This is a genomic window from Pseudomonas sp. BRG-100 (genome assembly GCF_000737955.1).
Taxonomy (GTDB): Bacteria; Pseudomonadota; Gammaproteobacteria; order Pseudomonadales; family Pseudomonadaceae; genus Aquipseudomonas; species Aquipseudomonas synxantha_A.
Window position 1 is genome coordinate 5,516,232 of sequence record NZ_JPRX01000001.1, and the last position, 230,686, is coordinate 5,746,917.

General features: G+C 60.2%; 193 protein-coding genes and 4 tRNA genes (2 of these 197 only partly in view). 91 read left to right on the plus strand and 106 right to left on the minus strand.

Features of this window, described 5'->3' with window-relative positions:
- The 5 genes from JH25_RS02990 to JH25_RS02970 form a co-directional block, all read left to right on the plus strand.
- Positions 1-483, plus strand: the 3' portion of a protein-coding gene (locus JH25_RS02990; RefSeq protein ID WP_005789527.1) for a hypothetical protein. The gene continues 261 nt to the left of window position 1, outside the view; only the last 483 of its 744 coding nucleotides appear in the window; the start codon falls outside the window, past its left edge; its stop codon occupies positions 481-483.
- Positions 483-1,196: an AAA family ATPase gene (locus JH25_RS02985; protein WP_032880395.1), complete on the plus strand. Its 714-nt coding sequence runs from the start codon at positions 483-485 to the stop codon at positions 1,194-1,196. The genes JH25_RS02990 and JH25_RS02985 overlap by 1 nt, the downstream gene beginning before the upstream one ends.
- A gap of 439 nt (positions 1,197-1,635) precedes the next feature.
- Positions 1,636-2,583 carry a TauD/TfdA family dioxygenase gene (locus JH25_RS02980; protein WP_032880396.1) on the plus strand — a complete coding sequence of 316 codons (948 nt, stop codon included), beginning with the start codon at positions 1,636-1,638 and terminating at the stop codon, positions 2,581-2,583.
- Positions 2,584-2,640: 57 nt separating this feature from the next.
- On the plus strand, positions 2,641-3,489 hold the full coding sequence (locus tag JH25_RS02975) for an EamA family transporter (protein WP_032880398.1): 849 nt from the start codon (positions 2,641-2,643) through the stop codon (positions 3,487-3,489).
- The gene (locus JH25_RS02970; protein ID WP_032880399.1) at positions 3,489-4,397 is read left to right on the plus strand and encodes a LysR substrate-binding domain-containing protein; all 909 of its coding nucleotides are present in this window, start codon (positions 3,489-3,491) and stop codon (positions 4,395-4,397) included. Before JH25_RS02975 ends, JH25_RS02970 begins: the two co-directional genes overlap by 1 nt.
- Positions 4,398-4,452: 55 nt before the next feature.
- Here JH25_RS02970 and JH25_RS02965 read toward each other — a convergent pair whose 3' ends face one another.
- The 3 genes from JH25_RS02965 to JH25_RS02955 form a co-directional block, all read right to left on the minus strand.
- Positions 4,453-5,970 carry an ArnT family glycosyltransferase gene (locus JH25_RS02965; protein ID WP_032880401.1) on the minus strand — a complete coding sequence of 506 codons (1,518 nt, stop codon included), beginning with the start codon at positions 5,968-5,970 and terminating at the stop codon, positions 4,453-4,455.
- A 21-nt stretch (positions 5,971-5,991) separates the two neighbouring features.
- Positions 5,992-7,647: a lipid IV(A) 4-amino-4-deoxy-L-arabinosyltransferase gene (gene arnT, locus JH25_RS02960; protein ID WP_032880403.1), complete on the minus strand. Its 1,656-nt coding sequence runs from the start codon at positions 7,645-7,647 to the stop codon at positions 5,992-5,994.
- A 184-nt stretch (positions 7,648-7,831) separates the two neighbouring features.
- Positions 7,832-8,512: a histidine phosphatase family protein gene (locus JH25_RS02955; RefSeq protein ID WP_032880405.1), complete on the minus strand. Its 681-nt coding sequence runs from the start codon at positions 8,510-8,512 to the stop codon at positions 7,832-7,834.
- A gap of 273 nt (positions 8,513-8,785) precedes the next feature.
- Here JH25_RS02955 and JH25_RS02950 point away from each other — a divergent pair, with 273 nt between their 5' ends.
- The 6 genes from JH25_RS02950 (at position 8,786) to JH25_RS02925 (ending at position 16,087) form a co-directional block, all read left to right on the plus strand.
- On the plus strand, positions 8,786-9,454 hold the full coding sequence (locus JH25_RS02950; protein ID WP_032880406.1) for an ABC transporter ATP-binding protein: 669 nt from the start codon (positions 8,786-8,788) through the stop codon (positions 9,452-9,454).
- 1 nt (position 9,455) lies between these two features.
- Positions 9,456-11,918, plus strand: a complete 2,463-nt coding sequence (locus tag JH25_RS02945; protein WP_032880409.1) for an ABC transporter permease — start codon at positions 9,456-9,458, stop codon at positions 11,916-11,918.
- A complete protein-coding gene (locus JH25_RS02940) occupies positions 11,908-12,975 on the plus strand; it encodes a lipocalin-like domain-containing protein (RefSeq protein WP_032880411.1) in 1,068 nt (355 codons plus the stop codon). The genes JH25_RS02945 and JH25_RS02940 overlap by 11 nt, the downstream gene beginning before the upstream one ends.
- Before the next feature lie 139 nt (positions 12,976-13,114).
- On the plus strand, positions 13,115-14,110 hold the full coding sequence (locus JH25_RS02935; protein ID WP_032880414.1) for a hypothetical protein: 996 nt from the start codon (positions 13,115-13,117) through the stop codon (positions 14,108-14,110).
- A gap of 2 nt (positions 14,111-14,112) precedes the next feature.
- Positions 14,113-14,493, plus strand: a complete 381-nt coding sequence (locus JH25_RS29145; protein WP_032803630.1) for a hypothetical protein — start codon at positions 14,113-14,115, stop codon at positions 14,491-14,493.
- A gap of 148 nt (positions 14,494-14,641) precedes the next feature.
- A complete protein-coding gene (locus JH25_RS02925) occupies positions 14,642-16,087 on the plus strand; it encodes a hypothetical protein (RefSeq protein WP_032880416.1) in 1,446 nt (481 codons plus the stop codon).
- A 5-nt stretch (positions 16,088-16,092) separates the two neighbouring features.
- Here the strand turns inward: JH25_RS02925 and JH25_RS02920 are convergent, their stop codons facing one another.
- On the minus strand, positions 16,093-16,794 hold the full coding sequence (locus JH25_RS02920) for a sterol desaturase family protein (protein ID WP_032880418.1): 702 nt from the start codon (positions 16,792-16,794) through the stop codon (positions 16,093-16,095).
- Between the two features lie 555 nt (positions 16,795-17,349).
- A complete protein-coding gene (locus JH25_RS02915) occupies positions 17,350-18,498 on the minus strand; it encodes an aldose epimerase family protein (protein ID WP_032880420.1) in 1,149 nt (382 codons plus the stop codon).
- Positions 18,499-18,635: 137 nt separating this feature from the next.
- Between JH25_RS02915 and JH25_RS02910 the strand changes: the two genes are divergently transcribed.
- Positions 18,636-19,403 carry an SDR family NAD(P)-dependent oxidoreductase gene (locus tag JH25_RS02910; RefSeq protein WP_032880421.1) on the plus strand — a complete coding sequence of 256 codons (768 nt, stop codon included), beginning with the start codon at positions 18,636-18,638 and terminating at the stop codon, positions 19,401-19,403.
- A gap of 207 nt (positions 19,404-19,610) precedes the next feature.
- Here the strand turns inward: JH25_RS02910 and JH25_RS02905 are convergent, their stop codons facing one another.
- Together JH25_RS02905 and JH25_RS02900 are read right to left on the minus strand one after the other, a co-directional pair.
- Entirely contained in the window at positions 19,611-20,207 is a 597-nt protein-coding gene (locus JH25_RS02905; protein ID WP_032880423.1) for a glutathione S-transferase family protein, read from the minus strand.
- A gap of 85 nt (positions 20,208-20,292) precedes the next feature.
- Positions 20,293-21,279 carry an AraC family transcriptional regulator gene (locus JH25_RS02900; RefSeq protein ID WP_050549438.1) on the minus strand — a complete coding sequence of 329 codons (987 nt, stop codon included), beginning with the start codon at positions 21,277-21,279 and terminating at the stop codon, positions 20,293-20,295.
- 65 nt (positions 21,280-21,344) lie between these two features.
- On the opposite strand from JH25_RS02900, the gene JH25_RS02895 reads away from it, so the two are divergent.
- Entirely contained in the window at positions 21,345-22,571 is a 1,227-nt protein-coding gene (locus tag JH25_RS02895; RefSeq protein WP_032880424.1) for an MFS transporter, read from the plus strand.
- A gap of 42 nt (positions 22,572-22,613) precedes the next feature.
- Entirely contained in the window at positions 22,614-23,444 is an 831-nt protein-coding gene (yghU, locus tag JH25_RS02890) for a glutathione-dependent disulfide-bond oxidoreductase (RefSeq protein ID WP_032880427.1), read from the plus strand.
- 60 nt (positions 23,445-23,504) lie between these two features.
- Here the strand turns inward: yghU and JH25_RS02885 are convergent, their stop codons facing one another.
- Genes JH25_RS02885 through JH25_RS02875 form a run of 3 tightly spaced genes read right to left on the minus strand, consistent with a single transcriptional unit; the run spans position 23,505 to position 26,246 of the window.
- Entirely contained in the window at positions 23,505-24,431 is a 927-nt protein-coding gene (locus JH25_RS02885) for a sugar ABC transporter substrate-binding protein (RefSeq protein ID WP_032880429.1), read from the minus strand.
- A 19-nt stretch (positions 24,432-24,450) separates the two neighbouring features.
- Positions 24,451-25,230, minus strand: a complete 780-nt coding sequence (locus JH25_RS02880; RefSeq protein ID WP_032880432.1) for a TIM barrel protein — start codon at positions 25,228-25,230, stop codon at positions 24,451-24,453.
- Positions 25,227-26,246: a Gfo/Idh/MocA family oxidoreductase gene (locus JH25_RS02875; protein ID WP_032880434.1), complete on the minus strand. Its 1,020-nt coding sequence runs from the start codon at positions 26,244-26,246 to the stop codon at positions 25,227-25,229. The genes JH25_RS02880 and JH25_RS02875 overlap by 4 nt, the downstream gene beginning before the upstream one ends.
- A gap of 184 nt (positions 26,247-26,430) precedes the next feature.
- Here JH25_RS02875 and JH25_RS02870 point away from each other — a divergent pair, with 184 nt between their 5' ends.
- Positions 26,431-28,392, plus strand: coding sequence for a sigma-54 interaction domain-containing protein (locus JH25_RS02870; RefSeq protein ID WP_032880436.1), 1,962 nt, complete (start codon positions 26,431-26,433; stop codon positions 28,390-28,392).
- A gap of 627 nt (positions 28,393-29,019) precedes the next feature.
- On the opposite strand, the gene JH25_RS02865 is transcribed toward JH25_RS02870, so the two are convergent.
- A complete protein-coding gene (locus JH25_RS02865; RefSeq protein ID WP_032880438.1) occupies positions 29,020-30,069 on the minus strand; it encodes a LacI family DNA-binding transcriptional regulator in 1,050 nt (349 codons plus the stop codon).
- A gap of 161 nt (positions 30,070-30,230) precedes the next feature.
- Here JH25_RS02865 and JH25_RS02860 point away from each other — a divergent pair, with 161 nt between their 5' ends.
- Genes JH25_RS02860 through JH25_RS02840 form a run of 5 tightly spaced genes read left to right on the plus strand, consistent with a single transcriptional unit; the run spans position 30,231 to position 34,677 of the window.
- Positions 30,231-31,325, plus strand: a complete 1,095-nt coding sequence (locus JH25_RS02860; RefSeq protein ID WP_032880440.1) for a fatty acid desaturase family protein — start codon at positions 30,231-30,233, stop codon at positions 31,323-31,325.
- Entirely contained in the window at positions 31,322-31,645 is a 324-nt protein-coding gene (locus tag JH25_RS02855) for a MocE family 2Fe-2S type ferredoxin (RefSeq protein WP_032880442.1), read from the plus strand. Before JH25_RS02860 ends, JH25_RS02855 begins: the two co-directional genes overlap by 4 nt.
- Positions 31,645-32,844 carry an NAD(P)/FAD-dependent oxidoreductase gene (locus JH25_RS02850; RefSeq protein ID WP_032880444.1) on the plus strand — a complete coding sequence of 400 codons (1,200 nt, stop codon included), beginning with the start codon at positions 31,645-31,647 and terminating at the stop codon, positions 32,842-32,844. The genes JH25_RS02855 and JH25_RS02850 overlap by 1 nt, the downstream gene beginning before the upstream one ends.
- Before the next feature lies 1 nt (position 32,845).
- The gene (locus tag JH25_RS02845; RefSeq protein WP_032880446.1) at positions 32,846-33,664 is read left to right on the plus strand and encodes a sugar phosphate isomerase/epimerase family protein; all 819 of its coding nucleotides are present in this window, start codon (positions 32,846-32,848) and stop codon (positions 33,662-33,664) included.
- A gap of 50 nt (positions 33,665-33,714) precedes the next feature.
- Positions 33,715-34,677: a Dyp-type peroxidase gene (locus JH25_RS02840; protein ID WP_032880448.1), complete on the plus strand. Its 963-nt coding sequence runs from the start codon at positions 33,715-33,717 to the stop codon at positions 34,675-34,677.
- Here JH25_RS02840 and JH25_RS02835 read toward each other — a convergent pair.
- Positions 34,674-35,546: an undecaprenyl-diphosphate phosphatase gene (locus tag JH25_RS02835; protein ID WP_032880450.1), complete on the minus strand. Its 873-nt coding sequence runs from the start codon at positions 35,544-35,546 to the stop codon at positions 34,674-34,676. The genes JH25_RS02840 and JH25_RS02835 overlap by 4 nt on opposite strands.
- A gap of 180 nt (positions 35,547-35,726) precedes the next feature.
- Between JH25_RS02835 and JH25_RS02830 the strand changes: the two genes are divergently transcribed.
- Positions 35,727-36,233 (plus strand): GNAT family N-acetyltransferase, encoded by a 507-nt coding sequence (locus tag JH25_RS02830; protein WP_103735497.1) that lies wholly within the window; start codon positions 35,727-35,729, stop codon positions 36,231-36,233.
- Positions 36,234-36,412: 179 nt separating this feature from the next.
- On the opposite strand, the gene JH25_RS02825 is transcribed toward JH25_RS02830, so the two are convergent.
- Positions 36,413-37,351 carry a GlxA family transcriptional regulator gene (locus tag JH25_RS02825; protein WP_032880454.1) on the minus strand — a complete coding sequence of 313 codons (939 nt, stop codon included), beginning with the start codon at positions 37,349-37,351 and terminating at the stop codon, positions 36,413-36,415.
- A 172-nt stretch (positions 37,352-37,523) separates the two neighbouring features.
- Between JH25_RS02825 and JH25_RS02820 the strand changes: the two genes are divergently transcribed.
- From JH25_RS02820 to JH25_RS02810, 3 genes are all read left to right on the plus strand, one after another.
- Positions 37,524-38,153 (plus strand): TetR/AcrR family transcriptional regulator, encoded by a 630-nt coding sequence (locus tag JH25_RS02820; RefSeq protein WP_032880456.1) that lies wholly within the window; start codon positions 37,524-37,526, stop codon positions 38,151-38,153.
- Positions 38,150-38,827, plus strand: a complete 678-nt coding sequence (locus tag JH25_RS02815; RefSeq protein ID WP_032880459.1) for a type 1 glutamine amidotransferase domain-containing protein — start codon at positions 38,150-38,152, stop codon at positions 38,825-38,827. Before JH25_RS02820 ends, JH25_RS02815 begins: the two co-directional genes overlap by 4 nt.
- Positions 38,828-38,905: 78 nt before the next feature.
- Positions 38,906-40,036, plus strand: coding sequence for an alkene reductase (locus JH25_RS02810; protein WP_032880461.1), 1,131 nt, complete (start codon positions 38,906-38,908; stop codon positions 40,034-40,036).
- Positions 40,037-40,107: 71 nt separating this feature from the next.
- Here JH25_RS02810 and JH25_RS02805 read toward each other — a convergent pair whose 3' ends face one another.
- On the minus strand, positions 40,108-41,106 hold the full coding sequence (locus JH25_RS02805; RefSeq protein WP_032880463.1) for an NAD(P)H-quinone oxidoreductase: 999 nt from the start codon (positions 41,104-41,106) through the stop codon (positions 40,108-40,110).
- Between the two features lie 196 nt (positions 41,107-41,302).
- Between JH25_RS02805 and JH25_RS02800 the strand changes: the two genes are divergently transcribed.
- Complete coding sequence (locus tag JH25_RS02800; protein WP_032880465.1) at positions 41,303-41,689, plus strand: DoxX family protein; 387 nt, start codon at positions 41,303-41,305, stop codon at positions 41,687-41,689.
- 54 nt (positions 41,690-41,743) lie between these two features.
- Here the strand turns inward: JH25_RS02800 and JH25_RS02795 are convergent, their stop codons facing one another.
- The 3 genes from JH25_RS02795 to JH25_RS02785 all read right to left on the minus strand — a co-directional run bounded on the left by JH25_RS02795 (position 41,744) and on the right by JH25_RS02785 (position 44,944).
- Positions 41,744-42,562: an alpha/beta fold hydrolase gene (locus JH25_RS02795; protein ID WP_032880467.1), complete on the minus strand. Its 819-nt coding sequence runs from the start codon at positions 42,560-42,562 to the stop codon at positions 41,744-41,746.
- Positions 42,563-42,659: 97 nt separating this feature from the next.
- The gene (locus JH25_RS02790) at positions 42,660-44,051 is read right to left on the minus strand and encodes an alginate export family protein (protein ID WP_032880470.1); all 1,392 of its coding nucleotides are present in this window, start codon (positions 44,049-44,051) and stop codon (positions 42,660-42,662) included.
- On the minus strand, positions 44,048-44,944 hold the full coding sequence (locus JH25_RS02785) for a VOC family protein (protein WP_032880472.1): 897 nt from the start codon (positions 44,942-44,944) through the stop codon (positions 44,048-44,050). Before JH25_RS02785 ends, JH25_RS02790 begins: the two co-directional genes overlap by 4 nt.
- Before the next feature lie 326 nt (positions 44,945-45,270).
- Here JH25_RS02785 and JH25_RS28375 point away from each other — a divergent pair, with 326 nt between their 5' ends.
- Positions 45,271-46,158, plus strand: coding sequence for a GNAT family acetyltransferase (locus JH25_RS28375; protein WP_078821750.1), 888 nt, complete (start codon positions 45,271-45,273; stop codon positions 46,156-46,158).
- Positions 46,159-46,198: 40 nt separating this feature from the next.
- Here the strand turns inward: JH25_RS28375 and JH25_RS0127420 are convergent, their stop codons facing one another.
- From JH25_RS0127420 to JH25_RS02755, 6 genes are all read right to left on the minus strand, one after another.
- The gene (locus JH25_RS0127420) at positions 46,199-46,477 is read right to left on the minus strand and encodes a hypothetical protein (RefSeq protein ID WP_050549410.1); all 279 of its coding nucleotides are present in this window, start codon (positions 46,475-46,477) and stop codon (positions 46,199-46,201) included.
- Positions 46,478-46,648: 171 nt separating this feature from the next.
- Complete coding sequence (locus JH25_RS02775; RefSeq protein WP_005789450.1) at positions 46,649-47,668, minus strand: branched-chain amino acid aminotransferase; 1,020 nt, start codon at positions 47,666-47,668, stop codon at positions 46,649-46,651.
- Positions 47,669-47,872: 204 nt separating this feature from the next.
- Entirely contained in the window at positions 47,873-49,252 is a 1,380-nt protein-coding gene (gene lpdA / locus JH25_RS02770; RefSeq protein ID WP_032880474.1) for a dihydrolipoyl dehydrogenase, read from the minus strand.
- A 4-nt stretch (positions 49,253-49,256) separates the two neighbouring features.
- Positions 49,257-50,519, minus strand: a complete 1,263-nt coding sequence (locus JH25_RS02765) for a dihydrolipoamide acetyltransferase family protein (protein ID WP_032880476.1) — start codon at positions 50,517-50,519, stop codon at positions 49,257-49,259.
- Positions 50,520-51,578, minus strand: a complete 1,059-nt coding sequence (locus JH25_RS02760) for an alpha-ketoacid dehydrogenase subunit beta (RefSeq protein WP_005789444.1) — start codon at positions 51,576-51,578, stop codon at positions 50,520-50,522. It abuts the gene before it with no gap.
- Between the two features lies 1 nt (position 51,579).
- Positions 51,580-52,815 carry a 3-methyl-2-oxobutanoate dehydrogenase (2-methylpropanoyl-transferring) subunit alpha gene (locus tag JH25_RS02755; RefSeq protein WP_005789442.1) on the minus strand — a complete coding sequence of 412 codons (1,236 nt, stop codon included), beginning with the start codon at positions 52,813-52,815 and terminating at the stop codon, positions 51,580-51,582.
- Between the two features lie 195 nt (positions 52,816-53,010).
- Between JH25_RS02755 and bkdR the strand changes: the two genes are divergently transcribed.
- Positions 53,011-53,499: a Bkd operon transcriptional regulator BkdR gene (gene bkdR / locus JH25_RS02750; protein WP_005789440.1), complete on the plus strand. Its 489-nt coding sequence runs from the start codon at positions 53,011-53,013 to the stop codon at positions 53,497-53,499.
- A gap of 121 nt (positions 53,500-53,620) precedes the next feature.
- Here the strand turns inward: bkdR and JH25_RS02745 are convergent, their stop codons facing one another.
- Positions 53,621-54,484 (minus strand): MBL fold metallo-hydrolase, encoded by an 864-nt coding sequence (locus tag JH25_RS02745; protein ID WP_032880479.1) that lies wholly within the window; start codon positions 54,482-54,484, stop codon positions 53,621-53,623.
- A 94-nt stretch (positions 54,485-54,578) separates the two neighbouring features.
- On the opposite strand from JH25_RS02745, the gene JH25_RS02740 reads away from it, so the two are divergent.
- From JH25_RS02740 to JH25_RS02710, 7 genes are all read left to right on the plus strand, one after another.
- The gene (locus tag JH25_RS02740) at positions 54,579-54,914 is read left to right on the plus strand and encodes an ArsR/SmtB family transcription factor (RefSeq protein WP_005789341.1); all 336 of its coding nucleotides are present in this window, start codon (positions 54,579-54,581) and stop codon (positions 54,912-54,914) included.
- Positions 54,915-54,965: 51 nt separating this feature from the next.
- Positions 54,966-56,210, plus strand: a complete 1,245-nt coding sequence (locus JH25_RS02735) for an NAD(P)/FAD-dependent oxidoreductase (protein ID WP_032880481.1) — start codon at positions 54,966-54,968, stop codon at positions 56,208-56,210.
- Positions 56,211-57,017 carry a sulfite exporter TauE/SafE family protein gene (locus JH25_RS02730; protein WP_032880483.1) on the plus strand — a complete coding sequence of 269 codons (807 nt, stop codon included), beginning with the start codon at positions 56,211-56,213 and terminating at the stop codon, positions 57,015-57,017. It begins immediately after the preceding gene.
- Between the two features lie 309 nt (positions 57,018-57,326).
- Entirely contained in the window at positions 57,327-62,426 is a 5,100-nt protein-coding gene (locus tag JH25_RS02725; protein ID WP_236648075.1) for an SET domain-containing protein-lysine N-methyltransferase, read from the plus strand.
- A gap of 45 nt (positions 62,427-62,471) precedes the next feature.
- The gene (locus JH25_RS02720) at positions 62,472-67,211 is read left to right on the plus strand and encodes an SET domain-containing protein-lysine N-methyltransferase (RefSeq protein WP_236648076.1); all 4,740 of its coding nucleotides are present in this window, start codon (positions 62,472-62,474) and stop codon (positions 67,209-67,211) included.
- 161 nt (positions 67,212-67,372) lie between these two features.
- A complete protein-coding gene (locus JH25_RS02715) occupies positions 67,373-69,016 on the plus strand; it encodes an MFS transporter (protein WP_032880488.1) in 1,644 nt (547 codons plus the stop codon).
- Entirely contained in the window at positions 69,013-70,158 is a 1,146-nt protein-coding gene (locus JH25_RS02710) for an HlyD family secretion protein (protein WP_005789334.1), read from the plus strand. The genes JH25_RS02715 and JH25_RS02710 overlap by 4 nt, the downstream gene beginning before the upstream one ends.
- A gap of 572 nt (positions 70,159-70,730) precedes the next feature.
- Here JH25_RS02710 and JH25_RS02705 read toward each other — a convergent pair.
- From JH25_RS02705 to copC, 8 genes are all read right to left on the minus strand, one after another.
- Positions 70,731-72,011 (minus strand): TRAP transporter large permease, encoded by a 1,281-nt coding sequence (locus JH25_RS02705; protein ID WP_032880490.1) that lies wholly within the window; start codon positions 72,009-72,011, stop codon positions 70,731-70,733.
- 1 nt (position 72,012) lies between these two features.
- Positions 72,013-72,540, minus strand: coding sequence for a TRAP transporter small permease (locus tag JH25_RS02700; RefSeq protein WP_005789330.1), 528 nt, complete (start codon positions 72,538-72,540; stop codon positions 72,013-72,015).
- A 63-nt stretch (positions 72,541-72,603) separates the two neighbouring features.
- On the minus strand, positions 72,604-73,566 hold the full coding sequence (locus JH25_RS02695) for a TRAP transporter substrate-binding protein (protein ID WP_032880492.1): 963 nt from the start codon (positions 73,564-73,566) through the stop codon (positions 72,604-72,606).
- Positions 73,567-73,617: 51 nt separating this feature from the next.
- Positions 73,618-74,493: an SMP-30/gluconolactonase/LRE family protein gene (locus JH25_RS02690; protein ID WP_032880494.1), complete on the minus strand. Its 876-nt coding sequence runs from the start codon at positions 74,491-74,493 to the stop codon at positions 73,618-73,620.
- A 30-nt stretch (positions 74,494-74,523) separates the two neighbouring features.
- Positions 74,524-75,342, minus strand: coding sequence for an NAD-dependent epimerase/dehydratase family protein (locus tag JH25_RS02685; protein ID WP_032880497.1), 819 nt, complete (start codon positions 75,340-75,342; stop codon positions 74,524-74,526).
- Between the two features lie 170 nt (positions 75,343-75,512).
- Positions 75,513-76,775, minus strand: coding sequence for an OprD family porin (locus JH25_RS02680; protein ID WP_032880499.1), 1,263 nt, complete (start codon positions 76,773-76,775; stop codon positions 75,513-75,515).
- Between the two features lie 261 nt (positions 76,776-77,036).
- A complete protein-coding gene (gene copD, locus JH25_RS02675; RefSeq protein WP_032880501.1) occupies positions 77,037-77,894 on the minus strand; it encodes a copper homeostasis membrane protein CopD in 858 nt (285 codons plus the stop codon).
- A 3-nt stretch (positions 77,895-77,897) separates the two neighbouring features.
- Positions 77,898-78,263 (minus strand): copper homeostasis periplasmic binding protein CopC, encoded by a 366-nt coding sequence (copC, locus tag JH25_RS02670; protein ID WP_032880503.1) that lies wholly within the window; start codon positions 78,261-78,263, stop codon positions 77,898-77,900.
- Positions 78,264-78,379: 116 nt separating this feature from the next.
- On the opposite strand from copC, the gene JH25_RS02665 reads away from it, so the two are divergent.
- Positions 78,380-79,000, plus strand: a complete 621-nt coding sequence (locus JH25_RS02665) for a TetR/AcrR family transcriptional regulator (protein WP_005789320.1) — start codon at positions 78,380-78,382, stop codon at positions 78,998-79,000.
- Positions 79,001-79,598: 598 nt separating this feature from the next.
- On the opposite strand, the gene preA is transcribed toward JH25_RS02665, so the two are convergent.
- The 3 genes from preA to hydA form a co-directional block, all read right to left on the minus strand.
- Positions 79,599-80,873, minus strand: a complete 1,275-nt coding sequence (gene preA, locus JH25_RS02660) for an NAD-dependent dihydropyrimidine dehydrogenase subunit PreA (RefSeq protein WP_032880504.1) — start codon at positions 80,871-80,873, stop codon at positions 79,599-79,601.
- Positions 80,873-82,240 carry an NAD(P)-dependent oxidoreductase gene (locus JH25_RS02655; RefSeq protein WP_032880506.1) on the minus strand — a complete coding sequence of 456 codons (1,368 nt, stop codon included), beginning with the start codon at positions 82,238-82,240 and terminating at the stop codon, positions 80,873-80,875. The genes preA and JH25_RS02655 overlap by 1 nt, the downstream gene beginning before the upstream one ends.
- A gap of 158 nt (positions 82,241-82,398) precedes the next feature.
- On the minus strand, positions 82,399-83,838 hold the full coding sequence (gene hydA / locus JH25_RS02650) for a dihydropyrimidinase (RefSeq protein WP_005789316.1): 1,440 nt from the start codon (positions 83,836-83,838) through the stop codon (positions 82,399-82,401).
- A 593-nt stretch (positions 83,839-84,431) separates the two neighbouring features.
- Here hydA and JH25_RS02645 point away from each other — a divergent pair.
- A complete protein-coding gene (locus JH25_RS02645) occupies positions 84,432-85,919 on the plus strand; it encodes an NCS1 family nucleobase:cation symporter-1 (protein WP_005789314.1) in 1,488 nt (495 codons plus the stop codon).
- A 152-nt stretch (positions 85,920-86,071) separates the two neighbouring features.
- The gene (locus JH25_RS02640) at positions 86,072-87,343 is read left to right on the plus strand and encodes a Zn-dependent hydrolase (protein ID WP_032880508.1); all 1,272 of its coding nucleotides are present in this window, start codon (positions 86,072-86,074) and stop codon (positions 87,341-87,343) included.
- 243 nt (positions 87,344-87,586) lie between these two features.
- Here JH25_RS02640 and JH25_RS02635 read toward each other — a convergent pair whose 3' ends face one another.
- Genes JH25_RS02635 through JH25_RS02625 form a run of 3 tightly spaced genes read right to left on the minus strand, consistent with a single transcriptional unit; the run spans position 87,587 to position 93,369 of the window.
- Positions 87,587-89,005, minus strand: coding sequence for an efflux transporter outer membrane subunit (locus JH25_RS02635; RefSeq protein ID WP_032880510.1), 1,419 nt, complete (start codon positions 89,003-89,005; stop codon positions 87,587-87,589).
- Positions 88,989-90,158 carry an efflux RND transporter periplasmic adaptor subunit gene (locus JH25_RS02630; protein WP_032880511.1) on the minus strand — a complete coding sequence of 390 codons (1,170 nt, stop codon included), beginning with the start codon at positions 90,156-90,158 and terminating at the stop codon, positions 88,989-88,991. Before JH25_RS02630 ends, JH25_RS02635 begins: the two co-directional genes overlap by 17 nt.
- Positions 90,148-93,369 (minus strand): efflux RND transporter permease subunit, encoded by a 3,222-nt coding sequence (locus tag JH25_RS02625; RefSeq protein ID WP_032880513.1) that lies wholly within the window; start codon positions 93,367-93,369, stop codon positions 90,148-90,150. Before JH25_RS02625 ends, JH25_RS02630 begins: the two co-directional genes overlap by 11 nt.
- A 204-nt stretch (positions 93,370-93,573) precedes the next feature.
- Here JH25_RS02625 and JH25_RS02620 point away from each other — a divergent pair, with 204 nt between their 5' ends.
- Complete coding sequence (locus JH25_RS02620) at positions 93,574-93,984, plus strand: PA0061/PA0062 family lipoprotein (RefSeq protein ID WP_005789306.1); 411 nt, start codon at positions 93,574-93,576, stop codon at positions 93,982-93,984.
- Here the strand turns inward: JH25_RS02620 and JH25_RS28795 are convergent.
- Positions 93,981-94,142, minus strand: coding sequence for a hypothetical protein (locus JH25_RS28795; RefSeq protein ID WP_005789305.1), 162 nt, complete (start codon positions 94,140-94,142; stop codon positions 93,981-93,983). The genes JH25_RS02620 and JH25_RS28795 overlap by 4 nt on opposite strands.
- A gap of 210 nt (positions 94,143-94,352) precedes the next feature.
- On the opposite strand from JH25_RS28795, the gene JH25_RS02615 reads away from it, so the two are divergent.
- Positions 94,353-95,015 (plus strand): peptidase C39 family protein, encoded by a 663-nt coding sequence (locus JH25_RS02615; RefSeq protein WP_032880515.1) that lies wholly within the window; start codon positions 94,353-94,355, stop codon positions 95,013-95,015.
- Between the two features lie 126 nt (positions 95,016-95,141).
- Here JH25_RS02615 and pbpG read toward each other — a convergent pair whose 3' ends face one another.
- Positions 95,142-96,065: a D-alanyl-D-alanine endopeptidase gene (gene pbpG, locus JH25_RS02610; RefSeq protein ID WP_005789301.1), complete on the minus strand. Its 924-nt coding sequence runs from the start codon at positions 96,063-96,065 to the stop codon at positions 95,142-95,144.
- Between the two features lie 207 nt (positions 96,066-96,272).
- Positions 96,273-97,127 (minus strand): bifunctional methylenetetrahydrofolate dehydrogenase/methenyltetrahydrofolate cyclohydrolase FolD, encoded by an 855-nt coding sequence (folD, locus tag JH25_RS02605; RefSeq protein WP_005789300.1) that lies wholly within the window; start codon positions 97,125-97,127, stop codon positions 96,273-96,275.
- 274 nt (positions 97,128-97,401) lie between these two features.
- Between folD and JH25_RS02600 the strand changes: the two genes are divergently transcribed.
- The 10 genes from JH25_RS02600 to JH25_RS02555 all read left to right on the plus strand — a co-directional run bounded on the left by JH25_RS02600 (position 97,402) and on the right by JH25_RS02555 (position 106,820).
- Positions 97,402-97,478: transfer RNA gene (locus tag JH25_RS02600), tRNA-Arg, on the plus strand.
- A 32-nt stretch (positions 97,479-97,510) separates the two neighbouring features.
- Positions 97,511-97,586 (plus strand) — tRNA-His (locus tag JH25_RS02595).
- A gap of 56 nt (positions 97,587-97,642) precedes the next feature.
- Positions 97,643-97,727, plus strand: a tRNA-Leu gene (locus tag JH25_RS02590).
- A gap of 77 nt (positions 97,728-97,804) precedes the next feature.
- A tRNA-His gene (locus JH25_RS02585) sits at positions 97,805-97,880 on the plus strand.
- A 395-nt stretch (positions 97,881-98,275) separates the two neighbouring features.
- Entirely contained in the window at positions 98,276-99,586 is a 1,311-nt protein-coding gene (gene tig, locus JH25_RS02580; RefSeq protein ID WP_032880518.1) for a trigger factor, read from the plus strand.
- Between the two features lie 91 nt (positions 99,587-99,677).
- Positions 99,678-100,313 carry an ATP-dependent Clp endopeptidase proteolytic subunit ClpP gene (gene clpP, locus JH25_RS02575; RefSeq protein ID WP_005789297.1) on the plus strand — a complete coding sequence of 212 codons (636 nt, stop codon included), beginning with the start codon at positions 99,678-99,680 and terminating at the stop codon, positions 100,311-100,313.
- A gap of 112 nt (positions 100,314-100,425) precedes the next feature.
- Complete coding sequence (clpX, locus tag JH25_RS02570) at positions 100,426-101,709, plus strand: ATP-dependent Clp protease ATP-binding subunit ClpX (RefSeq protein ID WP_003238279.1); 1,284 nt, start codon at positions 100,426-100,428, stop codon at positions 101,707-101,709.
- 188 nt (positions 101,710-101,897) lie between these two features.
- Positions 101,898-104,294 (plus strand): endopeptidase La, encoded by a 2,397-nt coding sequence (gene lon / locus JH25_RS02565; RefSeq protein WP_032880520.1) that lies wholly within the window; start codon positions 101,898-101,900, stop codon positions 104,292-104,294.
- Between the two features lie 148 nt (positions 104,295-104,442).
- On the plus strand, positions 104,443-104,715 hold the full coding sequence (locus tag JH25_RS02560; RefSeq protein WP_003174819.1) for an HU family DNA-binding protein: 273 nt from the start codon (positions 104,443-104,445) through the stop codon (positions 104,713-104,715).
- 230 nt (positions 104,716-104,945) lie between these two features.
- Positions 104,946-106,820, plus strand: a complete 1,875-nt coding sequence (locus JH25_RS02555) for a SurA N-terminal domain-containing protein (protein WP_032880522.1) — start codon at positions 104,946-104,948, stop codon at positions 106,818-106,820.
- An 82-nt stretch (positions 106,821-106,902) separates the two neighbouring features.
- Here the strand turns inward: JH25_RS02555 and nhaA are convergent, their stop codons facing one another.
- Both nhaA and JH25_RS02545 read right to left on the minus strand, forming a co-directional pair.
- Positions 106,903-108,246: a Na+/H+ antiporter NhaA gene (gene nhaA, locus JH25_RS02550; protein WP_032880524.1), complete on the minus strand. Its 1,344-nt coding sequence runs from the start codon at positions 108,244-108,246 to the stop codon at positions 106,903-106,905.
- 118 nt (positions 108,247-108,364) lie between these two features.
- The gene (locus tag JH25_RS02545) at positions 108,365-109,543 is read right to left on the minus strand and encodes an MFS transporter (RefSeq protein ID WP_032880526.1); all 1,179 of its coding nucleotides are present in this window, start codon (positions 109,541-109,543) and stop codon (positions 108,365-108,367) included.
- 115 nt (positions 109,544-109,658) lie between these two features.
- Between JH25_RS02545 and JH25_RS02540 the strand changes: the two genes are divergently transcribed.
- The gene (locus tag JH25_RS02540; RefSeq protein ID WP_032880528.1) at positions 109,659-110,564 is read left to right on the plus strand and encodes a LysR family transcriptional regulator; all 906 of its coding nucleotides are present in this window, start codon (positions 109,659-109,661) and stop codon (positions 110,562-110,564) included.
- An 83-nt stretch (positions 110,565-110,647) separates the two neighbouring features.
- Entirely contained in the window at positions 110,648-111,472 is an 825-nt protein-coding gene (locus JH25_RS02535; RefSeq protein WP_032880530.1) for a DUF2242 domain-containing protein, read from the plus strand.
- 1 nt (position 111,473) lies between these two features.
- Here JH25_RS02535 and aceE read toward each other — a convergent pair whose 3' ends face one another.
- Positions 111,474-114,134 carry a pyruvate dehydrogenase (acetyl-transferring), homodimeric type gene (gene aceE / locus JH25_RS02530; RefSeq protein WP_032880532.1) on the minus strand — a complete coding sequence of 887 codons (2,661 nt, stop codon included), beginning with the start codon at positions 114,132-114,134 and terminating at the stop codon, positions 111,474-111,476.
- Positions 114,135-114,279: 145 nt separating this feature from the next.
- Here aceE and JH25_RS02525 point away from each other — a divergent pair, with 145 nt between their 5' ends.
- Entirely contained in the window at positions 114,280-114,750 is a 471-nt protein-coding gene (locus JH25_RS02525) for a MarR family winged helix-turn-helix transcriptional regulator (protein ID WP_032880533.1), read from the plus strand.
- 53 nt (positions 114,751-114,803) lie between these two features.
- Here the strand turns inward: JH25_RS02525 and JH25_RS02520 are convergent, their stop codons facing one another.
- The 3 genes from JH25_RS02520 to JH25_RS02510 all read right to left on the minus strand — a co-directional run bounded on the left by JH25_RS02520 (position 114,804) and on the right by JH25_RS02510 (position 118,304).
- A complete protein-coding gene (locus JH25_RS02520) occupies positions 114,804-115,808 on the minus strand; it encodes a transketolase-like TK C-terminal-containing protein (protein ID WP_032880535.1) in 1,005 nt (334 codons plus the stop codon).
- Positions 115,809-116,135: 327 nt separating this feature from the next.
- Complete coding sequence (locus tag JH25_RS02515; RefSeq protein ID WP_032880536.1) at positions 116,136-117,170, minus strand: AraC family transcriptional regulator; 1,035 nt, start codon at positions 117,168-117,170, stop codon at positions 116,136-116,138.
- A 3-nt stretch (positions 117,171-117,173) separates the two neighbouring features.
- Positions 117,174-118,304: a carbon-nitrogen hydrolase family protein gene (locus JH25_RS02510; protein ID WP_032880538.1), complete on the minus strand. Its 1,131-nt coding sequence runs from the start codon at positions 118,302-118,304 to the stop codon at positions 117,174-117,176.
- A gap of 211 nt (positions 118,305-118,515) precedes the next feature.
- Between JH25_RS02510 and JH25_RS02505 the strand changes: the two genes are divergently transcribed.
- Both JH25_RS02505 and JH25_RS02500 read left to right on the plus strand, forming a co-directional pair.
- Complete coding sequence (locus tag JH25_RS02505) at positions 118,516-120,555, plus strand: NADPH-dependent 2,4-dienoyl-CoA reductase (RefSeq protein ID WP_032880539.1); 2,040 nt, start codon at positions 118,516-118,518, stop codon at positions 120,553-120,555.
- 57 nt (positions 120,556-120,612) lie between these two features.
- On the plus strand, positions 120,613-121,500 hold the full coding sequence (locus JH25_RS02500; protein ID WP_032880540.1) for a 1-aminocyclopropane-1-carboxylate deaminase/D-cysteine desulfhydrase: 888 nt from the start codon (positions 120,613-120,615) through the stop codon (positions 121,498-121,500).
- A gap of 3 nt (positions 121,501-121,503) precedes the next feature.
- Here the strand turns inward: JH25_RS02500 and JH25_RS02495 are convergent, their stop codons facing one another.
- From JH25_RS02495 to JH25_RS02485, 3 genes are all read right to left on the minus strand, one after another.
- A complete protein-coding gene (locus tag JH25_RS02495; protein WP_032880541.1) occupies positions 121,504-122,064 on the minus strand; it encodes a cytochrome b in 561 nt (186 codons plus the stop codon).
- Between the two features lie 114 nt (positions 122,065-122,178).
- A complete protein-coding gene (phnX, locus tag JH25_RS02490) occupies positions 122,179-123,006 on the minus strand; it encodes a phosphonoacetaldehyde hydrolase (RefSeq protein ID WP_032880542.1) in 828 nt (275 codons plus the stop codon).
- A gap of 29 nt (positions 123,007-123,035) precedes the next feature.
- Entirely contained in the window at positions 123,036-124,145 is a 1,110-nt protein-coding gene (locus JH25_RS02485; RefSeq protein ID WP_032880543.1) for a 2-aminoethylphosphonate--pyruvate transaminase, read from the minus strand.
- A gap of 111 nt (positions 124,146-124,256) precedes the next feature.
- Here JH25_RS02485 and JH25_RS02480 point away from each other — a divergent pair, with 111 nt between their 5' ends.
- Positions 124,257-125,111: a LysR substrate-binding domain-containing protein gene (locus tag JH25_RS02480; protein WP_032880544.1), complete on the plus strand. Its 855-nt coding sequence runs from the start codon at positions 124,257-124,259 to the stop codon at positions 125,109-125,111.
- Here JH25_RS02480 and JH25_RS02475 read toward each other — a convergent pair.
- The gene (locus JH25_RS02475; protein WP_032880546.1) at positions 125,087-125,977 is read right to left on the minus strand and encodes a LysR substrate-binding domain-containing protein; all 891 of its coding nucleotides are present in this window, start codon (positions 125,975-125,977) and stop codon (positions 125,087-125,089) included. The genes JH25_RS02480 and JH25_RS02475 overlap by 25 nt on opposite strands.
- A gap of 258 nt (positions 125,978-126,235) precedes the next feature.
- Between JH25_RS02475 and JH25_RS02470 the strand changes: the two genes are divergently transcribed.
- Positions 126,236-127,561 (plus strand): MFS transporter, encoded by a 1,326-nt coding sequence (locus tag JH25_RS02470; protein ID WP_032880547.1) that lies wholly within the window; start codon positions 126,236-126,238, stop codon positions 127,559-127,561.
- A gap of 109 nt (positions 127,562-127,670) precedes the next feature.
- Positions 127,671-128,378 carry a YebC/PmpR family DNA-binding transcriptional regulator gene (locus JH25_RS02465; protein ID WP_005789254.1) on the plus strand — a complete coding sequence of 236 codons (708 nt, stop codon included), beginning with the start codon at positions 127,671-127,673 and terminating at the stop codon, positions 128,376-128,378.
- 65 nt (positions 128,379-128,443) lie between these two features.
- On the opposite strand, the gene JH25_RS02460 is transcribed toward JH25_RS02465, so the two are convergent.
- On the minus strand, positions 128,444-129,736 hold the full coding sequence (locus JH25_RS02460; protein ID WP_032880548.1) for a protein kinase: 1,293 nt from the start codon (positions 129,734-129,736) through the stop codon (positions 128,444-128,446).
- Between the two features lie 37 nt (positions 129,737-129,773).
- Positions 129,774-130,868 (minus strand): cell division protein ZapE, encoded by a 1,095-nt coding sequence (zapE, locus tag JH25_RS02455; protein ID WP_032880549.1) that lies wholly within the window; start codon positions 130,866-130,868, stop codon positions 129,774-129,776.
- A 181-nt stretch (positions 130,869-131,049) separates the two neighbouring features.
- Here zapE and JH25_RS02450 point away from each other — a divergent pair, with 181 nt between their 5' ends.
- From JH25_RS02450 to JH25_RS02420, 7 genes are all read left to right on the plus strand, one after another.
- On the plus strand, positions 131,050-131,550 hold the full coding sequence (locus tag JH25_RS02450; protein ID WP_164699568.1) for a Csu type fimbrial protein: 501 nt from the start codon (positions 131,050-131,052) through the stop codon (positions 131,548-131,550).
- On the plus strand, positions 131,544-132,089 hold the full coding sequence (locus tag JH25_RS02445; protein ID WP_032880551.1) for a Csu type fimbrial protein: 546 nt from the start codon (positions 131,544-131,546) through the stop codon (positions 132,087-132,089). The genes JH25_RS02450 and JH25_RS02445 overlap by 7 nt, the downstream gene beginning before the upstream one ends.
- 18 nt (positions 132,090-132,107) lie before the next feature.
- The gene (locus tag JH25_RS02440; protein WP_032881297.1) at positions 132,108-132,650 is read left to right on the plus strand and encodes a Csu type fimbrial protein; all 543 of its coding nucleotides are present in this window, start codon (positions 132,108-132,110) and stop codon (positions 132,648-132,650) included.
- 2 nt (positions 132,651-132,652) lie between these two features.
- Positions 132,653-133,141, plus strand: coding sequence for a Csu type fimbrial protein (locus tag JH25_RS02435; RefSeq protein WP_032880552.1), 489 nt, complete (start codon positions 132,653-132,655; stop codon positions 133,139-133,141).
- 26 nt (positions 133,142-133,167) lie between these two features.
- On the plus strand, positions 133,168-133,956 hold the full coding sequence (locus tag JH25_RS02430) for a fimbrial biogenesis chaperone (RefSeq protein ID WP_032880553.1): 789 nt from the start codon (positions 133,168-133,170) through the stop codon (positions 133,954-133,956).
- A gap of 72 nt (positions 133,957-134,028) precedes the next feature.
- Entirely contained in the window at positions 134,029-136,377 is a 2,349-nt protein-coding gene (locus JH25_RS02425; RefSeq protein WP_050549440.1) for a fimbria/pilus outer membrane usher protein, read from the plus strand.
- Positions 136,378-136,418: 41 nt separating this feature from the next.
- Positions 136,419-137,375, plus strand: a complete 957-nt coding sequence (locus JH25_RS02420) for a Csu type fimbrial protein (RefSeq protein ID WP_177327438.1) — start codon at positions 136,419-136,421, stop codon at positions 137,373-137,375.
- Here the strand turns inward: JH25_RS02420 and JH25_RS02415 are convergent.
- Entirely contained in the window at positions 137,372-138,109 is a 738-nt protein-coding gene (locus JH25_RS02415) for an anti-sigma factor family protein (protein ID WP_032880555.1), read from the minus strand. The genes JH25_RS02420 and JH25_RS02415 overlap by 4 nt on opposite strands.
- Positions 138,106-138,612, minus strand: coding sequence for a sigma-70 family RNA polymerase sigma factor (locus JH25_RS02410; RefSeq protein ID WP_032880556.1), 507 nt, complete (start codon positions 138,610-138,612; stop codon positions 138,106-138,108). Before JH25_RS02410 ends, JH25_RS02415 begins: the two co-directional genes overlap by 4 nt.
- 197 nt (positions 138,613-138,809) lie before the next feature.
- On the opposite strand from JH25_RS02410, the gene JH25_RS02405 reads away from it, so the two are divergent.
- The 5 genes from JH25_RS02405 (at position 138,810) to JH25_RS02385 (ending at position 144,240) form a co-directional block, all read left to right on the plus strand.
- Positions 138,810-140,417 carry an amino acid adenylation domain-containing protein gene (locus tag JH25_RS02405; protein ID WP_032880557.1) on the plus strand — a complete coding sequence of 536 codons (1,608 nt, stop codon included), beginning with the start codon at positions 138,810-138,812 and terminating at the stop codon, positions 140,415-140,417.
- Positions 140,410-141,696 (plus strand): membrane protein, encoded by a 1,287-nt coding sequence (locus tag JH25_RS02400; protein ID WP_032880558.1) that lies wholly within the window; start codon positions 140,410-140,412, stop codon positions 141,694-141,696. Before JH25_RS02405 ends, JH25_RS02400 begins: the two co-directional genes overlap by 8 nt.
- A gap of 42 nt (positions 141,697-141,738) precedes the next feature.
- A complete protein-coding gene (locus tag JH25_RS02395; protein WP_032880559.1) occupies positions 141,739-142,503 on the plus strand; it encodes an enoyl-CoA hydratase-related protein in 765 nt (254 codons plus the stop codon).
- Positions 142,504-142,621: 118 nt separating this feature from the next.
- Complete coding sequence (locus JH25_RS02390; RefSeq protein WP_032880560.1) at positions 142,622-143,704, plus strand: catalase family peroxidase; 1,083 nt, start codon at positions 142,622-142,624, stop codon at positions 143,702-143,704.
- On the plus strand, positions 143,701-144,240 hold the full coding sequence (locus JH25_RS02385; RefSeq protein ID WP_032880561.1) for a cytochrome b: 540 nt from the start codon (positions 143,701-143,703) through the stop codon (positions 144,238-144,240). The genes JH25_RS02390 and JH25_RS02385 overlap by 4 nt, the downstream gene beginning before the upstream one ends.
- 51 nt (positions 144,241-144,291) lie before the next feature.
- On the opposite strand, the gene JH25_RS02380 is transcribed toward JH25_RS02385, so the two are convergent.
- Together JH25_RS02380 and JH25_RS02375 are read right to left on the minus strand one after the other, a co-directional pair.
- Entirely contained in the window at positions 144,292-145,443 is a 1,152-nt protein-coding gene (locus JH25_RS02380; protein ID WP_005789223.1) for a M14 family metallopeptidase, read from the minus strand.
- A gap of 464 nt (positions 145,444-145,907) precedes the next feature.
- On the minus strand, positions 145,908-146,258 hold the full coding sequence (locus tag JH25_RS02375) for a DUF6124 family protein (RefSeq protein WP_177327416.1): 351 nt from the start codon (positions 146,256-146,258) through the stop codon (positions 145,908-145,910).
- Between the two features lie 130 nt (positions 146,259-146,388).
- Between JH25_RS02375 and JH25_RS02370 the strand changes: the two genes are divergently transcribed.
- Positions 146,389-147,024, plus strand: a complete 636-nt coding sequence (locus JH25_RS02370; protein ID WP_032880563.1) for a LexA family protein — start codon at positions 146,389-146,391, stop codon at positions 147,022-147,024.
- Here the strand turns inward: JH25_RS02370 and JH25_RS02365 are convergent.
- Genes JH25_RS02365 through JH25_RS02350 form a run of 4 tightly spaced genes read right to left on the minus strand, consistent with a single transcriptional unit; the run spans position 147,021 to position 152,547 of the window.
- A complete protein-coding gene (locus JH25_RS02365) occupies positions 147,021-148,946 on the minus strand; it encodes an acetyl/propionyl/methylcrotonyl-CoA carboxylase subunit alpha (protein WP_032880564.1) in 1,926 nt (641 codons plus the stop codon). The two genes, JH25_RS02370 and JH25_RS02365, sit on opposite strands and share 4 nt — an antisense overlap.
- Positions 148,943-149,749, minus strand: a complete 807-nt coding sequence (locus tag JH25_RS02360; protein WP_032880565.1) for a gamma-carboxygeranoyl-CoA hydratase — start codon at positions 149,747-149,749, stop codon at positions 148,943-148,945. The genes JH25_RS02365 and JH25_RS02360 overlap by 4 nt, the downstream gene beginning before the upstream one ends.
- 15 nt (positions 149,750-149,764) lie before the next feature.
- Complete coding sequence (locus JH25_RS02355) at positions 149,765-151,372, minus strand: carboxyl transferase domain-containing protein (RefSeq protein ID WP_032880566.1); 1,608 nt, start codon at positions 151,370-151,372, stop codon at positions 149,765-149,767.
- A gap of 11 nt (positions 151,373-151,383) precedes the next feature.
- Positions 151,384-152,547: an isovaleryl-CoA dehydrogenase gene (locus JH25_RS02350; protein WP_005789212.1), complete on the minus strand. Its 1,164-nt coding sequence runs from the start codon at positions 152,545-152,547 to the stop codon at positions 151,384-151,386.
- A 151-nt stretch (positions 152,548-152,698) separates the two neighbouring features.
- On the opposite strand from JH25_RS02350, the gene JH25_RS02345 reads away from it, so the two are divergent.
- Together JH25_RS02345 and JH25_RS02340 are read left to right on the plus strand one after the other, a co-directional pair.
- Positions 152,699-154,336: an AMP-binding protein gene (locus JH25_RS02345; RefSeq protein ID WP_032880567.1), complete on the plus strand. Its 1,638-nt coding sequence runs from the start codon at positions 152,699-152,701 to the stop codon at positions 154,334-154,336.
- A 99-nt stretch (positions 154,337-154,435) separates the two neighbouring features.
- On the plus strand, positions 154,436-159,151 hold the full coding sequence (locus JH25_RS02340; RefSeq protein ID WP_236648077.1) for an NEL-type E3 ubiquitin ligase domain-containing protein: 4,716 nt from the start codon (positions 154,436-154,438) through the stop codon (positions 159,149-159,151).
- A gap of 548 nt (positions 159,152-159,699) precedes the next feature.
- Here JH25_RS02340 and JH25_RS02335 read toward each other — a convergent pair.
- From JH25_RS02335 to JH25_RS02325, 3 genes are all read right to left on the minus strand, one after another.
- Entirely contained in the window at positions 159,700-160,599 is a 900-nt protein-coding gene (locus JH25_RS02335) for a hydroxymethylglutaryl-CoA lyase (protein ID WP_032880569.1), read from the minus strand.
- Positions 160,600-160,615: 16 nt separating this feature from the next.
- A complete protein-coding gene (locus JH25_RS02330; RefSeq protein ID WP_005789203.1) occupies positions 160,616-161,008 on the minus strand; it encodes a MerR family transcriptional regulator in 393 nt (130 codons plus the stop codon).
- A gap of 115 nt (positions 161,009-161,123) precedes the next feature.
- Positions 161,124-162,059, minus strand: coding sequence for a LysR family transcriptional regulator (locus JH25_RS02325; RefSeq protein ID WP_032880570.1), 936 nt, complete (start codon positions 162,057-162,059; stop codon positions 161,124-161,126).
- Between the two features lie 150 nt (positions 162,060-162,209).
- Here JH25_RS02325 and JH25_RS02320 point away from each other — a divergent pair, with 150 nt between their 5' ends.
- Positions 162,210-163,439 (plus strand): acyl-CoA dehydrogenase, encoded by a 1,230-nt coding sequence (locus tag JH25_RS02320; protein WP_005789200.1) that lies wholly within the window; start codon positions 162,210-162,212, stop codon positions 163,437-163,439.
- Between the two features lie 119 nt (positions 163,440-163,558).
- On the opposite strand, the gene JH25_RS02315 is transcribed toward JH25_RS02320, so the two are convergent.
- Both JH25_RS02315 and xthA read right to left on the minus strand, forming a co-directional pair.
- The gene (locus JH25_RS02315; protein WP_032880571.1) at positions 163,559-164,890 is read right to left on the minus strand and encodes a substrate-binding domain-containing protein; all 1,332 of its coding nucleotides are present in this window, start codon (positions 164,888-164,890) and stop codon (positions 163,559-163,561) included.
- Positions 164,891-165,043: 153 nt separating this feature from the next.
- A complete protein-coding gene (xthA, locus tag JH25_RS02310; protein ID WP_032880573.1) occupies positions 165,044-165,856 on the minus strand; it encodes an exodeoxyribonuclease III in 813 nt (270 codons plus the stop codon).
- A gap of 168 nt (positions 165,857-166,024) precedes the next feature.
- Between xthA and JH25_RS02305 the strand changes: the two genes are divergently transcribed.
- From JH25_RS02305 to JH25_RS02275, 7 genes are all read left to right on the plus strand, one after another.
- Positions 166,025-166,675 carry a GNAT family N-acetyltransferase gene (locus JH25_RS02305; RefSeq protein ID WP_005789194.1) on the plus strand — a complete coding sequence of 217 codons (651 nt, stop codon included), beginning with the start codon at positions 166,025-166,027 and terminating at the stop codon, positions 166,673-166,675.
- A gap of 64 nt (positions 166,676-166,739) precedes the next feature.
- Positions 166,740-168,467: an autotransporter assembly complex protein TamA gene (locus JH25_RS02300; RefSeq protein WP_032880575.1), complete on the plus strand. Its 1,728-nt coding sequence runs from the start codon at positions 166,740-166,742 to the stop codon at positions 168,465-168,467.
- Positions 168,467-172,153: a translocation/assembly module TamB domain-containing protein gene (locus tag JH25_RS02295; RefSeq protein ID WP_032880576.1), complete on the plus strand. Its 3,687-nt coding sequence runs from the start codon at positions 168,467-168,469 to the stop codon at positions 172,151-172,153. Before JH25_RS02300 ends, JH25_RS02295 begins: the two co-directional genes overlap by 1 nt.
- 189 nt (positions 172,154-172,342) lie before the next feature.
- The gene (locus JH25_RS02290) at positions 172,343-172,816 is read left to right on the plus strand and encodes a MarR family winged helix-turn-helix transcriptional regulator (protein WP_032880577.1); all 474 of its coding nucleotides are present in this window, start codon (positions 172,343-172,345) and stop codon (positions 172,814-172,816) included.
- On the plus strand, positions 172,813-174,264 hold the full coding sequence (locus JH25_RS02285; RefSeq protein WP_032880578.1) for an efflux transporter outer membrane subunit: 1,452 nt from the start codon (positions 172,813-172,815) through the stop codon (positions 174,262-174,264). The genes JH25_RS02290 and JH25_RS02285 overlap by 4 nt, the downstream gene beginning before the upstream one ends.
- A gap of 15 nt (positions 174,265-174,279) precedes the next feature.
- Complete coding sequence (locus tag JH25_RS02280; protein ID WP_032880580.1) at positions 174,280-175,479, plus strand: efflux RND transporter periplasmic adaptor subunit; 1,200 nt, start codon at positions 174,280-174,282, stop codon at positions 175,477-175,479.
- On the plus strand, positions 175,479-177,008 hold the full coding sequence (locus JH25_RS02275) for a DHA2 family efflux MFS transporter permease subunit (protein ID WP_032880582.1): 1,530 nt from the start codon (positions 175,479-175,481) through the stop codon (positions 177,006-177,008). The genes JH25_RS02280 and JH25_RS02275 overlap by 1 nt, the downstream gene beginning before the upstream one ends.
- Positions 177,009-177,141: 133 nt before the next feature.
- Here JH25_RS02275 and lpxH read toward each other — a convergent pair whose 3' ends face one another.
- Positions 177,142-177,891, minus strand: coding sequence for a UDP-2,3-diacylglucosamine diphosphatase (gene lpxH, locus JH25_RS02270; protein WP_032880584.1), 750 nt, complete (start codon positions 177,889-177,891; stop codon positions 177,142-177,144).
- Positions 177,888-178,391 carry a peptidylprolyl isomerase gene (locus JH25_RS02265; protein WP_005789179.1) on the minus strand — a complete coding sequence of 168 codons (504 nt, stop codon included), beginning with the start codon at positions 178,389-178,391 and terminating at the stop codon, positions 177,888-177,890. The genes lpxH and JH25_RS02265 overlap by 4 nt, the downstream gene beginning before the upstream one ends.
- 261 nt (positions 178,392-178,652) lie before the next feature.
- Between JH25_RS02265 and JH25_RS02260 the strand changes: the two genes are divergently transcribed.
- Together JH25_RS02260 and cysS are read left to right on the plus strand one after the other, a co-directional pair.
- Positions 178,653-180,353: a glutamine--tRNA ligase/YqeY domain fusion protein gene (locus JH25_RS02260; RefSeq protein ID WP_005789177.1), complete on the plus strand. Its 1,701-nt coding sequence runs from the start codon at positions 178,653-178,655 to the stop codon at positions 180,351-180,353.
- Positions 180,354-180,372: 19 nt separating this feature from the next.
- Positions 180,373-181,755, plus strand: coding sequence for a cysteine--tRNA ligase (cysS, locus tag JH25_RS02255; protein WP_032880586.1), 1,383 nt, complete (start codon positions 180,373-180,375; stop codon positions 181,753-181,755).
- A gap of 111 nt (positions 181,756-181,866) precedes the next feature.
- Here the strand turns inward: cysS and JH25_RS02250 are convergent, their stop codons facing one another.
- Complete coding sequence (locus JH25_RS02250) at positions 181,867-183,228, minus strand: toxin-antitoxin system YwqK family antitoxin (protein ID WP_032880588.1); 1,362 nt, start codon at positions 183,226-183,228, stop codon at positions 181,867-181,869.
- 448 nt (positions 183,229-183,676) lie between these two features.
- On the minus strand, positions 183,677-184,372 hold the full coding sequence (locus tag JH25_RS02245) for a peptidase E (RefSeq protein ID WP_032880590.1): 696 nt from the start codon (positions 184,370-184,372) through the stop codon (positions 183,677-183,679).
- A 141-nt stretch (positions 184,373-184,513) separates the two neighbouring features.
- On the opposite strand from JH25_RS02245, the gene JH25_RS02240 reads away from it, so the two are divergent.
- Positions 184,514-184,972 carry an HIT family protein gene (locus tag JH25_RS02240; RefSeq protein ID WP_032881303.1) on the plus strand — a complete coding sequence of 153 codons (459 nt, stop codon included), beginning with the start codon at positions 184,514-184,516 and terminating at the stop codon, positions 184,970-184,972.
- Positions 184,973-185,097: 125 nt separating this feature from the next.
- Here the strand turns inward: JH25_RS02240 and JH25_RS02235 are convergent, their stop codons facing one another.
- The 7 genes from JH25_RS02235 to JH25_RS02205 form a co-directional block, all read right to left on the minus strand.
- The gene (locus JH25_RS02235) at positions 185,098-185,436 is read right to left on the minus strand and encodes a Na+/H+ antiporter subunit G (RefSeq protein WP_005789173.1); all 339 of its coding nucleotides are present in this window, start codon (positions 185,434-185,436) and stop codon (positions 185,098-185,100) included.
- On the minus strand, positions 185,433-185,711 hold the full coding sequence (locus JH25_RS02230; protein ID WP_032880591.1) for a K+/H+ antiporter subunit F: 279 nt from the start codon (positions 185,709-185,711) through the stop codon (positions 185,433-185,435). Before JH25_RS02230 ends, JH25_RS02235 begins: the two co-directional genes overlap by 4 nt.
- On the minus strand, positions 185,708-186,196 hold the full coding sequence (locus JH25_RS02225) for a Na+/H+ antiporter subunit E (RefSeq protein ID WP_032880593.1): 489 nt from the start codon (positions 186,194-186,196) through the stop codon (positions 185,708-185,710). Before JH25_RS02225 ends, JH25_RS02230 begins: the two co-directional genes overlap by 4 nt.
- A complete protein-coding gene (locus JH25_RS02220) occupies positions 186,193-187,875 on the minus strand; it encodes a monovalent cation/H+ antiporter subunit D (RefSeq protein ID WP_032880595.1) in 1,683 nt (560 codons plus the stop codon). The genes JH25_RS02225 and JH25_RS02220 overlap by 4 nt, the downstream gene beginning before the upstream one ends.
- A complete protein-coding gene (locus tag JH25_RS02215) occupies positions 187,872-188,216 on the minus strand; it encodes a Na+/H+ antiporter subunit C (protein WP_005789164.1) in 345 nt (114 codons plus the stop codon). Before JH25_RS02215 ends, JH25_RS02220 begins: the two co-directional genes overlap by 4 nt.
- Positions 188,216-191,137 (minus strand): monovalent cation/H+ antiporter subunit A, encoded by a 2,922-nt coding sequence (locus JH25_RS02210; protein WP_032880597.1) that lies wholly within the window; start codon positions 191,135-191,137, stop codon positions 188,216-188,218. The genes JH25_RS02215 and JH25_RS02210 overlap by 1 nt, the downstream gene beginning before the upstream one ends.
- A 204-nt stretch (positions 191,138-191,341) precedes the next feature.
- Positions 191,342-192,271: a DMT family transporter gene (locus JH25_RS02205; protein WP_032880599.1), complete on the minus strand. Its 930-nt coding sequence runs from the start codon at positions 192,269-192,271 to the stop codon at positions 191,342-191,344.
- Positions 192,272-192,363: 92 nt separating this feature from the next.
- On the opposite strand from JH25_RS02205, the gene JH25_RS02200 reads away from it, so the two are divergent.
- Complete coding sequence (locus tag JH25_RS02200) at positions 192,364-192,927, plus strand: helix-turn-helix domain-containing protein (RefSeq protein WP_032880600.1); 564 nt, start codon at positions 192,364-192,366, stop codon at positions 192,925-192,927.
- A 22-nt stretch (positions 192,928-192,949) separates the two neighbouring features.
- On the plus strand, positions 192,950-194,344 hold the full coding sequence (locus JH25_RS02195) for an FAD/NAD(P)-binding protein (protein ID WP_032880601.1): 1,395 nt from the start codon (positions 192,950-192,952) through the stop codon (positions 194,342-194,344).
- A 168-nt stretch (positions 194,345-194,512) separates the two neighbouring features.
- Here the strand turns inward: JH25_RS02195 and JH25_RS02190 are convergent, their stop codons facing one another.
- Genes JH25_RS02190 through JH25_RS02175 form a run of 4 tightly spaced genes read right to left on the minus strand, consistent with a single transcriptional unit; the run spans position 194,513 to position 199,130 of the window.
- Positions 194,513-195,766, minus strand: coding sequence for an efflux RND transporter periplasmic adaptor subunit (locus JH25_RS02190; protein ID WP_032880602.1), 1,254 nt, complete (start codon positions 195,764-195,766; stop codon positions 194,513-194,515).
- The gene (locus JH25_RS02185; protein ID WP_032880603.1) at positions 195,756-197,234 is read right to left on the minus strand and encodes a TolC family protein; all 1,479 of its coding nucleotides are present in this window, start codon (positions 197,232-197,234) and stop codon (positions 195,756-195,758) included. The genes JH25_RS02190 and JH25_RS02185 overlap by 11 nt, the downstream gene beginning before the upstream one ends.
- Complete coding sequence (locus JH25_RS02180) at positions 197,227-198,426, minus strand: ABC transporter permease (RefSeq protein ID WP_032880604.1); 1,200 nt, start codon at positions 198,424-198,426, stop codon at positions 197,227-197,229. The genes JH25_RS02185 and JH25_RS02180 overlap by 8 nt, the downstream gene beginning before the upstream one ends.
- A complete protein-coding gene (locus JH25_RS02175; RefSeq protein WP_032880605.1) occupies positions 198,423-199,130 on the minus strand; it encodes an ABC transporter ATP-binding protein in 708 nt (235 codons plus the stop codon). The genes JH25_RS02180 and JH25_RS02175 overlap by 4 nt, the downstream gene beginning before the upstream one ends.
- Before the next feature lie 356 nt (positions 199,131-199,486).
- On the opposite strand from JH25_RS02175, the gene JH25_RS02170 reads away from it, so the two are divergent.
- Positions 199,487-200,218, plus strand: coding sequence for a TetR/AcrR family transcriptional regulator (locus JH25_RS02170; protein ID WP_032880606.1), 732 nt, complete (start codon positions 199,487-199,489; stop codon positions 200,216-200,218).
- A gap of 227 nt (positions 200,219-200,445) precedes the next feature.
- On the opposite strand, the gene JH25_RS02165 is transcribed toward JH25_RS02170, so the two are convergent.
- Positions 200,446-201,507 (minus strand): FUSC family protein, encoded by a 1,062-nt coding sequence (locus JH25_RS02165; protein ID WP_032880607.1) that lies wholly within the window; start codon positions 201,505-201,507, stop codon positions 200,446-200,448.
- A 163-nt stretch (positions 201,508-201,670) separates the two neighbouring features.
- Positions 201,671-203,287 (minus strand): NADP-dependent glyceraldehyde-3-phosphate dehydrogenase, encoded by a 1,617-nt coding sequence (locus JH25_RS02160; RefSeq protein ID WP_032880608.1) that lies wholly within the window; start codon positions 203,285-203,287, stop codon positions 201,671-201,673.
- Positions 203,288-203,425: 138 nt separating this feature from the next.
- On the opposite strand from JH25_RS02160, the gene JH25_RS02155 reads away from it, so the two are divergent.
- The gene (locus JH25_RS02155; protein WP_032880609.1) at positions 203,426-204,286 is read left to right on the plus strand and encodes a Dyp-type peroxidase; all 861 of its coding nucleotides are present in this window, start codon (positions 203,426-203,428) and stop codon (positions 204,284-204,286) included.
- Between the two features lie 29 nt (positions 204,287-204,315).
- Here JH25_RS02155 and JH25_RS02150 read toward each other — a convergent pair whose 3' ends face one another.
- Entirely contained in the window at positions 204,316-204,837 is a 522-nt protein-coding gene (locus JH25_RS02150) for a DUF3087 family protein (RefSeq protein WP_032880610.1), read from the minus strand.
- A gap of 115 nt (positions 204,838-204,952) precedes the next feature.
- On the opposite strand from JH25_RS02150, the gene JH25_RS02145 reads away from it, so the two are divergent.
- Entirely contained in the window at positions 204,953-205,132 is a 180-nt protein-coding gene (locus JH25_RS02145; RefSeq protein WP_005789140.1) for a hypothetical protein, read from the plus strand.
- Between the two features lie 12 nt (positions 205,133-205,144).
- The gene (locus JH25_RS02140; protein ID WP_005789138.1) at positions 205,145-205,339 is read left to right on the plus strand and encodes a DUF6021 family protein; all 195 of its coding nucleotides are present in this window, start codon (positions 205,145-205,147) and stop codon (positions 205,337-205,339) included.
- Between the two features lie 30 nt (positions 205,340-205,369).
- Here JH25_RS02140 and JH25_RS02135 read toward each other — a convergent pair whose 3' ends face one another.
- Positions 205,370-205,606 carry a DUF6555 family protein gene (locus JH25_RS02135; RefSeq protein WP_005789137.1) on the minus strand — a complete coding sequence of 79 codons (237 nt, stop codon included), beginning with the start codon at positions 205,604-205,606 and terminating at the stop codon, positions 205,370-205,372.
- A 120-nt stretch (positions 205,607-205,726) separates the two neighbouring features.
- Here JH25_RS02135 and JH25_RS02130 point away from each other — a divergent pair, with 120 nt between their 5' ends.
- Together JH25_RS02130 and JH25_RS02125 are read left to right on the plus strand one after the other, a co-directional pair.
- Positions 205,727-206,560, plus strand: coding sequence for an arylamine N-acetyltransferase family protein (locus JH25_RS02130; RefSeq protein ID WP_032880611.1), 834 nt, complete (start codon positions 205,727-205,729; stop codon positions 206,558-206,560).
- A gap of 125 nt (positions 206,561-206,685) precedes the next feature.
- Complete coding sequence (locus JH25_RS02125) at positions 206,686-207,438, plus strand: outer membrane beta-barrel protein (protein ID WP_032880612.1); 753 nt, start codon at positions 206,686-206,688, stop codon at positions 207,436-207,438.
- A gap of 151 nt (positions 207,439-207,589) precedes the next feature.
- On the opposite strand, the gene JH25_RS28385 is transcribed toward JH25_RS02125, so the two are convergent.
- The 21 genes from JH25_RS28385 to purB form a co-directional block, all read right to left on the minus strand.
- Positions 207,590-208,864 (minus strand): MFS transporter, encoded by a 1,275-nt coding sequence (locus JH25_RS28385; RefSeq protein WP_328286750.1) that lies wholly within the window; start codon positions 208,862-208,864, stop codon positions 207,590-207,592.
- Positions 208,791-209,249 (minus strand): carbamoyltransferase C-terminal domain-containing protein, encoded by a 459-nt coding sequence (locus JH25_RS28390; RefSeq protein WP_081883337.1) that lies wholly within the window; start codon positions 209,247-209,249, stop codon positions 208,791-208,793. The genes JH25_RS28385 and JH25_RS28390 overlap by 74 nt, the downstream gene beginning before the upstream one ends.
- 531 nt (positions 209,250-209,780) lie before the next feature.
- Entirely contained in the window at positions 209,781-210,095 is a 315-nt protein-coding gene (locus JH25_RS02120; protein ID WP_032880613.1) for a helix-turn-helix domain-containing protein, read from the minus strand.
- A 295-nt stretch (positions 210,096-210,390) separates the two neighbouring features.
- Positions 210,391-211,854 (minus strand): NADH-quinone oxidoreductase subunit NuoN, encoded by a 1,464-nt coding sequence (nuoN, locus tag JH25_RS02115; RefSeq protein WP_032880614.1) that lies wholly within the window; start codon positions 211,852-211,854, stop codon positions 210,391-210,393.
- A gap of 7 nt (positions 211,855-211,861) precedes the next feature.
- Positions 211,862-213,394 carry an NADH-quinone oxidoreductase subunit M gene (gene nuoM, locus JH25_RS02110; protein ID WP_003232072.1) on the minus strand — a complete coding sequence of 511 codons (1,533 nt, stop codon included), beginning with the start codon at positions 213,392-213,394 and terminating at the stop codon, positions 211,862-211,864.
- Between the two features lie 55 nt (positions 213,395-213,449).
- On the minus strand, positions 213,450-215,303 hold the full coding sequence (nuoL, locus tag JH25_RS02105) for an NADH-quinone oxidoreductase subunit L (protein WP_032880615.1): 1,854 nt from the start codon (positions 215,301-215,303) through the stop codon (positions 213,450-213,452).
- On the minus strand, positions 215,300-215,608 hold the full coding sequence (gene nuoK, locus JH25_RS02100; RefSeq protein WP_003174727.1) for an NADH-quinone oxidoreductase subunit NuoK: 309 nt from the start codon (positions 215,606-215,608) through the stop codon (positions 215,300-215,302). Before nuoK ends, nuoL begins: the two co-directional genes overlap by 4 nt.
- A gap of 2 nt (positions 215,609-215,610) precedes the next feature.
- The gene (gene nuoJ, locus JH25_RS02095) at positions 215,611-216,114 is read right to left on the minus strand and encodes an NADH-quinone oxidoreductase subunit J (RefSeq protein WP_003174726.1); all 504 of its coding nucleotides are present in this window, start codon (positions 216,112-216,114) and stop codon (positions 215,611-215,613) included.
- A 9-nt stretch (positions 216,115-216,123) separates the two neighbouring features.
- On the minus strand, positions 216,124-216,672 hold the full coding sequence (gene nuoI / locus JH25_RS02090) for an NADH-quinone oxidoreductase subunit NuoI (protein ID WP_003174725.1): 549 nt from the start codon (positions 216,670-216,672) through the stop codon (positions 216,124-216,126).
- 11 nt (positions 216,673-216,683) lie between these two features.
- Positions 216,684-217,691: an NADH-quinone oxidoreductase subunit NuoH gene (gene nuoH, locus JH25_RS02085; protein WP_003192116.1), complete on the minus strand. Its 1,008-nt coding sequence runs from the start codon at positions 217,689-217,691 to the stop codon at positions 216,684-216,686.
- The gene (nuoG, locus tag JH25_RS02080; protein WP_032880616.1) at positions 217,688-220,402 is read right to left on the minus strand and encodes an NADH-quinone oxidoreductase subunit NuoG; all 2,715 of its coding nucleotides are present in this window, start codon (positions 220,400-220,402) and stop codon (positions 217,688-217,690) included. Before nuoG ends, nuoH begins: the two co-directional genes overlap by 4 nt.
- A 135-nt stretch (positions 220,403-220,537) precedes the next feature.
- Positions 220,538-221,893: an NADH-quinone oxidoreductase subunit NuoF gene (gene nuoF / locus JH25_RS02075; protein ID WP_005789119.1), complete on the minus strand. Its 1,356-nt coding sequence runs from the start codon at positions 221,891-221,893 to the stop codon at positions 220,538-220,540.
- Positions 221,890-222,387 carry an NADH-quinone oxidoreductase subunit NuoE gene (gene nuoE, locus JH25_RS02070; protein WP_003232080.1) on the minus strand — a complete coding sequence of 166 codons (498 nt, stop codon included), beginning with the start codon at positions 222,385-222,387 and terminating at the stop codon, positions 221,890-221,892. Before nuoE ends, nuoF begins: the two co-directional genes overlap by 4 nt.
- A 2-nt stretch (positions 222,388-222,389) precedes the next feature.
- Complete coding sequence (nuoC, locus tag JH25_RS02065; protein ID WP_032880617.1) at positions 222,390-224,174, minus strand: NADH-quinone oxidoreductase subunit C/D; 1,785 nt, start codon at positions 224,172-224,174, stop codon at positions 222,390-222,392.
- A 72-nt stretch (positions 224,175-224,246) separates the two neighbouring features.
- Positions 224,247-224,921: a NuoB/complex I 20 kDa subunit family protein gene (locus tag JH25_RS02060; RefSeq protein WP_003174719.1), complete on the minus strand. Its 675-nt coding sequence runs from the start codon at positions 224,919-224,921 to the stop codon at positions 224,247-224,249.
- A gap of 10 nt (positions 224,922-224,931) precedes the next feature.
- On the minus strand, positions 224,932-225,345 hold the full coding sequence (locus tag JH25_RS02055) for an NADH-quinone oxidoreductase subunit A (protein ID WP_003192109.1): 414 nt from the start codon (positions 225,343-225,345) through the stop codon (positions 224,932-224,934).
- Between the two features lie 652 nt (positions 225,346-225,997).
- Positions 225,998-227,323 (minus strand): isocitrate lyase, encoded by a 1,326-nt coding sequence (gene aceA / locus JH25_RS02050; RefSeq protein ID WP_003174717.1) that lies wholly within the window; start codon positions 227,321-227,323, stop codon positions 225,998-226,000.
- Positions 227,324-227,817: 494 nt separating this feature from the next.
- Positions 227,818-228,555 (minus strand): secretin N-terminal domain-containing protein, encoded by a 738-nt coding sequence (locus JH25_RS02045; protein WP_032880618.1) that lies wholly within the window; start codon positions 228,553-228,555, stop codon positions 227,818-227,820.
- Between the two features lie 230 nt (positions 228,556-228,785).
- Positions 228,786-229,208 (minus strand): GNAT family N-acetyltransferase, encoded by a 423-nt coding sequence (locus JH25_RS02040; RefSeq protein ID WP_032880619.1) that lies wholly within the window; start codon positions 229,206-229,208, stop codon positions 228,786-228,788.
- A complete protein-coding gene (locus JH25_RS02035) occupies positions 229,201-230,367 on the minus strand; it encodes a ribosomal protein uL16 3-hydroxylase (RefSeq protein ID WP_005789108.1) in 1,167 nt (388 codons plus the stop codon). The genes JH25_RS02040 and JH25_RS02035 overlap by 8 nt, the downstream gene beginning before the upstream one ends.
- 83 nt (positions 230,368-230,450) lie before the next feature.
- Positions 230,451-230,686 carry the final stretch of an adenylosuccinate lyase gene (gene purB, locus JH25_RS02030; protein WP_032880620.1) on the minus strand. It continues 1,135 nt past the right edge of the window, so only the last 236 of its 1,371 coding nucleotides appear in the window; its start codon lies off the right edge, out of view; its stop codon occupies positions 230,451-230,453.

A 230,686-nucleotide genomic window follows, 5' to 3' on the forward strand; every position in this document is an offset into this window, starting at 1 on the left:
TTACGTTCCTTTGTTTATACAAGACGTACCAAGCTAATTTTTCTCGTTGGGCAGTTTTTGGCGTACTCCTTCATGTCTGTTATCTATTGCTCCGTTTTTTATGTACTGACGCGAGGTTATTTTGGTTCGATGGCGATGGAAGAATGGATTGTCATAGTTGGGCGTTTTTATATGTGCTTCTTGTTGTTTTCCACGCCCTCGCTTTTGCTGACGCTACTGCCTATCGGCTTTCAAAATACCAACACTCTTTTCTCCATGATTTCAGTCGGGATGTTGGCATTAGGTATCGGTAGCCTGAACACTTCACATCCAGTGCTTAACGTGATCGGCATCTTTAATCCGATGGAATGGGCCAATCGCATCATGACGATGGGAGTATCTGAATCCGCACCTGTGGTGGCGGGGGTTGTAGGGTTGATCAGCGTCACAGGGTGGTTGGTGTTCCGATTTTTACTCATCAATCCTGTTTGGAGTCGGTACTAATGAAAAGGCTGCTCGTGGATGAACTGAATTTAAGGTATGCCCAGCATGTTTTATTCAATAGCGCTTCATTGGCGGTCGAGGCGGGGGCGATCACAGGTTTGTTGGGGCCTAATGGATCCGGAAAAACCAGCTTTTTTGACGTGGTCTGTGGTCTGAAAAAAATGAATGGCGGGAAAGTGCATCATTCATTTTCCAAGCTGCTTTACCTATCGCAAATCATCGCAACGCCGCCTGTCTTTCGCATGTTTGATGTTTTCAAGATGATGATGCTTTTTTGTTCCGACACGCCGATTACGCAACGGCACGCCTTGGACAAAATTGAAAAGTGGAGCCCCGGCATTGCTGAGCGTTACCGCGAAATCTGGGCGAAAAAATCATCCCTTTGCAGCTATGGTGAAAAGCGCTGGTTTTTTACGCTGTCCTTGCTGTCCGTCAACGCAGATCTGGTGATTCTGGATGAGCCGACCGCGGGTGTTGACCCCGAATTTCGTTATCACATCTGGAGGTGTCTGGAGGGAGCGGCCGCAGAGGGAGTCGCGGTACTTGTTTCATCACATAACGTCGATGAGATCGTCACTCACTGCGATGATTTCTACATGCTGAGCCAACAGCGTTTCAATCGTTTCACCGATGCCGAGGGTTTCATGAGCAGTTACGGTGGGAGTACCTTGGATGAGGCATTTATTCACGCAGCGAGCCTGCCCAGAATCTGAGAGCTGACAATGTGCTCGACTCCACTATCGCTGTCGAATTCTGATGTGGAAGGTATTCAATGTGGGAGGGGCCCCCCGATAGCGGAGTGTCAGCAGCAAATATCTCCACTGACTCGGCCCCATCGGGAGCAAACCCCCTCCCACATTTTGAGGTTTTGCCTTCAAGGCCTTCATGCCCTCAATGGAGCGATCCACTGTGGTTCTGGCTATCTCCAGCAAATGCTACACGGCCAGAATCATCTTCCTGCAATTTAAAGAGAGATGGCTTGCTGGCCCTTTACAAACCATGACAAAACGCCAGCAGTGACAGCTCATATTTTGGCGTAGGAAAAATCTGTCATGACGAGCGTTGATGGCTACCCTGATGAGGTTTCGCTTTTTCAGACAAGGTTGAGCTTAGTTAAATGGAGGCTCCTACCCACCAACGTAAAGGATTGCGATGAACATGGATGTCAGTCATTTTCGTCAAGAGGCAGCCAAAGTCAGACTTTCAAAAGCCGCATTTGATGAGTTGTTGTGCGCAAAGAATATAGTCGAGTCCAGTGGCCAAAATCATCGCTTCGATACAACACCTGCCTGCATCAATCCGCTTAGCTCACCCATCCTGCATGCGGAATTAAACAATATTCGAAACATGATTGACCATGAAACTCATGTGTTGATCTTGGATGGCTTTAAAGTCGATAGCCTCGCAGTCTTCAAATCACTCATTTGGACATTTGGCTCTTTGCTGGGAAAGCCAATGGTGCAGAATCATCTCGGTCATAAGGTTATTGAAGTATACGATCGGGGCGGTAAGAGTATTGAAGAGGGTGCCAGATACCACCAAACCCGGCAGGGTGCTTACGTACACAACGATGGTGTGAGTGACCCGCTACCTATCGACTATTTGATCTTGGCGTGTGGTCAGAAAGCACTGCTGGGTGGTGAAAGCATTCTGATTAATGCGAGCGCGGTCTACGCAGAGCTGATGACGTTTCCAGATGTACTGACACAGCTGAAATGCGATTTCTTTTTTGAGAATCGAGGCATGGCCGAGGATGAGACGCTGTTTAAAGCGCCCATCTTGAGTTTTTCAGACGCAGGCATTCCTTTGATCAGGTATTTTCGTGTCTACATTGAGTCGGCTCATCTGAAGGCTGGTGTCCCGTTGACCCTCGCACAAACTCAGGCGCTGAATATACTGGATGCTGTGCTCGACCAGTCTTCAGTCCAGCATCGCATACTGCTTGAACCAGGGCAGGTATTGATTTCTGCCGACAACAAGTTCCTGCATACCCGCACGCATTTCATAGACAGGAATGTTCCCTGTGCGCAGATCAATGATGATGAGCGGCTGAGCGATCTCAATCGCTACATGCTACGGATGTGGTTACGCAAGCCATGATGCCTGGCTTGCCCTGCATAACTGATTCCTCCCTGTTTTCAGCAAAAGCCGAGCCCCATGGACAACTCCGATATCGCGATCACCCTGGTCTTGATCTCCGCCTTCATGCACGCCACTTGGAATGCCGTAGTACGCGCCGGAAGCAGTCGCTTTATGACTTTGGCAATGGTCGATGGCACCGCATTGCTGATCTGTCTGGCAGCGCTGCCGTTGGTTCATGTGCCAAGCCTTGAGGTGTGGGGCTATGTGCTGGTTTCCGTAGTGCTCAATACGATCTATCGATTGTTTCTGATCAAGGCTTACGAGACCGGCGATTTCGGTCAGGTTTACCCGGTCATGCGTGGTGTGCCGCCGGTACTGGTTGCGCTTTTTTCCTACTTCTTACTGCATGAGCAGCTGTCGTTTCAGGCGATGGCAGGTGTGCTGATGATTTGCGTGGGGATCATCAGCCTGACATTTGTGCGCAGGATGACGGCGCACATGCTCAAGCCGATCCTGAAGGCGGTGTGCGCTGGAGCGTTCATTGCGTCCTATACGGTGGTGGACGCCAAAGGCGTGCGAGCCAGTGAGACGGTGCTGCAATACATCATTTATCTGACGGTATTCCAGAGCATCCCGATCCCGTTATTGGCGTTGATCAAGGCGCGTCCGGCATTCACCCAGGCCATCCGCTGCCACTGGCGGGTAGGAATGTTGGGAGGGGTGTTTTACCTGGCGTCCTACGGCCTGGTGTTGTTTGCGTTGTCCCTGGATGCGGTAGCCAAGGTGTCCGCGTTGCGAGAAACCAGTGTTATTATCGGCACCATTATTGCCGCACTGTTTTTTCATGAACGGTTTGGCTGGCGGCGAATGCTGTCGGCATTCGTCATTGTTGGCGGGATCATCCTGATCAAAGTGAGCAACTGATGGCCCAACGTCCGCCCCCGACCCCTATGCTTCAAGCCTTCGTGAGTGCCGCGCAGACCGGCAGTTTTGCGCGTGCCGCATCCGAGTTGAACCTCACCGCCAGCGCTATCAGTCATCAAATCGCAGGTCTGGAAGAGTGGTGGGGGGTGCAGTTGTTCGAGCGCCACTCACGGGGCGTCAAACTCACGCCGGCGGCGCAGGCACTGTTGCCGGTGGCCGAAGGTTTTTTCAAAGACCTGGATGCTGTGCTGCATTCGCTCAGTCCCGGTAAACCTCAACCGCTTTACCTCGCCTGTACGTCCTCTCTGTGCTCAACCTGGCTGATTCCCAGGATGCATGGTTCTCATGCTCACGCGTCGTTCAATCTGGATTTGGTGTTGACCAGCGCGGACATGAGCAGCAGCAGCTTGAGTGCGCATCAGTATGACGTCGCCGTGGTGATGGGGTACGGCGACTATCCGGACCACCATGTCGAGCTTTTGATGCGCGATGCGGTATTTCCTGTATGTTCGCCAGCGTTTGCGCGTATACACGGCGATATTGCCCTGGCGGATATCGCCCAGTACCCATTGATTCATCGGGTGGATGATCAAGTGTGTCCAGGGTGGGAGAGCTGGTTTGCCTTCCAGGGGCTGCAAGCACCGCCCTATCACCATGGCCCACGCTTTCCTGATTCCAGTTTGGCTATCAGCCTGGCGGTAAAAGGCGGGGGAATTGCGTTGGGCAGAACTGCACTGGTACATGACGCGTTGAAGGAGGGAGCCTTGGTTGCGCTGGAAGCTCCTGTGATGATGTCGCCGGCTGCCTATTACATCATTTGCCGAGAGGGTCGTCAGTCGGAGCCGGATATCGCTCGGTTGTTTGATTGGCTCAAGGCGCAGGCTGACGAGTTTGTGTGCGAAGTTTAAATGCACCCCGTAGGGGGCTCACGCCAAGCCTTTGCAAACAGCACCTCTTCGATTCTCAGCGTGGCATCGGAACAAACGCCACGCTCCCTCCCTCACGCTTCTGAAACAAGCGCTCGCCATTATCCGATTGCGTAGTGACCACTCGATGATCCACGCCCAGAAACGCCAGCGGCATCGGGTCTTCCCTGGAATACTGCGCGATGATAATCGTGTGTTGCGGATCGAACCTTTGGCCGCTGGTCTTTTCCAGCCAGGCCATGAACGCGGCGCTGTTGCCCTGGCGGGGGTAGTCCTGGGTTTCGCTGACGTAGTAGAAGGGCCTGCCGTGGTTTTGCAGGTACATGGGCAGCTTGTTGTCGACCTCCACCAGCACCATTTGCCATTGGTCCCACGGTGCGCTTTTCACGGCTTGGGCTTGCACATCCTCGGCGAAGCGGGTCACGCCGCCGTTGCCGGTAGTCCAGGGGTAGATCACACCCAGCACCAGCAAGAGCAGGCCTGCGCTGATGCCGAAGCCTTTTTGCCAGCGCGGCCAGCTCGCCGGTTTTTTCTTTAGGCGTTCGCTCAGCCACCAGGCGGCGAGCAGTTGAGCAAAGGGCACCAGCGGCAGTACGTAGTAGCTGCGGCGGCTGCCGCTGGCGGTGAAGAACGCAAACAACAGGCCCAGGCCCCACACCAGCCAGCGCACGTTGGGTGGGGTGTGGCGCCAGTGCCGCACCGCCAGCCACAGGCCCAGTAGCCAGCAGGGGGCCCAGGGCAGGGTGTAGACCGGCAGGTAGATCAGGTAGGTGTAGATCGGGCCCATGTGATCGAAGGGATCGAAGAAACGCACCACGTTTTCCCTGAATACCAATGCCAGACCGCTCTCGCCATAAGAAGGCGCGCCGTAGCGGTGGGACAGTACGAAAGGAATCGCGTAAAACGCCGCGGCGATCAGCATGGCCAACAGCAGGCGCAGATTGAGGTGGCGTTTGTAGCGCTGCTGGCTGAGCAGGTGCGGCAGCAGCACCAGCCCAGGCAGCACAAAACCGATCAAGCCCTTGAACAGAGACGTCGCTGCCAGCAACAGGAAAAACACCGTGTAGCGCCCAAGCCTGGTGTCTTCCGGTCCGCGCCAATACCACCACACGGCTGCCAGCACGCCGCACACGGTCAGCACGTCGGCCGTGGCGACCCTGGCCCAGAACAGGAAGTAGAAGGTGGTGGCGAGCATCCAGCCGGCGATCAAGCCTGTGCCTTTGCGAAACAGCCGTTCGCCGATCAGGTACACCAGCCAGATACTCAGCCACGCTGCAATCACCGATGACAGACGCAACGACCACGGGCCAAGGCCGCCCATCAAGCTGGCGAAGCCGGTGATCAGCCAGTAGGAGGGCAGGGGTTTGTCGTAATACGGCGTGCCTTTGAGATACGGGTCGAAGTAATCACCGCTTTGCAGCATCTGCAAGGCGATGTTGGCCCAGCGCGTCTCCGGCCCCCATAGGTCGCGGCTGCCCAGGCCCAGCAGCAAAAGCAAGGCCGAGACGCCCAGCAGTAAAACCAGGGCGCCGCGTTCGGTTTTCAGTAGGCTCATGGGATGTTCCTGCAAAGGCGATCAAGGTTGTTGGGGGTAAATCGTCAGTACCAGGTTGCCCTTGCGATAGCGCTTGCCGCCGGGCGGCAATTGCCCTTCTTCGCGGTGTTCGCTGGTGCTGCGGACCCGCATCAGCACGCCCACCGAACCTCGCTCGCGGGCTTCGGCCAACCAGGCTTGCACGTTGTCGAGTGTGACCTTGCGGTGCGCCGCTTCTTCGTAATGCAAGCCGTAGCGCAGCTCGCCCTCGGTGCCGTAAAACGCCACCTCTGGCTCACGCAGGCGCCATGACAATGCCGATGCCAGGCCCAGTTCGTTGCTCAGCAAAGCACGGGTGTGTTGCAGTTCGTCCAGGTGCTCAAGCACGAACTGGTCGGGCATTTCGTTATCCGCTATCAACTGCGGCATTCCCGCCGGCAGCAGGGCTACCAGCAAGCCAATGCCCAGCGCCGGCATCGCCCACAACGTCAGCGGGCGCACCGCTTGCAACAGGTTGGCGAGGATCCAGCCCAGCAGCACGATAAAAGCCAGGGACAGGCTGAACATCTCGGCGTGGCTGTTGCCGTACAGCGGGTCGGTGATTTGCAGGTAAATCAGCCCGACCATGGCCGCCATGCCGAGAACGAAATTGACCGCGCCGTTGATCACAATCGTACGTGCCTTGCCTTGCTTGATCAGGTCGATCAAGCCGTGGCCCATCAGCAGCGCCAGGGGCAGCAGGCAGGGCATGATGTAGGTCGGCAACTTGCCTTTGCTCAGGCTGAAAAAGCCCAGGGGCAGCAGCCACCACAGGGCGAGAAAGGCAATCGCCGGCTGGCGTTTTTCGTTCCAGGCCTTGCACAGGGTTGTCGGCAGCAATGCGGCCCACGGCAGACACGCCACGACCATGATCGGCAGGAAGAACCAGAACGGCCGCGCATGTTGCGCATTGTCGGAGGCGAAGCGGCGAATGTGTTCGTGCCAGAAGAAAAAGCGCCAGTAATCCGGTTCCCGCACATGGATCGCCAATGCCCACGGCAGGCAAACCAGTACCGCGACCATAATCGCCACCGGCCCGTAGCGCAGCAACTCACCGACGCGGCGCTGCCAGATCAGGTAAGGCACCGCGACCAATACCGGCAGCAGCCATGCCAGAAACCCCTTGGTCATGAACCCCATGCCGCACGCCAGCCCCAACAGGGCCCAGCAACCCAGACGCCCACGTAAGGTGGGGCTGTCGAGAGCAAACCACAGGGCGACCAGGCTCAGGTTGACCCACAAGGTAAATTGCGGATCAAGGTTGGAATACCCGGCTTGCCCGGCCACCAAGCCAAAGCTCATATAGAGCAGGGCGCAGGCGAAGCTTTTACGTGGGTCGTTCCACAGGCGCCGCGCGATCAGGTAGGCCAGCAGCACACTCAACGCCGTGGCCAGGACCGAGGCGATACGCACGCCGAACAGGTTTTCGCCAAACACCGCCTGGCCCAGGGCAATCAGCCAATAGCCCGCGGCGGGCTTTTCGAAATAACGCACGCCCATAAAGTGCGGCGCTACCCAATTGCCGCTCATCAGCATTTCCTGGCTGACCTGGGCATAACGGGTTTCATCCGGAATCCACAGGCCGTGAAAGCCCAGGGGCAGCAAGAAAAAAACGGCAAAGCCCAGGATTAACCAGGGCAGAGGGTTCAAGCGGGTCATGAGCACGTTGCTCCATGACGTTCAAACAGGTGCAAGAAGAGTATTGAATTAATCGGGCCGAGCATCGTGATGTTCACTGAATCAATGAGGGGGGGAACCTAACTAAGAGGCGCAACTGAACATGCCAGAACAGGGCTGTCGTTTTGCTGAACGTAATAGCTGCTGGATATGTAAATAAGTGTAATTAAAGTTGTTTAAGTACTGCGGCCCATTGCTGGATTCTCAGAGTGCCCATTGCCTCAAGTTTGCCGTTGGGCAATACCTTGACGAACAGTGCACTGCCATATTCGGCCGCTGCGGCATGGGGAAAGCCCAGGCTCGTCTGGAAGTCGCTCATGCAGGCGCTGTGGGTGATCAACATCAGGTTGCGACTCGGCTGTTTATGGCTGAGGATTTCCTCCGCCATGGCATCCCCGCAAATGGCGAGCGGGCCCGGGGACAGCTCGGTCTTGCCGAACATGAACAGCGAGGTTTGGGCAGTGCGCGTGGTCGGGCTGCTCAGCACGTCGGTGGCCTCCATGCCCAATGAATCAAAGGCTTTGCCCAGTTCGGTCGCGCGTTGCGTGCCCTGGATCGTGAGGCCGCTGGCAGGGCCGAAACAAGGATTTTTCGAGCGGTCGCAGCGTTCTTCATGACGCACCAGAACCACCAGGTCGCCCTGGCGCCAACTGGCGAGCACCCCGGAGGTGACCAGGCGATTGCCGACACCCAGGTCAAGCGGGGAAGAAGGCCACAACAGAAAACCTGTGAGCAGCAGGCCGATTACGCTGATGCCCAGCACAGGCAGGCGGTATTTTTTCAGGCGCTTCAACCTTGCCCATTTGGGTTTTGGATTGGCCAGGATCATGTCTGCCACGCTATTCACCCTCGGCCCTTTAGTTGTGCTTATAACCAGTGAAGTTAATGGGCGATCGCCCGTTGTGGAGCAGCAGCCTGTCACAGTGCTGCTGTCTTTTTGCTGAACATCCGCGTCGTAAAAAGTGTGAATATTAGTAACTAACAAGTTGCGAGTTATCACCGCTGGGAGCGCACTTTAAAGTGTCGAGGATGGGCAGGCGGTGAAATCCATGTGAAAAATTTGCGTGGGCATGTCCCTCAGCCGTTATTCTCGTTGGCAGTCCTTCAAATGAGCGTTCCTATGTTGCAGGTACAAGGGGTTATCAAACACTACGCCACTCCCCAAGGTCCGCTGGCCGTGCTGGCCGGTGTCGACCTGTACCTGGGGGCGCGCAGCAGTCTGGCGCTGATGGGCGAGTCGGGCAGTGGCAAAAGCACCTTGCTGCACCTGGTGGCCGGCCTGGATCGGGTCGACGGCGGCAGCATCCGCATTGGCGAGCAGCGCTTGGACCAGCTCAACGAAGGGCAACTGGCCCATTGGCGCCGTACCGAAATCGGCCTGGTGTTCCAGCAGTTCAACCTGATCGGCAGCTTGCGTGTGGAGGACAACCTGGCATTCCAGGCGCGCCTGGCGGGGCGCTTCGATCCGCATTGGCAGGCGCAGTTGGTGGAACGTCTGGGGCTGGGCGATTTGCTCAAGCGTTATCCGGAGCAACTGTCCGGCGGTCAGCAGCAGCGGGTGGCGGTAGGGAGGGCGCTGGCCTCGCGTCCGGGTTTGCTGTTGGCCGATGAGCCCACCGGCAACCTCGACGAAACCACCAGCGATGAGGTGCTGCAGTTGCTGTTGGATCTGCTGCAGGACAGCCCTACCAGCCTGTTGATGGTTACCCACAGCCCACGCCTGGCCGCACGCCTGGACCAGCAGGTGCTGCTGCACCATGGCCGTGTCGTACCGATGGACGCGCGCTGAGATGGCGGTGTTCTGCTGGGCGTTGCGTGCGTTGTTGAGCCACTGGCGCCGTCACCCGGTGCAATTTTTCAGCGTGCTGACCGGCCTGTGGCTGGCTACCGCATTATTGACGGGCGTGCAGGCGCTCAACAGCCAGGCACGGGACGGCTATGCGCGCGCCAGCCAATTGATCGGCGGCGAACCGCAGGCCAGCTTGAGCGCACCGGACGGCGCCGCCTTCCCCCAAGCGTTGTTTGCGCAATTGCGCCGCGCCGGGTGGCCGGTGTCACCGGTGGTGCAGGGGCGGGTGGTACTCAAGGGGCATGAGGAGCAGCGGCTGCAATTGATGGGCATTGAGCCGGTATCGTTACCTGGCAGCGGCAGCGTGGCCGGGCAGCGCTTGAGCCAGGCACAGATGCTGGCGTTTTTCCAGGCGCCGGGGCGTACCTGGGTTGCCGCGCAAACCTTGGAGGCGCTCGGTTTGCACGCGGGCGAACAACCGCTGACGGCCAGCGGGCAGCGCTTGCCGCCGTTGCAGGTTCAGCCGGACATGGCCCCCGGTATGCTGCTTACCGATATCGGTTTTGCCCAACCCGTGCTGAACATGCAGGGGCGGCTGTCGCGCTTGCTGCTGGACAACGCCTTCGCCGCCCGCCATCCCCAAGCGCCCGTCGGGTTGCAACTCAAGCAGGGCGAGGACAACAACCTCTCACGTCTCACCGAAAGCTTTCATCTGAACCTCGACGCCTTGGGCTTTTTGTCCTTCGTGGTCGGGTTGTTTATCGTGCACGCAGCCATCGGCCTGGCCCTGGAACAACGGCGGGGTCTGTTGCGCACTTTGCGTGCCTGCGGGGTCAGTGCGCGAATGCTGATCCTGAGCCTGGGTGTCGAACTGGGATTTCTGGCATTGCTGGGCGGTGTACTCGGGGTCGCCAGCGGTTACCTGCTGGCCAGCCTGTTGCTGCCGGACGTCGCCGCCAGCTTGCGCGGCCTGTACGGGGCCGAAGTGGCAGGTCAACTGAGCTTGAGCCCGGGGTGGTGGCTTGCAGGGCTGGGCTTGAGCCTGCTCGGCGCCTTGCTCGCAGGGGCCAGCAGCCTGTGGCGTGCGGCGCGTTTGCCGTTGCTGGCGCTGGCCAATGCACAAGCCTGGCATGAGGCCCACGGGCGCTGGTTGCGGCGCCAGGGTTGGGTGGCGGTTGCGGCGCTGCTCATTGCACTGCTGGCCCTGGAGTTGGGCAACAGCCTGGCCGCCGGATTCGTGCTGATGGCGGCCTTGCTGCTGGGCGCTGCACTGGGTTTGCCGGTGTTGCTCAATGCGCTGTTGAACGGCGTGCTGGGGCGCAGTCGTTCGGTACTGGGCCAGTGGTTCCTCGCCGACTGTCGCCAGCAACTGCCAGCCTTGAGCCTGGCACTCATGGCGCTGTTGCTGGCCCTGGCGGCCAATATTGGCGCAGGCTCCATGACCTCGGGTTTTCGCCAGACCTTCAACCACTGGCTGGAACAACGCCTGACCGCCGAGCTTTACCTCAACCCGCAAAATCCGGCTCAGGCGCAGCAACTGCACACATGGTTGGCACAGCAGCCGTTGGTGCAGGCGGTGCTGCCCAGCTGGCAGGTCGCGGTGCAGTTGCAAGGCTGGCCGGCGGAGCTGTTTGGTGTGGTCGACAACCCCACCTATCGTCAGCACTGGCCGTTGCTGGAGGCGACGAGCACACCCTGGGACCGCTTGCTGCAAGACGATAGCGTGATGCTCAGCGAGCAGTTGGCGCGGCGCTTGAACGTGCGCCTGGGCGACAGGGTTCAAGTCCCCACCCCGCAGGGCACATGGGCACCGGAAATCGTCGGAATCTACGCCGACTATGGCAACCCCAAGGGCCATCTGCTGGTCAACGCCAAGCACCTGTTGGCTCATTGGCCGACGCTGTCACCGGTGCGATTCAACCTGCGCGTGGCGCCCCAGGATGTGCAGCCGCTGGTGGGTGAAGTGCAGCGCGAGTTTGCCCTGGAAGACAGCCGTATCGTCGATCAACAACAACTCAAGGGGTGGTCCAGCCAGGTCTTCGAACGCACCTTCGCCGCCACTGCTGCGTTGAACAGTCTGACCCTGGGTGTGGCGGGCGTGGCATTGTTCATCAGCCTGCTGACCCAGAGCCAGAGTCGCCTCGGGCAACTTGCGCCGTTGTGGGCGCTGGGGGTGACACGCCGCCAACTGATGCTGCTCAACCTTGGCCAGACCTGGCTGCTGGCGGTACTGACGCTGGTCCTTGCGTTGCCGTTGGGGCTGTTGCTGGCGTGGTGCCTGGATGCGGTGATCAACGTCCAGGCGTTCGGCTGGCGCCTGCCGTTGCAGGTATTCCCCGGGCAGCTTGCACAGTTGATGGGGCTGGCGTTGCTTGCGACATTGCTAGCCTCGGCCTGGCCGCTATGGCAGCTCTACCGCAGCCGCCCGGCGGATTTGTTGAGGACCTTTGCAAATGAAGATTAAAGCGTTGGGGTGGGGGGTGTTGCTGCTGCTGTTGAGTGCCTGTGACAAGCCGCCTGCACCCGAGGAAAGCTTCGCCGGGCTGGGCAGCGATGCGGCGGAGTTTGCCCAAGTGGCCCCTGGTAAAGTCTTCAGCTTCCCCGAAGATCACGGCCCGCACCCAGGCTTTCGCATCGAATGGTGGTACGTCACCGCCAACCTCAAGGATGCCCAGGGCAATGTGTTCGGCGTGCAATGGACCTTGTTTCGCAACGCCGTGAATGCCGGGCCGATGCAGCAAGGCTGGCGCGACTCCACCATCTGGCTCGGCCACGCCGCCGTCACCAGCGCCACCCACCACTACGCCGCCGAACGCTTCGCCCGTGGTGGTGTCGGCCAGGCCGGAGCGCAAGCGTTGCCGTTCAACGCCTGGATCGACGACTGGAACTTCGCCACCCGCCCAGGCGCCACTAGCGCTCTGGCCGATATGCAACTCAAGGCCAGTGGCGGGCAATTCGCCTACGACCTGCAACTGACCTCCAGCCGCCCGTTGGTGCTGCAAGGCGACAACGGCTACAGCCGCAAATCCGACCAGGGCCAGGCGTCGTACTACTACAGCCAGCCGTTTTTCAACGCCACCGGCAGCATCAGTATCGACGGCCAGACGTACGAAGTCAGCGGCTCGGCCTGGCTCGACCGCGAATGGAGCAGCCAACCCCTGGCCGCCAGCCAGACCGGCTGGGACTGGTTCTCCCTGCACCTGGACCGGGGCGCGCAACTGATGCTCTTTCGCGTGCGAGACAAAGACGGCGGCGGGTACCTCACCGGAACCTGGATCGACGCCCAGGGCCGCACCGAGACCCTGCACAACGCAGATATTCAACTGGCGCCGCTGACCAGAACCGAGATTGACGGGCGCAGCATTCCCACGCGCTGGTCGCTGAAGATCCCCGGCAAACACCTGGACATCACCACCGAGGCGGTCAATCCGAATGCGTGGATGAACCTGGGGATTCCCTACTGGGAAGGGCCGGTGAAGTTCGAGGGTGGGGTGGGGTATTTGGAGATGACGGGGTATTAGGGCGTCTTCCGTAGGCGCTTATCTTTTGCTGTGTAGGCAACTTCCCAAACGTATTGTTTGACCCCCGCCTGCTTGTGTCCGGGCTGTAGGCGCTTGCTTATATTTCGATGCCATCTTCATGGCATTCGAGATGTAAGGCATGGCGCAGGCATACCTCAACGACCGCACCACGGACTACCTCAGTTTGAAGTCCAGGCTAATGGGTGGGGCGTTGAATCGGCAGCGCTCTGATCATTTCGATGTGTTGAATCGGCACCTGCGCCATAAGCTGGTGACGCCAGGACAGTTGGTGATTATTCCTGATAATTACAGCGTAACTTGCAGTGCCGAAGAAGCCTGGTTGATGCGCTATGCCGAGGAAATTCACCGAGGACTGGCACTGGATGCGTCGGCTGGGCCAGCAGTGATCAATGACTATGACCTGCTGCAGAGCCTGTTGGGGTATGGCTCGATAGGCGTGGGGGGTGCGACATCTGCGTGGGGGCGACATCTGGATGAGGTGGTGCTTACGCTCGAGTCGATTGAACAGTTACATCAGCGGTTGAAAGGGGGTGGCTTGGACCGGGTTGAGTTTGTTCGACAACGGCAGATGCTGTTCGGGAACCTGGATAGGCAACTGCAAGGTGCAGCGCGGTTTGGGACAGGGCTGAGGGGGAATCAGTCATTGAAAAAGGTGCTTGGCGTTTCAACCAAGAGCTACCTGCATAAAGGCGAAATAGCAGGGTATGCACAGCGGATCGGGGCAGTTGCGCAGGCTTCGAAATGGCTGGGGAATGGGACTTATGTGGGGCTGGCTATGGATGTAGGCGTGGCGGGTTTGGAAATCAGGGAGGCGTGTGTGGTGGGAAGGGAGGTGCAATGCAAAAGAGCGAAATATGTGGAGACGGGGAGGTTGATGGCTGGAGTATTAGGCGCTGCTCTTGTGGGCAAGCCTGCTGCAAATATTGCTCGCAGTGCATGCCGGATTGCATTAGGTATTTCACTGAAAGGCAACGGTGAACTGGCGTGTGGAATTATCGGAGGGGCTGTTGGCGGGTCTGCGGGAGGCTCTTTTTTTGGTGAGGGTGGTGCGTTTGTAGGCGGAAGAGTCATGGAAATCGACGGCGATCTGATATTCCAACCCGAGGGGACATAACGATGTCCCCTTTTCTTGTATATACCATTGTGTGGCTCGCTGGGTCGGGTGTCGTCTTGGGACTGATAGTGTTTGCTGAATACGCAAAGCTGGATGAGCTGGAAAGTTACTTCAGTGAGAACGAGAAGGTTCGTCTACATAAGCGTTTCTGGAAAAGAAATCGGATGATCGACAGGTATCATCGCATGAGCCTGATGGTCGATATCCTGTCAGGGCCTAAGGCTTATCTCAAAGCCGGCCTTGTGACCGAAGCTGAGCTGGCATCTGTTCCCTTGACGCTGAGGCGCTGGGCTTTGTGGCCGTATCGCCTCGCGAGTATTTGTATCATCCAAATGGTTGTATGGGAGGTTTGGCGCAGGTGGTGCGATATCCCAATTCCATAGAAGGAGGGCTCACTCGCGTAACAAGCCAGGAGCACATATTTTGTTAAAATACTGTACATAAATACAGTATTGTCCTACAGTCCATCCCAGGTGACCGGATGTCACCGGTCACCTGAGCTTCAATTTTTTAACTATGGATGGATAAAAAATGAAATCGAAAAAAGCCCTTATGCTAGGCGCGGCCATGATGGCCTCCTGCTTTGTTTCGGCCTTTGCCCTGGCCGAGCAAACCCCTCCCAAGCTCAGTGCGCAGACGGTCAAGCAGGCCGTGGACAAAGCGTTGAAACAAGGTGGCACAGTAGAGAAGGCCATTGTCTCGGACGCACTCAAGCAAAAGCTCGATGCAGCCAAGGCCGGCAAGCCCAAGGTGTCAGCCGGCAAGGCAATTGCCAGTAATGCGGTGGTTGATGCCAAGGTAGGCGAGTTGGTAAAGCCCGATCAGGCGAAACTCAAGGAAGCGGCGGTTGCTGCCTTCACTCCGCTGTTTCCAACTCTGGATATCAACACCCTTTACACGCTGACCGGGGTGGAGACCGGCGCGCAGATCGCCTACCACTTCAACCTGCCGAAGAATGCGCGAATTCAGGTGCAGTTGTTGAACCAGAGTGTCGGCACCGACATGTCGCTGACCCTGTTCCACGATGACGGGCAGGGTAATCTGACCCCGTTGGGCACGTCTGATAACGCCGGCAATGCCGATGAGTACCTCAACGGTGTATTGCCGGCCGGTGACTACTACTGGTTCATGGTGGCCAATGCCGCGAGCAACTCGCAGTTCAGCTTCGGCGTGGCGGTAGACAGCAACATTGATGCCTACGAGCCCAACGATACCGAGCAAACCGCATTTGCCCTGCCGGATGCGCTGAATCAGGTGACCGGTAACCTCGACAGCGTCAATGATGTGGATTACTTCTCCTTCACGTCGCTGCGTGGCCAGGGTGTCGGCATGTTCCTGGGTGATGATGGTGCGGGTACGCGCAACCAGTGGATCTTCGAGCGTTTCGACGGTAATAACTGGGTAGTGATTCAGCCGGATTCCACCTCCACCTATCCGAACCTGACGCCGGGCTACACGGTCAAGGTACGTGTGCGGGCGAACCCGGCGGTGGCGTTGAACCCTCAGGCGCAGTACAAGTTGACCCTGGGTTCGGCGCCTCGCTTGAACCAGCACAACGTGAACGGCGATAACGTAGTGCGCATTCCCAGCTCGATCTTCCAGCTGGCCACCCAGGCAGCCCGCAATCTGAGCTGGAGCACCCAATGGTCGGACAGCACCGGTGAGCCATTGCGCGGGGTCACCCCAGTGCTGCGGGTCGACAAGCACTTTGGTGCAACTTACAACTGGGTCAACTATGAGGCCAAGACCGGCATCACGGGTGCAGCTTCGGGCAATGTCGCCTTGGGCACTTGCTCCGGCGACTATAAAGTGCGGTACCCGGACAGCGCGTCGGGCCAGACCTACAATTGGGAAACCTGGTTCAACGAAGGTGGCTGGCGCATCGAGCTCAAGGAGTTTCCGGGCGTGGGCGTAGGCGGCAATATCACCCAATACGTCAGCCTGGGCCACATCTGCAGCCAGACTATCGTGCGCTGAGTGATCTAGGAGTGTGAAGCAGGGGGCAGTCCATTTGGGCTGCCCCCTTTTTTTGTGGTCGGCTCCCAATGCAGCGTGCCAAACAGGTAATCCATCAACGGCAACACGATATTGAAATTGCGCCCCTGCATCAGCTCGCGACGGTGATGCAGGGCGTGCAGGCGATGCATTTGGCGAATCCACGGCAGGCGCGCCACCGGGTGTTCAGCGGGCAAGTGTTCGCAGGCGTGGAACACCTCGTAGAGCAGGTAGCCGAGGATCATGCACCCGGCAAACAACCCCGCCACGTTGGGGTTCAGTTGCTTGAGCAGCCACCAGCCGGGAAGGGTGATGGCCAGGCTGTGCAGTACGATCAGCCAGGCGGGGAACAGGATGACGCGCCAGTCACGCGGGCTGTCGTAGGTCATGTGGCCGGGCGTGAAGAAACTGTGGTGATCGCCGGTGTGGCGCGCGTAGAACAGCCGGGCGAATGAGTGTTTGTGATGGCCGAGGTGACGGTGCACGAGGTAGATGCACAGGTTGAAGAACACCAGCGTCAAGGGCACCGTCAGCCACTGCAGGGCGGTGATCTGTGCGGTGGAGGACCAGGCCAGGGTGATACAGGTGATGCCGTAGCCGAGGACGAACGCGGCGTGTAGCCAGGGGTTGTAATGGCGACTCACGTTGGCGCGGTAGCGGCTGCGGAACGTTTCGGTGAGATGGGGCATGGCGGGCTGCTCGCTGTTTTTGTTCGAGATTGAGCTTAGTGGGTGGGGAGGAATGTGCGAGCTTTTACTGGGGGCATGGGTATTTACACAACTTTGGCGTTACGCCGGACCTGTGGGAGGGGGTTTGCTCCCGATGGCGGCCTCGGGGCCGACCAGGATGCTGGATCAGACCGAGTACATATCCGTTATTTGGGTAACGGCTGATATTGGTTCCGCTTTTACAGCGGGTCACTTTGGAAAAAAGAGCCCCAAAGTAACCAAAGGGCTCTTGCCCCACCACTCGGCACCTCGCCCAGGCTCGGTGTGCCCGTAATCCGCCATGGATTTGGGGGGCCGCCGCCACGCGCCATCCATGGCGCGGGGCGGCTAAACCGGCATCCCTGCCGGTTTACCCCCCAAATCCCTGTCGAATTCCGGCCAGCGTGGTTTAACGGGGCGCCTGAGATCAAAAGCAGATCAAGATCAAGAGCGGCTCGCTTCGCATCGTGGTTACCGTCGGTTGCTATCAAGTTGTGCAGATACCTATGCTCATCGGGGTGTAGCCCTCCCACAGTTTTAATCGGCGGTGAACTTGAAAATGGTGTTCTGGATATAGGTTTGCCCTGGATTCAAGCGAGTTGAGGCAAAGCCGGGTTGGTTAGGCGCATCCGGAAAATGCTGGGTCTCCAGGGTAAACCCGCTCCAGTGCTGGTACGTCTTGCCACCTTTGCCCTTCACCGAACCATCCAGGAAGTTGCTGGTGTAGAACTGCACCCCAGGCTCACTGGTGTAAAGCTGCAAGCGCCGCCCCGACTCAGGGTCATGCACCTGGGCAGCAAGCTGCTTCACATCACCTTTGGTATCCAAGGCCCAGTTAAAGTCGAACCCGCCTTGTTTCGGCTCGGCAAATTTGAGCTGCGGATGGTCCGCCTTGATGTGCTGGCCAATAGGCGTGGGCTTGAGGAAGTCCATCGGTGTGCCCTTGACCGGAGCCAGCTCACCGGTGGGGATCAAGGTGGCATTCACCGGCGTGTAGTGGCTGGCGTGCAAGGTGGCGACCTGCTTGAGAATGTCGCCGTTACCCGCGCCGGCGAGGTTGAAGTAGCTGTGATTGGTGAGGTTGAGTACCGTCGGTTTGTCGGTGGTGGCCTTGTAGTCGATGTGCAGTTCGTTCTTGTCGTTGAGGCGGTAAGTGACTTCGGTCTTCAGGTTGCCGGGGAAACCCATTTCACCGTCCTTGGACAGGTAGGTGAGGGTGACGCCCACCGAATCCTTGTCCTTGACGGGCTCGGCGTGCCACACCTGTTTGTCGAAGCCCTGGGCGCCGCCATGCAGCGAGTTGGGGCCGTCGTTGAGCGGCACCTGGTAGCGTTTGCCGTCGAGTTCAAAGGCACCGCCGGCCAGGCGGTTGCCGAAGCGGCCTATGGTTGCGCCGAAAAATGCAGTACCGCCTTGATAGCCTTGCACGTCATCGAAGCCCAGCACTACGTCGTCGAGCTTGCCGTTTTTGTCAGGCACCTTCAGCGACTGCAATACGCCGCCGTAGGTAATTACCGTGGCTTGCATGCCATGGCTGTTGCGCAGCACGTACTGTTCGACGGCGGTGCCGTCATTGGTTTTACCGAAAGGCTTGTGCTCGCTGGTAAGGCCGGCGGCGTGAGCGCCGCCGCTGGCGATCAGCATGGACAGCGCCAGACCGGACAACAGGTATCGAGGGTGCTTCATGTCGAACTTCCTTTTGTTGTTTTTGGGTTGAATAGTTCTACTAATGTGAGATATTTCACCGGTTATCCAGCAGATTTATAGCCTTTAACGCCGATTTCGTAAAATAAAATAAGACTAATTGATCGAGGCACTACGTTATGAGTACTGAACACGCCATTTATCCCGACCTCAAGGGCAAGAGCGTATTGATCTCCGGCGGGGCGTCAGGGATTGGCGAATTCATGGTGCGGGCCTTTGCCGCCCAGGGTGCCAAAGTGGCGTTTGTGGATCGCGCGCAAAGCCAGGGTGAACGCTTGGCGGCGCTGCTGAACTCTAAGGGCCACACCGTCGAGTTCGAGTGCTGCGATATCACCGATGAGATTGGCTACGGTGCGGCAATCCGGCGCTTCGAGCATTCCCTCGGGCCGATCACGGTGCTGGTCAACAATGCGGCAAATGATGTGCGCCACAGCCTGGAAGAAATCGACTCGCAAATGTTTGACCGGTTGATCGCTGTCAACCTCAAGCACGCCTTCTTTGCCGCAAAGGCGGTGGTGCCAATGATGAAAGAGGCGGGTGGCGGCTCGATCATCAACCTGGGCTCGGTCGGCTGGATGATGGCGTCTGCCGGCTACCCGGTGTACGCCGCCAGCAAGGCCGCCGCCCACGGCATGACCCGAGGCCTGGCGCGGGAGCTGGGGCCGAGCCATATCCGCGTCAACACACTGGTGCCGGGCTGGGTGATGACGGAAAAACAATTGGCCATGTGGGTGGATGATGCGGCTCGGGAGTTGATCGCCCGTAGCCAGTGCCTGCCTGGCAGTGTGATGCCGGAACACATCGCCAATATGGCCCTGTTTCTGGCCTCGGATGCCTCGGCGATGTGTTCGGCGCAAAACTTTATCGTTGACGGCGGCTGGGTGTAGAAACGCGGTTCCAAAAAATTGTGAAGATCGCGAGTGGGAGGGGGCTTGCCCCCGATAGCGGTGGGTCAACCCACATCAATGTTCGCTGGGCCGACGTCATCGCAGGCAAGCCAGCTCCCACATTTAGATCCTGGGTGTCAGGTAGAGAGGCGCCGGCTGTCAGGCCGTCACGGGGGCAAGCCCCCTCCCACATATGAACTGCGATGCTTAGGCGATTGGGTAGCGTTTGAACGCCGGGTGCTGTTCCAGGCGTTCAGCATGGCGCTTCAGGTTGGGGAACGCATCCGCCTTCACCACCGACGCCACGGTGAACTGGCTGAACGACCAGGCGACCGCTGCTGTAATGGATGCCTGGGTCAGCGCTTCACTGTCTGCCAGTTGCTTGTCCAGCAGGGCATAGGCCGCCAGCAATTGCCCACTGACGCGTTCGATCCACGGTGCATGTAACTTTTCGGCTGGGCGCAGGTTGTGTTCATAGACGATCTGCACACTCTTTTCACAGGCGGCAAGGGCCAGTCCGAGCAGTTGCAGGTCGTGGGCGCGTGCTGCCGGTTGTTGGGGCAGCAGCTTCTTGTCAGCCGGCGCCAGTGCTTCCAGGTAATCGAGGATCAGGCTCGAATCCATCAGCACCGTCCCGTCGTCCAACACCAGGGAGGGGGCTTTGACCACGGGGTTGATCTGGGCAAATTGCGCGTAGGTGCTGAACACCGACAGCGGTTCATGCACAAACTCCACCCCATACAAGTCCAGGGAAATCGCCACGCGGCGTACGTAAGGCGAGTCCAGCATTCCGACCAGTTTCATGCAGCCTCCATTGCTTTCGCGGTGTGATTGGCTGACGAGATTAAGGCTTCATGATCAGGGTGCGCAATGCTTGAAGGGACGGTCGCTACATTGAACTGCGGGCCGCCCCGGGCGGTTGCCCGGTGATGCGCTTGAACGCACGGCTGAACGCCGCCTGGGAGGTGTAGCCGAGGCGTTGCGCGACGGTTTCGATGGGCATGCGCTCCAGGCTCAGCCACTGCGTGGCCAGGCGCATGCGCAGTTCCGTAGCGTAGCGCAACGGCGGTATGCCGAGGATGGCCTGGAAGCGATCGGCAAATACCGAGCGCGAGGTATGGCACTGCGCGGCCAGTTCCGCCACGCTCCAGTCGCGGCCCGGTTGCTGGTGTAGGGCGAGGAGGGCGCGGGCCAGGCGTGGGTCGCGTAGCGCCGCCACCAGGCCCGAGGCGTTGCCACAGGCGCATTCGACCCAGCCGCGTACGATCATCGCCGCCACCACATCGGCCAGGCGCGCGAGGATGCCGGCAAAGCCGATGCGGGCCGTGGAGACTTCCCGTTCCATCACCGCCAGGATCGGCATCAGGCCGGGGTAACGCTGGCCCCCTGCATTGATCAGCATCAGCGCCGGCATCAGGTTGCCGAGCCCCTGGATACTGCCAAGTTCGAACTCCATGCAGGCACTGAACAGCAAGGTGCTGGGCGTCGCATTAGGGGAGGCATCCACGGCGCAGACCGCATCCCCCAACGGTGCACTGTCGAAATCGCCGATATCGTGCACACCGGCGCTCGCATCGGATAACAGTGCATGCGCGCCACCATGGGCAATGAATACCGCATTGCCCGCCGACAGCTCGAAAAGGTTGCCGTCCTCGCCGCGCAAGGTCGCATGGCCGGCCGCGAGAAAGTGGAAATAGGCGTGGCCGGGCTTGGCGTCAAAGCCCATGCCGAAGCTCGGCCCGGCCTGGATGCGGCGGTACTGCACGCCCCGCAGGCGCATGCCGCGCAGCAGCTCATTGATCAGGTCGGAAGACAGGGTAAAAGCATGCGCGGCAGTCATGTTCGGGGTTTCGGTCAAAAACTCAAGGGTTTGCATCATAGATCATCCTGGCGGGCAAACCTAGACTGGCCGCCTTGCCAATGATCCGAGGATGACCTGTGATGAATGACAATGCAGCCCAAGCCCCTGCCGGGATTGTGACGGAGCCGGCCTGGCTGGCGGTGTTTTCTTTGGCGATGGGGGTGTTCGGCTTGCTGACGGCGGAGTACCTGCCGGCCAGTTTGTTGACCCCCATGGCCTTGGACCTGGGTGTCTCGGAGGCGCTGGCCGGCCAGGCCGTGACGGTGACGGCAGTGGTGGCGTTGTTTGCCGGTTTGCTGGTGCCCGGCCTGACCCGAAGCATCGACCGGCGCGTGGTGCTGCTGGGGTTCTCCACGCTGATGATCGCCTCCAACCTGCTGGTGGCGTTGTCTTCCAGCCTGACCGTACTGCTGTTGATGCGCATCCTGCTGGGCATCGCCCTGGGCGGTTTCTGGAGCATGGCGGCGGCGGTGGCCATGCGTCTGGTGCCGGCGGCTTCCCTGCCACGGGCGCTGTCGATCATCTTCAGCGGGATTGCGGCGGGCACCGTGGTCGCCGTGCCGCTGGGCAGCTACTTGGGTGGCCTGTACGGCTGGCGCAGTGCGTTTATCGCGGCGGCTGCCGTGGGTGCGGTGACCCTGGCGTTCCAGGCGTTCACCCTGCCGCGCCTGGTGCCCAATGGTACCGCGCGCCTGCGTACCGTGCTGGAAGTGCTGCTGCGCCCGGGTATCGCCATGGGCATGTTCGGTTGCGTGCTGGTACATACCGCGCATTTCGCATTGTTCACCTATATTCGCCCGTTCCTGGAAAGCACCACCGGCGTCGATACCCAAGGGCTGGCCCTGATGCTGCTGGGTTTTGGCGTGGCGAATTTCGTCGGCACCTTGCTCGCCGGTTGGCTGCTGGTGCGCCACCCGCGTGGGACGTTGGTGTTGATGCCGGTGCTGGTAGGCATTGCGGCGCTGGCCCTGGTCTGGCTGCCGGTGTCATTGCCGGGCCAGGCGTTGCTCCTGGCGCTGTGGGGCATGGCGTTCGGCGGTGTACCGGTGGCATGGTCCAATTGGGTCGCCCGTGCCGTGCCGGACCAGGCCGAAAGTGCCGGCGGCATGGTGGTCGCTTCGGTGCAGTCGGCGATTGCCGCAGGGGCTGCCGGTGGCGGGTTGATGTTCAGCGTCAGCGGCATTGGTGGGGTATTTGTGGGTGCGGGTGTATTGATGTTGCTCGCGGCCTTGCTTATCGCCCTGCGCGTACAGGTGCCTCGACAAGATCGGGATGCCGGTGTGACGCATCACCCGTCTTTGGTTTAGTCTGGAACGCTTCGTTGATCACAATCCCTGAGGAGCAGTGGCATGGCTGATTATGTACCCCCAAAGGTCTGGACCTGGGACACCGAGAGCGGCGGCACCTTCGCCAGTATCAACCGGCCCATCGCGGGTGCTACCCACGATAAAGAGCTGCCGATCGGCAAGCATCCGCTGCAGCTGTATTCCCTGGCCACGCCCAACGGGCAGAAGGTCACGATCCTGCTTGAAGAGTTGCTGGCCCTCGGGCACACCGGCGCCGAGTACGACGCCTGGCTGATCAAGATCGGTGACGGCGACCAGTTCGGCAGTGGCTTTGTGGGGGTAAACCCGAACTCGAAGATTCCGGCGCTGATGGACCACAGTGGTGCCACGCCGATTCGGGTGTTCGAGTCCGGCGCGATCCTGCAATACCTGGCCGAGAAATTCGGCGCGTTCTTGCCCAGCGAGCCTGCGGCCCGGGCTGAATGCCTGTCATGGTTGTTCTGGCAGATGGGCAGCGCGCCCTACCTGGGGGGTGGCTTCGGGCATTTCTATGCCTATGCGCCGAGCAAGATGGAGTACCCGATCAACCGTTTTGCCATGGAAGCCAAGCGCCAACTGGATGTGCTGGACAAGCGCCTGGCGGTGAGCGAGTACATCGCCGGCGATGAGTACACCATTGCCGATATCGCCATCTGGCCCTGGTACGGCGGGCTGGTCAAGGGCCGCTTGTATGGCGATTCGGCGGAGTTTCTCTCGGTGCATGAATACAAGCACGTGCAGCGCTGGGCCGACGCGATTGACGCACGGCCGGCGGTGCAGCGCGGGCGACGGGTGAACAGGGTGTCGGGTGAGGAGCAGTTGCCCGAACGGCATGACGCGAGTGACCTGGACTGATTCAGAGCCAGTGTGGGAGGGGGCTTGCTCCCTCCCACACTGGCTCTCCTTGTCTTCGGTTTATTTGTAGCGCTGTTCGAACACCGCCACCTGCTCAGGCGTGATCAGTTCAAACGGCACCCACACTTCGGCTTCAATCGGTTCGCCCTTGATCATCTTGATCGCCGCTCGAACCGCCTGGGTCGCCTGGGCCTTGGGGTCCTGGAACACTGACGCAGCAAGCAGCCCACGCTTGATGGCCGCCAAACCATCGGGCAAACCGTCGATGCCGACGATCGCAATCTGGCCCTTGGCCTTGCCCGCTTGCTGCAATGCCATGGCCGCACCGATTGCCATTTCATCGTTGTTGGCCACGATCGCATCAAACTGCGTGCCTGCCAGCAGCCAGTTGCTGGTCAGGTCCATGCCTTTGTTGCGTTGCCACTCGGCGCTTTGCTGCTCGACGATCTTGATACCGGGAAAGTCCTTGAGCACCTGCCTGGCGCCCTCGGTGCGGTCGTGGGTGGCGTTCTGCGCAAGGTCGCCCATGATGATCGCCACGTTGCCCTGGCCGCCGAGTTTTTCCGCGAGGTAGCGCATCTGCAATTGCCCAGCCTCGATGTCGTTGGACGCCACCGTAACCACGCCCTTTGGCAGCGTGCGTTCATCCGGGTGGCGGTTGCCGTACACCAGTGGCGTCTTGGCCGCCACGGCGGCGCGGGTGATGTTGGCAGTGGCAGCCGTGTCGACCGGCAGCACGATCACCGCATCGACTTTCTGGTTGAGAAAACCTTCGACCTGGTTGAGCTGGCGCACGACATCGCCCTGGGCGTCTTCGAACTGGATCTGCACGTCCTGCTGTTTCGCCGCGGCCTCAAGGCCGCTACGTACATAGGTCATGAAGTTATCGTCGACCCGGGCAATGCTCACGCCAATGCGGTACGCGGCGAAAGTCCATTGGCTGAACAGCACCAGCAGCGCGGCCACTAGCAATGAATAACGATGCATAAGGGTGTTCCTTTTATTGTTATAGGGTGAATGCCTGGCGGAAGCGCTCCAGGGCCAATTCGCTGGTGCCGCTGGCCCAGCCCTCCAGGCCTACCACGCCGGTGTAGCCCATGGCGTGCAACGCGCGGGCAATCGCCGGGTAGTGGATTTCGCCAGTGCCGGGCTCCTTGCGCCCGGGCACGTCGGCCACCTGGATTTCACCAATGGCGCTGCCGGCGCGCTGGATCAATTCGATCAGGTTTCCTTCGCCGATCTGCGCGTGGTAAAGGTCCAGGTTCATCTTCAGGTGCGGGCTGCCCACGGCTTCGATCAGCGCAAGGGTCTCGTCGGCGCGGGCGAACGGCGTGCCGGGGTGATCGACGGCGGTGTTGAGGTTTTCCAGCAGGAACACACGGCTGGCGTCTTCCCCCAGGCGCGCGATTTTTTCCAGGGTCTTGCAGGCGCTCAGCCACATGCGGCCGGTGGCCTGGTTGACCGGCTGCACCGGCAGGCCGCCGGCGCCCAGGCCGGTGCCGTGCAGGTTGAGGCTGGGACAATTGAGGCGCTCTGCGATGCCCAGGGATTCGCGGGCGCTGTCGAGCAGTTGGCGACTGCCTTCGGGGTCGGTGAGGGTGCCGCTGATGTAGCCGGTCATCGAGGTGAAGTCCGCGCCGGTCGCGGCCAGGGCGTCGATGTCCTTGTCGGTCCAGCTCCAGATTTCGGCGCTGAACCCCAGGGCGTGGATACGTTTGACCCGTTCGATGAAGGGCAGGTCGAGGAACACCATCTCGGCGCTGACGGCTAATTTGAACGGCATCATGGCCGCGCCCCTTGCACGGCCACAGACTTGCCGGTTTCGTACGACTCGATGCAAGCGCGCGCAATCGCCAGGGCCGCGCGCGCATCCTCACCGCTGGCCAGGGGCTTGGCGCCGCTGCGCAGGCAGTCGACAAAGTGGTTGAGTTCGGCAATGTAGGCGTCGCGCAGCAGGTCAGTGTCCATTCGTTGGGTGTCGGCCTGGATGCCCTCGGCCAGGTAGCGCACCAGGTCGCAGTCATTGAGGCTGCCCATGCTCAGCATGCCTTGGCTGCCGAACACTTCACCGCGCACATCGTAGCCATACACCGCCTGGAAGTTGGCCTCGGCGGTGGCGATGGCGCCGTTGTCGAAGCGGATCGTGACCACGGCGGTGTCCAGTAAACCCTGGCTTTTGTACGCCGGTGCGATCAGCGCGTCGGCCATCACATGCACCTGCACCGCTTCGGCGCCGGGGTTGAGGTAGCGCAGGGTGTCGAAGTCGTGGATCAGGGTTTCCAGGAAGATCACCCATTGCGGCGAGTTGGCAGGGTTGTTCAGCGCCGGGTCGCGGGTCAACGAGCGCAGTAACTGCGGCGTGCCGATGCGGCCGGCGGCGACATCGAGGTGGGCGGTACGGAAGCTCTTGGCGAAACGCCGATTGAAACCGACCTGCAACGGCACGCGGGCGTCGGCGGCAGCGGCGATGGCGCGATCGGCTTCGTCCAGGGTGATGGCCATGGGTTTTTCGCAGAAGATACCTTTGCCGGCGCGGGCCGCGCTGATCACCAGTTCGGCGTGGCTGCGGGCGGGGGCGGCAATGAGTACGCCGTCGATCTCCGGGTCGTCCAACAGCTGTTGCGGGTCGGTGTAGACCTTGTCCACCCCCAGCTCTGCTGCCAGGCGTGCGGCCTGGCCTGGGGTAGGATCGGCGATGGCGGCGAGGCAGGCACCGGGGATGTGGCGCGCCGCCGTAAGGCCGTGGAAGCTGCCCATGCGACCGGCACCGATCAAGCCCAGGCGGATATTCTGTGTACTCATGAAGTGACCCCTTTTTATTGTTGGCCCGCAGGACAGTCCTGGCTGGCATAGAGGTAAGAGCAAGGGGTGTGCCAACTCATAACTAACTGATTTTTAATAGGTTATTAAAATCAGTAAACAAAATGTGTTCATTCAGATGACATGTCTATACTGACATGTCAAAAATATGAACATGGATACCTTGATGAGCCTCACATTCAGCGTGCAAGACCTCGAATACCTCACGGCCCTTGGACCTGATGCGCTGAATGACGGACCCGTCGCTGCGTTGGAGCAGGGCTGGCGAGCGTGTCTGTCCGGCCAGGTCGAACGCCCGGCCGAGGTGCGCCAGGTCATCTGGGATTCGTGGCGGCGCAGTCTCGAGGCAAGGATCGATCCCGGTCACAGGCACTACCGTTTCGTTGCCGCCCAAACGCTGGCGGCAACCCTGGCCAATCACCGCGTACTGATCGCCGCCGCCGCGCAAGTCATGCACGGCTTGCTGGCCTATAACCCTCGCGGCCATATCAACCTTACCGATGCCGAGGGCACCACCCTGTATTTCTGTGGGCTGGATATCACCCCGGTGGGCAGTCGCCTGTTGGAATCGGTACAGGGCACCAACTGCACCGGGCTGGCGCTGGCCGAAGATCGCCTGATGTACGTGTTGGCCGAGGAGAACTTCGCCGGCGCCCTGCGCCAGCGCCGCATGCACTGCGCCGCTGCGCCGATCAAGGATGCCCAGGGCCTGACATTGGCCATGCTCACGCTGACCGCCGAGCCCGGCTGGTTTCATTTCCATACCCTGGGCACCGTCCAGGCGGCAGCCGAAGCGGTGTCGCGGCAGATGGCGCTGCAGGTGTTGCTGGAAGAACAACAAGCGGTGCTCGAAGTGCTGAACGAAGGCTTGGTGGTGCTGGACGAGCATGGCTGCATCAAGGCGCTCAACCGCTATGCGCGGCAACTGTTCGGGGTGGGGTTGGAGCTGATCGGCAGTCCGTTCCAGCGCCTGGGGTGCAATGAGTTGAGCGACGCGCTGGGTGAGCCGGTGCGCGACCTTGATTGCACCTTTGAGCTGCGCGACCGCAGCCCGCTCGCCTGCCTGGTCTCGGTATGCCCGCTGGAGCAGGGCGGGGTGATCGTGTCGGTGCGCGAAAACCGCCGCATCCGCGAAATCACCCGGCGCCTTATCGGTACCCAGGCGCGCTATACCTTCGACGCCATCCAGGGCACCTCACGGGCGATCCAGGACGCGCTGCACCTGGGGCGCATCGCCAGTCGCGGCGACGCCACCACTTTGATCCTCGGCGAAAGCGGCACCGGCAAGGAGCTGTTTGCCCAGGCCATTCATAACGCCAGCGAGCGTTGCAACGGCCCGTTCGTGGCGGTCAACTGCGGCGCCATCCCCCGGGACTTGGTGCAGAGCGAACTGTTTGGGCATGTCGAAGGCGCGTTCACCGGCTCGGCGCGAGGTGGGGCGGCGGGCAAGTTTGAATTAGCCGATGGCGGCACCATCTTCCTGGATGAAATTGGCGACATGTCCTTCGATGCCCAGGTCAGCCTGTTGCGGGTGTTGCAGGAGGGGGAAGTGACCCGCGTGGGCGCGAAAAATTCGCGGCCAGTGAACGTGCGCATCATCGCCGCCACCCATCGCAACTTGAGCCAGGCAGTGGCCGAAGGTGCGTTTCGTGAGGATCTTTACTACCGCCTCAATGTGTTGAACCTCACCGTGCCGCCGTTGCGTATGCGCCGCGAGGATATCCCGCTGTTGGCACGGCATTTCCTGCAGCGCTGTGCGCGTTCGTTGCGTAAGCCAGTGCAGGGTTTCTCGCCGGAGGCGCTGGCGCTGCTGTCAGCCCATGGCTGGCCGGGCAATGTGCGTGAATTGGAAAACGCCATCGAGCGGGCGACCAACCTGGCGATGGGGGAGTTGATCCAACCGGCTGACTTGCCGCTGGAAACCCAGCAGCGGGCGATGCCGCCTCTTTACCAGCCCCAGCCCGCGCAGGATCTGAGCAGTCATGAACTGCACGCCATCGTCGCCGCGCTGAAAAACACGGGCGGCAATATCCGCCTGGCGGCCCGGCAACTCAACGTGTCGCGGGGTGGGCTGTACAACAAGATGGGGCGGTTTGGTTTGAGTGCAGGGGATTTTCGCGGCCGGTGAAGGATTGCCCGTGTGCAGATTAAATGTGGGAGGGGGCTTGCTCCCGATGGCGACCTGACAGTCGACCGCTAACTAAGGGATGCCCCGCGATCCAAATGTGGGAGGGGCGGTGCGACGATTCGACTTGCCCCCGATGGCGGCCTGACAGCCGATCAGGATGTTGGATCAGACCGAGTACATATCCATTCCTGCGGTAACGGCTACTTAGGGTTCCGCTCTTACAGCGGCTCACTTTTGGAAGGACCGGAATGCCGGCCCAGCCAAAAGTAAGCAAAAGGTCCTCGCCCCACCACTCGGCACCTCGCTTAGGCTCGGTGTGCCCGTAATCCGCCAGTGATTTGGGGGGCCGCCGCCACGCGCCATCCATGGCGCGGGGCGGCTAAACCGGCATCCCTGCCGGTTTACCCCCCAAATCCCTGTCGAATTCCGGCCAGCGTGGTTTAACGGGGCGCCTGAGATCAAGATCAAGAGCGGCTCGCTTCGCATCGTGGTTACGGTCGGCAGCTACAAAGTTGCGTAGATACCCATGCCGCGATAGCGGTGTTTCAGCCTCTGAATTTTTGACGGGTTCATTGCCATCGAGGTCGAATCGTCGCACCGCCCCTCCCACATTGTGTTCTTTGTGTCTCAGGTGCCCATGTTTTCCGGGGTCACTATCTGCGGTGGTATATGCACCCGATGCCGCACCGGATCGAAGCCTTCGTCATTCAGCAACTGCACCAGCAGTTGCACCAGCGCCGCCGCCGTCTGCCGCGGCTGCGAGTCCATTACCACATCGATCAAGCCGCGGCTCAACGCCTGGCGTGACAGTTCGGTCGACTCCTGCAGAATGCAACACAGCGCCGGACGCTTGGGCAGTTGCGCCAGGGCGTTGATCACGCCGTCACCACCGCCGCCCACCACGCACAGGCCGCGCAGGTCGGTGTGGCGGGCGAGCAGGTCGAGGGTGGCTTCCTCGGTGATGTCGCAGTTATCCAGGTTGATCAGCGGCTCCAACGGCTTGAGGCCCGGCGCGTGTTCGGCCAGGTAACTGTGCAAGCCTTTGACCCGTGCCTGGTGCCCGAGAAAACGATGGCCGCCCAACAGGATGCCCACGCTGCCTTTGCGTGCGCCGCAGGTGTGCGCCAGCAGCCAGCCCATGGTGCGCCCGACCACGTGGTTGTCCTGGCCCACATAGGGTTCGAGGGCCTGCTCATGGATATCCGACAGCAGCGCAACCACTGGTACGCCGGCTTCACGAATCTGCGCCAGGCAGGCGTTGATCAGCGGATGGGCGAAGCTGACCACCGCCAGGGCGTCGCACTGCACCGCCAGTTGCTCGATCTGCGCGACGATGGCATTCGGTGAACGGTCGTTGATGTAGTCGAACTGGCAGCTCAGGTTGGCGGTGGCGTGATGCTGCGCTGCATCGTTTATTGACTGGGCGAGGTTGGCATAGAAGGCCTGGGCGGTGCCCAGCAACAGCACGCCGAAACGGTAGGTGGGCCGCCGTTCGCGGATGCGCTGGCCGATCAGGCGCGCAGCAAAATAGCCCACCGCTTCGGCAGCCTGGAACACCTGTTCGGCCGTGCCGGGGTTGACCGGAGCGCGGGCGTTCAACACGCGGTCGACGGTGGCTACGCTGAGCCCCGCATGGGCGGCAACGGTGGCGATGGTTGGGCGTTTATTGTTGTGCATGGCAGGCCCCTTGAGCGTCTTGATAGAAAACTATCAAGCCCCGCTGGGCCTGGATGATAGCTTGATAGGGAATGGATTCAAGGCCTTGAGGGTGATTTGGCTGCGCTCTATCGTTGGTTTCGAAAAGCACCTGAAACCCACGCTTGCGGAGAACAATAACAATGCCTGAACCCACCGCTCACCGCGCCCGACGCGACTACAGCCTCACCGGGCCCGAAGCGGCCCGTGCCGCCGAAAAGGGTCTGGTCTCGGCCAACTGGTACCAGTCACCCATCTCGCGCAAACGCATGAAAGAACTGATGCAACGCCGCGATGGCCCGGCCTTGCTCGACACGGCCATCTGTGCTGCGACGCTGTTGGCCACAGGCTTTGGCGGCTATTGGTTCTGGGGCTCCTGGGCCTGCGTACCGTTTTTTCTCGCCTATGGTGTGCTCTACGGAACGGCGTCCAACCCGCGCTGGCACGAAACCGGCCACGGCACTGCGTTCAAGACCCGCTGGATGAACGATGCGTTGTACCAGGTGGCGAGCTTCATGTGCCTGTTCGAACCTCACGTGTGGCGCTGGAGCCATGCCCGTCATCACACCGACACCATCGTCGTCGGCCGCGACCCGGAGATCGTCGAGCCGCGCCCGCCGAGCCTGTGGATGATGGCCCTCAGCCTGTTCAACCTGCCCCTGGCCTGGAAGACCTTCAGCGGCGTAGCCCGCCATGCGCTCGGGCGCATGAGTGCCCAGGAGCAAGACTTCATCCCTGAATCCGAATGGCCCAAGGTATTCCGTGCCGCACGTATATGGATTGGGATTTATGCGCTGATCATCGGCGCCGCGTTGTACCTGCACAGCTGGCTACCGCTGATGCTGGTGGGCTTGCCCAGTCTCTATGGTGCCTGGCTCGGCTACCTGTTCGGCCTCAGCCAGCATGTGGGCCTGGCCGAAGATGTGCTCGACCACCGCAGCAACTGCCGCACCATCTACATGAACCGGGTGCTGCGCTTTATCTACATGAACATGAACTACCACCTCGAACACCACATGTACCCGATGGTGCCTTACCACGCGCTCAGTCAACTGCACGAAGAGATCCGCAGCGACTGCCCGCCGCCGTATGCCAACCTGTGGGAGGCCTACCAGGAAATCATTCCGACTATTTGGCGCCAGCGCAGCGACCCCAGCTATTTCGTCCAACGCCCGACCCGTGGCGAGGGAGCTTGCTCGCCACACAGTAAAAGCCAGTCATTGGAGATAAATGCATGAACGATCAATGGATCGACGTCTGCGCCGTGGGCGAAATAGAAGCAGAAGACGTGCTGCGCTTCGACCACGGTATTCACACCTACGCGGTGTACCGCTCGGCCGAGGATGAATTTTTCGCCACCGCCGGCCTGTGCACCCACGAGAAAATCCACCTGGCGGACGGCCTGGTGATGGACCATGTGATCGAGTGCCCCAAGCACAACGGGCGCTTCGATTACCGTTCCGGCCAAGCCCTGGGCGCGCCGGTGTGCGTCAACCTCAAGACCTACCCGGTGCGGGTCGAAGCGGGGCGGGTACTGCTCGCTGTCACGGCCGGATGATGAACCAGACCCTGATCATCGTCGGCGCTGGTCATGCCGGTGGACGTGCGGCACTGACCTTGCGTGAAGAAGGTTACAGCGGGCGCCTGATCCTGATCGGCGATGAAGCGCACTTGCCCTACGAACGCCCACCGTTGTCCAAAGGCGTGCTGCAAGGCTCGACGGACCTGGCGGAATGCAGCCTGTGCGACAGTGCACGGTTGGCTGCGCTTGGCATTGAGCATATCGCCGGCAACCCCGCCAGCCGTTTGGAGCCGCAGCATCATCGGCTGCAACTGGCTGACGGCCAATGGTTGACCTATGCCGGCCTGCTGCTGGCCACCGGAGGCCGGGCGCGACGCTTGCCCCAGGAGCAGGCCAACGTGTTCTACCTGCGCACCCATGATGAAGCGTTGGCCTTGCGCAATGAATTAAAGCCAGGCGCCAGGTTGGTGGTGGTCGGCGGGGGCTTTATCGGCCTGGAGGTGGCCGCTACGGCGCGGGGCCTGGGCTGCGAGGTCACGGTGCTGGAAGCGGGGCCGCGGCTGGCCGCCCGGGCGCTGCCGCCAATGATCAGTGAAGCGCTGTTGGCGCTGCATCGTCAGCAGGGTGTGGACGTGCACTTGAACGTTGCCCTGGAGTGCGTCCACGCCGACGCCGTGCAACTGGTCGATGGGCAACGGGTGCCCTGTGACCTGGTGGCGGTCGGTATTGGTATGCAACCCAACATTGAGCTGGCAGCGGCGGGAGGGCTGGAAGTAGGGCAGGGCATTCGGGTCGACGCGTGCCTGCGCACCAGCGCACCGGATATTTACGCGGCGGGGGATGTCTGTGAGTTTCGTCTCGGCGGCGTCTATCAGCGTCAGGAAACCTGGCGCAACGCCGAGGCCCAGGGGCGTCACGCTGCGTTGAATCTGTTGGGCAAAGAACTGCCGTTCGAGAGGGTCCCGGGTTTCTGGTCCGACCAATTCGACTGGGGTTTGCATTCCGTCGGGGCGATGACTGCGCGGTCGGTCAGCCGTGCGTTGCCCGACGGTGGCCTGCTGCTGTTTTGCCTAGACACCAACGCCCGATTGCAAGGCGCTTTCGGCTGGGCTCCGGGCAACCGCGCCGCCAGGGACATCAAGCTGTGCGAGCGCTTGATCACTGCAAGCATTGCGCTTGACGTGGCGAGCCTGGCAGATGCCGATACGTCCCTCAAACACCTGCTGCGAGGTTGAGATGCACCAACTCCTGGTATTCCAATCACTATGGGCCATGCAAACCGAGCCCGGCAGCCAAGAAGCGCAACTGGACCGCATCGTCGCCGCCGGTTTTGACGGCATCACCGACCATTACTGGACGCCGGCCGCAGTCTCGCGCTTGTACGCTGCCGCCACGGCCAGAGGCTTGCAGATCGAAGGTCAACTGTTCCCGCAATCGGTGGATGATCTGGCCAGGGCATTGGAAGTGATCGGCCGCTACGGTTGTCACCACCTCACCCTGCAAGCCGATGTGCGCCCGCGTACCCAGGCCGAGGCGGTCAGGCTGATCGAAGGCTGGCAGCGCCTGGCCGAACAGGTGGACTTCCCGATCCTGCTGGAAACCCACCGTTATCGACTGACCAACGACCTGCTGTTCACCCTCGACCTGTTGGCACAGATGCCCGACCTGAAACTGCTCGCAGACCTGTCCCACTACGTCGTCGGCCGCGAGTTGCCAGAACCCGGAGCCTTGGAAGACGACGAGCAGATACGCACGATCCTGCGCCATAGCTGGGGCTTTCATGGCCGCATCGCCAGCAGTGAGCAGGTGCAGGTTGGCCTGGATTTTCCTCAGCACCAGCCTTGGGTCGAGCGCTTTACTGGCTGGTGGCGCTATGGGATCGACGACTGGCTGACCCGTGCCGACGCGCCCCAGAGCCTGCCCTTCACCTGCGAACTGGGCCCGCCACCCTATGCGATCACCGATGCAGAGGGTCGGGAACTCACTGATCGCTGGGCCGAAGCGCTCAAGATGAAGGCGCTGATTCGCCAGGTGTGGGCCAGTTGTCACGGCTGATCTGCTAACCTGCGTCGGTTCAAACCGACCTTAGCCTATGGATCTGCCTGATGAAAACCTGCCCTGTCCAGCCACCTCTCGAACCGCAGTCCGTGTGCCACCCGATCACCAGCAGCGCGATTTTCATGGTCGCCACCCTGGCCCCCGATGCAGTTGAAAACGTGCGTGCCTGGTGCGCCGACATCGCAGGTCTGGTGCGTTCGGTGGGCAAGCGCGTGCCGTCGGGCAACCTGACCTGCGTCTGCGGGTTTGGCTCGGATGCGTGGGACCGGCTGTTCGGCGCGCCTCGCCCGGCGTCGCTGCATCCGTTCCGCGAATTCGGTGTAGAAGGGCGCAAGGCGGTGTCGACCCCGGGCGATATCCTCCTGCATATCCGCGCCGAGCAGATGGACCTGTGTTTCGAGCTGGCGACCCAATTGATGGCTGCCTTGGGCGATAGCGTCAAGGTGGTGGATGAGGTCCAGGGTTTCCGCTATTTCGATATGCGCAGCATCATCGGTTTTGTCGACGGCACCGAAAACCCGGTAGGGCGCAAGGCCGAAAGATTCACCCTGGTCGGTGACGAAGACCCTCAGTTCGAGGGCGGCAGCTACGTAGTGGTGCAGAAATACCTGCACAACATGAGCGCCTGGAACGGCTTGACGGTAGAAGCCCAGGAGAAGGTAATCGGGCGCACCAAACTGGCAGATATCGAACTGGACGAAGAAACCAAGCCGAGCAACTCCCACAGCGCCTTGACCGTCATCACTGACGAGAACGGTGAGGAAGTGAAGATCCTGCGCGACAACATGCCCTTCGGCCGCCCCGGTGCCGGCGAGTTCGGCACCTATTTCATCGGCTACGCACGCTCGCCGCAGCCTCTGGAGCAGATGCTGGAAAACATGTTCGTTGGCCGCCCGGTCGGCAACTATGACCGCTTGCTCGACTTCAGTACCGCCGTGACTGGCGGCCTGTTTTTCGTGCCCTCGGCCGACCTGCTCGAAGCGCTGGCCGACCGCGAACCGGCGGCTTAACTCAACAACCCGCTGCTGACCGCCACAATCAGGAAGATCCCCAGCAGCGCACGGTAGATCACGAACGGCCAGGTGGAGAAGCGCTCCAGGAACTTCATCAGGCCCCAGATCGCAAAGAACGCTGAGATGCTCGCCACCACCAGGCCGAAGATCAAGTGCGGCCAGGCGTGGGCAGGGAGGTCGGCGCGCAGCAGCACCCACAGTTCTTTCAAACCGGCCAGGGCAATGGCCGGCAGGCCCAGCAGGAAAGAAAAGCGCGCCGCTTCCTCACGTTTTAAATTCAAGAACAGCGCTGCGGTCAGCGTGGAGCCCGAACGCGACACCCCAGGAATCAACGCGCCGATCTGCGCCACCCCCACGATCAGCGCATCGCGCAAGCGCATTTGGCTTACGTCGCGGGTATGGCGGGCGCGCACTTCGGCCAGTGCCAGCAACACCGCCATCACCACGCAGGAAATGCCGATCACCATCAGCCCGCGCAATGGCGAGTTGCATGCATTCAGGGTCGAAGACAGCGCCAACCCGGCAATGCCAATCGGGATAGTCGCCAGCACGATCGCCACCGCCAGTTTGAACCACCGATCGTTATAGTCGCCCCGGCGCACCGCACTGATACTGCCGGTGGTGACCTGGCGCACATCCCGCCAGAAGTAACTGACCACTGCCGCCAGCGCGGCCAATTGCATGGCCGCCGAAAACGCCGAGCCCGGGTCTTGCCAGCCGAGCAGGGCGGGCACCACGCGCATATGGGCGGTGGACGACACCGGCAGCAATTCGGTGATGCCCTGGATTACCCCCAGGATGAAAATTTGCAGGTAATCCAGGGAGGCAAAGCCCACATCCAGGCCGGCGGTACAGACGTTGGTCACAATACGTGTCCTTGAGCGAAAGGTGGAAACCGGCGAAGTTTATTCTAAATGTTTCAGGAATTTGGCCAGGGCAACCGCTATTTGCATTCGGTTCAGCCAATAGAAAGGATTCGACAAGCCATTGGCGTGGCAGGCACTTTTGTGAACAATGGCGCCCTGCGTTTTTCCACCGAGAGCCCCATGCCTGAAACCACCGTTGAATTGATCCAGACCGGCCCTGAAGACGCCGAGCTGATTCGCAATCTATACCAGTACTACGCCTACGAGTCCTCGGACTGGGAACAGGAAGATGTTGAGGCCGATGGCCGTTTCTACATCCACGACGAGCATCTGGCCCGCTACTGGCACGACCCGCAGTGGAGCGCCAACCTGTTGCTGGTCGATGGTTATATCGCCGGTTTCCTGTTGATCGAGGGCAGCGAATTGCCCGGTATCGAGGCCCTGGAACTGGCCGACCTGTTCATCCTCAAGCGTTATCGGCGCAAAGGTATCGGCCGCGCCATTGCCAGCCAGGTACTGTGCAGCGGCGAGGCCAATTGGCTGGTGCGTTTCTATGATCAGGACGAAGTGTCCCAGGCGTTCTGGCGTACCGTGCTGGATACCCTGCCGCGCCCGGTGCAGACGATTGAACTGGAGGATGATCCGCAGCTGGTGAGCTACCTGATTACGCGGGTTTCGCTGCACTGACGGGCGGGTTGTGCTGAGGTTAAAGGCTTGCACACCGTAACTGATGCCCCGAGATCAAAATGTGGGAGGGGGCTTGCTCCCGATAGCGGTGGGCCAGTCACCTGATATTGCGGCTGACCCACCGCCATCGGGATCAAGCCCCCTCCCACAGTTCGAACGCCAACAACTCGGCTACGCCCCTAGCCTGGATTGAACAACACCTGCTGCATCGCCTGGGGCGGCTGCCCGAATGCACGGAGGAACGCCTGGCGCATGCGTTCGCGATCACCAAACCCGGTTTCGCGGGCCACTACTTCCACCGGGTGACGGCTGGTTTCCATCATCGCCCGCGCCGCTTCCACCCGCAGGGCTTCGATGGCCTTGGCCGGGGTTTGCCCGGTTTCTTCGCGAAACACTCGGCTGAACTGGCGCGGGCTGAGCCGGGCGACTTCGGCCAAGGCTTCTACCGATAAATCATGGGTTAGGTTTTCACGCGCATAGGCCAGGGCCAGTTGCACGCGGTCGGATTTGGGGTCCAGTTCCAGCAAGGTTGAGAGTTGCGATTGCTCGCTGCCGCGGCGCTGGGCTATCACCAGCTTGCGTGCGATGCGGCGCGCAAGGTCGCTGCCCAGGTCGTTCTCCACCATCGCCAGTGCCAGGTCGACCCCGGCGCTCATGCCGGCACCGGTCCACACCTGGCCGTCCACCACGAACAACTTGTCTTCTTCCAGGCGAATATCCGGGTAGCGCTTGCGAAACGCCGGCGCGTGGATCCAGTGGGTGGTGGTGCGTTTGCCGGCGAGCAGGCCCGCTTCTGCCAGCACAAAGATGCCCATGCATAACGAGGCCACCCGGCGCGACTGTGCCGATGCTGCCTTGACCAGTTCCAGCAGGTTGGCCTCCGGTAGGCGAAACTCCAGATAGCCGCTGACGATCAGAGTGTCATAACCCTCTGGGCGGATGGCGTTGGTATTGACTGAAAAGCCCTGGGAGGTCATCACCGCGCCGCCGCTTTCCGATACCAGGTGAAATTCATAGGCCGGCTCGCCGCGCAGCAGGTTGGCGCACTCGAACACCGAGCCCAGGCTAAGGCTCAACGACTGGAAGTTCGGGTAAACCATCAGCGCAACGCTGTGCATTGCATCTCTCCAAGGGGCAGGGAGAGGGGATTGTCGGCGTGTACCGGGCAAACGGCAACCGACTTTGGCGCATGTCCGGAATCCTTGCGGATATGACATTGTGAGTGGTTGCCTCGCTGCCTAACATGGCCCCAACGAACTAGACGACTGGTCTAATCGCACGGAGGCAAGCATGAGCAACGCAAGCAGCAGTGCACGGCAAGCGATTCTTGAACGTGCGCAATCCATCGTCGGTGCCAAGGGATTTTCCGCGGTGGGCTTGAACGAAATCCTGCACGCCGCACAAGTGCCCAAGGGCTCGTTCTATCACTACTTCAACTCCAAGGATGCGTTTGGCGTGGTGTTGCTCGATACCTATTTCGATCAGTACGTCGAAGGTATGCAGCAGCTGTTGGATCAGCCGGGTTTAACCCATCACGCCAAGTTGATGCGCTATTGGCAAGGCTGGATCGACAACCACACTGGCTGCACCGATACCGGCAAGTGCCTGGCCGTCAAGTTGGGGGCTGAAGTCTCTGACCTGTCAGAGCCGATGCGATTGGCGTTGCAGCGCGGTACTTCGCGCACCATCGAGTTACTCGCGCTGGCCCTGGAGCGCGGGGTCGAAGACGGCTCGCTCAGGTTCGAGCACGCTCCGCACAGCCTTGCCAAGCGCTTGTATGCGCTGTGGTTGGGCACCAGCGTCATGGGCAAGATCACCCGTACCACTGCGCCGTTCTGCGAGGCGCTGCTGCTGACCCAACAGTTGTTGGGCGGCCCTGAAAACCCTGCTACTCACATCGATCGAGGCACTGGAAAATGAAAGTATTAATGGTACTGACCTCTCACGACCAGCTTGGCGATACCGGGCGCAAGACTGGCTTCTGGCTCGAAGAGTTTGCCGCCCCTTATTACGCGTTCAAGGACGCTGGCGCCGATGTGGTGCTGGCTTCCCCGGCCGGCGGCCAGCCGCCGTTGGACCCGAAGAGCGATGAACCGGATGCGCAAACCGAGCAGACAGCGCGCTTCGCCGCAGACCCGGCTGCGCAGCAGGCCCTGGCTACCACGGTGAAGCTGGAAACGGTCAACACCGCCGACTTCGACACCGTGTTCTACCCTGGCGGCCACGGCCCGCTGTGGGACCTGGCGGAGTCACCGGTGTCCATCGCGTTGATCGAGGCGTTCGAACGGGCCGGCAAACCCATCGGATTTGTCTGCCATGCACCGGGTGCCTTGCGCCACGTCAAGGCAGTCAACGGTGAGCCGTTGATCAAGGGCCGCCGTGTGACCGGGTTCTCCAACTCTGAGGAAGCCGCGGTGCAATTGACCGATGTTGTGCCGTTCCTGATTGAAGATGAATTCAAAAAACTGGGCGGCAAGTATGAGAAGGGCGCCGACTGGCAATCCTTTGTGATTGTCGATGGCTTGCTGGTCACTGGGCAGAACCCGGGCAGCTCCAGCGAAGTGGCCAAGGCCCTGCTGACACTCAGCGCTTAAGTTAATAAACCGAGGTACGCGCTGGCGACTCTCAGGAGTCGCCAGGGTTTTCGTTCGTTCTGAATTTGGAATATCCCCATGCCTGACTGCATTTTGAACACCCCGATAAAGCTGGGGCATCATCGCTTGAACAATCGCGTTGTGCTGCCGCCGCTGACACGCCAGCGCAGCGCCCAGCCGGGCAATATCGCCACCGACCTGATGGCCGAATATTACCGCCAGCGTGCCAGTGCCGGCTTCATGGTCAGCGAGGGTACGCAGATCGAGCCGCGCGGCCAGGGCTACGCATGGACGCCGGGCATCCATACACCGGCGCAGATCGAGGGTTGGCGCAAGGTCACCGCAGCGGTACATGCCGAGGGTGGGGTGATCTTTGCCCAGCTATGGCACGTGGGGCGGGTGTCCCATAACGCCTTGCAACCTGGCGGCGCTGCACCGGTGGGGCCGTCTGCACTGCCGGCGCTGCAAGCCAAAGCCTTTATTGAAACCGGTCCGGGTGTGGGTGAGCTGGTGCAGCCACCTGTGCCTCGTGCGTTGAGCACGCTGGAAATCGACGAGTTGGTCGGGCACTACGCCCAGGCTGCTCGCAATGCCCTGGACGCCGGGTTCGATGGTGTGGAAATCCATGCGGCCAACGGCTATTTGGTCAACCAGTTCATCTCGGCCCACTCCAACATCCGTGAGGATGAGTACGGCGGTTCGCTGGACAATCGCCTGCGCTTGCTGCGCGAGATTGTCGAGGCGGTGTGCAAGGTGGTGGGGCCGCAGCGCCTGGGCGTGCGCTTTTCGCCGCTGTTCAGCGGTACCGATCAGGATCGGGTCTACATTGGCCTGGTGGAAGAGGACCCGCACCGTACCTATATCGAAGCGATCAAAGTGCTGGAAGCGTCGGGCATCGCCTATGTTTCCATCGCCGAAGCCGACTGGGATAACGCGCCGGACCTGCCTGAAACATTCCGCCAGGCCGTGCGCCGCACCTTCAGCGGCAGGATCATCTACGCCGGCCGCTACACCGCCGAGCGCGGTACACGGCTGGTAGAGGCAGGGCTGGCGGACCTGATCGCCTTCGGACGGCCGTTCATTGCCAACCCAGACCTGCCCCAGCGGATTTTCAATGGCTGGCCATTGAATGCGTTGAAGGCAGAGGGCTTGTATGGGGGGACTCAGGCGGGGTATGTGGATTATCCGGTGTATGCCGAACCGGAGTGACACACGCCCCTCCCACATTTGTGCCGAGTACCGTCAAACTTGGCCGGTCGCCAAGGATTGAGGAAAGCGCCTCACTCCACCCGCAACACAATCTTGCCAATGTGATCCCCACCTTCCATGCGCGCATGGGCCTGGGCGGCGTCGGTGTATGCATAGACCTTGTCGATGATCGGCAGGCAGCGCCCGGCGCTGAGCACCGGCCACACGTAGTCGCGTAGCTGTTCGGCAATCGCGGCCTTTTCTTCGCGGGTGCGGGCGCGCAGCAGGGAGCCGGTGATCACCGCGCGTTTGGCGAGGATGGTCAGCAGGTCGACGTCATGAGCCTTGCCGCCACCGAGGAAGCCGAGCATCACCAGGTGACCGTCCATGCCCAGGGCCTTGAGGTTGTTGTTCAGGTACGAGGCACCCATGATGTCGAGAATCACATCGACGCCTTTGCCATCGGTCTGTTGGGCAATGACCTCGGCAAACTCCTGTTCGCGGTAGTTGATCGGTTCGGCGCCCAGCTTGGCAATCGCGGCACATTTGTCTGCGCTGCCGGCGGTGGCGAATGCCTGGATACCGAACTCCTGGCAGAGCATCAATGCGGTGGTGCCGATGCCGCTGGTGCCGCCGTGGATCAAGGCGCGCTGGCCTTTATGGGCACCGCCGAGGCCGAACAGGTTGGCCCAGACCGTGAAGAAGGTTTCCGGCACGGCGGCGGCCTGAATCCAGTCCATGCCCGCCGGGACCGGCAGCGCCTGGCTGGCCGGCACCGCACAAAACTGCGCATAGCCACCGCCATTGGTCAGGGCACACACCTTGTCGCCCAGGCTGTATTCAGTCACGCCAGTGCCCAGCGCCACCACTTCACCGGCCACTTCCAGCCCGGGAATCGGGCTCATGCCGGGTTTCATCGGGTATTTGCCGGCGCGTTGCAGCGCGTCTGGGCGGTTGACCCCGGCGGCGTGCACGCGAATCAGAATCTCGCCTGGCCCGGCCACTGGCACGTCGGCGCGCCGTGGCTGCAAGACGTCGGGGCCGCCAGGCGTGGTGATTTCGATCAGGGTCATTTCTTGGGGGAGCGTCATGGAAAAGTTCCTGTAGCGATGAGCGTATGGGTTGGGACCGTAGCGCGGGGTCGGCAGTTCAGCAAGATCATGCCGGGTTCTTTCGGCAATGCAACGGCCTGGGGCAACCGCAGGATTTCAGCACAAGCCTGCAAGTGCGTCGGCGCGGCTTTGGACACACTGGCCGTCGATCATTATTGACGGACACAGGTGGCGTATGAACGAAGCGAGAAATCAGGATACCGGACTGTTGTTCCTGCGGGTCAGCGGGGCGGTGTTCCTGTTGTGTGTGCATGGGTTGCCCAAGCTGCTCAACTACGGCGAACAGTTGAAGCTGATCGAAGACCCGTTTCACCTGGGGGGCCAGGTCACCTTGCTGCTGGCGATCTTTGCCGAGGTGCTGTGCCCATTGCTGATCATTGCGGGCGTGCTGGTGCGCCTGGCGTGCGTGCCGATCCTGGCGGTGCTGGTCATCGCTTTGCTGGTGGTGCATCCAGAGTGGACGCTGTGGGAGGGGCAGTTCGGCTGGCTGCTGTTGATCATCTTTACCAGCATCCTCATTGCCGGGCCGGGGCGGCTGGTAGTGGTTCAGCGCTTTGCCTGAGCAAAAAAAGGCCGGGCGAACCCGGCCAAACAAGGAGAGGAGGTTGCAAGCGGTTCAGCGGCTGAGGAACGCCAACAGGTCTTCATTGAGCTGCTGGGTGTGGGTCGCGGCAAACCCGTGGGGTGCATCCTTGTAGACCTTCAGTTGCGCGCCGTTGATCATTTCGGCAGCCACCTTGCCGGTGGTTTCGAACGGCACGATCTGGTCGCCGTCGCCATGGATCACCAGGGTCGGCACGTCGATTTTGGCCATGTCCGGGCGGAAGTCGGTTTCGGAGAAGGCGCTGACGCAATCCACGGTCGACTTGAGCGAGGCAAGCATCGCGATCTGCAGGGTCTGGCTGAGCACACCCTCCGAGACTTGCTGGCCCTTGTTGATACCGAAGAACGGCGTATTGAAATCGCTGATGAATTGGGCGCGATCCTTCAACAGGCCGGCCTTGATGCCATCGAACACCTCGGTGGGGACGCCTTGGGGATAGTCGGGTTGCTGGCCGAAGACCGGCGTCACGGCACCCAGCAACACCAGGCCGGCGACACGAGCGCTGCCATGGCGGGCGATGTAGCGCGCCACATCACCGCCACCCATGGAAAAGCCCACCAGGGTCACGTCCTTCAGGTCCAGGTGTTCGATCAACTGCGCAATGTCGTCAGCGAAGGTGTCGTAGTCGTTACCGGTCCAGGGTTGGTCCGAGCGGCCAAAGCCACGGCGGTCGAACGCGATAGTGCGAAAGCCGCGGCTGCTCAGGTACTCCATCTGGTATTCCCACATGTCGGCATCCAGCGGCCAGCCGTGGCTGAACAGCACGGGCTTGCCGCTGCCCCAGTCCTTGAAGTAGATCTGGGTACCGTCTTTGGCAACGAAGGTGCTCATCTGAATCTCCTTGCTTGAGTTAAAAAAGCGCTGAAAAAACCGTATCACTATTGCCGTTAACCTGAGCCCAGGCTTGTATGGGTGTGCTCGCCTGAGGTTACCAACTGAACTTGAGTTCCATGCCCAGGTAGTTGCTGTCGTGCCCACCGGCATCACGCAGGGTCTGGCCAGCCGCGTAGTGCACGGCCTCGATTGCACCGCTGATGTTGGAGGTAAACGCGTAGTCGGTGCGCACTTGGCCATAGGCGCCGGTCCAGCGTTGACCCTGGCCAGCCGTTCCGGCGACGGCGAGGTTGGGTTGGGTATAAACCGCGTCCGCGGTGGTCTGCCGCCACAACAGGCCGACAGCGGTTTGCACGCTCAGCTTGGCGATGGGTTTGACGGTGATTGATGGTTTGACGTGGATCAGGTTGCTGTAGCCCGTATAACCGGCCAGGGAAAAGTAGTAGCCGTTGGGGAACAGCGGGTTGAAGGTGCCGACGCGGCCATCACCGCGCTTGCGGTCACCGGAGGCGACATCCACTTGCAGGCCGAGGCGCGGTGTCCAGGCCAGCGTGTCGAAGGTGTAGCCGGTACGGCTGCCGCCGGCCCAGGCGCGGATCGCCTGGCTGCCCACCGACCCCTTTTGCAGCATGGCTTCGATATCCCAGTCGAAGCCCCGGGCCGCGCCGCCCAGGCGTGCGTCGAGCAACTGGCGGGTCTCGTTGCCGTCGGCATCCAGGTAATGGGCGGCACGGCGCTCGTAGACGCCGTAATAGGCCGACAACTCATTGCTGCCGCCAACCAGCCGCTCCACCCGCAGCATGTGGAAGCGCGCGTCACGATTGGATTTGTCGTCAAAGTGCCGGCCATCCTGGTACTGCACCGGTTGGCTGGCGATCCCGATAAAACGCCACTGGGGCGTTTCCCAATCGGCCCACAGCGCGTCGAAGGACTGGCGCACATTCGGGCCATCGCGCGACGAAATAAAGCGCTGCAAATCGAAGGCAAAGTCCTGGCGACCCGCCCGAGCCTTAAAGGTGCCGGCGCTGAAGGTCTTCACGTATTCGGCAAAGGCCAGGCGCAGGTCTACGCGGTTCTGGTCGGCGCCGCCGATGGTGGTTTTGTCATAGGCCCGTACATCTTCCAACTGGGTGAACAGCCGCCAGTGTTCGTTGAGGTGCAAGTCGGCGTGCACCTGAAAGCGCTGGATCAGGTAGCGATCACGCGCTACATCGCGCACGCCGAAGCCGCTGGCGTCGTTCATCTCGAAGCGTTCGCGCAACGTCGCACCCATGGACAGGTAGGTGAACGGGTTGGCGGCGGACAGCGGGATGTACTTGAGGTTGTCCAACGGTTGCGTGCGCAATGCCGGATCCTTGAGCACAGACCAGTCTTCCTGCCAGCGATTGGCCTTGATGGCCGGGCGGGTCGGTTGATTGTCGGCATGTACGCTGCCCACCACCAGCGGCCACAGCACGGCCAGGCCCCAGCCTGTACGACGGATCATTTCGCCGCGATGAGTTGGTGAATTTCCGCGACGTAACCGCCCGGGAATTGCACCAATGCGCTGCGACGGCCTTTGCTGGCGAAGCTCGGCACCAGTACGGTAGCGCCCGAGCCCGTGGCTTTGGCCAGGGTGGCCGTCAGGTCGGCTACCTCATAGCCGGTGGTTTCATGGCCAAAGGGGTAGGGCAGTTGGCCGTTGGTCACCAGTACCGCCATACGCCCAAAGGGCGACGTGATTTCGACGCGTCGGTAAGTGCCGCCAGCCTGGCCCACCTCCACAGCAGGTGCGTGCTTGTCATCGGCTACCACTTTGCCGTGGGAGAAGCCAAGGAACGCCTTGATAAAGCGGTCGGCGCGATCGGCGCTGAGGTACACGCGGTTTTCCGGCACCGTCTGGAAGGCGGCGTAGTCGGGAGCCTTGGTGTGCCAATACAGCTGCATGTTCACGCCGCCCGGCCACTGCACCACCGCATCGCGGCCGATGGGATCGGGAAAATCGCTGACGATGACCGCAGCGCCGTTGTCCCGAGCTGCCTTCAGGGCCACGTCCATGTCCTTGACCAGATAACCATTGCGCTCCTGGCCGAAAGGATGGGGGATGGGCGTGGTGAAGCCGAACAGTGACACCGTGCCGGCCGGGGTCTGCAACAGTTGCGAAGTGGTGCTGCTCGGCACCGGCAGCACATTGACCACCACCTGGGGCGTGCTCTTGCCCCCGAACGTGGCCAGGAAACTCTGGGCAAAACCCTCTACATCAGCGGGTGCTACATACACATGGCTGGTGTCGTATTGCGGCGCCACAGCCACTACCGGCGTGGCCGCCCATGCGCTGCCCGCCATGGCCCCGGCCAGCAATGTCACGGCCAGGGTTACCGCCCTCACTTTTCTGTACATGCCTACTCTCCAGCGCTTTTAAGAAAGTCAAAAGCTTAGGGGGCGGGCGGTGACGCCGATTGTATGGGCGTGCTTGGTTGAACGGTTCAGCGTCAATGGCATTGCCCGCACCTGTTGCGGTTCGCTGATCGGCCGTATCCAGAAAGCCCGGGAGATGCTGGGTTCTGCGCCGAACAGAGGATTGTCCGGGATGTGGAAATGATCGATATGCAGGGCATCAACGAGGCGTATAGCTTATCTTTAGCTGACCCACCGCTATCGGGATCAAGCTCCCTTCCACATGCACAGTGGGGTGTTCATTACAGTCGCGCCAGCCAGGAGGAGTCATGTCGACCGTTGTTCGTCTCGCCCAAGCAGCCGATGCCCAGGGCATCAGCCAGGTCATTCTGGCGGCCTTGCACAGCAGCAATGCACGGGATTATCCAGCAGATGTGATTGCTCGCGTCGCCACTCACTTCACGCCCGATGCGGTTCTGGAACTGCTCAACCGCCGTATTGTGCTGGTGGCTACCCAGGACCATTCAATCGTCGCCACCGCTGCCCTTGATGCCAACGTGGTGCGTTCGGTCTTCGTCAATCCCGAGCTGCAAGGGCAGGGTATCGGCCGTTTGTTGATGATCGAGATCGAACTGCGTGCCCGCGAAGCCGGGGTGACGGTGTTGAGTGTGCCGTCATCACTGACCGCCGAGCCGTTCTACAGCAAGCTGGGTTTTCACACCGTGCGCGATGTCTACCATGGCAACGAGCGCACGCTGGTCATGGAAAAGACCTTGCTGTCACGGCATCCCATCGGCCCCTACCGCGACCGGCAGCATCGCGCCCAAGTGATTGAGTTATGGCAGCAGGCGTTTGGCTATGACACCGCACACAACCTGCCGAGCCTGGCGATTGACAAGAAGCTGGCGGTCAACGATGGGCTGTTCTTCGTGGCCACCGACAAGAAAGCCGTGATTGGTACGATTCTCGCGGGCTATGACGGCCATCGTGGCTGGTTGTACTCGGTGGCGGTGCATGACGACTATCGTCGCCATGGTTTGGGATCGTCGCTGGTGCGCCATGCCGAGCAGGCGTTGACGGCCTTGGGCTGCATGAAGATCAACCTGCAGATCACCGGCGGCAATGACGTCGTGGTGGGGTTTTATGAGGCGTTGGGGTATGGGGTGGAGCCGAGGATCAGTATGGGTAAGAGGATTGCAGAAAATATCAACGGTTGACGCGCATGACCGACGGCAACCTGGTCATGGCTGGTGAGCTTTATTTCTTCGCTTTTTTTCGTTTTTTTATGGCATAGGCTGTCATTTTGGCGAAAGCGTTGGCTACGTTCAGGTAAAGCGCCTTGTCATCGTTATCGTAGTCTCCATCGCCGTCGACGTCATCGGGTGCCGAGGCGGTATCGTAAATCCCGTCGTGCTTGCTGGATGACGCGTAAACGGCCCAATCAAGGTCGTTGTTAATGTAAGTTTCCATCACGATTTCTTTACTACCGTCATTCTCGAAATCTTCTGCGGACACACGTAATTCATAGATCGCCATGATGGGCTCCTGCTGGGTTTAGAAGGAGAGTTAACTTAGGTGTGCCGATTTTTACTGTCTACTGTCAATCTTCACAGGTGATTGCACATCCAGTAACCCACCGCATAAAAAAGGCCCATTCACCGACAGCGGTGAATGGGCCTTTTCTGAAGTGGCAGGTTCAGATCATTTTCAAACCTTGACGATCCAACCCGCGGGCGCTTCAACGTCACCGGTCTGCACACCGGTCAGTTCTTTGTAGAGCTTCTGGGTAACCGGGCCGACTTCGGTTTCGCTGTGGAACACGTGCATCTTACCGTTGTGCTGGATGCCGCCGATCGGTGAAATCACCGCAGCAGTACCGCAGGCGCCGGCTTCCTTGAACTGGTCCAGTTTGTCGATGAACACTTCGCCTTCGACCACGTCCAGGCCCAGGCGGGTCTGGGCCAGTTCCATCAGCGACAGGCGGGTGATGCCTGGCAGCACCGAAGGCGACTTCGGCGTGATGAACTGGTTGTCGTGGGTGATCCCGAAGAAGTTGGCCGAGCCGACTTCTTCGATTTTCGAGTGAGTCATCGGGTCCAGGTAGATCGCGTCGGCGAAGCCGGATTTCTTCGCTTCAGAGCCCGGCATCAGGCTGGCAGCGTAGTTGCCACCGACCTTGGCGGCACCGGTGCCTTGCGGCGCAGCGCGGTCGAAGGTGGAGATCTGGAAGTTATGTGGCACCAGGCCGCCTTTGAAGTAGGCCCCGACCGGGATAGCGAACACCGAGAAGATGAACTCCGGCGCAGAGCGTACGCCGATATTGTCACCGGTGCCGATCACGAACGGGCGCAGGTACAGCGCGCCGCCACTGCCATACGGCGGGATGAAGCGCTCGTTGGCCTTGACCACTTGTTTGCAGGCGTCGATGAAGTCTTCGGTCGACACATGCGGCATCAACAGGCGGGCACAGCTGCGTTGCATACGTGCAGCGTTCTGGTCCGGGCGGAACAGGTTGATCGAACCGTCCTTGCAGCGATAGGCCTTCAGGCCCTCGAAGCATTGCTGGCCATAGTGCAGGGCGGTGGAGCCCTCGCTGATGTGCAGCACGTTGTCGTCGGTCAGGGTGCCTTCCTGCCATTCGCCGTTTTTCCAGACCTGGAGAAACCGCTTGTCGGTCTTGATGTAGTCAAAACCCAGCTTGTCCCAATTGATGCTTTCGTTACCCATGACACCCTCTATCTCTGGTCAAGTCGGATTTTTTTCTGGATGGGAGCAACAATACTGCATTCTTGGCTTGTGTGGGAGCGGGTGGGTGGACCATTGAGCCTTTGTATTGGCTGGTCCACCGTCATCGCGGGCAAGCCCGGCTCCCACATTTGACTGCATTCCAAATGTGGGAGCCGGCTTGCCTGCGATAGCGTCACCGCAGTTTCACAGATGCAAGGCGTGCCCCAGTGCCCGCAATGCCGCTTCCTGCACCGCCTCGCCAAGGGTCGGATGGGCGTGAATGGTGCCGGCCACATCCTCAAGGCGCGAGCCCATTTCCAGGCTCAGGCCGAACGCGGTAGACAGCTCGGACACCCCAGCCCCCACGGCTTGCCAACCGACAATCAGATGATTGTCACGCCGCGCCACCACCCGCACGAAACCGGCTTTGGACTCAAGCGTCATGGCCCGACCATTGGCGGCGAACGGGAAGCTCGACACGATGCAGTCCAGCCCGGCAGCCTTGGCCTCGTCCGGGGTCTTGCCGACCACCACCAGTTCCGGGTCGGTAAAGCACACCGCTGGAATCGCGGCCGGGTTGAATTCGCGGGTCTTGCCGCTGATCAGTTCGGCCACCATCTCGCCCTGGGCCATGGCCCGGTGCGCCAGCATCGGTTCGCCGCTGAGGTCGCCGATGGCGTACACATTGCGCATGCTCGTCTGGCAGCGGCTGTCGATCTTGACCGCCGCGCCGTTCATGTCCAGGTTCAGCGCTTCGAGGTTCCAGCCTTGGGTGTTGGGTTTGCGCCCAACGGCTACCAGCACCTGGTCGGTGTCCAGCGCCAAGGTGTCGCCATTGGGCGCACGCACTTGCAGCTTGTTGTCGGCAAAGCCGGTGACACTGTGCCCAAGGTACAGCTTCACCCCGAGTTTCTTCAGGGACTCGGCCACCGGTAAGGTCAGCTCGGCATCGTAGGCGGGCAGGATATGTTCCTGGGCCTCGACCACACTGACCTCGGCACCGAGCTTGCGATAGGCGATACCCAGTTCCAGGCCGATATAACCGCCGCCCACCACAATCAGGCGCTTGGGCACGCGGGTCGGTGCCAAGGCTTCGGTGGACGAGATGATCGGCCCGCCAATCGGCAGCATCGGCAGGTTGACACTTTTCGAACCGGTGGCCAGCAGCAGGTGTTCGCACTGGATGCGCTGGTCGCCCACCTCGACAGTCTTGCCGTCGATAACCTTGGCCCAACCGTGAACGACCTGCACCTTGTGTTTTTTCAGCAGCGCGGCGACACCCGTGGTCAGGCGATCGACGATGCCGTCTTTCCATTCCACGCTTTTGCGGATGTCCAGGGTCGGCACATCCACTTCAATGCCCAGTTGTGAGCCCTGGCTGTGATGCACGGTCTGCTGGAACTGCTCGGCTACATGGATCAGCGCCTTGGACGGAATGCAGCCGATGTTCAGGCAGGTGCCGCCCAGTGCCTGGCCTTCCACCAGTATGGTGGGGATGCCCAGCTGGCCGGCGCGAATCGCCGCCACATAGCCGCCGGGGCCGCCGCCGATAATCAGCAGCGTGGTGTGCAATGTCTGAGTCATGCCCTTACTCCAGGAACAGGCTGGCGGGTTGTTCGAGCAGGCCGCGAATGGCCTGGATGAATTGCGCCGCGTCCATGCCGTCGACCACGCGGTGATCGAAGGAGCTGGAGAGGTTCATCATCTTGCGCACCACGATCTGGCCCTTGATCACCATGGGCCGTTCGACGATGCGGTTGACGCCAACGATGGCCACTTCCGGCAGGTTCAGCACCGGCGTGCTGACGATGCCGCCCAGGGCGCCCAGGCTGGTCAGGGTGATGGTCGAGCCGGACAGCTCTTCACGGCTGGCCTTGCCTGTGCGTGCGGCGTTGGCCAGGCGCACGATTTCTTCGGCAGTGCCCCACAGGCTGCGGGCTTCGGCGTGACGCACCACCGGCACCATCAGGCCCACGTCGCTTTGCGTGGCGACGCCCACATGTACCGCGCCGAGGCGGGTAATGACCTGGGCTTCGTCGTCGTAGCGAGCGTTGATCTGCGGGAAGTCGCGCAGCGCCACCACCATGGCCCGTACGATAAACGGCAGCAGGGTCAGCTTGCCGCGTGTCGCACCGTGCTTTTCGTTGAGATGCACGCGCAACTCGTCGAGGGCGGTGACGTCGATTTCTTCCACGTAGCTGAAATGCGCGGCGCGCCGGGTGGCGTCCTGCATACGCTGGGCGATCTTGCGGCGCATACCGATCACCGGGATCTGGTGTTCATCATTGCGCTCGGCGTAAGGGTTGGCGGCGCTGGCGCTGGTGGCCGGCCCCTGGTGCAGGTACGCCTCCAGGTCTTCGTGCAGAATCCGGCCCGCAGGCCCTGTGCCATGGACCAGACGCAGTTGAATTCCGGCATCCAGCGCGTGCTTGCGCACGGCCGGGGAGGCCAAGGGGCGCTCACTGGCGTCGCGGGCCACGGGTGCTTGCGGCGCCTTCACGGCAGGCGCGGGTTTGCTTTCTACCGGTGCGGGTGCCGGTTTGGCTTCGGCCACGGGCGTGGTCTTCATCGGTTCGGCAGCCACCGGCACATCCTTGGTGTTGCCTGCGCCTTCCACTTCAATGCTGATCAAAATACTGCCCACCGCCATGACTTCACCCGGCTCGCCGCCCAGGGAAATCACCTTGCCGTGGACGGGCGAGGGAATATCCACCATCGCCTTGTCGGTCATCACATCCGCCAGCACCTGGTCTTCAACCACCAGGTCGCCGACCTTCACATGCCACACCGACAATTCAACTTCCGCGATGCCTTCGCCAATGTCCGGCATCTTGATAACGTGCGTGCCCATTCAGACCTCCATGACCCGTTTCAACGCCGCACCCACTCGGGACGGCCCTGGGAAATACGCCCACTCCTGCGCGTGCGGGTAGGGCGTATCCCAACCGGTGACGCGCTCGATCGGCGCTTCCAGGTGGTGGAAGCAGTGCTCTTGCACCAGCGATACCAGTTCGGCGCCAAAGCCGCAGGTGCGCGTGGCTTCATGCACCACCACGCAACGTCCGGTCTTTTTCACCGACTTGACGATGGTTTCCAAATCCAGCGGCCACAGGCTGCGCAGATCGATGACTTCGGCGTCGATGCCGGTTTCTTCGGCGGCAACTTGCGACACATACACGGTGGTGCCATAGGTCAGCACCGTCACAGCCGAACCTGGGCGCACGATGGCGGCCACGTCCAGGGGCACGGTGTAGTAACCGTCCGGAACCTGCGCTTGCGGGTGTTTTGACCACGGCGTTACCGGGCGATCGTGGTGGCCGTCGAACGGGCCGTTATACAGGCGCTTGGGTTCCAGGAAGATCACCGGGTCATCGTTCTCGATGGAGGCAATCAGCAGGCCCTTGGCGTCGTAGGGGTTGGATGGCATCACCGTGCGCAGGCCGCAGACCTGGGTGAACACCGCTTCGATACTCTGGCTGTGGGTCTGGCCGCCGTAGATGCCGCCGCCGCAGGGCATACGCATGGTCAAGGGCGCGGTGAACTGGCCGGCCGAGCGATAACGCAGGCGCGCCGCTTCGGAAATGATCTGGTCGGTGGCGGGGTAGACGTAGTCGGCGAACTGGATTTCCGCCACCGGGCGCAGGCCATACGCGCCCATGCCCACGGCTACGCCGACGATGCCGCTTTCCGAGATCGGTGCGTCAAACACCCGTGAGCTGCCGTATTTGGTCTGCAAACCTTCGGTGCAACGGAATACGCCGCCGAAGTAGCCGACGTCCTGGCCGAACACCACCACGTTGTCGTCACGTTCGAGCATCACATCCATGGCCGAGCGCAGGGCCTGGATCATGGTCATGGTGGTGGTGGTCATGGCGGTTTCCAGTTCGATGCTGTTGTTGTGGTCGTTCATGTCACACCCCCAACTCTTGACGCTGGCGCTTCAAGTGCTCCGGCATCTCTTTATAGACGTCCTCGAACATGGTCGCGGCGCTTGGAATCTGGCCACCGGCGAGGGTGCCGTACTGTTCGGCTTCCTTCTGCGCCTTGACCACTTCGGCTTCAAGTTCGGCACTGACCGCCGCATGTTCCTCTTCGGACCACTGGCCAATCTTGATCAGGTGCTGCTTGAGACGGGCAATCGGGTCGCCCAGGGGGAAGTGGCTCCAGTCGTCGGCTGGACGGTATTTGGACGGATCATCGGAGGTGGAGTGCGGGCCGGCGCGATAGGTGACCCACTCGATCAATGTTGGCCCCAGGTTGCGCCGTGCGCGTTCGGCAGCCCAGGCCGAGGCGGCATACACCGCGATAAAGTCATTGCCGTCTACCCGCAGGGAGGCGATGCCGCAGCCCACGCCGCGTCCGGCGAAAGTGGTGGCTTCACCGCCGGCGATGGCCTGGAAGGTGGAGATGGCCCATTGGTTATTGACCACGTTGAGTATCACCGGCGCGCGGTAGACGTGGGCGAAGGTGAGGGCGGTGTGGAAGTCCGATTCAGCGGTGGCGCCGTCGCCGATCCAGGCCGAGGCGATCTTGGTATCGCCCTTGATCGCCGAAGCCATGCCCCAACCCACGCCCTGCACGAATTGGGTGGCGAGGTTGCCGGAAATGGTGAAGAAGCCCGCCTCTTTGACCGAGTACATGATCGGCAACTGGCGACCCTTGAGCGGGTCGCGCTCGTTGGACAGCAGTTGGCAGATCAGGTCTACCAGCGGTACGTCGCGGGCCATCAGAATGCTTTGCTGGCGATAGGTGGGGAAGCACATGTCGTCGATGTTCAAGGCCAGGGCCTGGGCGCTGCCGATGGCTTCTTCGCCAAGGCTTTGCATGTAGAACGACATTTTTTTCTGGCGCTGGGCGACCACCATGCGGTTGTCGAAGATGCGCGTCTTGAGCATGGCGCGCATGCCTTTGCGCATGATCTCGGTCGAAACACCCTCGGCCCACGGCCCGAGCGCCTGGCCCTGGTCGTCGAGCACGCGGATCAGGCCCTTGGCCAGGTCGGCGGTGTCGGCGGGTTCTACGTCGATGGCGGGTTTGCGTACCAGGCCGGCGTCGGTCAGACGCAGGTAGGTGAAGTCGGTCTTGCAGCCTGGACGGCCCGAAGGTTCGGGAACGTGCAGGCGCAGCGGTGCATACGGCTGGGTCATGGCTTTCTACGCTCTATCTTGTGAATTTCTTGTAGTGGGCGCGCTAGCTGACAGTCAGTCTTCGGGTAGAAGAAATCTTGTCCTACAACAATCATAGGCGTGGCGTAGAAGAATATTTATCTGTGTTTCATTGCGCTCACCGTCATTTGCGGATAAAAAAACTGCATAAACATAATAAACAGGTGATTTTGTCTCATGCGCAAACTGGACCGTACCGATATCGGCATTCTCAACGCCCTGCAGGAGAATGCCCGCATCACCAACGCCGACCTGGCCCGCTCGGTCAACCTGTCGCCCACGCCGTGTTTCAACCGGGTCAAGGCGATGGAAGAACTGGGCCTGATTCGTGAGCAGGTCACGTTGCTGGATGCTGACCTGCTGGGGCTGCACGTCAATGTGTTCATCCATGTAAGCCTGGAAAAGCAGAATGAGTTGGCGTTGCAGCAGTTCGAAGGGGCGATCTCGGACCGTCCCGAGGTGATGGAGTGCTACCTGATGGCGGGTGATCCGGATTATTTGATCCGCGTGCTGGTGCCGACGATCCAGTCGCTGGAGCGTTTCATGATGGACTTTTTGACCAAGGTGCCGGGGGTGGCAAACATTCGCTCCAGCTTTGCCTTGAAGCAGGTGCGCTACAAGACGGCGCTGCCGCTGCCAGCCAACGGCATCAGCCTGGGCAACTGACTCAACGCGGTAAAAATGTGGGAGGGGGCTTGCCCCGATGGCGGTGTGACAGTCAACTTATGTGTAGCTGATCCACTGCTATATCGGGAGCAAGCCCCCTCCCACATTTTTTTACTGTATTTCAAAGTTGGTTGAGGGGGATCTTCAGGTAGGTCACGCCGTTTTCTTCCGCCGGCGGCATATGCCCCGCCCGCACATTCACCTGGATCGCCGGCAGCAACAAGGTCGGCATTCCCAGCCCGGCATCACGCTGGGTACGCATCTCTACAAACGCCGCTTCATCCACGCCATCGTGCACATGAATATTCCCCGCCCTTTGTTCCGCCACAGTGGTTTGGCACTTGGCCTCACGCCCCTCAGGCGGATAGTCATGGCACACATACAGCTTGGTATCCGAGGGGAACGCCAACAGCTTGCGCATCGATGCGTACAACTGCCGCGCATCGCCGCCGGGGAAATCGCAGCGGGCGGTGCCGACGTCGGGCATGAACAGCGTGTCGCCCACCAGGATCAAGCGGCCGTCGATCAAGTAGGCCATGTCGGCAGGGGTGTGTCCCGGCACATGCAGGGCTTGGGCTTTCAAACCGCCGATATGAAAGACCTCATCCGGCGCAAACAGGTGATCGAACTGCGATCCGTCGACGCGAAATTCCGGCTCCAGGTTGAACAGGTTTTTGAACACACCCTGCACCTTGCTGATCGATTCGCCTATCGCGATCTTGCCGCCCAAGGTGCGACGCAGGTAGGGCGCGGCGGAAAGATGATCGGCATGAGCGTGGGTTTCCAGCAACCACTGCACCTGCAAGCCATGCTCGCGCACGAACGCGATCACCTTGTCAGCCTGGGCGGTATCGGTACGCCCCGACGCCGGGTCGTAGTTGAGTACCGAGTCGACAATGGCACAGGGGCCGCCATCCGCTTCATAGACGATGTAGGTATAGGTCGACGATGCGTCATCCAGAAAGGCTTGAATCAACGCTGGCATGGCGGCTGTCCCCAATGAAGAAAAAAGTGGTTACAATCAGTTTACGTTTACACATAATGTTTTGAGCTTAAGTGACATAAAGGACCCGAAGCAAATGGAATCTACCTTGAGTGAGGGCGAAGTCGCCCAGTTGCGTGCGTCGGCGTCCAAGGCTTGTTCCTTGCTCAAGGCCCTGGCCAATGAAGACCGACTGTTGATCCTGTGCCAGTTGACCCAAGGCGAGCGCAACGTCGGCGAGCTGGAAGCCCTGACTGGCGTGCGCCAGCCCACGCTGTCACAACAGTTGGGCATCCTGCGCGATGAAGGGCTGGTCGCCACCCGCCGAGAAGGCAAATACATTTTCTACGGGCTGGCCAGCCATGAAGTGATTCAAGTGATGAAGACCCTGTCCGGGCTGTATTGCGGCGCGGTCATAAAAAGCTGGGCGTGACGCCATCCGGCAGCGACCCTTGTGTGCATTGACTCAAAAAGGCAGTAGACAATGACCGAACAACACTGGGGACCCACCATCAGTGGCGATATCGTAGTCATCGGCGGCGGCTCGGCAGGCATCGGCCTGCTGGCCAGCCTGCTCAAGCGCGATCCGCAGTTGAACATCATCCTGATCGAGCCCAACGATTACCACTGCTACCAACCGGCCTGGACCCTGGTCGGCGGCGGCGCCTACGACCTGCAAAAGACCCGCCGCCCCCTGGCCGATGTGCTGCCCAATGGCGTCAGTTGGGTACAGGCCGCCGTCAGCGAAGTGCTGCCCGACGAGCAAACCCTGGTGCTCGACAGCGGTCAGCGCGTCACCTGGCAAAACCTCATCGTCTGCCCCGGTCTGCGTCTGGCCTGGGAGAAAATCGAGGGCTTGCCAGACACCCTCGGCCAGCACGGCGTCACCTCCAACTACAGCTATGAGCACGCCGCCTACACCTGGCAACTGGTGCAGCAACTCAAGGGCGGCAAGGCGCTGTTCACCCAGCCTGCCATGCCGATCAAATGCGCCGGAGCGCCGCAAAAAGCCATGTACCTGTCCTGTGATCACTGGCTCAAGCAGGGCGCACTGAAAAACATCGAGGTGGAGTTCAACCTGGCCGGCGCTGCGTTGTTCGGCGTGGCGACCTTTGTGCCGCCGTTGATGAAATACGTCGAAAAATACAACGCGCGCCTGGCGTTCAACTCCAACCTGGTAAAAGTCGACGGCCCGGCGCGCAAAGCCTGGTTCGAAGTCAAGGACGCCGAAGGCAACGTGAGCGTCGAAGAGAAAACCTTCGATATGTTGCACGTCGTGCCGCCGCAGCTGGCCCCGGACTTTATCCGCGAAAGCGAGCTTGCCGACGCCGCCGGCTGGTGCGAAGTAAACCCCCACAGCCTGCAACACCTGCGCTACCCGCATATCTTCGGCCTTGGCGATGTGTGCGGTACCACCAACGCCAAGACGGCGGCCGCGGTGCGCAAGCAAATCGTGGTGGTGGCCGAGAACCTGCTGGCCCTGCGCAAACAGGCGCCATTGCCGCTCAAATACGACGGCTACGGCTCCTGCCCGCTGACGGTGGAGAAGGGCAAGGTGGTACTGGCCGAGTTCGGCTACGGCGGCAAGCTGCTGCCGACCTTTCCCCTGGACCCGACTCGGGCGCGCCGTTCGATGTGGTTCCTCAAGGCCACGCTGCTGCCGTGGTTCTACTGGAACGGCATGCTCAAGGGCCGCGAGTGGCTGACCCGTCTGAGCAAGGTGGACTGAATGCTGCTGGCCAGTCTGTTGGGTGTATTGATGGGCCTGGTCATGGGCCTGACCGGCGCGGGCGGCGGCATCCTTGGGGTGCCGGCGTTGGTGCTGGGGCTGGGGTTGACGATGACCCAGGCCGCGCCGGTGTCGTTGCTCGCAGTGGGTGCGGCAGCGGCGGTGGGGGCCATCGATGGCTTGCGCCATGGCCTGGTGCGTTACCGTGCGGCGTTGTTGATCGCCTTGCTCGGCGCGCTGTTTTCGCCGTTGGGCGTGTTCGTCGCCCACCAACTGTCGGAGCCCGTGCTGATGGGGTTGTTCAGCGCGCTGATGGTGCTGGTGGCCTGGCGCATGCTGCAACGGGAAAAGCGCGAGGTGGGGCCAAGTGACCATGGCGCCGCTTCATGGGGCCAGAAGAATTGCATGCTGGATCAACAAACCGGGCGCTTCTCCTGGACCGCCAAGTGCAGCGCCACCCTGGCTGCGCTGGGAGCTGTGACGGGTGCTGTATCGGGCTTGCTGGGCGTGGGCGGCGGCTTCCTGATCGTGCCGGCGTTCAAACAACTGACCGACGTGCAGATGCGTGGGATCGTCGCCACGTCGTTGATGGTGGTCAGCCTGCTATCGCTGATCGGCGTGGCCGGTGCGTTTCATGCGGGCGTGAGCATCGAGCCGGTGGGCTGGGTGTTTATCGGCGCGAGTGTCGTCGGCATGTTGGCGGGAAGGCGGTTGTGTTCGGTCATCCCCGCGCGGGTGTTGCAAGTGGGGTTCGCCAGCCTGTGTGGGGTGGTGGCGATTGGCATGTTTGTCAGCGCGTTGCTCTGACGCGGTACCGGTGCACGGTCACGAAGTCTTGCAGTTGGTCGGGAACCTCCTCATTGGGTGCTGACACTCAGTGAACGGCCGCAAGCGCCGGACTCCTCGACTACGCATAGGCGTTTTATGACAAGCATTACCGCTGCAAGTACGCATTTTTCGCTTCCCCTGCCGACAGATGAACATCCGTCATCACCTGTGACCGATGGCGTCGACACCTCAATGACGTCCCCTCGTCTCAGCCAGGATAGACCGATACCCAGCAGCCCGGCGCCCTCGCTGGGTAATCTGGGAGGCGCATTATCCTGGTCGGTTCCCTTGAGCGCAGACGAACAGCGGCGCTTGCGTCTTGTCACGATGAATCACCAACACGCCCTTGGCGATCAGCCGTTGGTGATGCAAACCCAGGGCGGGGTGCTGGAGTTTCTGCGGTATCGGCAGCCGCTGCCGGCAGAGGCGGGCGACGACCCGGCTAAAATACTCCAGGCACTGGTCAACTCCCCGCAAGGGCAGCGGATGGGCAAAGCGCTACAGCAAACCATGCAAGGCGTTGACAGCGAAAGCAGCGCAAGCGATTACCTGCTGGCCGCTATCGCCCTGCAGATGGACCCTGAGTCGATCACTGCGCCCGGTCGCAACAGCGTTGCCGGTTTCGACCTGGGCAGTGACACACGTGGGGGGCACCACGCCTCCAAGGTTGTGGCCGGCTTGGCCGAACATTTGAGCAGTACTGGCAAAACCAGCGCTGCACTGGCGAGTGTCGGTGCGTACCTGTTGCTGGCCAAGGCGGCACCGCAGTTTCTGATCAAAGACATTCCCCCGACCGTAAAGGTTGGCAGTCAGGCGTGGGCCAGCCTGACGATGGCTGCGATGACGATTGAGGCGCACACACCCGGCAAAGTCCCTGGTATGACGTTTGCCCAAGTCATGAGTGAGGCGCAAGAAGCGCAGCGGGTCGACCCTGCAGTTACCCAAGCGGCACAAACCCTGGCATTGCTGGACTGGGCCGTGGCGAGCGGCGTGCTCAAAAAAAGACAGGATGGCGACTATCTCCCCGTGCAACTTGAATCGGCAAGGGTCGCATTCAACGCGCAACAGGACGCCCGGCTCGTTGCTTCCCAGGCACTGGACACAGCACTGCCCACTCGAAAAGAGGTCGCACTGGCCAAGCTCAAGGAGCGTTTCGGCGACCTTGGCGCATTTTTCGAAGAGAAAGCATTCGCGATTGATCAGCACTATGTGGCGATTGAAGGGGGAGGGATTTCGCTATTGGATATCGCCATGATCGACTGGCTGGAACCCCGGCTCTTCAGGGCGTATGAACCGAGCAGTTCACTCAAGGGCAATGACCTGCGAAGGGTGCTGACGCGTTTGAACGCCAACCGGCAGTTTGGCGTGCCGGCTGAATTCGAACGGCAGTTCAGCCGTGCGATCGAGGAAAAAAAAGCCGCCGTCAATACAGTGGTCAGGCACATGATTTCGCAACTGCCGTTGGAAGATCGCCAGCGCCTGGAGTTTGGGAAAATCAGCTTTTTCCAGGAAGGCTCATACGTCATGGATGGTCATTTCAATAATACGTATGGTCAAAATAAACCGGGGCTGCTGGTTAAAACTGAACTGCAGGGCGTGTCGCACGCCTACGTCATCGACTTCAATAAAGGCACGATTGAAACAGCGAGCCTTTACGATACGAAGATCAGGGCGGACAGGGTTGGCAACAAGGTAACGACGACCAAAACGTTCACGCCCAGCCACAAAGCAGATGATCTTGGGCGTGAGCGCCCGTTGGATAACGGGCCATGGGAGAGCTTTACCAGTGCTCGATCCCATGGGATTGCCACGGCCTTTGTCGAGCACTTGGATCTCGACGATCCGGCTATCAAGTTGCAAGCCCGTGGGCAGACGGCCTTGGACACGGCGAACGCGCAGTTGAGCGAGTTTTTGTTGAACTTGATCCCCTTCAGGTCCGCCATTGTCAATTTTCAAAACGGCAAGTACGGGGACGGGGCTTTCGATCTCTTGCTGGATGTTTTCGGCTTTCTTACCGCCGGCACCGCCACCGCCGGAAAATTGCTCAAGGTCGGCCGCTCGGCGCTTTCCACCGGCGCCAAGGCATTGCGGGCGGCCAAGGTCATCGGTGTGGCGGCCATTGACGTGCTCAACCCTGTGGGAGGGATGGGCGATTTGCCCAGGTTGGTGGGTACCGCTGGCCTCTATGTACTGTCCAAAGGCATCAAGGCCGTCAACAAACTCAGAGGCGCCACTGGCAGCTACGAAGTGTTGAAAACTATCAGCAAACAGTACGACGTCGCGGCAACAGGCACCTTGAAGGTGGGAGGCCAGACAGTGGAAGGGGCTGCTGTGCTCAAAGGCGGCAAGTGGTATTCATTTGACGCTGACACTATGCGACCTTATGGCAGCCCGCTTGAGCAGTTCAAAGTATCGACCCAGGCTGTCGACGGTGAGGTGGACACGGCGCACATCGATGGGCTGAGTGAGTTGAGCCATGAGCTGTTCGGGCACTTCAAAGTGCCAGACCGCAAAATCGTGGGGCTGTCACGCAATAGTCAGGGGGTGTATGTGGCGGCCGATGGGCACATGTCGCATATACGCCATACCGACAGCAACGGTGATACAGCGGTATATGAGGTGCGCCAGGTTTCGCGCACGGACGACGGTGTTGTGCAGGCGCGGGTTTATCACAACAACCGGCAAACCGAGTTGCTGGTCCAGCATGTACAAGGTGACGAATGGCAGCGCCTGGGGGCGCCTGGTGGCGGGCAGATCACCGCTGAACATTTGCGGGCCTGGGAGGCGTTGTCGCCGGATGAACAGGCCAGTCTTACCCGAAAGGGCTTTGCCAAAAAGAATCACCTCCCCCAGAAAACCTTTGAGTACTACGTGAAACCTGACGGCCAGTTGAGCGATACCGGTGTGATCGTGCGTGACCGCCCCGCCAACGCATTCACCGATAAGGTGACCGAAACGCATGTGCGTGATTGGCAAAACATGACACAAGCGGCGCGTGACGAAATGACCTTGGACGGGTTTATCGGCCTTCATAACCTTCGACCGGGAACATTCAAAAGTTATGTGCGCCGGGATGGCACCCCCATGATCAGGGGCGAAGCGCTGCTCAAGTCGTCCGTCGCCCCCAGAAGCAACCAAATTACCGATGATCATTTACGCCAGTGGGATGAGCTTTTCAGGAGCCCGGACAACACATTGACGTCTGCGCAGTTTGTTAGCCAACACGGGCTCAGCCAACGTAGCTGGGAGATGTACGTCAAGGCGGATGGTTCTTTAAAGGAAATGGGCGCGCAGCGCCTGGAACAGGCACGGCAAAATGCCGCACTGGCGTCCGCAGGCCAGGCCCCGCCCTCCATGGCTGATCATTTGCGCGCTTGGCAGGCGCTGTCTTTGGAGCAACAACAAAGCCTTACCCGTGAGGGGTTCGCCCGGCAAAAACACCTCCACCCGAGAGTTTTTGAGCGCTACGTGCAACCCAATGGTCAACTGACCGCTACCGGTGTGGCAGTGCGCGACCGCCTGCCCGGCACGCCCTTCTATACGGTGACTGAAACCCATATCCGTGACTGGCAAGACATGACACAGGCGCAGCGTGACGTAATGACCCTCGAAGGGTTTGCCGAGCTTTATCACGTCAATCCGGGCTCGTTCAAAACGCATGTGCGGCGAGATGGGACCTTGGGGCCAGTCGGCAGGGAGTTGATGGACAGGGTAGCCGGGGTCGTCCCTAACAGAATTACCGATGACCATCTTCGCCAATGGAAAGCGCACTTCGAGAGCCCGGATAACGCGGTCACGCAAGCGCAGTTCACCCGCGAGAACGGGCTCCATCCTGCTACGTGGAGGGACTGGGTCAACCCTGACGGCTCCTTGAAAAACACCGCCAGGGAACGTCTTGAGCGCGCTGCACTGGGGCCCGCGGCCCATGCTCCGAGGGCGCCGATGCTATTGATCACCGCCGAGCATCTGCGCGACTGGGAGGCGCTGCCGCTTGCGCAACAGCAAGGCTCTGCCCGTAAGAACTTTGTCCGACATAGACACATCTCCCATAGAACCTTTGATCACTACGTGCAGCCTGACGGCAAACTGAGCCCTGCCGGCGAGCTTGTGCGCGACCGCGCGGCCAACACACCGGTTGACAAGGTGACCGAAACGCACATCCAGGCGTGGCAAAACATGACACAGCAGGCGCGGGACGCCATGACCAGGGAAGGTTTTGCCGGTCACCATAACCTCAGTGCACACTCATTCAGATCACATGTACGGGCAGACGGTAGCCTGTCGGCCACCGGCGAAGCACTGGTGAGCAGCGCAACCGATGGCACCTATAGGCGGATCACCAGTGACCTTTTACGCCAGTGGCAAGTGCGTGCCACCAATGCGGACAACTCAATGACGCAAGCGCAGTTCTTGCACCAGCACAGGCTTAATCCAAGCGTCTGGACGAAGTACGTTAAAAGTGACGGCTCCTTTACAGCGATTGCTGTCCAACGTCTCGAACGGTTACAGCAAAACACTGGACCGCGTCTCACGCCCCAGCAACCTGCTGTGGATACTGCACGAAAACGACCGGCATCAGACCCTCTGGACCCGCCGCAAGCGAAGGTTGCGGATCTGACCTTGCACGCCGATACGCCTCAGGGCGTAGAGGCCCCGGGGCCAACGTTGGCAGTCCCGCCTGTCGTTATCAAGGTTGAGCCCAGTGATTTCCAGACACTGCCCCGCCATCAGATCGACAACACACTGCCGATCCTGCAGGACCCGGCGAACCCCAGGCTCAGCTTGACTCAAGCACTTGAAGGTCCTATCGATGACATCCGTATCGCCTACTGGAATGGTGTGCTTGACGGGCTGGATAGCGCAACAAAGGCGCGCGTTTCAGCCCAAATCAAGGAATCGATCAAAGACTGGCTGCGAACCGAAGGTCAACACCAGTCTCGGTTTGAGGAGGCTATGGAAGTGGTCACGCCGCTGGACGATGGTGGGCCGGCTCGCGGCACTTCGGTGTGGGCGCGGCGCGATATTCCTCAATATGAAGTGCTTGGTCCGTATGCAGGCAAATATCACCCAGACGAGGCGTCGTTGTTCGAGGAGCAACGCAAGCAAGGCTCGCGGGCTGTAATGACCTACCTGTTTGGTACCCGTTCGGGTACGCGGACGGTGAGTGGGCTGCACACGGGCAACACCCTGAGCCTGATCAACACCTCGCAACTGGGCGATGGGCCAGCGTGGAGGTCCAACAATGTCGTGTCCATCTCGGTCGGGAAAAACCTGACGTTCTACGTGGCGCTGAAGGACATCAAGAAAGGGGAAGAGTTATTGCTGGACTATGGACCGTTCTATAAACCGGTACCTGATATTGCGATCAAACCGGATCCTGATCGCTGAGTTCAGTGCTCGGCGCGTCAGCCTCCGCCCCCTAGCACCCCATGAATGAGCGAAAGCGCCTGCTGGCGCTTTCGTCAGGACGCTTCCTCGACAATGGACAGGTCGTTTTTTATGACAAGCATTAGCGCGGCACACACGCATTTTTCGCTTTCACCGCCTGCTGCTGAAAATCAGTCGGCGCCCGTGACCGACACCTCGTTGACTCCCCAGCCTCCCAACCAGGATGTGCCGTTGCCCGGCAACCCCGCCCCCTCGCTGGGGCATCTGGGCGGGGCATTGTCCTGGCCGGTTCCCTTGAGCGCAGACGAACAACGACGCTTGCGTCTTATCACGATGAATCACGCACATCATCTGGGCGATCAGCCGCTGGTGATGCAAACCAAAGGCGGCGTGCTGGAGTTCTTGCGGTATCGCCAGCCTCTCCCGGCGTCTGTGCAGGACGACCCTGCCAAGATGCTCGAAGCGCTGATCCGTTCCCCCCAGGGACAACGGATGGGCAAAGCGCTGCAACAAAGAATGCAGGGCATTGACAGCGCGAGCAGCGTGACGGATTACCTGCTGGCAGGCATCGCGTTGCAGATGGATCATGAGTCGATCAGCGCCCCGGCGCGCAACAAAATAGCTGGGTTCGACCTTGCCAGTGACCATTATTGGGGCCACCCCCCATCGGCAGTCGTGGAAGGCTTGGCCGAACACTTAAGTCGCACCGGCAAAACCAGCGTTGCGCTGGCAAAAGTCGGTGCGTACCTGTTGCTGGCCAAGTCGGCTCCGCAGTTTCTGATCAAAGACATTCCCCCGACGGTGAAAGTCGGCAGCCAGGCCTGGGCCAACCTGACCATTGCCGCCATGACGAGCGAAGCGCAGGCACCGGGCAAAGTTCCCGGCATGACGTTTGCGCAGGTCATGAGCGAGGCTGAAAACGCCCGACGGGTTGACCCTGTGGCCACTCAGCATGCCCAGGCTGCCGCGTTACTCGATTGGGGCGTTGCGAATGAAATCATCCCCAAAAGAAACGCTGACACCTACACCGCTGCACAACTTGAAACCGTCAGAACCGAGTTCAACCAACAGCTTGATGAGCGGATGTCTGCTTCAAAAATACTGGACAAGGCAATACCGACGCGAACAGAAATCGCACAGTTCAAGTTGCAGGAGCGGTTTGGAGACTTGGGCGCGCTGTTTGAAGTCAAAGCACTCAGCACTGATGCGTCTCGCGTGGAGCACGGGCAAAACGGGATAAGCGGCACACATTCACTCTTGGACTACGCCAAGATGGACTTGCCGAATCCGAGGCCGCTGAAGTCGAGCGACTCCCGCATCCCCGTAGAGGCGCTGAACAATAATCCTACGTTCGGCGTTCGGGAGGCTTTCGAACAGCAGTTCACCAGCGCCATCCAAGCAAAAAAGGCTGCCATCAATACAACCGTCAGGCACCTGATCTCGCAGCTACCATCTGCGGATAGGAGGAGCTTGGAGTTTGGAAAAATCAGCTTTTTCCAAGAAGGCTCATACGTCATGGATGGTCATTTCAATAATACGCAGGCTCAAAATAAACCTGGACTGTTGGTCAAAACTGAATGGCATGGCACAACAAAAGCCTACGTTATCGACTTCAATAAAGGCTCGATTGAAAGGGCGAGCGTGTACGCAGCGCAGGTTCAGGAGTCCAGGGCAGGCAAAAATGTTTCTACGACCAAAGCGTTCACACCCCGTCATAACGCAGATGATCTGGGTCGTGAACGCCCGTTGAGTGACGCACTTGTGAATAGTTTCACCAGCGCTCGATCCCGTTCGATTGCCGACGCCTTTGTCCAACACCTTGATCTCGATGATCCCGCTATAAAAGAACAGGCGCGCGGGCAGACACCCCTCGACGAGTATTACAGCCCCAAGCCGTTGAACGATTTTTTGTTGAACCTGATCCCCTTCAGATCGGCCATCGTCAATATTCAGAATGGTAAATATGGTGAGGCAGCATTTGATCTCATGCTGGACATCTTCGGCTTTGTTACTGCGGGGGCCGCCACGGCTGGAAAACTGCTCAAGATCGGCAGCGCTGTTCTCTCCAGCGGTGCAAAGGTGCTAAAGGCTGCCAAAGTCATTGGCGTCGCCACGATTGACTTGCTCAATCCGGTGGGTGGTTTGGGGGATTTGGCAAGGCTAGTGGGCAGCGGCGGCTTGTATGTACTGTCCAAAACCGTCAATAAACTCAGAGGTGCCACCGGCAGTTACGACGTATTGAAGGCGATCAGCAAGCAGTATGACGCAGCGGCGACAGGCGTGGTGAAGGTGGCCGAACAGACGGTGGAGGGAGCCGCCGTGCTCAAGAACGGCCATTGGTATGCTTTTGATGCCGACGCGATGCGACCCTATGGCAGCCCGCTCGAAGAGTTCGTGGTCGCAACCCAGGCTGTCGCCGGTAAGGTGGGCGCTCCGCACCTCGAAGAAGTGAGCGAACTGAGCCATGAATGGTTTGGTCAGTTCAACGTGCCTGAGTCGCGTATTGCTGGCCTTTCACGTAATGGCCAGGGCGTGTATGTGGCCGCCGATGGGCACCTGTCTCATATACGTCATATCGACAGCCACGGTAAGGCGGCGGTGTACGAAGTCCGCCAGGTGTCGCGCACGGAGGACGGCGTTGTGCAGGCCCGGGTTTATCACAACAACCGGCAGACCGAGTTGTTGGTCCAGCATATACAGGGTGACCAATGGCACCGCCTGGGGGCAACCGGTGGTGCAAAGCAAATCACCGCTGAACATTTGCAGGCGTGGGAAGCATTGCCGCGCCAGGAGCAAATAAGGCTTACCCCCAAGGGTTTTGCCCGCCAGCACCAACTGCCCTGGAAAACGTTTGAGTACTGTGTGAAAGCTGACGGTCGACTGAGCGAGACTGGCTTGATCGTGCGCAACCGCCCCGCCAACACGCCGTTCAACAAGGTGACCGAAGCGCATATCCAGAGTTGGCGAAGCTTGACTCGGCATGAGCGTGGCGCCATGACCTTAGACGGGTTTGCCGTTCATCATCACCTGAATTCGCATACGCTCAAAAATTATGTGCGGGTCGATGGCAGCCTGGGGCCAGAGGGTGAAGAGCTATTGGGCAGGGCTGCCGGTACTGCCTATGAGGTAATTACCGATGAGCATCTACACCAGTGGCGCACGCTCTTGGCACAACCGAACAACGTAGTGACGTCAGCGCAGTTCATGAGCCAACACAGGCTCAGCCCAGGCAGTTGGAGTCGCTTCGTTAAAAAGGATGGTTCCTTGAAAGAGGCGGCCGTGCGACGTCTCAATCAGGCCGAGCAAAACACCGCGCTCGCCCCCACCTTCCAGACTTCGGCACGCAAACAGATCATTACGGGTGAACATCTACAGGAGTGGGAGGCGTTGTCGTCCGCGCAACCGCGCAGCATTACCCGTGAGGACTTTGCCCAGCAGAGGAACCTCTCGCCGAAAACCTTTGCCTACTATGTGCAGCCTGACGGCCAGTTGAGTGATACCGGCAAGATTGTGCGCGACCGCGCGGCCAATACACCCTTCAATACACTGACCGAAACGCATATACGTGATTGGCAAAGCAAGACGCAGCAGGCGCGTGACGCAATGACCATGAACGGATTTGCCGGCCATCATCACCTTAATCCGAGTACGTTCAAAAATGGTGTGCGGCAAGATGGTGGCCTTGGGCCGGCCGGTGAAGCGTTGTTGAACAGGGCGGCCGGTCTCACCTATACCGCGCTTACTGATGACCATCTACGCCAGTGGCGGGCGCTCTTCGCTCAATCGAACAGGTCAGTCACGCAGTCGCAGTTTTTGAGCCAACATGGGCTCAACCCAAACACTTGGCATCAGTACGTTAACGCCGATGGCTCTTTAAAAGCGGCGACCGTGCAACGCCTCAATCGGGCAGAGCAAGATATCCCGCAGCTCCCCGTGCCCGAGCAACCGGCTGCGAGTGCAACACGAAAACGGCCTGCGCAAGACCCTCTGGATCCGCCGCCGTCGAAATCTTCGGATCTGAACACTCCCACCGACACGCCATACAGCGAACAGATCCCAGGTTCGTCTTCGGACATCGTCGTTATCAAGGTTGAACCCGACGTTTCCCCTGTACTACCTCGTCATCAGATCGACAATACTCTGCCGATTCTGCAGGACCCGACGAACCCCAGGCTCAGCTTGACCCAATCACTTGAAGGCCCTATCGAGGACATTCGTATCGCCCACTGGAATGGTGTGCTTGACGGTCTGGATAGCGCAACCAAGGCACGCGTATCAGCCCGGATCAAGGCGTCGATCAAAGACTGGCTGCGGACCGAATGCCAGCACCAGTCCCGGTTTGATGAAGTCCTGGAAGTGGTCACGCCGCTGGATGATGGTGGGCCGGCGCGCGGCGCATCGGTGTGGGCGCGGCGCGATATCCCCCAATTTGAAGTGCTTGGCCCGTATGCCGGCAAGTACCATGCAGACGAGGCGTCGTTGTTCAAGGAGCAACGTAAGCAAGGCTCCCGGGCTGTACTGACTTACCTGTTCGGTACACGTTCGGGTGTGCGTACGGTGAGTGGGCTGCACACGGGTAACACTCTGAGCCTGATCAATACCTCGCAACTGCGCAATGGGCCGGCGTGGAAGTCGAACAATGTCGTTTCCGTGGCGGTCGGGAAAAACCTGACGTTCTATGTGGCGCTCAAAGACATCAAGAAAGGTGATGAGTTGCTGCTCGACTATGGGCCGTTCTATAACCCTGTGCCTGAGATAGCGATCAAGCCGGACCCCGATCGTTGAGGTGAGCCGCTCGGCGCAGGCAGTGGGCCAGCCGATGCCGCCTTTAGGCCGTTTGAAGATCAATTGTGCGTTCGCCATGGAAAGATGCGCGCTGCTCAGGTTTACTACTACCTGAGTAAGCGCTTCACCGACCTTGCACGTCGGCTCACCAAGGTCACCGAATGGATAAATACACCCCCCACACCTGGCAGCCCCACGAGCGGCCGAGCCTGCCCGGCTCGCCGTCGACGCCGCTGCACCCCACCCACAGGCGCTGGCTGTTTGCGCTGGTGGGCGTGCTGGTAGCAATCACCGGTGGCCTGGGCAATGCCCTGGTTATCGCCAACCTGCAATACCTGCAAGGCGCACTGGGCGCGACCACCGCGGAAATGGCCTGGCTGCCCGCCGCGTATGTCATGACCAACGTGTGCATGAACCTGCTGCTGGTGAAGTTTCGTCAGCAGTTCGGCCTGCGTGCGTTTACCGAAGTATTCCTGGTGTTGTATGCGCTGGTGACTTTCGGCCACTTGTTTGTCAACGACCTCAACTCGGCCATTGCGGTGAGGGCGGCTCACGGCATGGTCGGCGCGGCGCTGAGTTCGTTGGGTTTGTACTACATGATCCAGGCGTTCCCGGCCAAGTGGCGCTTGAAAGCTCTGGTGCTGGGGCTGGGCACCGCGCAATTGGCGCTGCCCCTGGCGCGGCTGTTTTCCGAAGACTTGCTGCAGATCGCCGAATGGCGCGGGTTGTACCTGTTTGAACTGGGCCTGGCGCTGATCTGCCTGGGTTGCGTGTTCCTGCTCAAGCTGCCGCCCGGTGACCGCTTCAAGACCTTTGAAAAACTCGACTTCCTCACCTTCGCCATCCTTGCCACTGGCGTTGCTTTACTGTGTGCGGTGCTGTCCCTGGGGCGTATCGACTGGTGGCTGGAAGCGCCGTGGATCGGTGTGGCCTCGGCCTGCTCGCTGGTACTGATCATGGCGGGGCTGGCCATCGAGCATAACCGCAGCAACCCGATGCTGATGACGCGCTGGCTGGGCAGCGGCGTGATGATTCGCCTGGCCTTGGCGGTAGTGCTGATTCGCATGGTGCTGTCCGAGCAATCCACCGGTGCGGTGGGGTTCATGCAAATGCTGAACATGAGCTACCAGCAAATGCATACCTTATATGTGGTGATGCTGGCCGGGGCGATTGCCGGGCTGGTGGTCAGCGCGTTGACGATCAACCCGGCGCACCTGTTGATGCCATTGGTGATTTCCCTGGCACTGATGGCGACAGGTTCGGTGATGGACAGTTTTTCCAGCAACCTGACGCGCCCGCAAAACCTCTACATCAGCCAGTTCCTGCTAGGCTTTGGCGGCACGTTCTTCCTCGGGCCGACCATGGTGCTGGGCACGAAAAACGTGCTGACCAACCCGCGCAACCTGGTGAGCTTCTCGGTGATGTTCGGGATTTGCCAGAACCTCGGCGGCCTGATCGGCGCGGCGTTGCTGGGCACCTTCCAGACCGTGCGCGAGAAGTATCACTCAAGCATGATCGTCGAGCACCTGACCTTGATCGACCCCCGTGTGGCGGCGCGAGTGCAGAGCGGCGGGTCGGCCTACGGTGGCATCGTCGCCGACCCGGAACTGCGCAACCTGATGGGCATCCGCAGCCTGGCCACGGCGGCCACCCGTGAAGCGAATGTAATGGCTTACAACGATGTGTTCATGCTGATCGCGATTATTGCGATCCTGACCATGCTGTGGATCTTCACCCGCAGCCTATGGTTGATGAGCACCACCAAGGCAATCCCTCCTGTTCAACCCAGCGGCGCGACTTCATGACCGAACCCTCAACCACCACCACAACCGCCATCGCTGCCACACCGGAAGGCAGCACGCCACCGGGCGCCGTGCCCACCCAATTGCGGCCTTTGCGCGTGCGCATCATCTCGTCCCTGGGTTTTGCCGCCATCGCCATCATCGGTGTGCTGATCGTGCTGTACGCCTGGCAGTTGCCGCCGTTCAGCAGTGCGGTGGAAACCACCGAAAACGCTCTGGTGCGCGGGCAGGTGACGATTATCGGCCCGCAACTTGGCGGCTATGTGTTCGAAGTACCGGTGCAGGATTTCCAGTATGTAAAAGCGGGGGACCTGCTGGTACGCCTGGATGACCGCATCTACAAACAGCGCCTGGACCAGGCCCTGGCGCAGCTGGCCGTGCAGAAAGCGTCGCTGGCCAATGTGGTGCAGCAACGCAACAGCGCCGAAGCGACCATCAAGCTGCGTCAGGCCGCGCTGGTCGACAGCCAGGCCCAGGCGCGCAAGAGTACCGCTGACTTGCGTCGCAACGAAGAATTGATCAGCGATGGCTCGGTGTCCAAGCGCGAACTGGACGTGACCCGTGCCGCCAATGCCCAGACCATTGCCGCCGTAGCCCAGGCCCAGGCCAGCCTGGAAATTGCCCGGCAAGACCTGCAAACAGTGATCGTCAATCGCGGCTCCCTGGAAGCGGCAGTCGCCAGTGCCGAGGCGGCGGTGGAGCTGGCGCGGATCGATTTGTCCAACACCCGCATCACCGCGCCACGCGATGGTCAGTTGGGGCAGATCGGCGTGCGCCTGGGTGCCTACGTTAACTCCGGCGCGCAATTGATGGCCCTGGTGCCCAAGCAGCTGTGGGTGATCGCCAACATGAAGGAAACCCAGATGGACAATGTGCAGGTCGGCCAGCCGGTAACCTTCACCGTTGACGCGCTGAACCATCGCAAATTCCATGGCACGGTGCAGCATATCTCGCCGGCAACCGGCTCGGAGTTCAGCCTGTTGCAGGCGGATAACGCCACCGGCAACTTCGTCAAGATCGCCCAGCGCGTGCCAGTGAGGATTACCGTGGACCCGGACCAGGCCGAGAGCGAGCGGTTGCGACCTGGGTTGTCGGTGGTGGTGAGTATCGATACGGCAGGGCGCCTGAAAAACAGCCCACCCTGACCCTGACACAGTGCAGAGCAAAATGTGGGAGGGGGCTTGCTCCCGATTAGCACAGGTATCTACACAACTTTGCATTCGCCAACAGTAACCACGATGCGCAGCGAGCCGCTCTTGATCTTGATCTTGATCTGCTTTTGATCTCAGGCGCCCCGTTAAACCACGCTGGCCGGAATTCGACAGGGATTTGGGGGGTAAACCGGCAGGGATGCCGGTTTAGCCGCCCCGCGCCATGGATGGCGCGTGGCGGCGGCCCCCCAAATCCATGGCGGATTACGGGCACACCGAGCCTAGGCGAGGTGCCGAGTGGTGGGGCAAGAGCCCTTTTGGTTACTTTTGAGGCTCTTTTCCAAAAGTGACCCGCTGTAAAAGCGGAACCAATAGCGGCCGTTACCCAAACACCGGATATGTACTCGGTCTGATCCAGCACCCTGGTCGGCCCGGAGGCCGCCATCGGGAGCAAGCCCCCTCCCACATTTGACCAAGGTGTGTCACGTGGGCGCCTGTCGATTGTGAGGCCGTCAGGTGAGCAACCCCCCTCTCACATTTGCTCACCTGTATTCTGACGATTGGGTTTACAGCACCACGCTCGGCAACCACAACGACAGTGCCGGAATGTAGGTCACGGCCATCAGCACCAGAAACAGCACCGCATAAAACGGCAGCAGCGCCTTCACGGTTTTCTCGATGCTTACCTTGCCCACCGCCGCGCCGACGAACAACACCGCGCCCACCGGAGGCGTGATCAAGCCGATGCCGAGGTTGACCAGCATGATCATGCCAAAGTGCACCGGGTCGACGCCGATACCGAGGATCACCGGCAACAGGATCGGCGTAAGGATCAGGATCAGCGGTGCCATGTCCATCACCGTGCCGAGCAACAGCAGCATGACGTTGATGCACATCAGGATCAAGTAGCGGTTGTCCGACAGGGTCAGGAACAGCGTAGTGATCTTCGCCGGGATCTGCATCAGGGTCATGATGTAGCCGAAGCTGGCGGCGAAGGCGATGAGGATCATCACGATGGAAATGGTGCGTACCGTGCGATGCATCAGCTTGGGCAGCTCGCGCCATTTGTAGTCGCGGTAGATGAACATGGTCACGAAAAACGCCCACAGCACCGCGATGGCCGCCGACTCGGTGGCGGTGAAGATGCCCGACAAGATGCCGCCGAGAATGATCAACATGGCCATCAGGCCCCAGAGTGCATCAGCGGCGATCTTCAAGGCCTGCTTCAAGGGGATGACTTCGCCCTTGGGGTAGTTGCGCTTTTTCGCGAAGATCAGGCACAGCACCATCAGGCACGCGCTCATTAAAAGGCCCGGCACCACGCCGGCCATGAACAGCGAGGCGATTGATACCGTGCCGCCGGCGGCCAGGGAGTAGAGCACCGAGTTGTGGCTGGGCGGGGTCAGCAGCGCTTGTACCGAGCCACTCACGGTCACCGCCGTGGCGAACTCCCGTGGGTAGCCACGGCGTTCCATCTCCGGGATCAGCACCGAACCGACCGACGCGGTATCGGCCACCGACGAGCCTGAGATCGCACCGAAAAACGTCGACGCCATGATGTTGACCAGCGACAGCCCGCCGCGCACAAAGCCCACCAGCACCCCGGCAAACGCCACCAGCCGCCGCGACATGCCGCCCTCGGCCATGATCGCTCCGGCCAATACGAAGAATGGAATCGCCATCAGTGAAAACTTGTTCACCCCGCCCGCCACCTGGATCATCAGGGCCTGGAACGGAATGTCGATCCACCACGCGCCGATCAGCGCCGACAAGCCCAGGGCGTAGGCCACCGGCATACCGATCAGGATCAAGGCGATAAAGCTGCCCAGCAGAATCAATGCGTCCATATCAGGCAGCCCCTTCGCTTTCTTCAACCAGGTCGAAACGCACTACGCGCCGGTGGCTCTGGTCGCCCAGTAGAAGTTTTTCCAGCACGAATATCAGGGTCAGCAAGCCGCCAATCGGGATCGGCATATAGGTGATACCCACACGCAGGGTAGGGATGGCGCTCATGAACTGGTTCCAGGTGGACAGGCACAGCTTGGCGCCCCAAATGGTCATGAACAGGCAGATGGTCGCCATCAACAGTTGCGAGACGATGCCGACAACGCGGCGCTGAGCATCAGGCAGGCGATCAGTGATCATCGCCACCGACATATGCGCCCCGGCGCGGTAGCTGGCAGCCGCGCCGATAAAGGTGAACACCAGCATCAGCAGGATCGCAGAGGGTTCCGGCCAACTGGAGCCGGTGCCGAGAATATAGCGGGCGAAGATGCCCCAGGGAATGATCAGCGCGACCCCCAGGACCGAGAGGCCGGCGACCCAGATGCAGGTCATGTAGATACGGTCGTTGATGCGCAGCAGTAGATTCTTCATGGCGTTCACCGTGACCGGGCGCGTCGATACCGACCGCGCCGGGCCTTGTCAGGGAGGAGGGCGTTACTGAACGGCGTCGATACGCTTGATGATGTCGGCGTAAGGCGCACCGTACTTCGCGCGAACCTGCGCGGTGGCGTCATAGAAGGGCTTTTTGTCGACGGTGATGAACTCGACCCCGGCCTTTTTGAGTTTCTCTTCACTGCTGGCCGACTTGGTATCCCACAACACACGCTCGTCAGCCTGGGCGGCCTTGGCGGCTTCCTTGACCATGTCCTGCTGTGCGGCGGTGAGCTTGTTCCAGGTGATTTTCGACATCACGATGGGCTCGGGCAGGATCAGGTGTTCGGTGAGGGTGTAGTACTTGGCGTTCTGGAAGTGGTTGTGTTCCAGAAGCGTCGGCGGGTTGTTTTCTGCGCCGTCGATCACCCCGGTCTGCAAGGCGCTGAAGATCTCGCCGGTGTCCATGGCGATACCGTTGGCGCCCATTGCATTGAAGGCTTCGATGAAAATCGGGTTGCCTTGCACGCGAATCTTCATGCCCTTGAGGTCTTCGATCTTGCGCACTGGTTTCTTGGTGTAGAGGTTGCGCGTGCCGCCGTCCATCCAGGCGAGGGCGACCAGGCCGAACTCGGAATCGGTGATCTTGGCGAGGATCTCATCGCCGATTTCGCCGTCAATCACCTTGCGCATATGCGCCTGGTCGCGGAACACGAACGGCAGGTTGAACACATTCACGTCCGGCACCACCGGGCCGACGATGCCAAGGCTGACGCGGGTCATTTGCACGGCGCCGACCTGGGCCTGTTCGACGACTTCCTTCTCGGAGCCGAGCACACCGCCCGGGAAGTACTTGAAGGTCAATTCGCCCTTGCTTTGCTGGGTCAGGGCCTTGCCCATGTTTTCTTCGGCGACCACGGTGGGGTAGCCAGCGGGGTGGATATCGGCAAACTTGATTTCCAGCGCGTGGGCGGCGCTGCTGAGGGCCAGGAGTGTGGCAGCGAGCAAGGTGCGTTTGAAGTCCATGGGCGGTGATTCCTGTCTTGTTATTGTTGTATTCAAGGCACAGCGATGCAGCTAGAGGATGAACTGGGGTTCGGGCAATCCCTTGACGCCGGGGTTGAGGGCAAACACGCCGCCGGACAGCGAACTGTCACGCTGATCGTCACGAATGGAGGTGACGTACAGGGTGTCCAGGCGACTGCCGCCGAAGGCGCACATGGTGGGTTTTTTTACCGGTACGGTGAGGGACTGGTCGAGGCGACCGTCGGGGGTGAAACGGTGGACCAGGCCGGCATCGTTGGCGCAGATCCAGTAGCAGCCATCCGCGTCGACAGCTGCACCATCGGGCCTGCCGAGAAAGTCATGCATGTCCACAAACACCCGGCGGTTGGACGGCGCACCGGTGTCGATGTCGTAGTCGAATGCCCAGATCTGCTGCACTAGCGGGTGTGAATCAGAGGCATACATTGTGCGGCCATCGGGGCTGAAGGCCAGACCGTTGAGGGTGATGAAACCATCGAGCTGCGCATGGGGCGCCGTGCCAGACGCATAGCGATAAAGGGTGCCCTCAGCGGCGTTCAACCCCATGTTCAGCACCATGCTGCCGGCCCAGAAGCGGCCTTGGCGATCACAGCGGCCGTCGTTCAAGCGCATGTCCGGGCGCGGATGTTCGACACCAGCCAAGAGCGTAGTGTCGAGGCTGCCGTCGTTGTGCGGGGTCAGTTCAAAGAAGCCGGTTTCCATGCCTGCCACCCAGTTGCCCGCTTGGGTACGGGCGATGCAGGCTAGCATCTGCGGGGCCTTCCAGGCACGCAGGTGCCCGGCAGAGGCGTCCCAACGGTGCAAGCCACCGTTGGGGATGTCCACCCAATAGAGGGCGTTTTCTTCAGGCACCCATATCGGGCATTCCCCCACGGCGTTGCGGGCATCGACAATCAATTCTGCAGTCATGGCCACTCATTCCTTTGGGTTGCTGTGCACTCAGTCACCGAACGGGCCTGCCGCGCAGAACGCGCCGCCCTGATAAATCCTTGCCGGGTCATCATCTGCGACCGGCGGCTGGGCCTCGACCTGGGCGCGGAACACTTCGGAGCTGTCCTTGGGCGCAAAGCCCAGGTGTGCGGCGTAGCGGTTGTCCCACCAGGTGTCGAGGTTGGCCGACATGCCGTAGACCACGGTATGGCCGACATCGGGCGTGTACAGCGCGCGTTCGAGTAGTTGGGTCAGGTCGTCGAAGCTCAACCACGTGTGCATCATCCGGCGGTTCTGCGGCTGCGGGAACGAGGAGCCGATGCGGATGCTCACCGTCTGGATGCCATAACGGTCAAAGTAGAAACTGGCCATGTCTTCGCCGTAGGACTTGGACAGGCCGTAGTAGCTGTCCGGGCGGCGTGGGGAGTGGGCGTCGAGTTGTTCACCCTGTTTATAGAAACCGATCACATGGTTGGAGCTGGCGAAGATCACACGCTTTACGCCATGGCGACGTGCGGCCTCGTAGATATGGAAGATGCCGCTGATATTGGCGCCGAGCACTTCTTCGAACGAGCGCTCTACCGATACGCCACCAAAATGCAGGATGGCGTCGACGCCTTCTACCAATTGGTGCACGGCTTGCTTGTCGGACAGGTCGCAGGTTTGCACTTCTTCGCGGGCATCGATGGCGGGAGCCATGTCGGCGATATCCGACAGGCGCAGGACCTTGGCGTAAGGGCGCATACGTTCGCGCAAAACTTTACCGAGGCCACCGGCGGCGCCGGTGAGCAGCAGGCGGTTAAACGGAGCAGGGGTTGTGGTGGTCATGGGCGTTCCAGATTTTTGTTGTAGGTTGTCGTATGACTATATGGAAATAGTGTTAGGGATTCTTGGTGTTGTCAACGTCCTTCCAGGCGCATGAGATCAAAGGTGGGAGCTGGCAAGCCAGCTTCCACATGGATGTGTGACACCTTTGAGATCGAGTTCGACCCTGGAACTTACAACAACGAAATCGGATAGCTGATGAAAATCCGGTTCTCATCAAACTCGTTATTGCTGAAGTCGCGCCGCATTGTCGAATTGCGCCACTTCACATTGAGGTTTTTCAGTGCACCACTTTGCACCGTATACGCCAGTTCCGACTCACGTCCCCATTCCTTGCCATCGGTGATCGCTGCGGTGTGCACGTTACTGCCGCTGATATAGCGGTTCATCAGGGTCAGCCCTGGCACGCCGAGTACGACAAAGTTGAAGTCATGGCGCACCTGCCAGGATTTTTCCCTGGCATTGTCATAGCTGGAGTTGTAGCTGTCGTTGGCCAGCGTGCCGCCGCTGGTGCCGTTGATGCGCATCCATACACTGTCGCCGGTGAGTTTTTGCAGGCCGACGTAGAAGGTGTGGCCGTTGTATTTGGCCGAGAGCAGGGCGAACACGGTCTTGTTGTCGAGGTCGCCGGCCAAGGCGCTGCCGTCTTCCTTGCCGTTGAAGAAGCCAAGGTTGGCGCCCAGGGTCCAGTCGCCCACCGGCTGGCTGTGGGTGAGGTTCAGATACTGTTGCTGGTAGATATCAGTGAGTTCGGCGTACCACAGGCCGACCTGGGTGCGCTTGTCGTTGAAGGTATATTCGCCCCCGCCGAAGTTGAAGCGGTCCGAGGTGAACGCAGCTTTGCCGTTCATGAACATGTCTTCCATGCTCGCGTCGTTGCGTGGGCTGTTGCCGCGAAACTGGCCGCCGTAGAGGGTCAGACCGGCGATCTCATTGGACGTGACCTGGCCGCCGCGAAAGGTCTGGGGCAGAGAGCGGCCATCATCGGAACGCAGGATCGGCAGCACTGGCATCCACTCGCCAAGTTTGAGCTCGGTCTTGGACAGCCTGGTTTTCAGCGCGACCCCAAGGCGTCCGAAATTGTCGGCAGGACGGCCATCGTCATGCACCGGCAGCAGTTGAGTACCGGCAGTGCCTTTGCCGCCATCGAGCTTTTGCGAATACAGGCCCAATACATCAATCCCGAACCCGACAGTGCCTTGGGTAAAGCCGGATTTGGCGTCGAGAATGAAGTTTTGCGTCCACTCTTCGGCCTTGCCCTGAGGGTTGCCGGGGTTGGTGAAGTTGCGGTTGAAGTAGGCGTTGCGCAGGTTGAGCGTGGCCTTGGCGTCGTCGATAAAACCTTCGGCTTGAACGCACAGGGGCAGGGTGACGGCCAGGCTAGCGAGGCTGATAAGGCCCAGGCGTGCAGAGCAATTGCGGGCGAATTGACTCACAGTGAGGCTCCCTTTCTTTTGTTGTTTTTATTATTTGTTATACGTCGTCGTACAACATTGAGCGGGATATTTGCGGGGTTTTCGGGGTGTGTCAAGCAGAAGTTATACGATGACTGTGTATGACCTGATCTAAAGCGGGCAGGGTCAATGTGGGAGGGGGCTTGCTCCCGATAGCAGTGTGTCAGTCACAGATGATCTGACTGATACACCGCTATCGGGAGCAAGCCCCCTCCCACATTTGATTGAGTTAAACCTGGTTTTTTATACCGCTAAAACCATCGGAGGCAGGGTGCCAAGGAGTGAAACGGCGGCTACTGCGCAGACCCCCAGCAGCCATTCCATCATCACGCTGGCTTTCAAACTGCCCAAGCGCTGTTCGCAGCGTTCGATACGCAACCGGTTCAGCAGCGCCAACCCCAACATCCCCGCCACCAACCCCACCTTGATCAGCAGGATCAAGGCAAACCCATTGAACAGTGGCGTGGGCCACAGTTGCCCGGTGAGCACGCGCACATTGATCAAACCGGTTACCAGCAAGCCGGCGACGAGGCCGTAACCCACGCCGCTGAAGCGCCGCAAAATCGGCTCCAGCCGGTACTCTTGCGCGTGCCTGAGGATCAGCACCAGCACCAGCAACCCACCCAGCCAGGCCCCCACGCAGAGCAGATGCACCACTTGGTTGAGGATCAGCAATTGCCCACTCAGCCCGTCGAGCATGGCGCCATGGCCCACCGGCGCGAGGGTCGCCAGCAGCAGGGTGATCAATGGCAAACGCAAGGCTGGCCAGGGTTTGATCAGCACGATTACCAGCAGAACATTCAGCAGCAGATGCCAGGTCCATACCTGGCCGAAAAAGGTCTTGCCCAGCACCAATTGCACGGTGGCCGGTTGCAGCGCCGCGTCCCAACTGCCGGCCATGCTGGCGGTGATCAGCAGTAGCCACGCCACGCCGGAGCCAAGCCCCAGCCAGGCCAGGCCACGGGTGATGCATAGCAGTTGCCGGTCCAGAGCCGGTTGTACCTGGGCGCCGAGCAGCCAGGGCCGGAGCACGCAAGCCCCGAACATCAGCAGCACGACGATAAAATGCAGGAAACGGCACAGCACCAGCAGGGTTGCCATGGGTTACTGGCCGACCTTGAAGCTGTATTTACCGCTGCTCTTGTGGGTGTCGACCGACACTGCATTCCACACCACTTTGTAATTGCCGCTCGCGAGCGGGGCGGCAGGGGTCACGACCAGGACTTTCTTGTCCGCGTCCGGGGTTTCCAGGCCCTTGATGGCGATTTCAGTGCCGTCCTTGCTCAGGGACACCTTGGTGAAGGTGGCTTCGACGCCTTCGGTGAAGGTCAGGCGCAGGTCTTTCGGCGCGGCGACGCTGCTGTTGGCCGCAGGTTCTGCGCTCTTGAGGTGGGCATGGGCAAATGCCGCCGAGGCGCCCAGCAGGGAGGTGAGCAGGGCGAGGGTGGTCAGGGCTTTCTTGATCAACATTGTTCAATACCAATCAATGGGTAGGAGCGGGCAGTGTACGAAGTTTCGGCTTGGCCTGTCGCCCCGATCTAGAGCTGGTGGTAGTCTTTAACCCGTGTTGTTGTCAGGGAGCCCTTATGGGCAATCACAAGATCGGAATCCGTCGGGTTAACGTCGAGAAAATCCTGCTGGCGGCGGAAAAAGTCTTCGCTGAAAAAGGCTACGGCAGCACCGCCATGGCCGACATCGCCGAAGAGGTGCAACTGCCGCGTTCCAACCTGCATTATTACTTCACCACCAAGAGCGAGCTGTACAGCGCGGTGCTGTTCGACCTGCTGGAGCTGTGGAAGCAGGATGCCCTGAGCTTCGAAACCTTCGATGATCCGCGGGTGGTGCTCAGCAGCTACATCCGCGCCAAGATGCAGCGCTCGCGTACGCGGCCGTATGGCTCCAAGGTCTGGGCCAATGAAATCATCCACGGTGCGCCCACGCTCGGTGAGGCCCTGGATGAAAGCCTGTACGACTGGGCCAAGATGAAGGAAGCGAAGATTCGCCAGTGGGTGCAAGACAAACGCATCCTGCCGGTGGAACCGTCGAGCCTGCTCTACATGATCTGGGCCTCGACCCAGCACTATGCCGACTTTGATCACCAGGTGAAGATTTTGAATGATCACCAGCCGTTGTCGGATATGCAGTTCGAAAAGGCGATTCAGACGGTTACCAGTGTGATTTTGCGGGGGATCGGGTTGGAGCCTTGAGCCCTGTGGTGAGGCTGAGGGGCCCATCGCAGCATGGGTATCTACACAACTTCGTAGCAGTCACCAGTAACCACGATGCGAAGCGAGCCGCTCTTGATCTTGATCTGCTTTTGATCTCAGGCGCCCCGTTAAACCACGCTGGCCGGAATTCGACAGGGATTTGGGGGGTAAAACGGCAGGGATGCCGGTTTAGCCGCCCCGCGCCATGGATGGCGCGTGGCGGCGGCCCCCCAAATCCATGGCGGATTACGGGCACACCGAGCCTGGGCGAGGTGCCGAGTGGTGGGGCAAGAGCGTTTTGGTTACTTTTGCGCTTTTTTCAAAAGTGACCCGCTGTAAGAGCGGAACCAATAGTGGCCGTTACCTAAATAACGGATATGTACTCGGTTTGATCCGGCATCCTGGTCGGCCCTAAGGCCGCCATCGGGAGCAAGTCGAATCGTCGCACCGCCCCTCCCACAGGGACAGCGCCATACCAGAAGTTGTGTAGATACCCATGCCCATCGCAGGCAAGCCAGCTCCCACATTCGACTGCATTCCTTCAGACAAAATGCGGTCAACTGTGGGAGCTGGCTTGCCTGCGATAACGGTCTAAAGGCTACACAGCTTCCCGATACGGATTACGCGGATCTTGCGTCCAATTCAAAAATGGCTTGCCAGTGTCCATCGGCACCATCTCGATGCAGTCCGCCACCGGGCAGGTGATCTGGCACAAGTTGCAGCCCACGCACTCATCATCAATCACTTCATACTTATGCGTGCCGTCCGCCTGTTTCAAACTGGCGATCGCCTGGTGTGAAGTGTCCTCACAGGCAATGTGACAACGCCCACAACCGATACACGCCGCCTGATCGATCCTGGCGATCACCTGGTAGTTGATATCCAGGTACTTCCAATCCGTGGTGTTACCCACGGCCCGCCCGGAAAAGTCCTGCAGGCTGGTGTAACCCTGGCTGTCCATCCACCGCGACAGGCCGTCCTTCATCTCGTCCACAATCCTGAAGCCATGCAGCATCGCCGCCGTGCACACCTGCACTGCGCCACAGCCCAGGGCGACGAATTCCGCTGCATCGCGCCAGTTGCCGATACCGCCGATGCCGCAGATCGGCAAGCCCTGGGTCTGCGGGTCACGAGCGATTTCGGCGACCATGTTCAGGGCGATCGGCTTGACCGCCGAACCGCAGTAACCGCCGTGGGTACTCTGGGTGCCGACCACCGGCAGGGCGACCATGCGCTCCAAATCCACGCTGGTGATGGAATTGATGGTGTTGATCAAGGACACCGCGTCCGCGCCGCCGCGATACGCTGCCCGCGCCGCCACGCGGATGTCGGTGATGTTGGGCGTGAGCTTGACGATCACCGGCAGCGAGCAATATGTCTTGCACCAGCGCGTCACTTGTTCCACATACTCCGGCACCTGGCCGACCGCTGCGCCCATGCCACGTTCGGGCATCCCGTGGGGGCAGCCGAAATTCAACTCGATGCCGTCGCAGCCGGTCGCCTCCACCAGAGGCAGGATGTTTTTCCAGGACTCCTCAACACATGGCACCATCAGCGATACGATCAGTGCACGGTCAGGCCAGTCCTTTTTCACCTGGGTGATTTCCCGCAGGTTGATCTCCAGTGAGCGGTCGGTGATCAGTTCGATATTGTTGATGCCCAGCACTTCACGATTCGCCCCGAAATGCGCCGAGTAGCGTGACGACACGTTCACCGCCGCCGGGTCTTCGCCCAGGGTTTTCCACACCACGCCACCCCAGCCGGCTTCGAACGCACGGACCACGTTGTAGGCTTTGTCGGTGGGCGGCGCGGAGGCCAGCCAGAACGGATTGGGGGCTTTGATACCGGCGAATACAATCGAGAGATCGGCCATTACGCAGCCTCCACATTCAGCATGAGTTGGGCGTGCATGGCCTCGGCGGCCAGCTTGCCGTGTTGCACGGCCTGCACGGTGAGGTCCTGGCCAAGGCTGACGCAATCGCCGCCGGCATACACGCCGGGGATACTGGTACGCAGCTGTTCATCGACAAAGATGCGCTCGCCCACGCGGTGCAGTTGCTGGGCCAGCAGGTCGTGCAGTGCGTCGTTGTCAAAGCCTTGGCCGATGGCCTTGAAGATCGCATCGGCGGCCAGTTCGAAGGTTTCCCCCGTCGGTAGCAAGCGACCATTTTCCAGGTGGGTGCGGGCCAGGCGCATACCGCGTACGCGGCCCTGGTCGTCGAGCAACACTTCGTCGGGTTGGGCCCAGGTCAGCAGCCGCACTTGATTGGCCTTGGCAATGTCTTGTTCGTGTTGGGTCGCGCCCATGTCCGCCAGGCCACGGCGGTACACAAGGTTTACCTCGCGGGCACCGAGGCGGGCCATTTGCACGGCCATGTCGATGGCGGTATTGCCCGCGCCGAGCACGATGCAGCGGTCGGCCAGGGGCAGTTGGGTGAGGTCATCGGCCTGGCGCAGCTCGCGGATGTAGTCGGTGGCGGCGAGCAGGCCGGGGGCGTCTTCGTGGGCCAAGCCGAGCTGTTTGCTGGCCGCCAGGCCGAGGCCGAGGAACACCGAATCGAATTGCTGATGCAGTTCGCTCAAGGTCAGATTGTCGCCCAGGCGCTGGCCATGGCGGATTTCGATGCCGCCTACTTGCAGAAGGAAATCCAGTTCTTTCTGAGCAAAATCATCCACCAGCTTGTACTTGGCGATCCCGTATTCATTCAGGCCGCCGGCTTTCTCCTGCGCTTCGAAAACCACCACGTCATGGCCGTGCAACGCGGCGCGGTGGGCGCAGGCCAACCCCGCCGGCCCGGCGCCGACCACGGCGATGCGTTTACCGGTGGGCGCGGCGCGCTGGAACGGGTGTTCGCTGAAGTGCGCGTTGTCGATGGCGTAGCGTTGCAACAAACCGATCAGCACCGGCGCGCATTCTTCGGCGTTGTTACGCACGCAGGCTTGCTGGCACAGGATCTCCGTGGGGCAAACCCGAGCGCAACTGCCGCCGAGGATGTTGGCCGAGAGGATTTTCTGCGCAGCGCCTTGCACGTTCTCGGTGTGGATATTGCGGATGAACGACGGGATGTCGATCTCGCTGGGGCATGCGTTCACGCACGGCGCGTCGTAACAGTACAGGCAGCGCGAGGCTTCCAGATGCGCTTGCCGGGCGTTGAGCGGCGGTGCCAGGTCGCTGAACTGGCTGGCGAGGGTGGCCGCGTCATCACGGGGGTGGGGAAGGTGGGTCAGGGTCTGGATCACGGTATTGGCCTCACGGTTATTGAGGTGCTGCCTCTGATGGGCATTGGTTTTTGTGTTGATTGTTCGGGCCTCATCGGGAGCAAGTCGAATCGTCGCACCGCCCCTCCCACATTGGAATGCGTTCCACTGTGGGAGGGGGCTTGCTCCCGATAGCGGGTTCAGCGGTTCACAGCCACTGGTTTGGAAAGCGCTGCCCGCTTGCTCAACTGCTCGAACACTGAGGGATACGCCGGCCGCTCCACATAGCGCCCGGCACCCCGTTCTGCGCGCAGGTCGCCATCGGCCCAGACCAGCTTGCCCTGGCTGATGGTGTGGCTCGGCACGCCGCGCACGGTCTTGCCTTCGAAGATGTTGAAGTCGACCTGCTGGTGGTGGGTCTTGGCCGAAATGGTTCGCGTGCCTTCAGGGTCCCAGAGCACCAGGTCGGCATCCGCCCCGACGCGAATCGCGCCTTTACGGGGGTAGAGGTTGAAGATTTTCGCCGTGTTGGTGGAGGTCAGCGCAACGAACGCCTGCATCGACAGGCGCCCCGTGTTGACGCCTTCGTGCCACAGCAGCGCCATGCGGTCTTCGATACCGGCGGTGCCGTTGGGGATCTTGCTGAAGTCGTCACGCCCGGCGGCTTTTTGCTCGGCGCAGAAGCAGCAGTGGTCAGTCGCGGTGGTGTGCAGGTTGCCCGATTGCAGGCCGTGCCACAGGGCCTCCTGATGCCCGCGCGGACGGAACGGCGGGCTCATGACATAGCCGGCGGCGGTCTGCCAATCCGGGTGCTGGTAGACGCTGTCGTCCAGCAGCAAGTGGCCGGCGAGTACTTCACCGTACACCGCCTGGCCCTTGCCCCGAGCGTAGGTGATTTCATCCAGCGCCTCTTTGGTCGACACATGTACCAGGTACAGCGGCGTGCCGATGGTCTCGGCAATTCGTATTGCGCGGCTGGCCGCTTCGCCTTCCACCTGGGACGGGCGCGACAGCGGATGGGCTTCCGGTCCGGTGATGCCCTGGGCCATCAGCTTGCGTTGCAGGTGATACACCAGCTCGCCGTTTTCCGCATGAACGGTGGGCACCGCGCCCAGTTCCAGGCAGCGTTCGAAGCTGGCGACCAAGGTATCGTCAGCGGCCATGATTGCGTTCTTGTAAGCCATGAAATGCTTGAAGCTGTTGATGCCGTGATGGCTGACCAGTTCGGCCATTTCCTCGCGTACCTGCTCGCTCCACCAGGTGATCGCTACATGGAAGCCATAGTCGGATGCGGACTTTTCTGCCCAGCCGCGCCACTGGTGGAAGGCTTCCATCAACGATTGCTGCGGGTTGGGAATCACAAAGTCGATGATCGACGTGGTACCACCGGCCAAGCCTGCGGCCGTACCACTGAAAAAGTCTTCGCTGGCCACGGTGCCCATGAAGGGCAGTTGCATATGGGTGTGGGGATCGATGCCGCCCGGCATCAAGTATTGGCCGCTGCCATCGAGTATTTCAGTGCCGGCGGGAATATCCAGATCGGTGCCAATGGCCCGAATTAGACCGCCTGCGCATAACACATCGGCGCGGTAACTTTCATCATGGGTAATAACGGTTGCGCCACGGATCAACAGCGACATGTCGAGTTCCTCACAGGCTTGACCGGCTTATGCCAGTTCTAAGTGTTGTAATACTGCCGGTCGATGGAGGATTAATTCCTGTCATCGGTGACAGGAATAGAAACTAGCCCGAGTTTTTCGATTGGGCAAGAAGATTTTTCTTAAGCTTATAATTAAATTAAGTGGCTGAATTAAAAGAGAAAAATAACAAAATCACCAAAATGTAGCGAGCGCTCACCATTTTGACGCACTTGACAGCTTCTGTTTTTGAGCAACATTTCTTATTGCAAATCAGACGCTTGAGATATGCCTCTTGACGGCACTGAAAAATAAAAATAATTGTGTTGCACCAGATTGAGACCTGACGGTTCGAACAACTTGCGCAATGGCTGGCCCCAATAGCGCGGCAAGTAACCCAGGCTCACTCGGAAAGCTGATAAACATCAGCATGTTATATAAGTGGTGCGGGTTCAGCAGCCGTTGTCGGCACGGTAATTGAGTGCAAAGGCAATTGGTCGGGGCCCGAGATGTCATGTTGTTTATGCGGTACTCCGGCCTCCTGTACACAGCGTGCAGGTGAGCAAAAATAATTTTAAAAAAACCGTGGAGCGGCCATGCAACAGAACAGATCGCAAGTCATCGAGCGCAACGGCCTGTACGAACTCGACGCCGGCCCCGACGTCCTCGACAGCCCTCGCTACAACCATGACATGGCACCCACCAAGGTGCATGAGCGCACCTGGAACAAATGGCACATCACCGCATTGTGGGTCGGTATGTCGATTTGCGTGCCGACCTACACCCTGGGCGGGGTACTCACCGCGTATTTCGGCTTGTCGGTGGGCGAGGCGCTGATAGCGATCCTGCTGGCCAATATCGTGGTGTTGATCCCGCTGACGCTCAACGCATTTCCCGGCACCAAGTACGGCATCCCGTTTCCGGTGCTGTTGCGCTCGTCATTCGGCATTCTCGGTTCCAACGTGCCGTGCCTGATTCGCGCGTTGGTGGCCTGCGGCTGGTTCGGGATCCAGACGATGTTTGGCGGGTTGGCGATTCACCTGTTTCTCGGTTCGATTTTCGAGGGTTGGAAGTCGCTGGGTGGCACCGGTGAAGTGATTGGCTTCATGATTTTCTGGTGCCTGAACCTGTGGGTGGTGTTGCGCGGTGCCGAGTCGATCAAGCGCCTGGAAACCCTGTCGGCGCCGTTGCTGGTGGCGGTAGGTATCGGCCTGCTGGTGTGGGCGATGCCGAATGTGTCCCTCAGCGAGCTGATGGCGATCCCACCCAAGCGCCCTGAAGGCGCAAGCCTCACCGGCTATTTCATGGCGGGTCTGACCGCGATGGTAGGCTTCTGGGCCACCTTGTCGCTGAACATTCCCGACTTCAGCCGCTACGCCAAGAGCCAGAAAGACCAGATCCTCGGGCAGATCTTCGGCCTGCCGCTGACCATGTTCCTGTTCGCCGCCCTCGGCGTGATCATGACCGCCGCCTCGGTGAAACTGGTGGGCGTCAGCGTCTCCGACCCGGTGACCCTGATCGGCCATATCCAGAGCCCGGTGTGGGTGGCAGTGGCGATGGCGCTGATCATCGTCGCCACCTTGTCCACCAACACGGCGGCGAACATCGTTTCGCCCACCAACGACTTCCAGAACATCGCGCCCAAGCTGATCAACCGCACCACCGCGGTGATCCTGACCGGGCTGGTAGGGCTGGCGCTGATGGCCCATGAGCTGCTGAAAAAGCTTGGGTTGATCGTTTCCGATGTCAGCCTGGAGACCGTTTACTCCAATTGGTTGCTCGGCTATTCGAGCCTGCTGGGCCCGATTGCCGGGATCATGGTGGTGGACTACTTCATCACCCGCAAACAGCAACTGGACCTGGCAGGACTTTACCGTGATGACGTGTACCCGGCGTGGAACTGGAGTGGTTTCATCGCCTTTGGCGTGCCGGTGGTGCTGACCCTGTTGTCGCTGGGCAGCGATGCGTTCAGTTGGTTTTACAGCTATGGCTGGTTTACCGGTTCGGCGTTGGGCGGGGTGTTGTATTACGGGCTCAATGCCAAGCGCGGTATTAACCCGGCCGTAGCCAAATCATCCTTGTGAACGCGGTCAATGTGGGGGGGCTTGCCCCCGATGGCGATGTATCAGTCACGCATATATCGAGTCGGCCACTGCTATCGGGAGCAAGCCCCCTCCCACATTGGACCGCGTGCCACCTGTTCCAATCATAAGAAATACAGCCTGAGGAGATCCCCATGAACGCTGCCCTCGACGTTCTGCAATCGACCCATCAGCACATCAACCGCGACCGCCTGTGGCAGTCGCTGATGGACCTGGCCAGGCTCGGCGCCACCCCCAAGGGCGGGGTGTGTCGCCTGGCCCTTACCGACCTTGACCGCAAGGCCCGCGATCTCTTCGTGCAGTGGTGCGAAGAGGCCGGCTGTACCGTGAGCATCGACGGTATCGGCAATATCTTCGCCCGCCGTCCAGGGCGCAACGCGGACCTGCCGCCGGTGATGACCGGCAGCCATATCGATACCCAGCCAACCGGCGGCAAGTTCGACGGTTGCTTCGGTGTACTGGCGGGGGTGGAAGTGTTGCGCACCCTTAACGACCTCAAGATTGAAACCGAGGCGCCGTTGGAAGTGGTGGTGTGGACCAACGAGGAAGGTTCGCGGTTTCCACCGTGCATGATGGGCTCCGGCGTGTTCGCCGAAAAATTCAGCCTGGCCGATACCCTGGCCAAGGTCGATGCGGACGGCGTCAGCGTCGGCGATGCGTTGAATGCCATCGGCTATGCCGGGACCCGCCCCGAGAGTGGGCATAAGGTTGGCGCCTATTTCGAGGCGCACATCGAGCAAGGGCCGATTCTTGAGGATGAAAAGAAAACCATCGGCGTGGTACTCGGCGCCCTCGGACAAAAGTGGTTCGACCTCAAACTGCGCGGTGTCGAGGCGCACGCCGGCCCGACGCCGATGCACCTGCGCAAGGATGCCCTGGTGGGCGCAGCGGTGGTGGTGGCGGCGGTGAATGCGGCGGCGCTGGGGCATCAGCCGCACGCCTGTGGCACGGTGGGTTGCCTGCAAGCGTATCCAGGGTCGCGCAACGTGATTCCGGGGGAGGTACGCATGACCCTGGATTTCCGTCATTTAGAGCCAGCACGGCTGGACTCGATGATTGCCCAGGTGCGCCAGGTGATTGAGGACACTTGTGCCAAACATGGGCTGAGTTACGAGATGGAACCCACCGCCGACTTCCCGCCGCTGTACTTCGACAAAGGCTGCGTCGACGCCGTGCGCGATGCGGCCAATGGGTTGGGCCTGTCGAATATGGACATTGTCAGCGGGGCAGGGCACGACGCAATCTTCGTCGCCGAGCTTGGCCCGGCGGGGATGATCTTCGTGCCGTGTGAAGGTGGCATCAGCCATAACGAAATCGAAAATGCCGCGCCGGATGATCTGGCGGCGGGGTGTGCGGTGTTGTTGCGCGCCATGGTGGCAGCTTCAGCAGCTATCGCCAGTGGTTGAAAATGTGGGAGGGGGCTTGCTCCCGATGACGGTGTGTCAGTCAATTTGTCCGTCGCTGACCCGCCGCTATCGGGAGCAAACCCCCTCCCACAGGGGGCCGCGGTGTTCATACATAGTGTGTCTGGCGCGGAACCAGTGTGGGAAGGTGGGCAGCTCCTCCCACAGAGGGGGCATGTTCATACAGGTTGTGTCTGGCGCAGGACCAGTGTGGGAGGGGGCTTGCTCCCGATTGCGGTATTGACGTCAGGCGCCAGGTTGCCAGCCACCGCCGAGTGCGGTCAAAAGCCCCACACTTGCCACCAGCTGCCGCGTCTGTACGGCCTGTAATGTGCGCTGCGCCTGTAGCGCCGCAGTTTGTGCGGTGACCACATCCAGATAACTCACCGCCCCCGCCTGATAGCTGTTCATCGCCAACGCCTGGGTATGTTGCGCCGCCCGCGCCGCCGCCTGTTCATCCTGGGCTTGCTGCTGCAAGTCCCTCAGTTGCCCCAGGTTGTCCTCTACCTCTCGTACGGCTTGCAACACATGGCTACGGTATTGCGCCGACGCCTCTTCAAACTCGGCCTTGGCCTGGCGCTCATTGGCACTCAACCGCCCGCCATCAAAGATCGGCAGGCTCACCAACGGCCCCAACGCCCAATATCGATTGCCAGCTGACAGCAGATTCCCGACGCCTTGCGTCTGCCCGCCTATCAACCCGGTCAGGCTGAAATCCGGATACCACGCTGCCTTGGCTACGCCGATATTTGCGTTGGCCGCAAACACCCGGCGTTCAGCCGCGGCAATGTCCGGGCGACGTTGCAGCAAGTGGCTTGGCAACTGCGATGGAATCCTTGGCAAGGCCATCAACTGCGGGCTGCGCGGCAATGAAAAGTCACTGGCCGCCACGCCCACCAACTCGCCGATTGCATGCTCGGTCAGGTTGCGTTGCCCACGCACCTCATCCAGTTGCGCCTTGGCCTCGGCCAGTTGATTTTGCGCGCGGGTCAGGTCCAGTTCCGAGGCAATCTGGCCTTCGTAGCGACTGCGCGTCAGTTGCAGCGCCTGGCTGAAATCCTCCAGCGAGCTGTCGAGTATTCGGCTCTGTGCATCCAGGCCATTGAGTTGCACATATAACGTCGTCAACTGCCGTTGCAGGCTTAGGCGCGCCACCGCCAAGTCATCGCCTGACGCTTGCGCCTGAGCGTCGCCGGCCGCGACCTGATTGCGGATCTTGCCCCACAGGTCCAGGTCGTAGCTCAACGAAAACCCGGCAATGTTGCTGTTGTACACCGACGGCTGCGTTGTGCCGCGCAACGGTCTCGCGTCCGATTGCCGTTGGCGCTGCGGCTGTGCGCTGGCGCTGATTTGCGGGAACAGCCCGGCGTGCAACTGGCTGGCATACGCCTGGGAGGCATCGAAGTGCGCCAGTGCCGCAGCCAGGTCCGGGTTGCTGTTGAGCAATTGCTGCTGCAGCTTGTTCAACGTTGGATCGTTATAGAGTTGCCACCACTGGGTCACCAACTGATCGGACGGTTGCGCGCTGTGCCATGGGCCGTCGCTGGTCTGTTCGCGGTAGTGGGCGGGCAGGTCAATCGATGGCGCGGTATAGGTCGGTGCCATTGAGCAACCCTGCAACGCCAGCAGTATCAACGCCGCGAGCGGTTTAAGCCTTGGGCGCATGGGCACCTCCGGCGGCGTCGGCCAGTTGCACCGGGTCGCCTTCGCGCAAGGCATCGGGCGGGTTGTCGATGATGTGGTCGGTGGCTTTCAAACCCTGGTCGATCACCAGGCGCTCGCCCAGGTCCAGACCGATGTGGATGTCTTGCAGGTGCACATGATTCTGCCCATCCAACACCGCCACTTGCGTACCCTGGGCGCGGAAGATCAAGGCGCTGGCCGGGATGCTCACGCCGTGAGTATCGGCCGGAATCGGCAGGCTGGCTTCGGCGTAGTCGCCCGGTAGCAATTCACCGCTGGGGTTGTCGACGACGAACTGGGCGAGCAGGGTGCCGGAGCGGCGGTCGATGGCGGTGGAGTCACCGATCAGGCGCGCCTTGAAGTGTTCGCCTGGGTGCTCAGGCACCGTCAACTCGGCTTCCAGGCCCGGATGGATCACTGCCGCGTAGTTCTGCGGCACCGGCACATACAGGCGCAGTTGGTGGGTGTCGGCCAGGGTGAACAGCGCCAGATCGCTGTCGGTATCGGCTTTGATCAACTGACCGATATCGGTATGCCGCGCAGTGATGGTGCCAGCGAATGGCGCACGCAGGGTTTTGTAGCCCTCCAATGCTGACAAGCGAGCGTAGTCCGCTGCGCCAGCCTCGGCATTGGCTGTGGTCGCGGCGGCGTTCGAGGTTTTTTCATCGGCTTCCTGACGCGACACCGAATGGCTCGCCAACAGGTGTTGCCAGCGCGTGGCAGTGGTGGCTGCCAGACGTGCATTGGCCTGTTCCTGAATCAGCCGTGCGTGAGTCTGCGCCAGTTGCTGGTCGAGGTCAGGGCTGTCGATTTCGGCGAGGATTTGCCCGGCCTTGACCTGCGTGCCCATATCCACTTTCCAGTCTTTCAGATAGCCGCTGACCCGCGCATGGATCGGCGCTGTGCTCCAGGCTTCCAGGTGCGCCGGCAAGCGCAGCGTATCGCCGGCAGTGTTCTGTTGGGGTTGGAACACCATCACTTGGGGAATGGCCGCCGTTTCGGTCCAGGCAGCGACAGATCGCTCGTGCAGCGTGCGGGCGTGCAAGCCGCTGGCGACCAGCAGGGCAGCGAGGGTCAGGCCGCCGACACCCATCAGCATCAGACGCTTGCGCGAGGGTTTGTGATCAGACGACATGGGGCGTTTCTCCAGCAATTGCGCGAGTAGGGTGACGGCCGTGGACCAGGCTGAAGACCACGGGTACAAACAACAGAGTGGCGATGGTGGCGAAGATCAAACCGCCGATAACGGCGCGACCCAGCGGCGCGTTTTGCTCCTCGGACAGCGCCAGGGGCAACATGCCGATGATCATTGCCAGGGCGGTCATGCACACTGGGCGAAAGCGCGTGTAACCGGCTTCCATGGCGGCTTTCAACGCGTCGCCATGTTCGGCGAGGCGTTCACGGCAGAAGCTCACCACCAGGATCGAGTTGGCGGTGGCCACGCCCATGCACAGGATGGCGCCGGTGAGCGCCGGGACCGATAACGAGGTGCCGCTGAGGAACAGCATCCACACGATCCCCGCCAGTGCGGCCGGTAACGCCGTGATGATCACAAAGGGGTCGGCCCAGGACTGGAAGTTGACCACGATCAGCAAGTAGATCAGCACCACGGCGCCGAGCAGCCCCAAGCTCAAACCACTGAACGCCTCATGCAGCGCATCGATTTGCCCGTGCAGGCTGATGGTCGCGCCTTTGGGACGCATGGATGCAGTGTCGTCCAGCACTTTTTGCACATCACGGGCCACGCCGCCCAGGTCGCGACCTTGTACGTTGGCATACAGGTCCAGGGTCGGTTCGATGTTGTAGTGGGTGACCACCGCCGGGCTTTGTACGCGGGAGATGGTCGCCACGCCCCCGAGGATTTGCGATTGGCCATTGGCACCGGTCACCGGTAGGGCCTCCAGTGATGGCAGGCTGTCGAGACGGTACTGCGGGGTGGCGGCGACGATGGAATAGGACACGCCATTGGCCGGGTTGAGCCAGAAGGTCGGTGCCACCTGGGAGCTGCCGGCCAGGGAGGCGACCATGCTGTTGGTGACGTCTTTTTCGGTAATGCCCAAGCCGTTGGCGCGCAGGCGGTCGACATTGACCTGCAAGGAGGGGTAACCGGTGGACTGCTGGATATGCAGGTCTGCAATGCCTGGTACGTGTTGCAAGCGTCGTTCGAGTTCTACGGCGTAAGCGCGGTTTTCTGCATCGCTGCGCCCGGAGATTTTCACATCCAGCGGGGCCGGCGCGCCGAAGTTGAGAATCTGGCTGCTGATGTCTGCCGGCAGGAACGCAAAGTGGCTGCCGGGGAAACTTTGCGGCAGGGCTTCACGCAGTTTTTTCACGTAGTCGGCGGTGGGGGCGTGGTGCTTATTCAGGGTGACCTGGATATCGCCATCCTGAGGGCCGATGGTGCCGCTGCTGCTGTAGGCCATGTCGATACCGCTGAGCGGGATGCCGATATTGTCGACGATGGTGTCGAGTTCGTCGGCGGGGATGACCTCGCGAATGCGTGCTTCGATGCGATCGAACGCAGCGGCGCTTTCCTCGATTCGCGTGCCCAGCGGCAAGCGCACATGCAGCGCGAGGGCACCGGCATCGGTGGCCGGGAAAAAGTCCTGGCCCAGGCTCGGCAGCAACGCGAATGAGGCGATTACGCAGGCCAGGAAGCCGACAATGAAGCGCTTTCGCGCCCCCAGCGCCAACGTCAGCAAGCCATGGTAAGTGTCACGGATATTGGAGAAGTGACGCTCAAAGCCCTGTTGGAAATTCAGCACCGATTGCAGCAACGCATTGCGCGGTTTCGCGTGTTGCTCACCCTCATGATGGTTGATGAATTGATCTTCGGGATGATGCCCCACGCCTTGCTCCGGCGTATGCGGCTTGAGCAGGAACATCGCCAGCGTCGGCACCAGGGTGCGCGAGAGGATGAACGAACTGGCCATGGCAAAGATCACCGCCAGCGCCATTGGCCGGAACAGATAACCGGCGATGCCTTGCAGCAAAAACATCGGCACAAACACGATGCAGATGCACAGCAGCGAGACAAACGCCGGGCCGACGATTTGCGCGGCACCTTCGAGGATCGCAGTGTTCACCGCCTTGCCTTGTTCCAGGTGCCAGTTGATGTTTTCGATGGTCACTGTGGCGTCGTCCACCAGAATCCCCACCGCCAACGCCAGCCCGCCGAGAGTCATCACGTTGAGGGTTTGCCCGCTGACCGCCAGCAGCGCGATGGCCGAGAGCACCGCCAGCGGAATCGACGCGGCGATGATCAAGGTCGAGCGCCAACTGCCGAGAAACAACAGGATCATCGCACTGGTGAGCAGCGCGGCAATGATGCCTTCCTGGGCTACGCTGCCCACCGATTGCTTGACGAACACCGAGGCATCACCCAGCAGTGAGGTTTTCAGTGAAGGCGGCAGGGTTTCGTTGATGCGTGGCAGCATCTGGCGGATGCCGTCGATGATCGACAGGGTAGAGATGCTGCCGTTCTTCAACGCCGGCATCAGCACCGCGCGATGGCCGTCGACGCGCACGATGTTGGTTTGTGGCGGCGAACCGTCGCGCACATGGGCGACCTGGCCGATGGTGATGATTGCGCCGTCGACTGTTTTGATCGGCAGGTCATTGAGTTCATCAATGGCCTTGGGGCTGTTGTTGAGCAGGATCGTGTATTCGTTGGAACCCAGCTTGGCGGTGCCCACCGGGATGATCTGGTTCTGCAAAGCCAGGGCATTGCCGACGTCCTGGGCCGACAAGCCCTTGGCAGCCAGGGCCTGGGGGTCGAGGTCGAGGGTGATCTGACGCTGCTTGCCGCCCATCGGCGTGGGCATGGCCAGGCCGGGCAGCGCGCTCAGGGGCAGGCGGATGTTGTTCTGCACCAGGTCGCGGATCCTGGCTTCCGAAAGGCTCGGGCTGGAGAACGCCATTTGCAGGATCGGCACCGTGGAGGCGCTGTAGTTGAGGATCAGCGGCGGCGTGATGCCCGGTGGCATCTGCTTGAGCACGGTTTGCGACACCGCTGTGACCTGGGCGTTGGCGGTGCGGATATCGACGCCGGGCTGGAAGAAGATCTTGACGATACCCATGCCGGGCAGTGATTGCGATTCGATATGTTCGATGTCGTTGACGGTGGTGCTCAAGGAGCGTTCATAGGTGTAGATCACCCGCCCGGCCATGGCGTCCGGGGACAGGCCGTTGTACTGCCAGACCACCGCGACCACGGGTATGCCGATATCGGGAAACACATCAGTGGGCGTACGCAGGGCCGCCATGGGCCCGATGATGCAGATGAATATGGCCAACACGATAAACGTGTACGGCTTTTGCAGTGCGGTCTTTACCAGCCCGAGCATGCGTGAGTCTCCGAGAAGAGCAGGATTGCAAACCCCGGCAGTCTTGCCCGACCCACCTAACACGCACCTTTCAGCCAGGTGAAGGAAGATTTAGGTAATGGCTGAAGATCGTTTCATTGGTATTCATTTGTTCTGCAAACGCCGGCTCTTCAAGCTTGCCAGCCATCGGATACGTCTTTTTTTGATGTTCTTTGGAGCCCTGCCATGTCACTGAAAACCCTGTTGTTGATACCTATGCTGAGCGTTGTTGTGTTGCTCTCGGCCTGCGCCGGCCCGCTGCCCAAGGCCGACCCGAGCCAAGCCTGGATCGGCCTGAAAGAGGAAGCGCCAAATGACCTGATGGCCGAGCGGGTGGACGGTAAACGCGTCGATGACGGGCGCTACTTTGAAGTCAGCCCCGGTGACCATCGGCTGGACGTGACCTTGTTTGAAGACGAACCCGGCGACGACAACCAGCAAGACTGCCAGGGCCGGGTGGAATACAAACACTTCAAGGCGGGTGAGCATTACACACTGGAAGAGTCGAGCCTGGGCACCACCGTGCGTGCATCCCTCAAGGACGGGCACGGCAAGGAAATCGCCGCCACCCAAGACTTCAATTGCATGCCTGGCTAGGCGTGATGAGCCGTCGCCTTGGGAGGCTTGGCGGGCGCGGCAGGTTTGACGTGGGGGTGATGATGCCGGCGAGTCACGCGCATGACCCCCCACAACATGGCCGCGGCCACTGCCAACCAACCACAGATCAACAGAAAAATTGTCGTCGCAAGGCTCATTCGGGCCTCCTTTCGCCCACTTGGGGCACACACAGTCTTCTCAATGGACAGTCTAGCTACCTGGCGGTTGCCTGCTATTGACCAATGGTCGTGTCTGTCCAACTTGTTTGCTCTATCGCGGGTGCTTTACTGATGTGCCAGGCTATACCCGCGCTCAAGAGCATCCTATGATCAGGGCCCTCACTGCCCGTTGATCAAGAGAGTAAAACATTGCGCTTACGCTCGAACCTTAAAACATCCATCTTGCTGGCTTGTGCCCTGGGGTTAACGGCTTGTTCCAGCCAACCGTCGAAGCTGTCCGGCCTGCCGGAGCGCGTTGAACTCAACGGCGTGCCGACCTTTCGCAGCGAGGCCTATCAGAGCGGTCCTACGGCACTTGCCAGTATGCTGTCGCAACAAGGCATTGTCATGACACCGGGGTTGCTGGACAAGCCGCTGCGCCTGCCGGGTGCTGAGGCGAACCTCGAACGCAACATGCAGGTGCTGGCGCGCGAATACGGGCTGATGGTGTACCCACTGGACGCCAAGCTGACCGCGGTGCTGGCGCAGGTGGCGGCGGGTTACCCGGTGATGGCGCGAATCAATTCCAGCTTCTGGTCCGGAGCGCGTTATGTCGTGGTGGTGGGGTTCAACCAGCAGAAGAGCACGGTGTTGTTGCGCTCTGGAAACGAGCGCCGATTGATTATGGAATTCAGCGACTTCGAGTCGGCGTGGAAGAGCGCGGGGCACTGGGCTATCCTCACCCAGCGGCCGAGCCAATTACCGGCCAATGTGGATGCGCAGCGCTGGCGTGATGCGGCGAATGCAACAGGCCAGGCGGGGCAGGAAGGGGCAGCGGCCCAAGCGCTCAAAGTGTTGGCAGAACGCAAATAAAAATGTGGGAGGGGGCTTGCTCCCGATAGCGGTTGATCAGGATAAGTTTTATAGCCTGGCACACCGCCATCGGGAGCAAGCCCCCTCCCACATTGGGCCTGCTTATTTCAATAAGATGGTGGTTAGTTAGCGGCGAACTTCTACCGCATTCCCCCGATTCTTCAGATTCTTGTCAGCCTTGTAGCGCAACGCCACATCCGGCACCGGGCCGCCCTTGCCGGTCTCGACCCAGCTGCGAATACGGCTGGCATCGGCAAAGTGGGTGAACTTGCCAAAGGCATCCAGGATCACCAGCGAAACCGGGCGGTTGCCCATGCTTGTGACCAGCACCAGGCAATGCCCCGCCTGGTTAGTGAAGCCGGTCTTGGTCAACTTGATATCCCAGTTGGCACGGTTGATCAGGTGGTCGGTGTTGGAGAAACCCAAGGTGTAGTTGGGCTTGCGGAACGCCACGGTCTTTTCCTTGGTGGTGCTCAACTGGCTCAGCATCGGGAATTTACGCGCGTACGCCAGCAGCTTGCTCAGGTCGCGAGCGGTCGAGACGTTATGGATCGACAGGCCGGTAGGCTCCACATAGTGGGTGCTGGTCATCCCCAGGGACTTGGCCTTGGCGTTCATCGCCGCAATGAATGCCGCATAGCCACCCGGATAGTGGTGGGCCAGGCTCGCCGCGGCGCGGTTTTCCGAGGACATCAGCGCAATCAGCAGCATTTCCTTGCGCGGCATCTGGCTGCCGATTTTTACCCGGGAGAACACGCCTTTCATCTCTGGCGTGTCGGTGATGTTGATGTCGATGTACTCATCCATGTTCTGCTTGGCTTCCAGCACGATCAGGCCGGTCATCAGTTTGCTCACTGAAGCGATGGGGACCACCACGTCGGGATTGCTGGAATAAATGACTTTGTTGGTTTGCAAGTCCACCAGCATGGCGCTGCCGGAGGCGATTTGCAGTTTGGAGGCGTCACGCGGGGCCAGGGTGGATTCGGCGGCGTGGGCGAAGGTGCCTGTCAAAGCGAAAAACAGGCCGACAATAGAGAGACGAATTTTCACGCGGATGAACTCGCTAAAAAGTAAGGAAATACCGTTCGGGAACGGGCTTTATGAAAAATGACGTTACATTCTAGGAGTATGGATCAGAAACTGTCGAATGTTCTTCCAGAACCGGATGAAAGTGCTTAAAAACTAAGAAAAAACAGTTTTTTCTCAGGCAATAAAAAGCCCCGCGCTAAGGCAGGGCTTTTTCATTACGCTTGGTTATTAACCGTGCAGGGTTTCTGCTGCGTACAAGGTATTTTCCAACAGGCAGGCGCGGGTCATCGGTCCGACACCACCTGGCACTGGCGTGATCCAGCCGGCGCGGGGCAGGGCAGTGTCGTAGACGACGTCGCCGACCAGCTTGCCGTCATCCTGGCGGTTGATGCCCACGTCGATGACGATGGCGCCTTCCTTGATCCATTCACCTTTGACCAACCCCGGCTTGCCAGCAGCGACCACCACCAGGTCGGCGCGGCCAACGTGGCCAGCCAAGTCCTTGGTGAAGCGGTGGGTGACGGTCACGGTGCAGCCGGCCAGCAGCAGCTCCATGGCCATCGGGCGACCGACGATATTGGATGCGCCTACCACGACTGCGTCCAGACCATAGAGATCGACCCCGGTGCTTTCCAGCAAGGTCATGATGCCTTTGGGTGTGCATGGGCGCAGCAGCGGGATACGTTGGGCCAGGCGGCCGACGTTATAAGGGTGGAAACCGTCGACGTCTTTGTCCGGGCGGATGCGTTCCAGCAACTTGGAGGCGTCCAGGTGCTCGGGCAGCGGCAGCTGCAGCAGGATGCCGTCCATTTCCGGGTCATCGTTGAGGCGGTCAATCAGGTCGGTCAGGGCCTGTTGAGTGGTGTCAGAAGGCAAGTCGTAGGCTTTGGAAATAAAGCCGACCTCTTCACAGTCTTTACGCTTGTGCGAGACATAAACCTGAGAGGCAGGATCGCTGCCGACCAGGATCACCGCGAGGCCAGGCGTGCGCAGGCCTTGCTGGCGACGCTCGGTGACGCGTTTGGCGATCTGCTGGCGCAGGCTGGCGGCGATTGATTTGCCGTCGATAAGTTGTGCAGTCATTACGCGTGATTAACCATCGAGAGGGGGAAGAAAAGTGCGCGCATTCTCGCACGCCAGGGCGCGAGGGCAAAGGCGCTTGGTCTGCAAATTGCCCTAAGCCCTTAAATAAAATCAGTTTTTTTCAAAAAAGATTTGACGGGTATCAGGACGCTCTATACTATTCGTCGCACTTGTCGGGCACAGCCTAGCACTGGTTAGAAGGTCGAGCAGAATTGTTGTCCTGCAAGGCTGGAAACACTTAGTTTGTAATCCTCCAAGAGTACAGATTAATCAGGCGCCCGTAGCTCAGCTGGATAGAGCATCCGCCTTCTAAGCGGATGGTCGCAGGTTCGAGTCCTGCCGGGTGCGCCATTAGGCAGCTTTGGCACAAGTAGCGCTATATGGTGGGCGTAGCTCAGTTGGTAGAGCACGGGATTGTGACTCCCGTTGTCGAGGGTTCGATCCCCTTCGTCCACCCCATATTTTGAAAGGCGCCAGATTAATCGTCTGGCGCCTTTGCTTTAAGAGCTTCAAGCGCGGATGTGGTGGAATTGGTAGACACACTGGATTTAGGTTCCAGCGCCGCGAGGCGTAAGAGTTCGAGTCTCTTCATCCGCACCAATTAAAGCTTTGCTGTGCCGTCAGGCGGGGCAGGGCTCAACAAAGAAGTAGTTTGGTTTCTTTGTTAACGCAATATGGTGGGCGTAGCTCAGTTGGTAGAGCACGGGATTGTGACTCCCGTTGTCGAGGGTTCGATCCCCTTCGTCCACCCCATATTCGAAAGGCGCCAGATTTAACAGTCTGGCGCCTTTTTTGGTTTTAGCGGTTCGTATATCCGGCAGCTGCAGGTGCAAGGTCGAAAGGGTGGGGTGTTTCATCGTATTTGTGTGTCTCGATGATGCCGCGCTGCCCGCAGGCCCTGTGTGCGGGGTCGGGCGTCAGGGAAATGACTGGTTTCTTCTATATAGAAGAGGCGGCGCAGAGCCCTGGCGCAGTTGGCTGTATTTGTCACCGGGGCGAGGTGCATCCGTGCCTTCGTACCGATAAATTGCCGGCTGTTTTCCGCTGTATTTTCAGTAGGGTGACTTCTTGAGTTTGACCCACTAGAATGCATGCCCTTGATTGGGGTCGGAAATGGCCGGCTAACGTCTGTGCAACGAGGAATATCCATGCAAGTTTCTGTTGAAAATACTACTGCTCTCGAGCGCCGCCTGAGCATCACCGTGCCGGCAGAGCGTATCGAGACTGCGGTCAACAAGCGTCTGCAGCAGACTGCCCAGAAGGCCAAGATCGCTGGTTTCCGTCCAGGCAAAGTGCCGATGAGCGAAATCAAGCGTCGTTTTGGTGCCGATGCGCGCCAGGAAGCTGTAGGTGACGTGATCCAGGCTTCCTTCTACGAAGCCGTTGTCGAGCAAAAGCTGAACCCGGCTGGCTCGCCTTCGATCGAACCCAAGTCCCTGGAAGCTGGCAAGGACCTGGAATACGTTGCCGTATTCGAAGTGTTCCCGGAATTCGAAGTGGCTGGTTTCGAAGGTATCGAAATCGAGCGTCTGAGCGCCGAAGTGGCTGATTCGGACCTGGACAACATGCTGGAAATCCTGCGCAAGCAGAACACCCGTTTTGAAGTGGCCGAGCGTGCTGCCCAGAACGAAGACCAGTTGAACATCGATTTCGTTGGCAAGGTTGACGGCGAAGTGTTCGCTGGCGGCTCCGCCAAGGGCACTCAGCTGGTGCTGGGTTCCAACCGCATGATCCCTGGCTTCGAAGACGGTCTGGTTGGCGCCAAAGCCGGCGAAGAGCGCGTTCTGAACCTGGAATTTCCAGCGGACTACCAGAACCTGGACCTGGCCGGCAAAGCTGCCGAGTTCACCGTTACCGTCAACAGCGTTTCCGAGCCTAAGCTGCCAGAGCTGAACGAAGAGTTCTTCGCTCAATTCGGTATCAAGGAAACCGGCATCGAAGGTTTCCGCACCGAAGTTCGCAAGAACATGGAGCGTGAACTGCGCCAGGCCATCAAGTCCAAGGTCAAGAACCAGGTCATGGACGGTCTGCTGGCCGCCAACCCGATCGAAGTGCCCAAGGCCCTGCTGTCCAACGAAGTGGATCGCCTGCGCGTACAAGCTGTTCAGCAGTTTGGTGGCAACATCAAGCCTGACCAACTGCCAGCCGAGCTGTTCGAAGAGCAAGCCAAGCGCCGCGTTGTGCTGGGCCTGATCGTGGCTGAAGTGGTCAAGCAGTTCGACCTCAAGCCTGACGAAGACCGCGTTCGCGAAATGATCCAGGAAATGGCTTCGGCCTACCAGGAGCCTGAGCAGGTCGTGGCTTGGTACTACAAGAATGACCAGCAGCTGAACGAAGTACGTTCGGTTGTGCTTGAAGAACAAGTTGTGGATACTGTTCTGCAGAAGGCTAAGGTGACCGATAAAGCGGTCTCTTACGAAGAAGCAGTCAAACCGGCGGAAGCAGCACAAGCCGACTGATTGTCCAACTCGTTGGAAATTCAACCATAAGCCAGCCTCGCGCTGGCTTATGCGTTTTCAAGACATGACTATTTGGGAGTAACTGCAGAGCATGTTCCGTAATTCCTATATTCAGCAGAACTCTGATATCCAGGCCGCCGGCGGCCTGGTCCCGATGGTTGTCGAGCAGTCCGCTCGTGGCGAACGCGCCTACGACATCTACTCGCGCCTGCTCAAGGAGCGAGTGATCTTTCTGGTTGGCCCGGTAGAGGACTACATGGCTAACCTGATCTGTGCGCAATTGCTGTTCCTTGAAGCGGAAAACCCGGACAAGGACATCCATCTCTACATCAACTCGCCAGGTGGTTCGGTGACCGCAGGGATGTCGATCTACGACACCATGCAATTCATCAAGCCAAACGTGTCGACTACCTGCATCGGCCAGGCTTGCAGCATGGGCGCGTTCCTGCTGACGGCGGGTGCCGAAGGCAAGCGTTTCTGCCTGCCGAACTCACGTGTGATGATTCACCAGCCACTGGGCGGTTTCCAGGGCCAGGCATCGGACATTGAAATCCATGCCAAGGAAATCCTTTTCATTCGTGAGCGTCTGAACACGCTGATGGCCAAGCACAGCGGGCACACACTGGAAGAAATCGAGCGCGATACCAACCGTGACAATTTCATGAGCGCAGAAGCCGCCCGTGAATACGGGTTGATCGACGCAGTGATCGAAAAGCGCCCCGCTTAATATAAGCCGCTCAAAATAGGGCTGGTCGGCATGTCCGACCACTGGCGGGCTTGAAAAAGCCCGCATAAGCCTTCATCTTGTGTTGCAAGCCTATCGGATTTGGATCGAACGAATGACTGACACCCGCAACGGCGAGGACAACGGCAAGCTGCTCTATTGCTCCTTCTGTGGCAAAAGCCAGCATGAAGTACGCAAATTGATTGCCGGCCCCTCGGTGTTTATCTGCGACGAATGCGTCGACCTGTGCAATGACATCATCCGCGAGGAGGTGCAGGAAGCCCAGGCCGAGAGCAGTGCGCACAAACTCCCATCGCCTAAAGAAATCAGCGGCATCCTGGACCAATACGTTATTGGCCAGGAGCGTGCAAAGAAGGTTCTGGCCGTAGCGGTGTACAACCACTACAAGCGCCTGAACCAGCGTGACAAGAAAGGCGACGAGGTCGAACTCGGCAAGAGCAACATCCTGCTGATCGGTCCTACAGGCTCGGGTAAAACCTTGCTTGCGGAAACCCTCGCTCGCCTGCTGAACGTTCCGTTCACCATTGCCGACGCCACCACCCTCACCGAGGCTGGCTATGTGGGCGAAGATGTCGAGAACATCATTCAGAAACTGCTGCAGAAGTGCGACTACGACGTAGAGAAGGCCCAGATGGGTATTGTCTACATCGATGAAATCGACAAGATTTCGCGCAAGTCCGACAACCCGTCGATCACTCGGGACGTTTCCGGTGAAGGCGTGCAGCAGGCACTGTTGAAACTGATCGAAGGCACGGTTGCTTCCGTACCGCCACAAGGCGGCCGCAAGCACCCGCAGCAGGAATTCCTTCAGGTTGATACGCGCAACATCCTGTTCATTTGTGGTGGCGCATTCTCCGGCCTGGAGAAGGTTATCCAGCAGCGCTCCACCCGTGGCGGCATTGGTTTCAGTGCGGAAGTGCGCAGCAAGGAAGAAGGCAAGAAGGTGGGCGAGTCCCTGCGTGAAGTCGAGCCTGACGATCTGGTCAAGTTTGGTCTGATCCCGGAATTCGTTGGTCGCTTGCCGGTCCTGGCGACATTGGACGAATTGGATGAGGCGGCTTTGATTCAGATCCTCACCGAGCCTAAGAACGCCCTGACCAAGCAATACGCCAAGTTGTTCGAGATGGAAGGCGTGGACCTCGAGTTCCGTACCGACGCGCTCAAATCGGTGGCCAAGCGGGCACTGGAGCGCAAGACCGGTGCACGTGGCCTGCGTTCGATCCTCGAAGGCGTGTTGCTCGACACCATGTACGAAATCCCCTCGCAGTCTGAGGTGAGCAAAGTGGTGATCGACGAAAGCGTTATCGAAGGCAAGTCCAAGCCACTGTATATCTACGAAAACAGTGAGCCGACGGCCAAGGCTGCGCCAGACGCGTAAGCGTTCAGCAGTTGCGGTACAAGCAAGGGGCCTCTAGGGGCCCCTTGTTTTTTGGGGCGTTTTCTTGGTGCGGTGGTTAAATTCGCGTGTATTCATGCGTTTAACTACTGGCATTGAGCTTGTTTTTTTTGCATGTAACCCCCATCTTGGTTTCATGCTTACTTATCAACTGTCATAGAGGCGAAATCATGAAGACAACCATCGAATTGCCTCTCCTGCCGTTGCGTGATGTCGTCGTCTATCCGCACATGGTTATCCCGCTGTTCGTGGGGCGCGAGAAGTCTATCGAAGCCCTCGAGGCTGCGATGACGGGCGACAAGCAGATCCTGCTGTTGGCCCAGAAGAATCCTGCTGATGATGATCCGGGTGAAGATGCCCTGTATCGCGTCGGCACCATTGCCACTGTGCTGCAATTGCTCAAGCTGCCTGATGGCACCGTCAAGGTGCTGGTGGAAGGCGAGCAGCGCGGTGCCGTAGAGCGTTTCATGGAAGTGGACGGGCACCTGCGCGCCGAAGTGGCACTGATCGAAGAAGTCGAAGCTGCAGAGCGCGAATCCGAAGTGTTTGTGCGCAGCCTGCTCTCGCAGTTCGAGCAGTATGTGCAGTTGGGCAAGAAAGTCCCCGCTGAAGTGCTGTCTTCCCTCAGCAGCATTGATGAACCAAGCCGCCTGGTTGATACCATGGCCGCGCACATGGCGCTGAAAATCGAGCAGAAGCAGGACATCCTCGAAATCATCGACCTGTCGGCCCGTGTCGAGCACGTGTTGGCGCTGCTGGACGGCGAAATCGACCTGTTGCAGGTAGAAAAACGCATCCGCGGTCGGGTGAAGAAGCAAATGGAGCGCAGCCAGCGCGAGTACTATCTGAATGAGCAGATGAAGGCCATTCAGAAGGAACTCGGCGACGGCGAGGAAGGCCACAACGAAATCGAAGAGCTGAAAAAGCGCATTGATGCCGCTGGCCTGCCCAAAGATGCCTTGACCAAGGCTACCGCCGAGCTGAACAAGCTCAAGCAGATGTCGCCAATGTCGGCCGAAGCCACCGTGGTGCGTTCCTACATCGATTGGCTGGTGCAGGTGCCGTGGAAGGCCCAGACCAAGGTGCGCCTGGATCTGGCTCGCGCCGAAGAAATCCTCGATGCCGACCATTATGGTCTTGAGGAAGTCAAAGAGCGCATCCTCGAATACCTTGCCGTGCAAAAGCGCGTGAAAAAGATTCGTGGTCCGGTGTTGTGCCTGGTCGGCCCTCCGGGTGTGGGTAAAACCTCCCTGGCCGAGTCGATTGCCAGTGCCACCAACCGCAAGTTTGTGCGCATGGCCCTGGGCGGTGTGCGTGACGAGGCGGAAATCCGTGGTCATCGCCGTACCTACATCGGTTCGATGCCAGGAAGATTGATTCAAAAGATGACAAAAGTGGGCGTGCGCAACCCGCTGTTCCTGCTCGATGAAATCGACAAAATGGGCAGCGATATGCGTGGCGATCCTGCCTCCGCGCTGCTTGAGGTGCTCGATCCGGAGCAGAATCACAACTTCAACGACCATTACCTGGAAGTCGACTACGACTTGTCTGACGTAATGTTCCTGTGCACCTCCAACTCCATGAACATTCCGCCAGCCTTGCTGGACCGGATGGAGGTGATTCGTCTGCCGGGTTACACCGAAGACGAGAAGATCAATATCGCCGTCAAATACCTCGCACCCAAGCAGATTTCGGCCAACGGCCTGAAGAAGGGCGAGATCGAGTTTGAGGTCGAGGCGATCCGCGACATCGTGCGTTACTACACCCGCGAGGCCGGTGTACGGGGCCTTGAGCGCCAGATCGCGAAGATCTGCCGCAAGGCGGTGAAAGAACACGCACTGGAAAAACGTTTCTCTGTGAAGGTAGTTGCCGACTCCCTGGAACACTTCCTGGGCGTGAAGAAATTCCGCTACGGCCTGGCCGAGCAGCAGGACCAGGTCGGGCAGGTGACTGGCCTGGCGTGGACTCAGGTGGGTGGCGAATTACTCACCATTGAAGCTGCGGTGATTCCCGGCAAAGGCCAGTTGATCAAGACCGGCTCCCTGGGTGACGTGATGGTCGAATCCATCACGGCCGCGCAGACCGTGGTGCGCAGTCGCGCCCGCAGCCTGGGCATCCCGCTGGACTTCCATGAGAAGCACGACACCCATATCCATATGCCGGAAGGGGCGACCCCGAAAGACGGCCCTAGCGCGGGCGTAGGCATGTGCACGGCCCTGGTGTCGGCATTGACTGGCATCCCTGTGCGCGCTGACGTCGCAATGACCGGGGAAATTACCCTGCGTGGTCAGGTATTGGCCATCGGTGGTCTGAAAGAGAAATTGCTGGCGGCTCACCGGGGCGGAATCAAGACGGTGATCATTCCGGAAGAGAATGTTCGCGACTTGAAGGAAATTCCTGACAACATCAAGCAGGATCTTCAGATTAAACCGGTTAAATGGATTGACGAGGTCCTGCAAATTGCGCTGCAATACGCGCCGGAACCCTTGCCGGATGTAGCTCCGGAGATAGTCGCGAAGGACGAAAAACGCGAGTCAGATTCCAAGGAAAGAATTAGCACGCATTAATGTGTTAAAGCCTGGGGGCTTCCTTGACAGCTTTTTAGAGCCCTTGTTATAAAGCGGCTCTTAAGTGTCTGTAGGCCACCCAGCACTGGTTTTTGCTTTTACCAAAAAACTTAGAATCATACTCAATAGATATATAAGGGGACTTAGAGTGAACAAGTCGGAACTGATTGATGCTATCGCCGCATCCGCTGATATCCCGAAAGCTGCTGCTGGCCGTGCGCTGGACGCAGTAATCGAATCCGTCACTGGCGCTCTGAAGGCCGGCGACTCCGTGGTACTGGTAGGCTTCGGTACTTTCTCTGTGACTGACCGCCCAGCTCGCACTGGCCGTAACCCACAGACTGGCAAAGCACTGCAAATCGCTGCTGCCAAGAAACCAGGTTTCAAAGCCGGTAAAGCCCTGAAAGAAGCCGTTAACTAAGCTTCGATCAAGCCTTTGCTTACCCGGGTCGGACGCACGTCCGACCTGGCAGCGGAGCGGTAGCGACCCACGTATCCATCGGGTCGCCACGCCGGGGGTGAGAGTTCAAACCCCCGTCCGCTCCGCCAGTTACGAGAAGGCGCATCCTCGGATGCGCCTTTCTTCTATCCGGACTCTACCCACGCTCCACGGTTGCCTATTTTTGAAGTTCAACCGTTTCTGGGGGACGCATGCTGCAAAATATCAGGGACAATTCACAAGGCTGGATTGCCAAGACCATTATCGGGATCATCGTCGCATTGATGGCGTTCACCGGTATCGAAGCCATTTTCCAGGCTTCGGGTAATAACGCGCAGGACGTGGCCAAGGTCAACGGTGAACAGATCACCCAGACCGAACTGAGCCAGGCTGTCGACATGCAACGTCGCCAGCTGATGCAACAGCTGGGCAAGGATTTCGATGCTTCGCTGCTGGACGAAAAACTGCTGCGCGACGCGGCCCTCAAGGGCCTGATCGACCGCAAGCTGCTGCTGCAAGGCGCTGCTGATGCCAAGTTCGGTTTCTCGGAAGCCGCTTTGGACCAGGTGATCCTGCAGACGCCGGAATTCCAGGTGGATGGCAAGTTCAATGCCGAACGTTTTGACCAGGTGATCCGTCAACTGGGCTATAGCCGTATGCAATTCCGTCAGATGCTGACCCAGGAAATGCTGATCGGCCAGGTTCGCGCAGGTATCGCCGGCAGCGGTTTCGTCACCGATGCCGAGGTGCTGGCGTTCGCCCGACTGGAAAAACAGACCCGCGATTTCGCCACCGTCAACATCAAGGCAGACCCGGCAGCGGTGAAGCTCACCGATGATGAGGTCAAGGCTTACTACGATCAGCACGCCAAAGAGTTCATGACCCCGGACCAGGTGGTCATCGACTATCTGGAATTGAAGAAGTCCTCCTTCTTCGACCAGGTCACCGTCAAGGACGATGAACTGCAGGCTGCCTACGAGAAGGAAACCGCCAACCTCGCTGAACAGCGTCGTGCCGCGCACATCCTGATCGAAGTCAACGATAAGGTCACCGAGGCGCAAGCCAAGGCCAAGATCGAAGAAGTCCAGGCACGCCTGGCCAAAGGCGAGAAGTTTGAAGCCCTGGCCAAGGAGTTCTCCCAGGATCCAGGTTCGGCCAACAATGGCGGTGACCTGGGCTTTGCCGGCCCGGGCGTCTACGATCCGGACTTCGAAACGGCCCTGTACGGCTTGAAGCAAGACCAGGTATCGGCGCCGGTGCGCAGTGCCTTCGGTTGGCACTTGATCAAGTTGCTGGGCGTTGAAGCACCTGAGGTGCCATCGTTTGCCAGCCTGAAAGACAAGCTGACCCGCGAGCTCAAGACCCAACAGGTTGAACAGCGGTTTGTCGAAGCGACCAAGCAATTGGAAGATGCGGCATTCGAAGCGTCCGACCTGGCTCAGCCGGCATCTGACCTGAAACTGACCGTCCACACCTCGGCGCCGTTTGGCCGTGAAGGTGGCGAAGGCGTTGCAGCCAACCGTGCCGTGGTGACTGCGGCATTCAGCCCGGAAGTGCTGGATGAAGGTGCCAACAGCAGCGCCATCGAGCTGGACCCGGAAACCATCATCGTGTTGCGTGCCAAAGAGCATCTCAAGCCGGCTCAACTGCCGCTTGAGAGCGTTGCTGCGGCGATTCGCACCCAGATGACCAAGGAGCGTGCGAGCGCTGCCGCCAAAGCCCATGCAGACGAGTTGATCGCCAGCCTGCGTGACGGCAAAACCGCGCTGGACCAGCCGATTGACGGTCAGGCCTGGAAGGTGACTGAAGCGGCGACCCGCGGTCAGGAATCCATCGACCCAGCCGTGCTGCAAGCCCTGTTCCGCATGCCCAAGCCTGCGGCCAAGGACAAGCCTACTTTCACCACGGTGACGCTGCGTGATGGCAGCCTGGTGATTGTGCGCTTGAACGGCGTCAACGAAGCGGCAGCCCCTACGGACGAAGAAAAGGCGCAATACCGCCGCTTCCTCGCTTCCCGTATCGGCCAGCAGGACTTCGCGGCGTTCCGCAAGCAGCTGGAAACCCAGGCAGACATCAAGAAGTACTGATGCCGGCTTGAATAAAAAAGACCCCGTCCTGAAAAGGCCGGGGTCTTTTTTTGCCCTTGATAAAGTGGGTGCTTAACTCGCCTTATGGGTGCTTGCCTGAAAACTTGAGCTTGCCCCAGGTCAGGCCGATCACCGCTGCCAGGGTCGAAGCGGCCAATACACTGAGCTTGGCGGCCGAGAGCAAGGCCGGGTCCGAGAAGGCCAGGGAGGAGATAAAGATCGACATGGTGAACCCGATCCCGGCCAGCAGGCCAACCAGGCCGACGCCTGTCCAGGTCACACCGTCCGGCAGCTTGCAGATATTGAGCTTGACCAGCATCAGGCTCGCCAGCATCACGCCCAGGGGTTTGCCGAGTACCAGCGCAAAGATGACCCCCATGAACACCCCGTGAGCCATCGGATCATCCAGGTTGAAGCCGTGCAGGCTCACGCCAGCATTGGCCAGGGCGAAAAGCGGCATCACGCCGAATGCTACCCACGGATGCAGTGCCGATTGCACCCGTTGCACCGGCGGCAATATCTCCCGCTGGGCTTGGCGCAGTTGCTTGAGGGGCTGGGCGACCTGTTGGGGGCCTTCTGCCGAATGCGAGAAGCGCTCCATCAGCTCGTTGAACGTGCGTTCAATGGTCTCCAGCGGGCGCTCCGTGGTGGGCTTGGAGTTGACCGGCGTCATCAAGCCCAGGATCACCCCGGCGAGGGTCGGGTGCACGCCGGTCTTGAGCAGCCCGAACCATACAATCGCGCCAGGTAACAGATAGATCGCGGCCTTGCCGATGCCCATGCGTTGGAACACCAGCACCAGCGCCAGCCCGCCTGCGGCAATCACCAAGCCCATGTAATCGAGACTGGCAGTGAAGAAGATCGCGATGATCAGGATCGCCACGATGTCATCGATGATCGCCAGGGCCAGCAACAGGATACGCACGCCACTGGGAATCGACTTGCCCAGCAGCGCCAGCACGCCCACAGCAAACGCGATGTCGGTCGCGGTGGGTACCGCCCAGCCACTGGCGGCGACGGTGCCGTGGTTGAGCAGGGTGTAGATGAGTGCAGGCATCAGCACACCGCCCAGCGCAGCGCCCAAGGGCAGCGTGGCCAGTTTCAGGTTGGCCAGGGCGCCATCTTTGATTTCCTGACGGATCTCGGCGCCGACTACCAGAAAGAAGATGGTCATCAGCCCGTCATTGACCAGAAAGTGCAGGGAGCGCGACACGCTGTAATCGCCAAGTCCCAGGGTAACAGGCGTATTCCAGAAGTGTTCGTAGGTCGCTGCGGCGGGGCTGTTGGCCCAGATCAGCGCCACGATCGCTGCCAACAGCAGGACGATACCGCTCACGGCTTCGATATGGGAAAAACGCTCAAGGGCAGACAGCGCGCCCTCAGTCAGGCGCTGAGGGCGGGGGATGGCAGGGTGTTTATCAGGCACGACAAATCTCCATTGGCGGCCCGACCAATGCTTGGCTTTTAACCTGCGCCGTGCCTTATGCAGCAACGCACCCAGAGGCGATGATAGGAAGTTGAGGAATAAGTTGTAAACAAACTTGTCATCGGCCGTGCCAGGCCTTGCCCGTCATTGCACCCAGCGCCAGCGCTATCAACCCCAGCACGGCCCATGGAAATGCGATGACGCCCCAGTGTTGGAGCATCAAGCCGCCAGCCAGCCCACCCCCGGCAATGCCAAGGTTCCATGCGGTGACCAGCATGGATTGCGCGGCATCGGCCGAGTTGCCGGCCGACTTCGCGAGTGCGGTTTGCAGCAGGGCCGGCAGGCCTCCGAAAGTCAGGCCCCAGGCCGCCACGCTGATGTAGATGCAGATCGCAGAGCTGGTCCAGAAACCCAAGAGCAGGGCAGCTGCGGCGAACGTCGCGCAACTGATGAGGGTCAGCAACCGCAGGTGTTGATCAATCCATATGCCCACCAACCAGATGCTTACCAACGCCATCAAGCCGAACACCAGTAATACCTGGTCGATCTCGCTGCCGATGCCGGCGGGCACCAGCAAGGGAGCGATGTAGGTGTAGAGGATGTTATGAGCCAACACATAGGTGAAGGTCACCCACAGCACTGGGCGGATTCCCGGCAGGGCCAGCACGCGATTCAGGCCCAGACGTTTGCTGGCTGCTTCGCCGGCAAAATCCGGCAATTGCCAGCGCGCCCACACCAGCAGTAACAGGGTCAGGCCGGTCATGATGGCAAAGCTGCTGCGCCAACCGACCAGCGTGCCAAGCAGGGTGCCAGCAGGTACGCCGAGGGACAAGGCCAGCGGCGCACCGAGCATGGCCACGGCGATCGCCCGGCCCTGCAGATGAGGGGCAACCATGCGGCTGGCGTAGCCTGCCAACAGCGCCCACAGCAGCCCGGCGAATACACCCGCAAAGAAGCGAGCGATCAAGGTCACGCCGTAGTGGTTGGAAAACGCGGTGACACTGTTGACCAAGGCAAAGCCGCCTATGGCGATCAACAGCAGAGGCCTGCGACGCCAGCCACGGGTCAGCAAGGTCAGCGGGATGGCCGCGAGCAATGAGCCCAGGGCGTAGAGCGTCACCAACTGCCCCACCAGCGCCTGTGACACTTCCAGCCCGGCGCTCATTTGCGGCAGCAGCCCGGCGGGCATGGCCTCGGTGAGGATGGTGATAAAGCCGGCCGAGGCCAGGGCCAGCAACCCTGCCAATGGCAAGGGTTCATGCACGGGCGCCGTAGCGGTCACTGAAGTGTTGTTCATGGGAGTCTCCTTGAAGGGGCAAGGAGGCAGGGTAGGGGGCTGCGATGCGCGGAAAAACAGGCTAAGGTGCCGAACTTATCGGACATTTTTGTCCGCAATCGACCAAGGCATCAGCATGGACAGTCTGAGCGGGCTCTCGGTATTCGTACAGGTCGCGCAAACCCGTAGCTTCACCACCGCCGGGCGGGTATTGGGCGTGTCATCCTCAGCGGTAGGCAAAAGCATCGCACGCATGGAGGAGCGCCTGGGCGTCAGGCTGTTTCATCGAAGTACCCGCAGTATCACCCTGACCAGTGAGGGCGCGCTGTTGCTGGAACGCTCGCGGCGTATCCTGGCGGAAGTGGAAGCGGCTGAGCTGGAGTTGAGCGAGGCCAGTGCCACCCCGCGGGGCAAACTGCGTATCAGCGTGCCCCAAGTGCGCGGGTTGTTGATGCCGGTGATCAGTGGCTTTATGCGTGCCTATCCGGATATCGAGTTGGACGTGGATTTTTCCGACCGTATGGTGGATGTCATCGATGAAGGCTTCGACGCGGTGATCCGCACCGGCAAGCCGGAAGACTCGCGCTTGATGGCGCGCCATCTGGGGCATTACCAATTGGTACTTGTCGGTACGCCCGGCTATTTCGACCAATACGGCACGCCACTCCTGCCCCTGGACTTGAGTCATCACGCCTGCCTTCGGCATAAATTCTGCGCCTCCGGCAAACTCGAGCCCTGGCCGCTGCGACTGGTGCCGGGCGCGGCGGAGCCGAGCTTGCGTGCGCCGCTGGTCAGCAGCACCATTGAGTCTCTCAAGCATGTGGCCCAGGAAGGTCTCGGTATTGCGTGTCTGCCGGACTACATGGTCAACGAGGCGGTTGCGCAAGGGGCTTTGCAGCGCGTGCTGGATGAACACCTCGAACACCGTGGCAGTTTCTGGTTGCTGTGGCCGGCCAGTCGCCATGCCTCGGCCAAATTGCGCGTGTTTATCGACCATATGTGTGCCGGGCTTTTTCCTACTGACGCGGCTTCACAAGGCTGAGATGTTTAACCGACAGGAATGCGCGCTTCAAGGCCGCGTTCTGTTGCACAATACCGTCCGGACCGTTTTCCACAGGATTTTCAATGTCGACATCATTTCACTTGCGTAGCCTCGGGTTGGCGCTGGTGCTGGCGGGCGCCGCGGGCTGCTCCTCACCCAAGACCGCTATCTATGAACATGAGAATTTCGACGATTCCGGTACGTTTTCCCGCGATTACCCGGTCAGCGATGTAGCGGCGTGTGAAGCGGCGCGTCGTGCCCTGCTGAGCCAGGGTTACATCATTACCAGCAGCGATCCAAAGCTGGTGGCGGGCAACAAGAGTTTTCAGCAGACCGGCGAGACCCATCTGCAGATCAGTTTCAACGTGGTGTGCGCTGCTGATGGCAAAGGCAGCAATCACTCGACGATGTTTGCCAACGCCTTGCAGGATCGCTATGCGCTGAAGAAGGTCAACAACTCCGCCAGCCTCGGCGTGGGTGTGCTGGGTTCGGTGTCGATGCCGATCGGCTCCACTGACGACTCGATGGTGAAAGTCGCGAGCGAGACCGTCTCGGCGCCGAAGTTCTACGAGCGTTACTTTGCGCTGGTGGATGTGTTCCTGCCGCAGGAGGTCAAGCAGGCCGAGCATATACCCGAGCAGCCCAAGGCTGACCTGGGTGTGCCTGAACCCAAGGCCGCTCCGGTAGCCGCTCCAGTAGCCGAGAAGGTCGAGGCGCCGAAGGATGCCCCTTTAGCGCCTGCCGCTTCGCAACCCCTGGCACCGCCACCTGAGGCCGCGCCGATCGCACCGACCCCGGAACCTGCGCCTGCCTCGGCGCCAGCAACCGAGCCCACGCCGGCGCCGACCAATCCCAGCCTGCCTGCGCCGACAGAGGCAATACCGCCCTTGCCAGCGCCTGCGCAGTAACTCAGATGGCTACGGGATCGGCCTTGTCGACGTTGATCCCGTAGCGGCTGATGGCCAGGGCGACGTTGTCACGACCAATCACACCGTCATCAGCCAACGCCTTCAAGGCTGCTAAAGCGATAAAGTGCCGGTCTACCTCGAAGAACTCGCGCAATGTCTCGCGGGTGTCCGATTGCCCGAAACCGTCGGTACCCAGTGCGACAAAACGGCGGTTATGCACGAAGGGGCGAATCTGGTCGGCGAACAACTTCATGTAGTCCGTGGCCACCACCACAGCGCCGGTTCTCCCGGCAAGGCAGGTTTCGACGTAGCTTTGGCGCGGCTCGCTTTGCGGGTGCAGGAGGTTCCAGCGTTCGGCGGCGTGCCCATCACGGCGCAATTCGGTCAGGCTGGTGACGCTCCAGACATCGCTATGCACGGCGAAATCCTTGGCGAGCAACTCGGCTGCGGCGATCACTTCGCGCAAGATTGAACCGCTGCCCATGAGCTGCACCTTTGCCTGCGGGTGGCTGCTCAGCGGATACATGCCCTTGAGAATGCCTTCTTCAACGCCTTCCGGCATCGCCGGGTGCGGATAGTTTTCGTTGAGCAGGGTGATGTAGTAATAGATGTCCTCCTGTTCGACATACATGCGCCGCATACCCTCGCGAATAATCACTGCCAGTTCGTAGGCAAAAGTCGGGTCATAGGCCACGCAGCAGGGAATCACCGACGCCAGGATATGGCTGTGCCCGTCGTCGTGCTGCAAGCCTTCACCCATCAGCGTGGTGCGCCCGGCCGTGGCGCCCAGCAGGAAGCCCCGTGCTCGCGCATCGCCCGCCGCCCAGGCCAGGTCGCCGACGCGCTGGAAGCCGAACATCGAGTAGAAAATATAGAACGGCACGGTCATCAGGCCATGGTTGCTATAGGAGGTACTTGCCGCGATCCAGGAAGAAATGGCGCCGGATTCATTCAGCCCTTCCTGCATGATCTGTCCGTCTTTGCTCTCTTTGTAGTAGCTCAATTGCCCGGCGTCCTGTGGGGTATAGAGCTGGCCGACGGCTGAGTGGATACCGATCTGGCGGAACAGGCTTTCCATGCCAAAGGTGCGCGACTCATCCGGCACAATAGGCACGATCAGCTTGCCCAAATGCGTGTCCTTGAGCAGCGTGCCGAGGATGCGCACAAAGGCCATGGTGGTGGAGATGGCGCGCTCACCGGTGTCTTTGAGTTGGGTGGCGAAGGCGCTCAGCTCGGGGATTTGCAGCGGCGCAGCGCTAGTGTGGCGCGCTGGCACATAGCCTCCCAGCGCCTGCCGTCGTGCGGCAAAGTAGTGGGCCTCTTCGCTGTCGACGGCGGGTTTGAGGTAGGGGATTTCTTCGAGCCGGTCATCGTCGACCTCCAGGCCGAAGCGGTCGCGGAAAGCTTTTACCGCTTCGGCCCCCATCTTCTTCAGCTGATGGTTGATGTTTTGGCCTTCGCCAGCTTCACCCATGCCGAAGCCCTTGACCGTCTTGGCCAGTATCACCGTGGGCTGGCCCTTGTGGCGCACGGCGGCGGCGTAGGCGTTGTAGACCTTGTCCGGGTCATGCCCGCCCCGTGAGAGTTTCCAGATGTCGTCGTCGGACATGTCCGCAACCAGCGCCAGCAACTGCGGGTATTTGCCAAAGAAGTGTTCACGCACATAAGCGCCATTCTGGGATTTGTAATTCTGGTAGTCGCCATCCACGCATTCCATCATGCGTTGGCGCAGCAGGCCGCTCTGGTCCTTTTCCAGCAGCGCGTCCCAGCCGCCGCCCCAGATCACCTTGATCACATTCCAGCCGGCGGCACGGTACAGGCTCTCGAACTCCTGGATCACCTTGGCATTGCCGCGCACCGGACCATCCAGGCGTTGCAGGTTGCAGTTGACCACGAAGATCAGGTTGTCGAGTTTTTCGCGGCCCGCCAGGGAGATGGCCGCCAGGGATTCGGGCTGGTCCATTTCGCCATCGCCGAGGAATGCCCAAACCTTGCGGCCCTGATGCTGCTTGAGGTCTCGAAACTCCAGGTACCGCATAAAACGCGCCTGGTACGCGGCGGTGATCGGCCCCAGGCCCATGGAGACCGTAGGGAATTGCCAGAAGTCCGGCATCAAGCGTGGGTGAGGGTAGGAAGACAAGCCCTCGCCACCGGCCTCGCGCCGAAAGTTATCCAGCTGCGCTTCGCTGATACGGCCCTCCAGGTAGGCACGGCCATAAATGCCTGGTGAGGAATGGCCCTGGATGTACACCAGGTCGCCGTCGAATGTGTCGGTTCGGCCACGGAAAAAATGATCGAAGCCTACGTCATACAGCACGGCGGCTGACGCATAGGTGGCGATATGCCCACCCACGCCTGAGTGTTTGCCTGCGCGCAATACCATCGCCATGGCATTCCAGCGGATGAACGCATTGGTGCGCCGCTCGATGGCCTGGTTACCGGGGTAGGGCAACTGGCGCTCAACCGGGATGGTATTGACGTAGGGGGTGGTCACCCGCCCGTAGAAGTCGCCATGCCGTGCAACGTCGAAATCCAGCAACTGATCGATCAGGTAATGAGCGCGGGGACGGCCCTCGGTGGACAGCACCGATTCGATGGAGTCCAGCCATTCGCGGGTTTCCTGCGGATCATCGTCGAGTCTTACTGGGTCATTCGGGGTCATGTGAGGCTCCAGGGTAGGCGGATTCAAGCAGCGAGCTCCTCGCGGGAGTGATGCAAAATGTAGTTGCAATTGCAACGACATGCCAGAATCTAGCGCGGGATGAGCTACTATTGCAACCTTCTTGAAATTCCCCGGATGGTGTTGCATGTCGTCGAAAGAGCCGGATGTATGGTTCCGTTTTGTCAGGGCTCACAGGACGGTCATCCGTGAAATCGAGCGGCGCCTGGCTGCGGCGGGCCTGCCGCCGTACGCCTGGTACGATGCGTTGTGGGGCCTGGAAAGCGGGCCCGGCGGCACCCGGCGTATGCACGAACTGGCCGATGTGCTGGCCATTGAGCGCTATAACCTCACGCGCCTGGTGGACCGCCTGGAAAAGGACGGCCTGGTAGTGCGTTCCCGCTCCGATGGCGACGGTCGTGCGGCGTTTGCCTCGATCACGGACACGGGTCGAGCGCTGCGCAAGAGCATGTGGAAAATCTACGAAAGCACCGTGGACGAGCTGTTCATTTCACAAATCGAACCCGAGCAGCGCCAGGCATTTGCCGATGCCCTGGAGCGCACGGCGGGCTTGGCGATGGATGCGGGTGTGCAAGTGCGCAGCCGACGTAAATCGTAGGTTCGAAAACAGACTCAGTGCGGGGGACCTTGCTTGCGCAATTGCATTCCCCCTCACTTCAGGTGATAGCGCTGCAGTGCGTTTTCCACCTGCTGCACCTCGGTACGCCCTTCATCGGCCAGCGCTCTTAACGCTGACGCCACAATCCAATAGCGGCTCGGCGCAGAGGCCTGCATCGAGCCTGCGCCCAAGGCGATAAATCGTGCATCTACATGCGCGGCTAATTGATCGACAATCACCTGCGGATAACCGGTGACGGCAATGACGGGTGCGCTACTGCCTGCCAGGCAATCACGTAAATGGCAGCTGCGCCTGGGGGCCAAGGGGTGCAAGCGGTTCCAGCGCTCCGCGGTCGCCGCCTCACGGGCCAACCGTGTGTAGCTGGGGCTGCTCCACACCTGCGCCGTAATATTCCAGTCCTGTTCCAGCAACTCTGCGGCGTACATCACCTCTTCCAGCGCCCGGCCAGCCCCGAGCAGGCGCACATCTGCTGCTTGTCCACGCCGGATCGGATACATGCCTTTGTGGGCATCCTCTCGGTCCTGGGCAGTCAGTGTCGTGTGGGCATCCTGGTCATGCAGCGTCAAATAATAAAAACCTGGCTGGCCGTCGATGTACAGCGTGCGTAGTCCTGCCAGCACAATCGCTCGAGCTTCGTCTCCCGAGGCGGGATCGTAGGGTGTGCAGCGTGGATGAGCCGCCAGCCATACTGGCAATGACGGGTGCGTGCCCTTGGGCCACGGGGAAGGCTGGTTCTCGATGTCATTGCAAAAGATGCCACGTTGGGCGGTCTGCTCCGACAGTGCGCACAACTGTGCAGACGATACTGCGCTGTGCAGATAGAGCAGGGGTTTTTCGCCGCGATTGCGCGCAAACCAGATAGGCCAGTTGCCCACGCGGCGGCTGCATGACTGGCCACGGATCACCCAGGCGTGCCGGCTGGATTCCAGGGTATTGGCCATGCTCATCACCGTATACAGCGGCGAGTTGGCCGGGCAAACGGCGGTGCTGAGTGCGTCGATGCAGCTCTGCGCAGAATGCGCGATAGAGGCAGGCATGGGTCCAGGCTCCTTCCAACGGATACTCGTACCCTACTGGAAATATGATTGCATTTGCAATGATTGCAATCGCACTTCAAGTCATGGGATTAAATTATCCGGCGCCTGTCGCGTTTAACTTTTCAAGCGCAGGAATGTCACAACGTCGACATTTTTTCGTCATGACGGCACTTTAGGCTGGGTTCGCAGGTCATTTACCTGCCACCGCTTTCATTTGAAGAAGGAGTCCACCATGGACGATTACCAGGAAGAACTGCTGGAGTACCAGGCATTCGAGTTGGACCCGCTGGATCCGGTCGACGATGCCACCGAGCTGTAACGCTGACTTCAGGCGGAATGCCGCTGACTGCGGCGAAATTCCCCTGGGGTCTGGTTATTCCAGCGTCTGAAGGCCCGCTGGAAGGCTTGGGCTGAAGCAAAACCAAGCAAGTAGGCGATTTCGCCAAATGCCAGCTCGGTATCGCGAATATAGGTCATGGCCAGGTCGCGGCGGGTGTCGTTGAGAATTGCGCGAAACTGTGTGCCTTCCTCGGTCAGTTTGCGCCGTAAAGTCCAGGTCGGCAGTTTCAAGCGTGCCGCCACCTCTTCCAGGTCGGGTTCCCGGCCGCCATTGAGCATAGGCCCGAGCAACCGCGTGATGCGCTCGCGCAGGCTGCGGGTGCGAGTCAGCTGCTCCAACTCCCTTTCACACAGCTGCAGCAACAGGTGCCAGGTACTTGGGCAGTGCTGTGGGTTGCGCAGCGCCAAGGTGGGTTGGCTCAGACGCAGTTGATTGGCATCGGCGCCGAAGTGCACCAGGCCGCTTCCCAGCCTGTTGTAGTGTTCGTGATAGTCCGGCGCGTCGAATTCGATTTCTATCCGTTGTGCCTGCACCGGCTGTTGCGCCAGGCTGGATAATTGTTGCAGCCAACCGGCGATGATCGAGTCCACCACAAAGCGGTTATAGGCGTTGTAGGGGCTGATGGAGTAGAACCGCAGCCAGGCGCCTTCGGCATCTTCATGAAAGCTCGATTGCCCGCGATAGTTGGAGCCGTACAGCGCTTCAAAGCGTGTGAGCGTGCGCGCCGCTTCGCGCACATTGGGGGCCTGGGCGGCGGTGACACCGGCAAGGCCAGCCTGGCTCAAGCGGCTGAGTTGGCCCATGCGCAGGCCCAGGCCCGGGTCGCCGGTCAGTTGGATGGCCGCGTGGCCCAGGCGCATATAGCGCGGGATCGACAGGCGTGCGCCGGCTTCAGCCAGGCGTGCAGGGTCCAGGCCGTATTGCAGCAACAGCGGTTGCGGGTCCAGGCCGTGGCTCTGGATGGCATCGGCCAGGGTGTGCACGAAGCCCACCGACAGATCCCCCAGGCGCACCGGCTTCAAGGGCTACAGCCAGATATTCAGCAGGCGCGCGCCACGGGCCTCGCCGTCGGCGAACACTTGCCCGTTGCTGCTCAGAAAACTCTGGCCGGCGCTGCCCAGGTCCCAGAACTGCCCACGTAAAAACACGCTCATGCCCGCCATGGCCTGGCTGACAGGCTGCTGGCTGATCAGCGTGAGGCGGCGCCAGGCGGCGCCTTCGCTGGTTTCTTCGGGTTTGAGGCTGACCTCGGAAGGCGTCGACACGCTCTTGAAGCCGCGCCATGGACGGTCCCAGGTGTCGCGGCCAGTGACGAAGGCCGGTACTGCGATCAGTTGCGCACCTTGCTCGTTGAGCTTGCGATAGTTGTCCGGGTACCAGCTGTCGCTGCCGACCAGGGTGCCCAGGCGCCCGGCAGGCGTATCCACCACGCTGACGACATTCTCATCGCCTGGCTCGATAAAGCCACGTTCATCGTAGATCGGGTAGAGCTGGCGCTGCGGTTGGCCCAGTGGCAAACCGTCGGCGGCAAACACCACGCTGGCGTTGTACAGCGCGCCATGGCCGACTTCCAACTGCCCCTGGATCACGCTCGGGTTGGGCAGGGCGATGGAACCGGCCACCAGGGTTACGCCAAATTCTTTTGCCAGCCCGCCGAACACCACTTGATAGTCGCGCGCCATGGCAGGGGCCTTCATGCGCAGGTAGGCGTCATCCATGCGGTTGTCGCCGGTGGCGCTGATCCAGGCTTTCGCAAACTGCAGTGGGTTGCTGATCGACAGCCAGTTCATCGCATCCTTCAAATGCGTGGCCTGGTACAGCTCGTTTTTTTCGCCCTTGAGCATCAGCCAGGTGCCGATATGTTCGGGCAGCACCACGATGGTCTTGGCGTTGATCAGGCCTTGGTCGCGCGCTTTTTGCAGGTAGCTCGACAGCTTCAAATGCAGGCGTTCCAGGCTTTGGTAGTCGGCAGGGAACAGCTCTGGCTGAATGCCGAGCAGATTGCCACGGTCGGCTGGTTCGCCCTCATTGACGGCGAGGGTGATACGCAGGTCCGACAGGTAATGCGCCACGGGGCGCTCCTGGGTCCAGACCAGATACGCGGCGAGGGCGGCAACCAGGGCCATGGTGACGGTGAACGCTAGAAGTTTACGCATGGGGCAACAGACAACAGACCAGGTGCAGGGTTCGCGACTAGGGTAGGGCCCATGGCGCGGCTTGCCAAGGGGCGCTGTGCATTTGGATCAATAACTTGTCAGTTTCAGTCATTGAGCCGTGGTCCACCGCCTCTTAGTCTGTGGGACATAAACCGATGGCACACCGTTCGAGTGCGCCACGTCCCGTGATGATCCGTTGTGGAGCTGTACCATGACCGCTGCTGCCTACCCGCACCTGCTGGCCCCGTTGGACCTGGGTTTTACCACCTTGCGCAACCGTACCCTGATGGGCTCGATGCACACCGGCCTGGAAGAAAAGCCCGGCGGTTTCGAGCGCATGGCAGCCTACTTTGCCGAGCGCGCCCGTGGCGGCGTGGGCCTGATGGTCACCGGCGGCATTGGTCCGAATGATGAAGGCGGGGTATACGCCGGGGCAGCCAAGCTGACCACTGAAGAAGAGGCGCGCAAGCACAAGATCGTCACCCAGGCGGTGCACGAGGCGGGCGGCAAGATCTGCATGCAGATCCTTCACGCCGGGCGTTATGCCTACAGCCCCAAGCAGGTGGCGCCGAGTGCGATCCAGGCGCCGATCAACCCGTTCAAGCCCAAGGAATTGGATGAGGAGGGCATCGAGAAGCAGATTCAGGATTTCGTCACCTGCTCGTTGCTGGCCCAGGCCGCCGAATACGACGGTGTGGAGATCATGGGTTCGGAGGGCTACTTCATTAACCAGTTCCTCGCCGCCCAGACCAACCATCGCACCGACCGTTGGGGCGGCAGCTTTGAAAACCGTATGCGCCTGGCGGTGGAGATCGTGCGTCGCGTGCGCGAGGCCGTCGGCCCGAACTTCATCATTATCTTCCGCCTGTCGATGCTTGATCTGGTGGAAGGCGGCAGCGTCTGGAAGGAAATCGTGCAGTTGGCCAAGGCTATCGAGCAGGCTGGCGCGACGATCATCAACACCGGTATCGGCTGGCACGAAGCGCGTATCCCTACCATTGCCACCAAGGTCCCGCGTGGCGCCTTCAGCAAAGTCACCGCCAAATTGCGCGGTGCGGTGCAGATTCCGCTGATCACCACCAACCGCATCAACACCCCGGAAATCGCCGAGCAGATCCTGGCCGAGGGCGATGCCGACATGGTCTCGATGGCGCGCCCGTTTCTGGCCGACCCGGAGTTCGTCAACAAGGCCGCCGCTGGGCGCGCCGATGAAATCAACACCTGCATCGGCTGCAACCAGGCGTGCCTGGACCACACCTTCGGCGGCAAGCTGACCACCTGTTTGGTCAACCCGCGCGCCTGCTATGAAACCGAACTCAATTACCTGCCCGTCAAGCAGATCAAGAAAATCGCGGTGGTCGGCGCCGGCCCTGCCGGTCTGGCCGCTGCCACTGTTGCCGCTGAGCGTGGGCATCAGGTGACCTTGTTCGATTCCGCCAGCGAGATTGGCGGCCAGTTCAATATCGCCAAGCGTGTGCCGGGTAAGGAAGAGTTTTTCGAAACCCTGCGTTACTTCAAACGCAAATTGCAGACCACTCACGTAGAGCTGTGCCTCAACACTCGTGTGGGCGTCGAGCAGCTGGTGGCAGGTGGTTATGACGAGGTGATCCTGGCCACCGGTATCGCGCCGCGCACCCCGGCGATCCCGGGAGTCGAGAACGCCAAGGTGTTGAGTTACCTGGATGTGATCCTGGAGCGCAAGCCGGTGGGCAAGCGTGTGGCGGTTATCGGTGCCGGCGGCATCGGTTTCGATGTATCGGAATTCCTCGTACACCAAGGCGTGTCTACCAGCCTGGATCGCGAGGCGTTCTGGAAAGAGTGGGGCATCGATACCCAACTGGAAGCACGTGGCGGGGTGGCCGGGATCAAGCCCGAGCGCCATGCGCCGGCCCGCGAGGTGTTCCTGCTGCAACGCAAGGCTTCCAAGGTTGGCGACGGCCTGGGCAAGACCACCGGCTGGATTCACCGTACCGGTTTGAAGAACAAACAGGTGCAGATGCTCAACAGTGTCGAGTACTTGAAGATCGATGACGCAGGCTTACATATCCGCATCGGCGCCGAGGGTGAACCGCAGGTGCTGGCGGTGGACAACATTGTCATCTGCGCCGGCCAGGACCCGCTGCGCGAACTGCATGACGGCCTGGTCGCTGCCGGCCAGAACGTGCACCTGATCGGCGGTGCCGATGTGGCCGCCGAGCTGGACGCCAAGCGCGCCATCAATCAGGGCTCGCGCCTGGCGGCCGAGTTGTAAGGCGACAATAGGGGCGGTGTTAGACTTGCCGCCCCTTTCTCATTCAGATACCTGCCGATGGGCCCTTTCGATTGGCTGCCTTATGCGCCCCTTGAACCTGTGCAGCTTGATTGGCTGAACGGCATCGAGTTGGCCGTGCTGCGCCTGGACCGCATCGACCCGCTGATCAGCGGCAATAAGTGGTTCAAACTTACCGAACACTTGGCTCAGGCCCGCGCTACCGGCGCCAAAGGGGTTATCAGCCTTGGCGGGGCTCACTCCAACCATCTGCACGCACTGGCAGCGGCGGGCAAGCGCTTTGATTTTCCCACGGTCGGCCTGTTGCGCGGCCATCCCCAAGACACTCCCACGGTGCTCGACCTCAAGACCTTCGGCATGCAACTGCATTGGCTGGGCTACGGCGGTTATCGGGCGCGGCATGAGCCGGGTTTCTGGCTGCCCTGGCGCGAGCAGTATCCCGACCTTTATCCGATACCCGAAGGCGGTGGTGGTCTGGACGGCGCGCTGGGCTGTGGGGTGTTGGTGGAGCAGGCGCGGGTGCAGTTGAGCCACCTCGGTTGGACGGATTACGACGCATGGTGGCTGGCGGCGGGCACCGGCACTACCCTGGCCGGGCTGGTGTTGGCGGAGGTCGGCGCGCATCCGGTGTACGGCGCAATGGCTGTGCCGGATGATCATGGTGTGGCGCAGAATGTGAGTGCGATTGTGCAGACCGGTTATGAGTTGCTGGACGCCTGCCGTGGCGGCTTTGCCAAGGTCGATCCGCTGCTGCTCGACTTTATCGAGCGCACCGAACGGGCCTGCGGTGTGCCACTGGAGCCGCTCTACACCGGCAAGGCGCTGCTGGCATTGAAGCAACAGATCGAGGCCGGACGCTTTGCCCCCGGCGCGCGGCTGATCTTCATCCACACTGGCGGCCTGCAAGGCCGCCGAGGTTTCCTGTAGGTGTCAACGGGTGGGATTGTGCCCGCCCGGCATCATTCGCAAGGCAGTGTTATCGCGCATCACATAATGGTGAAAGATCCCCGCCAGCGCATGCAGCCCGATCAGCCAGTAACCGATCTGGGCGAACAGCACGTGCCAGCCTTCAATCTCCTCGGCCAACGCCTTGTTTTCTGCAATCAGCGGCGGTAACTCCATCCCATAGAACATCACCGAATGCCCCTTGGCACTGACGATCAACCAACCGGCAATCGGCAACCCGATCATCAACGCATACAGCGCCCAATGCATCAGCTTCGCCAGCAGGTTCTGCCATTGCGGCGGTGCCGGCACGATCTTCGGCGCCACCCCCAGGCTGCGTGCAAACAGTCGCAGCCACACCAGCACAAACACGGTAAGGCCGAGCATGAAGTGCATTTCGACGATCAGCGTGCGCGCACCGCTGCCTTTGGGGAACTGGCCGCGTAACTCAATGCAGGCGTAGACCACCGCCAGCAGCACTACCATCAACCAGTGCAGCGCAATCGACATGGTGCTGTAGCGCGTATCGGAGTTTTTCCACGGCATCGCTTTTTTCCTCACTCATCAGGGCATACCTCCGTTCTTTAGCGACGGAGTACGTTAACTGTATGCCCGTTTTGAGCGCTTCGCTCGTTGCCAATGCCGTTGCCTTGATCCTGGTCAGTAACTTTGCGGCATTTCCCCGCGTGCCAGGCGTGCGTTGATGTCGGCGATGACATTCGGCAAGTCGGTGATAGTGTCGATCAGGTAGTGCGGGCGCGAGGCTTGGAACATCGCTTCGATACGCTGACGCTCGCTGGCCAGTGTGGCGCTGTCCAGGGCGCGAAATTGCTCGTAGGTCAGGCCCAGGGCATTGCCCGAACAGGTCAGCGCTACGGTCCACATCCCGGCACGACGGCCTTCGAGAATACCCGGCACGGTGTCGTCGACCTTCACGCACGCGGCCACATCATCAATGCCCAGGGCGATCACGTTGGCCAGGGCCTGGGCCGGCCAAGGGCGGCCGTTGGGGACTTCATCGGTCGCGACCACGTGGTCGGCGACATAGCCGTTGGTGGCGGCCAGGGCCACGACCTTGTCCATCACTTGCTTGGGATAGCCGGAGCAGGAGCCAATCTTGATACCTTGGGCGCGCACGCCGGCCAGGGTGTTGAGGGCGCCGGGGATCAGGGCTGAGTGTTCGGCGATCTTCTCGATTTGCAGCGGCATGAAACGCTGGTAGATGGCGGTCACGTCATCATCGGTCGGTGTGCGGCCGAAGGCCTTGCGGTAGCGCTCGGCAACTTGCGGCTGGTCGCAGAGAGTGCGGATATGGTCCCACTTGCCCATGCCCATCGGGCCACGGGCTTCTTCGATAGAGACTTGCACGTCGAACTCGGCAAACGCCTCGACAAAGATCTGCGTGGGAGCGAAGGAGCCGAAGTCGACCACGGTGCCGGCCCAGTCGAGGATAACGGCCTGGAGGGTGTTGGGGTTTTGATAGTTCATGGTTCAGGTCCTGTGGGTAATGGGGGCAGTCAAATGTCCAGCACTTCCATTTCTTGCAGCACGTCGGCGATAGCCTTGACCGCCGCCTGCATACCGGCCGCATCGACATGGCCGATGCAGCCCACGCGAAAGGTTTCCACCTGGGTCAGCTTGCCGGGGTAAAGGATGAAACCCTTGGCCTTGACCCGTTCGTAGAAGTCCTTGAACTGGTAGCGCGGGTCTTTTGGTGCGTGGAAGGTGACGATGATCGGTGCCTGGATCGCCGCCGGCAGGAAACTGCGCAGGCCCAGCGCAGCCATGCCGTCCAGCAGTGCCTGACAGTTGTCGGCGTAGCGTTGATGACGGGCGGGCAGGCCGCCTTCTTCGGCGTATTGCAGCAACGCTTCATGCAGGGCCGCGACGACGTGGGTCGGTGGGGTGAAACGCCATTGTCCGGTCTTGGCCATATAGGTGTGCTGGTCGAACAGGTCCATTGCCAGGGAATGGCAGTTGCCCTGGGAGGCGGCCAGCGCAGCTTTTTCGGCAAAGACAAAGCCCATGCCCGGTACGCCTTCCAGGCATTTGCCCGAGGCGGCGATCAGCGCCTCGAACGGCACTTCGCGAGCATCGATCGGCAGCGCGCCGAAAGAACTCATGGCATCGATGATCAGGCGCTTGTCGTGGCGTTTGACGACCTGGGCGATCTCCGCCAGCGGGTTGAGAATGCCGGTACTGGTTTCGCAATGGATCAACGCGACGTGGGTGATGGCCGCGTCAGCCTGCAGTAGGCGATCTACATCGGCAGCGGTGGTGGGCTCGTCCTCAGCGGTTTCAAAGGTGCTGAACGAGCGACCGAGCACTTCGCAAATCTTCGCCAGGCGCTTGCCGTAGGCGCCGTTGATCAGCACCAACACCTTGCCATTGCGCGGGACCAGCGTGCCGATGGCGGCTTCGACGGCGAAGGTGCCGCTGCCCTGCAACGGCACGCAATGGTGGCTGTCGGCAGCATTGAGGATCGCCAGCAGCTGCGTGCAGACGCTGGCGGTGAGCTGGTTGAAGCGATTATCCCATGACCCCCAATCCACCATCATCGCCTGACGGGTGCGGGTCGAAGTGGTCAGGGGGCCAGGGGTCAACAGGATCGGCGCGGCAGTGGTCATCTCAAATCCTCGCAAGGGTCGGGGTTGAAGCTACGGCGCCTAAATTGCAGTTTGGCTTGTTATCAATCAAATTGTTTGTTGTTATGCGAGCTATCAGTGAGGCCGATAGCTATGAACCTGTTTCAACTGCGTGCATTCGATGCCGTGGCCCGCGAGGGCAGTTTTACACGTGCTGCGGCGCGGCTGTTCATCAGCCAGCCGGCGGTAACCGGGCATATCAAGGCGCTTGAAGAGCATTACCAGATTGCGCTGTTGCGCCGTACCGCCCGCCGGGTGGAGTTGACCGAAGAGGGCGCACGCCTGGCGGCCATCACCCGGGCGATCTTCGGTTTGGTGGATGAGGCGCAGACCATGCTGGAGGCCAACCGTCAGTTGCTCACTGGGCGTCTGGAGGTGGCGGCGGATGGTCCGCACCTGGTGATGCCGATGATCGCCAGCCTGCGCTCGCGCTACCCGGGCATTACCGTGAACCTGCGCCTGGGCAACGCCCAGGAAACCCTGGCGGCGCTACTGTCCGAACATGCCGATGTGGCAGTGCTCACCGAGGTGGAGCCGCGCAATGGCTTGCACCTGCAACCTCTGGACGAGTCACGGATTTGCGCGCTGGTGCCGGCAGCGCATCCGTGGGCAAAGCTGCCCGACGGGATTGAACTGGCGCAGCTGCATGAGGTGATCATGGTGCTGCGTGAACCCAGTTCCATTACCCGGCGCACGTTCGACGACGCGTGCCTGGCGGCGAATGTGCAGCCCAGGGTGCTGCTGGAACTGGACAGCCGTGAAGCCGTGACCGAAGCCGTCGCGGCCGAACTGGGGGTAGGGGTGGTGTCGTCGATGGAGGTCAGCCCGGACCCGCGGGTACACGCTGTGCCGATCCTGGGCGATGGCCTGCTGAACCGACATACGCTCGGCTGCATGGAGCGGCGCCGTTCGCTGCGCTTGATTCAGGCTTTTTTCGAGTTGGCGTGAAGGCTGTCACGCACGATCTCCAAAAAGCTCGCCACCACGCGACGTGAGCTCTGTTCTTTCAGGCAGACGAGGGTTTCCTTCATGCGCTGAGTGCAGTCGCGGATCGGCATGGCGTACACCCGAGCGTCGGCGCCGAACTCTGCCGCCGACACCACGCCCACGCCAATGCCCACCACCACTGCTTCACGCGCGGCTTCGCGGCCTTCAACTTGAATCGCCGGGCGAATGCGCAGGCCGGCCTGGCGCATTTCCTGCTCCAGGGTCTGACGGGTCACTGAGCCGACTTCCCGCAGCACCAAGGGCGTGTCATCCAGGTCGGCCAGGCAGATGGATTCGCGCCCGGCCCAGGGATGGTTGCAGGCGACAAACGCCAGCAGTTGATCGTCGGGCAATGGCAGCGACAGCAGGCGCGCATCGTCGACATCGCGACCCAACAGCGCCAGGTCGGCCTGGTAGTTGTACAGGCGCAACAACGACTCATCGGTGTTGCCGGTTTCGATCTTCACGCTGATTCCCGGGTACAGCCGGCAGAAGCGGGCAATCTGTGGCAGTACATGTACGGGCGCATCCACCGCCAGGGTGAGGGTGCCAGTGAGCAGGGCGCGGGAGTCTTGCAGCAATTCTTCGGCTTGCGCCTCGATCACAAACAGGCGCTGAGTAATGCCCAGCAGGCGTTCGCCCAGGTCGGTCAGGCGTACCGAACGTTTGTTGCGGTGAAACAGCAACACGCCGAAGCGCTCTTCGAGTTTGCGCACCTGGTCGGAAATCGCGGGCTGGGTCAGGAACAGGCGCTCGGCGGCGCCGGTAAAACTGCCGTGCACGGCCACCGCATGGAAGGCTTTGAGTTGGGCATGGGAAACCGACATGGCACGTCCTCTTACAAGCTGAGCTTATATTTGAAATACGATAAATCGATTTTACCTATTAGTCAGCCATTGCTTTGATGCACCTCAGCCGCCGTAGGTTGAGTCCTACAACCTCGACGGCCATGGGCGCAGGCACACCGCGTTCATCTGACCAATACCGCGCGCTCCAAGGCCCGGCATTGCAGTGCTCAACCATAAAAAAAACAGGCGTTTTCTTTCGATTCTGCCGGCACACTCACACCTGAGGTCAGAACCACCATGAATATCCCTATGGGTAGCATCAAGCGTTGGCGCGTGCAGATTTTCGCCATCACCTGGCTGGCGTACGCCGCGTTCTATTTCACCCGCAAAGCCTTCTCGGTGGCAAAACTGGGGTTCGGCGACGACCCAAGCTTCCCCCTCGATAAAATGATGATGGCCAACCTCGATGGCTTGTATCTCGCCGCGTACGCCGTGGGCCAGTTCACCTGGGGCATGCTCGCCGACCGCTTCGGGCCACGGGTGGTGGTGCTTGGCGGCTTGCTGGTTTCCGCCGCCGCCGCACTGGTGATGGGCACGTTTGCGACCTTGCCGATCTTTGTCACCTGCATGTTGATCCAGGGGTTGGCGCAGTCCACCGGCTGGTCGGGGTTGTGCAAGAACCTCGGTAGTTTCTTCCCGGCCCAGCAGCGTGGGCGGGTGTTGGGGCTGTGGAGTTCGTGCTATGCCTTCGGCGGCTTGGTGGCTTCACCGTTCGCCGGCTGGTGGGCCTACACCCTGATCGGTAGTTGGCACGCGGCGTTTATCTCCAGTGCTGCGGTGGTGGCGGTGGTGGCCGTGCTGTTCTTTATTTTCCAGCGCAATACCCCCCAGGATGTGGGTTTGCCAGCGGTGGAGCCCGAGCCGCTCATGAGTGCCGAGAACAGGGCCGCCGAACAGCGCATCAGTGTGCTTGAACCGTTGCGCGCTATCTTGCGCAACCGCACGGTGTTGACGCTGGGGCTGGCGTACTTCCTGCTCAAGCCGGCGCGCTACGCGATTTTGCTGTGGGGCCCGGTAATCGTCTACGAACAGATGCCGTCGGTGGGCAAGGTCGGCGCGGCCATCGTGCCCACCGCGTTTGAGCTGGCCGGTTTGCTCGGGCCGGTACTGATCGGCCTGGCTTCCGACAAACTGTTCGGCGCCCGGCGTATGCCGGCCTGTGTGCTGAGCCTGCTGGCGTTGACCGTGGCCCTGGCGTTGTTCATGGGCGCGCTGCACACCGGCAGTGTGGTGCTGGTGATGGCCTTGCTGTTTGTCATGGGCCTGACTCTGTACGGTCCGGACTCGATGATCAGCAGCACCGCTGCCATTGACTTCGGCACTGCCAAAGCCGGCGCCACGGCGGCAGGGTTTGTGAATGGTTGCGGTTCGGTGGGCGCGATCCTCGGCGGCTTGCTGCCGGGCTACTTCGATACCGTCACGGTGTTTATCGTGTTTGCCGGCGCGGCGCTGTTTTCTTCACTGGTATTGATGCCCTACTGGAACGCCAGGCCGGCTGTTCTGGCGCAGGTGGGGGACTTCATACCGGATCGCAGTGCCACCATCAAACCCCTGCGCACCTGAGGCACCTGGCCGGTTTTTTGGTGGATTAGCGTGTTCTTGCGCTATAAACTCTGCCCCCAAAGCGCCGGCCAGTAGACGTTTCGGCGCCATGGAAAGTAGAGAGTGAGTCATGGGCGCACAGTGGAAAGTCAAACATAAAGAAGCGGCAGCCAATGCCAAGGGCAAGATTTTCGGCAAGCTGGTGAAAGAGATCACCATCGCCGCCCGCAACGGCGCCGATACCGCGACCAACGCGCACCTGCGCCTGGTGGTGGAGCAGGCCAAGAAAGCCTCGATGCCCAAGGAAACCCTGGATCGTGCGATCAAGAAGGGCGCCGGTCTGCTCGGTGAAACCGTGCAATACCACCGCGTGACCTACGAAGGGTTTGCCCCGCACCAGGTGCCCCTGATCGTCGAATGCGTAACCGACAACATCAACCGCACCGTGGCGGAAATCCGCGTGGCGTTCCGCAAGGGCCAATTGGGCGCTTCCGGTTCGGTGGCGTGGGATTTCAACCACGTCGGCCTGATTGAAGCATCGCCGGACACCCCTGATGCTGATCCGGAAATGGCCGCCATCGAAGCTGGCGCCCAGGATTTTGAAGACGGTGAAGAAGAGGGCACCACCCTGTTCATCACCGAAACCACCGACCTGGATGCCGTGCAGAAAGCTTTGCCAGAGCAGGGTTTCACCGTGCTGTCGGCCAAGCTGGGTTACCTGTCGAAGAACCCGGTCAGTGGTTTGACCGATGAGCAGATGGCCGAAGTCGAGGCATTCCTGGAAGGCCTGGATAACCATGATGATGTGCAGGATATGTTTGTCGGCCTGGCTGGCTGATTCTTATCCGGATGCATGGGATCAAAATGTGGGAGGGGGCTTGCTCCCACATTGTTCCAGCGGTGTTAGATAGCGCTCAGTACGCCGTCGATTTCTTCAAAGCTTGGCCGCGCCAATACATCGGGCTGGCAACAGCTTTTTTGCAGTTCAACCAGATCCTCATTTACTGCCCCTTCACCCCGATCCAACAACTCCCCCAGCAACACCCCGAACGCGCGCACTTCAATACGCTGCAACGCCCTGGTTTCCAAGGTGTCGGCCGTGGCATGGAATGACGCCGCGCCGAAGTCTCCGAGCAAACAATCTCCCGTCACATTCCACAGGATGTTGTGGCCATACAGGTCACCGTGGGTAATCCCCTGACGGTGCAAGTGCGCCGCCACCGAAGCGATGCCTCGTGCCATGCGCAGCGCCACGTCGAGGCTGAAACGGGTATCGGCTTCGTAGATGTCCCGGGTGCAGGACGCCAGGCTAGGCAGCGCCGCGAGGTTGCGGTAGCTCGGGTCGATCAGGCTCATGACCAATGCTGCCTGATCTTGCGGGTGCCCGATGACACGGCCTTGCACCTTGATGAGGTTGGGATGCAGCCCGGCGGCAATGCAGGCTTGCATTTCATGCAGCGGTGACCCGTCGCTGGTGATGGTGCCTTTGTATAGCTTGACCGCGACCGGCAGCGCCTGGGGTTTCCAGATTGCTTTGTGAATGATCCCGGAAGCGCCTTCGCCCAATACTTCTCCCAGTTCCAGTTCAGCCCAGGGAATGTTCGGCGTTCCATCTTCGCCCGTCACTGTCATGGCCATTTCCACCGGGTTGCCGGCGTAGGCCAGCCAGGTCAGGCTTGGCAAGGTCAGCAGCCACTGCGGCAGGTGGGTCAAGCGGTTGGAGGCGATGCGGATCAGTTCCAGGTTTTGGCAGTGGGCCAGGCTTTGCGGCAATTGCGTCAGTTGGTTACCGGCCAGCATCAACTTTTGCAGCAACGGGCGCTGACCCAGTTCATCGGGCAATTGGCTGATGCAGTTGTCGGTGAGGATCAGCCAGCGCAACTGCGGCGGCAGGGCGGCGGCGGGCACATGGCCGATCTGGTTGGCCTTGAAGCCGATCATGCTCAACTTCGCGCACTGGCCCAGGCACGTCGGCAGCTCGGTAAACGCGTTGTCCGAACAAAACAGCACACGCAGGTGCGTCAGGCGGTGCAGGTCCTCGGGCAGGCTACTCAAGGCATTGCCGGTGAGATTGAGGATTTCCAGGGAGTCGGCCAGGTCGAAGATTTCCCGGGGGAACTCGGTCAGCCCGCAGGCCAGGTCCAGGCGCTTGGCGCCGGCCAATTGGCCGGCCTTGAGTTGGGCGAGGGTATTCATGAACAGCGCGGCACTCGGAAGGGGGCGTAAAAGGCGCTCATGATAGCGGCTCGGGTGCGGTTTGCGGGCAGAGCATGTGCAACTGCTGCAAGCGGCTGGCGGTGCGGGCGAGGTCGATGGCCTGGCCTTCCAGGGCTTTATCCAGCGGCTGGTGACCCATGAGGGTCAGGTGTTTGTCCTGATCGTAGAGCACGTCCACCAGGTTGATAAAACGCTGTTGCACGGCGATAGGGCATTCGGCCAACTGCGGCAGGCCGTCGATGATCCAGTGGTCGAAGTCCTGGCACAGCAGCAGGTAATCCATCACGGCGGTGAGCTGTTCACACAGGTCGTTGAAGGTGAACAGGATGGTCCGCGCCTGATGGTCTCGGCACAGCAACTGCCGATTGCCAACCGTCAGGGTTTGCGCCGGGCCATTGGTGGCAGGCACACCCAGGCTTTCCCGCTGCGCCGGTGTACCCGGCCACACATAGTGGCCGCGGGTGAAACGTTGTTGGGCGTGGGCCTGGGGCAGGCTGCGAAAGTCCTGGGGCGCGCTGACTTCCAGCACGTCCATGCGTGCGGCGATCAGGTCGATCACCGGTTTGAATCGTTCGTGATACAGCGGGTTGGGCAGCAACCCTTCGGGCGGGTAGTTGGACGTTACCAATACCAGCACGCCGCGTTGGAACAGGGCCTTGAACAAGCGGCTGATGAGCATTGCATCGCCGATATCGTGCACATGGAACTCGTCAAAACACAGCACACGGCAATCAGCGAGCAACTGATCCAGAGTGACGCCCAAGGCATCCTCATGCTCGCGGTGCACAAACATGCCCTGGTGCAGCCGGGCAAAGAAGTCGTGGAAATGCACGCGTTGCTTCTCGGCGATGGGCAGCGCCTGGAAAAAACCGTCCAGCAGCCAGCTCTTGCCGCGACCTACCGGGCCGTGCAGGTACAGGCTGCGCGTGGCCTGGCCATAAAGCAGGTGCTGGGCCTGCCGATTCAGGGCGGTAATCGCCCGGATTTGGCCGTCACTGAGGGTGTAGCCCTGTTGTTCGGCCTTTTTCTGAAAATAGGCAGGAATGGGCGAGGCACCCCAGACGTCAGTTTTTTTACCCAGCAGGCGCTGGAACAGGGCAAGCACGGCCAAGAATAATCACTCTGTATTGCGGTGGTCGCTCACTGTAGGACGCTCGATGCCATTTGACCAACAGTGAAGGGCGCCGACCCTTGCAAACTGGCACTTTCGCGTTAACTGGCTAACCTCATACAAGGTTGTTACCCCTGTATAAGGAATTGGGGCAGTGAAGGGATTGGCGGTATTGGCTGTCATGGGCGCGATGCTCTGCAACACGGCTTCTGCTGCGCAACTCCAGGTGGAGGTGCGCCTCGACGTGCAGCGGGGTTGCCAGTTGGTGGGCACCACTCGCACTGCGGGCATCGAGCAACTTGGCGTATTGGATTTCGGCAGCGGCCCGCGTCTGGATGACCCGGCCGGCCCCCTGAGTGCGGCCCTGATCAGCCAGCGCCAGCCGCGCCTGGAGTGCAACCCCGACACGCCTTACCAAATGCGCGTTGACGGCGGCCTGCACGGTGGCGTGGGCGAAGTGCGTTACCTCAGTAATGCGATGCCCTCAAGCAAGCCCATTCCTTATCGCATTTATGCCGACGCAGCCCGGTTGATCCCCTTGCCGGTGGACGTACCGGTCAGCGGCCGCGTACCGGACACCGGCTCGGTTGATTTGCCGTTGTATGGCCGCATTGAACCGCTCAAAGACATCCCTGCGGTGGGGCGTTATTCCGACCTGCTCAAGGTCACGGTCACATGGTAAGCCGCTATCTGGCCATCGCGGCCTTGGGCGGCCTGCTGTTGCTGGCCGAGGACGCGCAGGCGGCTGTGGTCAACGGGCAGATTCATGCGCGGTTGGTGATTACCGCCAGTTGCGAAGTCAGCAAAGGAGTGGAACGCGCGCCAGTGACGCCGGACGGTGGCACTGCGCTGTTGGATTTCGGCAGCCAGGGACCGACCTGGAACGACACCTTGGGCGCGACCATTTCCGATGGCGATAAAGCGCCGCTGTCGGTCTCCTGCAACCCGTCGTTGGTCAGCAGTTTTACCGTGACCATCGACGGTGGCGCCCATGGCGACGGCACCACGCGCCGCTTGAGCAACGGGCGCCAGACCATTCCCTATCGGCTATCGGCCGATGCGCTGGGCCAGAGTGCCTACCGCATCGGCCAGCAACGCAATTTCGTCGTGACCCAGGGCGCGCAGGTACCCATCCCGGTATTCGGCTCCGTGGTGGCGAATACCAGGGCCCTACCGGCCGGCATCTACACAGACACCCTGACGGTGACTCTGGATTGGTAAACCATGAGGATGGATATCATGCATGTACTCGTATCGCGAATGGGCGTGTGTGCCCTGGGCCTGGCGCTGGCCTCCAGCCTGAATGCGGCGACCACGGTTACCGGGCAGATCAGTTCGAGCCTGACGTTGATCGCCAGTTGCCAGGTCAACGGCTCCGGGGCGGCTACCGGGCTGAATTTCGGTAGCTTGAACTTCGGCACCACCAACAGCCTGTTTACCAATGCCGACGCCCAGTTGCTGGGCGGCACCGGCACCGGCGGGGCGCTGTCGATTCTGTGTTCAGCCGGTACCACGCCAACGGTGACGGTGCGTGCCGGCGCCCATGATGGCGCCTCGCCGGGGGGCACCCGTGCGCTGGCCGATGGGGCGGGTAACTTCGTGCCTTACGATTTCTACACTGACAGCGGGCGTTCCGCGCTGTTGGCGATCGATGGCGTGGTGACGCTCGCCACCAGTACCGGCGTGGCACAAACCGTCAACCTCTACGGTCGCGCGGTGGGCAAGGCGGGCCTGCCGGCAGGTACTTACACCGATACCGTGGCCGTGGAGCTGACGTTCTGACCCTGTGGCTCAGGCTGGGGGTGGCCTGTGGATTGGCGCTGCCGTTGCCGTTGTCGGCAGCGACCAGCCAGAGCTTCCAGGTCAGCGCGACCATTACTCCCGGTTGCCTGATCGTGGGCGGCGGCTCCAACTACGGCGCGTTGGCCTATGGCAGCTATTCGGCATTGGCCACCGGTACGGTCACGGCAGCCCTTACTGGCGGTGTGACCTTGCAATGCACTCCGGGGGTGGCGCTGACCATGAGTGTGGATGGCGGCCTTTACAACAGCGCCGGGCGCAATTTGCAGCTCAACAGCGGCAGCGCGCGGGTGGCCTATCAACTGTTTCGCGACGCGGCGTTCAGCCAGAGCCTGGGCGTCAGCCAGAGCGTCAGCGTGACTTACAGCGATGCCAACAACATCAGCCTGCCGATTTACGGGCGGGTGGTATTACCCGGCAATCAGCCTGGGGGGACGTACAGCGACACGCTGCAGGTGCAGCTGTCGTGGTAGGGCTAACGGTATTGAGGAGTGGATTTATGCATTCAACTTCCCGGCGGTGGTGGGCCGCGGGTATTGCCTTAGGGCTTTTGTGTGGCGCAGGGCTGGTGCAGGCGGCCAGTTCGGTGCTGATCTGGCCCATCGACCCGGTGCTGGAGGCCGATCAACAGGCCAGCGCGCTGTGGTTGGAGAACCGTGGCACGGAAACGGCCAACCTGCAGATCCGCGTATTTGCCTGGAGCCAGAACGGTTTCGACGAGCAGTACCAAAACCAGCGCGACGTGATCGGCAGCCCGCCGGTGGCCAAAATCGAGCCCGGCCAGAAGCAACTGGTGCGCCTGACCCGAACCCGCGAAGTACCGCCGGGACAGGAGCTGGCCTATCGCATCATCATCGATGAAATCCCCTCGGCGCTGCAGGTGCCGGCGCCGCCGGAAGGCAAGAACACAGCGGCAGCGATTCGCTTCCAGATGCGCTATTCGGTGCCTTTGTTTGCCTACGGCGCCGGGTTGTGGAGCAAGGACGACGCCACACGTCAACGCGACCCCAAGGGTGCCGGCAAGCCGGACTTGAGCTGGCAAAAGGTCAACGTAGGCGGGCGCAGTTACATCGAGGTGCGCAACCAGGGCGCCGTGCATGCGCGGCTCACCGATGCGTCGTTCAAACAAGGCGGGCAGGCCCGGCCGCTGGTAGAAGGTTTGCTCGGCTATGTGCTGCCGGGCGCGAGTATGCGCTGGCCGGTGCCGGATGCCGTATCGGCCGACCAGCCGTTGCAGGTCAGGGTCAACGGTGCGCCGCAATTGGAAAGCCTGGCGCCCAAGCGATAACCGTCAGGTAGCGCTACGGGCATACGCCCGGGTTTTAACAGGATGGAGATGTCCATTGAAGGACACAACGCCATGGTGAGTCGTGGTTGGGCTCGGGGTTTATGGCCATCGGTGGCAGTGGCAAGCGGGTTGTGGGGCGCTGCGATGGCAGGCGACTTGCCGCCGCCGCCGGGCAGCATGGAGGCAGTCGCCGATGCACAGCTGTTTCTGGAACTGGTGGTCAACCAGATGGACACCGGCCGCGTCATTGCGGTCGACCAGCGCGCCGGCCAGCTGTTTGTGCCCGCCAGCGCGTTGCAGGACGTGGGTATGAAATTGCCCGGCGAGCCTGTCGGCAGCGTGGCCCTGGACCAGGTGCCTGGGCTGCACAGCGACTACGACAGCAATGGCCAGCGCCTATTGCTGGATGTACCGCCATCCTGGTTGCAGGCGCAGTTTATCGGCAATCGCAATACCTATCCGCGCACCCAGGCCATGAGCAGCTTCGGCGCCTTGCTCAACTATGACGTGTATTTCAACGACACCGATGACGGCGGCAGCTACCTCGCCGCCTGGAACGAAGTGCGGCTGTTCGACACCTGGGGCACCTTGTCCAACACCGGGCAGGTGCGCCAGACCCTGGCTGATGGCATCACCGACAGTACCCTCGGCAACGGTTACCGGCGCTACGACACCACCTGGCGATTTTCCGATGATGAGCGCCTGCTCACCTACGAGGCGGGCGACGTGATCAGCGGTTCGCTGCCCTGGAGCAGCTCGGTGCGTCTGGGCGGGGTGCAAGTGTCCCGGGACTTTGCCGTGCGCCCGGACCTGGTCACTTACCCTTTGCCGCAGTTCGCCGGTGAGGCGGCGGTGCCCTCGTCGGTGGACCTGTTTATCAACGGCTATAAATCCGACACCGCGCAGCTGCAACCCGGGCCTTATACCCTGACCAACGTGCCATTTATCAACGGCGCCGGGGAGGCTGTCGTGGTGACCACCGACGCCCTCGGGCGCCAGGTGTCGACCACGGTGCCGTTCTACGTCACCAGCACCTTGCTGCAACAAGGCTTGACGGATTTTTCCGTGGCTGCCGGTACCTTGCGCCGTGACTACACCCTGCGCGATTTCGGTTACGGGCCGGGCATAACCAGTGGCACCTTTCGCTATGGCTATTGCGACAGCCTGACCCTGGAAAGCCATGCCGAAGCATCCAGCGACCTGACCCTCGGCGGGCTTGGCGCCAACCTGCGCCTGGGCAACTTCGGCGTGCTCAATACCGCCCTCAGCCAGAGCCAGTTCGACAGCCGCAGCGGCCAGCAACTCAGCCTTGGCTACCAGTACAACAGCACGCGCTACAGCCTGATGTACCAGCGCGTTGAACGGCGCGATGACTACGCCGACCTGACCCTGGTCGACACCCCTTACGCCAGCCTCAGCAAGCGCAGCGAGCAGGTGACGCTGAGCCTCAACCTTCAACGTTTCGGCAGCCTGGGCCTGGGGTATTTCGACGTGCAGGCGGCAGACGATTCGCGTACGCGCCTGCTCAACCTCAGCTGGAGCAAACCGCTGTGGCGCAACACCAGCTTCTACCTGTCGGCCAACCGCGAAATCGGCGACAGCAACTGGGCCATGCAGGCGCAACTGGTGATCCCGTTCGACCTCAACGGCAGCCTGGCCTTGAGCACCGAGCGCAGCAAGAACGGCGCCAGTCGCCAGCGCATCAACTACAGCCGCGCGGTGCCCAGCGAAGGCGGCGTGGGCTACAACCTCGGCTATGCCCAGGGCGATGCGCCAAGCTATCGGCAGGCCGACCTGACCTGGCGCTTGCAGTCAGTGCAGTTGCAGGCCGGCGTGTACGGCAGCAGTGACGCCCAAACGCGCTGGGCGGATGCCAGCGGCTCGCTGGTGTGGATGGGCGGCGAAACCTTTGCTGCCAACCGTATCAATGACGCGTTTGTGGTGGTGAGTACCCAGGGGTTCGCCGGGATTCCAGTTCGCTACGAAAACCAGCTGGTGGGCCAGACCGACCGCAACGGTCATTTGCTGGTGCCATGGAGCAGCGCGTATTACCGCGGCAAATATGAAATTGACCCGTTGAACCTGCCGGCGAACGTGCAGAGCCCCAATGTGGAGCAGCGCGTGTCGGTACGCCGGGGCAGCGGCTATCTGTTGGAGTTCCCGCTGCGCCGGGTGCTCGCCGCCAGTATCACCCTGGTGGATCGCCAGCATCAGGAGCTACCGCTGGGCAGCCTGGTGGTGCACGAGCAAAGCAACACCCAGGCGGTGGTGGGGTGGGATGGGCTGGTCTATCTGGAAAACCTCAGCGCCCACAATACTTTGCAGGTCACCCTCAGTGAGGGGCGCACCTGCCAGGCGACATTCGCTATCGATGAGCAGCAACAGGACGTGCCCCTGATCGGGCCGTTGGTGTGCCAGTGAGTGCTTGAGCAAGGAGACTGCGGGTGAGGGGCAAGGCATGGATGTATGGGGCAGGGCTGTTATTTTCCGGGCAGGTTATGGCGGTGTGTTCGGTGGTTTCCACGGTGCCGGCCAGTTTCGGTTCGATCAGCTCGATGACGGTGCGCACTGCCGCGCAAACCAGCTCTACCACCAACTCCGGATTGAGTTGCACCCAGGCGTTGATTTCGCTGCTGGTGTCCACCGACCACTTCTACGCCACGATCACCTCGTCCACCGCCGGCATGGTCGGGCCGACCGGTGATGTGATTGGCTACACGATTTATGGCAACAACAGCACCAGTTATCCCATCACCCGCGGCACTCAATTCGATTTTGGGGGCGCGGGCGGCATTGCCCAGAGCATTGGACTGATCGCCGGGCCCGGGGCGAAAACCGTGCCGTTGTACCTGAGCAGCATTACCGGCAGCAATATCGCAGCGGGGCTGTACACCGAGACATTGAACATCGCCTGGGTGTGGAATTATTGCTCGGGAATCGGCGTTGGCGGCATTTGCCTGGGGCGTGACACGGGCAGCGGCACGGCAAGCCTGACCGTCAGCATGACCGTAACCAATGACTGCCAGATCACCGCGCCGGATATCAGCTTTGGCAGCGCGCCGGTGGTCAGTGGGTTTACCGCAGTGACCGGCCAGACCATCAATATCGCCTGCACCAAGGGCAGTGCCTACACCGTGGGCTTGAGCGACGGCCAGAACCCGATCAGTGTCGGCGGGCGCCGACGCATGGTTTCCGGCAGCAACTACCTGGCCTATGACCTCTTCAAAAGCGCCGGCACCACGCGTTGGGGCAGCGTCGGCGCGGCGCGGCGGGCCAGTTCCACAGCGGAGGTCAACCCCGGCAATGGGTTGGGCACAGGCAGCCAGGTATTTAACTACAACGCTCGCATCTACACCGACCAGCCCACACCCCCCGGCGGCACCTACCTGGACAACGTGGTGCTGGACGTGGGTTTCTAGAACTTCATCAGCGCCGGGGTGGGCTGGTCTGCCGGGCTGACCATTGCGTAGTTATAGCCGCCGCCCGACCAGTACTCGGCCTGCAAACCATCGGCGCTGCGGCTGCCACGAGGCAGGAAGCCGTTGTTCGGTCCCGGCGGGCGGATATAAAAGCTGATGCGTCGGCCTTGGGGGTCTTGGTACAGCACCATGGCGGCTGCACCCTGATCGGTAGTGAGCAGGCGCCCGCTGACCGGCTTGAAGCCTGCCTGGCTCAGGTCGGGCAGGCGATGGGCTTGATCGAAATAGCGGTCGAGCCAGGCTTGCATAGTGCCGCTGCCGTCGTCGTTGTAGTCGGCGGGCATGACGCCGTCCTGGGCAAACAGACGGTAAGCCTGCATGGCATCGGTCATCGGCAGCGGCTGGGGTTGGGTGGCTTCGCGGGCGTGCCAGCCGCCAAGCCCGCCAAGGCTCACGGCAATCAGCAACACCGCCGCGCTGGCGAAGTGGCGGCGGGACTGACGCTTGATACGCTGACGGATCAACGCCGGGTCCAGTGCCGGATTACTCGGCTGCTGCAGGGTACCGCTCAAGGATGCCCGCAATAATTGCGCGTCCTGTTGCCAGGCGTGGACCTGGGCGGCCGCTTCGGGGTGGTTGGCCAGCCAGGTTTCAAGCACGCGGCGGTCACTGTCCGGCAGTTGGTGATCGACGTAGGCATGCAAATCGCGTTCGCTGGGGGGCAGGCTGATCATTTGAGTCTCCGCAGGGCAGGGCCGGTAATTTCGCCATCGCTGAGCTGACGCAACGCTTGGCGCGCACGGGACAGGCGCGACATCACGGTGCCGATGGGTACCTGAAGGATCTCGGCGACTTCCTTGTAGCTCAAACCCTCCACGGACACCCACAGCAAAAGCGCGCGTTGTTCGGTGCTGAGTTGGTCGAAGGCTTGCAGGGTGGATTGGGCCATCACTGTGCGCTCCACCGACGGTTGCGCATCATCGCGCCCGGTGAAGAATTCGAGCATACGTGCATAGCGTCGGCTGCGGCGATGGGCGTCGAGGAACTGCCGATAGAGGATCGCGAACAGCCAGGCGCGCAGGTCGCCTTCGACACGCTTATCAGCCCAGGCGATGATCGCCCGCTCCAGGGTCGCCTGCACCAGGTCATCGGCACTGCTGCTGTTGCGCGTCAGCGACACGGCAAAACGCCGCAACCTGGGGATGAGTTCGTGTAACTGTTCGTCGAGTTCATGCATGGGGATGAGTCTACTCACGTGTGTTGAAGTAGACGTTGGTCCCTGTAGGTTATTCCACGCTTTGCGCAAAGAAACTTCCCGGCTAATACGTGGGAAGCGTCTGTATACCTTGAGAGTCTGTAATCTCGTGCGCAGCCCTCTATCCACCCTTGCATCTGTCGGCATTCAGCCGGCAGTTGAATAGTGAGAGGGTGCTTATGACGTGTTTGCCGAGTGATAAACAGTTTTTTTCCTGCATCTCGCTGGCTCATTTGCCTGCCGCGCAGCGGGTTTTATTTGAGCGATGGGGTTGTGGCCTCTCAACCCGAGCCACCTACGCCAACGTGCACCACGCCTTCGAAGCGCAAGCGAGGCTGGCCCCCCAGGCGACCGCTGCGGTATGCGCGGGCCAACGTATCAGCTATGAACAACTCAACCGACAAGCCAATCGATTGGCTGAGCATCTGCTTGGGCAGGGTGTTAAGCGTGGGGACACGGTGGGATTGTTCGTCGAACGCTCGATTCCCATGCTGGTCGGGCTCCTGGCGGTGTTAAAGATTGGCGCCGCGTATGTCCCTCAGGACGCCAGAATCGTACCCACCCTGCAATTGGGCATGGTCCTCGAATCATTGACCAGCCCGGTGATTCTGACCTTATCGAGCCTGGTGGAGCGCATTCCGGCAGACGCGTCCCACCGCTGCCTCAATTTGGATACGTTCATTGCTCAAACGCCATGGCTGGCTGAAGACAATGATTGCGTGCGTGTCGGTGCTGGCCCGGATGATCTGTGCTTTGTACTGTTTACATCTGGAACCACAGGGCGCCCTAACGGCGTGTGTGTCAGCCACCGTAACGTATGCAACATTCTGCTCACTGAACCTGGGCGGATGGGTATGGCACCGGGTCGTACCGTAGGGCAGATTCTCAATATCGGCTTTGACATGGCGGCTTGGGAAATACTCGGTTGCCTGGCTCATGGTGCGACCTTGCTGATTCGCGGCAAAGACATCGCGCAGACGGCCGCACAGTGCAATGTGTTGATCGCAACGCCTTCGATACTGGCCACCCTTGAGCCTCGACGGTGTCCCCACCTCAACGTCGTTGCGGTGGCTGGAGAAGCCTGCTCCCAGGCTCTGGCGGATCGGTGGGCCGAGCACTGTACGTTCTACAACGGCTGCGGTCCTACCGAGACGACCATCGTCAACACGCTGCACCGGCATGTACCAGGCACGCCACTGACTATTGGCCGGCCAACACCCAATAACACTGTCTATGTGCTCGATGAGCAGGGGCGTGCCTGTGCCTTGGGTGAAACGGGTGAGATGTGGGCCGGTGGTGCGGGTGTGACAGCAGGCTACCTGAACAATACGGCATTGACCCAGCAGCGATACCGTCCGGATCCCTTTCTCGGTGGCGACGCCATGATGTTCCGCACACGAGATTTGGGGCGCTGGGTGGGAGACGGCCAGCTCGAACACTTAGGGCGCGTGGATGACCAAGTGAAAGTCCGCGGCTTTCGCGTGGAACTGGATGCGGTGTCGGCGGCTCTGGAGGCCGGCGCTGGATGCATGCGCGCCGTCACTTTGAAGCTGGACAGCCGCACGTTGGTGGCCTTTGTTTCGCCTGCCAGCACTGACATCGAGGCTTGCCAAACCGCGTGCCAACAGCGCCTGGCCTATTACTGCGTGCCTCAGTCCATCTACGCAGTGGAGCATTTTCCACTGACAGCGAGGGGCAAGATCGATAAGGCATTGTTACTGCAAACGGCCCGGGAGAATCAGTTGGCGGTGCTGGCGTTCGCGACCGGGGAGCCCGGCCATGATTGATACGCTGATCCGTACCGTTGTACCGCCCAAGCCGGCGCTTTGGCGTCGCTGGACGTCACTGCCGATGTTTTCCTGTTACAACCGCCTGGCAGCCGCCGCGCTGATGGGCAACCTGGTGTTTTTGCTGTTGGCTGTGGACCTGCACGCCATCCCGGTTCAGACGCTGTCGGACATGGTGCTGATCAACCTGTCGGTTGCCATTCTCGTTCGCCAGCAATACGTGATCAATGGGCTGTTCTGGCTGGCAACGCGAATACCGCCTACATGGCCCTTACAGGTGCGGCGTAGCGCGGCCAAGGTGTACCACTTCGGTGGGCTGCACAGTGGCGCAGCCTTTGCGGCCACTGGGTGGTTTGCCGCCCTGGTTGGCGTGCAGGTTACGCGTTACCTGCAACAACCTGACAGTGTTTCGGTGGCCGGGTTATGGGTCAGCGTTATGCTGCTCGGCTTATTGCTGCTCATAGTGGTCATGGCTCAACCACGTATTCGAGGCCGGTTCCACAATGGGTTTGAACGCGTTCATCGGTTTGGCGGTTGGAGTGCGTTGCTGTTGTTCTGGTGGCAAACGTTACTGACCACGTCGAGCCTGCTGCACAGCGTTACGTTTTGGATGCTGGCAGTGCTGACCCTGAGCGTCCTGCTGCCCTGGCTGCGGCTGCGCAAGGTGGCTGTTGAACACGCACGGCCTTCCGGGCATGCGGTGATTACGCGTTTGAGCCACACCACACCGTTCGCCGGTTCATCCACCGCAATCAGCCGCAACCCACTGCTGGAGTGGCATTCCTTTGCCAATATTCCCACGCCACACGAGGCGGGTTTCCGCCTGATAATTTCCCGCGCAGGGGATTGGACCGGGCGATTTATCGAGGACTTGCCGCGACATGTGTGGGTTAAGGGCATCACCACAGCGGGTGTTGCCAATGTAGAAACCCTGTTCAAGTCGGTGGTGTACATCGCCACTGGCAGCGGCATCGGGCCTGTCATGCCGCATCTGCTGGCGGCTCAGGTACCGATTCAGTTGATCTGGTCTGCCCGTAGCCCGAGGACGACCTATGGCGATGAACTGGTGGAGGAAATTCTGCGCGCCCAGCCTTGCGCATTGATCTGGGACACCGATGAGCGCGGCAAGCCAGACCTGGTGAAGTTGGCTTACGGCGCAGTGCAAGCCTTTGGTGCAGAAGCCGTGATCTGTATTGCCAACCAAACGGTGACCCAGCGTCTGGTGCAAGAGTTGGAAGCTCGGGGAATACCCGCCCATGGCGCGATCTGGGATTCCTGAGACAGCCCCAAGTGTGAACAACATCAATCAGTGGAGATGCCTATGAACGTGTTTGTGGAACGTCATGACCGAGTGGTCCTGGTCAAGCTCAACCGTCCTGAAGTCAAGAATGCGCTGAGTTCGGCGCTGATGACTGAGTTGATCAGTCATCTGGAAGCAATGGATCGAGACCCTCGGATTGGGTGTTTTGTCATTACCGGCACCGCAGAGTTCTTCGCGGCAGGGGCCGATATCAAAGAGATGAGCGGCAAGTCCTATCTGGACGTGCTCAACGAAGACTACTTCGTCGGTTGGGAGGGCTTCACCCGTTTGCGCACCCCGACGATTGCCGCAGTGGCGGGCTATGCGTTTGGCGGAGGCTGTGAGCTGGCGATGATGTGCGACATGATTTTCGCTGCTGATACCGCCACCTTTGCACAGCCGGAAATTAAGCTAGGCGTCATCCCGGGCATGGGCGCGACCCAGCGGTTGACCGGGCTGATCGGCAAGGCCAAGACCATGGACCTGGTGTTGACTGGCCGGTCAATGACCGCCACGGAAGCAGAGCAGGCGGGGTTGGTGTCGCGGGTTTACCCGGCTGCGAACTTGCTGGACGAGGTGATGGCGGTGGCGGCACAAATTGCCTCCTTCTCGCGAACGGCCACCCGTGCAGCGCGGCAGGCGGTGGAGCATTCTCTGGAGGTCGGGTTGCACGAAGGTGTGCGTCAGGAGCGAAGGTTGTTTCATGGACTGTTTGCCACGCCTGATCAGCAAGAAGGAATGCAGGCATTTCTTCACAAGCGGCAGGCCTTGTTTAATCAGCCCTAGCCGGCACTCGATCTGGCCACGTGTTGACTACAAAGAAACTACAGTGAAGGGGGAATAAGCCTACGTGGGATTCGTCTCATAACACTTTCCCCCTGCGGCCTCGGGCCCTGGAGCTTCTATGGTTGATCACTCTTTACCGCCGCGTCCGCCTCTTGGTACTACAAGTCTGCTCGTAAGGCTGGCGTGTATAGGGGGCGTGGTGGCAGTGTTGGTGGTTGCATTTGCCTACGTCAACGGCACCCTCGACCCACAGCGTCTGCGGCCAAAGACCTTGGTCAATGCCCTGGAAACCAATAACGGCGTACACCCGGGCTTTCGCCGCAATCATGCCAAAGGTGTGTGTGTGGCGGGTTACTTCGAGGCGAGCACAGAGGCGCGTGCTTACTCCAGCGCCCAGGTGTTCAGCGAGGCCAAGACCCCGGTGATTGGCCGGTTTGCTTTGCCCAGCGGCAATCCCTATGCACCGGACAGCAGTGTGCCGATTCGCAGTTTTGCCGTGCAATTCAGCCAGGCAAACGGCCAGCAGTGGCGAACGGGAATGAACAGTATGCCGGTGTTTCCGGTGGGCACGCCCGAGGCGTTCTACCAACTGCTCAAGGCGGGTGCGCCAGACCCGGCCACCGGCAAGCCGAACCCTGCGAACATGCCGGCGTTTTTTGCCGCACACCCGGAGACGGCGCCGTTCCTGGCCTGGGTCAAGACTGCCAAGCCATCGGCCAGTTATGCGACGCAAACCTACAACGGCATCAATGCGTTTTACCTGGTGGGCGAAGGTGGCAAGCGTCAGGCCGTGCGGTGGAGCGTGGTGCCGCAAAGCCAGGACGCGGCGGGTGATGCTGCGCCGTCGGGCAGTGACTTCCTGGAACAGGATTTGGTGCAGCGCCTGGCCGCCGGGCCTTTGCGTTGGCAGTTGAACATGACCCTGGCCAACCCCGGCGACCCCTTGGATGACGCGAGCAAGACCTGGACCGGCCCGCATACGCAGCTCAACGCCGGCACTCTGGTACTGCAAAGCAGCCAGCCGCAGGCAGACGGTGATTGCCGTGATATCAACTTTGACCCGCTGATTTTGCCCAGCGGTATCGAGGCCTCCAACGACCCGTTGCTGGCCGCACGCTCCGCCGCGTATGCCAGTTCGTATCTGCGCCGTGCGGGTGAAGTCAGCCCGTTGCACAGCATCCCTCAGGAGTCGAAGCCATGAATGCTCAACCGCGTTTTTTTGCACCGCTGGCGCGTCTGTTGCACTGGCTGATGGCGCTGATGATCATTGCCATGCTGTTTATTGGTGCGGGATTGGCGGCGTCGGTGTCGGAACGCCATGAATGGCTGATCCACCTGCACAAACCGCTGGGTATTGCGATCCTGGCCCTGGTGCTCGTGCGTTTGGCCGTGCGCTTTGCCACCCGGCAACCGCCGTTGCCAGCCGATTTGCCGATGTGGCAAGTGCTGGCGGCCAAGGCTTCCCATGTGCTGCTGTATGCGTTGATGCTGGTGTTGCCGCTGCTGGGCTGGGCGATGATTTCGGCCGCCGGTGACCCGGTGATGCTCAGCAGTTCTGTGCAACTGCCAGCCCTGGTAGGGGCGAATGCGCCGTTGTTTGCGCTGTTGCGCAAGGCTCACGGCTACCTTGCCTACCTGTTGTTCCTGACAGTGCTGGTGCACTTGGCGGCGGCGCTGTTCCACGGGTTGATCCGCCGCGATGGGGTATTGCAGAGCATGACCGGCACCCGGGATTGATCGCTTCTGTGGCGAGCAAGCTCGCTCGCCACAAAAAGCTTGCCACAAGGGTTAACGCAAAAGCCCGACGATATCGGCGACGCTGCTCAATACGTCCTTGCCCAGCTGTTTCGATCGATCGCCCGACCAGCCGGTACGCGGGTTGGGCGCATCGTCGTTGTCCTTGAAGGGCATCTCCAGGGTCAGGGACAGGCAGTCGTACTTTTCACCGACTGCGTTGCAGGCCAGGGTCATGTTAGCTTCGCCCGGCAGGTCGCGGGTGTAGCCGTAGGTGGTTTGGAAGTCCCGGGTCAGATGGCTCAGGTGGTTGCGAAAGTGTTTTTCCAGGGCTTCGATGCGTGGGGTGTAGCCTGGATTGCCTTCGCAGCCGGCGGTGAAGATGTAGGGGATTTCTTCGTCGCCATGGATATCGAGGAACAGGTCCACGCCGTACTTTTCCATTTGCTGCTGCACAAACAGTACTTCCGGGCTGGTTTCCTGATTGGCGCTCTGCCAGGCGCGGTTCAGATCCTGGCCCATGGCGTTGGTACGCAGGTGACCGTGAAAAGCGCCATCGGGGTTCATGTTGGGCACCAGGTACAGGTCGGCCACTTTCAAGAGTTTTTTCAACTCCGCGTCACCGTCCTTTTGCAGGCGTTCAATCACGCCCTCCATAAACCATTCGGCCATGTGTTCGCCGGGGTGCTGTTGGGCAATGATCCACACCTTACGGCGACCTTCAGCCCCTTTGCCACGGCGCAACAGTTGTATATCGCGGCCCTCGACACTCTTGCCGGTGGCCAGCAGCTTGACGCCGGCGTACTTCAGGGCTTGTTCGATCAGCCAGTCGTGACGTTCACGGCTGTAGGGTTCGAAGTAGGCGAACCATACGTGCTTTTCGCGGGTCTGGAGCGTGATATGCAGGATCTCGCCATCAAAGCGCGTTGGCACCCGGAACCAGTTGATATGGTCATAGGATGCCACGGCATTGTAGCCGCTCCAGGCGTGTTTATAGGATGAGCCACCGGCGTTGCTCAATCGAAAAGTGTGGGTGTGCCCCACATGCATGCCTTCGGCCTTGAAGTGGAACCATTGAAAATGTTTGCTGCGGGTGTCGGGTTTGATTGCCAGTAACAACTGATAGGCATCGCTGGCATCCAGGACCTGGATATTGCCGCTGTCGAAGTCGGTGCTGATCTTGATGGAGGTCAAGGCCACGGTCATAGTCTGGTTGCCTGAATATGAGTGATGTGGCGGCTATATTACACAGAGGTCAGGTAAAACCTGGATGCAAAATTGTTGCACGGGGAGGGGGCGTCATCCCTGACGCCGCGGCAGCTTAGGGGCTATGAGATTGATTCTCAAGCGCTATTTCGCAAAGATCCGGGCTAGAGCTGTCGTGTGGCTTTCTTTCGACGATGGTCTTTTGCTACCATGCGCGCCATCGAGCAACACACAGTCTTCATTAGCCTGAAGCCATGCCAGGGAAACTGGCAAAAAAAAGACCCGGCCAAAGAGCCGGGTCAAAAACCGTGATTAGCCTGATGAGGAGATATTCCAAGAGTCCGACCTAAGGTCCCTTGGTCTATCGACTGATCTCGCGATCAGCTTGGTCCAATAATAATCATTATCATTTGCAAGTCAAATGTTTTTATCCCTTGGGTAGAAATATTTTTCTTTCGCGTCTGTTACGCATTTGCCTGGGCCCGCGGCGCTTGCAACGAGCGCTCCACCATCGCCTTCGCCATATCGATCAAATACACCACGGAAAACGCCAGGTCGCGCTGATTGCCTTGATGGCTGCACGCTGATTCGTAGGCGGTTGCCGCAGCACTGCGCAGCAGGTCAGACGCGTGAACCAGGGCTTCCTCTTGGCTGACGCCCGGCTTGATCGCGAACAGGGCACCCTCCACGGCTGGTGCCGACATATCTTCTTTCAAGTAATAGTCCAGCGCGCGCTGGGCCGCGCCGCTGTGGCACATGTTCTGTAATTCAACCTGTTCGGGTATTTCGGGCAATGAAAGCGGGCTATTCGTCATAAGCGGCAGTACTCCGGTGGGTGTCGAAATCCTTAGGCTTGATGATAGTACGTATCGTATTTATGTCGTTTTATGGATTACTACAAACTGTTTATTGCCCCGAAAAATACGCACCGTATTGTCAGGCGCCATGGATAACTGGATAGCGTTGGTCAAAGCCAACATGAAAGACCGCAAGGTCACGCAGGAGCAACTGGCAGAGCGCCTGGGTATGTCCCAGGGCGGCGTCGGCCATTGGCTCAACAAGCGCCGAGTGCCGAGCCTTGCGGACATGAACCGGGTGCTGGCCGAGCTCGGGCTGGGCTACCTGGAGGTGGCGCTGGAGATTCGCGAACGGGCCGCGCAAGAGCCTGCGTTGCAACAGCACTACAACCCGTATTTTCGCTATCCGGTCAGCGACTGGCAGCAGGCGTGCGAGCTGCGCGAAGAACGTGCACTCTATGGGCCTGGCCGCTACGAATTGACCGATTACCACGCGCGTGGCGAGGCGTTCTGGCTGCCTGTAATGGGCGACGCCATGACCGCGCCCACGGGCATGAGCATCGGTGCCGGGACGATGATCCTGGTGGACCCGGCCATCGATCCTGTACCCGGCAAACTGGTTGTCGCCCAATGGTCTGGCAGTTCCCAGGCCACTTTTCGCCAATTGCAGGAAGAGAGCGGCCAGCGCTATCTGGTGCCGCTCAATCCGACGTACCCCAAGGCGCTGCTCACCGACGACTGCCACATCCTTGGCGTCGTGGTGCAAGCCACCGCGAAGTTCTAGGCGGTGGTTTCAAGCTCCACCAGCGCGCTGCCTTCGGCAACCATTTCACCTTCCTGGCAGAACAGCGCCTTGACCACCCCGGCATGGGGCGCACGGATGCTGTGCTCCATCTTCATGGCTTCGAGTACCACCAGCTGTGTGCCAGCCTCAACGGTTTGGCCTACCTCTACCAGCACGCGAACGATGCTGCCGTTCATCGGTGCGCTGAGACCGCCCTGATGAGATTGGCCGGCCTCGACCGCCGCAATCGGGTCGAACAGCCTGACGGCATGCATCTCGCCATTCCAGCGCAGGTACAGGCTGCCTTCGTTGCGGACCGCCAGATGGGCACGGCGTACACCCTGGTGTTCGATCAGCAGCTGCTCGCCGCACAACTGCGACGTGTGCCCGGCCAATGTCACCAGCCGATCCTGCCCGTTGCAGCTCAGATGCAGCGACACTTCGGCGGGCAGGCCCGCACGAAAGCCCTGGTTATTGGCCCAAGGCCCATCACCTACCGGCAGGCTCTGCATAAACGCCGAACCTGCTGCCTGCCAGAATGCATCGCTCAACGCACCGGGCGCCGGTAACAGTTCATCCTGATAACGCGGGATAAACCCGGTGTCCAATTCGGCCGCCGCGAACGCGGGATGGCCGATGATGCGCCGCAGAAAACCCAGGTTGGTCTTGAGCCCACCCACCGCGAACTCATCGAGCATACTTAAAAGTCGCAGGCGTGCCTGTTCGCGGTCTTCACCCCAGGCAATCAGTTTGCCGAGCATCGGGTCGTAGAAGGGCGACACGCTGTCCCCTTGCTCGACACCGCTGTCTACCCGACGGCCCGGGCCTGGGCTGGATTCGCGGTACAGCGCCAGGTGACCGGTGGCCGGCAGGAACTCGTTGGCCGGATCTTCGGCATACAGCCGCACTTCAATCGCATGACCGATCAAGGGTACCTGCTCCTGTGTGATCGGCAGCGCCTCGCCCTGGGCGACCAGGATCTGCCACGCCACCAGGTCCAGACCGGTAATCGCTTCGGTGACCGGATGCTCCACCTGCAGTCGCGTGTTCATCTCCATAAAGAAAAACTCGCCACGGGCATCCAGCAGAAACTCCACCGTACCGGCACCGACGTAGCCGATGGCCTGGGCCGCCCGCACGGCCGCTTCGCCCATGGCCTTGCGTTGCTCAACGCTGAGCCCTGGCGCCGGCGCTTCTTCGACAACCTTTTGATGGCGCCGCTGGATCGAGCAGTCGCGCTCATTGAGGTACAGGCAATGGCCATGCTGGTCGGCAAACACTTGAATCTCGACATGGCGCGGCTTGAGCAGGTACTTCTCCACCAGCATCTGCCCATTGCCGAAGGACGACAGCGCCTCGCGCTGGGCGGAGGCCAGGGCATCGGCCAATTGGCTGACATCCTCGACCACCTTCATGCCCTTGCCGCCGCCACCGGCCGTAGCCTTAAGCAATACCGGGTAGCCAATACGCTCACAGGCGGCGCGGAAGGTCTCCAGGTCCTGGGCCTCGCCGTGATAGCCCGGCACCAGGGGCACACCGGCGGTTTCCATCAATGCCTTGGCCGCCGATTTGCTGCCCATGGCGTCGATGGCGGCAGCGGGCGGGCCGAGGAAGATCAAGCCTGCCGCCTCGATGGCCCGGGCAAAGCCAGCGTTTTCCGAGAGGAAGCCGTAGCCGGGGTGAATCGCCTGGGCGCCACTGGCGTGGGCGGCGGCAATCAGTTTGTCGATTTGCAAGTAACTGTCGGTGGCTTTGCTGCCTTCCAGGTCGACACGAATATCCGCCTCGCGGCTATGGCGCGCATCACGGTCGATGGCGCTGTGCACGGCCACGGTCGTCAGCCCCATGGCCTTGGCTGTGCGCATGACACGGCAGGCAATCTCGCCACGGTTGGCTACCAGTACGGTGGTCAGTGTGCTCATGAGCGCGGCTCCTGGGCTTGCCAGCTCGGCGCACGTTTTTGCAGGAAGGCCCGCAACCCTTCCTGGCCTTCGGCGCTTACGCGAATGCGCGCGATGGCGTTTTCGCAATAACGTCGCAGCGCCGGGGTGAGGGCACCGTTGCCCACTTCACGCAGTAAATCCTTACTGGCGCGCATCGCCGCCGGACTGTTTTGCAGCAGGTTGGCCACCCACTGGTCCACCTGGTGATCCAGGCTCTCGGCCGGATAACTCTCTGCCAGCAAGCCGATCTCCTGCGCCCGCTGGCCGCCAAATCGCTCAGCCGTCAGAGCATAGCGGCGGGCCGCGCGTTGGCCGATGGCCTGCACCACGAATGGGCTGATCACTGCGGGCGCCAGGCCGATGCGCACTTCCGACAGGCAGAATTGCGCGTCATCGGCGCCGATGGCCATGTCGCAGCAACTGATCAACCCCAGCGCGCCACCATAGGCCGCACCTTGCACCACGGCCAGCGTGGGGATTTTCAGCTTGGACAGGTTGTACATCAGCTCCGCCAGTTCGCGAGCGTCGTCCAGGTTGGTGTGGTAGTCCAGCTCTGCCGACTGCTGCATCCAGGCCAGGTCGGCGCCGGCACTGAAATGCTTGCCGCGCCCGCGCAGTATCAGAAATCGCAGGGACGGGTCGGCTTGCACCCGGTCCAGGGCGATGATCAGTTCGCGGATCATTTCGGCATTGAACGCGTTGTTCTTGGCTTCACGACTGAGCCACAGCGTGGCAAAGCCACGGCTGTCGGTGATCAGTTCGAGGGTGTTGAAATCGTTCATGGGGTGCAGCTCCATTTACATGCGGAACACGCCGAAGCGGCTCGGCTCGATGCGGGCGTTCAGTGCGGCGGACAAGGCCAGGGCCAGTACGTCGCGGGTCTGCAGCGGGTCGATGACACCGTCATCCCACAAGCGCGCGCTGGAGTAGTAGGGATGGCCCTGGGTTTCATACTGGTCGAGGATCGGCTGCTTGATGGCGGCTTCCTCCTGCGCACTAAAACCGCTGCCTGCGCGCTCAGCCTGCTCGCGCTTGACTTGTACCAGCACCCCGGCGGCCTGTTCGGCGCCCATCACGCCAATGCGTGCGTTGGGCCACATCCACAAGAAGCGCGGGTCATAGGCGCGGCCGCACATCCCATAGTTACCGGCGCCAAAACTGCCACCGATGATCACGGTGAACTTCGGCACCCTGGCGCACGCCACCGCCGTGACCAGCTTGGCACCATGTTTGGCGATGCCGCCGGCTTCGTATTTCTGGCCGACCATAAAGCCTGTGATGTTTTGCAGGAACAGCAGGGGGATCCCACGCTGGCAGGCCAGTTCGATAAAGTGCGCGCCTTTCTGCGCGGCCTCGGCGAACAGGATGCCGTTGTTGGCCAGGATCGCAATCGGGTAGCCATGCAAGTGCGCAAAGCCGCAGACCAACGTTGTCCCGAACAACGCCTTGAACTCGTCGAACACCGAAGCGTCCACCAACCGCGCGATGACTTCGCGCACATCGAACGGCTGCTTGGCATCCGCCGGAATCACGCCGTACAGCTCTTCGCTGCTGTACAGCGGTGCCACGGGCGGGCGCTGCAGCAACTCACCTTGTTTGCGCCAATTGAGGTTGGCCACGCTGCGCCGGGCCAGCGCCAGGGCGTGTTCGTCGCTGTCGGCGTAGTGGTCGGCCACGCCGGAGATCTTGCAGTGCACATCGGCGCCGCCGAGGTCTTCGGCGCTGACCACCTCACCGGTGGCCGCCTTCACCAGCGGCGGGCCCGCAAGGAAAATGGTGGCTTGCTGGCGCACCATGATTGCTTCATCGGCCATCGCCGGCACATAGGCGCCGCCGGCGGTACATGAACCCATCACCACGGCGATCTGCGGGATGCCCTGGGCGCTCATGTTGGCCTGGTTGAAGAAGATCCGCCCGAAGTGTTCGCGGTCGGGGAATACCTCGTCCTGGCGTGGCAGGTTGGCGCCGCCGGAATCCACCAGGTAGATGCACGGCAGACGATTCTGCTCGGCGATGGTTTGGGCGCGCAGGTGCTTTTTCACTGTCAGTGGGTAGTAGGAACCGCCTTTGACCGTGGCATCGTTGGCGACGATCATGCACTCCACGCCTTCCACACGGCCGATTCCGGCAATCACGCCAGCCGCCGGTACGTCTTCGCCATACACCTGATGAGCCGCCAGTTGGCTGAGTTCAAGAAACGGCGAACCCGGGTCGAGCAAGCGATTGATGCGCTCCCGGGGCAGCAGCTTGCCGCGCGAGGTGTGGCGTTCCTGGGCCTTGGCACCGCCACCCTGTTGCACGTGGGCAAGCAGGGTATGCAGGGCGTCGACCTGTGCAAGCATCGCCGCGCTATTGGCGGCAAATTCCGCCGAGCGCGGGTTGAGTTGGGTATGCAGGGTGGCCATGACGCGCTCCTTCAGCGGGTTTCGTTGAACAGTTCGCGACCGATCAACATCCGCCGAATCTCACTAGTGCCAGCGCCGATTTCATACAGCTTGGCGTCACGCAACAGGCGCCCGGCGGGGAATTCGTTGATATAGCCGTTGCCGCCCAGGATCTGGATCGCATCCAGAGCCATCTGCGTGGCGCGCTCGGCGCTGTACAGGATCACACCGGCGGCATCCTTGCGCGTAGTCTCGCCGCGCTCGCAGGCTTGGGCCACGGCGTAGAGGTAGGCGCGGCTGGCGTTGAGCTGGGTGTACATGTCGGCAACCTTGCCCTGGATCAGCTGGAATTCGCCAATGCTCTGGCCGAACTGCTTGCGGTCGTGGATGTAGGGCACGATCAAATCCATGCACGCCTGCATGATCCCGGTAGGGCCGCCGGAGAGCACCACGCGCTCGTAATCCAGGCCGCTCATCAGTACTTTCACGCCGCCATTGAGCACGCCGAGGATGTTTTCCTCCGGTACTTGCACGTCATCAAAAAACAGCTCGCAGGTATTGGAGCCGCGCATGCCCAGCTTGTCGAACTTGTTGCTGCGACTGAAGCCTTTCCAGTCGCGCTCGACGATGAAGGCTGTGATGCCGTGGGGGCCTTTTTCCAGGTCGGTCTTGGCGTAGATCACATAGGTATTGGCGTCGGGGCCGTTGGTGATCCAGGTCTTGCTGCCGTTGAGTACGTAGTGGTCGCCGCGTTTGTCGGCGCGCAGTTTCATCGAGACCACATCGGAGCCGGCATTCGGCTCGCTCATGGCCAGGGCGCCGATGTGCTCGCCGCTGATCAGCTTGGGCAGGTACTTGAGTTTCTGTTCGTGGTTGCCGTTGCGATTGATCTGGTTGACGCACAGGTTGGAGTGCGCACCGTATGACAGCGCCACCGAGGCCGAGCCGCGGCTGATTTCTTCCATGCTCACTACATGGGCCAGGTAACCCAGGCCGGCGCCGCCGTATTCTTCCGGCACGGTGATGCCCAGCAGGCCCATGTCCCCGAACTTGCGCCACAGGTCGGCGGGGAACAGGTTATCGATGTCGATCTGCGCCGCACGCGGTGCGACTTCCTTGGCCACAAAGGACTGCACCTGGTCGCGCAGCATGTCGATGGTTTCGCCGAGGGCGAAGTTCAGGGACGGGTAACTCATGGGCAGGCACCTTAATGTCAGCTTTGTTGTTGTGTGGGTTGGGCGCAGGAGGAGGGCGCTCACCTTTACGTTAACGTAAGCTTGCGTTGCGGTGCTGTCAATCGTAGTTTACGTTTACGTCAACCTACAAAAAAGACAACAAGGGGTCGTTATGGATCAACCGAATCAGAGCTACAGCCGTGGCTCTCAGGACAAGCGCTTGCTGGCCATGACCATAGGCCAGGCATTCGATCAAACCGTCGCGCAGTATCCCGGTGGCGAAGCCTTGGTGGTTCGCCATCAGCAGCGGCGCTACACCTGGCGGCAACTGGCCGAGACGGTTGATCTGCATGCACGGGCGTTCCTCGCCTTGGGTATGCAGATCGGTGACCGCCTGGGTATCTGGGCGCCCAATTGCGCCGAATGGCTGATCTGCCAAGTGGCAAGCGCTAAGCTCGGTGTGATCCTCGTCAATATCAACCCGGCCTATCGCAGCAGTGAGCTGGATTACGTACTCAAGCAATCCGGCTGCCAATGGCTGGTGTGCGCCGGTTCGTTCAAGAGCTCCGATTACCACGCCATGCTCCAGGCATTGAAGCCTGAGCTGCGCGGCCTCATCAGTCTCGATCCCAGCCCGCCGCCTGAATTCATGCCTTGGTCGCAACTGTCGGCCCTGGGCGCCGGAGTTAGCCCCGAGCAACTGCAAAGCCGGCAGACTAGCCTGCACTTCGACCAACCCGTGAATATCCAATACACCTCCGGCACCACCGGTTTCCCCAAGGGTGCCACCCTCAGTCACCACAATATCCTCAATAACGGTTACATGGTCGGCGAAAGCCTGGGCTTGACCGCGCAGGACTGCCTGGTCATCCCGGTGCCGCTGTATCACTGCTTCGGCATGGTGATGGGTAACCTCGGTTGCATCACCCACGGCACCACCATGATCTATCCCAATGACGGTTTCGACCCGCTGCTGACATTGACTGCCGCCGCCGAAGAACGAGCCACCGGCCTGTATGGCGTGCCGACCATGTTTATCGCCATGCTTGATCACCCAGGCCGGGCCGGGTTCGACTTGGCCAGCCTGCGCACCGGTATCATGGCCGGGGCGACATGCCCGATCGAAGTCATGCGCCGGGTCATCAACGAACTGCACATGCGCGAAGTGCAAATTGCCTACGGCATGACCGAAACCAGCCCCGTGTCGCTGCAAACCGGGGCGGATGACGATATAGAACGGCGCGTCACCACGGTGGGCCGCACCCAACCGCAACTGGAGACCAAGATTGTCGATGATGCCGGCAACACCGTGGTGCGCGGCGTGATCGGTGAACTATGTACGCGCGGCTACAGCGTGATGCTCGGTTACTGGAACAACCCCGACGGCACCCGCGAGGCAATCGATGAGGCCGGCTGGATGCACACCGGCGACCTGGCAACCATGGACGAGCACGGCTACGTCTGCATTGCCGGGCGTAACAAGGACATGATTATTCGCGGGGGCGAGAACGTGTACCCGCGTGAGCTGGAAGAGTTTTTCTTCACCCACCCGGCAGTGGCCGATGTGCAGATCATCGGTATTCCGGATGAGCGTTACGGTGAAGAAATCGTCGCCTGGATCAAGTTTCATCCCGGCCATGTGGCCAACGAGCTGGAACTGTCGAGCTGGTGCAAGGACCGCATCGCCCACTTCAAGACGCCCAGGTACTTCAAGTTTGTGGACGAGTTTCCGATGACGGTGACGGGCAAGATCCAGAAATTTCGCATGCGCGAGATCAGCATTGAGGAGTTGGCGTCTGCCCGAGAATGAGCCGTGGGGCGCTTTGTAGCGCGGGCTAGCTGAATACCACCGTTTGAAGCGCGAACGATCGCACATTGATCGTTTGTTCCTTCAAATGGAGTTTGGTAAATGAGTGAGCTTGATCAACCTGGCAGCAGTCAATCAACGGCGGTGCAGAGCGTTCATGCACGGGTGATACAGGACCGGTTGCCGTCCTGGTACGGCGCCGCCGACCTTAAGCGCAAAAAGGAGTTTTCTGAAACGCAGTTCGCGATGCCCGAATGGTATAAAAACTTGTCGTCGGGGAAAAAGTTGAAGCTGAGTGATGCTTACATCCGCAGCTTTAATTCGCTGAATAGACTGGATCACAGTTTTAATGGGCTTAAAGGGGTTGTGGATTTTGCCGAACCACTTTTAGTGGCGGCCATGAAAGAAAAATTCGGTGGGCGTCACAATGTAAGGCAGCTATTTTTTGCCACTGAAAAGTTGATGCCGGCTGATCGCTCTAAAGTCTTTGGGCGAGAGGCATCATGTTATTGCTATTACGAAGGTGTTAGTCTGCTTGAGGCGGCATTAAAGAACTTTGCGATAGAAGATACCCTTGAGGTGGCCGATCAGAACGCCAGGCTTATCACTCAGTATGATTTTCATCGACAATCGCCCTCTTATACGTTCAATCATACACAAACGCTCGGCGGTAGAGTCTCGATACAACCTCATTTGTTTGCCAGCCTGTGCCGAGAATTGGATTTGGGTACGCAATACTTGAGGCATGTCGAGTCGTTTATCTGTCCCGAAGACACACCCAACTTTGCAGCGGGCACCGCCACCAAGACCATGCGTAATCGCATGTTGAATTCGGCCAGGTATCAGTTCCTGTTCGCCGCCGAGGTAGCGCTTGGGTGCGGGGATATTCAAGAAGACACCTACCAGGTGATGCGGAAAACAGCGGATAACCATCAGGAATTAAAGTGGCGAGAGAAAACACTCACTTATTCGGGACTTAAGTTGCTTGGGCAGCCCCTGGCGCAAATTGTTGTTATAGGTAATGTCAATGTGCAAGTTGCTCATCGCAGCCTGGTGTTCATGAATGAGCCTTGTGTGGTGTTCATTCCAGGAGATCCTGTTTGTATGTTGAAGGAATACTCGAGTTTGACAAGCTTCAAACTTGATTTGGTTGAGCGATTGTGCCTGGTAAGTTATCGAAGGTTTTTTAGTCAGTTCATACCCTACGAGCAACAAGGTGTATTTTTTACAAAGCTCAAGCGGCATCTTGATCCCTCCGGTAAATTTTCTGAACGTGAAGATTATGATTCTGACAAAAAGGATCTCAGGGGCGTCACCGCTTCTTATGGGGGGCGTTTTTCGGTGTTGTGGCGCGAACACGCTTGGCAAAAAGCCAATCTAATACTGAGGAATGCGCAAGCGATGGCCGTTTCCAATGATGCGGCGGATCAGCGGGCACGTAATGCCTGGTTGGTGAAAATGGGCAGCATGGCTTTGAATGTATTGAATGTTGCAGTTTTTATTTTCCCCGAGCTGGCTCCCGTGATGCTCGCAATTGGGGCAGCGCAAATGTTATGGGAAGTCGCATCGGGAATAGCGGCGTGGGACGAAGGGGACACAAAAGCGGCATGGGCCCACGTTTCGGCCATTGCCTTTAATGTATCTACGGCGGCGGTGGGGGCCAAGTTGTTTCCGCTGGTCAAGACGGCATTTGTTGAAAGCCTGGCCCACGTTCGTTGCCCCGATGGCAATATCCGTCTGTATTCTCCTGACCTGAGGCCTTATCAGCGCCAGGTCACAATGCCTGATGGTCTCACGGCCAATGAAGACGGATTGTTTGAACATGAAGGGGGGTTATACCTGCGGGAAAAAAATAACACGCATTACTTGGTGGAGCGGATGGGTGCCAGCAATGACTTTAAAATCCTGCATCCGGACAACCCGGCGGCTTATACCCCAAAGGTAAGCCGTACGGGCGCCGGGGCGTGGGCACATGAGCACGAGAACCCGATGACATTGACCGGGCCGCAGTTGATGCAGCGGTTGGGCCCGATGGCAGAGCGTTTTGCCAATGAGCCTCTTAAGCTCGAACGCATAGTGCAAATGACTGCAACGGAAGTGGACACTCTACGTAAGATACATACAGACCAGGCAGCACTGCCCGCGCTACTGACCGATACCTTGAAGCGACTTGAAATGGATAATGTCGTGGCAGAGGAAGTTTCCACTGTCAGGGCTTCACAGAGAGCGGCGTATCAATCTGACCTTTTCAGCCAGCGCTACGCCGCCGCCGAGGGTGGAGAAAGCGCGACAGTAAGGTTTATCAAACGCTTATTCCCTTCTCTACCCTCGGCGGTTGTCGAGGAACTGTTGAACGGTGCCAACTCCTCCGAAATGCAAGCGCTCACCGAGCGCCAACGTATGCCGCAGAACTTGGCTGAAGAGGCCCGTCATTATCAGCAGCAGGTGCGTTTGGCGCGAACGTATGAAGGGTTATACCGAAAAACCCTGGCCAATGACGACACGCAACGCATGGTGCTGCACAGTCTGGATAAACTTCCTGGTTGGCCATCAGACCTGCGCATTGATGTTGTCGAACGGCTGCCGGGTGGAGAGCGCCTACTGGATTCGGTGGGGCCAGAGAATGCGGCGGTCAAGCGTCGTTTCATCAAGTTCGGTCCCAAGAACCTTTATGAGGTACAGGACGAAAAAATCGCGGTATTGAACCATCAGGCGGACATCTATGGGGCTGTACAGTCAGCAGTTTCGCCTGAGGATTGGAGGGCGATGAACCTGACGGCCTCTGATCGCGGCGCGAGTCTGAAACAGGCACTGGAGCAAATGCCGCTGATGCCTCGCGATGAACTGCGTGCGTTGCTGCGCATGCAGCCTGCCAAACCACGCTACAAACCGCCAATGCGCCTTGCCGATGGACGCTTTGGTTATCCATTGAGCCCGGTAGGCGGTGCGGGTCGTCGACCTTATGCATGTGAAAGGGCAGCGTTAGACCTTTATCCGTCAATGTCCATCGCGCAGGTGGATCAGATACTGGGGCTAGAGGGCGTCAACGATATTGAATTTATGGCAAAAATGGATTTTCTCAAAGACGAGTTCAAGCAACTCAATACAGACTTGGACGCCTGGCGGGCCGACGGTGATAGCCAGCAACGCAGGACGCGTGGCCGGGTCGTCGTTGCCATCAAAGATGCATGGCAGCGTCGGTCGCCGCAACAGGCCATGGCCGCCGAGCAAGAGCACATGGCGTACATCCTGCGCTTGGCTGATGAGCAACCCGGTGAGTTACCGGCGATTACGGCGAACATGGACCATGTGGACTGTTTGGATTTATCCAGAATGTACCTTTCGGATGCGTCCTTGCCCTTCTTGCGCGCATTCGGCGGTTTGCGCTGGTTGGATATCAGCTCTAGCAACTTCACGCAGCTGCCGGAGTTTGCCAACGGTGGAGCGGGTTTGACCTGGCTCGATATGAGCAGTAACGACATTCGGTTGACGAGGCAAAGCCAGGCGCATCTCGAAGGCATGCAGCGTTTGACCGTACTTAACCTCTCCCATAACCGTCAGTTGGGATGGGCCGCCGATCTGAGCAACATGCGTGACTTGAACAGGCTGAATCTGGCGAATACCGGAACGACAACGTTCCCCAGAGGCGCCGAACGCCTGCATAACCTGAACCGGATCGATCTGCACACAAACGCGATTACTCAGCTGCCCGAGTACGCCGTTGAGAATCCGGACCGAATCAACGTGCATGAAAATCCTGTGTCGCAAGTAGTCCTTACCGATGACCACGTCACCCTGGCTGAGGCGCGCAGGTTGTGGCTGCACGATTCCCCCCCAGCCATGCAGGCCGGTCGCGGCGAAATGTGGGACCAGCTCAGTTCCAGTCCCGAGGCGGCGGCATTTTTTACCGTGGTGGCGGACACAACCCGTTGTGCAGAGTACAAATCCGGGGTTACCCGGCCGCAACTGGCGGAGCGCGTTTGGGACATGATTGGGGCCGTCCATGAGAACCAACACACTCGCGATGTATTGTTTAAATCAGCTGATGATCGCGTTACCTGTGGTGACGGGAGTGTGCTGGAGTTCATGAACATGGAAACTGATCTGCTGGTGGAAAAATTGCTTGAGAGGGTTGGAGAGTATGAAGTTGAGGCGACCTTGATTGGCACCGCAGAGCGACTATTTCGCCTGAAGTTGGTAGATATCATCGCTGAGCGTGACGTCGAGTCGCGCGGGCCGGCCTTCACCGAGCAGGCCGAAGTCATCTTTGCTTATCGCTCCGGCTTGGCGCAGCGACTGGATTTGCCGATCAAATCCCTTGAAATGCTCCATCGCCCTATCGCGGGTGTGGCCCCGGAGACTCTTGATGCTGCCTATGTACAAGTGCTTGAGGGCGAAAAAAACATCAGTGAAAAAAGTCATTTTTTTGTGGACATGGAATTTTGGAGAAACCAACTTCGCGCCCAATACCCACAGGACCTCAGCACCCTGACGATGGCCGATTTTGAGGTGGTAACCGAGAAGCAAGAGGCGTTGGAAAAGGTGGTAGATCTGCAGAACACACAGGATGACCTTGTAGAGCAGGATGCAAAGAAGGCTTGGCAGCTAGAGTACGAGACAGCGGTTAACAGAGTTGCCAGCCTGCTGGGTAAGAGCCGGGATCAAATTCTGGCCGATGGGTCAATGACCAGTGGTTTCTATAACCAGGAAATGAAACAACTGAGGGCGCAGCGACAAGCCAAGGAAACAGCTGCGCTGCGGGCTTTGACGGTTACTGTGCTTAACCAATTTTCGACGAAGAAGGTGGCATCCGCCTAAGTCACATAAGTGCAAGCAGCACAAAGGGGACCCGAAGGTCCCCTTTAATTTGTCGTTGCGTGCTCTTTTCTTATTATTGAGGGGCGGCCTGTTGTTGTTTTTGGTAGCCGTGGCCCGTACCGCTATTTTTGGCGACCCCCATCCGGGGTCAAGAGCAAACGTATTTTTTTGAGCGCTGACCTGCTTCTTCGTAAACGATCCAACCAGTGGTAGCTACCTGAGGTAGTTTTATTTTTCTCTATCCGGTTGCGGGTTGCGGCATGCCGTACCCTGCGAAGCACATCTTCTCCAAAAAAATCTGTTAGCTGCGTCTCTGCCGTGTTGTTTTTGTTATGTCAGAGTCGTTTCGTCTTGTTTTTATTAGGTTTGGCGCTTTTTATTCTTGTTATGCCATAGAGATAGCAGGAGCCGTGCCAACTTTTTAAATTCGTTTAAAATCATGTATTTAGTATTTTTCGGGCAAATAGTTTTGCCTAGGCATGACGAATTATGTTCCCGCGTTACCCGTTGTGCAGGTGTGCGGTAACACATTGTCACAGCTGTGCTACTCAACTGGCGTTACGCACCTTCGCAACACGGGACCCGCTAGGTCGACCAAGGACGTGGCTGATCTGCCGGCCTGCGCCAATCAAGCGTTCCAGGTCGATCCCCGTTTCGATCCCCAAACCGTTGAGCAGGTACAACACGTCTTCGGTGGCCACGTTACCGCTGGCGCCCTTGGCGTAAGGGCAGCCGCCGAGGCCCGCGATAGAGCTGTCGAATACATTTATGCCTTCCAGCAGGCTGGCATAGATATTGGCGATGGCCTGGCCGTAGGTGTCATGGAAATGCCCGGCCAGCTTCTCCCTTGGCACTTGCGCCCCGACCACTTCGAACAGGCGCCGAGTTGCGCCCGCGGTGCCCGTGCCGATGGTGTCACCCAGGGACACTTCATAGCAGCCCATGGCGTACAGCTCACTGGCGACCGCGGCCACTTGCTCCGGGGCGATATCGCCTTCGTATGGGCAGCCCAACACGCACGACACATACCCGCGCACGCTGATGCCGTGCTGTTTGGCCGCGGCCATGATCGGCGCGAATCGCTCCAGGCTTTCGCTGATGGAGCAGTTGATATTGCGCTGGGAAAAAGCCTCGGACGCCGCGGCAAACACCGCAACTTCCTTGACCCCGGCCGCCAGCGCATCCTCAAACCCGCGCAGGTTCGGCGCCAGTGCACCGTAGGTCACGCCGGGCTTGCGCTGGATCTGCGCGAATACCTCAGCCGAACCGGCCATCTGCGGCACCCATTTTGGCGAGACAAAACTGCCGACTTCGATATAGCTCAAGCCCGCTTCGCTCAACGCGTCTACCAACTGGACTTTGTCCGCCACGCTGATGGGCTGGGCTTCGTTCTGCAAACCGTCGCGTGGGCCGACTTCCACCAGGCGCACGTAAGAGGGGAGGGACATGGCAGTTACCTTCTGGTTAATGGCCGGCTTGGCTCATGGTGTGCGCAAGGGCCTGGGTGCAACGCTCTTCGGCGGTGTCCAGTTCCAGCTTCATTTGTTCGATATCCAGCAGTTGCTGTTCCAACTGTTCGCGGCGTTCGGCGATCTTCGCCAACATGCTGTTGAGCTGGATCTGGTTGCCGCCGCTGGGGTCGTAGAGTTCGATCAGTTCGCGGCATTCGGCCAGGGAAAAGCCGATGCGCTTGCCCCGCAGGATCAGCTTGAGGCTGACTTTGTCCCGCGCCGAGTAGATACGCTCCTGGCCCCGACGTTCCGGGGCCAGTAGGCCTTGTTCTTCATAGAAGCGAATGGCGCGGGTGGTGATGTCGAGCTCGCGGGCGAGGTCGGAGATGCTGTAGGTGGTGCTCATGGCGGTGCTCAAGAAAGGCTTGGCGCTAAGCTAATTGCAGGTTGACGTGAACGTCAAGGGGCGCTGCGCGTGCCATCGGGGGCAAGCCCCCTACCACAATGGGTATTCTTGAACCTTAGGATTGCTGTTTGTCGAGCTTCTTTTCGTGGGCGGTGACTTGCTGGCACAACTCGATCATCTGCTCACGCATCCAGCGGTTCGCCGGGTCCTGGTCGGTGCTTTCATGCCAGTACAGGTGGGTTTCCACCGGTGGCACGTCGTTGACCGGCAGGTTGAACCAGTGCAGTTCATGGCGACGAGCGAAGCGTTCGGGCACGGTCATGACCATGTCGGTCTGCTGCAACACTTGCGAAGCCATCAGGTAGTGCTGCGAGCGCAGGGCGATCTTGCGCTGGATGCCCATTTTGCCCAGCGCCAAGTCCACATGGCCCAAGCCATTGCGACGGCTGGAGATATGGATGTGGGTCAATGACAGGTAGTCATCCAGGCTGAATTTGTCCTTGCCTGCCATGGGGTGACCCTTGCGCATGGCGCACACGTAGCGGTCTTCCATCAATTTGACATGGCGCACCTGCGGGTCGGTGTTGAGCGGCGCATCCACGGCAAAATCCAGGCGCCCGGCGGCCAGTTCCTTGGTGGTCTCACGGCGCTTGGACAGGAAACTCTCGATCACCACGGTCGGCGCCAGGCGGCGCAGGCGCTGGAACAATAACGGCAGAATCACCGCTTCAGTGAGGTCGGTCATGCTGATGCGGTAGGTCTTGGCGGCCTGCTGGGGATTGAAAATCCGGCTTTCCTGCACCGACACGCGCAGCAACGACAGCGCATTGCGCACCGGGCCGATGATGTTCTGCGCCATCGGTGTGGGCACCATGCCTTGGGCGGTGCGCACAAACAGCGGGTCGTTGAAGGTTTCGCGCAGACGTGCCAGGGCGTTGGACACCGCCGGCTGGGTGATGCCGACGATCTGCCCGGCGCGGGTCAGGTTGGCTTCGGTATAGATCGCATCAAAGACGATGAAGAGGTTGAGGTCGACCTTGCTCAAATTCATTTCGTTGCGCTCTTATTGTGAGTGTCCATGCGCCGATCATATATCGGTGATGAATGTTAATACACGCCGAGAATAGGCTAGGTAAATTATCAGCGCTGTTCTAGCATCGAATACATGACCTAAACAACCTCTCAAAGAAGGGAGCTGCTCATGGATTTCGCCTATTCGCCCAAGGTTCAGGAACTGCGTGAGCGCGTCACCGCGTTCATGGACGCATACGTCTATCCGGCCGAGCCGGTGTTTGAGCGCCAAGTCAGCGAAGGTGATCGCTGGCAGCCCACGGCCATCATGGAAGAACTCAAGGCCAAGGCAAAAGCGGAGGGCTTGTGGAACCTGTTCCTGCCGGAATCCGAGCTGGGCGCTGGCTTGACTAACCTTGAGTACGCGCCGCTCGCGGAAATCATGGGGCGTTCGTTATTGGGCCCGGAGCCGTTCAACTGCTCCGCTCCCGACACCGGCAATATGGAAGTGCTGGTGCGCTACGCCAACGAAGAGCAGAAACAACGCTGGCTTGAACCACTGTTGCGGGGAGAGATTCGCTCCGCCTTCGCCATGACCGAGCCCGATGTCGCTTCTTCGGATGCCACCAACATGGCCGCCCGCGCCGAACGCCAGGGCGATGAGTGGGTGATCAACGGCAAGAAATGGTGGACCTCCGGCGCCTGTGACCCGCGTTGCAAAATCCTGATCTTCATGGGCTTGAGCAACCCGGATGCGCCGCGCCATCAGCAGCACTCGATGATTCTGGTGCCGGTAGACACCCCCGGCGTGAAAATCGTGCGCCCGTTGCCGGTGTTCGGATACGACGATGCCCCCCATGGCCACGCCGAGGTGCTGTTCGACAACGTGCGCGTGCCGTATGAGAACGTCTTGCTGGGGGAAGGTCGTGGTTTCGAAATCGCCCAGGGCCGCCTTGGCCCGGGCCGTATCCACCACTGCATGCGCTCCATCGGCATGGCTGAGCGTGCCCTGGAATTGATGTGCAAACGCTCGGTGAGCCGCACCGCGTTCGGCAAGCCGCTGGCCCGTCTGGGCGGCAATATCGACAAGATTGCCGACTCACGCATGGAAATCGACATGGCGCGCCTGCTGACCCTGAAAGCGGCGTACATGATGGACACCGTGGGCAATAAAGTGGCGAAAAGCGAAATCGCCCAGATCAAGGTGGTGGCGCCGAATGTGGCCTTGAAGGTGATCGACCGTGCGATCCAGATCCATGGCGGCGCCGGGGTTTCCAATGATTTCCCGCTGGCCTATATGTACGCCATGCAACGTACCCTGCGCCTGGCGGATGGCCCGGACGAAGTGCACCGCGCGGCGATCGGCAAGTTCGAGATTGGCAAGTATGTGCCGCGGGAGATGATGCGCGGCGGGCAGTAACACCGCGTCACCTCTATCGAGAGCAAGCCCCTCCCACATTTTGACTATATTCACAAATCCAAGTGTGGGAGGGGGCTTGCCCCCGATGAGGCCAGTCCAAGCACCTCAAACTCCAAGGCTCAGTACACCCAAACCTCCACCCGCCGATTCTTGATCCTACCTTCGTCCGCGGTATTCGCCGCCACCGGCATCTGGGCGCCAAACCCGCGAATATCCTTGAGCACCACGCCGCTCTTTGCCAGCTCGCGGCGCACCGCCATCGCCCGTAACTTCGACAGCAACGCCGCACGTTGCGGATCGTTCTTGGTATCGCCAAAGCCCACCAGCGTGACCTGCTTGTTCAGCTTGCCGTGGCTTTTGATATAGGCCACCACCCGCTGCAAATCCTGGCGTGCCTTGTTGTCGAGGCTGGCGCTACCCTCTTCGAAGCGAAAATTTACCGTCAGGCGCTGAGCGTCGCGGGCGATGGCCTGGTAGTCGTCAGGCATTGACGGGCGAGGTGTCACGCCGATCGCCTGTACCTGCTGGGCGATAAACCCATTGGCCGCCACAATCGCTTGGCCTTTATTGGATTGGGTAAAGTCCACCAACGCCTTGGCCCACGGATTGCGGGAGGAGGGCGGCAGATAAAAGAACAGCCGTCGCGACAGCGGGTAATCTTCGGTGGCGATGAGGCTGGTCAGCGGCAACATCGGTTGCGAGGCGCCATCGGCAATCGCCACTGCTTTAGCCTGACGCACATAGGGCAGGCCGATAAAGCCGATACCCTGGGGGTCCTGGCTGACTGCGTCGGACAGTTGTTCGCTGGATTCGAAACGCTTGGCTGACGGCGCGAGCGGCTGCTGACGTCGGCTCAACACCAGTTCCCTGAAGGTGTCGTAGGTGCCGGACTGATCATCACGGGCATATAAATGAATGGCACCGCCACTCCCGCCCAACGCCTCCCAGGTGCTGACTTCGCCGTTGAAGATCTGGGCCAACTGCTCGGTGTCAAGCGTATTGAGTGGGTTGCGTGGGTTAACAATGATCGCCAGGCCATCAATGGCGATGACCTGTTCGGCATCGGGGCTTTTCAGGTCACCCAGAGGTTCAAGGTCCACCAGCTCGCCGTCCTTGATCGGGCGGGACGCGGCGGCGAGGTCGGCGCGGGTATTTTTCAGCGCGGCAAAGCCGGTGCTGGAGCCGTGGGCCGCGACTTCGATGGTCACCGTTTTGCCTTGGCGCGTCGTGCCGACCACGCTCTGTTCATTTGCCCCGGCGCCCGGTTCGCTGCGCACATCCCGTAAGCCTTGATGCTCCATCAAACCCATGACCAACGCCGGGCCGAGTGCCGCGCCAATGGTGTTGGAGCCCTGGATGCGCAGGGCCGGACCTTGGCCGGGAATGGGAAGCGGGGCTGCCACGGCGGGGAGGGCGATCGCAATACACAGGAACAGAACGCGCAGCATCATGCCGGCACCTTCTCAAGCCAAAGGAAGTGCCGCGAGATTAAGTCAGTTGGGTTGCAGCAATGTGACTGATGCATCGCAAGGCTAAATGTGGGAGGGGGCAAGTCGAATCGTCGCACCGCCCCTCCCACATTTAGATCTTCACCAGGCTTGCTATCAGCTCAGTTCCAACCAGATCGGTGCATGGTCCGATGGCTTCTCCAAGCCACGCAAATCGTAATCCACCCCGGCATCCTTGACCCGTGGCACCAGCCCGGTGGACGCCATGATCACATCAATGCGCAGCCCGCGCTTGGGCTCATCCTCAAACCCACGGCTGCGATAGTCGAACCAGCTGAAACGGTCGGTCACGTCCGGGTTGAGGTGGCGGAAGCTGTCCACCAGGCCCCAGTTCTTCAGGCGCTCCATCCACTCGCGCTCCTCCGGCAGGAAGCTGCACTTGCCGGTTTTCAGCCAGCGCTTGGCGTTATCGGCGCCGATACCGATGTCGCAGTCTTGCGGGGAAATGTTCACGTCGCCCATCACCACCAGCGCCTGGTCATTGCTGAACTGGCTTTCCAGCAGGTGCTGCAAGTCTTCATAGAAGCGCTGCTTGGCCGGGAACTTGGTGGGGTGGTCGCGGCTTTCGCCCTGGGGGAAGTAGCCGTTCATGATGGTCACCGGGTGGCCATTTTCATCGGCGAAGGTGCCCCAGATAAAACGACGCTGGGCGTCTTCTTCATCGCTGGCAAAACCTTTGTGCAGGCTCAAGGCCGGCTGGCGCGAGAGCAGGGCCACGCCGTAATGGCCTTTCTGCCCGTGGTAGTACACGTGATAACCCAAAGCCTGCACTTCGGCCAGCGGGAATTGATCATCGTGAACCTTGGTTTCCTGCAGGCCGATCACGTCAGGTTGATGCTTTTCAATCAGCGCCGCCAGCTGATGAGGGCGAGCACGCAGCCCGTTGATATTGAAGGAGACGATTTTCATGGTCGGCAGTCCAGTCTGGCAAAAGGGCGATGCTAGCCGACAAGTCGGACGGGGGCCAGCGTGGCGGTAGGGTGAATGCGCTGCTAATGTCTGGGAACGACTGGAGCTGCACAGGTTCGTACCCATAAGAACGCCATGTTTGAGTGGCGCCCAGGGAGATTGACTGTTATGCCAGACACTTCGACGGCCACTGCCGAAATCCGCCTGCTCAATAGCGGTTATTCCCGTGAAGCGCGATCCCTGCTTTACCAGGCGTATCGCCATGAACCGACCTTCGCCTATATCTTCGAAGCCGAACGGCCGGGTTATGAACAACGGGTGCGCGCCACCGTGCGCGAATTGGTCAAACAGCACTTTTTTCAGAAGCTTCCCGCCATCGGCCTGTTCGTCAACGACCGGCTGATCGGTATCGCCCTGATTGCGCCGCCGCAACGACGCCTGGGCATCACCGAGAGCTGGGCCTGGCAGATCCGCATGTGGCTGAGTACCGGCGTGCGCGGTACCCGGCGTTACCTGGAATACCATCAGGCAGTCCTGGCGTGCCTGCCCAGCGAGGCCGTGCATGTGCTGCCGTTGCTGGGCATTCACCCGCAGTTTCAGGGCCAGCATCATGGTGAGCAACTGCTTGAAGCCGTACACAACTGGTGCGCCGACGATCCGCACTCCTCAGGCGTGGTGCTCGACACCGGCAACTCCCGTTACCTGGATTTCTACAAGCGCCAAGGCTATGAGGAGATCGGTGAAGTCGCCGTAGGGCCGGTGCTGGAGCATGTGTTTTTCCATCCCAATCCCCAGGCGTTACATCCTGCAACGTCTTAGGACAGAATTATTCAGACAAATCCGAGTTCAAAGTCCCTCCCTAGCTCGTGTAGCATCCGCGCCTATGAAGTATCCAGGAAGATTTACCAGCGGCTTGATTCTGCTGTTCACAAGCTGCGGCGCATTGGCGCAAAGTGAACTGGACGTGCGGATCAAACCCTCAAACGACGCGCTGAAAGCCAACATCGAAGGCTATATCGGCGGGGTTGGCGATCGTGACGAAGAAGCCTTGCTGCGGTTCAACCGTGGCGCCGAGGAGCAGGCGCGCAAAGCCGCGCAGGCACTGGGCTTCTATCAGCCACAGATCGCCAGCGAGGTGAAGGGCGGCAAGAATCCGCGCCTGACCCTCACCATCGACCCCGGCGAACCGGTGCATTTGCGCGACGTGACCATTCGGGTCGATGGCCAGGCCGCGAGCCTCAAGGCCTTTCGCGTACCCGCCAGCGACGACCTCAAACCCGGCGCCGTGCTCAATCACGGTCATTACGAAGACGCCAAGCGCCTGATCCAGAACCAGGCGTCACGCTACGGCTTTTTCAGCGGGCGCTTCACTAGCCAGAAGCTCGCGGTTGACCCTCAAGCGGGCGTGGCCGACATCGAACTCATTTACGACAGCGGCCCGCGCTACAGCATGGGCAAGGTCAGCTTCAGCGGCGACACGCCGTTTGATGAAGAACTGTTGCAACGCATGGTGCCCTTTGACAGTGGCACGCCGTACGACTCCGAGCTGGTCGCCGAACTCAACCAGAACCTGCAAGCCAGCGGCTTCTTCGAAGGCGTGCGCGTGGACGCCAGCCCCACCGCCGCGACTGATGACGTGATCCCGGTCGCTGTACAATTGGAAACCCGCAAGCCCCGCACCATGGGCCTCGGCCTGGGTTACTCCACCGACGTCGGCCCACGGGGCAAAGCCAACTGGACGCGGCATTGGGTCAACCCCCAGGGCCACAGCTACGGTTGGGAAGCCGAATTGTCGGCACCGCGGCAGAACATCGGCCTGTGGTATGACATCCCGCTGGACCCGCCGCTTACCGACAAATTGCGCTTTGCCGGTGGCTATCAGAATGAAGAGATCGCCAACACCGACACCTTGAGCAAGCTGCTCACCATTGGCCCCGAATGGCACAGCAAGTTGCCCAGCGGCTGGACGCGGGTGATCTCCCTCAAGTACCAGCGTGAGGAATACCGCCTGGGCAATGACTCGGGGCTGAGCAACCTGTTGATGCCGGGGGTGAGTTATTCCTACCTGCGCAGCGACAACCGTATCGACCCGCACCATGGCTATCGCCTGATGTTCGACACCAAGGTCGCCAAAGAGGGCCTGGGGTCTGACACCAACCTGCTTTACGGCACGGCCACGATCAAGGGCCTGACCACCTTGTGGGACAACCACCGTTTTCTGGGGCGCGCACAATTTGGCGGCAGTGCCACCAACGGCTACAAATCCGTGCCGCCGTCGTTGCGCTTCTTTGCCGGTGGCGACCAGAGCGTGCGCGGCTACGAGTACCAGACCCTGTCGCCGGAGAACGACCGAGGCGACCGCATCGGTGGCCGCTACATGGTGGCCTTGAGTGCCGAGTATCAATACTCCATCACCGATAAATGGCGGATCGCGACCTTCATCGACCAAGGCAACTCGTTCAACAACCTCGACTTGCCGAGCCTGAAAACCGGCGTCGGCGTCGGCGTGCGCTGGGTGTCGCCGGTGGGGCCGATCCGCCTCGACCTGGCCCATGCCCTCGAAGAGCCGGGCGGCGTTCGCTTGCACTTTTCCATGGGGCCTGAGCTGTGATGCGTGGTTTGAAGATAGCGGGGCTGGTGCTGGTCGCCATCCTCGTGTTGCTGTTGTTGGCGCTGTGGTCAGTGCTTGGTACCCAGGCGGGCAGTCGCTGGGCCTTGGGCCAGGTGCCAGGTTTGAGCGTGGAGAATTACCAGGGCCGCCTGGGCGGGCAGTGGAGTGCCGATCATCTGCTGTGGCAGCAGGACGGCAGCCGCGTCGAGCTGAATGCGCCGACGTTTGACTGGTCGCCCGGCTGTCTGTTGCGCATGACCCTGTGTATCAACCGACTGGACGTGGAACAGGTCAGCCTGGAATTTGCCCCCAGTGCCGAAGAGAGCAGCAGCGGGCCGATTCAACTCCCCGACCTGAAACTGCCGGTTGCCATCCAACTGGGCGACGTTCGCATCGGTAGCCTGCTGTTCAACGGCAGCGAAGAACTCAAGGGCCTGCAACTGGCGGCGCACTGGACCACCGCTGGTATGCAGATTGACTCGGTACATTTGCAGCGCGATGACCTGGTGCTCGACCTTGCCGGCCTGCTGCAACCTACCGGCGATTGGCCGCTGAATGCCACCGGCAACCTGAGCCTGCCCTACGCCCCAGGCGGTGCACCCTGGAGCGTCGCGCTCAAGCTCGACGGCGACCTGCTCAAGACCCTCAAGCTCGACGCCGACAGCAGCGGCTACCTGCCGGCCAAGCTCAAAGGCGAGCTGCAACCCCTGGCCGAAAACCTGCCGGCGCAGTTGCACATCACCTCCGAGGCGTTCAAACCCAGCGCCGACCTGCCTGACACCTTGCAACTCAACCAGTTGGACTTGAGCGCCAAGGGCAACCTGAAAGATGGCTACCAGTTGCAGGGCAAGGCCGTGCTGCCAGCGGAACAAGGCCCGGTGGATTTACTCCTGCAAGGCAAGGTCGACGCCAAGGGCGCGCAGATCGCCGGGCTGGACCTGAATGCCGGTGACCAGCAAAGCCTCAAGCTCAGTGCCAACCTGGATTGGCAACAAGGCTTCAGTGCTGACGCCAAAATCGACTGGCTGGACTTCCCCTGGCATCGCCTCTATCCCGTCATCGACGAGCCGCAAGTGGCATTGCGTACCTTCAATGGTGAAATCTCCTATAAGGACGGCAATTACCTGGGCAACCTCAAGGCCGACCTCGACGGCCCGGCGGGTAAGTTCAATGTGGTCACCCCCTTCAGTGGCGACCTCAAGCAAGTCTTCCTGCCCGAGTTGAAACTGACGGCCGGTCAGGGTAAGGCCGAAGGCCACCTGAACCTGCAATTTGCCGACGGTATTGCCTGGGACACCGCGCTGGACCTGTCGGCGTTGAACCCGGCGTACTGGGTGGCCGAGTTACCCGGCACCCTGGCCGGACCGCTGCGCAGCAAAGGCGAGTTCAAAAATGAACAACTCAAGCTCAACGCCGACCTCGACCTCAAGGGCCGCCTGCGCGGGCAAACCGCTGTGCTGGCGGCCAAGGCCGAAGGTGCAGGCGAACAATGGACCCTCGCCAACCTGGACATCCGCCTGGGTGACAACCGCATCAACGGCAGTGGCAGCCTGCAACAACGCCTGGCCGGGCAGATCGACATCAAGCTGACGCGCCTGGCCCAGCTCTGGCCGCAACTGCGCGGGCAAATCAATGGGCGTGTCGATGTGGCCGGCACCTTGAAGGCGCCGCAAGGCAAACTCGACCTCAAGGGCCAGCAACTCGCATTTGCCGACAATCGCCTGCAAGCCCTCAACCTCGACGCCAGCCTCGATAGCGCCCAACGCGCCAAGCTCGACCTCAAGGCCAGCGGCATCTACGCCGGCGAAACCCAGGTCGGCAACCTGACCGCCAGCGCCCAGGGCGATATCAAGAACCAAAAGGTCCAACTGGACCTGGCCGGCCCCCTGGTCAAGCTGGCCCTGGCATTGGATGGCAACTTCGATAAAAACAACTGGCGCGGGCGCCTGGCCAGCGGTGACGTACAAGCCGGCGGCCAGGACTGGCGGCTGCAAGCCCCGGCGAAAATCGAGCGCCTGGCCGATGGCAAGCTGACCTTCGGTGCTCACTGCTGGGTCTCCGGGCCCGCCAGCCTGTGTGGCGAAGACCAGCGCCTGATGCCCGAACCGAAGCTGCGTTACCACCTCAAGCAATTCCCCATCGACAGCCTTGCGGCATTTTTGCCCAAAGACTTCGCCTGGCAGGGCAAGCTCAATGCTGACGTACAGCTCGATTTGCCCGAAAGCGGACCCAAGGGCGTAGTGGCGGTAGATGCCAGCGGCGGCACCTTGCGCGTGCGTGACAAGGGCCAGTGGCTGGATTTCCCCTACGACACCCTGAAGCTGGAAACCACCCTCAACCCCAAGCGTATCGACACCCAGCTGAATTTTCGTGGCGGCAAGCTTGGCGAGTTGTTGTTGCAGGCGCAGATAAATCCGCTGCCGAACAATAAGCCGATCACCGGCAATTTCAGCCTCACCGGCCTGGACCTCGCCGTGGCGCGGCCGTTTGTGCCGATGGTGGAAAAGCTCACCGGCAAGCTCAACGGCAGTGGCCGCATCTCGGGCGGTTTGCTCGCGCCGCTGGTCAACGGCAACCTGAACCTGGTGGACGGTGAAGTCTCCGGGCCCGAGTTGCCCATCAGCCTTGAGGGCTTGAACCTGCAGGCGCAGATCGCCGGCGAAAGCGTGCAGCTCAACGGTGGCTGGCGTAGCGGCAAGGCCGGGCAGGGTAACCTCACGGGCCAGATCGACTGGGGCCGCGCCCTGGTGGTCGACCTCAGCCTGAAGGGCTCGCAACTGCCGGTCACCGTAGAACCCTATGCCAAGCTGGAAGTGGCACCCGACCTGAAGATCAGCCTCAAGGACGACAAACTGGCGATTGCCGGCAAAGTGCATATCCCCCGTGGCGATATCACCGTGCGCGAGCTGCCGCCTTCGACGGTCAAGGTCTCTGACGACACGGTGATCATCGGCAGCCAGACCGAAGAGGGCAAAGCGCCGATGGCGATGGCCATGGATATCGACGTGGAGGTGGGTGAAGACCAGCTCAACTTCGCCGGTTTTGGTCTCACCGCCAAGGTCCAGGGCCATGTGCATATCGGCGACAACATGGACACCCGTGGCGAGCTGTGGCTCAACGACGGCCGTTACCGTGCCTACGGCCAGCGCCTCAACGTGCGCCGCGCGCGGCTGTTGTTTGCCGGGCCGCTGGACCAGCCGTTCCTGGATATCGAAGCGGTGCGCGTAGTGGTCGAATCGTCCCGCACCGTGACTGCCGGTATTCGCCTGAGCGGCAGCGCCGAACAGCCGACCACGCAGATTTTCTCCGAGCCGGCCATGGCTCAAGAAGATGCGCTGTCGTACCTGGTGTTGGGCCGTTCGCGCACCAACACCGGCGAAGACAACAACATGCTCGCCGAAGCCGCCCTGGGCCTGGGCTTGATGGGCAGCGCCGGTGTGACCTCGGATATCGCCAATAAGCTGGGTATCCAGGATTTCGACCTCGACACCCAGGGCACCGGTAACAGCACCGCGGTGGTGGCCAGCGGCAAGATCAACGAGAAGCTCAGCCTGCGTTATGGGGTCGGGGTGTTTGAACCGGCTAACACCATTGCGTTGCGCTACCTGCTGAGCAAGAAGGTGTACCTGGAAGTCGCTACGGGCGTAGCCAGTTCTCTGGATATCTTTTACAAACGCGATTTCTGATCGGTACGCGGTAAAAAATGTGGGAGGGGCGGTGCGACGATTCGACTTGCTCCTCCCACATTGGTTTTCATTTCACTCCAGCCTTCGGTCAACTACCAAGCAACCTAATTATTCCATTTGACATTCGCTGCCTAAGCAGTAACATCTCGTCACACATTCACTGCCTAGGCAGTAATAAGGTGACTTTCGATGTCTCACTTCACCCCCGATAACTTCCACAACTGCCACCTCGGCCTGTTGCTGGGCCGCGCCGCGATTCTCAAGGACCGCATCATCGACACCCATATGGAACCCCACGGCATCACCGCCGCGCAGTTCAAGGTGTTGATCATCATGGCCCAGTTCGGCGTCGACACCCCGGCCGAGCTGTGCCGCAACCTGTCCCTGGACAGCGGTTCGATGACGCGGATGCTCGACCGGCTGGAGCAAAAAGACCTGCTCAGCCGCAAGCGCTCCGAACTGGATCGCCGCCAGGTGCAGTTGGTGCTGACCGCCGAGGGCCAGCGCCTGGCGGACATGCTCCCGCACATCGGCGCCCAGGCCCTCAACCAACTGGCCGGCGCGCTTGAACCGGGCGAGTTGGAAACCCTGGAGCGGATCCTGAAGAAGATACTGATCGCTGCGGGTGACCCCATCACGATCCAGCGGGTAGGTAGATCATGAACACACGCGCACTAAGCCTGGTGCTGGCGGCGATGACGTTGGCCGGTTGCGCCAATTACAGCGGCCTCGACACCCAGGGTCAGCGCCTCGACGCCAACACTCTGCAAACCGGCAAATCCCTCAGCGGCGTAACGCTGTCGAGCGCCGCCTGGCCGGCCGCCGACTGGTGGAAAAGCCTAGGCGACCCACAGCTTGACGGCCTGATCCAGGAGGCCCTGCAAAGCAGCCCCGACATGCAAGTCGCCGACGCCCGTGCCCACCAGGCCGAAGCCGCCGCCTATGCCGCCAACGCCGCCCGTATGCCGACCGTGGATGCCAGCGCCGGTGTAAGCCGCTCTCGCTTGGCCAAGGACCAGGACCCGCGTGGTCAGGGCGATGCCTATTCGACGGTGCGCAACATCGGCGCCAGCTTCAACTACAACTTCGACCTCTGGGGCGGCCAGCGCGCAGCCTGGGAAGCCGCGTTGGGCCAGGCCCGCGCCGCCGAAGTCGACCAGCAGGCCGCGCGCCTGACCCTGGCGGCCAACGTGGCCAAGGCCTACAGCGACCTGGGCCAGGCGCATATCGTGCGTGACCTGGCCGTCGATGACCTCAAGCGCACCCGCCAGATGCTCGACCTGAGCAAGCGCCGCCTGAGTTCCGGCATCGACAGCGAATACCAGTACCAGCAGACCGAGAGCCTGGAAGCCAGCTCCCAGTCGCAACTGATCGACGCGGAAAAACAACTGCAAAGCGCCAAGATCGCCCTCGCCGTATTGCTCGGCAAAGGCCCGGACCGGGGTGGCGAGTTGGCCCGCCCGGCGGTGCTCAAACCCAGCGCCGTCGCGGTGCCCGCGGTGTTGCCTGCCGAGCTGCTCGGTCGTCGCCCGGACCTGGTCGCCGCACGCTGGCGAGTGGAGGCGGCGAGCAAGAACATCGACGCCAGCAAAACCCGCTTCTACCCCAACCTCAACCTGAGCGCGAGCGCAGGCGCCGAGTCGTTGCTGGGCGATGCGATGTTCGGTTCGGCCAGCCGTTTCTTCAATATTGCGCCGACGATTTCGCTGCCGATTTTTGATGGCGGCCGCCTGCGCGCCGACCTTGACGCCCGCGACGCCGACTACGACCTGGCCGTGGCCCAGTACAACAAAACCCTGGTGCAAGCCCTGGGTGATATCGGCAACAGCCTTTCGCAGCTGCGCGACACCGGCCGCCAGATCCAGGCCCAGCAACATGCCGCTGACATCGCCCAGCAGTCCTACGACACCGGGGTGCAACGCTACAGCTCAGGCATCGGTAACTACCTGGATGTGCTCAGCATCGAGCAGCAACTGCTGCAGGCCCAGCGTCAGCTGGCGACCCTGAAGGCGGCGCAGATCGATCTGTCGATTCAACTGATGCAGGCCCTGGGTGGCGGATACAACGCCAGCAACGTGGCCGCGACCACCCCCGCCACACGCACGGAATAATTTGAGGTATTTGTCATGGCCACTGCCGACAGTAACAACGCAACTGAACAACCCAAAGACAACAACCCACGCAAACGCAAAGTCATGCTCATCGGCCTGGCGCTGATCGTCATCCTCGGTGTGGTAGGCGTGTGGGCCTGGTATGAGTTCTACGGGCGCTTCAACGAGAGCACCGATGATGCCTACGTGAACGGCAACGTGGTGGAAATCACCCCACTGGTCACCGGCACCGTGGTCAGCATCGGCGCCGACGATGGCGACCTGGTGCATGAAGGCCAGGTGCTGATCAATTTCGACCCCAACGATGCTGCCGTCGGCCTGCAAAGTGCCCAGGCCAACCTGGCGCGCACCGTGCGCCAGGTGCGCGGGTTGTACAGCAATGTCGACGGCATGAAAGCCCAGGTCAATGCGCAGAAGGCCGATGTGCAAACGGCCCAGGACAACTACAACCGCCGTAAGACCCTGGCCCAGGGCGGAGCGATCTCCCAGGAAGAACTGTCCCACGCCCGCGACAGCCTGACCGCGGCCAAGAACGCCTTGACCAACCTTGAGCAACAACTCAAAACCACCAATGCCCTGGTGGATGACACGGTGATTTCGTCCCACCCCGACGTGCAAGCCGCCGCTGCACAACTGCGTCAGGCCTACCTGACCAATGCGCGCAGCACCCTGATTGCGCCGGTCACCGGCTATGTAGCCAAGCGCACCGTACAACTGGGCCAGCGTGTTCAACCGGGCACCGCGCTGATGGCCGTGATTCCGCTGGACCAGCTGTGGATTGACGCCAACTTCAAGGAAACCCAACTGCGGGATATGCGCATCGGCCAGCCGGTGGATATCGAGTCGGACATCTACGGCAGCGACGTGAAGTACAGCGGCACCGTCGACAGCCTCGGCGCCGGCACCGGCAGCGCGTTCGCCTTGCTGCCCGCACAGAACGCCACCGGCAACTGGATCAAGATCGTGCAGCGGGTACCGGTGCGCATCCATATCAACGCTGAAGAGTTGGCCAAGCACCCGCTGCGGGTGGGCTTGAGCACCGTGGTCAACGTAGACCTGCACGACCAGAGCGGCCCGGTGCTGGCGCAACAGGCGCCGCAAAAGGCCTCGTTCACCACCAGCGTGTATGACCGTCAATTGGCCGAAGCGGATGCCATGATCAATCAGTTGATTCATGACAACAGCGTCGCCGCTCCCAAGGCTGCGCAACGCTGATGAGCAATAACGCCTCGTTCACGCCACCCAGCCTGTTGATGGCCACTATTGGCCTGTCGCTGGCGACCTTTATGCAGGTGCTCGACACCACCATCGCCAACGTGGCGTTGCCGACCATTTCCGGCAACCTGGGCGTGAGTTCGGAGCAGGGCACCTGGGTGATCACCTCGTTTGCGGTGAGCAACGCCATCGCGTTGCCGCTCACCGGCTGGTTGAGCCGGCGCTTTGGCGAGGTGAAGCTGTTTCTGTGGGCGACCATCCTGTTTGTGCTGGCTTCGTTCCTGTGCGGGATTTCCACCTCGATGCCCGAGTTGATCGGCTTTCGGGTGCTGCAAGGTTTGGTCGCCGGGCCGTTGTACCCGATGACGCAGACGCTGTTGATCGCGGTCTACCCACCCGCCAGGCGCGGGATGGCCCTGGCGTTACTGGCAATGGTCACGGTGGTGGCACCGATTGCAGGCCCTATCCTTGGCGGCTGGATCACTGACAGCTACAGCTGGCCGTGGATCTTTTTCATCAACGTGCCCATCGGTATCTTCGCGGTGATGGTGGTGCGCTCGCAATTGAAGAAGCGTCCGGTGGTTACCAGCTACCAGCCGATGGATTACGTTGGTTTGTTGAGCCTGATCGTCGGGGTCGGCGCCTTGCAGATCATCCTCGACAAGGGCAATGACCTGGACTGGTTCGAATCCAATTTCATCATCATTGGTGCGGCCATTTCGGTGATCGCCCTGGCGGTGTTCGTCATCTGGGAAATGACCGACAAGCACCCGGTGGTCAACCTGCGGCTGTTCGCACACCGTAATTTCCGTATCGGCACCATCGTGTTGATCCTGGGGTATGCGGGCTTTTTCGGCATCAACCTGATCCTGCCGCAGTGGCTGCAGACCCAGATGGGCTACACCGCCACCTGGGCCGGGCTGGCGGTGGCACCGATCGGTATCCTGCCGGTGCTGATGTCGCCGTTCGTAGGCAAGTACGCGCACAAGTTCGACCTGCGCTTGCTGGCAGGCCTGGCGTTCCTGGCGATTGGCCTGAGCTGCTTTATGCGCGCCGGTTTCACCAACGAAGTGGACTTTACCCATATCGCCATGGTGCAGCTGTTCATGGGTATCGGCGTGGCGCTGTTCTTCATGCCGACCTTGAGCATCCTGATGTCCGACCTGCCACCGCACCAGATCGCCGACGGCGCAGGGCTTGCGACGTTCCTGCGCACCCTGGGCGGCAGCTTTGCGGCGTCGCTGACCACCTGGATCTGGATTCGCCGGGCGGACCAGCACCATGCCTACATGAGCGAGAACATGACCACCTACGACTCGGCCACCCGGGATGCCTTGCAGGCGTTGGGCGGGGCAGGGCAGAAGGCGTACACGCAGCTGGACCAGATTCTCACCAGCCAGGCGTACATGATGTCCACCGTGGATTACTTCACGTTGCTGGGGTGGATGTTCATGGGGTTGATGTTGCTGGTGTGGCTGGCCAAGCCGCCATTTACCGCAAAGGCAGGGCCGGCGGCTGCGGGGCACTGATCATAAGGTCAGCGCGGTCCCTGTGGGAGCTGGCTTGCCTGCGATGCCGACACCTCGGTGTATCAGATGCACCGAGGTGATGCTATCGCAGGCAAGCCAGCTCCCACAGGTTGATCGGTGTTGTGTCAGAGGTTTAGGCGCCAGGCAGTGCCAACTGCGGGTTGACGAAGTCAAACGCCGCCAGTTGAAACCCTTGCTCATCCACCTGCAATGCCCACCCTTGCTTGTCCCAGTCCCCCAGCACAATGCGCTTGGCCGCCTGGTCGCCGATCTGCAACTTATGGATCGCAGGGCGGTGCGTATGGCCGTGGACCAGGGTGTGCACGCCGAACTGCTGCATCACCCGCGGCACTTCTTCGGGCGTGACATCGACAATATCGTTGGCCTTCATGCGCACTTGGGCAGAGCTTTCGCTACGTAGTTTGCGTGCCAGTTTGTGGCGCGTGCCCAGGGGCAGATGGCGCAGGATAAACAACACAATCGGGTTACGCAGGATGCGCCGCAGCTTCATATAGCCAAGGTCGCGGGTGCAGAGGCTGTCGCCGTGCATCAGCAGCACAGGCTCGCCATACAATTGCACAACACTCGGGTCCTTGAGCAAGGTGGCGCCTGCCGCTTTGCAGAACGCCTTGCCGATCAGGAAATCGCGGTTGCCATGCATGATGAAAATCGGGGTGCCGCTGTCGCTCAGTTCACGCAACGCCGCACAGATGGAACGCTGGAAGGGGGTCATGCCATCATCGCCAATCCAGGCTTCGAAGAAGTCCCCCAGAATGTACAACGCCTGGGCGCCACGGGCGCGGCCGTGGAGCAGATCCAGAAACGCCCGGGTGATGTCCGGGCGCTCCTCTTCCAGATGCAAATCTGAAATCAGTAATATCACCCAACGATCTCGGCTTTCTCGACGATCACGTCTTCGGCTGGAACGTCCTGGTGACCGGCCTTGGAGGTGGTGGACACGCCTTTGATCTTGTCGACAACGTCCTGGCCTTCGGTGACTTTACCGAACACCGCGTAGCCCCAACCCTGCACGTTCTTGCCGCTGTGGTTGAGGAAGGCGTTGTCGGCGACGTTGATGAAGAACTGCGCGGAGGCCGAATGCGGCTCCATGGTACGGGCCATGGCGACGGTGTACTTGTCGTTGGAAAGGCCGTTGTCCGCTTCGTTCTGGATGCTTGGGCGCTTGTCTTTCTTCTCTTTCATGCCAGGCTCGAAACCGCCGCCCTGGATCATGAAGTTGCCGATGACACGGTGGAAAACGGTGTTTTCGTAGTGGCCGGCTTTCACGTATTCGATGAAGTTGGCGACGGTGATCGGCGCCTTGTCGGCGTTCAGCTCGATGACGATGTCACCGTGGTTGGTGGTCAGTTTGACTTGAGTCATGTTCACTACTCTTTTCAGGGAATTCGTGGGTTTGGGCGCCTGGGCGCCACGACCGGTTTGGCGAAGCTTGGGCCAAGACGCGCAGTTTAGCGTGCCTTGCAGGAATTTCGAGGTGGTTTTTTACCGCGCCTGTCATTAAAGCAGCAATTAAAGCAGCAGTTTTCGACCGCGCTCTGTCAGGTGGTTGACAGCTTCGGCTATGATAAGCCCTTTGTTTTATCTGGCCTGACCCGGCCACGAACCTGTCTGTTCAAGGATCCTATGAGCAAGCCCACTGTCGACCCTACCTCGAATGCCAAGGCCGGACCTGCCGTCCCGGTCAATTTCCTGCGCCCGATCATCCAGGCGGACCTGGATTCGGGCAAGCATACGCAGATCGTCACCCGCTTCCCGCCAGAGCCCAACGGCTACCTGCACATCGGTCACGCCAAGTCGATCTGTGTGAACTTCGGCCTGGCCCAGGAGTTCGGTGGCGTCACGCACCTGCGTTTCGACGACACCAACCCGGCCAAGGAAGACCAGGAATACATCGACGCCATTGAAAGCGACATCAAATGGCTGGGCTTCGAATGGTCCGGTGAAGTGCGCTATGCCTCCAAGTATTTCGACCAGTTGTTCGACTGGGCTGTCGAGCTGATCAAGGCCGGCAAGGCCTATGTGGACGACCTGACCCCGGAGCAGGCCAAGGAGTACCGTGGCACGCTGACCGAGCCGGGCAAGAACAGCCCGTTCCGCGACCGTTCGGTGGAAGAGAACCTGGACTGGTTCAACCGTATGCGCGCCGGCGAGTTCCCGGACGGCGCCCGCGTGCTGCGTGCCAAGATCGACATGGCCTCGCCGAACATGAACCTGCGCGACCCGATCATGTACCGCATCCGCCATGCGCACCACCACCAGACCGGTGACAAGTGGTGCATCTACCCCAACTACGACTTCACCCACGGTCAGTCGGACGCCATCGAAGGCATCACCCACTCCATCTGCACCCTGGAGTTCGAAAGCCATCGCCCACTGTACGAGTGGTTCCTGGACAGCCTGCCGGTACCGGCGCACCCGCGTCAGTACGAATTCAGCCGCCTGAACCTGAACTACACCATCACCAGCAAGCGCAAGCTCAAGCAACTGGTGGATGAAAAGCACGTACATGGCTGGGATGACCCGCGCATGTCCACGCTGTCGGGCTTCCGTCGCCGTGGCTACACCCCGGCGTCGATCCGCAACTTCTGCGACATGGTCGGCACCAACCGTTCCGACGGTGTGGTCGACTTCGGGATGCTGGAATTCAGCATCCGCCAGGACCTCGACGCCAACGCCCCCCGCGCCATGTGCGTGCTGCGGCCGTTGAAGGTAGTGATCACCAACTACCCGGAAGGCCAGGTCGAGAACCTCGAACTGCCGCGTCATCCGCAGAAGGAAGAGCTGGGCGTGCGCAAATTGCCATTCGCCCGCGAAATCTACATCGACCGCGACGACTTCATGGAAGAGCCGCCCAAGGGCTACAAGCGCCTGGAGCCGAACGGCGAAGTGCGCCTGCGCGGCAGCTACGTGATCCGTGCGGACGAAGCGATCAAGGACGCCGATGGCAACATCGTCGAACTGCGCTGCTCGTACGATCCGGACACCCTGGGCAAGAACCCTGAAGGCCGCAAGGTCAAGGGTGTGGTCCACTGGGTGCCAGCCGCTGCCAGCATCGAATGCGAAGTGCGCCTGTACGATCGTCTGTTCCGCTCGCCGAACCCCGAGAAGGCCGAAGACAGCGCGAGTTTCCTCGACAACATCAACCCTGACTCCCTGCAAGTGCTCACTGGTTGTCGTGCCGAGCCATCGCTTGGCGACGCACAGCCGGAAGACCGTTTCCAGTTCGAGCGCGAAGGTTACTTCTGCGCAGATATCAAGGACTCCAAACCTGGTGCTCCGGTATTCAACCGTACCGTGACCTTGCGAGATTCGTGGGGCCAGTGATTCTGTTTAAGGAACTGTCGTGCTAACGATCTACAACACACTCAGCAAGACCAAAGAAGTCTTCAAGCCCCTGGATGGCAACAAGGTGCGCATGTACGTGTGCGGCATGACCGTGTACGACTACTGCCACATCGGCCACGGCCGCAGCATGGTTGCCTTCGACCTGGTGACCCGCTGGTTGCGTTTCAGCGGCTATGACTTGACCTATGTGCGCAACATCACTGACATCGACGACAAGATCATCAACCGCGCCAACGAAAACGGCGAGTCGTTCGACGCGCTGACCGAGCGCATGATCGCCGCCATGCACGAGGACGAGGCGCGCCTCAACATCCTCAAGCCGGACATGGAACCGCGTGCCACGGATCACATCCCCGGCATGCACGCGATGATCCAGACCCTGATCGACAAGGGTTACGCCTACGCCCCCGGCAATGGTGACGTGTACTACCGCGTCGCCAAGTTCATGGGCTACGGCAAGCTCTCGCGCAAAAAGATCGAAGACCTGCGCATCGGCGCGCGCATCGAAGTCGACGAAGCCAAGCAGGACCCGCTCGACTTCGTACTGTGGAAAGGTACCAAGCCCGGCGAGCCAAGCTGGGAATCGCCGTGGGGCCCTGGGCGTCCGGGCTGGCACATCGAATGCTCGGTAATGTCCACCTGCTGCCTGGGCGAGACCTTCGATATTCATGGCGGCGGCAGCGACCTGGAGTTCCCGCACCACGAAAACGAAATCGCCCAGAGCGAAGCCGCCACTGGCAAGACCTACGCCAACGCCTGGATGCACTGCGGCATGATCCGCATCAATGGCGAGAAGATGTCCAAGTCCTTGAACAACTTCTTCACCATCCGCGACGTGCTGGAAAAGTACCACCCGGAAGTGGTGCGTTACCTGCTGGTGTCCAGCCACTACCGCAGCGCCATCAACTACTCGGAAGACAACCTCAAGGACGCCAAGGGCGCCCTGGAGCGTTTCTACCACGCGTTGAAAGGCTTGCCAGCGGTGGCACCTGCTGGTGGCGAAACGTTCGTGGCACGCTTTACCGAAGTCATGAACGACGACTTCGGCACGCCGGAAGCCTGCGCGGTGCTGTTCGAGATGGTGCGTGAGATCAACCGCTTGCGTGAGACTGATCTCGACGCGGCAGCGGGCCTGGCGGCGCGCCTCAAAGAACTGGCCAGCGTACTGGGTGTGTTGCAGATGGAAGCCGATGACTTCCTGCAGGCCGGCGCTGAAGGGCGTGTGGATGCGGCGCAGGTGGATGCGTTGATTCAGGCGCGTCTGGCTGCTCGGGCTAACAAGGACTGGGCGGAATCCGACCGTATCCGTGACCAACTGACCGCGATGGGTGTGGTGTTGGAAGACGGGAAGGGTGGGACGACGTGGCGGTTGGCTGATTGACCGTTGAAAGCTGCATGCTGAATAAAAAACGCCCCGACTGGTTCGGGGCGTTTTTTGCATATTGCTAAGTTTTTCGAATTAAACCTCTATTCGTGTCCAAGACCTGCATAGTCAGAGCGGAGGTCTCACCGAACACGGCTCTGAAATTTTTCCTGCTTGGTATTGGCAGTCTTCTATCAACGTCCCGTCTCGGCCCCACTGCCGTGATTGTCCGTTTCTCTCGCCGTGCGCGTATTCGGTAGAATAAAGTTGAGTTCCATCCTCAGACCAACCTTGCATCTTTCCATGAAGTTTTCCATCTTTATAGATTGAGTGCTTTCTTTTTTGTCCGTTGTCATACCATTCTATGTCGTCGCCTTGGCGGTTATGATTTTCGTCTTGTTCCCATTGACTGACTTTTATGCCGTCAATGTTCCATTCGTGGCTTATTCTAATGCGCTGATTTTTATAGAGTGTTTGTGATTCGGTCTCGCCGTTTGCGAAATATTTGACGTCCCAGCCATCCAACTGCCCACGGTCATAATCTTGTATATTTTTTAGTGTGCCGTCTTCATAGTAATAATTTGATATTCCTGAGCGACTGCCGTCTAAGTATTTTTCCATGGATTCAGGATTTCCGTTAGCGTACAGTTTGACTCTTGGGCCATTTAGCACTCCATTTATATAATACTCACGGATCTTGATTTTTCCTGTCAGGTCGTAAGTTATGTACTCGCCGTCAGTGATAATTCCGTTATTGTAATTTATGGATTTTTCAATTTTTCCGTTTTTGTGGCGAACAATGCTTTTTCCTTCACGTTGCCCCTGCGCACTCATTTCAATAGAACTCGAAACCATGCCGTTGCTATGAAAGGTGCGGAATTTATGGATGAATTTGCTCGCAGCATAGTCTTCATTGTCGACGAATCCATCGGCCGCAATCTTCTTAGTTTTTTTATCGTAGATATATACTTTCCAGGCTTTTAGTTTTTGGTCATAAGTTTGGGGTTGCTCTATGAAAAAAAGACTGCGCGCAGCTGGAACGGGTCGGTAATTCTTGTCTAGGTACATTTTTCCATCAATTAGCACATCTGTGAGTGATCTGCATATTTCACCCGTGCAGGTAGCGAATTTGGTTGCCATCGGTATTTTTCGATCACAATCGTGATGTGTGATAAATAGTGCGGCTCCATCATCAGCGTATTTTTTGATTTTCTTAACTTCTGCTAGGAAATTTTCGACAGGAACGCCGATGGAGTCCGGTGTGATATGCAGTTTAGAAGTGCCACAACTGTGTTCTGTCGAAAGCGTCAGACGAACTGCCGCCATGAGCTTTACGCCGAAAGAGTCCGTGGTTTCTGTATCCATGTCGAGATAGGTTGCATTCATTTTTATATTTAGGATTGTCGATAAGTGAGTCTGTTCGGCTTGAGCGTATATTGCATTCGAGATGAGTGCTAGTGTCACTAAGAATTTCTTATATTCGAATTGCATCCCGATTGTCCATTAATTGACTTGTATAGAGAGGGTAAAGTTTTGGGTGGCGGCTGTGCGTGACTTCGATTTACGTTTGAGTGGAAGGTGTGCCCGCTAGAAACGCTCAATGGAGTATCGGGCACCAAAGAGAAGACTATGGGTCAATCGTTGACTACAAAGAAGAGAGGGTTTCTGGCGCGGACGTAGGATGTTTCTTTGGGAAATATGTCACGGTGCTTTACGTTGTTCGTGCTTGCGGGTGTTCAATAGCTGACGGTAAAAGGGGGGGTCTACTTGTACCAACATAGCGGCATCCCTCATCACTTCTACCTTTGAACACCGTTCAATTTAGGGCTGCTTCTTTAGGTGGACACTGTGCGTCTAGAGTTTAACCGAGCTGCGAAACCCGGTCGCTGAATTTGCAGCGACCGCCAAAGATTAGGCGGCCATTTTCTGAGCGGCAACCCTAAAGAGCTGTAGGGCGTTTCCTTGCAATGGGCTCCGAAGTGCTGCTGAGTTTATATGCACTACCAGTCGTGTAGTTATGAACAGTCGCATGGTATTCACCGTTCTTGAAATGCAGGGCAACTCCGTCATCCAGCGCGTAGGCGGGGTGTATGTTTTTAAGTCGAACCAGTTCAACAAACGAAGATTCTCTCCCCACCTCTGAGCTGAAGTGCGGGCACAGCGCGCCAGGGAGAAAACCCAGTCCGTCGACCAGCGCATATACGCCCCCTGAGTCGGAATGCCCGTGGTCGAACCAGCAGATGGCGCCGGCACTGACGCCGCAAAGCACTTTGCCGTGTTCCTGGGCTTGCTTCAAAAGGGCGGTCACGTCAAATTCACGCCAGATTGCCAGTAAGGCTCGGGTGTTGCCGCCGGCCACATAGATGATGTCAGCCTGCTCAAACAGCGCGGCAACATGAGCTGGGGCTGGAAAAGGCGGAATGAAAAACGTCAATGGCACAACGGTGCAGCCGGCGCTTTGGTATTTGAGCGTGAAGTCGGCAATCTTCGGACGGTCATCGCCATTGGCGGTGGAGATATAGAGCACCGTGGGCTGGGTTTTGCCCGACGAAGCGACGATATATTCGTCGATGCGGGTCATGCGCGTCATGTCCTCGCTGGACTCGCCGCCGATGACAATGATGTTTTTATCCATGGTGAACTCCTGTCTCAGCACAGCGGGCATACCCAAGTCTTAGGACATTTCCCAAAATGCCCGTAGGGTTTGACGCTCATTCCATCCTAGCTTTAGATGGTTGCCACGACCAAACCCAAGACGAAACTGGCGGTGATTCAAATGGATTGTATTTTCTGCAGCATTGTCCGCAAAACTTCCCCGGCCCATATCCTGTGGGAGGATGATCAGCATATGGCGTTCCTGTCGATCTTCCCTAACACACCGGGCTTCAGCGTGGTGATTCCAAAGCAGCATTACGGCAGCTATGCGTTTGCGCAGTCGGATGAAGTGTTGGCAGGGCTCGCGGTCGCAGCAAAGAAAACCGCACAACAGATCGACCGCGCATTTCCCGATGTGGCGCGTACGGGGATGATTCTGGAAGGGTATGGGGTGGACCACCTGCATGCGAAGTTGTTTCCCATGCATGGGACCGGGCGGGACAGCACGTTCAAGCCGTTGAGCTCGCAGGTGGATAAGTTTTTTGAGGCTTATGAGGGCTATATCTCTTCCCACGATTTTGTGCGGGCGGATGATGCCGAATTGGCGGAATTGGCGGCAAGAATCCGATCCTTCGCCTAGCACCCATCCAACTGTGGGAGCTGGCTTGCCTGCGATAGCGGTGGGCCAGCCAACCTCTTCAGTGACTGATCCGACCTCATCGCAGGCAAGCCAGCTCCCACATTTTTATGTGCCTGCCTGAGAGGTCAGCGGCGGCTGCTGACTTCAGCCGGCACATCGTCACCGGCCATGCGCTTGCGGAACAACGCCGTGCGCGCCAGCAGCAGGGTAGTCACCGGCACGGTGATCGACAGCAGAATCGGGATCAGCCACCCGTGCAACACCGGCCCGGACTTGAGCACCGAAAAATAGATAATCGACGCCAATGCCACGCACCATGCGCCCAATGTCGAGGCGAGTGCCGGCGGGTGCATGCGTTGGAAAAACTCCTTCATCCGCAGCAAGCCAATCGCGCCAATCAACGCAAACACACTGCTGAGCACCAGCAGCACCCCCACTATCACTTCAACCCATAACGGCATCATTCAATCACCTCCCCACGCAGCAGGAATTTCGCCAGGGCAAACGAGCCGACGAAGCCGAACAGCGCAATCAACAGCGCCGCTTCAAAGTAGGTATCACTGGCATAGCGAATACCGAGCACCAGCATCATCAGCATGGCCAGGATGTACAGGTAGTCCAGCGCCAGGACTCGGTCCTGGGCGGACGGGCCTTTGAACAGGCGGATCAGGGTCAGCACCATCGCCAGCGAGAACAGGAACAGGCTGGCCAGGATCGCATTGGAGAGCAGGGCGCTCATTCGAAGATCTCCATCAGGGGCCGCTCGTAGGTGGCTTTGAAGTGCTGGATAAACTGGGCTTCATCGTCAAGGTCGAATACGTGCAGCAGCAAGATGCTACGGTCCAGCGCCAGTTCCGACCAAATGGTGCCGGGGATCACCGTGGTAATCATCGACAGCGCGGCAAGGCCGTTGGGGCTGTGCAGGTCCAGGGGGATCTTGATGAAGCGCGAGCGCGGCGGGCGTGTGCCGCAGGTCAGTACACCCCACGCCACTTGCAGGTTGGAGACGATCACGTCGCGGCCCACCAACAGGAACAGGCGCAGGATCACGCCAGGGCGACGCAGGCTGATCGGCTGCGGGCGCAGCGGCGCCATCAGCAAAGGCGCGAGAAAGCCCAGCAGCGCGCCCAGCAGCAGGTTGCCGGGGCTGATCGACAGGTTCAGCAGCAGCCACAACACCCACAGGGCCAGCGACAACCAGGGTGCAGGAAACAGGCGCTTCATGGTTGCACCTCCAGCGCAGCGGCCTTGGCTTCAGGGCTCGGCACGGGCCGCGTGGCCATTACCGCCATCACATAGCTTTCCGGGTTGTTCAGGCTCTTGGCGGTGGCCAGGGTGTAGCGCATCAAGGGTTCGGCCTTGAACGTCAAGGCGATGCTCAAGCCCAGCAGCACGAAGATCGGCACGCACTCGTAGCGTCGCAGCAGCGGTGATGGGCGCTCTTCCGGGGTCCAGAAGCGCTGGATGCCAAGGCGGGCGAAGGCGATCAGCGACGCCAGGCCGGACAGAATCAGCAGCGCCACCAGGCCCCAGGCTGCAGGACGGATCGATTCGTCCACGGCGTTGCCCAGGCCCAGTGGGTTGATCAGCGCACTCAACAGGCTGAGCTTGCCGATGAACCCCGACAATGGCGGCATGCCGATAATCAGCAGCGCGCAGGCGATAAAGCTCAAACCGAGGAAGGCCATGGTCCAGGGGATGACCTGGCCGACCACGGCTTTCTGCTCATCGTCCAGGTTCACACCCGGACGCGGATGCAGCGACTCCATGGCCTTGGGCAGCGCATCAATCTCTTCATCAAGCGGCAGGTCGTTGGCCGAGCGCGAACGCTCGATCAATTCAGCCAGCAGGAACAGCGCACTCAATGCCAGGGTGGAGCTGACCAGATAGAACAATGCCCCAGCGGTCAGGCTTGGCTGGGCAAACCCTACCGCCGACAGCAGGATCCCGGCCGAGACCAGAATGCTCAGGCTCGCCATGCGCTCCAGGCGTTGCGCCGCCACCATCGCCAGCGCCGCGCACACGATGGTCGCCATGCCGCCATACACCAGCCAGTCGCCGCCAAACAGCGCCGAAGCGCCGGCCTGGCCGGAAAACAGCAGGGTCCACAGGCGTAGCACGGTGTACACGCCAACCTTGGTCATGATCGCAAACATCGCAGCCACCGGCGCACTGGCCGAGGAGTAGGCGGGCGCCAGCCAGAAGTTCAGCGGCCACATGCCGGCCTTGGCCAGAAACGCGGTCGCCAGGATCGCTGCGCCAGCGTGCAGCAGGCCGCGATCAGCCTCCGGCACCAGCGGGATTTTCAGCGCCAGGTCAGCGAAATTCAGCGTGCCGGTGACGCCGTAGATCATCGCCGCGCCAATCAGGAACAGCGACGACGCCAGCAGGTTGATCGCAATGTAATGCAGGCCGGACGACACCCGAGCACGACCCGAACCATGCAGCATCAGGCCGTAAGACGCCGCCAGCAGCACCTCGAAGAACACGAACAAGTTGAACAAATCCGCGGTGAGAAATGCGCCGTACAGACCCATCAGCTGGATCTGGAACAGCGCATGGAAGCTAGTGCCCGCACGGTCCCAGCGGGCCATGGCGAAGAGCAATGCGCTTACGCCGATAACCCCGGTGAGCACCAGCATCAGCGCCGAGAGCTGGTCCACCACCAACACGATGCCGAACGGTACTTGCCAGTTACCCGGCAGGTACACGCCGATCGAGCCGGGCCCGCCTTTTTGTGTCCAGTACAGCAACAGGACGGCCACGCCCAGGCCGATCAAGCTGGAGACCAGGTTGATTTTGGCCTTCAGCGGCCGGCGTTTCTCGCCGAGCATCAGCATCAGCGCCGCCGTGAACAACGGCAGCAGAATCGGCGCAACGATCAGTTGATTGACCCAATTCATTCCTTCGGCTCCCGGCCATCCACATGGTCAGTGCCGGTCAGGCCCCGGGATGCCAGCAGCACCACCAGGAACAACGCGGTCATGGCGAAGCTGATCACGATGGCTGTAAGTACCAGGGCCTGGGGCAGGGGGTCGGTGTAGTTGAGCAGGTCTTGCGGCACGCCGTCCTTGATGATCGGTTCCTTGCCGATAAACAGGCTGCCCATGCTGAAAATGAACAGATTGACCCCGTACGACAACAGGCACAGGCCCATCACCACCTGGAATGTCCGTGGCCGCAGCACCAGCCAGACGCCGGAGGCCGCCAGGACCCCAATGGCAATTGCGATGACTTCTTCCATCAGGCGGCTCCTTCGGTTGCAGCAACGACTTTGGGCTGGTTGCTCGGTTTATGTGCTCGCACAGATTGGTGGCCGAGGGCGGTCAGCATCAGCAGCGTCGAGCCCACGACCATGGCGTACACGCCAATGTCGAAGAACAACGCACTGGCGATATGGATATCGCCGAGCAGTGGCACGTGGAAATGCCAGGTATGGGTGGTCAGGAACGGGTATCCGGCGAACAGCGCGCCAAGGCCGGTCAAGGTCGCCGACAGCAGGCCGAAGCCCATCCAGCGCATGGGCCGCAGGCTCATCTGCGCTTCGACCCATTGGGTGCCCGCCACCATGTATTGCAGGATAAACGCTACCGACATCACCAGCCCGGCGACAAACCCGCCGCCTGGTTGGTTGTGACCGCGCAGGAAAAGGTAGAACGACACCACCAGCGCAATCGGCAACAGCAGGCGCACCAGCACCGCCGGCACCATCATAAAGCCCAGCGCGGTGTCACTGGCCTGGCGCGGGTTGACCAGGTCGGTGGCCACGTCCGGTGCCAATTGGCGCTGTTGCGCCGGCAACTCCATGCTTTCCTTGGACGGGCGGAAGCGTCGCAGCAAGGCATATACGGTCAAGGCCACGGCACCCAGCACGGTGATTTCGCCCAGCGTATCGAAGCCCCGGAAGTCCACGAGCATCACGTTCACCACATTGCTGCCGCCGCCTTCGGGCAGGGCGCGGCTCAAGTAGAACGAGGAGATATCGTTGGGTGTCTGGCGGGTCAGCATCGCGTAGGACAACAGCGCCATGCCGCCGCCCACTACAGTGGACAGCAACAAGTCGCGCACCCGGCGAATGCGCGCCTTGCGCAAGGTGTTGGGCAATGGCCAAACCTCCTCGATACGCCGTGGCAGCCAGCGCAGGCCGAGCAGGATCAGCACGGTGGTCACCACTTCCACCACCAATTGGGTCAGGGCCAGGTCCGGCGCCGAGAACCACACGAAGGTCACGCACGTCATCAGGCCGCACACGCTGACCATGGTCAGGGCCGCCAGCCGGTGATACTTGGCTTGCCAGGCGGCGCCCAGCGCGCAGGCAATCGCCAGCAACCACAGGGTGACGAACACGATGGAGCCCGCAATCTTCGGCCGGTCGCCCCAGGTGAGGCCACTGTTTATCATGGGGATCATGGCCCCGATCACCGCGACGATCACCAGTAGGAACAATTGGGTTTGCAGGCGCTTGGTGCTGATGCGTTTTTCGATCCTGCGCACACCGCGCATCATCACCACCAGGCAGCGCTCGAAGCCACGCTTGCCGTTGAAATAGCCGATCAGCGGCGGGTATTCGAAGCGGCCACGCTTGAGTTGCTTGCGCAGCATCAGGTACAGCACCACGCCGCCGGTCATTGCCACCAGGCTCATGATCATTGGCGCGTTCCAGCCGTGCCAGATCGCCAGGCTGTACTCGGGCAGCACACCACCGACCACGGGCAACGCCGCAGCGGCAAGGATCGAGCCGACCACCTGGGCCGGGAAAATCCCCACCAGCAGGCAGGTGAACACCAGCAATTCCACCGGCGCACGCATCCAGCGCGGTGGCTCGTGAGGCGTGTGCGGCAAGTCGGTAGCCGGCGGGCCGAAGAACACATCCACGGTAAAGCGCAGGGCGTAGGCCACGCTGAAGGTGCCGGCGATGGTCGCAATCACCGGCAGGGCGATTTCCACCCATTGGGTCGACGAGATGAATACGGTTTCGGCAAAGAACATCTCTTTGGACAGGAAGCCATTGAGCAACGGCACACCGGCCATGGAGGCACTGGCTACCATGGCCAGGGTCGCGGTAAACGGGATCAGACGCACCAGGCCACTGAGCTTGCGGATATCCCGCGTGCCGCTTTCGTGGTCGATGATGCCCGCCGCCATGAACAGCGACGCCTTGAAAGTGGCGTGGTTGAGGATATGGAACACTGCGGCGACGGCGGCCAGCGGGCTGTTAAGGCCTAGCAGCAGGGTAATCAGCCCGAGGTGGCTGATGGTGGAGTAGGCCAGCAGGCCCTTGAGATCGTTTTGGAACATGGCGCAGTAAGCGCCGAGGAGGAGGGTGAGGGCGCCGGCACCGCCGACGATCCAGAACCATTCTTCGCTGCCGGACAGCGACGGCCACAGGCGGGCCAGCAGGAACACGCCGGCCTTCACCATCGTCGCCGAATGCAGATACGCCGAAACCGGGGTCGGTGCCGCCATGGCATGGGGCAGCCAGAAGTGGAACGGGAACTGCGCGCTTTTGCTCAAGGCGCCGATCAGCACCAGGGCCAGCATGACCGGGTACAGCGAGTGCGCGCGAATCTGGTCGCCCGCCGCCAGCACCTGGTCCAGGTCATAGCTGCCGACGATATGCCCCAGCAGCATCACCCCGGCCAGTAGGCACAAGCCGCCGGCGCCAGTGACCATCAGCGCCATGTACGCACCACGCCGCGCATCGGCGCGGTGGTGCCAATAGCCGATCAGCAGGAACGAGAACAGGCTGGTCAGTTCCCAGAAGAACACGATCTGAATCAGGTTGCCGGAAATCACCAGGCCAAGCATGGCGCCCATGAACGCGAGGAAGAACGCAAAGAAGCGCGGCACCGGATCGTCCGGCGACATGTAATAACGCGCATACAACGACACCAGCGTGCCGATGCCGAGCACCAGCATCGAGAACAGCCAGGCAAAGCCGTCCATGCGCAACACGAAGTTAAGCCCAAGACTGGGCAACCACATGAATTCTTCGCGTATCACGCCACCATGGGCGATCTGGGGGTAGAGCAGTGCGACTTGAATAGTGCCGACCAATGCCACCAGGCCGGCCAGCAGGGATTCGGTATTACGTGCGTTGTGCGGCAGCAAGGCCGCCAGACAGCTGCCAATGAATGGCAGAAGCAGTAGAACTATCAGGGACATAGGCTTCTAATCTGCGGGAGTTTGGGATGCATCATACGTGCCGCTTTCACGATCACCAAACGGCAAGATGTGGCAGGATCCTACAAGGTAGGCCGAAACCTCTCATTCAGCACTGGTTCAAAACCCTTGAATTGAAACGCCGCCCCCTGTGGGAGCCGGGCTTGCCCGCGATGACGATAGAGCGGGCACCACAGGGTTTGCAGGTTATCCCTGACGCTCCTGTTCCAAGGCATCTGCGAGTTCAATTGCCTTCTGCCCCTTCGTCTTCATCTCACTCACAATCACCGCTACCACAATCAACACCGCCCCGACCATTGCAATCGGCGGGAAGCGCTCTCCGGCAATTCGCCCGACCACGCCTGCCCACACCGGCTCGCCGGCATAGATCAAGGTAGCCCGGGTTGGCGACACACTCTGCTGCGCCCAATTCATCGCGACCTGGATCACCGCACTGGTCAAGCCCAGGCCCACGGCGCTGAACAGCAACAGCCAAGAAAAGCCCGGCAACGCCTCGCCCATGGGCACCACCATCATGAACGACAGCACCGAAGCGGTGGCCAGTTGCACCACGGTCACCCGGCGAATATCCACCTGGCCGGCAAATGCGCTGATCAAGATGATCTCGGCCGCTATTGCCACGGCACCGATCAGCGTAGCGATTTCACCTGGGCTGAAGTTCAGTGAAGCCCCCGCCGGGCCAGTCAACAGCATCAACCCGGCAAACGCCAGCATGATGCCGATGCTGGGCATCAACCCGGGGCGACGGCCCAGCACCAGCCACTGCAACAGCGGCACGAACGGTACATACAACGCGGTGATAAACGCCGACTGGCTGCTCAGGATGGTCTGCAAGCCAATCGTCTGTAAACCGTAGCCAAACATGATCGCCACCCCGATAAACACCCCGGCCTTCAATTCGAACAGGGTCAGGTCGCGCAGGGTGCGCAAGGAAAAGAACCCCACCACAATTGTCGCCGCCGCGAAGCGCAGCCCCACAAAAAACATCGGCCCGCTGACGGTCATGGCATGTTGCACCAGCAAGAAGGTGCCGCCCCAGATCATGGTGATCACCACCAGGATGCATTCGGCTTTGCTGAAGCGGTTGAATCGCGAAGGGGAGGTCGGGGCTGTCATGGCGGCTCGGTCTTGCAAGGGAAAGGCACGGACCGCACAATGCGCCGCACGCTGGGCAGTATACTGCGCACACCCACCTATTGAGCAATATAGTGCACAAAGAAAATCCGCAACGGGCTTCGGTCCTGCAGCACGTCAGCCAGAACGTCCGTCGCCTGCGCCACGCCGCCGACCTGAGCCAGACTGCGCTCTCGGAAAAGTCCGGGGTCAGCCGGCGCATGCTGGTGGCGATTGAGGCGGGGGAGAAGAACGTCAGTCTGTCCACTTTGGATCGTGTGGCTGAAGCGTTGGACGTGGCGTTCAGTGATCTGATTCAGGCGCCGGATGTGCGGGACCACAGCCGTATCAACGAGCTGGCCTGGGCGGGCGAGATTGTCGGCAGTAAGGCGGTGCTGCTGGCCAAGGCCACGGCACGGCGTGAAGTCGAATTGTGGGAGTGGCGGCTTGAACCCGGTGATCGTTATTGCCCGGACCCTGATTTGGAAGGGTGGAGCGAACAACTGTTCGTGTTCGAGGGCAGCCTGACGCTGGTGATAGGTGATCAGGAAAATGTCATCGAGGCTGGAGAGTTCTTTATGTTCGCCAGCCACCAGCCCCATGCTTATCGCAATGATGGGAACGCGGCGGTACGGTTTGTTCGAAATGTGGTGATTTGAGCAACAATAAGGGCGAACTGGCATGAGTGAATCCACCCGCGTTGCCGATGTACTGATCATCGGCGGCGGCCTGAGCGGTACGATGCTGGCCGTGCAACTGCTGCGCCTGCCGGGCACGCGGCGCATCCTGGTGATTGAGCCGCGTGCTGAGCTGGGGCGGGGCGAGGCCTATAGCGCGGTCGAGCTGGGTCATACCTTGAACGGCAACGCGGCGCGCATGAGCGTCGATCCGGACAACCCCGACGACCTGACCCAATGGCTCACCGACTACATCGCTGGCGGTGGTTGGCCGGAGTCGGATCAGCAGCATGTGCCCATCAGCGAACTGTTCCCGCCACGCGGGATTTTTGGACTGTACGCGCAACAGCGCTTGGCCGAGGCCAAGGCGTTGTCTACGTCGACCGTCGAGCATATCCGCGCCGAAGGGGTGGACCTGCAAGTCGACGCAGCCTCCACGCTGTTGACCCTCGATAATGGGGAGCAACTGCGTGGCACTTTTGCGGTATTGGCCACCGGCATGTTCCCGGCAGCGCGCACGCCCCTAACCGAGTCCAGCGGTTTGAACGCCGCAGCCATGGACCCATGGGACGTGCAAGCGATGACCCAACTCGACCCGCAATCAACGGTACTGATCATCGGCTCCGGGTTGACCATGGTCGATGCTGTGGTGTCGCTGGAACAGGCCGGGCATCGCGGTCCCATCGAGATCTTTTCGCGCCACGGCCTGTTGCCCCATGTGCGCAGACAGCCGCCAAGTTGGGATGACTTCCTGGCCGCCGATTACAACCTGCGCAGCCCTCGGCAATTGCTGCGTGAGGTGCGACGCCAATGTCAGTTCGCGCTGGCGCAAGGCATCGACTGGCAGGCGCCGTTGGACACCGTGCGCGGGCACATCGCACGCTTGTGGAGTCAGGCCAGTGAGCCTCAGAAGCGCCAGTTCGTGCGACATGTGCGGCCGTGGTGGGAAAGCCATCACCACCGCTCGCCACCGTTGAGTGCGCAGTTGGTGACGCGCTTGCAGGCAGAAGAGCGGCTGCGGATTCGCGCAGCGTCGTTCAAGGGTTTGGTGCCGTCGGATGAGGGCGTTGCCATTGCGGTGCGCTATCGTGGCGGGCAGGAGGTCACACAGGTTTCGGGAGCGGCGCTGATCAACTCCAGCGGCATCGAGTACGACTGGCGTCGTGTCGCCCGGCCATTGCCGCAACAACTGCTCAAGCGTGGGTTGATCCGGCCTGGGCCTTTGGCGTTGGGGATTGCGGCGGATGCAGCCGGCGCGGTGCTGGATGCCCAGGGCCATGCCAGCCAGCGACTGTTTGCCATGGGGCCGCCGTTGCGGGGCATGTGGTGGGAGAGTACGGCGGTGACGGATGTGGCGCTCCAGGCCAAGGCACTGGCAACCAAGCTCACACAGATCTAAATGGGGGAGGTGAGCAAGCCCTGATCCGCGAAGTGAACGTCAATGCTCAAAGCAACGAAAATCAAATGTGGGAGGGGGCTTGCTCCCGATGAGGGCGTGTCAGTAAATACATTTGTGGCTGATGCACTGCTATCGGGAGCAAGCCCCCTCCCACAGGTTGATCTGCGCTTATCTTGAGGTTTTCACAAAGCCTGGCTTGAGTCCGAATACCTCAACGCCCTGGGGCGTCGATTGCCCAGTGGTCACTTTCACCCGCTGCACCGGTTTATCCATCGCCGCCCGATACTCCACCGTCATGTCCGCCTGGATCGCCTGGCTGGGAATCACGATCGCCTGGTCATTGTTATAAGTGACAATCGTCAACCGCGCACTCATGCCCAGACGCACCCGTTGCAACTGCTGCGGCGTCAGCGCGGGGATCGACAGGGTCACCGGAAATTGCGCGCTGCCCTGGTTGTCGCTGGCGATGGCCAAGCCACTGACCACGCTGACCGAGCCGGTCAGCCGTTCGCCGTCGAAGCCATCGCCCATTACTTCCACCGCCTGGCCCTGGTGCAACTGGTTGATGTCCAGCTCGGAGACCTTGGCGACGATTTTCAGCCGCTCGATATTGGCCAGGCCAAACAGCACTTGGCCCTGGCTGACCTTGCTGCCGGCCTGCACCGGCGCGTTGTTGTTGCCACCCCCTTGGGCGTTGTTGCTGCTGCCGGGCGCGGGCACTACGATGCCGGAGAACGGTGCCTTGACCTCCTTGCCTTCAAGGAGTTTTTGCAAGGCTTCGTATTTCACCGTGGCATTGGTCAGCTCCATTTCGGCAATCTGTCGGTATTCGCCTCTGCCTTGGTCCTGGGCCTGTTGCAGTTCGCCGCGCGCCGCTGCCAGGTCGAGTTGCTGCTGTTGGGTTTGCTGCTTGAGATCGTCCAGTTCGTTGCGCGGAATGATGCCGCGTTTGAACAGGTTTTCGCTTTCGGTGAGCTTGCGTTGGGTGTTGCCAGCGGTCATTTCAGCGGTGCGCAAGCTGCGGCGGGCGCGGCTGACGGCGGGGCTGCTGTCCCAGTCCTGCATTTCCTGCACAGTGCGCCGGGCCTTGAGCTGGGCGGAGAGGGCGTCGCGCAACTGCACTTCAAGAGTCGCCGGGTCCATGCGCAACAGCACCTGGCCGGCCTCGACGCGCTGGCCTTGTTCGACCAGGTTGGCCAACACGTTGCCGTCGAACGGCGCCGTGAGGGTGACGGTAGTGTCGGGCTCGATCTTGCCCACCAGGCCGATCTGGTGCACCAGCGGGTCGGGTTTTACCGCCAGCCACTGCTCGGCGGTGCTGGCCTGCTCGGCACCGCTGCGCTGGCTGAACAGACCGATGGCCGCGCCGGCTAACAACACGATTAGGGCAACGGCGAGCAAGCGTTTTTGATTAGTAGTCATTGAGGGCGATTTCCCAACTTTCCAGCGTCATGCCCAGGGTCAGGTCGAGTTGAGTCTGGGCGTTCAAATAAGCGATCAGCGCGTTGAGCTGGGCATTTTCGGCGTTGCGCAGGTCGGTTTCGAAGCTCAACACCTGGAAGTTGGTGGAGCGCCCGGCACTGAGTTTTTCCCGTTCGATTTCGATCTTGCGCCGTGACAACTCCACGGCACGCTTGGAAATTTCATATTGGCGCCAGCGGGTGCCGAGGTCACGCACCACGTTGTTGACGTTGCGCTCCAGCTCCTGGCGCGCATCGGTAATGCGGATTTCCTGGTCCTCGACGTTCACTCGCGCACGTACTTCGGCCTGGCGCGTGCTGATGTCGCCAATGGGGATCTGCACCTGCACCCCGGCGTAGCTGTCCCAGGTACGGTTATTGTCATGGCCGTTGTTGTTGTCGGTGGCGGCGCGCACCTGGTTGGCGCCGGCGACCAGGTCCACTTGCCAGCGTCCGGAGTCCTTGGCGATCACCAGGTTGAGGTCGGCCTGTTGGCTACCGAGCAGGGCGGCGAGGTATTCCGGTTGCTGGTTTTGCGCCAGGTTGAAGGCTTGGCGTTGGTCAATTTCCATGGGGTTGGCCTCCAGGGCTTCGGTGGCGCGCACTGGTGTCGACAGGTCCAGCGCCAGCAGGCGCAGCAAGGCCAGGCGGCTGGTGTCCAGTTGATTGCGAGCTTCTTCCACGCCCAACTGCTGGGTGGCGATGTCGGCTTCGGTTTGCACGATCTCGAACTCGGCCATGCGCCCGGCGCTGATCAGTGCCTTGTTCACGTCCAGCAAGGTGTTGGAGCGCTTGAGCGCGTCCTGCACGATCACCAGTTGTTCCTGGGCACGCAGCAGTTCGCGGTAGGTGGCGATGATCTGGCTGATGGTTTGCGCCACGGTGGCCTTGAGGTTCAGGCGGTTGGCCTGCTCGGCCAGGCGCGACAGGCGCAGCGGCGCGGTGGTGGCGTCCCAGCCGGCGCCGCGCATCAGCGGTTGGATGATCGCCAGGTCGAGCCCGTCGCTGCGGTAACGGCCGGCGCGGTTGGCGTTGTTCAACTGCTGGGTCCAGGCCATGCTCAAGCGCGTGCCGTATTCGCCGAGCAGGCTGCTGGTCGGCGCCAGATTGGCGTTGCGCACGTTGTCCTGGGAGCCACGGGAGGTACGGTAGTTACTGTTGAGGGTCAGCTTGGGGTTGAACACGTCCTCGGCGACACGCAGGTCAAACTTCTGCGCCACCCGTTGCAGGTAGGCGCTACGTATCGCCGGGTTGTTGCGCAGGCCCAGGTACACCGCGTCACCCAGGGTCATGGTGGTGGCCTGGGCATTCAGCGACACGCCGCGCTCGTAGCCGCTGCGGGTACTGCTGGCCGCCGAAGGGTTGATAACCATCTCGGCAGTCATGCCCGGCAGGCTGATCAGCAGAAGGAGCAGCCCGCACTTATTCATCGCGCAGGGCCTCCACCGGCTGTAACCGCGAGGCCGAGACCGCCGGGTAGATGCCAAAGAACAAACCTACCAGTAACGTACTGCCCACCCCCAGGGGCAGGGCGGCCACCGCCAGGGCAAATGCCCAGCCCGACAGCCACGCATACAGCCAGGCGGCGGTCATGCCCAGCACCGCACCGCACAGCGCACCCACGGCGGTGAGCGTGACGGCTTCGAGCAGGAACAGGTTGCGGATATCGCGCTGGCGTGCGCCCAGGGCCATGCGTATGCCGATCTCGCGGCGGCGCTCCGAGACATTCATCAGCATCACGTTCATCACCCCGACACCGCCGCCCACCAGGGAAATCGCGCCAAGGGCCAACAGCAGGTAGGCGAAGGTGCGACTTTGGCGCGTCATGCCGTCGATCATCTGCTGGGGCACCGTGATATTGACGTCGTGGTCGCTGAGTTGGGGTTGCAGCGCAGCGGTGGCGTCCCTCGCGATACGCTCCATGTCCTGCCCTGGCGCCGCACGGATGATCACATTGCTGATCTGCGGGGTGGCATAGATGCGGCGCATACCTTCGGCCGGAATAAACAACGACTCGTTGGCCTGCACTGGCATCAGCATGGCCCGGGGCTGGTCGTGCAGGATGCCCACGATCAGAAACAGGTAGTCGTTGATGCGCACGCGGTCGCCCAGTTGCAGTGGGTCGCCCGGCGCACTGAGGGCCTGGGCAAGTGGGTCACCAATCACAGCGAAAGTTTCGCTGGCGTCGAAGGCCGACAGGAAGCGCCCCTCGCGCACGGCCAGGCGCATGGCGGCCTGTATACCCGGCGTGCTGCCGACCAGGTTGGCATTGGTGGTGCGCCCATGAAACACGATGGGCCCGCTGAACAGGCTGAGCGCGCCGATATGGGCAATGCCCGGTACGGCCAGGCGTACGGCGTCGAGGTCGAGTTGGGTACGCATCGGCACATTGCTGCTGCCCTTGGGCGGGAACTGGGCGATGAGGGTATCGGTGCCCATGTCCTTGAAGATCATCGCGGCATCCACTGCCGCGTTGTGGCCGATATTGATCAGCGCCACTACCGAGGAGCTGCCGATCACAATGCCCAGCAGCGCCAGGATCGAACGTTTGCCCAGGGTGCGCAGGCTGATCAAGGCTTCATGCAGCAGTTGGCTGAGGCTCTGCTCGACCCGCAGGCTCATGGGCGCTCGGCCTCGTGCACCACACCGTTGCGCACCAGGATCTTGCGCTCCAGGCGCTCGGCAATGTGGGCGTCGTGGGTGACGATGATCAGCGTCACCTCCTGCTCACGGTTGAGGCTCAGCAGCAGGTCCATGATTTCCTGTGCGGTGGTGCTGTCGAGGTTGCCGGTGGGTTCGTCGGCGAGGATCACCGAGGGTTTGCCGACCAGTGCGCGGGCAATGGCGACGCGCTGACGCTGGCCGCCGGAGAGGTCGGCCGGGCGATGGTGGGCGCGCTCGGCCAGGCCGACTTGATCGAGCATACGCTGGGCCTGTTCCACCGATTCATGCCGCGATACGCCGCGATAACTTAAGGGCAGCGCGACGTTGTCCAGGGCGCTCAGGCGGGGCAGCAGGTTGAAGCTCTGGAACACAAAACCGATCTGCTGGTTGCGGATCGCGGCCAGTTCGTCGGGCGTGGCATTGAAAATATCGTGACCGGCAAAGTGGTACTGGCCGCAGTTGGGCAGGTCCAGCAGGCCAAGAATGTTGAGCAGGGTGCTCTTGCCGGAACCGGAGGCACCGAGGATGCCGCAGCTGTCACCGCGAGCGATGGACAGGCACACGTCATTGAGAATGCTCAGTTCCTGCCCGGCGAGCTGATAGCGCTTGCCGATGCCTTGCAGGGAGATCAAGCCTGGTTGCGTGGGGGTGTCTGTCATCATGACTACGCCTGCAGTCACGACGGTACTGCCATGCCCCCGGAAAATCCTTGTAACAAGTTCGGGAGCTGCCTGTACGCGTCACGGACTGGTTTTATTTCTTGTTTTTAAAATATTGTTTGAATAGTACCTGCGTTCAATCTGCTTCGCCAGCCATGGATGTAGAGCGGTTTTACCCTTTGAAACGTTTTGGCGAATGCAGGTTTCGGACCGGTAGAAATGCTTTCAATAGGTCTCGATAGCCCGGTTATACAGGCTTTTAGTGATATGGCGGAGTGTCACTACTTGCTTTCGCCGGGCCGCCCCGGTATAAAAAATCAAATTATTTTTTAAAACAATATTTCCGCCGTGGAACCCTTATGGTCGCGAAGAAACTCAGCGCTCCAAACGTTACCAAGACTCGATTGCTGGATGCGACAGAGGCCCTCTTCATCAAGTACGGCTACGACGCCGTGTTGCTACGCCAGATAACCGAACGCGCCCAGGTCAACCTGGCGGCGGTGAACTACCACTTCGGGGACAAGGACTCCCTGATGAAAACCCTGCTGATGCAACGCCTGGAGCCGCTCAACGAGCAGCGCCTGGAACTGCTGGCGCGCTGTGAAGCCGAATCCGACGGCCCGCTGGATTGCGACACGCTGCTCGGCGTGCTGTTCGCCCCGGCCATGGGCCTGGAACGCAGCGACCCGGCCAGCGGGGAAGGGCGCTCGTTCATTCGCTTCCTTGGCCGGGTTTACAGCGACACCTCGCCGTTTATCCAGGAATACCTCAAGGTGCATTACCAGCCGGTGTTCCAGCGCTTCTTCGAAGCCTTCGCCCTGGCACTGCCAGACCTGCCGCGCAATGAGCTGGGCGTACGCCTGCAATTTGCCCTCAAGGCGATTTCCGGGGTCATGGCCGGCACCGAACTGCGCCTGCTGATGAACTCCATGAGCCTGGGCCGACCGGCGACGGATGCGGAGGTGATGGCGAAGTTGATTACCTTGGTGTCGGCGGCGATTCGAGTGCCACAGCAGAGTGCCGAGGCTGAGACGGCGCTGGCCAAGGTGCTGGAGACTCAGCGCGCCATTCGCGAACAGGCCACACGCTGAAGCCAATCCCCGACCCCTTGCAGGAGCGAGCAAGCTCGCTCCTACCGACTCGGGTGGCCTAGGCAAAACCCAGGCAAAAAAAAGCCCGCTGGGGCGGCGGGCTTGATATGCAACGTTTGTAACGGATGAGGCTTTACCCTACGTTCTGGGATGTGAACAAATCGTGAAAAATATGTAAGAGAAAATGTGAATGTGTCGATGTGCGTAAAGCTCCCGTCCAGCTGTCGCTAAATCTTCCAGCGTGCGGCACCTTTGGCAAGCCGTTGACGCATCTGATCCACGTTCGCCGCCAGTTGCAAGGTCAATAGTCGATACCCATCCAACGCACTGTAAACCGGCGCATCCAGCGCAGGCTCACTGCCTGTGGCGTAACTGCTACGCTCCAACCGCTCCGTCACCCCCGACTTCAACGCCCGCGCCATTCCCACCAACTGCACTCGAATCTGCCGGTGCTCGGCCTTGAGCATCACCTGCATCCGCGCCGTGGCCTGCTTGTCGCGCGGGTCTGGCCGGGTATTGCCGAGAATCTCCAGGGTACTGATGCACATGCGCAGGTGACGCTGGATCGCGTCCAGTTCGGTCATGGAGATCCGCACTTCCTTGGACACCGATGGCATCAATGAGCGCAGTTGCAACATTGCTGCATTCAGGCGGTTGAGCAACTTGAGGTGTTCATCATCGGTCACCGATTGGCCACCGATGATGCGGCTGTAGATCTGCGCGCAATCACGCAATGCACTGGCCAGGTTGTAGCGCCATGAGTACACCGCATACAGTGGCAGGGCGAAGGAGAAGGCCAGGGCCAGTACGATGCCGATCAGGATATCGACGGTGCGCCACAAGCCATCAGAGATCGGATTGTCCCCGTGGCCGGCAACGATAAACACCGTGATCGCCGACAGCAGCGCGATGTAACCGCCCTTACCGATGGCATGGTAGGAAAAGAACCCGCACACCACCGACATCAACAGATAGGTCAACAGCGGCAGGCCGAAGTAAGCCTGTTGCACCACCAGCAGTAAACCGACGCTGGCGCCGATCAAGGTGCCGTAAGCGCGCTCCACGGCTTTTTTGCCGATATTGCCATGGTGCTGCAAGCCGCCGATCACGATCAGCATGGTCACCGATGCCCATTCGCCGTGGGGCAGGTTCAGGCCGCTGGTGAGCAGGATGGTCGCCAGCAAACCGACGGATACGCGCGCGGCGTGGATCAGCTTGGCGTGGCGAAAGCGCCGGTACGGGTCGAGCAGGGGGCGCAGCAGGCGCCGGGCAAAAATGGGCAGGTTCATCGGTATTGAAGTGGCCTCAAATGTATGAATGTGCTCGACTCAATGTGGGAGCTGGCTTGCCTGCGATAGCATCACCGCGACCTGACTGAAAGACCGAGGCGCCGGCATCGCAGGCAAGCCAGCTCCCACACTGACCTGTCTGCACATTGGAACGGGGTTGGCTTCAGAAAATGTAGTCGGTCGTCAGGAAGCTCGAGTCACGGTTGCGCAGGATATCGCTGACCAACGCCTTGTTACTCTCCTGGAACTTGGTCGCCACCAGGGTGCGGATCGAAAACACGCGCAAGGCGTCATGCACCGACAGCGTGCCTTCGGCCGAGTTCTTGCGGCCGTTGAACGGAAAGGTGTCCGGCCCGCGCTGGCACTGGGCGTTGATATTGATACGGCCGACCTGGTTGGCGAAGGTGTCTACCAGGCGCCCGACCTCGACGGGGTTGGTACCGAAAATGCTCAACTGCTGGCCGAAGTCCGAGTCCAGCACGTAGTCGATCACGGTCTCCAGGTCGCGGTAGGGCACGATCGGCACCACCGGGCCGAATTGCTCTTCGTGGTACACGCGCATCTGCGGGTTCACCGGGTACAGCACCGCCGGATAGAAGAACGAACCACGGCTGCTGCCGCCCTCGCTATTGACCACCTGGGCGCCGTGTCGGGCGGCATCGGCCACCAGTTCGTTGAGGTAATCCACCTTGCCCACTTCCGGCAGTGGCGTCAGCGCCACGCCGTCTTCCCAGGGCATACCGGGCTTGAGCGTCGCGAGTTTGGTGTTGAATTTCTCGATAAAGCTATCGACGACATCTTCATGCACGAACAGGATCTTCAATGCAGTGCAACGCTGGCCGTTGAACGACAACGAACCGGTGACCGCTTCACTCACCGCGTTATCCAGATCCACCTCGGGCAGCACGATCCCGGGGTTCTTCGCATCCAGCCCCAGCGCAGCACGCAAGCGGTGTGGCTTGGGGTGCAGTTTTTTCAAGTCGCTAGCGGCCTTGTTGGTGCCGATAAACGCGAAGATATCGATCTTGCCGCTGGCCATCAGCGCGCTCACGGTTTCGCGGCCGCTGCCGTAGATCACGTTGATCACCCCGGCCGGGAAGCTGCCGCGGAACGCCTCCAGCAAGGGGCGGATCAACAGCACACCAAGTTTGGCCGGCTTGAACACCACGGTATTGCCCATGATCAACGCCGGGATCAGCGTGGTGAAGGTCTCGTTCAACGGGTAGTTGTAAGGCCCCATGCACAGCGCCACGCCCAGCGGTACACGGCGGATTTGCCCGAGTGTGTCCTGTTCCAGCTCGAAGCGGCTGCTGCGGCGGTCGAGTTCCTTGAGGGCGTTGATGGTGTCGGTGATGTAGTCGCAGGTGCGGTCGAATTCTTTCTGCGAATCCTTGAGGTTCTTGCCGATTTCCCACATCAGCAGCTTCACCACCGCATCGCGCTGTTCGCGCATACGCCGTAAAAATGCCTCGACGTGCTGGATACGTTCGACAACGCGCATTGTCGGCCACTCACCCTGGCCACGGTCATAGGCACGCACGGCGGCATCCAGGGCGGTGAGGGCGGTGTCGGCATCCAGCAATGGCGTGCTGCCGATATGCACGCGCTCATCGCCCAGTTGCACCGGGCTTTGCACGCGAGCGAGCGGGCCGTTCCACACCCGCAGCTGGCCATCGACCAGGTAATCACGCTGCTCAATGGGCGCCGCCAGGCGAAATTGCTCGGGAATCTGGGTGACGGAAGTGGGAAACAGCTGGGCGAGCAGGTTGCTGGTGGTCATGTCGCTACCCCTGGAATAGTTGCAAAACATGACTAGAGAGTCACCCAACTAACGGCTCTAAGGCAAGGCTTACGCGCATTGTTGTTCGCAGCGCGGTGCGCGCCGGGTAAACTGCGCGGCTTTTCAGAAGGAGTTCACATGAGTCAGTACCAGCCGGGCATTCTTGCCGCACCGGTGCCTTTGCAGGCCCGCCATCTGTTTTTCGCCCTCGATTCCCTGCAAGCCGTGCCCGCGGCGCTGGACGCGCTGGTGCAGTTGACGGATGCGGCGGCCGTGGTCGGTTTCGGTGAACCGCTGGTAAAGGCGCTGGGCGCCGAAATTGAAGGGCTGCGTGCATTCCCCGCCGTCAGCGGCCCTGGCGCTGACAACCCTTCGACTCAACAGGCGCTGTGGGTATGGCTGCATGGGGTGGATCGTGGCGAGTTGCTGCTGCGTAGTCGTGCCATCGAGAAAGCCCTGGCCCCGGCGTTTCGCCTGGTGCAATCGACTGAAGGCTTCCGCTACAAGACCGGTTTTGACCTGACCGACTACGAAGACGGCACCGAAAACCCTCACGACGATGCCGCCGTGGAGGCCGCCTTGACCGACAGCGGTGCCAGCTTTGCCGCTATCCAGCAATGGCAACACGACCTCGACGGGTTCGCCGCGTTGCCTGCCCAGGAGCGTGATCACATCATCGGCCGACGCCATGGCGACAACGAAGAGCTCGACGACGCTCCGGAATCGGCCCACACCAAGCGCACAGCCCAGGAAAGCTTCACCCCGGAAGCCTTCGTGGTGCGACGCTCGATGCCTTGGGCCGAGAATGGCCAGGCAGGATTGATGTTCCTCGCGTTTGGCCATTCCTTCGATGCGTTTGAGGCGCAGCTTCGGCGTATGAGCGGGTTGGAGGATGGGATTGTCGATGGTTTGTATCGCATCAGTAAGCCATTGACTGGTGGCTATTACTGGTGTCCCCCGGTCAGGGAAGGGCGTCTGGACCTGAGTTTGGTTTTTTAACGACCTTTGCCTGCTCCCTGACGTACGCCTCAAGCGCTTTTGAGCGTTTCCAGCCACGCGGGGTCAAGCCGGGTTTGTTCGGTATCGATCCCCAGTGCGTGCATCTTGGTCTTGTGTGCGTCGATCTCGCCGACCAGTTGCGCCTGGGCGCTGGAGTTGGCATCCAGCTCATGCATTTGCGTCAGCCCCATGTGATAGAAACGCAACAGTTTGATGGCGGCCGGGTCGTTGGCTTGTACCCGCTCGGTGACCTTGTGCATTACGTTGGTCACGCTCATCAGGCTGCGCTTGAGTTGCCAGCCATACACCGCCGGCGCCAGCCAGGGCTGGGACCAGAACGGGCCACGCACCAGTGCGACGGTGATCAACACCCCGGCAAATACACCGCCGACATTGAAGCGAAAGTTGTCCCCCCCAGGCTCACCGAACAGCATCACCGCGAGGCTCGACAGCAGCATGGCCAGGGCCAGGAACAGCACGGCCACTATCAGCGTGCTGCGGCGGGTCTGTTGACGGTAGGTGACAGGGTCGCAGGGTTTGAGCTCGAACATCCGGGTCAGGTCTCCAGAAAGGGCGGTCATCTTCTCATGCTTGCAGCAATGAAGTTGAACGATGACTGCGCACGGTTTCTCTAAACCTGTGAAGCCCCTCATGAGGTAAGCCATCATGTCTGAACACAAGCAGCCACCGCCAGGTACACCGGATCCGAACCGCACGCCGGGTGAGGAGGAGCGCGACAACGATGCTTTGCGCCCCAACGATCCCAAAGAGCGTGGCCCCGACAACGATGTCGAGCACGTCGAACAAGACCTGGAAAACCTCCACGACAAAGCGCGCCCGCTTTAGCAGGAACATGTGATGAACAAACGTACCGATGGTCCCCACTCCAACGAGCACGCCAGTGGCAAGGATGAGCTGGGTTTCGACCCGGACTCGCCAGATGTGGCCGACCCTCAGGTCGACCCGGTAGGTCCGGCTATTGCGCCGCTGGATGAGAAAAAGTCATCTGAGAAAAAGCCGCCCTACGATCCGTTGGGCGACTTGAAGAAGTGAATCGAGCCCCGCCGTCGTGCGGGGCTTTGTTTATTTGGGTGGGGTCCAACTGACGTCGGTGATGCCGTATTTTTCCGCCCAGGGCCGGGTGGTTTTTTTCACTTGCTCGTGACCGACGCGGCCGATGCGGCTGACATGGGCAATGTCGGCATCAACGGCCGCCCAGTGCCAGGCTTCGGCGTTATTCATCACCTCGGCGCGCACCACGAAAGACTTGGGTTTACCGTGTAGCTGATAGTGGATGGTGTAGATTTTTGCGGTACTCATGTTGCCTCCCTGTCTTGTTATAGATGGATAGGCCAGCGTTCTAAAAGGTTCATTCAAAATGACAACGTACGCAGTGGCGCGGCATAGTGACGCTTTTGCCCTGCGCCCGAGGATCGCGCCATGCTCACACCCACGGATAGCCGCCTGTACCTGCAACGCCTGGGCTATGCCTCGCCACCGGCACCCACCTTGCAGACCCTGCGGGACTTGCAGCTGCGCCATGTCTGCACCTTTGCCTTTGAAAGCCTGTCGACCCTGATGCACGCGCCGGTGCCGATTGACCTGCAAAGCGTCACACAGAAGGTGTTGCACCAAGGACGCGGCGGCTATTGCTATGAGTTGAACCAGCTGTTCCTGGCCTTGTTGCAGGAGCTGGGCTATGAGGCTCGCGGCATTACCGGTCGTGTGGTGATTGGCGGGCCACCGGACGCCCACACCGGCCGTACTCATCGTCTGAGCCTGGTGACCCTCGACGGCGTGCGCTATATCACCGATGTCGGCTTCGGTGGCATGGTCCCCAGCAGCCCGTTGCAACTGGACAACGAAGCGCCCCAAGCCACTGCCCATGAGCCTTTTCGCCTGACATGCAATCAGGGCAGCTACACATTGTGGGCCCAGGTCGGTGAAGAGTGGCGCGGCTTGTACGTGTTCGATCTGCAAGTGCAGGCAGATATCGACTACGAAATCGGCAACTGGTACGTCTCCACGCACCCGGGGTCGCCGTTCGTTGGGCAGTTGAAGGCTGCGCTGCTTGCCCCCGGTAAACGTCATACCTTGGCCAACGCCCACTATGCGCTTCATTACCTGGATCGGCCCAGTGAAAAGCGCACGCTTCAAAGCGCCGACGAGTTGCTGGCGCTATTGCACGACACGTTCGGGATTCAGCTGCCGGATCAGCCTCAACTTCGCGAAGCCGTTGAAAGCCTTATCCGCACGAATCCTGAAGAATATTGAGATAGAGCCTTCGCTGAACCGTTTTTTCTCCATTTTGGTGCAAATCCGTTCGAACTTTTTGCAAACGCCAAGGTTCGAACCGATTCCTGAATACTTTGCCCACCTTAAAATGGAGATGTAAAACGATGTCCAAACTATTCGGAAAATTTCTCAAGAACACCTCGTTGCTGGCCCTGGTCGCTGCGCCTGGCGTGGTGTTCGCTGCACCTTCCACCGACCCGATCTCCACGTTCGGGATCCTGGGCAGCTACAACGACTTCAAGCTGGAAGGCGGTAGCGAAAGCGACAAGGACCACATGCCTGAAGCGGGCCTGTTCTATAACTTCGGCAACAAGCTCACCGCCGAGTCCGGCTTCATCTACCAGGCCGGTATCGAAGCCAAGTACGGCGAAAAAAGCGACAACAAGCTCAAGGAAGGCCAGGCCGACCTTGACCTCGGCTGGCGTGCCGCGCTGGATGCGCGCAACTTCGTCGACGTGATCGTAGGCGGTGGCTACACCTGGACCCGCTATGAGCCGGACACCAATGGCTACGATATGAAGCTGACCAACAAGTCGCCGTTCGCCAAGGCTGCGCTGGGCTACAACCACCAGTTCGATGACATGACGCTGCGCGTTGAAGCCGGCGCCCGTCACACCATCGATGGCCGTGCCAAACTCAAGGTAGACGGCGTTGGCAGCGACAGCGTGGACCTCAAGGACCGCACCAACCCCTATGCTGAAGTCAGCCTACTGATGAACCAGAAGGGCGACCTGCCAGTGATGGCGGGCCTGTACTACACCCGCACCGAGTACAAGCTCGACGACGACTCCTATGTGGCCGACAACACCAAGCTCAAGCGTGACGAATACGGCTTCAAGGTCGGTATTGCATTCTGACGCTGTTGTACTGCAAAAAACGCCTCGAATTCTCGGGGCGTTTTTTGGGTGGGCCAGGCATGGCGCGTTGCGCGCAAGCCTACTCGATCTTGGACTTGATTAGGTAACTTAAAGTAATAGGGGATTCACTGGGTGATCGTTTGATTCGGTACTAATTGACAGGTGTATGTGCTTGTTTTTTATACAAATATAGATAGAGCGCAATTGATACTGATGCAGTTAAAAAAGCCACGCATGCAGCCACAACAAAAGGGGCTGGGCGACCGCCTGCAATTATTAGCACTGTCCCTAAAGAAGGTCCAATTATAATGCATAGCATTTGGATGCTTCTGAAAGACATGGATACTCTTCCGATATTATCAGAAGGGCATAATTGTTGAAGTATTATATTGGACGATATGATTAATAACTCATAACTTAAACCATTCACAAACCAAATCAGCGGATAGAGATAGGCTCTTCCAGGTACTTGGAAAAATACTAAAATGGCGGTCAGGATTAATGCTGCAGAAAAAATAAATAATGCATGTGATCGAAGTAGGATCTCATCGATATTGCTCAATTTGAACTTCATCAACAGTGCGGCACATATCGCGCCTCCGGCGGTTGCGGAAACGATCACTGAAAAATTAACTGGAGGTAAGCCTTCGTAGGCTAGAAAGGACGCCAAATGCGGGTCGTAAATTCCTAAAGCCAGCGATGTCAGTAGGGAGTATAAAAAGCCTATGCGTAGTTGAAAGGGCAAGGCTTTGAAAATAGAAAGTCCTCTTGTTATGTCGCGATAGAGTGGAAGGGTTTTCGTAGAGGAGTCATTAATTTGCGTTCGGAATGCCAGGCAAATAGACCTTAGGAGTGGAAAGGTTAATGAAGTGGCGGCAGCCGACAAAAAGAATAAATCCTTAGGTGATAATACTGCCGTTAACACACCTGCAAGTAATGGTGCAAGAATTTTGGAGGATTGATCAAATACACTGACGTGACTGAAAAATGATTTGCGCTCTTCGGCAAGTATCAGTTGTCGAACCATGATGGTTATCGAAGGGATGTAAAATAGGTTTGACACGCCTTTGAATAAAACCAAAAACAAAAAGCTCTGAAGGTCTGGAGACACTGCGAGTGCTACAGTAGATAGTGTGCGCAGTATGGCACCAAATAATAGTGTCTTCCTTGCGTCATGTCGATCTATCAGCGTTCCAACGATAGGGCCAAGAAACAACATTGGGGCACCCAGGCAAAAAGCCAGGAACGCTATCGATGAAGGAGATGCATGCCATAGATAGACGGGTACCGTGAAGATCAAAAAAATATCAAGCCATAGTGATAGGCTGGATAGCGCTTGCACGTAAATAAGCTTACTTGACGTTTTCATCATGCCGATCTGAATTGAGAAAAAGCTTGTCTTCAAACACGAAGCCGTCGAGTCCATGTTCACTGGCGAATCGATACAGGTCGCTCAACCTATTTATAAAGCCGCGGCCGTTAAAGTTTAGGGACGTGTTACAAAGTACGCCGACTCCTGATATATCACGATAGGCGCTCAGTAACTGATGCATACGAAGATTCTGCGATTTATTGACTGATTGAGGGCGCGCTGAGTTATCAACGTGCGTCACGGCTGGAATTTTAGATGAAATAACTTTTCGAAATTCCAGCATGAAAGGGGAGGGGTTGGACGGGCGAAAGTATTCAGCCATACATTCTTCTAAGCATATAGGCGCAATGGGTCGAAACCCCTCGCGCTTCTTGATTTTATTCAATCTAATGAGGTTTTCTCTAGGGTAGGGCGCCGCAAAATTACTCGTCTCATATATAGTTACTCAGGATTATTGCCTTCGCAGATTTGCGATGCACTTAAACCGTATGAGCGTCTATTGTGATTGTCAATATTATTTCTTGAGCTGTATTATTTTTCAGTTGAGGCTTCCTGTGTTTTTCCAAGTATTTATCGGATCGGTCTGATTGGCATTTCCTACATTTCGCTCCATCGTTGATTTCTAAAAGTATTGGTTCATATACAAGACTGTAATATCCAGTTGCATATAAGCCGACGTTCCGTTGTCGTTGTGGTTCACATATTTTTCTTCGCGGGTGCTCAACGCTAGAAGCGTTTAGTCGAGGACACCAAATGCGGCGTATGGAATGCCTACGTTGATATTGATCTGCATCTGGCGTTTACGCTTGCGGCCGAAACCGCCATGCCTGGTGCTGTTCGACTCACTATGGTGGTGAGTCGAATGACTTGGAGGTGAAAGTCCTCTACACACCCGGCAAGGGTACGACACAAACTCCGCTGTGTGCTGTGGCGTCAATGGAAGCAGCCTACTACTCGATGCTTTCGCAGGTCAGCCCAGTGCAGCAAGTTGTGCCACGGTTTCCGGAAAGCGCGCGACCAGGCGGATCAGGGTGACCGCCTGGGCGTTGGGTTTGGCCCGGCCTTGTTCCCAGTTTTCCAGGGTCCGGATGTTCGTACGCAAGTACATGGCGAATACCGACCGGGAGAGGTTGAGTTGCTGGCGCACGGCGATCACCTCGTTTGCGGTAAGCGGTGCCAGTTTGTTGAGGTGGACTTTGTGGGCGCGCAGGGTGATTTTGCCCTGGCGTTCGTCGGCCAGGGCGTCGAAGCCTTCGATTAACTCTGAAGCAATAGTGCGTTTCATGCTGATCACTACGTAGGTTGCGTATGAATTGATCACTTTACGAAAGCAGGACGGAGCGCGATGTCAGCTGTCGCTGTATATCGGGTCAGACCATTCGCGATGCTAGCGTGGCATGGGACCGCGTTGAGCCCATGAGCATCCAACTGACGCTCCTCGATCCAAATGTGGGAGCGGGCTTGCTCGCGAAGGCGGCGGGGCAGTCAATACATTTGGTGACTAGAGCACCTACCCTTGCCCTGAAAACGCAAAACGGCGCCCAAAGGCGCCGTTCTGTTGACTGCATCAATCTAAGCGATCAAACCCCCAACACCGCATGCTGCACCAGGGTGAGCAACGGTTGCGGGTACACGCCCAGGAAGAACGCGAGCAGGGCGATGGCCAGCAGCATCACGCCACCGGCTTTCTGTTCCCAATGCAGCTCGGCATCCACACGGCGCAGGTTTGGCTCGATCAGGTACAGGGTGACCATCACGCGCAGGTAGTAGAACACGCCGATGGCGCTGCCCAGTACCAGGGACGCTACCAACCACCACTCGTGGGCTTCAACACCGGTTGCGACAATGTAGAACTTGCCGATAAAGCCCGCGGTCAGCGGAATGCCGGCCAGGGACAGCATCATTACGGTCAGCACGGCAGTCAGGTACGGACGGCGCCAGAACAGGCCGCGATATTCGTACAGGGCGTCGGCATCACGGCCTTTGAACGGCGAGGACATCAGCGTGATCACGCCGAACGCACCCAGGCTGGTGATCACGTAGGTAACCAGGTACACGCCCATGGCTTCCACGGCCAGCCCTTTGCTCGCCACCAGGGCGATCAGCAGGTAGCCGAAGTGAGCGATGGACGAGTAACCCAGCAGACGCTTGAGGTTGTTCTGGGTCAGGGCCAGCAGGTTACCGAACAGGATCGACGCGATGGCGATCACGGTCAGCACGGTGCTCAGCACACCGGTGTTGGCAGCAGGGGAGATCTGGAACAGACGCACCATCACCGCAAACACTGCAACCTTCGACGCGGTGGCCAGGAACGCCGCCACCGGCGCCGGGGCGCCTTCGTACACGTCCGGGGTCCACAGGTGGAAGGGTACCAGCGACAGCTTGAACGCCAGGCCGATCAGCATCATCGCCAGGCCAAGTTGGGCGATTGGCGCCGGGCTGTTGGTGGCGGCCAGGGCGTGGCCGATACCGGTGAAGCTCAGGCTGCCGGCTTCTGCGTAGAGCAGGGCCATACCGAACAACAGGAACGCGGAACCGGCCGCCGACAGCACCATGTACTTGATGCCGGCTTCCAGGGAGCGCTTGTTGAAGAAGGCGTAGGCCACCAGGCCGTAGGTCGGGATCGACAGCAGTTCCAGGCCGATGAACAAGCCGGCCAGATGCTGCGCGCTGACCAGCACGATACCGCCGGCCGCAGCCAGCAGGATCAGCAGGTACAGCTCTTCCTTGTTACCCGGGTAGCCGGTGCCGCCTTCGCCGAGGTAGGCGTGGGCGAGGGTGACGCAGGCCAGGGTCGCCACCAGGATCAGGGCGATGTACAGCAACGCGAAGTCATCGACCATCATCAATGGCGTGACCGCCAGTGGCGCGACCTTGAGGGCCGGGATGATCGACAGCAGGGCCAGGTTCAACCCCGCGCAGGACAGCAGGAACGTTTGCGAGTGATTGCGGCGCCAGGCGATTGCCAGCATCACCACCACGATGGTGAGGCTGGTAATCAGCAGCGGCGCAAGCGCGATAAAGTGTTGGATCGTGAATTCCATAGCGCTCTTACCGGGCCGAAGCGAGTTGAGAGAAGGCGGTGCCGAACCACTGCTGCACGCCATGCATCGTTGCGGCAGAAGTGTCCAGGAACGGTTGCGGGTACACGCCGATGTAGATCAGCAGTACCGCAAGGCCGAGCACCATGATCAGTTCGCGAGCATCCATCCCTTGCAGGACGGTGTCGGACTTGGCCGGGCCGAAGTAGGCGCGGTGGATCATGATCAGCGAGTAAACCGAACCAAACACCAGGCCGGAGGTAGCAATCGCACTGATCCACGGTGTTTGCACGAATGCACCCATCAGGATCAGGAACTCGCCGATGAAGTTGCCGGTGCCCGGCAAGCCCAGGGATGCAGCGGCGAAGAACAGGCTGATCGCCGGCAGATAAGCAATGCGCGACCACACGCCACCCATTTCACGCATGTCACGGGTGTGCAGGCGCTCGTACAACTGACCACTGAGGATAAACAGGGCAGCGGCCGAAACACCGTGGGCCAACATCTGGATCACTGCGCCTTGCAGCGCCAGTTGGCTGCCGGAGTAGATGCCGATCAGTACGAAACCCATGTGGGAAACGGACGAGAAGGCAATCAGGCGCTTGATGTCGGTTTGCGCGAAGGCCAGGAACGCACCGTAGAAGATCCCGATCAGACCCAGGGTCATGGCGATCGGCGCGAACTCGGCCGAGGCATTCGGGAACAGCGGCAGGGCGAAACGCAGCAGGCCGTAGGCCGCCGTCTTCAACAGGATACCGGCCAGGTCCACGGAACCGGCAGTCGGCGCCTGGGCGTGAGCGTCAGGCAACCAGGAGTGAAACGGCACCACTGGCAGCTTCACCGCGAAGGCGATGAAGAAGCCGAGCATCAGGATGTACTCGGTGGTCAGCGACATCTTGGTTTTCAACAGGTCGGCGTAGTTGAACGTAATCACGCCGGTGCTGTTGAAGTTGACCAGGACCAGGCCCAGGATCGCCACCAACATGATCAGGCCGGAAGCCTGGGTGAAGATGAAGAACTTGGTCGCCGCGTAGATCCGGGTTTTCTTGCCGTCCGAAGAACTGTGACCCCAGAGCGCGATGAGGAAGTACATCGGCACCAGCATCATTTCCCAGAAGAAGAAGAACATGAACAGGTCCAGCGCCAGGAACACGCCGACCACGCCGCCCAGGATCCACATCAGGTTCAGGTGGAAGAAGCCCACGTGACGCTGGATCTCTTTCCAGGAGCAGAGTACCGAGAGGATACCCAGCAGGCCGGTCAGCAGGATCATCAACAGCGACAGGCCGTCGAGGGCCAGGTGCACATTGATGCCGAAGCGCTGGATCCACACGTGCTTGAATTCAAGCGCGAACGTTGGATCGACACCCGGTGCCGGAGCAAATGAATAGTCGCCATGGGCCCACAGCCAGAGGCCGAGTGCGAGTTCCAGGGACATGGTCAGCAACGCAATCCAGCGGGGGAGGGTGGCGCCGAAGCGTTCACCCATCCAGCAGAGCAGGCCGCCGATAAAGGGGATCAGGATTAGCCAGGGCAGAATCATGACGGGCTCGTTTCCTTTCGCAAGTTTGCAAAGTACGCAGTGCACTTAAACATAGTCAGACCGCTACCACGACGATGGCGCCGATCACCAGCACGGCACCGGCCGCCATGGACGCTGCATACCAACGCAGTTGGCCAGTCTCGCTGCGGCTCAGGGCTGTGTGACCGGCCTTGGCGGCGCGCGGGATCAAACCGATGGTCTGGTCGAGCGGGTCTTTGCGCAGTACATGGCTGATGGCGAGGTATGGCTTGACGAACAGTTTGTCGTAGAGCCAATCGAAGCCCCAGGCAGCGAACCACCAGGCCGACAGGAAGCGCCCGATGCCACTGTTGGCCACAGCGGTCACGAAGCGACGCTTGCCGAGGAACAGCAGGGCGGCCAGCAGGATACCGGCGATGGCGATGGCGCCCGAGGCGATTTCCAGGCTGTGCTTGTCTGCGCCGCCGGCATGGCCGACGCTTTCTGGCAATACGCCGGCCAGTGGTGGAGTGATCATGGCGCCGATGAAGGTCGACAGGATGATCAGCACCGACAGTGGCAGCCAGTGGGAGATGCCATGGCCTGCGTGTGCTTCGGTCTTGGCTTCACCGTGGAAGGTGATGAAGATCAGGCGGAAGGTGTACAGCGAGGTCATGAACGCACCCACCAGGCCTGCGTAGAGCAGGTTCTGGTTACCGCTGGCAAACGCTTCCCAGAGGATTTCGTCCTTGGAGTAGAAACCGGCGGTCACCAACGGCAGGGCTGCGAGTGCGGCACCACCGACGATGAAGCTGGCGTAGGCCAGTGGCAGTTTCTTCCACAGGCCGCCCATCTTGAAGATGTTCTGCTCGTGGTGGCAGGCGACGATCACCGCACCGGAGGCGAGGAACAGCAACGCCTTGAAGAACGCGTGGGTCATCAGGTGGAAGATCGCCGCGTCCCAGGCGCCAACGCCCAGGGCCAGGAACATGTAGCCGATCTGGCTCATGGTCGAGTAGGCGAGGATACGCTTGATGTCGGTCTGCACCAGCGCGGCGAAGCCGGCCAGTACCAGGGTCACGCCACCGACGATGCCTACAAGGTGCAGGATGTCCGGTGCCAGGATGAACAGGCCGTGAGTACGGGCGATCAGGTAGACACCGGCGGTCACCATGGTTGCGGCGTGGATCAGTGCCGACACCGGGGTAGGGCCGGCCATGGCGTCTGCCAGCCAGGTTTGCAGTGGCAGTTGCGCGGATTTACCCACGGCGCCGCCCAGCAGCATCAGGGTCGCCAGGGTGATCCAGAAGTCGCCGACCTGGAATTTCTGCGGTGCCAGCACCAGCAGTTCCTGGATGTTCAGCGTGCCCACCTGTTGGAACAGGATGAACAGGCCAATGGCCATGAACACGTCGCCGATACGGGTGACGATAAATGCCTTGAGTGCCGCATTGCCGTTGTTGCGGTTGCTGTAGTAGAAACCGATCAACAGGTACGAGCACAGGCCCACGCCTTCCCAGCCGAAGTACAGGAACAACAGGTTATCGCCGAGCACCAGGAACAACATGCTGGCGATAAACAGGTTGGTGTACGAGAAGAAGCGCGAGTAGCCCGCTTCACCGCGCATGTACCAGGACGCGAACAGGTGGATCAAAAAGCCTACACCGACCACCACGCCGAGCATGGTGATCGAAAGGCCGTCGACGTAGAGGGCGAAGTTGGGCTTGAAGCCTTCCACCGACATCCACTGCCACAGCACCAGGGTGTAGTGACCGCCTTCTGGCGGCGCCACGTTGAATTGCCAGATGACGTAGGCGGCCACGATGGCCGACAGGCCGATGGAACCCACGCCGATCAAGGCCGAGAGGTTTTCCGACCAGCGCCCGCGAGAGAACGACAGCAGCAGGAAACCGATCAGGGGGAATACGAAAGTCAGAAAGATCATGTTCATCCGCGCATCTCACTGGCAGCGTCGATATCAAGCGTGTGGAAGCGACGATACAGCTGCAGCAGGATCGCCAGGCCAATACTGGCTTCGGCGGCTGCAAGGCTGATCACCAGGATGAACATGACTTGTCCATCCGGCTGGCCCCAACGTGCGCCCGCCACGATGAACGCCAGTGCCGCGGCGTTCATCATGATTTCCAGGCTCATCAACACGAACAGAATGTTACGGCGCACCATCAGGCCGACCAGGCCAAGGCAGAACAGGATGCCGGCGACCGCCAGACCATGCTCCAAAGGGATAGCAGGCATCGTCATTGCTCCTTGGCTTCGTTGCGGCCCAAGTGGAAGGCGGTGATGGCTGCGGCGAGCAGCAGCATCGAAGCCAGTTCGACCACCAGCAGGTACGGGCCGAACAGGCTGATGCCCACGGCTTTGGCGTCTACGGTGGTGTGGCCGATGGCCTGGCCGCTCTGGTGAGCGAATAGTACATACAGCAGTTCACCCAGCAGCAATGCTGCGAGGACAACCGGGCCGAGCCAGATGCCGGGCTTGAGCCAGACACGCTCCTGGGCGACCGAAGCCGGCCCCAGGTTGAGCATCATCACCACAAACACGAACAGCACCATGATGGCGCCGGCGTAGGCGATCACTTCCAGTACACCGGCGAACGGTGCGCCGAGGCTGAAGAAGGTCATGGCCACGGCGATCAGCGAAATGATCAGGTAGAGCAGGGCGTGCACGGGGTTGGTGTTGGTGATCACGCGAAGCGTGGACACCACTGCAATACCCGATGCGAAATAGAAAGCGAATTCCATCTTTCTTCCTTAAGGCAGCAAGCTCTTCACGTTGATCGGCTCGGCTTCGTTTTGTGCGGCGCCCTTCGGCTTACCGGCAACGGCCATACCTGCAACACGATAGAAGTTGTAATCAGGGTTTTTACCGGGACCAGAGATCAGCAGATCTTCTTTCTCGTACACCAGGTCCTGACGTTTGAACTCGGCCATCTCGAAATCCGGTGTGAGCTGGATCGCGGTGGTCGGGCAAGCTTCCTCGCAGAGGCCGCAGAAAATGCAGCGCGAGAAGTTGATGCGGAAGAAGTCCGGGTACCAGCGACCGTCTTCGGTTTCAGCTTTCTGCAGGGAGATGCAACCCACCGGGCACGCCACGGCGCACAGGTTGCAGGCTACGCAACGCTCTTCGCCGTCGGGGTCGCGGGTCAGTACGATGCGGCCGCGATAGCGCGGCGGCAGGTACACCGCTTCTTCGGGGTATTGCAAGGTGTCGCGTTTGCGAAAGCCGTGACCGAACACCATCACCAGGCTTCGCAACTGGGTACCGGTACCCTTAACGATGTCGCCAATATATTTGAACATGGGTCAAATCCTCACTGAACCGCGGCAGCTGGCGTGTTCAACAACACGACGGCAGCCGTCACCAGCAAATTGATCAGGGTCAGCGGCAGGCAGAATCTCCAGCTGAAATCCATCACCTGGTCATAGCGTGGGCGCGGAATCGAGGCGCGCAGCAGGATGAACAGCATGATGAAGAACGCGGTCTTCAAGAAGAACCAGAAGAAGGCCAACTGCGGCAGGATGCCGAACGGACCGTGCCAGCCGCCGAAGAACAGCGTGACCAGCAGGGCCGAGATCAAGATGATGCCGATGTACTCACCGACGAAGAACATGCCCCACTTCATGCCGGCATATTCAATGTGGTAACCGTCGGCCAGTTCCTGCTCCGCTTCCGGCTGGTCGAACGGGTGACGGTGAGTCACGGCCACGCCAGCGATGAAGAAGGTGCAGAAGCCAAAGAACTGCGGAATGATGAACCACAGGTTCTGTGCCTGGTACTCGACGATATCGCGCATGTTGAACGAGCCGACCTGCACCACGATGCCCATCAGGGCCAGGCCCATGAACACTTCGTAGGACACGGTCTGGGCCGAGGCCCGCAAGCTGCCCAGCAGGGCGAACTTGTTGTTACTGGCCCAACCGGCGAACAGCACCGCATACACCGACAGACCGGCCATGGCGAAGAAGAACAGCAAGCCGATGTTCAGGTCCGCCACGCCCCAGGTCGGGGTGATCGGGATGATCGCGAAGGCAATCAGCAAGGCGCTCATGGCTACCACCGGTGCCAGGGTGAAGATCACCTTGTCGGCGAACGGCGGGGTCCAGTCTTCCTTGAAGAACATTTTCAGCATGTCGGCCGCGATCTGGAACATGCCGAATGGGCCAACGCGGTTCGGACCGTAACGGTCCTGCCACCAGCCCAGCAGGCGACGTTCGACGAAGCTGAGCAGCGCGCCCGCGACGACCACGGCCAACAGGATCACGATGGCCTTGACCACCGAGATGATCACGTCAATTACTTCCGGCGTGAACCAAGTCATTGCGCTGCCTCCTGCAGACCGTCAACGGTTTTGCCGAAAATGGCAGGCGGAATACCGGCGATGCCTTTAGGCAGTGCAACCAGGCCGGCACCCAGCTCGTCATTGATACGCAGCGGCAGACGCAAGGTCTGGCCGGCGACGTTGAGGCTGAGCAGCGCGCCGTCGTTGACGCCCAGGCGGTCGGCTTCGGACTTGGCCACGGACACGTAAGCGGCAGGAATGCGCTCTTGAACCGGCGCGGCCTTGGAAGAGGTTTCTTCGCTGCCGAACAGGTGGAAGAACGGCACGACCTGCCAGGTGCCCGGAGCCGGGTTGAACGGACGCGGTACCGCAGTGAACCAGTTCAGCGCGTCACCGGTGCTTTCGATCAGGCGGGTGCCCGGGTCGCCAGCACGGATGTGACCACCGACTTCATCCTGGAACTTGTTCCAGGCCTGCGGCGAGTTCCAGCCCGGCGACCAGGCAAACGGCACCTGCTGACGCGGCTCGGCCGAGCCCGAGTAACCTTCCATGGAGAAGGCGAACGCAGTGTCGATGTCTTGCGGGGTACGCGGTTCGTGCACGCTGATGTCGGCGCGCATGGCGGTACGACCGGAGTAGCGCAGCGGTTCACGGGCCAGTTTCAGGCCCTTGATACGGAACGCGGCAGACGGCGCGGCATCGACAATACGAGCCAGCTGCGGCGCGCTGGCGGCGGTGGCAGCGGTCACGTGGTCGAGCTGGGTCCAGTCGATCGGCTGGTTCAGCAGGGTCGCACGCAGGGCGTGCAGCCAGCGCCAGCCTTCGTGTACCAGGATGCTGGCGTCCATGTACTTCGGATCGAACACCTGGAAGAAGCGCTGGGCGCGGCCTTCCTGGCTGACCAGGGTACCGTCGCCTTCGGCGAAGGTGGCGGCTGGCAGCACCAGGTCGGCACGCTCGCTGGTGGCGGTCTTCTGGTGGTCGGCCACGATCAGGACTTTGGCAGCGTCCAGCGCAGCGTCAACCTTAGCGGCAGCGGTGCGGGTGTACAGGTCGTTTTCCAATACCACAATGGCGTCGGCGTTGCCGTCGGTCACTGCTTGCAGGGCGGCGTCCAGGGACTCGCCACCGAGCATGGCCAGGCCCAGGCTGTTGGCTTCCGGCACCACCAGGCTGATGGAGCCGTTCTTGTCGCGCAGCTTCAGGGCTTTGGCGATGTTGGCAGCGGCTTCGATCAGCGCCTTGGAACCCAGGGAGGTGCCGGCGATGATCAATGGGCGCTTGGCCGCCAGCAGTGCGTCGGCAATGCGCTGGGCCAGTTCGACGGCTTCGGTGTCCAGACCATCGACGGCAGGCGCGCTGGCGTCGAGGGCGTGGGCCACGGCGAAACCGAGGCGGGCCAGGTCGTCCGGTGCGGCGTGCACGCATTCTTCGGCGATGTCGTCGAGCTTGGTTTCAGCCAGCGAGGCGATAAACAGCGGGTTCAGCGCGTGCTGACCGATGTTTTTCACCGCGGCGTCGAGCCACGGCTGTACGCGCATGGCGTCGGCCATTTCTTCGGCCTTGCCTTTGACCGACTGGCGCAGCGACAGGGCAATGCGCGCAGCGGTCTGGGTCAGGTCTTCACCGAGCACGAAGATCGCATCGTGGTCTTCGATGTCGCGCATGTTCGGAACCGGCAGCGGGCTGTCATTCAGCACTTGCAGGACCAGGCGGATGCGCTCCAGCTCGCCGGCTTCGATACCGCAGTAGAAGTGCTCGGCACCGACCAGCTCGCGCAACGCGAAGTTGCTTTCGAGGCTGGCACGCGGCGAACCGATACCGACGATATTGCGCCCGCGCAGCAGGTCGGCGGCTTTATCCAGCGCGGCGTCCAGGCTCAGCTTGGCGCCATCGGCCAGCAGCGGCTGGCGTGGGCGGTCTTCGCGGTTGACGTAGCCATAGCCGAAACGGCCACGGTCGCACAGGAAGTACTGGTTGACCGAACCGTTGAAGCGGTTTTCGATGCGACGCAGTTCGCCGTAGCGCTCGCCCGGGGAGATGTTGCAACCGCTGGAGCAGCCATGGCAGATGCTTGGCGCGAACTGCATGTCCCACTTACGGTTGTAGCGCTCGGAGTGGGTCTTGTCGGTGAACACACCGGTCGGGCAGACCTCGGTGAGGTTGCCGGAAAACTCGCTTTCGAGCACGCCGTCTTCAACGCGACCGAAGTACACGTTGTCGTGGGCGCCGAACACGCCCAGGTCGGTGCCGCCGGCGTAGTCTTTATAGAAACGCACGCAGCGGTAGCAGGCGATGCAGCGGTTCATTTCGTGGGAAATGAACGGGCCGAGGTCCTGGTTCTGGTGGGTACGCTTGGTGAAGCGATAACGGCGCTCGTTGTGGCCGGTCATCACCGTCATGTCTTGCAGGTGGCAGTGACCGCCTTCCTCACAGACCGGGCAGTCGTGGGGGTGGTTGGTCATCAGCCATTCGACAACGCTGGCGCGGAACGCCTTGGACTCTTCATCGTCGATGGAGATCCAGGTGTTGTCGGTGGCTGGGGTCATGCAGGACATGACGATACGACCACGGGTGTCGTTCTCGTCGGTGTATTGCTTGACCGCACACTGGCGACAGGCACCGACGCTACCGAGCGCGGGGTGCCAGCAGAAATATGGAATATCGAGGCCGAGTGACAGACACGCCTGTAACAGGTTGTCCGCCCCATCGACTTCGAGCGCTTTGCCGTCTACGTGGATAGTGGCCATGGTTCAAAGTTCTTCGTTGGCCCGTTGTCAGCGGGCGTGGCTAATGGAATCTTGTTATTCATGTGCATCTACACAGCCTTTACGGCGTCAGCACATGAGCAGGCGAAGGGCACGGACCCTTCGCCTGTTTAAGCGTTACGCGCCGACTACGATCGGCTTCGCCAGAGGCGGGACGGCGGCGCTGGTGGGCGCGATGCCGGCTTCGAACTCCGAGCGGAAGTATTTGATTGCGCTGCCCAATGGCTCTACGGCGCCCGGTGCGTGAGCACAGAAGGTCTTGCCTGGGCCGAGGAAGCCGACCAGGCCCAGCAGGGTTTCGATATCACCCTCGCGGCCTTCGCCGTTTTCCAGGGCCATCAGCAGCTTGACGCTCCACGGCAGGCCGTCGCGGCATGGGGTGCAGAATCCGCAGGATTCACGGGCAAAGAACTGCTCCATGTTGCGCAGCAGCGAGACCATGTTCACGGTGTTGTCGACCGCCATTGCCAGGCCGGTACCCATCCGGGTGCCCACCTTGCCGATGCCGCCGGCATACATTTGTGCGTCCAGGTGCTCAGGAAGCAGGAAACCGGTGCCGGCGCCGCCTGGCTGCCAGGCTTTCAAGGTGTAGCCGTCGCGCATACCGCCGGCGTAGTCCTCGAACAGCTCGCGTGCGGTCACGCCGAACGGCAGCTCCCACAGACCCGGGTTCTTGACCTTGCCGGAGAAGCCCATGAGCTTGGTGCCCATGTCTTCGCTGCCCTCGCGAGCCAACGATTTGTACCAGTCCACGCCGTCGGCGATGATCGCCGGCACGTTGCACAGGGTCTCGACGTTGTTCACGCAGGTCGGCTTGCCCCACACGCCGACGGCGGCAGGGAAGGGCGGCTTGGAGCGCGGGTTGGCGCGGCGACCTTCGAGGGAGTTGATCAGTGCGGTTTCTTCACCGCAGATATAACGCCCGGCGCCGGTGTGCACGAACAGTTCGAAATCGAAGCCGGAACCGAGGATGTTCTTGCCCAGCAGGCCCGCGGCCTTGGCTTCTGCCACTGCACGGTTGAGGTGCTTGGCGGCGGTGGTGTACTCGCCACGCAGGAAGATGTAGCCACGGTAGGTCTTGAGCGCACGGGCGCTGATCAACATGCCTTCGATCAGCAGATGGGGCAGTTGCTCCATCAACATGCGGTCTTTCCAGGTGTTGGGCTCCATCTCATCCGCGTTGCACAGCAGGTAGCGGATGTTGATGGATTCGTCTTTGGGCATCAGGCCCCACTTCACACCCGTGGGGAAGCCTGCGCCGCCGCGGCCCTTGAGGCCGGCGTCCTTCACGGTCTGGACGATATCGTCCTGGGCCATATCGGCGAAGGCTTTGCGCGCTGCGGCGTAACCGTTCTTGGCCTGGTATTCGTCAAGCCATACCGGCTCGCCGTCGTCACGCAGGCGCCAGGTCAGCGGGTGGGTCTCGGCCGAACGCTTGATCAGGTTGGCCGGGCCGAAGGAAGTCAGGGTCATGGGTAGCCCTCGAGCAATTGGGTCACGCCAGCAGGCTGTACGTCACCGAATGTGTCGTCGTCGATCATCAACGCCGGCGCCTTGTCGCAGTTGCCCAGGCAGCACACCGGCAGCAGCGTGAAGCGGCCGTCGGCGGTGGTCTGGCCGAGGCCGATGCCGAGCTTGGCCTGGATTTCGCTGACCACGGACTCATGGCCGCCGATGTAGCAGACCATGCTGTCGCACACGCGAATGATGTGACGGCCGACTGGCTGACGGAAGATCTGGCTGTAGAACGTGGCCACCCCTTCAACGTCGCTGGCAGGGATGCCGAGGATCTCGCCGATGGCGTAGAGGGCGCCGTCGGGCACCCAGCCACGTTCCTTCTGAACGATCTTCAGGGCTTCGATCGACGCCGCGCGCGGATCTTCGTAGTGATGCAGCTCGTGCTCGATGGCCGAGCGCTCGGTTTCACTCAAGGTGAAACGGTCTGTCTGGATAAGCGTGCTGTTCATGCTTAGCGGTCCACGTCGGCCATAACGAAATCGATACTACCCAGGTACGCAATCAAGTCCGCGACCATCTCGCCTTTGATCACCGAAGGGATCTGCTGCAAGTGGGCAAAACTTGGGGTACGAATCCGGGTGCGGTAGCTCATGGTGCCGCCATCGCTCGTCAGGTAATAACTGTTGATACCCTTGGTCGCTTCGATCATCTGGAAGGATTCGTTGGCCGGCATGACCGGGCCCCACGAAACCTGCAGGAAGTGCGTGATCAGGGTTTCGATGTGTTGCAGCGTGCGCTCTTTGGGCGGCGGCGTGGTCAGCGGGTGATCCGCCTTGTACGGGCCGGCCGGCATGTTGCGCATGCACTGCTCGATGATCTTCAGGCTCTGGCGCATTTCTTCGACGCGCACGATGCAACGGTCGTAGGCATCGCCATTGGCCGCCAGCGGTACTTCGAACTCGAAGTTCTCGTAGCCGGAGTACGGGCGCGCCTTGCGCAGGTCGAAGTCGCAACCGGTAGAACGCAGGCCGGCACCGGTGACGCCCCATTCCAGGGCCTCTTTGGTGTTGTACTGGGCGACGCCGATGGTACGACCCTTGAGGATGCTGTTGTCCAGCGCGGCTTTCTGGTACTCGTCCAGACGCTTGGGCATCCAGTCGATGAACTCCTTGACCAGGCGCTCCCAGCCGTTCGGCAGGTCGTGGGCCACGCCGCCGATGCGGTACCAGGCCGGGTGCAGGCGGAAACCGGTGATGGCTTCGATGACCTTGTAGGCGCGCTGACGGTCGGTGAAAGTGAAGAACACCGGGGTCATGGCGCCGACGTCCTGGATATAGGTACCCAGGAACAGCAGGTGGCTGGTGATGCGGAAGAACTCGGCCATCATGATGCGGATGGTGTCGACGCGGTCCGGCACTTTAATGCCGGCCAGCTTCTCGACCGAGAGCACGTACGGCAGGTTGTTCATCACGCCGCCGAGGTAGTCGATACGGTCGGTGTACGGGATGAAGCTGTGCCAGGACTGACGCTCGGCCATCTTCTCGGCGCCACGGTGGTGGTAGCCGATGTCCGGGACGCAGTCGACGATTTCTTCGCCGTCCAGTTGCAGGATGATACGGAAGGCACCGTGAGCCGAAGGGTGGTTCGGGCCCAGGTTGAGGAACATGTAGTCCTCGTTGGTGCCGGAGCGTTTCATGCCCCAGTCTTCCGGACGGAAGCGCGCCGCTTCTTCTTCAAGCTGCTGCTTGGCGAGGTTGAGGCTGTACGGGTCGAATTCGGTGGCGCGGGCAGGGAAGTCCTTGCGCAGTGGGTGACCTTCCCAGGTCGGCGGCATCATGATGCGCGTCAGGTGTGGGTGGCCAGGGAAGTCGATGCCGAACATGTCCCAGACTTCACGCTCGTACCAGCTGGCGTTCGGCCAGATACCGGTGACGGTCGGGATGCTCAGGTCGCCCTCGCTCAGGGCGACCTTGATCATCACGTCACTGTTACGTTCCAGCGACATCAAATGGTAGAAGACGGTGAAATCGGCGCCGCTCGGCAGCCCCTGGCGCTTGGTGCGCAGTCGCTCGTCCACGCCATGCAGGTCATAGAGCATGACGTACGGCTTGGGCAGGTTGCGCAGGAAGGTCAGGACTTCGACGAGCCTGGCGCGCGCCACCCACAGCACCGGCATACCGGTGCGTGTGGCCTGGGCGGTGAAGGCGTCAGGGCCAAAACGGTTATTGAGTTCGACAACCACATCCTGGTCGTCTGCCTTGTAAGGCGGGATATACAGAGCACTGCCTGTAGTCATGGTTTTTTATCGCTTTCGGTCAACGTAAAGAATGAAGCCAGGTTTTCGTTCTATATAAAGAAGCGGGCTGGATCAGACTTCGTCGGGGCTGCGCAGGTTGGTGACTGCGATTCGCTGTTCGCGGCGCTGTTCCTTTTGGGACGGCATCTCGGCGCGGTACACGCCTTGATCACCGACGACCCAGGACAGTGGGCGACGCTCCTTGCCAATCGATTCCTGCAACAGCATCAAGCCTTGCAGGAATGCTTCGGGGCGGGGCGGGCAGCCAGGCACGTAGACGTCCACGGGCAGGAACTTGTCCACCCCTTGAACGACCGAGTAGATGTCGTACATGCCACCGGAGTTGGCGCACGAACCCATGGAGATGACCCACTTCGGTTCGAGCATTTGCTCATAGAGACGCTGGATGATCGGCGCCATCTTGATGAAGCAGGTACCGGCGATAACCATGAAATCCGCCTGGCGCGGTGATGCCCGGATAACTTCGGCGCCAAAGCGGGCGATGTCATGGGGCGCCGTGAAGGCGGTGGTCATTTCCACGTAGCAGCACGAAAGGCCGAAGTTGTACGGCCACAGGGAGTTTTTACGCCCCCAGTTGACCGCGCCACTCAGCACGTCTTCCAGCTTGCCCATGTAGATGTTTTTGTGGACTTGGTCTTCTAACGGGTCGGAAACGGTTTCCCGTTCGCCGATGGGGTACTGCTCGTTAGGAGCATCCGGGTCGATCCTGGTGAGATTGTATTGCATTGCCAAAGCCTCATTGTTTCAGCTTCGCCTGCCGCTTGCGACGAGCTTCCGGAGCCCAGTCAAGGGCGCCCACTCGGAACAGGTAGACAAGACCTGCCAACAGAATTGCTATGAAAACGAGAGCTTCGACGAATCCGGTCCAGCCGCTTTCGCGGACGGACACAGACCATGCAAAGAGAAAGAGGGCTTCGATATCGAAGATCACGAAGAGCATCGCGACCAGATAGAATTTGGCTGAGAGCCGCAAGCGGGCGCCACCTGTAGGTAGCATGCCGGACTCGAACGGTTCGTTTTTGCTGCGGCCCCAGGCTTTTGACCCGAGTAGGCTGGAGACGCCAAGCATGAAGGCGCAGAGGCCCACTACACCGAGGAGGAAAATGGCAAAGCCCCAGTTGTGGGCCATGAGTCCTGTCGCGTCGGTCATGCTGGAAATCCTTAACAGAGAGCAAAGGTCTCTGAGCTCGAAAAAGTAACGATGCAGTGACGATATGTCGCACTGCAATCAATCGCGGTGATTTTATGGCTAAACACCGGGCAAGTAAAATTCCCAGGGCGAAATTATTCGGTGGAATAAGCACATAGTGCACCTTCTTGGGGCTGTAGCCCTTGTGCCGTGGGCATTAGCGGGCTTTTCATCAATTATGTTTTGTTTAAGCTGTAACGAAGTTTTCAGGCGCCAAATGATAATGAATATTGTTTGCGTGGGGTTTAAGCGATTGTTTCTCATGTGGCGGGGGAAGTTGCCGTTACTTGCTTGAGTGTCGCTTAGTTGTCGCAACGGTTCTTTTAACCGATTGGATGTGTGCGAATACCGCTCTGGATCAATGTTTTGCGCAAAAAGCACCCGACTCGGTCTCTGTGGGAGCCGGGCTTGCCCGCGATGGCGGTGTGTCAGCAAAAGAATGTGGTGACTGGCACGCCGCCATCGCAGGCAAGCCAGCTCCCACATCTGCTCTGCATTGTGTCAGTCAGATTTTTTCAGGCAAAAAAACGCCCCGAACCAGTCGGGGCGTGATTGTTGTGCGGCACTGCGGTTAGGTCTTCCCTGGGGCCGCAGTGGCCGTGTACTCAGTGGATCAGTGGAACTGCTCTTCTTCGGTCGAACCGGTCAGTGCGGTCACGGACGAGGTGCCGCCCTGGATCACGGTGGTCATGTCGTCGAAGTAGCCGGTACCCACTTCCTGCTGGTGCGCCACGAAGGTGTAGCCTTTGGCGGCGTCAGCGAATTCCTGCTCCTGCAGCTTCACGTAGGCAGTCATGTCGTTGCGGGCGTAGTCATGCGCCAGGTTGAACATGCTGTGCCACATGTTGTGAATACCGGCCAGGGTGATGAACTGGTGCTTGTAGCCCATGGCCGACAGCTCGCGCTGGAACTTGGCGATAGTCGCGTCGTCCAGGTTCTTCTTCCAGTTGAAGGAAGGCGAGCAGTTGTAGGACAGCAGTTGGTCCGGGTATTCCTTCTTGATCGCTTCGGCGAAACGACGGGCTTCGTCCAGGTCCGGCTTGGCGGTTTCGCACCAGATCAGGTCGGCGTAGGGGGCATAGGCCAGGCCGCGGGCAATCGCCTGGTCGAGACCGGCGCGTACTTTATAGAAGCCTTCCTGGGTACGTTCGCCGGTGACGAACGGCTGGTCGTACGGGTCGCAGTCCGAGGTCAGCAAGTCTGCCGCGTTGGCGTCGGTACGGGCCAGGATGATGGTCGGAGTACCGGCAACGTCAGCGGCCAAACGCGCAGCGGTCAGCTTCTGTACGGCTTCCTGGGTCGGTACCAGTACCTTGCCGCCCATGTGGCCGCATTTCTTCACTGACGCAAGCTGGTCTTCGAAGTGCACGCCGGCAGCGCCTGCCTCGATCATGCTCTTCATCAGCTCGTAGGCGTTGAGTACGCCGCCGAAACCGGCTTCGGCATCAGCCACGATTGGCGCGAAGTAGTCGATGTAGCCTTCGTCACCCGGGTTCTTGCCGGCTTTCCACTGGATCTGGTCGGCACGACGGAACGAGTTGTTGATGCGCTTGACCACGGTTGGAACCGAGTCCACCGGGTACAGCGACTGGTCGGGGTACATGGATTCAGCGGAGTTGTTGTCCGCTGCCACTTGCCAGCCGGACAGGTAGATCGCCTGGATACCGGCTTTTACCTGTTGGACTGCCTGGCCGCCAGTGAGGGCGCCCATGCAGTTGACGAAATCTTTGTCGGGACGGAAGGACGGCTTGGCACCTTGGGTGACCAGGTTCCACAGCTTCTCGGCGCCGAGTTTTGCAAAGGTGTGCTCAGGTTGGACCGAGCCACGCAGGCGGACGACGTCAGCAGCGGAATAAGCGCGGGTCACGCCTTTCCAGCGTGGGTTTTCAGCCCAATCTTTTTCAAGGGCTGCAATTTGCTGTTCGCGTGTCAGTGCCATGGGGAAAAACCTCGTCGCATAGGTCTAGGTGGAAAATTCCATTTGCCAGCCACGTAGAAAGTGCGTGGTGATGGCTGCTCGCTGACCAGAAGCTTGGGTGTTCAAGTCAAGTTCGGCGGGGTAGGCGACGGGATGAACGATTGGCTCAAGGCGGAGTTGAGCAGGTAAGGGCAAACTGCAAACGGTCTTCGGGCGTCGTGGGCCTTTGTACGATTCATCAGTGCGTAGCCGGGTTACCTGGTTAGCTTCCGTCCCTCGGGACAACTTCGTTCCAGTCGCAACCTCGTCCAACGTGCCTTGTGGGCGGTACAGACACGAATCGGCTCAGGTGGGTAACTTGGAGCGGCGATCCGAAGGCCCTTGCCAGGGCCCCTGATTAGCGGGAGCGAGGCCATCATGCCCATGCTTTTTTGGATCGTCAAATGTTTTGTAGTGCTTTTTTCAAGGCACTACATCTTTGGTCTAATACGACTCGCCAGTCAGTTTTTGGTGCTTCAGTTCAGGGTATCGACCTTGACCCGCACCGTCAGGTCATCGCGGCCCTGAGTAGAGTAGCTGCGGGTTGTAGAAGATTTGTCGGCCTGGGTTTCGCCATTGATGCCTGCCAGGGTAATCCATTCGCCCAAGCGTCCGCTGACGGTTGTGTCGGTGCTCTGCACGTTCACTACATCAGGACGTTCCTGGCTCATACGGTCACGGTTGGTACTGATAGCCAGGTGTACGGTCTCGCCGGTGACGCTGGCGGTGACGTAAAAGCCCTGGGTGACGTTGCGATACTGGGTCTGGTTCTGCAGGCGGCCATAGCCATCCTGGTGCGTGGTGGTCAGCGGTACGCTCTGGCCGATCTGAATAAGCGCCGGCACGCCTTCGCTGGCCTGGATCTGCTGGATGCCGCCATCGCGGCTGACGGTGCCATAGCTGATGATGCGGGTCTGGCTGTCGCCGCTGTTCTGCTGGTTGGTTTCGTTGGTGTCGACGGTGATCAGCAGGCGCTTGGCCGGCGTGTCCAGTTGGGAGAGCAGGGTACGCAAGCCCTCGATCTTCGCAGGGTCGGCGTTAACGATAAGCTGGTTGCCGTAGGCGCTGACGGTGCCGTCCTTGCCGATGAAGTTCTGCGCCACGGGCAGTAGGTCGGCGCTGGTGCGGTTGCTCAGGTTGACGACCTCGGTGGCAGCCATGGCCGAAACACTGGCGGTCAGGAGCAGGGCGGTGAGCAGGGTGCGTAGGGACATGTCCGTTATCTCTGCGAGTCATTTGGCTTGATAGTGCCAGTTTGTCGGCCTGGCGGGGCGCAAGTTGAATCGTAGACGGCAAAATGCCCTGGCAGGCAGGGCATTTTGAGGTGTTGCTGATATGGCTATCGGGAGCAAGCCCCCTCCCACATTTTGACCGCATTTCAAAGGATGGACTCAGTCAAATGTGGGAGGGGGCTTGCTCCCGATATAGGCGACTCGGTCTTGAGTCAGCCCCCGCGCACCATATCCACATGCGGAATCCCGACTTCAAGAAACTCATCGCTGACGATCTTGAAACCCAACCGCTCATAAAACGGCGCCGCATACACCTGCGCACTGAGGAACTGCCGGGTCTGGCCGCGCTTTTCAGCCACTCCAATCACCGCTTCCATCAGCTTGTCGCCCACCTTCAGCCCGCGCCAGTCCTTGAGCACCGACACGCGACCAATCTCGCCGCTGGGCAGCAGGCGTGCGGTACCAATCGGAAAGTCGCCTTCGAATGCGAGGAAATGCATGGCGCCAGCGTCGTCCGCATCCCACTCGAGCTCGGCTGGAACCGATTGCTCGGCGATAAATACCGCTTCACGAATGCGCCGAATCTCGTCGATATCCTTTCGCCAGTCCGCGACACTTACGTGAATCTTATTCATCCGCGAACCCCAGGCTGCCTTGCTTGACCAGTTCGCACAGCAGGTCGCGGCCGTCTTCGTCGGCCAGCCATACGCTGAGGTTTTCGCTGTGCAGTGCGTCGGCCGAGCACACCAGCTTCAGCAGTTCACGCAGCTTGCCGGGCAGGTAACGGCTCTGGCCGCTGGCGAACAGCAATACATCGTCGTCGACTTCAGACCAGGCCAGGCGCGCGCTTGGGTTGCGTACCAAAATCGCGCCATCTTGCAGGCTGTTGATGAAGTCTTCTTCGCCCAGCTCTTCACCAGCGACCAGTTCCGGGTAGCGCGGCTCGGTCATGAACTGGCCGAACCAGGTCAGCAACATGCGCTCGTCGCTCATGTGCTCAGCCAGCAGACCCTTGAGGCGATCCAGAGCGTCGACCTGAATCTGGTGTGGGTCGCTGACCGGCTGGGCGTCGGCGTCGGTGTAGCGCTCTTCGTCAGTCAGGTACTGGCTGAGGAAGTCGGTGAAGTGGGTCAGCACTTCGGCGGCGCTCGGGGCGCGGAAACCCACCGAGTAGGTCATGCAATCGTCTTCGGCAATGCCGAAGTGCGCCAGGCGCGGTGGCAGGTAGAGCATGTCGCCTGGCTCCAGCACCCATTCGGCGCTTTCTTCGAATTCGGCGAGGATGCGCAGGTCAGCGTGTTGCAGCAGCGGGCTTTCGGAGCTGCACATCTGGCCGATCTTCCAGTTGCGCTTGCCCTGGGCTTGCAGCAGGAACACATCGTAGTTATCGAAGTGCGGACCGACGCTGCCGCCGGGCGCGGCGAAGCTGATCATCACATCGTCGATACGCCAGCTTGGCAGGAAACGGAAGTGCTCCAGCAGTTCGGCGACTTCCGGCACGAACTGGTCGACCGCCTGCACCAGCAGGGTCCACTCACGCTCTGGCAGGGCGCTGAAGGCATCTTCGGCGAATGGGCCGCGACGCAGTTCCCACGGGCGCTCGCCGTGTTCGATCACCAGGCGCGATTCGACTTCTTCTTCCAGGGCCAGGCCTGCCAGTTCGTCGGCGTCGATCGGGCTTTCGAAGTCAGGGATGGCCTGACGGATCAGCAGGGGTTTCTTCTGCCAGTAGTCGCGCAGGAATTCCCGTGCCGTGATGCCGCCCAGAAGTTGAAGAGGGATATCAGGATTCATGTGTAACCTATTGAAAAAAAGCACTTTTAAGACTGGAATAAAAACGCCCGGCGCGGCCGGGCGTCTCAAGGGTCTTGCGGTAATCAGATGCGCTTGGCTTGCTCTACAGCGTTACCGATGTAGTTGGCCGGGGTCAGCAGTTTCAGCTCGGCCTTGGCGGCAGCTGGCATGTCCAGGCCGTCGATGAAAGTCTGCAGCGCTTCAGAGGTGATCCCCTTGCCGCGTGTCAGTTCTTTGAGTTTTTCGTACGGGTTTTCGATGTTGTAGCGACGCATCACGGTCTGGATCGGCTCGGCCAGGACTTCCCAGCATGCAGCCA

Bases quoted from the DNA above. Each gene is read 5' to 3' on its own strand.
- JH25_RS02405 (WP_032880557.1), top strand. From the start codon at position 138,810: ATGACGTGTTTGCCGAGTGATAAACAGTTTTTTTCCTGCATCTCGCTG.
- JH25_RS02235 (WP_005789173.1), bottom strand. From the start codon at position 185,436: ATGATGCCGTTATGGGTTGAAGTGATAGTGGGGGTGCTGCTGGTGCTC.
- JH25_RS02240 (WP_032881303.1), top strand. From the start codon at position 184,514: ATGGATTGTATTTTCTGCAGCATTGTCCGCAAAACTTCCCCGGCCCAT.
- JH25_RS02190 (WP_032880602.1), bottom strand. From the start codon at position 195,766: ATGACTACTAATCAAAAACGCTTGCTCGCCGTTGCCCTAATCGTGTTG.
- JH25_RS02420 (WP_177327438.1), top strand. From the start codon at position 136,419: ATGTATGGGGCAGGGCTGTTATTTTCCGGGCAGGTTATGGCGGTGTGT.
- JH25_RS02465 (WP_005789254.1), top strand. From the start codon at position 127,671: ATGGGCGCACAGTGGAAAGTCAAACATAAAGAAGCGGCAGCCAATGCC.
- JH25_RS02215 (WP_005789164.1), bottom strand. From the start codon at position 188,216: ATGGAAGAAGTCATCGCAATTGCCATTGGGGTCCTGGCGGCCTCCGGC.
- aceE (WP_032880532.1), bottom strand. From the start codon at position 114,134: ATGACCCCGAATGACCCAGTAAGACTCGACGATGATCCGCAGGAAACC.
- JH25_RS02765 (WP_032880476.1), bottom strand. From the start codon at position 50,519: ATGGGCACGCACGTTATCAAGATGCCGGACATTGGCGAAGGCATCGCG.
- JH25_RS02290 (WP_032880577.1), top strand. From the start codon at position 172,343: ATGTCTCACTTCACCCCCGATAACTTCCACAACTGCCACCTCGGCCTG.
- JH25_RS02335 (WP_032880569.1), bottom strand. From the start codon at position 160,599: ATGTCCCTCCCCTCTTACGTGCGCCTGGTGGAAGTCGGCCCACGCGAC.
- JH25_RS02700 (WP_005789330.1), bottom strand. From the start codon at position 72,540: ATGAAGAATCTACTGCTGCGCATCAACGACCGTATCTACATGACCTGC.
- JH25_RS02430 (WP_032880553.1), top strand. From the start codon at position 133,168: ATGCATTCAACTTCCCGGCGGTGGTGGGCCGCGGGTATTGCCTTAGGG.
- JH25_RS02395 (WP_032880559.1), top strand. From the start codon at position 141,739: ATGAACGTGTTTGTGGAACGTCATGACCGAGTGGTCCTGGTCAAGCTC.
- nuoC (WP_032880617.1), bottom strand. From the start codon at position 224,174: ATGACTACAGGCAGTGCTCTGTATATCCCGCCTTACAAGGCAGACGAC.
- JH25_RS02120 (WP_032880613.1), bottom strand. From the start codon at position 210,095: ATGAAACGCACTATTGCTTCAGAGTTAATCGAAGGCTTCGACGCCCTG.
- JH25_RS02785 (WP_032880472.1), bottom strand. From the start codon at position 44,944: ATGTACAGAAAAGTGAGGGCGGTAACCCTGGCCGTGACATTGCTGGCC.
- copD (WP_032880501.1), bottom strand. From the start codon at position 77,894: ATGGCAACCCTGCTGGTGCTGTGCCGTTTCCTGCATTTTATCGTCGTG.
- JH25_RS02480 (WP_032880544.1), top strand. From the start codon at position 124,257: ATGAACCTGTTTCAACTGCGTGCATTCGATGCCGTGGCCCGCGAGGGC.
- JH25_RS02265 (WP_005789179.1), bottom strand. From the start codon at position 178,391: ATGACTCAAGTCAAACTGACCACCAACCACGGTGACATCGTCATCGAG.
- JH25_RS02390 (WP_032880560.1), top strand. From the start codon at position 142,622: ATGGTTGATCACTCTTTACCGCCGCGTCCGCCTCTTGGTACTACAAGT.
- JH25_RS02380 (WP_005789223.1), bottom strand. From the start codon at position 145,443: ATGACCGTGGCCTTGACCTCCATCAAGATCAGCACCGACTTCGACAGC.
- JH25_RS02860 (WP_032880440.1), top strand. From the start codon at position 30,231: ATGCCTGAACCCACCGCTCACCGCGCCCGACGCGACTACAGCCTCACC.
- JH25_RS02880 (WP_032880432.1), bottom strand. From the start codon at position 25,230: ATGATGCCGTTCAAATTAGCCGTCAGCGCCGAGATGGTGTTCCTCGAC.
- nuoE (WP_003232080.1), bottom strand. From the start codon at position 222,387: ATGAACAGCACGCTTATCCAGACAGACCGTTTCACCTTGAGTGAAACC.
- JH25_RS02645 (WP_005789314.1), top strand. From the start codon at position 84,432: ATGCAACAGAACAGATCGCAAGTCATCGAGCGCAACGGCCTGTACGAA.
- JH25_RS02170 (WP_032880606.1), top strand. From the start codon at position 199,487: ATGGTCGCGAAGAAACTCAGCGCTCCAAACGTTACCAAGACTCGATTG.
- JH25_RS02045 (WP_032880618.1), bottom strand. From the start codon at position 228,555: ATGTCCCTACGCACCCTGCTCACCGCCCTGCTCCTGACCGCCAGTGTT.
- JH25_RS02940 (WP_032880411.1), top strand. From the start codon at position 11,908: ATGAAGATTAAAGCGTTGGGGTGGGGGGTGTTGCTGCTGCTGTTGAGT.
- JH25_RS02525 (WP_032880533.1), top strand. From the start codon at position 114,280: ATGTCGTCGAAAGAGCCGGATGTATGGTTCCGTTTTGTCAGGGCTCAC.
- JH25_RS02795 (WP_032880467.1), bottom strand. From the start codon at position 42,562: ATGAGCACCTTCGTTGCCAAAGACGGTACCCAGATCTACTTCAAGGAC.
- JH25_RS02710 (WP_005789334.1), top strand. From the start codon at position 69,013: ATGACCGAACCCTCAACCACCACCACAACCGCCATCGCTGCCACACCG.
- preA (WP_032880504.1), bottom strand. From the start codon at position 80,873: ATGGCCGATCTCTCGATTGTATTCGCCGGTATCAAAGCCCCCAATCCG.
- JH25_RS02305 (WP_005789194.1), top strand. From the start codon at position 166,025: ATGCCAGACACTTCGACGGCCACTGCCGAAATCCGCCTGCTCAATAGC.
- JH25_RS02800 (WP_032880465.1), top strand. From the start codon at position 41,303: ATGAACGAAGCGAGAAATCAGGATACCGGACTGTTGTTCCTGCGGGTC.
- JH25_RS02690 (WP_032880494.1), bottom strand. From the start codon at position 74,493: ATGACTGCAGAATTGATTGTCGATGCCCGCAACGCCGTGGGGGAATGC.
- JH25_RS02740 (WP_005789341.1), top strand. From the start codon at position 54,579: ATGGAATCTACCTTGAGTGAGGGCGAAGTCGCCCAGTTGCGTGCGTCG.
- JH25_RS02735 (WP_032880481.1), top strand. From the start codon at position 54,966: ATGACCGAACAACACTGGGGACCCACCATCAGTGGCGATATCGTAGTC.
- JH25_RS02375 (WP_177327416.1), bottom strand. From the start codon at position 146,258: ATGACGAATAGCCCGCTTTCATTGCCCGAAATACCCGAACAGGTTGAA.
- JH25_RS02035 (WP_005789108.1), bottom strand. From the start codon at position 230,367: ATGAATCCTGATATCCCTCTTCAACTTCTGGGCGGCATCACGGCACGG.
- JH25_RS02540 (WP_032880528.1), top strand. From the start codon at position 109,659: ATGGACAGTCTGAGCGGGCTCTCGGTATTCGTACAGGTCGCGCAAACC.
- JH25_RS28795 (WP_005789305.1), bottom strand. From the start codon at position 94,142: ATGAGCCTTGCGACGACAATTTTTCTGTTGATCTGTGGTTGGTTGGCA.
- JH25_RS02980 (WP_032880396.1), top strand. From the start codon at position 1,636: ATGAACATGGATGTCAGTCATTTTCGTCAAGAGGCAGCCAAAGTCAGA.
- JH25_RS02225 (WP_032880593.1), bottom strand. From the start codon at position 186,196: ATGAAGCGCCTGTTTCCTGCACCCTGGTTGTCGCTGGCCCTGTGGGTG.
- nuoI (WP_003174725.1), bottom strand. From the start codon at position 216,672: ATGTTCAAATATATTGGCGACATCGTTAAGGGTACCGGTACCCAGTTG.
- JH25_RS02155 (WP_032880609.1), top strand. From the start codon at position 203,426: ATGAGTCAGTACCAGCCGGGCATTCTTGCCGCACCGGTGCCTTTGCAG.
- JH25_RS02140 (WP_005789138.1), top strand. From the start codon at position 205,145: ATGAACAAACGTACCGATGGTCCCCACTCCAACGAGCACGCCAGTGGC.
- JH25_RS02620 (WP_005789306.1), top strand. From the start codon at position 93,574: ATGTCACTGAAAACCCTGTTGTTGATACCTATGCTGAGCGTTGTTGTG.
- JH25_RS02485 (WP_032880543.1), bottom strand. From the start codon at position 124,145: ATGACCACTGCCGCGCCGATCCTGTTGACCCCTGGCCCCCTGACCACT.
- JH25_RS02745 (WP_032880479.1), bottom strand. From the start codon at position 54,484: ATGCCAGCGTTGATTCAAGCCTTTCTGGATGACGCATCGTCGACCTAT.
- JH25_RS02935 (WP_032880414.1), top strand. From the start codon at position 13,115: ATGGCGCAGGCATACCTCAACGACCGCACCACGGACTACCTCAGTTTG.
- hydA (WP_005789316.1), bottom strand. From the start codon at position 83,838: ATGTCGCTGTTGATCCGTGGCGCAACCGTTATTACCCATGATGAAAGT.
- JH25_RS02340 (WP_236648077.1), top strand. From the start codon at position 154,436: ATGAGTGAGCTTGATCAACCTGGCAGCAGTCAATCAACGGCGGTGCAG.
- phnX (WP_032880542.1), bottom strand. From the start codon at position 123,006: ATGAACTATCAAAACCCCAACACCCTCCAGGCCGTTATCCTCGACTGG.
- JH25_RS02165 (WP_032880607.1), bottom strand. From the start codon at position 201,507: ATGAACCTGCCCATTTTTGCCCGGCGCCTGCTGCGCCCCCTGCTCGAC.
- JH25_RS02885 (WP_032880429.1), bottom strand. From the start codon at position 24,431: ATGCATCGTTATTCATTGCTAGTGGCCGCGCTGCTGGTGCTGTTCAGC.
- JH25_RS02295 (WP_032880576.1), top strand. From the start codon at position 168,467: ATGCGTGGTTTGAAGATAGCGGGGCTGGTGCTGGTCGCCATCCTCGTG.
- JH25_RS02625 (WP_032880513.1), bottom strand. From the start codon at position 93,369: ATGCTCGGGCTGGTAAAGACCGCACTGCAAAAGCCGTACACGTTTATC.
- bkdR (WP_005789440.1), top strand. From the start codon at position 53,011: ATGCGCAAACTGGACCGTACCGATATCGGCATTCTCAACGCCCTGCAG.
- JH25_RS02300 (WP_032880575.1), top strand. From the start codon at position 166,740: ATGAAGTATCCAGGAAGATTTACCAGCGGCTTGATTCTGCTGTTCACA.
- JH25_RS02715 (WP_032880488.1), top strand. From the start codon at position 67,373: ATGGATAAATACACCCCCCACACCTGGCAGCCCCACGAGCGGCCGAGC.
- JH25_RS02920 (WP_032880418.1), bottom strand. From the start codon at position 16,794: ATGCCCCATCTCACCGAAACGTTCCGCAGCCGCTACCGCGCCAACGTG.
- JH25_RS02315 (WP_032880571.1), bottom strand. From the start codon at position 164,890: ATGATGCTGCGCGTTCTGTTCCTGTGTATTGCGATCGCCCTCCCCGCC.
- folD (WP_005789300.1), bottom strand. From the start codon at position 97,127: ATGACTGCACAACTTATCGACGGCAAATCAATCGCCGCCAGCCTGCGC.
- lon (WP_032880520.1), top strand. From the start codon at position 101,898: ATGAAGACAACCATCGAATTGCCTCTCCTGCCGTTGCGTGATGTCGTC.
- JH25_RS02440 (WP_032881297.1), top strand. From the start codon at position 132,108: ATGCATGTACTCGTATCGCGAATGGGCGTGTGTGCCCTGGGCCTGGCG.
- JH25_RS02820 (WP_032880456.1), top strand. From the start codon at position 37,524: ATGAGCAACGCAAGCAGCAGTGCACGGCAAGCGATTCTTGAACGTGCG.
- JH25_RS02370 (WP_032880563.1), top strand. From the start codon at position 146,389: ATGGATAACTGGATAGCGTTGGTCAAAGCCAACATGAAAGACCGCAAG.
- JH25_RS02195 (WP_032880601.1), top strand. From the start codon at position 192,950: ATGAGTGAATCCACCCGCGTTGCCGATGTACTGATCATCGGCGGCGGC.
- JH25_RS02385 (WP_032880561.1), top strand. From the start codon at position 143,701: ATGAATGCTCAACCGCGTTTTTTTGCACCGCTGGCGCGTCTGTTGCAC.
- nuoJ (WP_003174726.1), bottom strand. From the start codon at position 216,114: ATGGAATTCGCTTTCTATTTCGCATCGGGTATTGCAGTGGTGTCCACG.
- JH25_RS02905 (WP_032880423.1), bottom strand. From the start codon at position 20,207: ATGAAACTGGTCGGAATGCTGGACTCGCCTTACGTACGCCGCGTGGCG.
- JH25_RS02975 (WP_032880398.1), top strand. From the start codon at position 2,641: ATGGACAACTCCGATATCGCGATCACCCTGGTCTTGATCTCCGCCTTC.
- JH25_RS02360 (WP_032880565.1), bottom strand. From the start codon at position 149,749: ATGAACGATTTCAACACCCTCGAACTGATCACCGACAGCCGTGGCTTT.
- JH25_RS02730 (WP_032880483.1), top strand. From the start codon at position 56,211: ATGCTGCTGGCCAGTCTGTTGGGTGTATTGATGGGCCTGGTCATGGGC.
- JH25_RS02950 (WP_032880406.1), top strand. From the start codon at position 8,786: ATGTTGCAGGTACAAGGGGTTATCAAACACTACGCCACTCCCCAAGGT.
- JH25_RS02135 (WP_005789137.1), bottom strand. From the start codon at position 205,606: ATGAGTACCGCAAAAATCTACACCATCCACTATCAGCTACACGGTAAA.
- JH25_RS02325 (WP_032880570.1), bottom strand. From the start codon at position 162,059: ATGAATTTGAGCAAGGTCGACCTCAACCTCTTCATCGTCTTTGATGCG.
- JH25_RS02470 (WP_032880547.1), top strand. From the start codon at position 126,236: ATGAATATCCCTATGGGTAGCATCAAGCGTTGGCGCGTGCAGATTTTC.
- JH25_RS02425 (WP_050549440.1), top strand. From the start codon at position 134,029: ATGGTGAGTCGTGGTTGGGCTCGGGGTTTATGGCCATCGGTGGCAGTG.
- JH25_RS02635 (WP_032880510.1), bottom strand. From the start codon at position 89,005: ATGCGCCCAAGGCTTAAACCGCTCGCGGCGTTGATACTGCTGGCGTTG.
- JH25_RS29145 (WP_032803630.1), top strand. From the start codon at position 14,113: ATGTCCCCTTTTCTTGTATATACCATTGTGTGGCTCGCTGGGTCGGGT.
- JH25_RS02855 (WP_032880442.1), top strand. From the start codon at position 31,322: ATGAACGATCAATGGATCGACGTCTGCGCCGTGGGCGAAATAGAAGCA.
- JH25_RS02285 (WP_032880578.1), top strand. From the start codon at position 172,813: ATGAACACACGCGCACTAAGCCTGGTGCTGGCGGCGATGACGTTGGCC.
- clpP (WP_005789297.1), top strand. From the start codon at position 99,678: ATGTTCCGTAATTCCTATATTCAGCAGAACTCTGATATCCAGGCCGCC.
- JH25_RS02400 (WP_032880558.1), top strand. From the start codon at position 140,410: ATGATTGATACGCTGATCCGTACCGTTGTACCGCCCAAGCCGGCGCTT.
- JH25_RS02705 (WP_032880490.1), bottom strand. From the start codon at position 72,011: ATGGACGCATTGATTCTGCTGGGCAGCTTTATCGCCTTGATCCTGATC.
- JH25_RS02160 (WP_032880608.1), bottom strand. From the start codon at position 203,287: ATGACCACCAGCAACCTGCTCGCCCAGCTGTTTCCCACTTCCGTCACC.
- JH25_RS02130 (WP_032880611.1), top strand. From the start codon at position 205,727: ATGCTCACACCCACGGATAGCCGCCTGTACCTGCAACGCCTGGGCTAT.
- JH25_RS02755 (WP_005789442.1), bottom strand. From the start codon at position 52,815: ATGACCCAGCCGTATGCACCGCTGCGCCTGCACGTTCCCGAACCTTCG.
- JH25_RS0127420 (WP_050549410.1), bottom strand. From the start codon at position 46,477: ATGGCGATCTATGAATTACGTGTGTCCGCAGAAGATTTCGAGAATGAC.
- JH25_RS02205 (WP_032880599.1), bottom strand. From the start codon at position 192,271: ATGACAGCCCCGACCTCCCCTTCGCGATTCAACCGCTTCAGCAAAGCC.
- JH25_RS02760 (WP_005789444.1), bottom strand. From the start codon at position 51,578: ATGAACGACCACAACAACAGCATCGAACTGGAAACCGCCATGACCACC.
- JH25_RS02445 (WP_032880551.1), top strand. From the start codon at position 131,544: ATGGTAAGCCGCTATCTGGCCATCGCGGCCTTGGGCGGCCTGCTGTTG.
- nuoM (WP_003232072.1), bottom strand. From the start codon at position 213,394: ATGATTCTGCCCTGGCTAATCCTGATCCCCTTTATCGGCGGCCTGCTC.
- JH25_RS02815 (WP_032880459.1), top strand. From the start codon at position 38,150: ATGAAAGTATTAATGGTACTGACCTCTCACGACCAGCTTGGCGATACC.
- JH25_RS02260 (WP_005789177.1), top strand. From the start codon at position 178,653: ATGAGCAAGCCCACTGTCGACCCTACCTCGAATGCCAAGGCCGGACCT.
- JH25_RS02830 (WP_103735497.1), top strand. From the start codon at position 35,727: ATGCCTGAAACCACCGTTGAATTGATCCAGACCGGCCCTGAAGACGCC.
- JH25_RS02985 (WP_032880395.1), top strand. From the start codon at position 483: ATGAAAAGGCTGCTCGTGGATGAACTGAATTTAAGGTATGCCCAGCAT.
- nuoN (WP_032880614.1), bottom strand. From the start codon at position 211,854: ATGGAATTCACGATCCAACACTTTATCGCGCTTGCGCCGCTGCTGATT.
- aceA (WP_003174717.1), bottom strand. From the start codon at position 227,323: ATGGCACTGACACGCGAACAGCAAATTGCAGCCCTTGAAAAAGATTGG.
- JH25_RS02320 (WP_005789200.1), top strand. From the start codon at position 162,210: ATGGATTTCGCCTATTCGCCCAAGGTTCAGGAACTGCGTGAGCGCGTC.
- JH25_RS02520 (WP_032880535.1), bottom strand. From the start codon at position 115,808: ATGCCTGCCTCTATCGCGCATTCTGCGCAGAGCTGCATCGACGCACTC.
- JH25_RS02220 (WP_032880595.1), bottom strand. From the start codon at position 187,875: ATGAATTGGGTCAATCAACTGATCGTTGCGCCGATTCTGCTGCCGTTG.
- JH25_RS02040 (WP_032880619.1), bottom strand. From the start codon at position 229,208: ATGAATAAGATTCACGTAAGTGTCGCGGACTGGCGAAAGGATATCGAC.
- JH25_RS02495 (WP_032880541.1), bottom strand. From the start codon at position 122,064: ATGCCGTGGAAAAACTCCGATACGCGCTACAGCACCATGTCGATTGCG.
- JH25_RS02055 (WP_003192109.1), bottom strand. From the start codon at position 225,345: ATGACCGACGCGACAGGACTCATGGCCCACAACTGGGGCTTTGCCATT.
- JH25_RS02410 (WP_032880556.1), bottom strand. From the start codon at position 138,612: ATGCATGAACTCGACGAACAGTTACACGAACTCATCCCCAGGTTGCGG.
- JH25_RS02415 (WP_032880555.1), bottom strand. From the start codon at position 138,109: ATGATCAGCCTGCCCCCCAGCGAACGCGATTTGCATGCCTACGTCGAT.
- copC (WP_032880503.1), bottom strand. From the start codon at position 78,263: ATGTTGATCAAGAAAGCCCTGACCACCCTCGCCCTGCTCACCTCCCTG.
- JH25_RS02805 (WP_032880463.1), bottom strand. From the start codon at position 41,106: ATGACGCTCCCCCAAGAAATGACCCTGATCGAAATCACCACGCCTGGC.
- JH25_RS02790 (WP_032880470.1), bottom strand. From the start codon at position 44,051: ATGATCCGTCGTACAGGCTGGGGCCTGGCCGTGCTGTGGCCGCTGGTG.
- JH25_RS02900 (WP_050549438.1), bottom strand. From the start codon at position 21,279: ATGCAAACCCTTGAGTTTTTGACCGAAACCCCGAACATGACTGCCGCG.
- JH25_RS02910 (WP_032880421.1), top strand. From the start codon at position 18,636: ATGAGTACTGAACACGCCATTTATCCCGACCTCAAGGGCAAGAGCGTA.
- JH25_RS02355 (WP_032880566.1), bottom strand. From the start codon at position 151,372: ATGGCCACCCTGCATACCCAACTCAACCCGCGCTCGGCGGAATTTGCC.
- JH25_RS02350 (WP_005789212.1), bottom strand. From the start codon at position 152,547: ATGAGTTACCCGTCCCTGAACTTCGCCCTCGGCGAAACCATCGACATG.
- JH25_RS02175 (WP_032880605.1), bottom strand. From the start codon at position 199,130: ATGATGACAGACACCCCCACGCAACCAGGCTTGATCTCCCTGCAAGGC.
- JH25_RS02545 (WP_032880526.1), bottom strand. From the start codon at position 109,543: ATGAACAACACTTCAGTGACCGCTACGGCGCCCGTGCATGAACCCTTG.
- JH25_RS02505 (WP_032880539.1), top strand. From the start codon at position 118,516: ATGACCGCTGCTGCCTACCCGCACCTGCTGGCCCCGTTGGACCTGGGT.
- lpdA (WP_032880474.1), bottom strand. From the start codon at position 49,252: ATGACTCAGACATTGCACACCACGCTGCTGATTATCGGCGGCGGCCCC.
- JH25_RS02555 (WP_032880522.1), top strand. From the start codon at position 104,946: ATGCTGCAAAATATCAGGGACAATTCACAAGGCTGGATTGCCAAGACC.
- JH25_RS02945 (WP_032880409.1), top strand. From the start codon at position 9,456: ATGGCGGTGTTCTGCTGGGCGTTGCGTGCGTTGTTGAGCCACTGGCGC.
- JH25_RS02810 (WP_032880461.1), top strand. From the start codon at position 38,906: ATGCCTGACTGCATTTTGAACACCCCGATAAAGCTGGGGCATCATCGC.
- nuoG (WP_032880616.1), bottom strand. From the start codon at position 220,402: ATGGCCACTATCCACGTAGACGGCAAAGCGCTCGAAGTCGATGGGGCG.
- JH25_RS02180 (WP_032880604.1), bottom strand. From the start codon at position 198,426: ATGAGCCTGCGGGTCGAGCAGAGCCTCAGCCAACTGCTGCATGAAGCC.
- JH25_RS02230 (WP_032880591.1), bottom strand. From the start codon at position 185,711: ATGAGCGCCCTGCTCTCCAATGCGATCCTGGCCAGCCTGTTCCTGTTC.
- JH25_RS02630 (WP_032880511.1), bottom strand. From the start codon at position 90,158: ATGTCGTCTGATCACAAACCCTCGCGCAAGCGTCTGATGCTGATGGGT.
- JH25_RS02145 (WP_005789140.1), top strand. From the start codon at position 204,953: ATGTCTGAACACAAGCAGCCACCGCCAGGTACACCGGATCCGAACCGC.
- JH25_RS02060 (WP_003174719.1), bottom strand. From the start codon at position 224,921: ATGCAATACAATCTCACCAGGATCGACCCGGATGCTCCTAACGAGCAG.
- arnT (WP_032880403.1), bottom strand. From the start codon at position 7,647: ATGACCCGCTTGAACCCTCTGCCCTGGTTAATCCTGGGCTTTGCCGTT.
- JH25_RS02210 (WP_032880597.1), bottom strand. From the start codon at position 191,137: ATGTCCCTGATAGTTCTACTGCTTCTGCCATTCATTGGCAGCTGTCTG.
- JH25_RS02275 (WP_032880582.1), top strand. From the start codon at position 175,479: ATGAGCAATAACGCCTCGTTCACGCCACCCAGCCTGTTGATGGCCACT.
- JH25_RS02915 (WP_032880420.1), bottom strand. From the start codon at position 18,498: ATGAAGCACCCTCGATACCTGTTGTCCGGTCTGGCGCTGTCCATGCTG.
- JH25_RS02185 (WP_032880603.1), bottom strand. From the start codon at position 197,234: ATGAATAAGTGCGGGCTGCTCCTTCTGCTGATCAGCCTGCCGGGCATG.
- JH25_RS02895 (WP_032880424.1), top strand. From the start codon at position 21,345: ATGAATGACAATGCAGCCCAAGCCCCTGCCGGGATTGTGACGGAGCCG.
- JH25_RS02475 (WP_032880546.1), bottom strand. From the start codon at position 125,977: ATGTCGGTTTCCCATGCCCAACTCAAAGCCTTCCATGCGGTGGCCGTG.
- nuoK (WP_003174727.1), bottom strand. From the start codon at position 215,608: ATGCCTGCTATCCCTTTGGAGCATGGTCTGGCGGTCGCCGGCATCCTG.
- JH25_RS02150 (WP_032880610.1), bottom strand. From the start codon at position 204,837: ATGTTCGAGCTCAAACCCTGCGACCCTGTCACCTACCGTCAACAGACC.
- nuoL (WP_032880615.1), bottom strand. From the start codon at position 215,303: ATGAACATGATCTTTCTGACTTTCGTATTCCCCCTGATCGGTTTCCTG.
- JH25_RS02695 (WP_032880492.1), bottom strand. From the start codon at position 73,566: ATGGACTTCAAACGCACCTTGCTCGCTGCCACACTCCTGGCCCTCAGC.
- JH25_RS02825 (WP_032880454.1), bottom strand. From the start codon at position 37,351: ATGCACAGCGTTGCGCTGATGGTTTACCCGAACTTCCAGTCGTTGAGC.
- JH25_RS02870 (WP_032880436.1), top strand. From the start codon at position 26,431: ATGAGCCTCACATTCAGCGTGCAAGACCTCGAATACCTCACGGCCCTT.
- JH25_RS02720 (WP_236648076.1), top strand. From the start codon at position 62,472: ATGAGCGAAAGCGCCTGCTGGCGCTTTCGTCAGGACGCTTCCTCGACA.
- nuoF (WP_005789119.1), bottom strand. From the start codon at position 221,893: ATGACCCTGACTTCCTTCGGCCCGGCCAACCTGATCAAGCGTTCGGCC.
- tig (WP_032880518.1), top strand. From the start codon at position 98,276: ATGCAAGTTTCTGTTGAAAATACTACTGCTCTCGAGCGCCGCCTGAGC.
- JH25_RS02840 (WP_032880448.1), top strand. From the start codon at position 33,715: ATGAAAACCTGCCCTGTCCAGCCACCTCTCGAACCGCAGTCCGTGTGC.
- JH25_RS02875 (WP_032880434.1), bottom strand. From the start codon at position 26,246: ATGAGTACACAGAATATCCGCCTGGGCTTGATCGGTGCCGGTCGCATG.
- JH25_RS02125 (WP_032880612.1), top strand. From the start codon at position 206,686: ATGTCCAAACTATTCGGAAAATTTCTCAAGAACACCTCGTTGCTGGCC.
- JH25_RS02535 (WP_032880530.1), top strand. From the start codon at position 110,648: ATGTCGACATCATTTCACTTGCGTAGCCTCGGGTTGGCGCTGGTGCTG.
- clpX (WP_003238279.1), top strand. From the start codon at position 100,426: ATGACTGACACCCGCAACGGCGAGGACAACGGCAAGCTGCTCTATTGC.
- JH25_RS02250 (WP_032880588.1), bottom strand. From the start codon at position 183,228: ATGCAATTCGAATATAAGAAATTCTTAGTGACACTAGCACTCATCTCG.
- JH25_RS02345 (WP_032880567.1), top strand. From the start codon at position 152,699: ATGGATCAACCGAATCAGAGCTACAGCCGTGGCTCTCAGGACAAGCGC.
- JH25_RS28385 (WP_328286750.1), bottom strand. From the start codon at position 208,864: ATGGACTCGACGGCTTCGTGTTTGAAGACAAGCTTTTTCTCAATTCAG.
- JH25_RS02500 (WP_032880540.1), top strand. From the start codon at position 120,613: ATGGGCCCTTTCGATTGGCTGCCTTATGCGCCCCTTGAACCTGTGCAG.
- JH25_RS02965 (WP_032880401.1), bottom strand. From the start codon at position 5,970: ATGAGCCTACTGAAAACCGAACGCGGCGCCCTGGTTTTACTGCTGGGC.
- JH25_RS02510 (WP_032880538.1), bottom strand. From the start codon at position 118,304: ATGCGTAAACTTCTAGCGTTCACCGTCACCATGGCCCTGGTTGCCGCC.
- JH25_RS28375 (WP_078821750.1), top strand. From the start codon at position 45,271: ATGTCGACCGTTGTTCGTCTCGCCCAAGCAGCCGATGCCCAGGGCATC.
- JH25_RS02865 (WP_032880438.1), bottom strand. From the start codon at position 30,069: ATGCACAACAATAAACGCCCAACCATCGCCACCGTTGCCGCCCATGCG.
- nuoH (WP_003192116.1), bottom strand. From the start codon at position 217,691: ATGACTTGGTTCACGCCGGAAGTAATTGACGTGATCATCTCGGTGGTC.
- JH25_RS02685 (WP_032880497.1), bottom strand. From the start codon at position 75,342: ATGACCACCACAACCCCTGCTCCGTTTAACCGCCTGCTGCTCACCGGC.
- JH25_RS02925 (WP_032880416.1), top strand. From the start codon at position 14,642: ATGAAATCGAAAAAAGCCCTTATGCTAGGCGCGGCCATGATGGCCTCC.
- JH25_RS02245 (WP_032880590.1), bottom strand. From the start codon at position 184,372: ATGGATAAAAACATCATTGTCATCGGCGGCGAGTCCAGCGAGGACATG.
- JH25_RS02450 (WP_164699568.1), top strand. From the start codon at position 131,050: ATGGGCGCGATGCTCTGCAACACGGCTTCTGCTGCGCAACTCCAGGTG.
- JH25_RS02280 (WP_032880580.1), top strand. From the start codon at position 174,280: ATGGCCACTGCCGACAGTAACAACGCAACTGAACAACCCAAAGACAAC.
- JH25_RS02665 (WP_005789320.1), top strand. From the start codon at position 78,380: ATGGGCAATCACAAGATCGGAATCCGTCGGGTTAACGTCGAGAAAATC.
- JH25_RS02330 (WP_005789203.1), bottom strand. From the start codon at position 161,008: ATGAGCACCACCTACAGCATCTCCGACCTCGCCCGCGAGCTCGACATC.
- JH25_RS02775 (WP_005789450.1), bottom strand. From the start codon at position 47,668: ATGGGTAACGAAAGCATCAATTGGGACAAGCTGGGTTTTGACTACATC.
- JH25_RS02845 (WP_032880446.1), top strand. From the start codon at position 32,846: ATGCACCAACTCCTGGTATTCCAATCACTATGGGCCATGCAAACCGAG.
- JH25_RS02460 (WP_032880548.1), bottom strand. From the start codon at position 129,736: ATGAATACCCTCGCCCAACTCAAGGCCGGCCAATTGGCCGGCGCCAAG.
- JH25_RS02970 (WP_032880399.1), top strand. From the start codon at position 3,489: ATGGCCCAACGTCCGCCCCCGACCCCTATGCTTCAAGCCTTCGTGAGT.
- JH25_RS02640 (WP_032880508.1), top strand. From the start codon at position 86,072: ATGAACGCTGCCCTCGACGTTCTGCAATCGACCCATCAGCACATCAAC.
- xthA (WP_032880573.1), bottom strand. From the start codon at position 165,856: ATGAAAATCGTCTCCTTCAATATCAACGGGCTGCGTGCTCGCCCTCAT.
- yghU (WP_032880427.1), top strand. From the start codon at position 22,614: ATGGCTGATTATGTACCCCCAAAGGTCTGGACCTGGGACACCGAGAGC.
- JH25_RS02850 (WP_032880444.1), top strand. From the start codon at position 31,645: ATGAACCAGACCCTGATCATCGTCGGCGCTGGTCATGCCGGTGGACGT.
- JH25_RS02365 (WP_032880564.1), bottom strand. From the start codon at position 148,946: ATGAGCACACTGACCACCGTACTGGTAGCCAACCGTGGCGAGATTGCC.